The 230,686-nt window shown below is 39.9% G+C and carries 182 protein-coding genes and 2 tRNA genes (2 of these 184 only partly in view); 91 read left to right on the top strand and 93 right to left on the bottom strand.

The window, feature by feature from the left end; translation table 11 throughout:
• Together pncB and ACK2WI_RS08140 are read left to right on the top strand one after the other, a co-directional pair.
• A protein-coding gene (gene pncB / locus ACK2WI_RS08145; protein WP_093098861.1) for a nicotinate phosphoribosyltransferase crosses the window boundary here: on the top strand, positions 1–36 show its final stretch. The gene continues 1,143 nt to the left of window position 1, outside the view; only the last 36 of its 1,179 coding nucleotides appear in the window; the start codon falls outside the window, past its left edge; its stop codon occupies positions 34–36.
• Positions 29–748 carry a class I SAM-dependent methyltransferase gene (locus ACK2WI_RS08140; RefSeq protein WP_409150323.1) on the top strand — a complete coding sequence of 240 codons (720 nt, stop codon included), beginning with the start codon at positions 29–31 and terminating at the stop codon, positions 746–748. The genes pncB and ACK2WI_RS08140 overlap by 8 nt, the downstream gene beginning before the upstream one ends.
• Before the next feature lie 362 nt (positions 749–1,110).
• On the opposite strand, the gene serS is transcribed toward ACK2WI_RS08140, so the two are convergent.
• Entirely contained in the window at positions 1,111–2,382 is a 1,272-nt protein-coding gene (gene serS, locus ACK2WI_RS08135; protein ID WP_409150322.1) for a serine--tRNA ligase, read from the bottom strand.
• A 116-nt stretch (positions 2,383–2,498) separates the two neighbouring features.
• Between serS and ACK2WI_RS08130 the strand changes: the two genes are divergently transcribed.
• The gene (locus tag ACK2WI_RS08130; RefSeq protein ID WP_409150321.1) at positions 2,499–3,041 is read left to right on the top strand and encodes a hypothetical protein; all 543 of its coding nucleotides are present in this window, start codon (positions 2,499–2,501) and stop codon (positions 3,039–3,041) included.
• On the opposite strand, the gene ACK2WI_RS08125 is transcribed toward ACK2WI_RS08130, so the two are convergent.
• Positions 3,038–5,344, bottom strand: coding sequence for a BamA/TamA family outer membrane protein (locus ACK2WI_RS08125; protein ID WP_409150320.1), 2,307 nt, complete (start codon positions 5,342–5,344; stop codon positions 3,038–3,040). The genes ACK2WI_RS08130 and ACK2WI_RS08125 overlap by 4 nt on opposite strands.
• Positions 5,345–5,396: 52 nt before the next feature.
• On the opposite strand from ACK2WI_RS08125, the gene ACK2WI_RS08120 reads away from it, so the two are divergent.
• From ACK2WI_RS08120 to ACK2WI_RS08110, 3 genes are read left to right on the top strand one after another with little or no spacing between them, the layout of a single operon-like run.
• Positions 5,397–6,158 (top strand): TrmH family RNA methyltransferase, encoded by a 762-nt coding sequence (locus tag ACK2WI_RS08120; RefSeq protein WP_409150319.1) that lies wholly within the window; start codon positions 5,397–5,399, stop codon positions 6,156–6,158.
• Positions 6,151–7,344 (top strand): MFS transporter, encoded by a 1,194-nt coding sequence (locus tag ACK2WI_RS08115; RefSeq protein ID WP_093098852.1) that lies wholly within the window; start codon positions 6,151–6,153, stop codon positions 7,342–7,344. The genes ACK2WI_RS08120 and ACK2WI_RS08115 overlap by 8 nt, the downstream gene beginning before the upstream one ends.
• A gap of 7 nt (positions 7,345–7,351) precedes the next feature.
• A complete protein-coding gene (locus ACK2WI_RS08110) occupies positions 7,352–8,629 on the top strand; it encodes an AI-2E family transporter (protein WP_409150318.1) in 1,278 nt (425 codons plus the stop codon).
• A 68-nt stretch (positions 8,630–8,697) separates the two neighbouring features.
• Here the strand turns inward: ACK2WI_RS08110 and ACK2WI_RS08105 are convergent, their stop codons facing one another.
• The 3 genes from ACK2WI_RS08105 to ACK2WI_RS08095 all read right to left on the bottom strand — a co-directional run bounded on the left by ACK2WI_RS08105 (position 8,698) and on the right by ACK2WI_RS08095 (position 13,805).
• Positions 8,698–11,628, bottom strand: coding sequence for a DNA polymerase III subunit alpha (locus ACK2WI_RS08105; protein ID WP_409150317.1), 2,931 nt, complete (start codon positions 11,626–11,628; stop codon positions 8,698–8,700).
• A gap of 139 nt (positions 11,629–11,767) precedes the next feature.
• Positions 11,768–12,697 carry an endonuclease/exonuclease/phosphatase family protein gene (locus tag ACK2WI_RS08100; RefSeq protein WP_093098847.1) on the bottom strand — a complete coding sequence of 310 codons (930 nt, stop codon included), beginning with the start codon at positions 12,695–12,697 and terminating at the stop codon, positions 11,768–11,770.
• A 70-nt stretch (positions 12,698–12,767) separates the two neighbouring features.
• Positions 12,768–13,805, bottom strand: a complete 1,038-nt coding sequence (locus tag ACK2WI_RS08095) for an endonuclease/exonuclease/phosphatase family protein (protein WP_409150316.1) — start codon at positions 13,803–13,805, stop codon at positions 12,768–12,770.
• A 207-nt stretch (positions 13,806–14,012) separates the two neighbouring features.
• Here ACK2WI_RS08095 and ACK2WI_RS08090 point away from each other — a divergent pair, with 207 nt between their 5' ends.
• The 3 genes from ACK2WI_RS08090 to ACK2WI_RS08080 are packed head-to-tail and all read left to right on the top strand — an operon-like array spanning position 14,013 to position 17,396.
• On the top strand, positions 14,013–15,188 hold the full coding sequence (locus tag ACK2WI_RS08090) for a glycosyltransferase family 1 protein (protein ID WP_312698121.1): 1,176 nt from the start codon (positions 14,013–14,015) through the stop codon (positions 15,186–15,188).
• Positions 15,173–16,207, top strand: a complete 1,035-nt coding sequence (locus tag ACK2WI_RS08085) for a YbhN family protein (RefSeq protein WP_409150315.1) — start codon at positions 15,173–15,175, stop codon at positions 16,205–16,207. The genes ACK2WI_RS08090 and ACK2WI_RS08085 overlap by 16 nt, the downstream gene beginning before the upstream one ends.
• On the top strand, positions 16,188–17,396 hold the full coding sequence (locus ACK2WI_RS08080) for a glycosyltransferase family 4 protein (RefSeq protein WP_409150314.1): 1,209 nt from the start codon (positions 16,188–16,190) through the stop codon (positions 17,394–17,396). Before ACK2WI_RS08085 ends, ACK2WI_RS08080 begins: the two co-directional genes overlap by 20 nt.
• Here ACK2WI_RS08080 and dinB read toward each other — a convergent pair.
• Together dinB and ACK2WI_RS08070 are read right to left on the bottom strand one after the other, a co-directional pair.
• Positions 17,393–18,583 (bottom strand): DNA polymerase IV, encoded by a 1,191-nt coding sequence (gene dinB / locus ACK2WI_RS08075; protein ID WP_312698125.1) that lies wholly within the window; start codon positions 18,581–18,583, stop codon positions 17,393–17,395. The two genes, ACK2WI_RS08080 and dinB, sit on opposite strands and share 4 nt — an antisense overlap.
• 61 nt (positions 18,584–18,644) lie before the next feature.
• Positions 18,645–19,448, bottom strand: a complete 804-nt coding sequence (locus tag ACK2WI_RS08070) for an alpha/beta hydrolase (protein ID WP_313367097.1) — start codon at positions 19,446–19,448, stop codon at positions 18,645–18,647.
• 123 nt (positions 19,449–19,571) lie between these two features.
• Here ACK2WI_RS08070 and ACK2WI_RS08065 point away from each other — a divergent pair, with 123 nt between their 5' ends.
• Positions 19,572–22,328, top strand: coding sequence for a DNA gyrase/topoisomerase IV subunit A (locus tag ACK2WI_RS08065; RefSeq protein ID WP_409150313.1), 2,757 nt, complete (start codon positions 19,572–19,574; stop codon positions 22,326–22,328).
• Positions 22,329–22,539: 211 nt separating this feature from the next.
• Here the strand turns inward: ACK2WI_RS08065 and ACK2WI_RS08060 are convergent, their stop codons facing one another.
• The 9 genes from ACK2WI_RS08060 to ACK2WI_RS08020 form a co-directional block, all read right to left on the bottom strand.
• Positions 22,540–23,436, bottom strand: coding sequence for a fimbrillin family protein (locus ACK2WI_RS08060; protein ID WP_312698128.1), 897 nt, complete (start codon positions 23,434–23,436; stop codon positions 22,540–22,542).
• 234 nt (positions 23,437–23,670) lie between these two features.
• Entirely contained in the window at positions 23,671–24,696 is a 1,026-nt protein-coding gene (locus tag ACK2WI_RS08055; RefSeq protein ID WP_409150312.1) for a clostripain-related cysteine peptidase, read from the bottom strand.
• A gap of 142 nt (positions 24,697–24,838) precedes the next feature.
• Positions 24,839–25,882, bottom strand: coding sequence for an endonuclease/exonuclease/phosphatase family protein (locus ACK2WI_RS08050; RefSeq protein WP_409150311.1), 1,044 nt, complete (start codon positions 25,880–25,882; stop codon positions 24,839–24,841).
• Positions 25,883–25,886: 4 nt separating this feature from the next.
• Positions 25,887–27,236: a DUF5689 domain-containing protein gene (locus tag ACK2WI_RS08045; protein ID WP_409150310.1), complete on the bottom strand. Its 1,350-nt coding sequence runs from the start codon at positions 27,234–27,236 to the stop codon at positions 25,887–25,889.
• Positions 27,237–27,248: 12 nt separating this feature from the next.
• Positions 27,249–28,682 (bottom strand): hypothetical protein, encoded by a 1,434-nt coding sequence (locus tag ACK2WI_RS08040; protein ID WP_409150309.1) that lies wholly within the window; start codon positions 28,680–28,682, stop codon positions 27,249–27,251.
• 20 nt (positions 28,683–28,702) lie between these two features.
• On the bottom strand, positions 28,703–29,995 hold the full coding sequence (locus tag ACK2WI_RS08035) for a carboxypeptidase-like regulatory domain-containing protein (RefSeq protein ID WP_409150308.1): 1,293 nt from the start codon (positions 29,993–29,995) through the stop codon (positions 28,703–28,705).
• 75 nt (positions 29,996–30,070) lie between these two features.
• A complete protein-coding gene (locus ACK2WI_RS08030; protein WP_409150307.1) occupies positions 30,071–31,468 on the bottom strand; it encodes a fimbrillin family protein in 1,398 nt (465 codons plus the stop codon).
• A gap of 31 nt (positions 31,469–31,499) precedes the next feature.
• Positions 31,500–33,062, bottom strand: a complete 1,563-nt coding sequence (locus ACK2WI_RS08025) for a DNA/RNA non-specific endonuclease (protein WP_409150306.1) — start codon at positions 33,060–33,062, stop codon at positions 31,500–31,502.
• A 307-nt stretch (positions 33,063–33,369) separates the two neighbouring features.
• Complete coding sequence (locus ACK2WI_RS08020; protein ID WP_409150305.1) at positions 33,370–34,404, bottom strand: N(4)-(beta-N-acetylglucosaminyl)-L-asparaginase; 1,035 nt, start codon at positions 34,402–34,404, stop codon at positions 33,370–33,372.
• A 171-nt stretch (positions 34,405–34,575) separates the two neighbouring features.
• Between ACK2WI_RS08020 and ACK2WI_RS08015 the strand changes: the two genes are divergently transcribed.
• The 6 genes from ACK2WI_RS08015 (at position 34,576) to ACK2WI_RS07990 (ending at position 46,518) form a co-directional block, all read left to right on the top strand.
• On the top strand, positions 34,576–35,793 hold the full coding sequence (locus ACK2WI_RS08015; RefSeq protein ID WP_409150304.1) for an NlpC/P60 family protein: 1,218 nt from the start codon (positions 34,576–34,578) through the stop codon (positions 35,791–35,793).
• Positions 35,794–35,795: 2 nt separating this feature from the next.
• A complete protein-coding gene (locus ACK2WI_RS08010; protein ID WP_409150303.1) occupies positions 35,796–36,848 on the top strand; it encodes a dipeptide epimerase in 1,053 nt (350 codons plus the stop codon).
• A gap of 73 nt (positions 36,849–36,921) precedes the next feature.
• A complete protein-coding gene (locus ACK2WI_RS08005) occupies positions 36,922–40,095 on the top strand; it encodes a SusC/RagA family TonB-linked outer membrane protein (protein WP_409150302.1) in 3,174 nt (1,057 codons plus the stop codon).
• Between the two features lie 18 nt (positions 40,096–40,113).
• Positions 40,114–41,565, top strand: coding sequence for a RagB/SusD family nutrient uptake outer membrane protein (locus tag ACK2WI_RS08000; RefSeq protein WP_409150301.1), 1,452 nt, complete (start codon positions 40,114–40,116; stop codon positions 41,563–41,565).
• Positions 41,566–41,932: 367 nt separating this feature from the next.
• Positions 41,933–45,085, top strand: a complete 3,153-nt coding sequence (locus tag ACK2WI_RS07995; protein WP_409150300.1) for a SusC/RagA family TonB-linked outer membrane protein — start codon at positions 41,933–41,935, stop codon at positions 45,083–45,085.
• 11 nt (positions 45,086–45,096) lie between these two features.
• Positions 45,097–46,518, top strand: coding sequence for a SusD/RagB family nutrient-binding outer membrane lipoprotein (locus tag ACK2WI_RS07990; RefSeq protein ID WP_313367083.1), 1,422 nt, complete (start codon positions 45,097–45,099; stop codon positions 46,516–46,518).
• Between the two features lie 331 nt (positions 46,519–46,849).
• On the opposite strand, the gene ACK2WI_RS07985 is transcribed toward ACK2WI_RS07990, so the two are convergent.
• The 15 genes from ACK2WI_RS07985 to ACK2WI_RS07915 form a co-directional block, all read right to left on the bottom strand.
• Positions 46,850–48,358 carry a M14 family zinc carboxypeptidase gene (locus ACK2WI_RS07985; RefSeq protein WP_409150299.1) on the bottom strand — a complete coding sequence of 503 codons (1,509 nt, stop codon included), beginning with the start codon at positions 48,356–48,358 and terminating at the stop codon, positions 46,850–46,852.
• 1 nt (position 48,359) lies between these two features.
• Complete coding sequence (locus ACK2WI_RS07980; protein ID WP_409150298.1) at positions 48,360–49,406, bottom strand: LD-carboxypeptidase; 1,047 nt, start codon at positions 49,404–49,406, stop codon at positions 48,360–48,362.
• A gap of 3 nt (positions 49,407–49,409) precedes the next feature.
• The gene (locus tag ACK2WI_RS07975; protein WP_409150297.1) at positions 49,410–50,744 is read right to left on the bottom strand and encodes a dihydroorotase; all 1,335 of its coding nucleotides are present in this window, start codon (positions 50,742–50,744) and stop codon (positions 49,410–49,412) included.
• Between the two features lie 72 nt (positions 50,745–50,816).
• A complete protein-coding gene (locus ACK2WI_RS07970; RefSeq protein WP_409150296.1) occupies positions 50,817–51,536 on the bottom strand; it encodes an ATP-binding cassette domain-containing protein in 720 nt (239 codons plus the stop codon).
• On the bottom strand, positions 51,520–51,810 hold the full coding sequence (locus ACK2WI_RS07965; RefSeq protein WP_409150295.1) for a hypothetical protein: 291 nt from the start codon (positions 51,808–51,810) through the stop codon (positions 51,520–51,522). Before ACK2WI_RS07965 ends, ACK2WI_RS07970 begins: the two co-directional genes overlap by 17 nt.
• A gap of 388 nt (positions 51,811–52,198) precedes the next feature.
• Positions 52,199–53,968 (bottom strand): RagB/SusD family nutrient uptake outer membrane protein, encoded by a 1,770-nt coding sequence (locus tag ACK2WI_RS07960; RefSeq protein WP_409150294.1) that lies wholly within the window; start codon positions 53,966–53,968, stop codon positions 52,199–52,201.
• Between the two features lie 13 nt (positions 53,969–53,981).
• The gene (locus ACK2WI_RS07955; protein WP_175486311.1) at positions 53,982–57,233 is read right to left on the bottom strand and encodes a TonB-dependent receptor; all 3,252 of its coding nucleotides are present in this window, start codon (positions 57,231–57,233) and stop codon (positions 53,982–53,984) included.
• Between the two features lie 335 nt (positions 57,234–57,568).
• Positions 57,569–58,936, bottom strand: coding sequence for a sulfatase (locus tag ACK2WI_RS07950; RefSeq protein WP_409150293.1), 1,368 nt, complete (start codon positions 58,934–58,936; stop codon positions 57,569–57,571).
• A gap of 92 nt (positions 58,937–59,028) precedes the next feature.
• Complete coding sequence (locus ACK2WI_RS07945) at positions 59,029–59,445, bottom strand: cytochrome C (RefSeq protein WP_093098804.1); 417 nt, start codon at positions 59,443–59,445, stop codon at positions 59,029–59,031.
• Positions 59,429–59,707 carry a hypothetical protein gene (locus ACK2WI_RS07940; protein ID WP_313367075.1) on the bottom strand — a complete coding sequence of 93 codons (279 nt, stop codon included), beginning with the start codon at positions 59,705–59,707 and terminating at the stop codon, positions 59,429–59,431. The genes ACK2WI_RS07945 and ACK2WI_RS07940 overlap by 17 nt, the downstream gene beginning before the upstream one ends.
• Before the next feature lie 2 nt (positions 59,708–59,709).
• Positions 59,710–60,708: a cbb3-type cytochrome c oxidase subunit II gene (locus ACK2WI_RS07935; protein ID WP_409150292.1), complete on the bottom strand. Its 999-nt coding sequence runs from the start codon at positions 60,706–60,708 to the stop codon at positions 59,710–59,712.
• Between the two features lie 11 nt (positions 60,709–60,719).
• Positions 60,720–62,855 (bottom strand): cbb3-type cytochrome c oxidase subunit I, encoded by a 2,136-nt coding sequence (locus ACK2WI_RS07930; RefSeq protein ID WP_409150291.1) that lies wholly within the window; start codon positions 62,853–62,855, stop codon positions 60,720–60,722.
• Positions 62,856–63,157: 302 nt separating this feature from the next.
• A complete protein-coding gene (locus ACK2WI_RS07925) occupies positions 63,158–63,739 on the bottom strand; it encodes a Crp/Fnr family transcriptional regulator (RefSeq protein ID WP_409150290.1) in 582 nt (193 codons plus the stop codon).
• Entirely contained in the window at positions 63,740–64,768 is a 1,029-nt protein-coding gene (locus ACK2WI_RS07920; RefSeq protein ID WP_409150289.1) for an SDR family oxidoreductase, read from the bottom strand.
• A gap of 79 nt (positions 64,769–64,847) precedes the next feature.
• Complete coding sequence (locus tag ACK2WI_RS07915) at positions 64,848–65,174, bottom strand: VOC family protein (RefSeq protein WP_312697362.1); 327 nt, start codon at positions 65,172–65,174, stop codon at positions 64,848–64,850.
• A 412-nt stretch (positions 65,175–65,586) separates the two neighbouring features.
• Between ACK2WI_RS07915 and ACK2WI_RS07910 the strand changes: the two genes are divergently transcribed.
• The 3 genes from ACK2WI_RS07910 (at position 65,587) to ACK2WI_RS07900 (ending at position 72,898) form a co-directional block, all read left to right on the top strand.
• Positions 65,587–68,640 carry a SusC/RagA family TonB-linked outer membrane protein gene (locus ACK2WI_RS07910; RefSeq protein ID WP_409150288.1) on the top strand — a complete coding sequence of 1,018 codons (3,054 nt, stop codon included), beginning with the start codon at positions 65,587–65,589 and terminating at the stop codon, positions 68,638–68,640.
• A gap of 17 nt (positions 68,641–68,657) precedes the next feature.
• A complete protein-coding gene (locus tag ACK2WI_RS07905) occupies positions 68,658–70,280 on the top strand; it encodes a SusD/RagB family nutrient-binding outer membrane lipoprotein (RefSeq protein ID WP_409150287.1) in 1,623 nt (540 codons plus the stop codon).
• A 212-nt stretch (positions 70,281–70,492) separates the two neighbouring features.
• The gene (locus tag ACK2WI_RS07900) at positions 70,493–72,898 is read left to right on the top strand and encodes an ABC transporter permease (RefSeq protein ID WP_409150286.1); all 2,406 of its coding nucleotides are present in this window, start codon (positions 70,493–70,495) and stop codon (positions 72,896–72,898) included.
• Positions 72,899–72,945: 47 nt separating this feature from the next.
• Here ACK2WI_RS07900 and ACK2WI_RS07895 read toward each other — a convergent pair whose 3' ends face one another.
• Positions 72,946–74,229, bottom strand: a complete 1,284-nt coding sequence (locus ACK2WI_RS07895) for a Gfo/Idh/MocA family protein (RefSeq protein WP_409150285.1) — start codon at positions 74,227–74,229, stop codon at positions 72,946–72,948.
• A 169-nt stretch (positions 74,230–74,398) separates the two neighbouring features.
• Here ACK2WI_RS07895 and ACK2WI_RS07890 point away from each other — a divergent pair, with 169 nt between their 5' ends.
• Positions 74,399–75,076, top strand: coding sequence for a response regulator (locus ACK2WI_RS07890; protein ID WP_409150284.1), 678 nt, complete (start codon positions 74,399–74,401; stop codon positions 75,074–75,076).
• Here the strand turns inward: ACK2WI_RS07890 and ACK2WI_RS07885 are convergent.
• On the bottom strand, positions 75,073–76,992 hold the full coding sequence (locus ACK2WI_RS07885) for a 7TM-DISM domain-containing protein (protein WP_409150283.1): 1,920 nt from the start codon (positions 76,990–76,992) through the stop codon (positions 75,073–75,075). The two genes, ACK2WI_RS07890 and ACK2WI_RS07885, sit on opposite strands and share 4 nt — an antisense overlap.
• 195 nt (positions 76,993–77,187) lie before the next feature.
• Here ACK2WI_RS07885 and ACK2WI_RS07880 point away from each other — a divergent pair, with 195 nt between their 5' ends.
• A complete protein-coding gene (locus tag ACK2WI_RS07880; RefSeq protein WP_409150282.1) occupies positions 77,188–77,982 on the top strand; it encodes a hypothetical protein in 795 nt (264 codons plus the stop codon).
• 45 nt (positions 77,983–78,027) lie between these two features.
• On the opposite strand, the gene ACK2WI_RS07875 is transcribed toward ACK2WI_RS07880, so the two are convergent.
• Both ACK2WI_RS07875 and ACK2WI_RS07870 read right to left on the bottom strand, forming a co-directional pair.
• On the bottom strand, positions 78,028–79,143 hold the full coding sequence (locus tag ACK2WI_RS07875) for a DUF4861 family protein (protein ID WP_409150281.1): 1,116 nt from the start codon (positions 79,141–79,143) through the stop codon (positions 78,028–78,030).
• 56 nt (positions 79,144–79,199) lie between these two features.
• Positions 79,200–79,820, bottom strand: a complete 621-nt coding sequence (locus ACK2WI_RS07870) for a hypothetical protein (RefSeq protein WP_409150280.1) — start codon at positions 79,818–79,820, stop codon at positions 79,200–79,202.
• Positions 79,821–81,384: 1,564 nt separating this feature from the next.
• Here ACK2WI_RS07870 and ACK2WI_RS07865 point away from each other — a divergent pair.
• The 4 genes from ACK2WI_RS07865 to ACK2WI_RS07850 all read left to right on the top strand — a co-directional run bounded on the left by ACK2WI_RS07865 (position 81,385) and on the right by ACK2WI_RS07850 (position 88,309).
• Positions 81,385–83,067 carry a DUF262 domain-containing protein gene (locus ACK2WI_RS07865; protein ID WP_409150279.1) on the top strand — a complete coding sequence of 561 codons (1,683 nt, stop codon included), beginning with the start codon at positions 81,385–81,387 and terminating at the stop codon, positions 83,065–83,067.
• Complete coding sequence (locus ACK2WI_RS07860; RefSeq protein ID WP_409150278.1) at positions 83,057–85,339, top strand: DUF262 domain-containing protein; 2,283 nt, start codon at positions 83,057–83,059, stop codon at positions 85,337–85,339. The genes ACK2WI_RS07865 and ACK2WI_RS07860 overlap by 11 nt, the downstream gene beginning before the upstream one ends.
• A 235-nt stretch (positions 85,340–85,574) precedes the next feature.
• A complete protein-coding gene (locus tag ACK2WI_RS07855; RefSeq protein WP_409150277.1) occupies positions 85,575–87,248 on the top strand; it encodes an ATP-binding protein in 1,674 nt (557 codons plus the stop codon).
• Between the two features lie 158 nt (positions 87,249–87,406).
• A complete protein-coding gene (locus ACK2WI_RS07850; RefSeq protein WP_409150276.1) occupies positions 87,407–88,309 on the top strand; it encodes a helix-turn-helix transcriptional regulator in 903 nt (300 codons plus the stop codon).
• A gap of 270 nt (positions 88,310–88,579) precedes the next feature.
• Here ACK2WI_RS07850 and ACK2WI_RS07845 read toward each other — a convergent pair.
• The 4 genes from ACK2WI_RS07845 to ACK2WI_RS07830 form a co-directional block, all read right to left on the bottom strand.
• A tRNA-Pro gene (locus tag ACK2WI_RS07845) sits at positions 88,580–88,653 on the bottom strand.
• 142 nt (positions 88,654–88,795) lie between these two features.
• The gene (locus tag ACK2WI_RS07840) at positions 88,796–91,834 is read right to left on the bottom strand and encodes a beta-L-arabinofuranosidase domain-containing protein (RefSeq protein ID WP_409150275.1); all 3,039 of its coding nucleotides are present in this window, start codon (positions 91,832–91,834) and stop codon (positions 88,796–88,798) included.
• 210 nt (positions 91,835–92,044) lie between these two features.
• Entirely contained in the window at positions 92,045–93,529 is a 1,485-nt protein-coding gene (locus ACK2WI_RS07835) for a SusD/RagB family nutrient-binding outer membrane lipoprotein (RefSeq protein WP_236736516.1), read from the bottom strand.
• Between the two features lie 13 nt (positions 93,530–93,542).
• The gene (locus ACK2WI_RS07830; protein WP_409150274.1) at positions 93,543–96,782 is read right to left on the bottom strand and encodes a SusC/RagA family TonB-linked outer membrane protein; all 3,240 of its coding nucleotides are present in this window, start codon (positions 96,780–96,782) and stop codon (positions 93,543–93,545) included.
• A 388-nt stretch (positions 96,783–97,170) separates the two neighbouring features.
• On the opposite strand from ACK2WI_RS07830, the gene rplS reads away from it, so the two are divergent.
• Positions 97,171–97,515, top strand: coding sequence for a 50S ribosomal protein L19 (gene rplS / locus ACK2WI_RS07825; protein ID WP_093098782.1), 345 nt, complete (start codon positions 97,171–97,173; stop codon positions 97,513–97,515).
• Positions 97,516–97,591: 76 nt separating this feature from the next.
• Here the strand turns inward: rplS and ACK2WI_RS07820 are convergent, their stop codons facing one another.
• Positions 97,592–98,581, bottom strand: a complete 990-nt coding sequence (locus ACK2WI_RS07820) for a potassium channel beta subunit family protein (protein WP_409150273.1) — start codon at positions 98,579–98,581, stop codon at positions 97,592–97,594.
• Between the two features lie 240 nt (positions 98,582–98,821).
• On the opposite strand from ACK2WI_RS07820, the gene ACK2WI_RS07815 reads away from it, so the two are divergent.
• Together ACK2WI_RS07815 and yidC are read left to right on the top strand one after the other, a co-directional pair.
• Complete coding sequence (locus tag ACK2WI_RS07815) at positions 98,822–100,432, top strand: CTP synthase (protein WP_312697797.1); 1,611 nt, start codon at positions 98,822–98,824, stop codon at positions 100,430–100,432.
• Between the two features lie 38 nt (positions 100,433–100,470).
• Complete coding sequence (gene yidC / locus ACK2WI_RS07810) at positions 100,471–102,306, top strand: membrane protein insertase YidC (RefSeq protein WP_093098777.1); 1,836 nt, start codon at positions 100,471–100,473, stop codon at positions 102,304–102,306.
• 211 nt (positions 102,307–102,517) lie between these two features.
• Here the strand turns inward: yidC and ACK2WI_RS07805 are convergent, their stop codons facing one another.
• Positions 102,518–103,867: an acyl-CoA dehydrogenase family protein gene (locus tag ACK2WI_RS07805; RefSeq protein WP_093098776.1), complete on the bottom strand. Its 1,350-nt coding sequence runs from the start codon at positions 103,865–103,867 to the stop codon at positions 102,518–102,520.
• 236 nt (positions 103,868–104,103) lie between these two features.
• Between ACK2WI_RS07805 and ACK2WI_RS07800 the strand changes: the two genes are divergently transcribed.
• The 10 genes from ACK2WI_RS07800 to ACK2WI_RS07755 all read left to right on the top strand — a co-directional run bounded on the left by ACK2WI_RS07800 (position 104,104) and on the right by ACK2WI_RS07755 (position 112,978).
• A complete protein-coding gene (locus tag ACK2WI_RS07800) occupies positions 104,104–104,322 on the top strand; it encodes a hypothetical protein (protein ID WP_093098774.1) in 219 nt (72 codons plus the stop codon).
• Positions 104,323–104,619: 297 nt separating this feature from the next.
• A complete protein-coding gene (gene purB / locus ACK2WI_RS07795) occupies positions 104,620–105,969 on the top strand; it encodes an adenylosuccinate lyase (protein ID WP_409150272.1) in 1,350 nt (449 codons plus the stop codon).
• 74 nt (positions 105,970–106,043) lie between these two features.
• Entirely contained in the window at positions 106,044–106,598 is a 555-nt protein-coding gene (locus tag ACK2WI_RS07790; RefSeq protein ID WP_093098771.1) for a NifU family protein, read from the top strand.
• 490 nt (positions 106,599–107,088) lie between these two features.
• Positions 107,089–107,937, top strand: coding sequence for a transketolase (locus ACK2WI_RS07785; RefSeq protein ID WP_093098768.1), 849 nt, complete (start codon positions 107,089–107,091; stop codon positions 107,935–107,937).
• Positions 107,938–107,962: 25 nt separating this feature from the next.
• Positions 107,963–108,916, top strand: a complete 954-nt coding sequence (locus ACK2WI_RS07780) for a transketolase family protein (protein WP_093098767.1) — start codon at positions 107,963–107,965, stop codon at positions 108,914–108,916.
• 6 nt (positions 108,917–108,922) lie between these two features.
• Positions 108,923–109,468 (top strand): RNA polymerase sigma factor, encoded by a 546-nt coding sequence (locus ACK2WI_RS07775; protein ID WP_409150271.1) that lies wholly within the window; start codon positions 108,923–108,925, stop codon positions 109,466–109,468.
• Positions 109,469–109,502: 34 nt separating this feature from the next.
• Complete coding sequence (locus ACK2WI_RS07770) at positions 109,503–110,438, top strand: hypothetical protein (protein ID WP_409150270.1); 936 nt, start codon at positions 109,503–109,505, stop codon at positions 110,436–110,438.
• A complete protein-coding gene (locus ACK2WI_RS07765; RefSeq protein ID WP_236736515.1) occupies positions 110,438–110,869 on the top strand; it encodes a hypothetical protein in 432 nt (143 codons plus the stop codon). The genes ACK2WI_RS07770 and ACK2WI_RS07765 overlap by 1 nt, the downstream gene beginning before the upstream one ends.
• Before the next feature lie 121 nt (positions 110,870–110,990).
• Positions 110,991–112,178 carry an aspartate aminotransferase family protein gene (locus ACK2WI_RS07760; protein ID WP_409150269.1) on the top strand — a complete coding sequence of 396 codons (1,188 nt, stop codon included), beginning with the start codon at positions 110,991–110,993 and terminating at the stop codon, positions 112,176–112,178.
• A 44-nt stretch (positions 112,179–112,222) separates the two neighbouring features.
• A complete protein-coding gene (locus ACK2WI_RS07755; protein ID WP_409150268.1) occupies positions 112,223–112,978 on the top strand; it encodes an SGNH/GDSL hydrolase family protein in 756 nt (251 codons plus the stop codon).
• 160 nt (positions 112,979–113,138) lie between these two features.
• On the opposite strand, the gene ACK2WI_RS07750 is transcribed toward ACK2WI_RS07755, so the two are convergent.
• Positions 113,139–114,323, bottom strand: a complete 1,185-nt coding sequence (locus tag ACK2WI_RS07750) for a class I SAM-dependent rRNA methyltransferase (protein ID WP_409150267.1) — start codon at positions 114,321–114,323, stop codon at positions 113,139–113,141.
• A gap of 172 nt (positions 114,324–114,495) precedes the next feature.
• Between ACK2WI_RS07750 and ACK2WI_RS07745 the strand changes: the two genes are divergently transcribed.
• The gene (locus ACK2WI_RS07745) at positions 114,496–115,641 is read left to right on the top strand and encodes a thioredoxin-like domain-containing protein (protein ID WP_409150266.1); all 1,146 of its coding nucleotides are present in this window, start codon (positions 114,496–114,498) and stop codon (positions 115,639–115,641) included.
• A gap of 72 nt (positions 115,642–115,713) precedes the next feature.
• Here ACK2WI_RS07745 and thrC read toward each other — a convergent pair whose 3' ends face one another.
• The 3 genes from thrC to thrA are packed head-to-tail and all read right to left on the bottom strand — an operon-like array spanning position 115,714 to position 120,497.
• Positions 115,714–117,021: a threonine synthase gene (thrC, locus tag ACK2WI_RS07740; RefSeq protein ID WP_409150265.1), complete on the bottom strand. Its 1,308-nt coding sequence runs from the start codon at positions 117,019–117,021 to the stop codon at positions 115,714–115,716.
• A gap of 16 nt (positions 117,022–117,037) precedes the next feature.
• Positions 117,038–118,030, bottom strand: coding sequence for a homoserine kinase (locus ACK2WI_RS07735; RefSeq protein WP_409150264.1), 993 nt, complete (start codon positions 118,028–118,030; stop codon positions 117,038–117,040).
• Positions 118,031–118,049: 19 nt separating this feature from the next.
• A complete protein-coding gene (thrA, locus tag ACK2WI_RS07730; protein ID WP_409150263.1) occupies positions 118,050–120,497 on the bottom strand; it encodes a bifunctional aspartate kinase/homoserine dehydrogenase I in 2,448 nt (815 codons plus the stop codon).
• Positions 120,498–120,977: 480 nt separating this feature from the next.
• Between thrA and ACK2WI_RS07725 the strand changes: the two genes are divergently transcribed.
• Positions 120,978–121,553, top strand: coding sequence for a C40 family peptidase (locus ACK2WI_RS07725; RefSeq protein WP_093098752.1), 576 nt, complete (start codon positions 120,978–120,980; stop codon positions 121,551–121,553).
• Between the two features lie 103 nt (positions 121,554–121,656).
• Positions 121,657–122,172 carry a phosphoribosyltransferase family protein gene (locus ACK2WI_RS07720; protein WP_093098750.1) on the top strand — a complete coding sequence of 172 codons (516 nt, stop codon included), beginning with the start codon at positions 121,657–121,659 and terminating at the stop codon, positions 122,170–122,172.
• 44 nt (positions 122,173–122,216) lie between these two features.
• Here ACK2WI_RS07720 and ACK2WI_RS07715 read toward each other — a convergent pair whose 3' ends face one another.
• The 6 genes from ACK2WI_RS07715 to ACK2WI_RS07690 form a co-directional block, all read right to left on the bottom strand.
• Entirely contained in the window at positions 122,217–123,668 is a 1,452-nt protein-coding gene (locus ACK2WI_RS07715) for a LysM peptidoglycan-binding domain-containing protein (RefSeq protein WP_409150262.1), read from the bottom strand.
• A 150-nt stretch (positions 123,669–123,818) separates the two neighbouring features.
• Positions 123,819–124,034, bottom strand: coding sequence for a twin-arginine translocase TatA/TatE family subunit (locus ACK2WI_RS07710; RefSeq protein ID WP_093098747.1), 216 nt, complete (start codon positions 124,032–124,034; stop codon positions 123,819–123,821).
• 75 nt (positions 124,035–124,109) lie between these two features.
• Positions 124,110–125,387, bottom strand: a complete 1,278-nt coding sequence (locus ACK2WI_RS07705) for a murein hydrolase activator EnvC (RefSeq protein ID WP_093098746.1) — start codon at positions 125,385–125,387, stop codon at positions 124,110–124,112.
• Between the two features lie 109 nt (positions 125,388–125,496).
• Complete coding sequence (locus ACK2WI_RS07700) at positions 125,497–126,279, bottom strand: DUF4292 domain-containing protein (RefSeq protein ID WP_236736514.1); 783 nt, start codon at positions 126,277–126,279, stop codon at positions 125,497–125,499.
• Complete coding sequence (locus ACK2WI_RS07695) at positions 126,257–127,963, bottom strand: tetratricopeptide repeat protein (protein ID WP_312697784.1); 1,707 nt, start codon at positions 127,961–127,963, stop codon at positions 126,257–126,259. The genes ACK2WI_RS07700 and ACK2WI_RS07695 overlap by 23 nt, the downstream gene beginning before the upstream one ends.
• 724 nt (positions 127,964–128,687) lie before the next feature.
• The gene (locus ACK2WI_RS07690; protein ID WP_409150261.1) at positions 128,688–128,858 is read right to left on the bottom strand and encodes a hypothetical protein; all 171 of its coding nucleotides are present in this window, start codon (positions 128,856–128,858) and stop codon (positions 128,688–128,690) included.
• Between the two features lie 800 nt (positions 128,859–129,658).
• Between ACK2WI_RS07690 and rplM the strand changes: the two genes are divergently transcribed.
• The 11 genes from rplM (at position 129,659) to ACK2WI_RS07635 (ending at position 139,570) form a co-directional block, all read left to right on the top strand.
• The gene (gene rplM, locus ACK2WI_RS07685) at positions 129,659–130,102 is read left to right on the top strand and encodes a 50S ribosomal protein L13 (RefSeq protein WP_409150260.1); all 444 of its coding nucleotides are present in this window, start codon (positions 129,659–129,661) and stop codon (positions 130,100–130,102) included.
• A gap of 11 nt (positions 130,103–130,113) precedes the next feature.
• A complete protein-coding gene (gene rpsI / locus ACK2WI_RS07680) occupies positions 130,114–130,500 on the top strand; it encodes a 30S ribosomal protein S9 (RefSeq protein ID WP_093098740.1) in 387 nt (128 codons plus the stop codon).
• A gap of 18 nt (positions 130,501–130,518) precedes the next feature.
• Positions 130,519–131,325, top strand: a complete 807-nt coding sequence (gene rpsB, locus ACK2WI_RS07675) for a 30S ribosomal protein S2 (RefSeq protein WP_093098738.1) — start codon at positions 130,519–130,521, stop codon at positions 131,323–131,325.
• A 191-nt stretch (positions 131,326–131,516) separates the two neighbouring features.
• Positions 131,517–132,353 (top strand): translation elongation factor Ts, encoded by an 837-nt coding sequence (tsf, locus tag ACK2WI_RS07670; RefSeq protein ID WP_093098737.1) that lies wholly within the window; start codon positions 131,517–131,519, stop codon positions 132,351–132,353.
• A gap of 479 nt (positions 132,354–132,832) precedes the next feature.
• Positions 132,833–133,897, top strand: coding sequence for an AI-2E family transporter (locus tag ACK2WI_RS07665; protein WP_093098735.1), 1,065 nt, complete (start codon positions 132,833–132,835; stop codon positions 133,895–133,897).
• Positions 133,898–134,066: 169 nt separating this feature from the next.
• Positions 134,067–134,810 (top strand): SDR family NAD(P)-dependent oxidoreductase, encoded by a 744-nt coding sequence (locus tag ACK2WI_RS07660; protein WP_093098734.1) that lies wholly within the window; start codon positions 134,067–134,069, stop codon positions 134,808–134,810.
• Between the two features lie 259 nt (positions 134,811–135,069).
• Entirely contained in the window at positions 135,070–135,936 is an 867-nt protein-coding gene (locus ACK2WI_RS07655; protein ID WP_409150259.1) for a bifunctional transcriptional activator/DNA repair enzyme AdaA, read from the top strand.
• Complete coding sequence (locus tag ACK2WI_RS07650; RefSeq protein ID WP_312696373.1) at positions 135,923–136,525, top strand: alpha-ketoglutarate-dependent dioxygenase AlkB; 603 nt, start codon at positions 135,923–135,925, stop codon at positions 136,523–136,525. The genes ACK2WI_RS07655 and ACK2WI_RS07650 overlap by 14 nt, the downstream gene beginning before the upstream one ends.
• A 153-nt stretch (positions 136,526–136,678) precedes the next feature.
• Positions 136,679–138,268, top strand: coding sequence for an ABC-F family ATP-binding cassette domain-containing protein (locus ACK2WI_RS07645; protein ID WP_409150258.1), 1,590 nt, complete (start codon positions 136,679–136,681; stop codon positions 138,266–138,268).
• A gap of 16 nt (positions 138,269–138,284) precedes the next feature.
• The gene (locus tag ACK2WI_RS07640; protein ID WP_409150257.1) at positions 138,285–138,824 is read left to right on the top strand and encodes a dihydrofolate reductase family protein; all 540 of its coding nucleotides are present in this window, start codon (positions 138,285–138,287) and stop codon (positions 138,822–138,824) included.
• Positions 138,825–139,045: 221 nt separating this feature from the next.
• Positions 139,046–139,570, top strand: a complete 525-nt coding sequence (locus ACK2WI_RS07635) for a hypothetical protein (protein ID WP_093098726.1) — start codon at positions 139,046–139,048, stop codon at positions 139,568–139,570.
• A 407-nt stretch (positions 139,571–139,977) separates the two neighbouring features.
• On the opposite strand, the gene ACK2WI_RS07630 is transcribed toward ACK2WI_RS07635, so the two are convergent.
• Both ACK2WI_RS07630 and ACK2WI_RS07625 read right to left on the bottom strand, forming a co-directional pair.
• On the bottom strand, positions 139,978–141,441 hold the full coding sequence (locus ACK2WI_RS07630) for an LptF/LptG family permease (protein ID WP_312696369.1): 1,464 nt from the start codon (positions 141,439–141,441) through the stop codon (positions 139,978–139,980).
• Positions 141,442–141,650: 209 nt separating this feature from the next.
• Positions 141,651–142,028: an START-like domain-containing protein gene (locus ACK2WI_RS07625; protein ID WP_093098723.1), complete on the bottom strand. Its 378-nt coding sequence runs from the start codon at positions 142,026–142,028 to the stop codon at positions 141,651–141,653.
• A 326-nt stretch (positions 142,029–142,354) separates the two neighbouring features.
• Between ACK2WI_RS07625 and ACK2WI_RS07620 the strand changes: the two genes are divergently transcribed.
• Positions 142,355–142,428 (top strand) — tRNA-Met (locus ACK2WI_RS07620).
• A 225-nt stretch (positions 142,429–142,653) separates the two neighbouring features.
• Here the strand turns inward: ACK2WI_RS07620 and ACK2WI_RS07615 are convergent.
• From ACK2WI_RS07615 to ACK2WI_RS07600, 4 genes are all read right to left on the bottom strand, one after another.
• Entirely contained in the window at positions 142,654–144,708 is a 2,055-nt protein-coding gene (locus ACK2WI_RS07615; RefSeq protein WP_409150256.1) for a DUF262 domain-containing protein, read from the bottom strand.
• 206 nt (positions 144,709–144,914) lie between these two features.
• Positions 144,915–145,319, bottom strand: coding sequence for a hypothetical protein (locus ACK2WI_RS07610; RefSeq protein WP_409150255.1), 405 nt, complete (start codon positions 145,317–145,319; stop codon positions 144,915–144,917).
• 162 nt (positions 145,320–145,481) lie between these two features.
• A complete protein-coding gene (locus tag ACK2WI_RS07605) occupies positions 145,482–146,513 on the bottom strand; it encodes an ABC transporter substrate-binding protein (RefSeq protein ID WP_409150254.1) in 1,032 nt (343 codons plus the stop codon).
• Between the two features lie 8 nt (positions 146,514–146,521).
• Positions 146,522–148,690, bottom strand: a complete 2,169-nt coding sequence (locus tag ACK2WI_RS07600) for a TonB-dependent siderophore receptor (protein ID WP_409150253.1) — start codon at positions 148,688–148,690, stop codon at positions 146,522–146,524.
• Between the two features lie 244 nt (positions 148,691–148,934).
• Here ACK2WI_RS07600 and ACK2WI_RS07595 point away from each other — a divergent pair, with 244 nt between their 5' ends.
• Entirely contained in the window at positions 148,935–149,318 is a 384-nt protein-coding gene (locus tag ACK2WI_RS07595) for a diacylglycerol kinase (RefSeq protein ID WP_409150252.1), read from the top strand.
• A 12-nt stretch (positions 149,319–149,330) separates the two neighbouring features.
• On the opposite strand, the gene ACK2WI_RS07590 is transcribed toward ACK2WI_RS07595, so the two are convergent.
• Both ACK2WI_RS07590 and ACK2WI_RS07585 read right to left on the bottom strand, forming a co-directional pair.
• A complete protein-coding gene (locus tag ACK2WI_RS07590; protein ID WP_409150251.1) occupies positions 149,331–150,629 on the bottom strand; it encodes a serine hydrolase domain-containing protein in 1,299 nt (432 codons plus the stop codon).
• Between the two features lie 363 nt (positions 150,630–150,992).
• Positions 150,993–153,407 carry an outer membrane beta-barrel protein gene (locus ACK2WI_RS07585; protein WP_409150250.1) on the bottom strand — a complete coding sequence of 805 codons (2,415 nt, stop codon included), beginning with the start codon at positions 153,405–153,407 and terminating at the stop codon, positions 150,993–150,995.
• A 263-nt stretch (positions 153,408–153,670) separates the two neighbouring features.
• On the opposite strand from ACK2WI_RS07585, the gene ACK2WI_RS07580 reads away from it, so the two are divergent.
• The 3 genes from ACK2WI_RS07580 (at position 153,671) to ACK2WI_RS07570 (ending at position 157,517) form a co-directional block, all read left to right on the top strand.
• Positions 153,671–154,669: a helix-turn-helix transcriptional regulator gene (locus tag ACK2WI_RS07580; protein ID WP_409150249.1), complete on the top strand. Its 999-nt coding sequence runs from the start codon at positions 153,671–153,673 to the stop codon at positions 154,667–154,669.
• A gap of 98 nt (positions 154,670–154,767) precedes the next feature.
• The gene (locus ACK2WI_RS07575) at positions 154,768–155,979 is read left to right on the top strand and encodes a bifunctional 3,4-dihydroxy-2-butanone-4-phosphate synthase/GTP cyclohydrolase II (protein ID WP_093098711.1); all 1,212 of its coding nucleotides are present in this window, start codon (positions 154,768–154,770) and stop codon (positions 155,977–155,979) included.
• A gap of 104 nt (positions 155,980–156,083) precedes the next feature.
• Entirely contained in the window at positions 156,084–157,517 is a 1,434-nt protein-coding gene (locus ACK2WI_RS07570; protein WP_409150248.1) for an NAD-dependent succinate-semialdehyde dehydrogenase, read from the top strand.
• A 12-nt stretch (positions 157,518–157,529) separates the two neighbouring features.
• Here ACK2WI_RS07570 and ACK2WI_RS07565 read toward each other — a convergent pair whose 3' ends face one another.
• From ACK2WI_RS07565 to ACK2WI_RS07540, 6 genes are all read right to left on the bottom strand, one after another.
• The gene (locus tag ACK2WI_RS07565; RefSeq protein ID WP_409150247.1) at positions 157,530–158,036 is read right to left on the bottom strand and encodes a hypothetical protein; all 507 of its coding nucleotides are present in this window, start codon (positions 158,034–158,036) and stop codon (positions 157,530–157,532) included.
• A gap of 10 nt (positions 158,037–158,046) precedes the next feature.
• Entirely contained in the window at positions 158,047–158,598 is a 552-nt protein-coding gene (hemJ, locus tag ACK2WI_RS07560) for a protoporphyrinogen oxidase HemJ (RefSeq protein ID WP_409150246.1), read from the bottom strand.
• A gap of 130 nt (positions 158,599–158,728) precedes the next feature.
• Positions 158,729–159,754 (bottom strand): uroporphyrinogen decarboxylase, encoded by a 1,026-nt coding sequence (hemE, locus tag ACK2WI_RS07555; RefSeq protein ID WP_093099064.1) that lies wholly within the window; start codon positions 159,752–159,754, stop codon positions 158,729–158,731.
• 11 nt (positions 159,755–159,765) lie between these two features.
• The gene (locus ACK2WI_RS07550) at positions 159,766–160,281 is read right to left on the bottom strand and encodes a hypothetical protein (RefSeq protein ID WP_312696355.1); all 516 of its coding nucleotides are present in this window, start codon (positions 160,279–160,281) and stop codon (positions 159,766–159,768) included.
• Positions 160,282–160,289: 8 nt separating this feature from the next.
• Positions 160,290–160,997: a response regulator transcription factor gene (locus tag ACK2WI_RS07545; RefSeq protein WP_093098703.1), complete on the bottom strand. Its 708-nt coding sequence runs from the start codon at positions 160,995–160,997 to the stop codon at positions 160,290–160,292.
• Entirely contained in the window at positions 160,987–161,862 is an 876-nt protein-coding gene (locus ACK2WI_RS07540) for a sensor histidine kinase (protein WP_409150245.1), read from the bottom strand. The genes ACK2WI_RS07545 and ACK2WI_RS07540 overlap by 11 nt, the downstream gene beginning before the upstream one ends.
• A gap of 120 nt (positions 161,863–161,982) precedes the next feature.
• Here ACK2WI_RS07540 and ACK2WI_RS07535 point away from each other — a divergent pair, with 120 nt between their 5' ends.
• Positions 161,983–162,684 (top strand): YjjG family noncanonical pyrimidine nucleotidase, encoded by a 702-nt coding sequence (locus ACK2WI_RS07535; protein WP_312696353.1) that lies wholly within the window; start codon positions 161,983–161,985, stop codon positions 162,682–162,684.
• Positions 162,685–162,710: 26 nt separating this feature from the next.
• Here ACK2WI_RS07535 and ACK2WI_RS07530 read toward each other — a convergent pair whose 3' ends face one another.
• The 4 genes from ACK2WI_RS07530 to ACK2WI_RS07515 form a co-directional block, all read right to left on the bottom strand.
• Positions 162,711–163,814: an SGNH/GDSL hydrolase family protein gene (locus ACK2WI_RS07530; protein ID WP_409150244.1), complete on the bottom strand. Its 1,104-nt coding sequence runs from the start codon at positions 163,812–163,814 to the stop codon at positions 162,711–162,713.
• Entirely contained in the window at positions 163,814–164,632 is an 819-nt protein-coding gene (locus tag ACK2WI_RS07525) for a DUF1080 domain-containing protein (RefSeq protein WP_093098697.1), read from the bottom strand. The genes ACK2WI_RS07530 and ACK2WI_RS07525 overlap by 1 nt, the downstream gene beginning before the upstream one ends.
• Before the next feature lie 58 nt (positions 164,633–164,690).
• On the bottom strand, positions 164,691–167,183 hold the full coding sequence (locus ACK2WI_RS07520; RefSeq protein WP_313367222.1) for a TonB-dependent receptor domain-containing protein: 2,493 nt from the start codon (positions 167,181–167,183) through the stop codon (positions 164,691–164,693).
• Between the two features lie 87 nt (positions 167,184–167,270).
• A complete protein-coding gene (locus tag ACK2WI_RS07515) occupies positions 167,271–167,552 on the bottom strand; it encodes an ATP-dependent Clp protease adaptor ClpS (RefSeq protein WP_093098694.1) in 282 nt (93 codons plus the stop codon).
• 68 nt (positions 167,553–167,620) lie between these two features.
• Here ACK2WI_RS07515 and ACK2WI_RS07510 point away from each other — a divergent pair, with 68 nt between their 5' ends.
• The gene (locus tag ACK2WI_RS07510; RefSeq protein ID WP_409150243.1) at positions 167,621–168,670 is read left to right on the top strand and encodes a 3-oxoacyl-ACP synthase III family protein; all 1,050 of its coding nucleotides are present in this window, start codon (positions 167,621–167,623) and stop codon (positions 168,668–168,670) included.
• Between the two features lie 58 nt (positions 168,671–168,728).
• Here ACK2WI_RS07510 and ACK2WI_RS07505 read toward each other — a convergent pair whose 3' ends face one another.
• Positions 168,729–169,418 (bottom strand): sterol desaturase family protein, encoded by a 690-nt coding sequence (locus ACK2WI_RS07505; RefSeq protein ID WP_409150242.1) that lies wholly within the window; start codon positions 169,416–169,418, stop codon positions 168,729–168,731.
• A 549-nt stretch (positions 169,419–169,967) separates the two neighbouring features.
• On the opposite strand from ACK2WI_RS07505, the gene ACK2WI_RS07500 reads away from it, so the two are divergent.
• Positions 169,968–170,138, top strand: coding sequence for a hypothetical protein (locus tag ACK2WI_RS07500; RefSeq protein ID WP_409150241.1), 171 nt, complete (start codon positions 169,968–169,970; stop codon positions 170,136–170,138).
• Between the two features lie 376 nt (positions 170,139–170,514).
• Here ACK2WI_RS07500 and atpG read toward each other — a convergent pair whose 3' ends face one another.
• The 9 genes from atpG to ACK2WI_RS07455 all read right to left on the bottom strand — a co-directional run bounded on the left by atpG (position 170,515) and on the right by ACK2WI_RS07455 (position 179,329).
• Positions 170,515–171,396 (bottom strand): ATP synthase F1 subunit gamma, encoded by an 882-nt coding sequence (gene atpG / locus ACK2WI_RS07495; RefSeq protein WP_093098691.1) that lies wholly within the window; start codon positions 171,394–171,396, stop codon positions 170,515–170,517.
• 152 nt (positions 171,397–171,548) lie between these two features.
• Positions 171,549–173,123, bottom strand: coding sequence for a F0F1 ATP synthase subunit alpha (atpA, locus tag ACK2WI_RS07490; protein WP_093098690.1), 1,575 nt, complete (start codon positions 173,121–173,123; stop codon positions 171,549–171,551).
• Between the two features lie 58 nt (positions 173,124–173,181).
• Positions 173,182–173,727 carry an ATP synthase F1 subunit delta gene (gene atpH / locus ACK2WI_RS07485; RefSeq protein ID WP_093098688.1) on the bottom strand — a complete coding sequence of 182 codons (546 nt, stop codon included), beginning with the start codon at positions 173,725–173,727 and terminating at the stop codon, positions 173,182–173,184.
• A gap of 27 nt (positions 173,728–173,754) precedes the next feature.
• Positions 173,755–174,255 (bottom strand): F0F1 ATP synthase subunit B, encoded by a 501-nt coding sequence (locus tag ACK2WI_RS07480; protein WP_409150240.1) that lies wholly within the window; start codon positions 174,253–174,255, stop codon positions 173,755–173,757.
• Between the two features lie 107 nt (positions 174,256–174,362).
• Positions 174,363–174,554 (bottom strand): ATP synthase F0 subunit C, encoded by a 192-nt coding sequence (gene atpE, locus ACK2WI_RS07475; RefSeq protein ID WP_093098685.1) that lies wholly within the window; start codon positions 174,552–174,554, stop codon positions 174,363–174,365.
• A 38-nt stretch (positions 174,555–174,592) separates the two neighbouring features.
• Complete coding sequence (atpB, locus tag ACK2WI_RS07470; protein WP_093098684.1) at positions 174,593–175,678, bottom strand: F0F1 ATP synthase subunit A; 1,086 nt, start codon at positions 175,676–175,678, stop codon at positions 174,593–174,595.
• Positions 175,679–175,767: 89 nt separating this feature from the next.
• Complete coding sequence (locus ACK2WI_RS07465; RefSeq protein ID WP_409150239.1) at positions 175,768–176,172, bottom strand: hypothetical protein; 405 nt, start codon at positions 176,170–176,172, stop codon at positions 175,768–175,770.
• On the bottom strand, positions 176,165–176,392 hold the full coding sequence (locus ACK2WI_RS07460; RefSeq protein ID WP_236736511.1) for an AtpZ/AtpI family protein: 228 nt from the start codon (positions 176,390–176,392) through the stop codon (positions 176,165–176,167). The genes ACK2WI_RS07465 and ACK2WI_RS07460 overlap by 8 nt, the downstream gene beginning before the upstream one ends.
• A 732-nt stretch (positions 176,393–177,124) precedes the next feature.
• Positions 177,125–179,329, bottom strand: coding sequence for a helix-turn-helix domain-containing protein (locus ACK2WI_RS07455; protein WP_409150238.1), 2,205 nt, complete (start codon positions 179,327–179,329; stop codon positions 177,125–177,127).
• A 109-nt stretch (positions 179,330–179,438) separates the two neighbouring features.
• Between ACK2WI_RS07455 and ACK2WI_RS07450 the strand changes: the two genes are divergently transcribed.
• From ACK2WI_RS07450 to ACK2WI_RS07435, 4 genes are all read left to right on the top strand, one after another.
• Positions 179,439–179,945 (top strand): phosphoheptose isomerase, encoded by a 507-nt coding sequence (locus tag ACK2WI_RS07450; protein ID WP_093098679.1) that lies wholly within the window; start codon positions 179,439–179,441, stop codon positions 179,943–179,945.
• A gap of 559 nt (positions 179,946–180,504) precedes the next feature.
• Positions 180,505–182,400: a DNA topoisomerase IV subunit B gene (locus tag ACK2WI_RS07445; RefSeq protein WP_093098678.1), complete on the top strand. Its 1,896-nt coding sequence runs from the start codon at positions 180,505–180,507 to the stop codon at positions 182,398–182,400.
• Positions 182,401–182,453: 53 nt separating this feature from the next.
• Positions 182,454–183,296, top strand: a complete 843-nt coding sequence (purU, locus tag ACK2WI_RS07440; RefSeq protein WP_409150237.1) for a formyltetrahydrofolate deformylase — start codon at positions 182,454–182,456, stop codon at positions 183,294–183,296.
• A gap of 231 nt (positions 183,297–183,527) precedes the next feature.
• On the top strand, positions 183,528–185,309 hold the full coding sequence (locus tag ACK2WI_RS07435; RefSeq protein ID WP_409150236.1) for a hypothetical protein: 1,782 nt from the start codon (positions 183,528–183,530) through the stop codon (positions 185,307–185,309).
• 317 nt (positions 185,310–185,626) lie between these two features.
• On the opposite strand, the gene ACK2WI_RS07430 is transcribed toward ACK2WI_RS07435, so the two are convergent.
• The 4 genes from ACK2WI_RS07430 to ACK2WI_RS07415 form a co-directional block, all read right to left on the bottom strand.
• Complete coding sequence (locus ACK2WI_RS07430) at positions 185,627–185,809, bottom strand: hypothetical protein (RefSeq protein WP_409150235.1); 183 nt, start codon at positions 185,807–185,809, stop codon at positions 185,627–185,629.
• A 775-nt stretch (positions 185,810–186,584) separates the two neighbouring features.
• Entirely contained in the window at positions 186,585–187,490 is a 906-nt protein-coding gene (locus ACK2WI_RS07425) for a class I SAM-dependent methyltransferase (protein WP_312696377.1), read from the bottom strand.
• 100 nt (positions 187,491–187,590) lie between these two features.
• On the bottom strand, positions 187,591–188,355 hold the full coding sequence (locus ACK2WI_RS07420) for an ABC transporter ATP-binding protein (protein ID WP_093098672.1): 765 nt from the start codon (positions 188,353–188,355) through the stop codon (positions 187,591–187,593).
• 6 nt (positions 188,356–188,361) lie between these two features.
• Positions 188,362–189,096, bottom strand: coding sequence for an ABC transporter permease (locus ACK2WI_RS07415; RefSeq protein ID WP_093098670.1), 735 nt, complete (start codon positions 189,094–189,096; stop codon positions 188,362–188,364).
• A 210-nt stretch (positions 189,097–189,306) separates the two neighbouring features.
• On the opposite strand from ACK2WI_RS07415, the gene ACK2WI_RS07410 reads away from it, so the two are divergent.
• A complete protein-coding gene (locus tag ACK2WI_RS07410; protein WP_409150234.1) occupies positions 189,307–190,224 on the top strand; it encodes a LiaI-LiaF-like domain-containing protein in 918 nt (305 codons plus the stop codon).
• Between the two features lie 28 nt (positions 190,225–190,252).
• A complete protein-coding gene (gene ispG, locus ACK2WI_RS07405; RefSeq protein ID WP_409150233.1) occupies positions 190,253–192,253 on the top strand; it encodes a (E)-4-hydroxy-3-methylbut-2-enyl-diphosphate synthase in 2,001 nt (666 codons plus the stop codon).
• A gap of 87 nt (positions 192,254–192,340) precedes the next feature.
• Here ispG and ACK2WI_RS07400 read toward each other — a convergent pair whose 3' ends face one another.
• A complete protein-coding gene (locus tag ACK2WI_RS07400) occupies positions 192,341–193,126 on the bottom strand; it encodes an META domain-containing protein (protein WP_409150232.1) in 786 nt (261 codons plus the stop codon).
• A 337-nt stretch (positions 193,127–193,463) separates the two neighbouring features.
• On the opposite strand from ACK2WI_RS07400, the gene nuoH reads away from it, so the two are divergent.
• The 12 genes from nuoH to ACK2WI_RS07340 all read left to right on the top strand — a co-directional run bounded on the left by nuoH (position 193,464) and on the right by ACK2WI_RS07340 (position 205,915).
• Entirely contained in the window at positions 193,464–194,522 is a 1,059-nt protein-coding gene (nuoH, locus tag ACK2WI_RS07395; protein WP_373865679.1) for an NADH-quinone oxidoreductase subunit NuoH, read from the top strand.
• Entirely contained in the window at positions 194,523–195,086 is a 564-nt protein-coding gene (locus ACK2WI_RS07390) for a 4Fe-4S binding protein (protein ID WP_214649432.1), read from the top strand.
• Positions 195,086–195,628, top strand: a complete 543-nt coding sequence (locus tag ACK2WI_RS07385) for an NADH-quinone oxidoreductase subunit J (protein ID WP_312696339.1) — start codon at positions 195,086–195,088, stop codon at positions 195,626–195,628. Before ACK2WI_RS07390 ends, ACK2WI_RS07385 begins: the two co-directional genes overlap by 1 nt.
• On the top strand, positions 195,625–195,930 hold the full coding sequence (gene nuoK, locus ACK2WI_RS07380; protein WP_093098661.1) for an NADH-quinone oxidoreductase subunit NuoK: 306 nt from the start codon (positions 195,625–195,627) through the stop codon (positions 195,928–195,930). The genes ACK2WI_RS07385 and nuoK overlap by 4 nt, the downstream gene beginning before the upstream one ends.
• A complete protein-coding gene (gene nuoL / locus ACK2WI_RS07375; RefSeq protein ID WP_409150231.1) occupies positions 195,930–197,933 on the top strand; it encodes an NADH-quinone oxidoreductase subunit L in 2,004 nt (667 codons plus the stop codon). The genes nuoK and nuoL overlap by 1 nt, the downstream gene beginning before the upstream one ends.
• A 1-nt stretch (position 197,934) precedes the next feature.
• Positions 197,935–199,539: a NuoM family protein gene (locus ACK2WI_RS07370; protein ID WP_409150230.1), complete on the top strand. Its 1,605-nt coding sequence runs from the start codon at positions 197,935–197,937 to the stop codon at positions 199,537–199,539.
• Positions 199,540–199,550: 11 nt separating this feature from the next.
• Positions 199,551–201,038 (top strand): NADH-quinone oxidoreductase subunit N, encoded by a 1,488-nt coding sequence (locus ACK2WI_RS07365; RefSeq protein ID WP_409150229.1) that lies wholly within the window; start codon positions 199,551–199,553, stop codon positions 201,036–201,038.
• A 253-nt stretch (positions 201,039–201,291) separates the two neighbouring features.
• Positions 201,292–201,897, top strand: coding sequence for a DUF4254 domain-containing protein (locus ACK2WI_RS07360; protein ID WP_093098655.1), 606 nt, complete (start codon positions 201,292–201,294; stop codon positions 201,895–201,897).
• Between the two features lie 9 nt (positions 201,898–201,906).
• Entirely contained in the window at positions 201,907–202,926 is a 1,020-nt protein-coding gene (locus tag ACK2WI_RS07355) for a glycosyltransferase family 9 protein (protein ID WP_312696335.1), read from the top strand.
• Positions 202,927–202,961: 35 nt separating this feature from the next.
• On the top strand, positions 202,962–204,200 hold the full coding sequence (locus ACK2WI_RS07350; RefSeq protein ID WP_409150228.1) for a glycosyltransferase: 1,239 nt from the start codon (positions 202,962–202,964) through the stop codon (positions 204,198–204,200).
• Positions 204,201–204,285: 85 nt separating this feature from the next.
• Entirely contained in the window at positions 204,286–205,098 is an 813-nt protein-coding gene (locus tag ACK2WI_RS07345) for a glycosyltransferase family 2 protein (RefSeq protein ID WP_093098651.1), read from the top strand.
• A gap of 1 nt (position 205,099) precedes the next feature.
• A complete protein-coding gene (locus ACK2WI_RS07340) occupies positions 205,100–205,915 on the top strand; it encodes a glycosyltransferase family 2 protein (protein ID WP_409150227.1) in 816 nt (271 codons plus the stop codon).
• A gap of 62 nt (positions 205,916–205,977) precedes the next feature.
• On the opposite strand, the gene ACK2WI_RS07335 is transcribed toward ACK2WI_RS07340, so the two are convergent.
• Together ACK2WI_RS07335 and ACK2WI_RS07330 are read right to left on the bottom strand one after the other, a co-directional pair.
• A complete protein-coding gene (locus tag ACK2WI_RS07335) occupies positions 205,978–206,640 on the bottom strand; it encodes a glycosyltransferase (RefSeq protein ID WP_409150226.1) in 663 nt (220 codons plus the stop codon).
• Positions 206,641–206,655: 15 nt separating this feature from the next.
• Positions 206,656–207,852, bottom strand: coding sequence for a glycosyltransferase family 2 protein (locus ACK2WI_RS07330; RefSeq protein WP_409150225.1), 1,197 nt, complete (start codon positions 207,850–207,852; stop codon positions 206,656–206,658).
• Positions 207,853–208,019: 167 nt separating this feature from the next.
• On the opposite strand from ACK2WI_RS07330, the gene ACK2WI_RS07325 reads away from it, so the two are divergent.
• The 4 genes from ACK2WI_RS07325 to ACK2WI_RS07310 all read left to right on the top strand — a co-directional run bounded on the left by ACK2WI_RS07325 (position 208,020) and on the right by ACK2WI_RS07310 (position 212,610).
• Entirely contained in the window at positions 208,020–208,505 is a 486-nt protein-coding gene (locus ACK2WI_RS07325) for a histidine phosphatase family protein (protein ID WP_312696331.1), read from the top strand.
• A gap of 21 nt (positions 208,506–208,526) precedes the next feature.
• Entirely contained in the window at positions 208,527–210,536 is a 2,010-nt protein-coding gene (locus ACK2WI_RS07320) for a thioredoxin domain-containing protein (protein WP_409150224.1), read from the top strand.
• Positions 210,537–210,556: 20 nt separating this feature from the next.
• The gene (locus ACK2WI_RS07315; protein WP_093098642.1) at positions 210,557–211,057 is read left to right on the top strand and encodes a peptidylprolyl isomerase; all 501 of its coding nucleotides are present in this window, start codon (positions 210,557–210,559) and stop codon (positions 211,055–211,057) included.
• Between the two features lie 83 nt (positions 211,058–211,140).
• Positions 211,141–212,610, top strand: a complete 1,470-nt coding sequence (locus tag ACK2WI_RS07310; protein WP_409150223.1) for a sulfatase — start codon at positions 211,141–211,143, stop codon at positions 212,608–212,610.
• Positions 212,611–212,616: 6 nt separating this feature from the next.
• Here ACK2WI_RS07310 and mnmD read toward each other — a convergent pair whose 3' ends face one another.
• Positions 212,617–213,282, bottom strand: coding sequence for a tRNA (5-methylaminomethyl-2-thiouridine)(34)-methyltransferase MnmD (gene mnmD, locus ACK2WI_RS07305; protein WP_409150222.1), 666 nt, complete (start codon positions 213,280–213,282; stop codon positions 212,617–212,619).
• 60 nt (positions 213,283–213,342) lie between these two features.
• Between mnmD and ACK2WI_RS07300 the strand changes: the two genes are divergently transcribed.
• The 5 genes from ACK2WI_RS07300 to ACK2WI_RS07280 all read left to right on the top strand — a co-directional run bounded on the left by ACK2WI_RS07300 (position 213,343) and on the right by ACK2WI_RS07280 (position 220,276).
• On the top strand, positions 213,343–214,575 hold the full coding sequence (locus tag ACK2WI_RS07300; RefSeq protein ID WP_093098637.1) for a dicarboxylate/amino acid:cation symporter: 1,233 nt from the start codon (positions 213,343–213,345) through the stop codon (positions 214,573–214,575).
• A gap of 285 nt (positions 214,576–214,860) precedes the next feature.
• Positions 214,861–215,280 (top strand): cytochrome c maturation protein CcmE, encoded by a 420-nt coding sequence (locus tag ACK2WI_RS07295; protein ID WP_093098636.1) that lies wholly within the window; start codon positions 214,861–214,863, stop codon positions 215,278–215,280.
• Positions 215,281–215,302: 22 nt separating this feature from the next.
• The gene (locus tag ACK2WI_RS07290) at positions 215,303–217,771 is read left to right on the top strand and encodes a cytochrome c biogenesis protein CcsA (protein ID WP_313367244.1); all 2,469 of its coding nucleotides are present in this window, start codon (positions 215,303–215,305) and stop codon (positions 217,769–217,771) included.
• Positions 217,771–218,550, top strand: coding sequence for a Rossmann-like and DUF2520 domain-containing protein (locus ACK2WI_RS07285; protein WP_409150221.1), 780 nt, complete (start codon positions 217,771–217,773; stop codon positions 218,548–218,550). The genes ACK2WI_RS07290 and ACK2WI_RS07285 overlap by 1 nt, the downstream gene beginning before the upstream one ends.
• A 172-nt stretch (positions 218,551–218,722) precedes the next feature.
• A complete protein-coding gene (locus ACK2WI_RS07280) occupies positions 218,723–220,276 on the top strand; it encodes an FMN-binding glutamate synthase family protein (RefSeq protein ID WP_093098631.1) in 1,554 nt (517 codons plus the stop codon).
• A gap of 7 nt (positions 220,277–220,283) precedes the next feature.
• On the opposite strand, the gene ACK2WI_RS07275 is transcribed toward ACK2WI_RS07280, so the two are convergent.
• Positions 220,284–220,727, bottom strand: coding sequence for a MarR family winged helix-turn-helix transcriptional regulator (locus ACK2WI_RS07275; RefSeq protein ID WP_093098630.1), 444 nt, complete (start codon positions 220,725–220,727; stop codon positions 220,284–220,286).
• Positions 220,728–220,816: 89 nt separating this feature from the next.
• Here ACK2WI_RS07275 and ACK2WI_RS07270 point away from each other — a divergent pair, with 89 nt between their 5' ends.
• The gene (locus ACK2WI_RS07270) at positions 220,817–221,284 is read left to right on the top strand and encodes a hypothetical protein (RefSeq protein ID WP_409150220.1); all 468 of its coding nucleotides are present in this window, start codon (positions 220,817–220,819) and stop codon (positions 221,282–221,284) included.
• Positions 221,285–221,360: 76 nt separating this feature from the next.
• Here the strand turns inward: ACK2WI_RS07270 and ACK2WI_RS07265 are convergent, their stop codons facing one another.
• Positions 221,361–222,137: an amidohydrolase gene (locus ACK2WI_RS07265; protein ID WP_093098627.1), complete on the bottom strand. Its 777-nt coding sequence runs from the start codon at positions 222,135–222,137 to the stop codon at positions 221,361–221,363.
• 70 nt (positions 222,138–222,207) lie between these two features.
• Positions 222,208–223,185, bottom strand: coding sequence for a polyprenyl synthetase family protein (locus ACK2WI_RS07260; RefSeq protein ID WP_409150219.1), 978 nt, complete (start codon positions 223,183–223,185; stop codon positions 222,208–222,210).
• Positions 223,186–223,298: 113 nt separating this feature from the next.
• Between ACK2WI_RS07260 and ACK2WI_RS07255 the strand changes: the two genes are divergently transcribed.
• Positions 223,299–224,462 carry a glycosyltransferase family 4 protein gene (locus tag ACK2WI_RS07255; RefSeq protein WP_409150218.1) on the top strand — a complete coding sequence of 388 codons (1,164 nt, stop codon included), beginning with the start codon at positions 223,299–223,301 and terminating at the stop codon, positions 224,460–224,462.
• 18 nt (positions 224,463–224,480) lie between these two features.
• The gene (locus tag ACK2WI_RS07250) at positions 224,481–224,795 is read left to right on the top strand and encodes an iron-sulfur cluster assembly protein (protein WP_373865680.1); all 315 of its coding nucleotides are present in this window, start codon (positions 224,481–224,483) and stop codon (positions 224,793–224,795) included.
• A gap of 4 nt (positions 224,796–224,799) precedes the next feature.
• Here ACK2WI_RS07250 and uvrC read toward each other — a convergent pair whose 3' ends face one another.
• Together uvrC and ACK2WI_RS07240 are read right to left on the bottom strand one after the other, a co-directional pair.
• On the bottom strand, positions 224,800–226,602 hold the full coding sequence (gene uvrC / locus ACK2WI_RS07245; protein ID WP_409150217.1) for an excinuclease ABC subunit UvrC: 1,803 nt from the start codon (positions 226,600–226,602) through the stop codon (positions 224,800–224,802).
• Positions 226,603–226,669: 67 nt separating this feature from the next.
• Positions 226,670–228,931, bottom strand: a complete 2,262-nt coding sequence (locus ACK2WI_RS07240) for a penicillin-binding protein 1A (RefSeq protein ID WP_093098619.1) — start codon at positions 228,929–228,931, stop codon at positions 226,670–226,672.
• A 224-nt stretch (positions 228,932–229,155) separates the two neighbouring features.
• Between ACK2WI_RS07240 and ACK2WI_RS07235 the strand changes: the two genes are divergently transcribed.
• Positions 229,156–230,373 (top strand): TCR/Tet family MFS transporter, encoded by a 1,218-nt coding sequence (locus ACK2WI_RS07235; protein ID WP_093098618.1) that lies wholly within the window; start codon positions 229,156–229,158, stop codon positions 230,371–230,373.
• On the opposite strand, the gene ispF is transcribed toward ACK2WI_RS07235, so the two are convergent.
• Positions 230,367–230,686, bottom strand: partial view of a 2-C-methyl-D-erythritol 2,4-cyclodiphosphate synthase gene (gene ispF, locus ACK2WI_RS07230; protein ID WP_409150216.1) — the 3' portion only. Its footprint extends 166 nt past the window's final position; 320 of the gene's 486 nt are visible here — the last part of the coding sequence; the start codon falls outside the window, past its right edge; the stop codon is at positions 230,367–230,369. The genes ACK2WI_RS07235 and ispF overlap by 7 nt on opposite strands.

The following is a 230,686-nucleotide window of genomic DNA, read 5'->3' as shown; positions in this document are numbered from 1 at the left end:
GCGAAGCGATTCCTAAATATTTCAAACCATGAATAGAGATGTTTATGGCGAAGCCCTGTATGATTATCATGGGCTAGGGAAACTGAATGAACCTCTCCTATTGCACAGCAGCTATGGCGATGTTGAGGAAATGCCTATCGAGGTGTTTTTCAGGGAAGAGGAAGATATTCCAGAATTGGAATTCATTGCCCTATCCCTATGTGATGGCAAGGTCTTGGATGTGGGTGCTGGAGCGGGTGTGCATGCACTTTATTTGCAAGAAAAAGGATTTGAGGTCGATGCTATGGAAATATCGGCGACAGCCTGCAAAATCATGGAAAAACGTGGCGTAAAAAATGTAATCCATGCGGATTTCTTTCAGTTCGCTGAGAAAAAATATGATACTTTATTGTTCTTAATGAATGGCATAGGTATCGCCGAAACTGTAGATGGTTTCAGGAACCTCCTTAAACATTCTAAAAGCCTGCTTACAGATAAAGGTCAGCTGATCTTTGATAGTTCAGATATTTCTTACCTATACGAAGAGTATAGGATCGCCAGACCGGATCATTACTTTGGTGAAATCAACTTCCAATACGAATACAAAGGAAACCTTGGCCAACCTTTTAAATGGCTCTATATTGACCAACAAACCCTTATCAAAATCGCCCATGAAGAAAACTGGGTCGTACAGATCTTATTTGAAGATGATAATGACCAGTTTTTGGTAAGGATGGAGCCGAGAAGAGATATGAGTATTGAGATGTGAGATTTGAGATTTGAGATAGAAAGGCTCTAAGAGAGTATTGGGATATGAGTATTGAGATGTGAGATAGAAAGGCTCTAAGAGAGTATTGAGTATTGAGATTTGAGATTTGAGATAGAAAGGCACTAAGAGAGTATTGAGATATGAGTATTGAGATATGAGATAGAAAGGCTCTAAAAGAGATGTGAGTATTGAGATGTGAGATATGAGATAGAAAGGCGCTATTTTTTTGAAGAGAAATGTGAGTATTGAGATTTGAGATATACAGGTTTCAAATTTAATATCTCAAATCTCACATCTCATATCTCATATCTCAATACTGACTAAAAACAAAACATCCCCGAGAAATCGGGGATGTTTTGTTTTTAGTCAATATAGTCAAACCCTACATAAGGGACCAGAACATCTGGGATCTTGATGCCTTTTTCGGTTTGATTGTTCTCTAAGAGTGTAGCTACGATCCTAGGCAATGCTAGTGCGGAGCCGTTTAAGGTATGTGCCAGTTGGGTTTTACCATCTTCGCCTTTGAAACGTACTTTCAGGCGATTCGCTTGGTAAGTTTCAAAATTGGACACAGAAGACACCTCTAACCAACGCTCTTGCGCTGCTGAATAGGTTTCCATATCGTAGGTCATGGCAGATGTAAAGCTCATATCGCCACCACATAGGCGTAAAACACGGTATGGCAATCCTAATTTCTGCAACAAGGACTGTACATAGCTGCTCATTTCCTCCAGTGTTTCGTAAGATTTTTCTGGATTCACGATCTGAACCAATTCTACTTTATCAAATTGGTGTAATCTGTTCAATCCACGAACATGGGCACCATAGGATCCCGCTTCTCTACGGAAACATGGTGTATAGCCACAGTGTTTGATCGGGAAATCATCGCTTTTTACAATGGTATCGCGATAGATATTGGTAATTGGAACTTCTGCTGTTGGGATCAAATAAAAGTCGTCATTCGTGACATGGTACATCTGACCTTCTTTATCAGGCAATTGCCCTGTTGCATAAGCAGAATCTTCATTCACTACAATAGGAACCTGAACTTCGCGGTAGCCCATTTTTGCAGCTTCATCCAAGAAGAAGTTGATCAGTCCACGTTGTAAACGAGCTCCTTTACCTTTATACACAGGGAAACCAGCACCAGTGATCTTGGTACCTAATTCGAAATCGATGATATCGTATTTAGCCGCCAATTCCCAGTGTGGCATGGCGCCTTGAGGCAATTGGGGAACTGTTCCGTTTTCAAGAACCACTTCATTATCCTCTGGTGTTAAGCCAGCAGGAACCATCTTATATGGAAGATTGGGCAATTGGATCAACTTATCGTGCAGTTCTTTTTCGATCTTATCCAATGCTTCAGTAAGCTCTTTGATTTGCTCTTTATATGATGCAGAACGCGATTTGATTGCTTCAGCTTCCTCTTTCTTACCTTGACGCATCAAGTCTCCAATTTGCTTTGCGGACGAGTTTGCCTCCGCTGCAATAGAGTCAGAATGATTTTGGGTTTTGCGACGTTGTTCGTCTAAAGCAATGATCTGATCGACCAATTCTACTTCGTTGAAATTCTTAACTCCAAGCCTTTCAACTACATGGTCCCGATTTTCGCGGATGTAATTTAATTGCAACATATAATTATGCTTTTTATTTGTATCGGGAGCAAAGATAAGAAGACCTCCGCAATTAATAAACTTGAATTTGTAGCCTATCCATTTTTAGAATCCTTGCAATTTTGTATCATTGCATCATGAAAAACAGTTGGTTTCTTTTCTTATGCCTTGGTATCTTGTACCTTATGCCCCAAGATTTGCTGGCGCAAAACACAATTATTAAGGACTTTACGGTAAAGGAAAACCTTTCGCAGAATGGAAAATTGGCGATAATTGCCATCGATACTGCCGAAAAAACGGACAATACGATCAACGGTAATTATAATTTTACCATCAATGGTTTTTCACAGGAACTTAAATTTACGGACGGCGTCGCTGTTACAAGCAATCCTATTGAATCTTCCACATTTGTATTTTTCAAGCATAAATTTGCTGGATCTGACTTGGGTAAGCTATTCTTTTTGCGGGTAACAGATAAAGGCATTACACCTTATAAAATCAGTGGATTCCTGTTGATCATTATCCCATTGTTGATCTTATATATTGCCTATAAATTCAAGCGCTTCTTGATCACTCTTTTGATTCTTGCTGCTATTTACTTCTATCTGAACTACAGCAAAGGATTGGATGTTCGCCAATTGATCGAAAGCAGTATCATGGGATTGAAAGGTCTGCTCTAGAAAGGCATCCCTACTCCGAAATTATATTGGATAAAGCTATAACGGTCAGGCCAGTTGGTCTGATAGTAATCCTGTTTGAATTTCTTGGCATTGAAGAAGTCCTTGATCACCCATTGATCTGATCCCGAGAACTGGGGATCTTTCAGTTTAAGGCCTGCATCAAGACGGATAATAAAATAATCAAGGTCTACACGCAATCCAAAGCCTGTACCCAATGCAATTTGTGAAAGGAATTTATCACCTCGGAATTCTCCATTTGGATTGATGATATCCTCACGGATCCTCCAGACGTTTCCTGCATCCAAAAAGGTAGCTCCATTTAACTTGGCGCCAAAGAAATTGTTCAACATCCGAAAGCGGAATTCAGCATTGGACTCCAACTTTATTTCCCCCAGTTGATCTAGGTTTCTCAGGTTCACACGGAATTCTGGATTGATGGAAGAACGATTATAGCCACCGGGACCCAGCGTACGGGCCTGCCAAGCACGGATCCCATTCATACCACCTGCAAAAAAGCTCTTCTCAAAAATCATGTTCAAGGAAGAATTGTTTCCATAAGGAACCGCAACGCCTGAGTTAATCCGGAAAACAAACTGCCTGTTTCCACCCAGATGTTTATACCAACGATAGTCTATCTCACCTTTCATATATTGCAGAAACGGCACGCCGAAGATCAGTTTCTCGCCGTCTTCATTTTGCTTGAATTTCATGACATTTCCTAATAGTCCTAGCAGATTTCCACTGATATCCACTGCCCCTCTGAAATAACTGAAGTTCTCTTTTGTCGTTAATTTCGGCCCATTGTAGGTATAGGCATATTGAGCCCCTAAGCCAAAGTATTTACGGTCATTGCTTCGGACATACAGACCATAGCCTTGATCGATCAGGCTCTCTTTGAATTCATCGTTCAACTGTCCATGTCTATACTCGATAACCACTGGGGTCAAGCTGTGCATCTTATTGGTCGCCTCATACCAGATATAGTTCAGGCTATTGATCCAATATCGATTGGCATAGGTTTGATCTTGAAAGAATAATTGCAAACTTGAAGAAAAAGTTGTTCTAGGCAAACCATATCGACCCACACTACGAACCCTAAACGGGGTCAATAATCGTGGGAAAGAAAGATTTACCCCTACCTGAAAGTCATTGTTAAAGATTTTATCCGCCAAGCTTCCTGGCAACCTGGAATCAAAAAGGACCCCATACCGCATTTTGACCTCAATGGTTTCAGAACCTCCGAATACATTCCGATGTGAGAAGGTATTACCCACGTTGAAACCGCTCATCCCTGAACTGAATGTAAATTCTCCTTCTATCTGATTGCTCATGGCAGAACGCGGTACAACGGTATATTGGACATCCAATTTGTTGGAATCTTTTTGCTGGTAATTGATCTTAACCGAGCGGAAACCATTCATTTCATATAAACGGTCGTAGGCTAGCTCTTCGTTAGCACTATTGAATTTTTGTCCAGACCTGAGGAAAGCATATCTGGATAGCGGTCTTAGTTTAAAATTGCCGGTTTGATCGGTATAGAAAATCTTGGTCAGGGTATCGAATTTACCTTCAGAATTCTTTTTTAATTCCGGATCGGCAGCTTCAACTGTAAAATACACACTGTCAATATAATAAATCTTATGTTTAGTTGAATCTTCCCTGTTGGACACCTGGATCAATAAATCGGCTTGATTGTCCAAATCTATGGTGTCAATTCCAGCACGCATATACTGCCTTAAATAATCATAATAACCCGACTCTCGCATATTGGTATAGAGGCGTTCTCGTTCAAGGTATAGATCGGATGCATCATAGCGTTTTCCGGATTTTAAGGGGCTGATCGGAACGACCTTTTCCTGATAGATGGAATCTACTGCAGGGTCCTCTACCGTCCTATCGATTTCTCGGATGGTATAAGGATTTCCTAGGTTTGCATTAAAATTGATTTTGGCTTTCTTTTTATTGAATTCGATCTGGGGCTCAACCTTGGCATTAAAATAACCCTTGGTTTGAAGAAATCGTTGGATCTGGGTTGCGGAGAGTTCGACGACCGCAGAATCAAGGATCCTAGGGGCCTCCCCTACATTTTTGATGTTCTCGGTTTTATATTGTCCATCTCGGGTATTGAACATGTTATAAATGGTCAAATAGAGTGGAGAATTTGGACGAATTTCATTAGCCACGTACATTCCTGCGGGCTCTTTCAATTCAGGTGTTACCCCATTTAGATCGACATCGGTGACCAGATATTGATTGTCGTCGAGGTATTTCGCCGATCGACAGGACGCAATAATTAGCGACAAAAACGTTATACTTGCAAAAAATAATAAACTTCTTTTATTAGTCATTCATCCCATGTTGTCAAAAGCTCAAATCAGTCTAATTACTTCATTGCAGCATAAAAAATTCCGAACTCAGCATAACTTATTTGTGGTAGAGGGCATAAAATCCGTTTTGGAGTTTGCACATTCAACCTACAAGATAAGTAAAATATTTGCGACAGCAGATGCCGCTGTAAAATTGGGCAAAATACCGCAAAATATAAAACTTGAAGAGCTTACTGTAGTCGAGTTTGGGAAAATAAGTAGCTTGAAGAATCCACAAGGCGCATTGGCTTTGGTTGAAATACCGCATTTTAATCAATTAAATGTAAAGGATCTTCAGGGGAAGCATAGTTTGATTTTGGATGATGTGCAAGATCCAGGCAATTTAGGAACCATCATCCGTACTGCGGAATGGTTCGGGATTGAAAACATTATCTGCTCAATAGGCACTGTAGATGCCTATAATCCGAAGGTTGTGCAAGCCACCATGGGTTCACTTTCCCGGATTAAACTACACTATCTAGATTTGGAAGAATTCATTCAACAAAACAGCATGCCTATCTTTGGTGCTCTTCTGAAAGGAGATTCCATTTATGAAACCAATTTTGGGAAGGAAGGGTTTATAATGATGGGAAATGAGGGCAATGGAATTAGGGAAACCCTGATCCCTAAAGTTGATCAGGCGGTGACCATTCCACGGGTTGGCAAGGCGGAGTCATTGAATGTGGCAGTGGCGACGACAATATTTTGTTCAGAATTGACGCGACAAAATATGGAAAGGAAAAATGGATAATATAGAAAACGAGAATCAACCTTTATATACAATACAATTCGGACTACTCTGTTTGAGCTCGCTCCTATTCTCTTCGAGTTTTAATATGATTATTCCGGAGTTACCCAACTACCTCTCTTCCTTGGGAGGTGCAGCACACAAGGGCTTAATCATTGCTCTTTTCACACTGACGGCTGGAATTTCAAGACCCTTTAGTGGCAGATTGACTGATAAATGGGGGCGAGTACCTGTGATGGCCATAGGTTCGATCGTATGTGTCATCTGTGGTTTTTTGTACCCTATCCTGAGCAGTGTTTCTGGATTCTTCCTCCTTCGGTTAGTGCATGGTTTCTCAACAGGATTTAAACCCACAGCAACCTCTGCTTATATTGCCGATATCATTCCATCGACGCGTTGGGGTGAGGCATTGGGGATGCACGGGCTTTGTTTCAGTATTGGCGGTGCAGTTGGGCCAGCTATCGGTAGTTATATTGCGCTGAAGTATGACCTGAATACCATGTTCTATAGTTCTTCGGCATTTGCGTTCCTATCCATCATCATCGTGATGAACATGAAAGAAACGCTGAAGGAAAAGAACAGGTTCTCGCCTAAGATGCTCAAGATTTCACGTCGTGATATTATCGAGGTGCGCGTGATACCTGCCGCCATTGTTACTTTGCTCTCCTACACTGCTTATGGGGTGATATTGACCCTAATCCCCGATTGGAGTGAGCATTTGGGCATAGTAAATAAGGGTTTGTTTTTCACGGCCTATACCGTGGCCTCCATTGGGATTCGATTTATATCTGGAAAAGTGGCGGATCGGTACGGTAGGATCAGTGTGATGAAGGTGGGCTTGGTTGTCGTTGCTATATCCCTTTTGTATCTTGGTTTTGGAAATAGCATTGCACAATTGGTGATCGGCGCCTGTCTGTACGGTATAGGTACGGGGATTTTTTCGCCAGCGGTCAATGCTTGGACGATCGACCTATCTCTGCCACAATATCGTGGGAAAGCCATGGCGACCATGTATATTGCCCTTGAAGCCGGTATCGGAGGTGGCGCATTATTTGCAGGGTACATTTATCACGATGAAATACTGAGAATTCCGTATATTTTCTATGGAAATGCACTGATCATCTTACTTGCATTTTTTTATGTGATTTACTGGAATTCAAAAAACAAAAAAACTCATAACCTGTTATAGCATTCATATGGAAAATAAACAAACCAAAAGACCCTATTCCTTCGAGCTTGCATCAAGCTTAATGGCGTTGGTACTTATCATTGTCCTCATGTACTTTACCCAGGGTGTTTTGCTGCCACTCATTTTTTCAATTCTGATTTCAATTTCCCTTTATCCATTGGCAAGATTATTTGAGCGGATCCGTCTTGGAAAGGCTTTTTCAGCAATCTTAGCCGTCATTGTGGCGATAGCGATTATTTCAGGTTTATCATGGTTTATTGTCTATGAAAGTATCTTGATTGGAAAAGATGCATCAGCCATTACGGACAAGGTGATGTCTGTATTGGAAGGTGGCCAGAAGTGGTTGGAAAGTCAATTCGGCATTGAAAGGACTGAAGTGATGGAAAAATTGCGCGAACAGGGTGAAAAGGCCATGGAGAACGCTGGAGGAATGCTATCCAGTACATTCGGCTCAATTGGAAATATCCTCGCGAGTGCAATCTTGGTTCCTTTATTGAGTTTTTTCCTTTTGTATTACCGTGATTTCTTCCGTGAATTTTTCTTTAAAGCTTTTAAATCATCCCCTCAGAGTAAAGTGAATGAGGTGTTGAACAAAATATATGATGTGGTTCAGAGTTATTTGGTCGGCTTGATTACCGTGATGGGAATTGTGGCGGTACTGAATACGGTGGGGCTTATGGCGATGGGAATTGACTATGCTTGGTTTTTTGGTTCATTGGCTTCCCTGCTGATGCTGCTTCCTTATATCGGGATCGCAATTGGTTCGATTTTGCCTGCATTATTCGCCTTGGCAACGAAAGATAGTGCTCTATATGTATTGGGTGTGGTGGCATGGTTTCAAGTCGTGCAATTCCTGGAAGGGAACATCATTACACCAAATATCGTGGGATCCAAGGTGAGCATCAATCCGCTGATGGCGATCATCGGAATCCTATTGGGTGGGATGTTATTCGGACTGGCCGGTTTGATTATCGCCTTGCCTTTTATCGCGACATTGAAGGTTATTTTTGATTCAAACCCTAATATGGAAGCCTTCGGTTTCTTGATTGGGGAACCAGAGAAGCTGCATCTCAAGCGAAATTCGACGCAGGAGCTACTGATGAAATGGGGAATCGTCCGAATGCCGAAAAACAAGAAGAAGATTGAAGTTGATGTCAATGTCTCAGTAGATGGTCCTGAAGAGACACCCCATACGGAAATGACTTACAAGGAAATCAATGAATCGGAAGAACTTCCGTATGAAGACCTTCCGCAAGATGAGTTTAAGAAGAAGGACGAAGAGTAGATTTTTCGGAATTCTGAAACATAGACAAAAGACATAAGGTAAGCTTTATGTCTTTTGTTATTTTATACCTATTGCTGAATGTTGAAACCAAGCTTACGCATTGCCGAAATCTCAACACTGTACACCCCAAACTCCTCCATTACCTTGCCGTGAAGTTCATAAAAACCGCTCCCTTGGAAAGGGTACTGACGGAGTACGGGTGGGAAATGCACGGTATCCAGCCAATCTCCTTCCACATCTAGGAAGGTTCCGAAGCACATCCGCTCTTTTTTGATGGTTCGGGTTTCTTTCAAGGTCACCAATCTGCCGATGATCTTGATCTGTTGGCCAAGCAGGTCTGGCAACTGATTGACCAGGACTGATCCTTTCAGATATTCTTTATTCAAGAGTTCAAAGAAGTCACCTACGACAAAGCCCAATAGATCGAGCTCATCCCGCAGGTCATCCATCCTGTTCTTTTCAAATTCAGGCAATGAAAACTTGATTTCTTCTGTTTCGAAAAGGGTTTTGGGATCATCTTTTTCTGTCCGCTTGTTTCTGAAATTCGCTTCCCATAGCAGAGTTTTCTTATCCAATCCAGTGAACCGCAATGCCCCGATCCGGATCAAGATATTGAGTTGTTCGGGAGCAGGATGCAAGCGCTGGAGGACATCATTCAAGCTCTTGTAAGCACCATTTCGCTGCCTTTCTTCAACAATCTGATGGGCAAACTCCTGCTCAAGGCCTTGCAAATGGATAAAACCGACATAGACCTGCTGATCTGATATATTGGTAAGATGGTCGCTGTTGTTTAAGCATGGAAGCTGGATGATCCCGCCATTCCTCCGTAATTCATGGAAATAGAATTCCGTGCGATAAAAGCCTCCGAAATTATTAATGACGGCGACATAAAATTCGCATGGAAAATAAGTCTTCAGATAGAGACTTTGATAGCTTTCGACCGCAAAGGACGCAGAATGGCCCTTGGCAAAGGAATAACCGCCAAAGCTCTCCATCTGCCGCCAAACTTCTGAAGTGACCGATTCTTCATAGCCCTGCTCTCTGCAATTAGAGAAGAATTTCGCACGCATCAGCTCAAACTTATTTTCAGAGCGATATTTACCGCTCATTGCCCTTCTCAGGATATCGGCCTCTTCCAAGGATATCCCCCCGAAATGATGGGCAACCTTGATCACGTCTTCCTGATAGACCATCACGCCGAAGGTCTCTTCAAGGAGTTCCCTCATTTTAGGGTGCAGATATTCGATTTTATCGCGATCATGATAGCGCTCGATATACTGCTTCATCATCCCTGATTGAGCTACCCCAGGCCGAATGATCGAACTGGCAGCCACTAAGGTGAGGTAATCTGAACATTTCAGTTTGCCCAAAAGCTGCCGCATGGCGGGGCTTTCGATATAAAAACAACCGATGGTATCGGCCTTACGAATCATTTCTGCGAGCTTGGGGTCTTCAAAAAAGCGATCTACTTGATGGATGTCCACATGTTTGCCTCTATTTTTCTGCACCAATTCAAGGGCATCCTTGATATGACCCAGTCCGCGCTGGCTGAGGATGTCAAATTTAAAGAGCCCTATCCTATCGGCTTCGAACATATCCATATGGAGGGTCCGAAATCCCTTTGGTGGTAATTCCAATACCCCATAATCATTCAATGGTTTTTCACTGATCAATACCCCACCGGCATGTACACTGATATTACTTGGAAAATCAACCAACAGAGCTCCATATTTTTGGATCCAACGTTGGATTTTATCTTCCGCACTCCATTCTCGCTTATGCACCAATTCATCAATTTCTTCCTTAGGCAAACCAAATACCTTTCCCAATTCCCTCACGATAGCCCGGCGTTGAAAAGTATTGTACATGCCTAACAGAGAAACATTCTGGCGACCATATCGCATGAACAGGTACTCAAAGATGGCGTCGCGATCTTTCCAACTAAAGTCAATATCAAAGTCGGGCGGAGAGGTCCGATTGGGGTTCAAGAACCGTTCAAAATAGAGGTCAAGCTTGATGGGATCCACATCGGTAATGCGTAGGCAATAGGCCACGACCGAATTGGCACCACTACCCCGCCCCACATGATAGAAGCCTTGCTCATTGGCATAGCGCAACATATCCCAGACAATCAAAAAATAGGAATTGAATTCAGATTGCTTAATAATGGAAAGTTCCTTTTCCACCCGTTCCATGGCTTTTTTGTTCTTGTTCCCATAACGGATCTTGCAACCTTCAATAGCCAACTTCCTCAACAGTTCATGATCATCGTCCATGCTCGCGGTGAAGTGTTTCTTATTCTTATCGACATGGAAAGTCATTTCAATCGAACAGCTCTTGACCACTTCCATGGTCTTGCTGATAACAGAGGGAAACTTTGCATAGGCCGAGACTAAGCTCTCTTCATCCATTAAAGTCTCGTTGGGCTTGGCATAATCTTCCTTGACCAACTTAGATAACAAGGTGTTCTTAGCGATCGCCCTTAAAATGCGATGAAGATCATAATGGGTCTTATCTTGATAGGTTACAGGTTGCAGCACGACCCAACAGTCAGCTTGAAGTGCCTCTTGCCAACTCAATTTATTGAGGTCCTCTTTCCTTAACCCTATTAGTTCATTTGGCCTTAAAAGTTCAATTTCAGGATGATTCTCAAAAGTATAAATCACCCATAGGTCATCGGATTCAAAAGGTGGTTTTTTGGGGAAGTTCAACTTCCGTTGTTTGTAAAAGGAAAGAAAACTCTGGATGACGAATAAACCGGCATTGTTTTTCGCCAAAAGGATATAACACAATTCGTTTTCATTGCGAATTTCGACCCCCACAATAGGTTTGATGTTTGCTTCCTGACATTTCAATACAAAATCCCAACAATCGGCCGTACTGTTGATATTCGTCAGGGCCATTGCCTTGACTCCTAACGACTGCGCACGCTCCACCAAATCCCTCGTAGGAAAGGTTCCATAATGAAAACTAAACCAGGTCTTGCAATTCAAAAACATTTTACAAGATTAAGGTTTTTTTAAATCATTTTACTAAAAATATTAGCAATAATACAAACAAAAAAGCTGAGCTATTGTAGCTCAGCTAAATCTAATATTACTTATTATATACTCGATGGTTAATCAAACATGATGGTTATCAATCCTCCCAGGTCCAGTTGAGTTGCATGGAAACTGCTAAGTGGTCCGACAGGGCCTCTCCATCTACACTGGTAAAGTGCTGGATTTCGACCTGATAATCGATTGGTTGAAATTTCAGGTGTTCGCTATTTCTGAAAAATATCTTATCGAGACTCTCAGTATCGTTATTGAGGCTCAGCATATGCTGAGCGATAAATTTGGGGATAACTTCTGGAAAAACACCTTTGCGAAGGAATTGCACCCAACCATCAGACAGTCCTGTGGTCAATAAGAACTCATGTAAATTATCCCTCTTATAGGCATAATGGGCATTAAAATCCCCCATTACGATTAAAGGTCTACCCGAAGAATTTTCATTGATATAAGTCGCTAACTGCCGAAAGTTTTCCCTTCTGGCACGAGCCGCTCGGGCAACATCGCTTGAATTTGCATGCACATTATAGACATCTACAGTCACTTGGTTGGCAAGTTGGATCTGGGCAAAGCTAAAGCCCTTCACCGTCCAACAATCAGGACCACTGCAATGACGCCATGGAATCCTTCGGTATTCAATAATAGGATATTTTGATAGGGTATTCAATCCATCGCCAACAGGGATCTTCCCTTTGGTCTGCGTGCGATAAGGATGTAAGTTCTTGGAATAAAAAGATGTGTTATAATTAAAATCTTCTTGGACATTCACGATGTCATAAGGCTCAACTTTTTCACCGATTTCAGCAATACTGAATTTTCTAGGGAGCTTCGCCGCCGAGATACCCTGTGGTAGTCCGGCGATATTATAGGTCAGCAAGGATATCTTTCCTTGCAAAAAACGTTCTGTAGAGGATTCTTCTTGGGGAATGGCTACGGAAATCAGCTTTCCCTTTAAGCTCTTGAAAATAAATAGTAAAACTATAATTACCGCCGCTAGTATAAAAAGTATGGTCATCTATTAACTTATATGAAATAAAAGTATCTTCTTCAAATTATCTAAATGGGAACGCAACATTAAGTTTTTGTTACTCCCCTTCATGAAAACCTTCAAATTGATCAATGAACTTAGGTTTCTTATCAGAAGTCATCAATGAATCATTCAATTCCCATTCCAAGTTTAATGAGATCGCACAATGATCAGAAAGTGGCTCCCCCGCATCTGTGCTGAAAAGTTCATGTTGTACTTGGTAATTTTTTGGTTTGAAAATCAATTGTTTGCTATTGCGAAAATATATCTTGTCAATGCTCTCGCAATCGTCCGTTACGGTCAATGCATGTTGGGCGATGAAGTTTTCTTCATGGTCCGGAAGGCGACCTTGATTCCGCAGAAAAACCCAAGAATCGACCAAGTCCATCTCAGATCGGAATGCCCGCACATTGTCTTCAGCAAAAGCATAGTGTGCATTAAAATCACCCATGACCAACAAAGGCTGATCGGCAGATTTTTCCTTTATGTAGTTCGCGAGCTGCTCCAAGTTTTTCTTTCTAGCGAGAACCGCTGATCTATTATCTTGGGCTGTGGCATGGATATTATAAACATCCAGGAATACATCCTTTGCAATCTCTAAGCGGACATAGCTGAAGCCCTTGGGAGTCAAACAATCACTGCCACTGCAGTCTCGCCAGGAAATTCGTTCGGATTCTTTGATAGGATATTTGGAGAGTGTACTCAAACCATCACCAAACGGGACAGTGCCCATGCTCACGGTTCGAAATACATGAAGGTTGGAAGAATACAATTCGAAATTGTAGTTGAAATCTTCTTGGAGATTGACGATGTCAAAACGATTGATCCGTTCTCCGATCGTCCGGATACTGGCTGCCCTAGGGGTTTCCGCACTAGAAATCAATTCCGGTAGCCCAGCAATATTATAGGTCAGCAACGAGAGCTCTCCCGATGAACGATGTTCCAGTTCAGGATAGTTCAGCAGTGGCATGGCCTTGGAGCCATTGCTACGTTTGTAACTGAAAATAAAAACAAGGGAGAGAATAATCGACATCAGTACTATAAACCTGAAATGCCACGCTTTACTTTTCTGAGGATAAGGAAGGTTGATCAGCATATCTATCAATCGTAATTCCTACAGCAAAATTACCGTACACGGTTAAATCTAATCTTAAGGCAATATTAAAGGTTTGTTGATTTGATATTTAGTATTCATTAAGACTTCATCTTTTATAAACATTTCATTCACAATAGCATAATACCAAATTAGCAATAAAGAAATACAGAGGATATACTTTTACCCGATAGACAATTTGAATTCTAAATGAAGAAAGTTGCTTTTTTTTCTGAGATTCTCATAGAAGATTTTGACGGTGCCTCTAGGACCATGTTTCAAATCATTAAACGAATCGATCACACTGCTTTTTCCTACCTTTTCATATACGGAAAAGGTCCAGAAAACTTCAAGACCCATCAATCTTATCAAGTCCCAACTTTCCGCATCCCCATCAATGATGACTATTCATTGGCAGTTCCCCAATTATCAAAATGGAAGCTGGAAGAAGCCCTGGATAATTTTGCCCCGGACGTGATCCATATCGCCACCCCATCCCTATTAGGATTCTTTGCTATGAAATATGCCCGGAAAAGGAATATCCCAATCCTGAGCATCTATCACACCCATTTCATTTCTTATATCGCTTATTACCTTCGCAATCTTTCTTCGCTGATCAGACCTGCCGAATACTGGATGCGAAAGGCTATGCTTCGTTTCTATAATAGCTGTCATAAGATATATGTGCCGGCCAATAATATCATGGATGAGTTGAAAGAAATTGGGATACAATCAGATCGCTTGACATTATGGCAAAGAGGTATCGACTTGAGGTTATTTAATCCTGAGAAGGCTGATCAAGCCTATATCCGCAATATCACACAAAACGATAAGCCCAATATCCTGTTTGCAAGCCGATTGGTCTGGGAGAAAAACGTGCAGACCCTAATCGATATCTATCAACAGCTCAAGCAATCAAAATTTGAATATAACCTCATTATCGCGGGAGATGGAGCGGCAAGGGAAGAAGCAGAGATGTTGATGCCTACAGCTCATTTCTTGGGAAAATTGGACCATACCGAGCTTTCAAAGCTATACGCTTCTTCGGATGTGTTCGTATTCACCTCTACTTCTGAAACTTATGGCAACGTGGTAATAGAAGCCATGGCTTCTGGTCTTCCCTGTGTCATTGCCAACGGAGGTGGAAGTTCCAGCCTGATTGATCACGGAAGAAATGGCTATAAATGTGTGCCCAACAATGCTCTGGAATACGTGTATTTCATCCATAAAATCCTGAGTGACTCTGTGGTGAAAAATGAATTCCAACAAGCCGGATTGAATTATGTAAGAAAATTGGATTGGGGCAAGCTAGCACAAACTTATTTTGATGATATCCATGAGTTAGCTTCTGAACCTGTAAACAGTATTGCATGGGCAGGAAATTAAGGATCAGCAAAAAAAAGATCAAAATATTCCTTATCCTCATCATCCTTGGGTTTATTGCTGTATATGTCTTCAACACTGATTTCTCAGCAATAAAAAAGGAATTGGCTACAATTGGCTATAAATTCATCTATCTCCTGGGAATAACGTTCCTGGCTTATTTCTTTGGTACCTGGTCCTGGCATGTCTGCTTAGGCGATGATCGCCAGAAAATCAATCTGATGAAGATGTTTGCAGTAAGGCAGATCGGTGAAACCGTTGGACAATATAACCCAACCAGCATAGTTGGAGGAGATTTGCTGAAAGCTGAAATGCTCAAACCTTATGGCATCTCAACCGAAACAGCATTGAGCTCTGTAGCGACTTCAAGGATCACGGTTGTGCTTTCACAGATTCTCTTGTTCCTGATTGCCTGCCTTTGGCTGAGTGGAATGGAAGCCGGACAAGCTGCAATAAAGAGTATAGGTATTGCCTTTTATGTCTTTATTGCATTTCTGATCCTTTTGAACTTATTTTTTTTCTATTGGCTCATATTCAGCAGATCGACGTCAAAACCAGTGAACAGCAACACTGCCAAGGGTTTTTGGAAAAAACTCAGGTTAAAGATCGTACAATTGATATTCAATATCCGAAAATCATATCGATTTAACCCAAGGCTATTTTGGTACTCTTACCTCTTAGCCAGCATACATTGGGTTATCGGGAGTTTAGAATTCTATCTCATCCTTGTTTTTTTAGGTTTTGATGTCCAGCCCATGCATGGCCTGTTGTTGGACATGGGGGTTATTGTATTTAAGAGTGCTGGAGCATTTGTTCCCGGACAATTGGGGGTCGAGGAACTAGGAAACAAAATGATGCTGCAGATCATAGGTATCAGCACCGCTAGCATCTGGATATCAGCCTCTATCCTTCGTCGTGCAAGACAGCTCTTCTGGATAGCTGTAGGGTTTATTCTTTACCTATTTATCAAAAAGGACAGTTCACAATCTTCTACGCTGAAAAATGGAAATATTATTTGTTAGTCATAAATATCCACCCGCAACAGGCGGTATGGAAAAACAAAGCTTTGAACTGATCAACAACCTTAGCAAGCATTCCCAGGTTCAAGTCCATATGCTGGTTTATCGGAAAGGTGAAGAAAGTCTGTTGAAGTTTTTCTGGAACCTCAATAGCAATATCCTAAGAATATTGGAACTCCATCCTAATATTCAACTGATCCATTTTAATGACGGACTCATTGCCTCGCTTGCCCTCTTTCATTCTGGCTATAAGCATTTGAAAAGAGTGGTTACCCTGCATGGGTTGGATGTGGTGTTTCCAATGCGATATTTCCAAAAAAAGATCCTTCCCCGTTTCAATGAATATGACCACATCATAGCCGTTAGCTCTGCCACTGCAAAAGCTGCTATTCGGCGTGGCATTTCCGAGGATAAAATAACCGTCATCAAAAATGGTGTAGATCATGATATTGCCAAGTCCAGGCCGGTTCCGTTGGAGCAGATTAAGCATTATTATCCACAGATCGACTTCAACAAGAAATACTTGGTTACATTGGGCCGTCCTGTTAAACGAAAAGGTTTCGCCTGGCTATTAAGAGAAGTTATTCCACATATGCCATCCGATTTTCAACTGTTAATGATCGGGCCTTTTAATCAGAAAGCCAGTCTTACAGAAAAAATCCTTCGTCTGCTCCCTAAAAAAGCCTATCACTTGATTACTCTTTTTTTGGGATATCCCTCCGATGAAAGGGAGATCCGCAAGCTTCTGCAAGACCCTAACATCAATTCTCGGGTAAAACATCTCGGTAAGATTCCTTTCCAGCATCTTCAGTCGATTTTAGGGCATGCATCGGCTTTTTTGATGCCCAACATTCAGGTTTTGGGGGATATGGAAGGTTTTGGATTGGTTTGTCTAGAAGCCTCCTTAGCAGGCACATTGGTTCTTGCATCCTCTCTGGAAGGAATCACCGATGCCGTCCAGCATCAAAAAAACGGAATCCTTCTGCCTTCCAATGATTCCGATCATTGGATCGACCAATTAAATGCGGTCCTGAATTCTACTGAAGAATATCAGGTTCTGGCAAAATCTTATCAAGCCTTTAGTTTAGAAAATTACGGTTGGGAAATCATGGCCTCATCCTATCTCCATACTTTCCGAGAGTTGACCTATAAGAATTCTTCATTAAAATTGGTGCACTCCAAGGAATATTAAAAGTGGGGACTTCGGTCCTTTTTATTGATTTCTTTTAGGGATATCGCTCGTTTGATGGCCTCGTCACCATACCGCGCTCGCATCGCATCCATGGCCTGGTACAGTCTCACGGCCTCTTCGGTATCTTCAAACAGATTAATCTGTTGTGAACCCTGTACCAGATGGCTGAATCGAACTCCGATCAACCGAACCAGCATCCGACGGTCGTAGAGCTTGGCAAAAAGCTCTTTGACCTTCTTCAGCAGTACGGTATCCGAGGCGGTATAGGATATCACCATCTGCTTACTGACCGTATCAAAGTTGGCATACCGCAACTTGACCGTGACACAACCGGTCAATCGTTCCTGTTTCCGCAATTGAAAAGTCAGCCGTTCGGTCATCCGGATCAATTCACTGTTCAGGAACTGCATGTTGATGGTATCTTGCACAAAGGTTTCTTCCGTACCGATGCTCTTTTGTTCAGAATAGGGAATAATCGGTGAAGGGTCGATGCCATTGGCTTTTCGGGAAAGGTCAATACCGTTTTTCCCTAGAAGGTTATGCATCATCGGAACAGGGATCTCACTCAATATCTTGATCGTTTTCACGCCCATCTGCAGCAAGAGCATACTGGTCTTGTCCCCTATTCCGGGCATCCGCTGAATCTTTAGAGGAGCTAGGTAATCTTTCTCCAGACCATGCAGGATTTCCTTGCGGCCATCAGGTTTCGCATCATCGGTCGCCACTTTGCTGATCAGCTTATTGGAGGCTAGCGCATAACTAATTGGCAGGCCGCTCTCCTTTTGGATCTTTCCTTTCAGGTCGACCATAAACTGACTACACCCAAAAAAACGGTCAACCCCCGTCAGATCCACATAAAACTCATCCACACTCGCCTTTTCCATGACCGGAACAGTCTCCCGAACCACATCGGTCACCACCCTTGAATAATAGCTATAACTGTCCATATCCCCGCGGACCACAATAGCATGCGGACATAAACGCAAAGCCAACTTCATCGGCATCGCGCTATGCACCCCAAATTTCCGGGTCTCATAACTGCAGGCCGAAACGACCGCCCTATCGCTCATTCCTCCCACAATCAAGGGTTTACCAATGAACTTACTGTTCTTCAGACGTTCTACGCTTACAAAAAACGTATCCAAGTCCAAATGAGCCACAAACCGCTTATTATCAACCAAATTCATAGTAATTTCGAATATGAAACAATTCAAAATTACTAAAAATATTAGTAAAATAAACTTTTATTTATTTATTCAAGCGTTCGATTTCTTTCAATAAAAGAGGGAAAGCTGGATAGGCCATTCCATGATCGTATCCATCCAATTCCAACAATTTAACCTGAGGATGGCCTACGATCTTAAACATTCTGGCCAGGTAGGCATTCTCTTCATATCGACCTACCATTTCAAGCTCACGATCACCCGTAATCAGGGTAATGGGAACCTTGTTTTTTCGAACCCAATACAAGGGAGCAAACTCATCCACTACAGGCTGATTGATATTGATTCCTTTTTCGGCACGAGCCGTAAAATGGCTGATGCATTGAGCACTGAAGGGAACAACAGCAAATAGATCGTCTGCATTGATACCCTCATCAGCTAAATAGCGGGCATTCAAGGCAAGCATCAGGTTCAAATATCCTCCAGCGGAATGCCCTGAAAGAACAATCTTTTTATTACTGCCACCAAATTCAGCAATATGATCAAATGTCCAATGAACTGCTTTTGCAGCATCTTTGATAATATCTTCAACCTTGACCTTTGGTGAAAGTCGATAACCCACCCCTACTACAGCAACCCCTTTCTCTTTCAAATAAGCAGGAATTTCCTTCTTACCTTCCGTCAACCCACCACCATGAAACCATACGATGGTAGCAAAATCTTTCTTGTCCTTGGGGTAATATACATCCACTTGACAACGCTCCTTACTATAGGCATCCGAGTCAGAGGACACATAAGCAATATTCTCTTTCAGCCCATAATTTGCACTTTGGGCAAAAAGAAAATTCAAGGAGAAGCAAAAAAACATGAGGGTCAAAAATCTTTTCATCTGTTAGGGTTTTGATAGATTGTAGAATAATCCTAAAAATAAGACAAATAAAATGAATTTTGTATTTTTACGAGGTTTGCGGAAATCAATCCTGCAAACCCATCAAAATCTTACGAAAATTTCATGAGTGACGAAATCAACGATATAGAAGAGAATAACGACTCAAACCCAAATCAAGACCAACAAAGCAATACCATCCCCTTATCGGGACTATATGAAAATTGGTTTCTGGATTACGCTTCTTATGTCATATTGGACCGCGCTGTACCTCATATCAATGATGGTTTCAAGCCTGTCCAGCGTCGAATCCTCCATTCCCTAAAGGAAATGGACGATGGACGGTACAATAAAGCGGCGAATGTCATCGGTAATACCATGAAATACCACCCTCACGGTGATGCTTCCATTGGTGATGCCATGGTTCAAATAGGGCAAAAAGATCTTTTGATCGATTGCCAGGGTAACTGGGGAGATCCCATTACGGGAGACTCGGCAGCTGCCCCTCGTTATATCGAAGGTCGACTGTCCAAATTTGCCAATGAAGTGGTCTTCAACCCGGATACCACCGACTGGCAATTGAGTTATGATGGCCGGAATAAAGAACCTATCACCCTTCCTGTAAAATTCCCTTTGCTTTTGGCTCAAGGTGCCGAAGGTATTGCCGTAGGTTTGGCAACCAAGATCATGCCGCACAACTTTATTGAGCTGATCGATGGTTCCATCCAGGTATTAAAAGGCGAAAGACCCGCAATCTATCCGGACTTCCCGACTGGAGGGATGGCTGATGTAACGGGATATAACGAAGGGCAGCGTGGAGGAAAAATCCGTATCCGCGCAAAGATCGAGGAACGCGACAAAAAAACATTAGCGATAACCGAAATCCCATTCGGAACAACCACTGGCTCATTGATCGACAGTATCGTGTCGGCCAATGAAAAAGGGAAAATCAAGATCAAGAAAATTGAAGACAACACCGCAGAGTTCGTTGAAATCATCGTCCATCTTGCACCAGGGATTTCACCTGATGTCACGATAGATGCCCTCTATGCTTTCACGGGCTGTGAATCTTCCATTTCGCCAAATACCTGTGTCATCAAGAACAACAAGCCTCATTTCATGAGTGTCAATGACATCTTGATCGAAAACACCAAGCAGACCAAGAACTTATTGAAACAAGAGCTTGAGATCAGGCTGCATGAACTTCAGGAAAAGATTTTCTTTAGCTCCTTGCTGAAGATATTTATCCAAGAAGGCATGTACAAGCATGCTGACTATGAGAATGCTGGCGATTTCGATACCGTGGTAGAAGTCTTGAATCAGTTATTTGAACCATTCTTTGATCAGTTCTATCGTGCCATCACCCCAGAGGATTTCAAGAGATTGATCGACAAACCGATGAGCAGCATCACTCGCTTTGACGTCAAAAAGGCTGATGAGCAAATGAAAGCGCTTGAGGATGAAATCAAAGAGGTTAAAAAGAACTTAAGAAATCTTACGGAATACACCATTAAGTGGTTTGAATATATCCGTGGAAAATACAGTAAGGGAAGAGAAAGAAAAACTGAACTCCGTGTATTTGATAAGGTTGAAGCAACTCAAGTTGCCTTAGCCAACGCAAAACTTTATGTTAACCGCGAGGAAGGTTTTATTGGAACCAATATGCGTAAGGATGAATTGGTTTCAGACTGTTCCGACATCGATGACATCATTGTTTTCCGTGCAGATGGTAAATATTCAGTTGTCAAAGTTCAGGACAAGGTATTCGTAGGAAAAGACATCATCCATGTTGCGGTCTTCAAAAAAGGAGATGACCGGACCGTATACAATGCCATCTATAAAGATGGAGCTTCGGGAACCAGTTACATCAAACGTTTCTCCGTTACGGCAGTGACGAGGGACAAGGATTACGATATCGGCAAAGCCAGTAAAGGCACTAAAATCCTTTACTTTACAGCCAATCCAAATGGAGAGGCTGAAATCGTAAATATCCAGCTTAAGCCACATTCAAAATTGCGCAAGCTGAACTTTGATATGGATTTTGCGGAAATCGCAATCAAAGGCCGTGCTTCCCAAGGAAATATCGTCAGCAAATACCCCGTTAAAAAAGTAACCTTCAAAAGTGCTGGGGTTTCAACCCTTGCAGGGAGAAAAATCTGGTATGACGATATTTTAAAACGCTTGAATGCTGACAATCGAGGTAAGTTCTTAGGTGAATTCGATGGTGATGATAAAATCCTCATGGTGGTTAATGATGGTACTTATGAATTGACCAACTTTGACTTGAACAATCACTTCGACGAGAAGATGATCCGTTTGGAAAAATTCATCCCTGAACAAATTTATACAGCAATTCACCAAGACAGCAAATCTGGAACTTACTACGTCAAGAGATTCAACTTCGATGACAACCCAGTAGGCAAACGAGTTCGCTTCATTCCGGAGGAAAGCAAATTGCTTCTATTGACCAATAATGACAATCCAGTGGTTTCATTGGACATCTTAAAAGGTAAATCCCAGACCCATGAACATTTAGAGCAAGAATTAAATGAAATCGTGGATGTCAAAGGGATGAAAGCTCAGGGTAATAGGCTGTCTTTCCATACGGTACAAAAGATAAAACTCTTATCTGAAGAAAAGGATCTCTCGATTTCTGCAGAACCAGAGGAAAAAGAAATCATCGAAACTGCTTCTCCAATTGTGGAAGAGAAAGAGATCAAGACAGATAAACCGGTTTCGGAGCCAGAAAAGCCTAAGGAAACAAAATCTGCATCACCTGAAGACATCCCTTTTGAAATCACCAATCCAGATGATATTCAAATCGACAATAATGGACAACTAGGGTTGTTCGGCGGAAATGAACAAGAGGAAGAAGATAATTAAAATAAAAAAATGGGGACTAGATCCCCATTTTTAATTTATTAACAATTTAGTTCCTGCAACCTTGGTTTAATCAAACCTGTAACTTTCGCTTACCTAATTTCGTATCACCAAACTTGCAACAAGACAAAAAACCATTTTTTTGTTTCTATCTTGATTTTTTATCATTTACATTATCAATACTTTTCTCGTTGATCAAAGCCTAGTATCAGAATCAGTCTGCTTGAATTACATCGACCTGTCCTGAAGGTACCGCAATCCAATTTGTGATAGTCGCGTTTCCTTCTAATTTTACTGCTTTAGAACCCAATAAGGTCACTGAATAAGCATATCTTTTTCCAGATTCCAGTTTGGTATTTGCAGGTATAGTCCATGTATAATTATCATTAGCTATGGAGAAAACAATCTTCTTACCTTCATAATTTCCAGGAATCAAAATAGCTTCAACCAATTGATCCGCTTTTTGAACTGAAACTTTGGCATCTACATTTACTTCGGTACTACCTTGGTTTATTTTACCGGTTGCCAAATCCAATAATGATTTTGTAGGAATTGAAGTTAGGCCCGCCTTTAAACCAGTTAAATTTGCAATTCCCGTCCCAGCCTTAACCAAAATTTCAACTTTGGACAACATATGTGAAAACTCTAATTTCGCTGTTCCAGATTTCTTGTTTAATCCCCTAGCATTGTCTGAGTACATAACATCAATCTTTGCTTGATTCTTTTGATCAGCAACATTGATCTCCACCGAATTTTTGCTAACTGCAGCAGAAAAAGGATAATAAGCAATAAAATCAACTTGTCCTTTTGCAGGATAATTTAAAATATCATCGCCAGTTGAAGAGAAATTACCATCACCTTTTGTAGTGAATTTTTTATTGGCTCCTAGGACTTTACTCAAACCAACACCTTGTTTCATAAAAACACCAATTTCATCATTAGCATCCCAACGATTTCCAGAAGCTTTTGTAGCAAGGTCACCCATAATCCTTGAAGTAAATTCTACTCCAGAATCTTTTACACTTTTGTTTTTTTCAAAATCATCTTTTTTACAAGAAGTCATAACTGCGGTAAAAACCAGCATTGCACTTAATAATTGTTTTGTTTTCATTGAAATTTATTAATTGTATTATAGTATATCTTGGTAATGAATCTTTTTGCCTTAAGCTTACTCTGTATTATGTTTTTTAAAATATTTTATGAAACAAATTTACTTTTAAAAACTAATTATTTAATTAATAAGATATTAAGGAATTATTACAATAAAACATTCTTAATCCATAAAAAAAGGAGCCATAGTGCCCTATGAACTCCTTTAAAAAAACAATTAGTAATTATGTGATATTTATGATATCCAATGAAATAGTTTAAAATAGGATGAAGCTGAATTCCAACCTAATCTTTGGTAGTATTTACCAAATTCAGTCTCTGAATCTGAGGGAACATAACATGATAGACCAGAAAAAGAGTGAATAGGACTTCCTAAAAAGCTCGGTGTAGCCACCTTAAAAAGTACCGTTTTTTCGACTTGTCTTTTAATCAAATCTACATCCTGTTTTGGGTAATTCTTTTCACAAAAATCCAATAAGTCAAAAGCTGGAACGGAATTAGTCACCGAGACATCAAGATCCAATCTTTGCACGCGATCCCTCGATACCTCCATTTTTGTCTGTTTATGAATAATCTCACCCATTACCCTTGCCAAATCCAACATCTCCTTCATGTCGATTAAAGAATAACTTGCTGAACGCAAAAGTCCATTTTGTTTATTATAAAAATCAAAGTACACTTGAGCGGCACCCATCAGCCCTCTTTTAATATTCTTGTCGAAAAAATGTGTTAAGATCTTGTCATAAGGAAGCCCTACACTGATGACCTCCGTTGGAGAAGCCAATACATAAGGCACAATATCCTTTAATTCATATAGGACTTCAACGGAACCCATAGAGCAGGCATCAAAAACCAAATAATCTAAGTTTTTTGGGAGTGCCTTTTTCAGGTCCAATACATCCATGGTCTGACCGTCATCATCTCCAAACGATTTAACCTTTGCCTTCTTTTTACTGCCAGGATACCAATTAGTGGCATGTGACCATAGGATTGCAGCATAGTTCTTTGCTTTCCCAAGTCGCTCCATATCTTCGAAAACCATTTTCATGATTGTTGGGTCAGACGCATTATGGTCTGGATAATCTTTCAAGACATGGCTGACAATCTTTGGGGAATCATCATGGATTATTTCATAGATCTTGGGATTCTGCCCAAATACCTTCGCATAGACGAGTAACTTGCCATCAATATCAGAATAACCCGACTCCATCTGATTGATATTATCATAGGCTTCTGAAGCCAAATTATTATTTGCTGACATATAAACCATAACAGTCTTGGAGACCTCTTTATTATCAACTAAATTCGGTCTGCTACACGCATTCAGAAAATAGCTGATGATAAGAAATAAAACTATAACGAATTTGCCTTGACAATTTTTTCTAATATCTTTCATACTTGAATCAATTTAATTCCTTCAACAGATAAATCAATACCGGAAAATGGTCGGAATAACCATTCTGAAAAAGATTCCCAGAAAAAGTCCTTAAGGGATATCCCTTATACCTGCCATCTTTGGTAATTAAATAATCGGGATTATATATTTCAGATTTCCAAAACTTCAAACTGCTCCTATCATCCCCTAAAAGAGCTTCAGAAATAATTATTTGATCAAACAGGCTCCATTTTGCGAGATAGCCCAGGGAACCGATACCTTGTACATAATGCTTGTACATCGTGTTATATAAATCCCCTGTCTTCAGGTTTTCACTTCTTCTTTTTGCTCCCAGCACATCCTTGACACTGACATCTACAGGGTCATCATTAAGGTCTCCCATGATAATGATCTTCGCTTGGGGATTTTTCAGATAAATGGAATCCACTGCATTTTTGACTATACCTGCAGCATGTTCTCGAAGTTCAGAGGATTTAAAACCAAACCTTGAAGGCCAATGGTTGACAAATATATGGACCATTTCATTAGCCATCACACCCTTTACCATGAGCACATCCCGCGTCACGTAACTAGGTTTACTTGCCAATTTATAAGGCAATACTTGCGCGTCAATCAACCGAAAGAGTTTTGGATTATAGAGCATTGCAACATCTATACCCCGACGGTCAGGGGATTCGTAATGTACGATCCCATATTGGTTTCCTGCAATCTCATTTTGCATGATCAGGTCATTTAATACCCTTCTATTTTCTATCTCGGAAAGACCGATAATTGCAGGCCCCGATTTACCGTATTTCCGACCTATACTGCTCAATACAGAGGCTATTTTTTCTAGTTTCTTCCAATATTTATCGGGTGTCCAATTCATACCTCCACCTGGAGTAAATTCCTCATCTTGAATGCTGCTATCGCGTTCCGTATCAAAGAGGTTTTCAACGTTATAAAAGGCAATTGGATAAACCGAATATTGCTTTTGCTGACCAAGGCTGCAATAACAGATGGTTGTTAAAAGAAATAAAAGAAAATACTTTTTAAGAAGATTTCTCATCATAACCTTATTTCGATTTAAGTACAATGACTTCTTCTTTTCCTCCCTTTCCAGCATCTGCAGCAAGCAATTCAATATTATCTAATCTAAAGCCAATTTTATTGTTGGCAGAGCTAGAAACAAACTCGATTGTCAGGTTATTGGACTGTTGGATTTTTGGAATACTAATAGTAAACCATTTATTATTGTCACCCGCAGCATTTGAAATTGCTTTACTTGTGATCGGCATCAATCGCCCATTAATCTTGACCTGGATTTGGTTCAGATCAGCCACCGCTGAAGCATCGAATAAGTTAGCCGTCAACTGATATTTAAGGGTCACCTCTCCTTTTCCTTGGGAATTGATTCCGGAGATAACCACAGTAGCGTCCCGATTGGCTGGCAACCAAATATGGGCTCCATTTCCACCAGAGATACTTCTAATATCAGCGGTCCCAGCATCTTCCTTATATTGTACGGGTGGCTTCATGTCGAAGCCTTTAAAATCATTGATTTTCGGACGGTTCCCGGCTGTATAGATTCCTTCTCCAAATGTCTCTTTGAAAAAACTACCGACAGTAGGTTTTACTTCTTCTGGTTCAAGTCCATTAAAATGCAAAACATCCTCTTTCGTCCGGAGTACCAACTGCCAGGTCCCATTAAACCTACCTAAAATTCCAACTAGGTTCCCAGTTCCTTTGGGCAATAGATCTTGGGAAAAATTAGAATAATTGCTCGTCCGAACCACCAATACTTTCCCATTCTTGTCCCTTATTTCTTCATTACTGGTCTCATTCTTCCCTGAAAATGATTTCTTTCCTCCATTTACAAACCTGACATCATTGACCTCTACGAGCTGATGAACTAAATCATCGGTCAATTTATCCAATGTGACGAGCTTGGGTTTTACATTGGCAGGGTTGGGCCATCGATTCATCTTTACTTTTTCTTGAAAACCTTGCCATGAAATCCTATTGGCATTTGTTGTACCAAGGCCTATCTGTAATTCGCCTCCATATTTTATGATGTACAAATCCTTTAAGTTCACAAATACTTCCTGCCCCACCTGATAGGTTGCATAGACAGAATTCTGTTCTACCCCAATATTAATCCCAGCACTTCCATCTTGAACATATATTTGCTTATAGATATTTCCGGATTCATCGTTCCCTGTGACCACTCCTTTGATAATCAGTTCCTCTTCCATAAATTTTGGATCTTTTAAATCCTTAAATCGATCTTTGAGCTCCTTTATACTAATGTTCTCCAGTTTTCCTTTATAAACAGGTTCTGATAAAGGTGGTGGAGTATACTCGCGTTCGCATGCAAAGAACAGCATGCTGAAAAGGAATAAATAGATTAGCCTAATTTTTTTCATTTTATATTTTTATTAAAACCTGTAACTCGTATTGAAGAAGACATTAAAACCCTGCATATAGAAATATCGAGAACTGAATCGCTCTGGATAAACCAAGTCTAACCGGCCTTGCTCAAAACCGCCTGTCCCTATGTTCTTTTGGTTGAGCAAATTCATGATGGATAGATTGAAATTCAGCGACCGTCTTTTCTTCAGATATATCATTTTCCCTACCGAAGCATCTATGGTGAAATTACTTTGTAGTCGTTCTTGACTCGTCAATTTCCTGTACGATTCAAAATTATCTTGTTGCGGACTCACTGTAGCATATACCGATGCCATTCTTCTTAAAGCAGTTGTGGACATATAATTCCATCCGACCAGATTCCCACTCATTTCCAGAAACCAATAATCATAGAAATATCTGGCCGCAATTATTCCAGCCGCCTGTGGAGTCCCGGAAACAAATAGGTTCTTCATGTAAACCTTTTCTTCCCTGTTCAGCAAAAGCCCATTCTCGGAATTCATTGTTCCCATTGGATTATTGCTGTAGTAATATTCCGCTAAAGTTCCTATAAAGTCAAAATTCCAATTCTGATTCAGACTATAGGTAAGACTTGCCTCCACACCTCTATGCTTACGGTCAACCCCGCTCAGATTATGGAAGACAAAGGTGCGCTGGGAATCATGGTAATAATTCATCCGCTCCAGTTGATCGTAAAAATTGGTCTGGAAAAGGGAAAGTCGCCCAGATAAATGAGGCAAGGAAAAAACGTAATTGATATCGTTATGAAAGATCCTTCCACTTGACAAACCCTGTACAACCCTATCCGTCACCCTTGGCATTACAAAGGAACGATCCGGTGCCGGTGGTTCAGTGATATAGGCTGAATTTGCAGAAAGGAAGTTCCTGCCATCAAATTTATAAGTCAACCCCGCTTTCACGGTGAAATCGACAAAATCATACTTTGGTCCTTTCCCAAAAGAATGATCTGGGAATCGACCATTTCTCATATTCCCAACCCGGCGAAAGTCGGTATAGCTTATTTTTGTGCCATAATAAAGTTCTAAATTCCTTGACTGAAAACTATTGCACACCCATGCATTGACTGCCTGAATATCGATATCATAGTCATACCCGAAAATATCGCCTTCATATACCTTCCGATTTGGAAATTGTAGGTCATTCTGTTTGACATTTTCATTCCCAGGATTTTCTCGTTCTGCAAACTTATCCAAATCCAGGACGTGGTCTGCACCCAGTAAATCGTCAATGGTCTTATATTGGTAAGATCTCGTTTTTCGGGCTTCAATACCTGCAGTAAGATTGAAATTATTTTGGTAGAGCTTGTTGAAAGTCACGTTTACCGTTCCTTCTAAAAGATCAGAATGCCTTCTCTCCAAAGTATATAAGGCAGCACCATTCATCTTCCTTTTATTTTCGGTGTTCAGGTTCTGCCTGTACAATTCCTCCCAGTTCAGCTGGGTTACATTTGGATCCCTGGATTTCCAAAGTTGAGTATACTGCTGAATGGTCCTTGCATCAAGGTTTGGAGTAAATCTGGAAAAATTAGACGGCAGATACCGGTAATAATCTGGCCTTGGATCCAGGCATTATACCAGTTCAATGCAGAATTACTGTATCGGCCATAGTGTAAAATCCCGCCAGAGGTCAAACTGCTTCTTTCATCAATTTTCCAACGATGGGAAATGACCATCGTGGGATCAAAAGCATGTACCATCCTTGAATTGCGGACCTTCCCATTTTGATATCCCCAGTTTGGATTGTATAAATTATTGCCGACCAGATCATATACTTCTTGAAAAGAAGATCCCTGCTGCCCCCGGATCACCGGAGACCCAAAAGTAAGGACGGAAAGGGAATGATCTCCATCCTGCCATTGCTTTTCCATGGAAAGAGCATAGGATAGGTTTCGGTAGGAAGTCCCGGGGATAGATCCCTTGTCCGAAAAGCGTCCACCAACTGCTCCTGTAAATGCCCATCCTTTTTCATTCAAGCCAGTTGAATAACTGAACATGGACCTTGCGTAATAATTCCTATTGGTATAAGACATGGTGAGCTTACCTCCTTTTGCATAGGAGCTCGCTCGCATATTGATATTTTCAGAACCTCCAATGGTTCCGAAAGTGTATGTTCCGATTTGATTGTAGTTGACCACATCCCCATTTCGGGTCAGGTCATTTAATGCTCCGATGGAAGCATAATTAAAAACTCGGCGATATTGGTCATTTGCCAAAATACCGTTGATATAAATCTGTTCATAATTGGGATCATAACCCCTAACCCTAAATCTGTATGGGAAGAGTTTAAAGCCAACCTTATTTAAATAAAGGTCATTAGAAAGAATGACAGATGCCTGAATATCCTGTGAACTCATGTCTCCATCCGAAGATATGACATCATCATCTATTACCCCCAAAACGGTTTGTACATCAATCTGGTTCTCGGCAACTAATGCTATATCTTCCAATTTCATGGAAGTGGAATCCTTTAATTCAAAATCCATTTCATAATTTCGAAAACCTGCCGACTGGATGATTATTTTTTCAGGTCCAGCCTTCAAGTTTACAAAGACAAACTCGCCCTCCTCATTCGTGCTGCTGTTCATCTTGTTTTGTTCCAGAGTAACCGAAATCCCCAGCAAGGGAACTTTCGTTCGGCCATGAACCACTTTACCTGTAAGTTGTATACCTCCTTGACCAAATACGGTAGTACATAAGCAGGTCAACAAAAAGATAATGGAAAAAATATTTTGCATGTTCTTTAATATTCTAAAGAATCTATAGAACAAGGAAGAGGGAAATTATTTCCCCCAACCTTGTATTAATAATGATTATTTTGTTCCTACTAATTTGATGTCATCGACACGATAACCATTTTTATTATTCGCAGATTGTGCATCAAATTCAATGGTAATAGCTGCGGCTGGAATACCAGAACTTATAGTTTGAACTGAAAATTCATTTTGACCGCCTAATACGCCTTTTGGCTGTAATTCATTCCCGTTAATTCTAACTTTCAAACCCTCAACAGGTTCACCTGAACCATTTGCTGCCAATTTATAAGTCAATTTCAAATTCTTATATCCTGTTGTATTGACACCTTCGATTTTTAAACCAGTAGTTCTTTTCGCAGCAAACCAAACATGCGCATCCTGAGTACTAATTTTACGGATATCAACCCATCCCGTTGTATATAAATTTGAATACTTTACCGTTTTATTACTAAACCCAGTATATTGGTCAATTTTAATTCTATTTCCAGCACCCAGATCCCCAAAATTCTCCTCATAAATAGTCTGTTCAGTTCCAGTTGGTACTGGAGGAGTAACCGTTCCGCCATCTTTTCCAATGGTATGTGTACCACCAGTTACCGAAATCCAATCTGTAATAATGGCATTTCCAGTTACAGCAACTAAACCACCTAATTGTAGGGTAATATTGTAAGTGTATTTCTTACCAGACTCGTAGTTCAGGTTCGCTGGCAAAGTCCATTTATAGTTATCCGAACCAATACTGAACACAACTTCTTTAGCGCTATATTCTCCCGGGATCAAGATTGCTTCAACTAATTGATTTTCTTGTTGAGCAGTTACCTTAGCTTGAACATTTGCAGCTCCTGATCCATTCGCAATAGTTCCCGTAGCCAAATCCATGTTTGACAAGGTTGGAATATTGTTATAAGCTGTTTTTAGACCTGTTAAATTCGCTACTCCTTTACCAGCCTTCACAATCAATTCAACTTTTGCCAACTTATGCGCAAATTCCAAACTTGCGGTAGTTGAACCTTTGCTCAAACTCTTTGCGTTGTTTGAATACATGACATCAATCTTCGCAGGGTTACTTTGCTCTGAAATATTGAAGCCTAAAGATGTTCCTTTTAAATCTGCTGAATAAGGGTAATAAGCAATAAAGTCTACTTGACCAGCTTCAGGATAATTGATCACATTGTTTCCAGAGGCAGAAAAATTTCCGTTTCCGTTGGTACTGTACTTTTTGTTCCCAGCCAAGATATTGCTCAAGCCAGTCCCTTGCTTCATAAATACACCGATTTCGTCATTAGAATCCCAGGTGTTACCATTAGCTTTTGTCGCTTGTGTACCTAAAATCCTAGAAGTGAACTGTACCTCTGAAGGGTTGGTTTTTTCCAACTTTCTGTAGTCATCCTTTTTGCAGGAAGAGACCAGAGCGATAAATGCCAAGGCGGCACCTAATAATTGTTTTGTTTTCATTGTAATTTATTTAATTGAATTATAGTAAGTCTTATCTCCAGATCGCATCATTGATCATGTTTTTTGTTTCCTTAGGAATACCTGGGAAGAATTGATATCCAGTCTTCGTTTCCAATTCACTTACCGTCATACGGTAGCTCGAAAAATTGGCTTTCGTTGGGGTCACTTTATTCTCCATATAAAATCCGATAGTGTAATAGGCTGTACCGCGTTTTACCGCTAGGGCTTTATAGTAATATTTTGGTTTTGCAACCCTATTCCCTTGATTATCTTGCACGTAGTCAATGGACCCATTTGCGATACTCAAGCCCGCACCAGTCACTACATACATGGTATCTACTCCAGAAGCGGTAGTCCAGGACCGGATTTGATTTTCCAATTTTGCCCAAACACCTTGATTTAAGGAACTGGTCTGCGCTGTCATATTGGTATAATAAAAAGTCGTTGCGTTTTCTGCAGCATTTCTTGTCCGATCCGCACTCGGTATTTGATGCCCACGGTCTATCCCTGACACCCCAAAACCTTTCCTTAACAGGGGCTGGGTATAGTCCGGAAAATTAGGGTCAAACGCCCAACGATTGGTCCTCGATTGCCTACCTAAATAATCTTTGCTCAAAGGATAGGCGACCCAATGGGCAATTCTATTCTTCTTGTCATACAGCATGGAGTAATTTCGTTTAGATCGATCTGGAGTCATTTTAAAGTTATACTCCAGTTCAGTTGAATTGGAGATGACAGGTAACTCCATATAAGATACAGCAGGCTTGGGATCCACTATCCCCCCATCCGATAAATTAATATCGTAGGAATACCTGTTCCCTTGCTCATACTCAGTCCCTAATTTTCCGATTTCCCAAGTATAGGTCTCACCCGTATTGCTCTTGAAAACCATTCTAGATTGGCTTTCCAATTTTCCTGGAAAAACAACCCATTCAATTACCGTTTCTTCACCGGTTGATATGACCTTGCCAGAAACATCTTTAAAAGTTTTTTGGGGATTTAATTCTGCCTGACCAATTTGGAATGTGGCTGCAGTCAACAGCGGACTTAATTTGGCCGTTACAGCCTGTATTACTTTAGCTTTGACCCTTACTTGGATCTTCGACATGACCCTTTCAAATTTCAGTTGGACCGCACCCTGCTGATAACCTAAACTACTGGCACTCTTACCCAGCAAATAATCAATTTGATCCTGGTCTTCCTGATCGGATATATCCAGATCCCGATGGAAATCAAGGCTGTTTTTATAAGGATAAAATGCAACAAACCTAACCTCCTTATCCGCTGGGAAATTCATGGCATCTGCAGTTGTCTTCGGTGAAAAATTACCACTGCTGTTGGTAATAAATTGCTTATTGAACCCTTCAGACAAGACCGTATTTTGATTTAATGCATCACCATGATACATAAAAACAGAAATGGAATCATTATTATCCCATTGTGAACCAGACATACGAGTCAGTACCTGTCCAGAGATCTTACTTGAAAATAAAATGGATTTTTTTTGCTGGTCTGGAACCCAACCAAAGTCTTTACGACATGAACTAAAAAATAACAGTGTAACTGTGAAAATAAACAGTAATCTCCTAAACATTCTTAAAATATTTCTTTAATGGAAAGCAAATGTTTCCTTATATAATTAAATTGGCTAGTAAAGCAGACTTTATTAAAAGAAGTCTTTTTTATTTGCACAACAAATTTACTTTTGAATTAATATAATTTAATTAAAAAGATATTAAGAATATGTTATATATCAGGAAATGGTTTAACTCCGTGTTAAGCAAAACGATAAAAACCAAAGGCTTGCCATTTGGAATTGGCAAGCCTGATCCTGAAAGAATTAAATAAAAAAGGCAGAAACAACACCCTGTTTCTGCCTTCCTTACCCTATTGTAGGAATATTATTTCGGTTGGTAATGAAACTTACCTTTTTCGATCAAATCTTGTTGCTTATCATCACAGATAGCAAAAGTAAAGCCATCTTGTAATGCATAGGATCCATATTCACCATTTTTATTTAAGGCTAAAAAGCCTACTTGGATATCTTTAGCGATGTCCGGTTTTTTCTTTACAATCCGCATCACGGCCTCCTTACAGGCGTCCTCGGGCGAATAACCTTGGCGCATCAATTCCACGACCAAGAAACTCCCCACATTTCGGATGACTTCCTCCCCCACACCGGTCGAAGTCGCACCCCCAACTTCATTGTCAACATATAAACCTGCACCAATAATTGGGCTATCACCAACCCTACCATGCATCTTGAAGGCCATACCGCTAGTAGTGCAGGCACCAGAAAGGTTTCCATCTGCATCTAGGGCCAACATTCCTATGGTATCATGGTTGTATTTGTTTCCCGGCAATCTTTCTGTCGCAAAGGATTTGTTCTCTATATTCATGACCGGTTTATAGTTCTTTTCCTTGAGCCATTCCTTCCAGGCCTCCTCCGAACTAGGTGTCAATAAATTTTCCGCTTGGAAACCATTTTCTAACGCAAATTGTCTGGCACCATCTCCAACCAACATCACATGCGGCGTTTTTTCCATCACCAATCTCGCTACGGAAATAGGGTGAGCGATATCCTCCATTGCAGCTACCGAACCACAATTGCCCAGCTCATCCATGATACATGCATCCAAGGTAACATGTCCGTCACGGTCTGGATAACCGCCCTTGCCCACTGTTACATTCTTTAAATCGGCTTCGGGGATTTTTACGCCGGCTTCGACCGCATCTAATGCCCGACCCTTTTTCTTCAGGATCTCCCAAGCCGCTTGATTAGCAGCAACTCCAAAATCCCAGGTGGAAATAACGATTGGTTTACGAACCGATTTGGTAGCTTTTTCTGTCGCTTGACAGGAAATAGCAGAAGCTACCGTACCGATACTGGCAGCCCCAATGATACCTTGTTTTATAAATTTTCTTCTTGAATGCATAGTAATTACAATATTAGGAATACAATTTACAAAGAACAAGGATTAAACGATTGTAAATTATGCGTTATCTACAGTTAATTATTTGGAAAAAACGTAAAAATACGCTTAATTACAGTCTATTTTTCGCATATTTATGCGTTTTTACCAAGATAACAATTATTAAAGACTAGAATGATGATACGTATCACTGCGCTATTCTGCACATTTTTCTGTTTGAACACAACTTCTTACGCCCAAACAGACTCTACAATCTATAAAAAAGTTGACCAGATCGTCCAAGACGCTAAACAACAATTTGCACCTGATAAACGAACCAAAATCGTTGCCCTTACAGAGGCAAATGCCATCAATAATCAGTACGTAATTGAATCGAGTGTTGCTGAAGCCAGCAACTACATCAAGGCTCAATCAGCTAATATCCCTGCAACAATCCGAATCAATGCTCTTCCAGATTCTTCAGTAGGCAAAAAAGTACATGGAGTGGTTAATTTATCTGTGGCAAACTTCAGGACAAAACCAGGGAATGCATCGGAAATGGCGACACAAGCTATTCTTGGAACAGAAGTCGACCTCTTACAAAAAGTGAATGGCGAATATAGAGCAAGGACCCCTGAAGGATATATCTCTTATGTTCCTGCTTCATCAATTGCAGCTATGGACCAGGCTGATTTGGAAAAATGGAGAAAGCTACCGAAATTAATCTATACTGCTGAATTTGGAAAATCTCTTTCTAAAGCAGACCCCAAAAGTGTGCGGGTTTCTGATTTAGTCTATGGAAATATCCTTGGCCTTTTAGCTGAGGAAGGAAATTATTATAAAGTAACCTATCCAGACCACAGAATTGCTTTCATCCCTAAGGATGAAGCATTAACTTTTGATAAATGGCTCAACTCTAGAGAATTGACAGCCGACAATGTTATCAGCAGCGCAAAGACCATGATGGGACTGCCTTATCTATGGGGCGGAACCTCGGTAAAAGGGGTAGATTGTAGTGGTTTTACCAAAACTGCCTACTACATGAATGGTTACATCATTCCTAGAGATGCATCCCAACAGGTATTGGCGGGACAGAATATTGACATCCTCGATAAAGACGGTCATTTCGATGCTAAAAAAGCACTTAAAAACTTAAAACCGGCTGATTTATTGTTTTTTGCTTCAGGCAAAAACAGTAATCCGAATGCCCGTGTTACCCACGTTGCACTCTATATCGGAAATGGAGAATTTATCCATTCTGCCGGAACTGTACGCATCAATTCTATGTTGAAAGATGCCGCAAACTACGATGACTTCCAAACAAGGACCGTGGTAGCCGCTAAAAGATATATTGGCGTAAAAGACCAACAAGTACAAAAGATCCAAGAAAACCCTTACTATAACCAAAAATAACCATGAACAGTAACGAGTGGCAAAGCAAAAAAATGGGAAAATTCACCCTTCGTTTCAAGCCTTATACGCTAGAACTACGCCATGTATTTACCGTAGCGTCTTTTAGTCGATCGACAACTCCAGTCGTACTGACTGAACTCGAATACGATGGTGTAATAGGTTATGGCGAGGCCAGCATGCCTCCTTATCTTGGGGAATCCCAAGAGTCGGTCATGAATTTTTTGAACAAGATCGATCTTTCAAGGTTCAACTCCCCTTTCCAGACCGAAGAAATCCTACATTACATCGATCAGGTCGACACAAAGAATACGGGAGCTAAGGCTGCTGTCGATATCGCATTACACGATGTATTAGGCAAAATAATGGGCCAACCATTTTATAAAATCTGGGGATTAAACCCTGATCTTATTCCTCCAACTTCCTATACCATTGGAATTGACACGGAAGAAATGATCCGCAAAAAAGTGGCTGAGGCTCAGCAATTCAAGATTTTGAAAGTAAAACTTGGTCTTGACACCGACAAGATGATCATTGATACGATCCGTTCAGTAACGGATGTTCCCCTTTGCGCAGATGTCAATCAAGGATGGAAAAACAAAGAAGAAGCCTTGGAAATGTCCCATTGGTTAAAGGAAAGAAATGTTGTTTTTCTAGAACAACCGATGCCAAAAGAAATGATCGATGAAAATGCTTGGCTTACTGAACGCTCTCCAATCCCTACGATTGCGGATGAAGGCTGCCAGCGCCTTGCCGACGTGCCAGCTCTAAAAGATGTTTACACGGGCATCAACATCAAATTAATGAAGTGTACAGGGATGCGTGAAGCTAAGAGAATGGCCGAATTAGCCCGCTCTTTGGAGATGAAAGTTATGCTTGGTTGTATGACTGAAACCTCTTGTGCCATCACTGCAGCAGCACAATTAGCTCCCTTAGTGGATTGGGCAGATTTAGATGGAGCTCTATTGATTGGAAATGATATTTACGACGGGATGACCGTGAAGGATGGTTTATGCCACTTACCTGATCGTCCTGGAATTGGAATTTTAAAGATATAAATTGCATAAAAAACCAAAAAACACATTACCTAGAAAAAAACAGATTACCTAAGAATAACAAATTACCAAAATTATGAAACATCACTTGCTCACAACTTTGTGCGTAGTGGCTTGCACGTCTATGCAGGTCGTTAATGCGCAACAGATCGCTGTGGCTGGGAAAGTTTCTGGATCAGATGGCACTCCTCTCATAGGAGTAACTGTGTCTGTGAAGGGAACCACTATCAGTACCAGTACCAACGAGAATGGCTTGTTTTCTTTAAATGCAGATCACAATGCCACCTTGGTCGTATCTTATATTGGATACACAAGCCAAGAAATCCCGCTGAATGGCAGAAAAACCATCAACATTACCTTAAATCAGGATGACCAAGCCATTGACGAAGTCATGGTTGTCGCTTATGGTACTGCCAAGAAAAGCTCCTTTACAGGTTCAGCAGCAACTGTAAATTATGAAAAAGAGGCAAAGGACATTCCTGTAACCTCTTTTGAACAGGCATTAACTGGTCGTGTACCGGGTGTTCAAATCAACACAACTTCAGGCCAGGCTGGATCAACTTCCAGTATCCGGGTTAGGGGTATCGGTTCCATGAATGCATCCAACGAACCATTATATGTAGTGGATGGAGTACCCGTAGTTTCAGGAAATGTTGGACAGATGAGTGGCGCACTTTCTGGAAGTAGCAACAACATTATGTCGACCATTAACCCCAATGACATTGAATCCATTTCCATTTTGAAAGATGCAGCTGCATCTTCATTGTACGGTTCTCGTGCGGCAAATGGTGTGGTGATCATTACAACCAAATCAGGAAAAGCAGGGAAACCAAAAATTGATTTCCGCACATCTTATGCTGTTACACCAACTTGGGCTACTGACAACTACAAACCTGGAAACCCTCAAGAACAAATTCAATACTTCTACCAAATTTTCCACGATTACAGAACCTCTAACGGATACACCCAAGAACAAGCAAATCAATATGCCTTAAACCGTATGAATACGAGATTCGGCATCCATGGCTATGAATTCTCTAGCGAAGGAACCGGTTTGTATGATAAAATTATCATCAAGGGTAAAACCGACGGGGTAGAAAACAGAGATGGTCAATATTTTGACTGGAATGAAGCCCTTTTCCGTACAGGAAAATATCAAACCAATGACCTTGCGGTAAGCGGAGCATCGGATAAAACCAAATATTATTCATCCTTATCTTACACCACCGACAAAGGTAGAGCTTATACCAATGAGTTTGAAAGAATCGGAGGTAGATTGAACTTCTCGCAAAAACTATCCGATAAAGTTGAATTTGCTACCAATTTCAATTTGAACCATAACAACAAAGAAGGATACAATGATACGCGTAACACAGGTACCAACTACATGTACCTTGCTAACAATCTCTTGTTTCCTTTCTATTGGCCTACAGATTACAAAACGGGCAAAGAATACACAACACGCTATAATTCTTTAGGTTACAACCCATTATACTATGATAAACAATGGGAGAATACCTCAAAGACCCTACGTATTGTGGCTGCTCCCTCCTTGACCGTAAAATTCCTTCCAGAATTGACCGGTAAAACCATATTTTCCTATGACAATGCCGAGGTTAAGGATCATTTATATTATAGTCCATTGCATTACCATACAACTTATGGTGCTACAGCTAACGGGACAGTATTTGAGTACAGCACCAATTACAAGAAGTTGATTTCTTCTTCAACCTTGAATTATAACAAAACCTTTGCAACTGAACATACCTTAGATTTATTGGTAGGTTTTGAGGCTGAAAAGAATGAAACGAACTATCAATTCGCAAGTGGTTCTAATCTTCCTTCAAGTTCTCTTCATACGGTCGCTACAGCTGGTATCAAGGACGCAGATGCTTACATGTGGGGAAATAATATGATGTCGATATTCTCTAGAGCGGAGTACAATTATAAAAACACATATTTCCTTTCCGGATCTTTGAGAAGAGATGGGAACTCCAGATTAGGTCCTGATACGCGTTGGGGTAATTTCTGGTCCTTATCAGCTGCTTGGAACCTTAAAAACGAAAGCTTTATCTCAGAAATTGAGCAAATCAATCTCCTAAAGCTAAAAGCTTCATATGGAACCAACGGAACCCTTCCTACCTCGAATTTCGGTTGGAGATCCTTGGCATCTTATGGTTACAACTATATGGATCAACCCGGAGGAATCTTAACGACAATCGCAGACAAAGATTTGAAATGGGAAAAGAGTCATACCTTCAACGTAGGAGCCGAATTTGGTTTATTTAACAATAGATTATATGGTACCGTTGAATACTTCAACAGAGATTCTAAGGATTTATTGCAAGATGTGAACATCTCCTTGGTTACTGGCTTCAACTCTACCCTATTGAACGTTGGAGAGATCAACAATAAAGGTATCGAAATCTCCTTAGGTGGAGACCTAATCAAAAAAGATGATTTCCGTTGGTCAGCAAATGTCAACACTTCATTCTTAAAATCTAAAGTATCTAAACTTTATGGCGGCAAAGATATCACATGGTGGGATCCTACAGGTGGAGATGCACGAGTACAGTTTATCTACAAAGAAGGAGAAGATGTTTACTCCTATTACATGGCTGAATGGGCTGGTGTAGATGCGAGCAATGGTAAACCAATGTGGTATACTAATGATGGAACAGAAGGGGAATTCCTGCATAATGGCCGTGGTGCTACCAATAAAGTAAGTGATGCGAAACAAGTCATCGTTGGATCGCCAATCCCTAAAGCGTATGGTGGTTTCAATACCGACATTGAATACAAAGGCTTCTCACTGGGCTTAAACTTCACATATAAAATCGGCGGAAAGTTATTTGATGCAGGTTCTAGAGATGTGGCTGAAGATGGTTATTATTGGGAAAGAATTCGTTCTTATTACGCCATCCAGAATGTATGGACACCAGACAACCCGAATTCACTTTATCCTTTTGTCAGTGGAAATGACCCAGAAGATGGTATCACACGTTCAACACGTCACCTATACGATGCCTCATTCCTACGCTTGAAAAACGTGAATGTTTCTTATAGATTACCTAATACGGTAGTAAGCAAAATTGGATTTAGTAATGCTAGAATCTTCTTCAATGGTACTAATTTATTAACCGCTTCTAAATTTAAATGGGCCGACCCAGAGGTTAACCAATACGGAACAAGAGGTTGGGAAACTCCTTTTGGAAAGACCTATACCTTTGGATTAGAAGTTAGTCTATAACCTTCAATTATTATCATCATGAAAAAGAATTCATTATATATCATAGCCCTTGCAAGTTTATCATTATTTTCTTGTAAGGATTTCTTGGACGTAAAACCAACCAACTCCACCGATTCCAGCGTAACGATCCAAACCGTTGCGGATGCAAAGGTGATGATCAATGGTTTGACAAGACAAATTGTAAAATCAAGCTTATTTGGGAGAAACTTAATGCTCTATGGAGATGCAAAGGGTGGCGATTTGACCATCGTTTCGCAAGGTCGCGGATTGGATGCTTTATATGTTTTCAACCATTCCATAAATAACAATAACTATTCAGACTTCTGGGCAGATGGATACAATGCGATCATGCAAGCAAACAATATCATCAAAAGTATTGATGACCTACAAGCAGCTGGAACTGAACTGGATTTTAATAATTTTGAGGGTCAAGCTTTGACCATCCGGGCATTGTTGCACTTTGAGTTGGTCAAACTTTACGGAAAAACCTATACGCAGGACCCGAATGCACTTGGTGTGCCTATTGTTACTGAAGCCTTAAGTACTTCTGCACAACCTCTCCGTAATAAGGTTTCAGAAGTTTACGGACAGATCGTAAAGGACCTTACTGCTGCGGCAGATTTGCTTCCTAAAACGAAAGCAAACGGCTACATTAATTACTACGCCAATAGAGTGATACTTTCTAGGGTTTACATGACCATGGGTGACTTCGACAAAGCTTTGGCGGCTGCCGAAGAAGTTATTGATTCCAAAGTGTATTCTTTGTACTCGAATGCAGAGTGGGTGCCTTCCTGGGCAAATCAATTTGGTAAAGAGTCTATTTTTGAGATCACTTTAGCAAAGGACCAAGGTGATTTAGGTTCTGCTTCCTTAGGTTTCTATTATTTAAGGAACAAGGACAATAATGCCTTGGGTAACTTCACCGCCTCAGACTATTTCTTGTCACGATTAGGACAAGATGAAGAAGATGTTCGTTGGGGAATTTTCACGAAAGATGAATTAGATCGTCAGGCAGCTTGCTATAAATATGTTGGCTCAGTTGAAAAAGACGGAGATGGCAAGGATACTTATACTGCAGTCAATATTAAAGTGGCTCGTCTATCTGAAGTCTATCTGAATGCAGCAGAAGCAGCCTTGAAAAAACCATCAGCAGATAAAGCTAAAGCCGCTACTTATCTAAATGAAATTCGCAAGCGTGCTCCAGAGTTGGCTCCAGCAACTACTGCAACCGTTACTGAAGCCATGATCTTGGATGAGAAGAGCAAGGAGCTTTACGGTGAAGGTCAGCGTTATTGGGACATGATCCGCACGAATAAAACCATTACCTTTAACGATGAACATGTGGGTGTGACGATGTCACATAGAGAAAAATCCATCAACAGGACTTTCTTTAAAACCATACTACCTATCCCACAAGTAGAAATCAATGCAAACCCAGGTCTTGAAGCACAACAAAACCCAGGGTATTAAGCAACAATTTTTAAACAGAATTTGGCGGTCAGATTGACCGCCTTTTTTATTGAAAAAGTATGCGGGATCGACTCCGCACACCCAACAGACTCGAGGATAAACCAAGACCAAACCCTTTACTACCTGCTTATTCAGATGATTACAAAAAAGATGTAACCAGCGCCATCTCCAATAAAGGGATTTTTCAACAACACTTTATCTTTTTTGCCAAAATCTTCACAAAAACGCAAGGATTTTAACAAATCCCATAATATTACGCCAATACAGTAACGTTCCACCAATGAGCTATGCATTTTTTTGCAATTTTTTCATTGTTTTTAACATGAATCCGTTATATTCGTTTATCTAATAACCAATAACTCTAAAGATGAATTTACCAACTTGCTTATCAATTGCGGTTGCATCATTATGTTCCATACAGATGCTCTCCGCGCAACAATTGTCCATAGCTGGAAAGGTGACTAACGCCGAAGGTGAACCAATTGTTGGGGCTTCTATTTTTGTAAAAGGAACCCAACAAGGAACTTCCAGTAATGAAAGCGGATTGTTTACTTTGAATGCACCAAGCAGCGGGACCCTGTTGATTCGTGCTGTAGGATATGCCCCTCTTGAGGTTCCTATCAGCGGGAGAACGAACATCTCCATTCAACTTCAACACGACGACAGTGAAATCGATGAAGTTGTAGTGACAGCTTTAGGTATCCAAAGAAGTGAAAAATCGCTTGGATATGGTGCCCAAAGTGTGAACAGTGCCACTTTGAACTCCAACAAACAACCCAACTTAGTCAATGCCCTTCAAGGTAAGATTGCTGGCGCGACCATCAGCTCTACCGGTGGTGCTCCTGGTCAAGGTGCGAATATCCAAATCCGCGGTATCAACTCAATCGACCCTACTAGGGATAACCAACCGCTTTTCGTTATTGATGGTATCCTCATGGATAACTCGACTTCAACACAAGGTGGTGCAGAAGTACGCGGGATGAGTAACCGTTCTGTCGACATCAACCCTGATGATATTGAAACCATCAATATCCTTAAAGGTGGTGCGGCTACAGCACTTTATGGATTACGTGGTGCAAACGGTGTTGTCATCATCACCACAAAAAGTGGAAAAGCAGGATCCTTGAAGATTGATTATCAAGGAACAGTTGGCTTTGAAAATGTAAACAAATTCCCAAAAATGCAGGACACCTATACCCAAGGATGGAAAGGTGTTTATGATAAAGACGATTTCTGGCCTGCTTGGGGTCCTACTGTAGCTGATGCTATAAAAGTAGATCCTACGCACCCAGCAACCTTATACAAACCTTTTGAAGAAGCTTTCGAAACCGGAAACCAATTCCGTAATTCCCTAAGCTTCTCCGGTGGATCCGAAAAATTCAGTTTCTTGACCTCCGTTTCCCAATTGAAACACAATGGTGTACTTCCTGCAACTGATTTCAAAAATTACCAGGCTCGCTTGAACACCAATTTCACCCTAAGTGAAAAGTTAAAAGGCGGTTCTTCCCTTGCCGTGACCAACTCTGGTGGTTACCGTGGAAATGCCAATCGCTATGCCGAGCAGTTGATATATTGGACACCAAGATACAATGTGAGGGATTACCTTATGGATAATGGAACCATGAAATCTTATGGTGAAACCGACAACCCGATCTATGTAGCACATACAAACAGATTTAAAGATGATGTATTACGTGTAATCGGAGGTTTTGACTTAACCTATTCACCAGCGAAATGGGTAGACTTGATGTACCGCGTGGGTATCGATGCTTACAGAGATAATCGCGAAGGAACAGCAATAGGTTACCAAGGCCTAGCGGATGAGCGCTTAGTTTATGATAATGGTGTTGAAGGAGCAGATGGTCGTGGATTTTACAATGTCTACAACAATAATTTCAGGGCTTTGACCAGCACTTTCATTGCAACCTTCAAACATGATTTCAACGACGACCTGAATGCAACATTACGTGTCGGTCAGGACGTGTATGATCGATTCATCAAAAGAACAGCAACAGAAGGTGGTGATTTAACGGTTTACAACTGGTTTGACCTAGGCAATGCCAATATCATTAAAGCAGCTACCTACAATGAAAAATACAGATTGATGGGTTTCTTTGGTGAGTTGAACTTAGCTTATAAGGATTACTTATTCTTGACCTTGACGGGTAGAAATGATATCACCTCTACATTGAGCAAGAATAATCGTTCATTCTTCTACCCTTCTGCAACCTTGAGTTATGTGCTTTCAGACCAGTTCAGCATGCCTGAAGCCATTAACTTCGCTAAATTGCGTTTATCATACGCACAGATTGGTAAAGATGCAGCTCCTTACTCAACCAGTGCTGGATTTGCTCCATATACTAACTTACCAACAGGATATATCGGATTTACAAGACCTTCATTACTGGGTGATCCGCAATTGAAACCTGAATTTACCGATACTTATGAGGTGGGTATGGAGATGAAGTTCTTAAATTCTAGATTAGGGTTAGATGTTAACTTCTACAACTCGGTAAGTAAGGACCAGATTATCCAAGTACCTGTATCCTCCACAACCGGATTTGTTACTGCATCAATTAACGCAGGTAGTATCCGTAACAGAGGTTTGGAGATTACCTTGAACACAACACCAGTTAAGATAGACAACTTCTCATGGAACTCTGATATCAACTTCTCCTTCAACAGAAACAAGATCCTGTATATCCGTGAAGATTTGGACGATGAAATCGTGGTTTCCTCTGAATATGGATACTTAAACTCTACCGTTTCCATGCGTATCCGTCCAGGAGAGTCTTATGGAACACTTTACGGTAGAACATACAAACGTTACTATACTCCTGATGAAATCGCTCAAGGATTGGACAAAACACGTGAATACGATGAAAGCCGTCCTATGTTGATCGGTGCAAATGGTTTCCCAGTATTGGAATCAACTTCTGTTCCTAAGAAATTAGGCAATGTTCAACCTAGCTGGGTTGGCGGTTGGAACAATACTTTCAACTACAAGAGCCTATCCTTAAATGTATTGGTTGATGCGCGCGTTGGACAATACCGTTACAACCAATTAGGAAACTTTATGGCTGCATTCGGAGAAGCCGATTACACGGAGAACCGTAATGATTACAAAGTATTTGACGGGGTATTGGCAGACGGATCGAAGAACACCAAAGAAGTGTGGTTAGGTCAAGGAAAAGACCCTAAGAATGGTGTGGATTATGGAAATGGTTATTACAGAGATAACTTCCGTGGTAACTCACAGGCCTTTGTGGAAGACGCTTCATGGTTAAGATTACGTTCGGTATCCATTGGCTATAGCTTACCACAACAATGGTTAGAAAACAAGTTTGTTAAGAATGCTAGAGTTTCTTTGATTGGAAACAACCTTGCACTTTGGACGAAATACTCAGGTTATGACCCTGAAAACTCAACCACAGCGAGTGGATCCAATATCGAAGGTTTCGCGGGGATGACTTACCCTGCTGTGAGAAGCTTCTTATTTAGCTTAAATGTTGGCTTTTAATTCTTAAGATCATGAACAAATTCATCAAAATAGGTAAAATTTCCTTATTGGCCCTAGCACTGTTCTCCTTGAACAGTTGTAAGGACTATTTCGAATTGACCGATAACCCTAACTTGGTTCAAACTCCACCTTTGAACGCCCTATTGACTACGGCCACACATAAGGCTGCATTCAACAACTATAGGATCGCATATTTCAACAATCAGTACTCGCAATATTTTGCGAGCCCTTCTGGTGGTTCGGATACCGATACGTATCAGATCACCAATAATTCCTCTACCTGGAACAATCTTTTTTATTCTTTAGCTGACCTGTATGACTTTATGGTCAAGTCTGAAGAAGCTGGTGCTACCCACCACTTAGCCGTTGCGCAAGCCTTAACAGCTTACCAATTGGCTTTAGTTGCTGATACTTGGGGCTCTGTTCCATTCAGCAAAGCTTTTGGAAAAGAGGAAACACTGACCGTACCTTTTGACTCAGAAGAAGACTTGTATAAAGCTCAAGTGGACCTGATCAACAAGGCCCTAGAGAATTTCAAAAAAACAGATGCTACCCAAGAATTGAGTGAAAAAGATGATCTATTATGTGGCGGAGACCTTGACAAATGGATCAAACTGACCAATGGACTAAAAGCACGTGTCCTGAACAAAATCAGCAAGAAAGCGGCATATAATCCAAAACAAGTTTTGGCTGCAGCGCAGGCCTCCCTAGAATCTAATGCTGAGGATGTAGGCATGTCAACTTTTGATGGTGTAAACCCATGGGCATCGATTTCGATCAGTAACTTATTGAACAACTTGGATGGCTGGTTAGGCAGTAATTTCATTGATCAAATGAATGGAAAAACCTACGGAATTGAAGATCCAAGAATCTCCAAGATCACTGAAAAAACAGTGCATGGTGTGTATGTAGGGACAGTAAGTGGACAAGGAAACGTAGGTGCAGCGAATACCGTTCGTGATGAATGCTACATCAGCTCAAAATCACCGGTAAGCAGTGAGTCATCTCCATTGATGATCTTGACCTATGCTGAAGTAAAATTCATTGAAGCAGAAGCCGCATTTAGAGACAATAACAAACCTGTAGCATACGCTGCCTTCCTTGCCGGTGTCAAGGCCAGCATGGATAAATTAGGTGTTCCTGCAGCTGATGCAACGAAATACATCACGGCAATCTCCGTAGGCCAGGCAAACCTGACCCTATTGGATATCTTCCGCGAAAAATACATCGTAACCTACCTCAATGCCGAAGCATGGAACGATGTACGCCGCTTTGATTACAAATACAAAGACTTCAAACTTCCAATTGGTGCTGTACTAGGTGGCAAATTTATCCGCCGTGTAGCTTATCCAGCCGATGAAATCACCGAAAACGGTTCCAACGTACCAGCAGAGGTGCCATTAAGCACTGAGCTTTGGTGGGATAAACCGTAAGGGAGTATTGAGATTTGAGATTTGAGTATTGAGATATTAACTCCTTAAGGTATTGAGACATGAGATTTGAGTATTGAGATATTAACTTTACAAGGTATTGAGATTTGAGATCTGAGTATTGAGATATTAACTCCTCAAGGTATTGAGATATGAGATTTGAGTATTGAGATATTAACTCTACAAAAAAGGGGACCAAAATTGGTCCCCTTTAAAATTTATATAAAATCCATTTTCTCTATAAATGCCTTTCTATCTCAGATCTCAGATCTCATATCTCACATCTCATATCTCTAACCTTTCTATCTCAGATCTCATATCTCACATCTCATATCTATAACACCCTATTCTTCAACAGCCCCACTTCACTCAATGGTTTGGAAAGATCGATTAAGTATCCATTTAGAATGGCGTATTTCAAATTTCCGTTGGAGTCGCCGATATAGAAATTGGCGGTTCCGCCGAGGTCGATAAATGGGGTGGCCGCGAAGGCTTGGCTACCGAAAATATGGATTGGTAAATTATGCAGCATACTTGCCTGTTCAGGTTTCAAGGCAGTCACTTGGACGCCCATATAACCTTTTTTCAAAAGGTCAAACGCTATTTCCGGCGTAATGGACTCCAAGGTTGCGACAGGTTTTTCCGCAATTTTACCTTGGATAAATTTCAGCCCGATTCCATCGACTTCATCATAGCCAAAAGATTCAGGAAGGTCACCGATATCCTCAACCCTTCCACGCACGAAGAAGTCTCTACCATCGGTAGTTTCACCACGTCTGATAGCGATATCACTCTTCAATGGAATAGAATCAGACCCAAATTCCAAACCTCGGATAACGATATCATGCATATTGCTAGCATTGAATGGAATATCTTCATAACCCTTGGCATCGTAATTTTCATAGGTTCCTTGGGCTATTTCCATCAAGGCATTGAGGATAATCACGAAATTCAATTTTCGGATTTCCTGTTTCTCTGGATCACCTTTCAAGCCTCCAGATTCAATTAAAACCGTACTTGCACCCCAAGATTGGAAATTATCCCCAAAACCTCTTGGCGTATAGGTATCATCATATTTTGCAACCGCATCTGGAATATACTGCTGCAACACTTTGTTCATTCCCACGATGATTTGCATGGCCCCTTCCCTTACCTCATTGATTTCACGCTCTGTATTATAGGCTGGAGCCAATAAGGAAATGGTCACAGGATTCTTGGTACCTGGCACATTGTAATAAATATTTTGATCATGCAGGTTGAAACCATAGCGGGGCTGGATTTCCTTTGCCCTTGATTTCAGAAGTGCACCCTCAACCGTCTGGTTTGCGCGCGCATCCCTATTTAGATCTATGCTTTGGGCATTTCTCCGAAGATAGCGCTCAGCACCATCCGGGTTCAACATCGGGATAAAGTGAATATTCAATTTATCTTTCAGCAAAGTCCGGACGCTGTCAAAACCATCATCCTTTCCTTCCAAAAAGTTAAACAGGTCAAACAATGCCATGGTGGCTGTTGGTTCATCACCATGCATTTGGGACCAGAGCATTACTTTTTTATCACCATTTCCATATTCCAACTCATTGATCGAACGACCTTCAACCGACTTGCCTATTTCCGTGATCTTAAACACATTGCTCTTCTTATGCAACTGCAGAAGGGAGTCAATGTCTTTATGTTTAAATCGCCTGGAAACAAGTCCTGATTCTTTATAGGTTGAATGGATCTTATTCATTTGTGCGGTATCCAAATTGTACCCAGGAATATTTCCGTTAGAGGAACCTGAAAATGGATTGCTGCAAGTCGTTGCGGCCAATAGGCCTAAGGAAATGACAAAAAATTTCATACTATACTAACGCTTTTTCTAAAATCTCTATTGTACCCTTATTGGCGTCAATTCTAGCTTTAACACCAACCGGTAATAAGAATTGATCATTGATATGTCCAATAACCGCACCAGAGTAAGAAGGAATGTTCAGTGGTTTGATAAAATCTCTGAGGATCTGGTCCAGATTTAAGGAACCATAACCCCCTGATGGTGAACAATCGGTACACTTTCCAAACACAAAACCTTTGATTTGTGAAAGAATACCTGCATTCATCAATTGACAGAACATCCGGTCTACTTTTTCTGGGGATTCATTGATTTCTTCCAAAAACAGGATGCTATCCTTGAAATCAGGTAGAAATTCAGAGCCACAAAGACCTGAAATCAGGGTTAGATTACCGCCTAATAATTTTCCTTCTGCAACTCCAGGGTTAATGGTCGTTATCCTATCCTTGTACTGGATAATATCGTCCCCTTTCTTAACCGGGTTGCTATAGCTAACCAATTTATTCTCAATAAATTGATCTGCAAAGGTCTTAGCTACAAAATTACTCCATGTACTGGTACCCACAGGCCCATGGAAAGTTACCATGCCAATTTTAGCTTGGAAAGCCATAATCAAAGCCGTGATATCACTATAGCCTAATAAGGCCTTTGGATTCTTAGCGACCATATTATAGTCGATACGTTTCAACAAACGGGAAGCTCCTGCCCCACCACGGATACATAAGATCCCTGCCACGGACTTGTCCGCAAACATGGCATGTAAATCCTCTAATCGTTGATCATCCGTACCAGCCAAATTACCATAGCGCTCCCTGATATATTTCCCTTCCTTTACTTTGAAACCAAAATATTCCAACACTTCTTTGGTCTGTGTAATGGAATCCTCGCCAGTCACTGCACTGGCAGGCGCAATGATCCCAATGGTATCACCAGTTTTCAAAACCTTGCCTTTCAGCAAAGGTTGGATCTGATTGGCTACTGCCATTGCTTCTGATTTTCCAAATAAAGGCATAGCGGCTAAACCTATCCCCAAAGATTTAATAAATGAACGTTTATCCATTGCTTAACGATTGAAAAGTAAACGATGTCCCGAACCTACCTCTTGAATCTTACCATCGGTATATGCCAATAGTCCGGAAACAATAGTATGTTCAATAGTAGATGTAAATGTATGATTTTCAAAAGGAGACCATCCACATTTGGATAGAATATTCTCCTTTGTAACGGTATATGGTTTGTTTAAATCAACCAATACTAAATCAGCCCAAAATCCTTCGCGGATATAGCCTCGCTGTTCAATCTGGAACAATATCGCCGTGTTATGCGCAGTCTTTTGAACCAATTGTTCAAGGGTCAGCTTTCCTTCTTTTACCAGGTCAAGCAAAGCCTGTAAGGCATGCTGTACCAATGGTCCACCAGAAGGTGCCTGTAAATAAGGTTGAGATTTCTCTTCAAAAGTATGTGGCGCATGGTCTGTTGCAATAACGTCAATATGGCCATCCAATACTGCTTTAAGGATAGCATCACGATCATCAGCTGTTTTTACGGCAGGGTTCCATTTAATGAAATTCCCTTTGCTCTTATAATCGGCATCCGAAAACCATAGATGGTGGATACATGCTTCAGCTGTAATTCGTTTTTGCTCCAATGGAATATTGTTTTCAAATAATCCAGTTTCTCTAGCGGTTGAAATATGCAGGATATGAAGTCTGGTATTGTTCTTTTTTGCTAATTCCACAGCCTTGGATGAGGAAAGGTAACAAGCTTCAGCAGATCGGATCAAAGGATGCATTTCAATGCTTACGTTTTCGCCATATTGTTCCTTGAATTTCGCTAGATTAGCTTGTATGGTTGCTTCATCCTCGCAATGGGTGGCAATTAATGTAGGTGCCTGGCTGAAGATAGCCTCCAAAGCTTTTTCATTGTCCACCAACATGTTTCCCGTGGAAGAACCCATAAATACCTTAATACCACATACATCCCTAGGATTGGTTTTCAGCACCTCGTCCAAATTATCATTGGCAGCACCCATAAAGAAGGAATAATTGGCCAAGGAATTATCTTGGGCAATATCGTATTTATCTTGAAGCAACTTTTGGGTTAAGGTATTAGGAACCGTATTTGGCATTTCCATAAAGGAAGTGGTTCCCCCTGCTACTGCTGCCCTACTTTCTGTAAAGATATCCGCTTTGTGGGTCAAGCCCGGTTCACGGAAGTGGACTTGATCATCGATCAATCCCGGAAAAAGATGTAGGCCTTCTGCGTTAATGGTTTGGTCGGCGTTGGTTTCAATGGTATCGGCTATTTTTTCTATTCTGCCATTTTTTATAAAAAGATCCTGCACCTGAATGTTGCCTTCATTCACAACATGGGCATTCTTTATCAATATTGTAGACATGTAATTTATCTTTAAAGGTTATGCTAAGCAAATATACTAATTTCAAGGAGCCTATGGGAGAATAAGCGCGATTTAAAAGCTGTTTTTGCTATCAGTATCAGGGGTATTTCCATGATCAAAAGTTCCTAGCGGAACATAGAATTGCTCCAGCTCTTCCTTTCGGTTGATCTTTCGACAACCACCATTCTCCAACAACAACAATTGGGTTGCAACATCCAGCACATTCATATAATCATGGTCGGAAATCAAGAAACCTTTTACTTTTGATTTTTCAACTAATAGTGCTTGGATTTTCTCTTTCAGGATGGGTGATATCCCTGAAAAGGGTTCGTCCAGTAGCAGGAAGGTTGCTTTTTGTTCTACCAATAGCATGATTTCCAAATAGCGGAGCTCTCCTCCGGCTAAATCTGCAATCTTATTGTCCAAAATGGGTTTGATCAACTCGTCACTTTCTACAATTGCCCTACTTTCTTGATCAGAGAGCATAAACGATATGGCATTTTTCACGCGGAATGAAGTGGGCAAAAAACTGTCTTGGGGAAGGTAGCAAACTTCTCTGGTGGGGAATGCCTGGCTCACCTTTTTGCCATTCACTCTGATATAGGCATTTTGGGCCCGTAAGGATCCAAAGATAATTTTCATCAAGGTGGTCTTTCCAGTACCATTGCGTCCTAATAACCCGATGATATCACCTACTTTCAATCCAAGATATCCCCCGGTCAGTAACTGATTGTTACTGGTATAACTGAACTGCACAGAGTCTACAAACAATTCTTTATCCTTTATATCCATAGTGCACGATTAGAATAAGTAGAAATGAAATCAAAAGATTGGCAAGGAAGGTGTATATGACTAGATGCTTTCGGGAAAGTCCCAGATTGAAAAACAGGTATTTGGTATTGCCTTCAAAAAACCGAACCATTGCTGCCGAGCATAAATAACCCACCGTCATGAACACATAGGGGAAGTAGCCAAAATATTGAATGCTCATCGCAAGACTCAACACCAGGTTGATGAATAAAATTGGCTTATAGAATTGCCAGAGGTGTTTGAGTTCAATTGGCATGATTAAATCTACTAAGAAATTAACCAAGTCCAAAATAAATAATCTATAAATCAACGTCTTACTGAAAGTATTTTATGCTTAGCCTAAAAGCCATGCTGCTGAATTTATTTTTTAGCCTAATCCAAACAATACCCAAGGAGCTAAATTTAATTTTAGATGCTAGATCAAAATAGATTTATAGATCGAAAAACTGGACCTCATTCGAGGCATATTCGGGCCAACTCCCAAAAGTTCCGAACTGGATAGAATTATTCTCGAACATGCCTCGAATAATTCTCGAAGCAGGTCAAAATAAAAACCATAAAATGGGAAGGTATTTTCCGCTGAAATTTCAAGAAAAAGAAAGGGCTACCCAAATAGGCAGCCCTTTCTCCATATACTGATTTTTTTATTCCATAGTAGGATTGAATGCCCCACCCCAGTCTTTATTTTGCAGAACCTTAGGGTTTCTGTCAATAATAGATTGTTGGATTGGGAAGAAATAATAGGTATCAGGCACTTCACTTACCTTAACTCCATTTTTCGGAACTTGAAGAATGCTGTACTTGAAGTTAGCTTCCTTCAACTGATAAGTTTTAGCCAAGGCATTCGCCTGTTTGATATCCATATCGGATCCATCGGCTTCAATCGCGATGGCTTCTACACCAAACTTGGTTCCTTTATCCAATGTTTTCAATTTACGGCTTCTTCTCAGATCCCAGAAACGATGGCCTTCGAAACAAAGTTCGATGTTTCTTTCTGCCAAAATAGCTTCACGCATTTGATCGCGGTTTGTCGCTGTGATACCGTATTTTCCATCGGTTCCAGCTTCGATACCGGCACGTTTCCTCAATTGGCTCAACATATCCTGCGCTGTGCCTAAATCTCCGGTTTCATTGGCAGTTTCGGCATAGTTCAACATCACTTCTGCTAAACGCATCAATACAAAATCAACATCATATTGGGTTTCCACTTCGGTTTGTTTTAGGGATAATTTACTGTTTTTCAAGATAAAGAAGCCACTGTAACGGTCTTGGTTGGTGGAGTTGATACCTGCTGCAGGATTGATACCGAAGTTGTCAAGGGCATCAGCAATACCTAGGGAGGTATATTGACGTTTTCCAGCTTTTCCAGAAACTTCATAGATCTTTCCGTTCCAAACAATGGATTTATCAAACCTTGGGTCTCTATTCAACCAATAGGATTGCAAGAAATCATCATCCGATTTAAAGTATTTTCCGGTTGGATCTGAATAGAGCTTACCATCTTTCATAGGGAACTCCTTCACAAAATCCCAAGTAGGAACTGCCCCGGCAGGGCCACGGCTTTCTGATCCGGGACGCACACCATAATCCCATGCAGCAACCTTATTTGGATAGGTATTGATTACAGCAAATACGACCTCCGGACCTTTTTCTTGCAGTGTGATGTTTGCATAGTCAGGAGTCAGTGTATAATTGTTTTTGATCAACTGCTCATAAGCTGCTTTGTTGGCTGCATTGGCTTCTTTCCAATAAGCATTATTGTAAGGATTGGCAGGGTTAAACTGTGGAGAGGCTTTATAAAGCAATACTTTTGCTTTAAATGCCGTTGCAAAGTTACCATCTATCCTACCATAGTTTGAAGATGATTTCTCGATCGTTTGAGGAAGCAATTTTATGGCTTCATCCAAATCTTTAACTAACAGCTCGAAAGACTCTTTTGTTGAGTTTCTCGGCGTATTCAAATCATCTGTCGCTTGGTTCTGCGGCACGGTAATGTAGGGAATACCTCCATAAAGCCTAAGCATATCAAAGTACACAAAAGCCCTAAGGAAATAAGCCTCACCCAAGGTGCTGTTTTTCACCTCTTGGCTCAAGCTGGTACTTTCCTGAACCTTTTGGATTGCGGTATTGATCTTGCGGATATTGGTATAGTCCCATGTTTTGAAACCACCTGCAGTCGGCGATATGGTATTTAATTGGAAAGGAACACCTACCAATTGTTCACTATATACATCTGCACCGGCACTCCAATTACCAAAAACGGTATAAAGGTTTGCCATATATGCGTTTACTAAATTCGGGTCTTTCCACACCTTTTCTTCATCCAAGGATTGGAGATCTTCGATATCCAACACATTCTTACAGGAAGTAAAAATGGTTGATAGTCCTAGTGCTACTAATAATATTTTTTTCATGATTCAGTTCCGGTTAAAATTTAATGTCCAAGCCAAAGGTGAATGTCTTCATTAATGGGTAAGAGTCATAATTCAATTGTTCAGGATCATGAAACTCGGTCATTGGGGAGAAAACAAACAGGTTAGTACCATTGAAGAACAAATTGATACTGTTCATTTTGATTTTTTCAGTGAAGCTAGTCGGTAATTGATAAGCCACATTGAGGTCTTTCAATCTGAAGAAAGCGCCACTGCGCATCCAGAAGCTTGAAGGGTTCGTTCCTGACTCCGCCCAGTTGTAGCCGATTGGTCTAGGATATTGCGCATTCGGGTTTTCAGGCGTCCATACATCATCTGCCCAAATTGGGTAATAAGGACGGAAAGTACCACCATGTTGACGCATACCGCCACCTTCTTGGTTGGAAATCATACGGTCGTAATTGAACACCCCTTGGAACAATGCATTGATGGAAATACCTTTCCATGATCCGTTCAGGCCTAAACCATAATCCCATCTTGGAGAATTGTTGGTCGACAATAAGGTAACGTCATTTCCATCGATCTTTCCATCTGGGGTATCAGAGTAACCCTGTCCGCGGATATCTTCATAAAGGATCATCCCTAAATAAGGATCCCTCCCATAGGTTTTAAATCCTTTGGCCAGCAAATCATCCAATTCTGCCTGCGTACGCACCAATCCTAATGAATTCAATCCATAGATTACGTTGTTAGGTCTACCAATCCTTGATCTGAAATGTTCAAGTCCGCCTTCTGCATAAGCAGCTGGTTCATCAAAAACATCCCATTGATCAACGGCATAACCCAAGTTAGCAGAGATGCCATAAGCAACCTCGCCTACCCTGTCATTCCAGTTTACGGAAACCTCACCACCTTTATAACTTCTTGCGGCATAGTTTTCAGGCGCCAAGGCACGACCGTAGGTATCTGGCAACAATACGGTTCTAGGGCCCAAGATATTGGTTTCAGCACGTTTGAAGACCTCAATGGAACCATTCAGTTTATTGTTGATGAATCCATAATCCAAACCTAAGTTGTAGCTTTCTGACCTTGTCCAGGTAATGTTCGGGTTAGGGGTTGAACCGTAGGCCAAACCATTGTAGTATCGGTCACCGAAAATAAAGCCTGTGGTGGTTGCATATTTTTCAGCAAAAGAGAATGGATTGATTGCATTTCCATTTACGTCCAAGTAGTTACCCGTAGCACCATAAGCAAAACGAAGTTTCAGGTCGGAGATTTTATCCTTGATCCCAGCGAAGAATTCTTCTTCAGAAATTCTCCAAGCAGCAGAAACCGAAGGGAAGAAACCGAATCTTTTTTGTTCAGGGAACAAAGCTGCTCCATCATAACGGAAGGAGGCTTCTGCTAGGTATTTACTGCCATAAGCATAGTTGAAACGGCCAATGATGGATTGTCTAGCATCAATTCCTTCCAGACCATTGGTATATCTGAAATTACGGTCGGTAGGATAAACGTGCATTTGATCCAATGCTGTAATCGGGCTTTGCGCAGTGGAAGTGATATTGGTATATCCTTTTTCACCTTGCTCAAATACCAAGGTCGCTCCAACATCATGCTTACCAAAGGTTTGCATATAATTGATGAAGAAGTTCATTTGGTATTCCCATTTACGCTGGGTGTAATAATCCATAAATGGATTTTGCTGACTGAACGTGAAGATATTAATACGGTCTTCCGAAGGCGGAGCCGGGATAAATGGGTTACCATCAGGATCCAAAGAAGTAAAGGTATAGTTCTTTTGGAAGCTCATATAGCGCTTACGAAGGTAATCTTCTGCGATATAGCTACCTACAAATTTAGTAGATAGACCAGGGATCAATTTATCCAATTTCAGATTGAGGGAAAGGATCGGGTTGATCTGTCTAACCTTACGGTCGATATAACGATCACCGATAACCTGGTCGATTACGTTCCAAGCTTGCCAGCTACCCATGGGCGTCTGTACGGGATATTCCGTTGGTTCATTACTAGGGGTACCATCTTGGGTCAAATAGAAAGGATACATTTTTGGCCAGTTGAAGGTCACGCGATAGAAATCGGAAACATCAAAGTCATCATCGTTCGATGAGGTACTGAACGGCCAGTAGAAACGATTGGAATTCTGCTGATTAGCAGAAATATTCATATCGATACTGAAAGCATCGGTAATATTTGCGGAAACATTGGACCTTAAGTTGAATTTTTGATGGTCCACCGATTTATAGGAACCATTTTCATTTCTAAAGCTCAATAAGTTATAATAGGTAATCTTTTCACTACCTCCGGAAACGGAAATGGACTGTCTATGGCTAACTGGGTTTCTCCAGATAACATCGTTAACACTATAACTTTTGTCTTTGAAATAGGCGAATTCCTCCTCCCCATTTGGAATAGGTAAACCTTGGAATTCGGCAACCCTATTTTGATAGGTCAATTCATCCGTGGCGGTCGTTAGATCTGCCAGGGGAGTCATGGTCGGGTTACTGATGGCCACATTGCTTTGGATATTGAATTCAGGTTTTTTGACCGTTCCTTTTTTAGTGGTCACAATCACAACCCCATTACCTGCACGAGTACCATAAACCGCAGCAGCACCGGCATCCTTCAAGAAGGACATCTGGTCAACTTCATTGGCTTCCAAGGCGTCGAAAGCAGCTTTATCGCGCACAATACCATCAATAACGAACAAAGGTTCGGCGAAACTACCCCTAAACCTAATTTTGGAAGTAGCCCCTGAAAGACCTGAAGTTCCTGTTACTTTCACCCCAGGAGCACGACCTGCGATGGCATTGGAAAGGTTGGATGGTGAAACGTTTTTAAGGGCATCTCCATTGACGGTGGAGATGGCAGAAGTAATATTAGCACGTTTTTGAGTACCATATCCGACCACAACCACCTCATCAATATTAGCATTGTCAGGTGCTAGGGAAATATTGATGTTTTGGGCGTTGCTTACTGTAATCTCTTGAGTCAGATAACCGAGGTTACGGATGACGATGACGTCACCATTATTAGCAGTGATGGAAAATTCACCATTGGCATCCGTACTGGTGGCTCTTGTTGTCCCCTTGACGAGCACCGTTGCCCCAACGATTGGGTTTCCGCCATCATCCTTTACAGATCCTGAAATAGTTTGTTGCCGATTAGCAACAACGGAATGGGCAAAATCAGCTTTTTCGGCGAAGACTTCCGGTGAGCTCATCAATAAGCACATCGCAAGCAACGACAAGGACTTTGCCCCAAAAAAAACACGATTTTTTTGAGTCATTATAGTTATAATTGAGAATAAAAAGATTGCCTAAAAGGCTTTAATAAAGGTTCTGTTTGTAATAGGTGTTCGGAGTTAGGGTATCTTATTTCACGTTCATAATGTATTAGATTTTAATTAGATTTGGGGAAAAATAGGAGAATCAAACCTAAATACAAAATGATTTTTTTAGGCAACCAATTTAAATTGTAAATATATTTTTATAAGAAAAAAACGAGAAATTTAAAGTTTTAAAATTTCAAGTTAATTAAAATATAAACATTTATTAAGCTTAATAAATGTATTTCAATAAGCAATTGTAACAAGCCTTTTTAAAAAGGAGAATAGAAAGAAGGTTATTCGATTTTCCTATAAGGAGGCAATCCTTTCCACCATTGCGATAAAGCTTTGGTATATTTTATCACGAGCTGTTTTCTATCCGCCGCAAGATTGGTCCTTTCATTGGGATCGGCTTTTAGGTCATACAGTTCGGGATCACTCCCATCGCTGTTCATCATGAATTTCCAGTCTTGATCCCTGATTGCAAGAGCGGGACTACGATTGACTTTTTTAGGGAAACTAAAGGCTGTTGAGTCATTCCGGCCATATTCCCAAATGAGCGGCTTGTTTCGGGCTACTGGATTTCCAAGAAAAGCTTTGCTGAGATCCTGCCCATCGAGTCCCTTGGCATTCTTTAATGGAGCTTTTGCCAGTTTTGCTAAGCTTGGCAGGAAATCAAGCGCAGAAATAATGGTCTGTTCATCTACTTGACCAGCTTTAATCTTTGCTGGCCAGCGCATCAATAAGGGCATACGGATTCCTCCTTCATACAGGGAGAGCTTACTACCGCGTAAACCGGCAGAACGATCCTGCCTGAAATTGGGTAAGGGGCCATTATCGCTAATAAAGATGACCAGAGTGTTTTCATCTAGACCCATTTCTTTCAAGCCTTGCATCAATCTTCCGATCTCTCGGTCATATTCCTGAAGGACAAATTTAAAGCTCCTTTCCTCTTGGGGCTTCCAGTCGAATCTACCTTTTTCATCATCGCCAGCTATCCAAGGGGTATGGACATCATCTGTCCATACATTGATAAAACAGGGTTTATCTTTGTTCTTTTGCAAGAAATCAAGGGTTTTATCCACAAAGTATTTTGTGCGGTTCCATCTTTTTACGCTGTCTTGATCGGACCAAATCCAGTCAGTGGCCGTGATAGCCGGATCGGGATCAGGGCTTTCATAGGTTCCAGACCACGCATCGAAACCGTATTGGTCGAAGTTAGGCGCATTGTTTACATCCCGACCACCACCGAGGTGCCATTTGCCAAAATGAGCTGTCGCATAGCCATTAGCCTTCAGCACATCAGCCATGGTCAGCACAGAAGGATCCAGAAAATCAACCTGTTCTTTTTTCCGGTTATCTTCACGGGTATTCAGGAAAGTGGTGAAATGTAGTTTTGCGGGACGTTGGCCAGTTAGGAGCCCTGCGCGCGAGGGTGAGCAGATTGGAGAAGCACTGTAATAATTGTTGAATCGAATACCTTCCTTTCCCAATTTATCCAGATTTGGCGTTTCATATTGATGGTAATAGGAACTTAAATCACCAATACCCAGATCATCGGCCAAGATCAGGATGATATTGGGTTGCTGATGCTGTTGTGCAAAGCTAAGGTGAAAACAAAGGCACCATAAAACGAGTATGGCAGGTCTTAAAGCGTTCTTCATGGCAATTGGGTTAGTATCCAAACAATTAAGTTACCCAATTAACGACAGAAAGCTCAAAAAGTTTGAAAAAGAACGCTTAAACCTGCTAACACTCAATTAACCGAAGTCGGTAAGTATAGGTACATGAACACATAGTACATGGCCCAACCCATAAAGACAATAATGATGATCCATACCCACCAAGGAATACCTTGAGGAGTCTCACTACCATCAATCATAAAGGTTTCGGAGTTCCCTTTCCCATAGGCGTTGATCATGATAGGGACCAGGTCGTCAATTACAGCGTTTTCTTTAATTCCAGTGATTTCGATCGCCGGACCATTACGGACTTCAAAAGGGATAATCCGAACCCCTTCCTTTCCGCCAGGATCCTTGCTGACGATACGCAATTGGTGTTTTCCGTCTACTAATTTCCGTGTATCCAGTTCAAAATTCACTGGGCTATAGGTTTCAGCAATCGGAATATTTTCGTCATCGATGAAAATAAATATTTTACTTCTTTGGCTCATAATTATCAGAATTTAAAATAAACCTTTTGATATGGTCCGTTTGTTTTTCTCCCGGTTTGATGATCATCTTTAAGAACATGCCCAATGCAATCAATGAAATCAGGATGATGGCGATGACCATAATATATTCCAGGTCGCTTTTTGGCGCTGTGCCATGAACCCAGCCCCTCAAAATTTTAGGTTGGTTTCTTTCGCACACCGGGCAGGCCATCAAAAAGGAGATGCAAGTACTAAAAAGCAGTGTCAATTGAATTTTTTTCATGATTAGTTGGATTGAGTCTTTACGAAATCTACGATTTGCTTGATATCTTCAGCTTTTACTTTTTTACCATTATTACCCCAGCTGGTCCTCTCGTAATTGATGATGGCGGCTACTTCTTTTTCAGTAAAGCCGGCATTGACGCCCACTGCTGCCATCACACCATATTCAGGTCTGCTATCATAACCGTTCATAATGATATCGACATATAATTCGAGGTCATCCCCGGTTACGACGGGACTACCCTTTAAAGGAGGGAAAGCTCCAGGTAGCCCATTGCCATCAGCTTGGTGGCATGCTTGACAATGCGCTACATATAAGGCCTCGCCATCCAATTCTTCTTCAGCTGCACCTTGGCCAGCAGCGGCTTGAGCTTTCCTTTTATATAGAAATTCTGGAACATCAGCTTCCAGTTTAACTTGTTTCAATGACTGTAAATAGGCTATCAACTGCATAGCCTCTTTGCTTGCTACGACTTTTTTTCCATTACTGGGCGCAAAATCTTCTGGGATATTGACCACTACGTCTTCCTTGGCTGGTATGGATTTGTATTCAAACAAGAAAGGATAGGCCGGCATAATGGATTCCTTGACCACGATACGCGGATTGTAAAGGTGGACCAAGTTCCATTCTTTGCTGGGCTGGCGGTTACCTACATCGGTCAAGTCAGGTCCAGTTCTTTCAGTTCCCATCAAGGTTGCGGTATTTCTCCACACATCCAGTCTTTCATTATGTGCATAGTCAGCAGCTACACTAGGTCGCTGACCGAAAACCTTATCCATATCTACATTCCTGACCTGTTGTGTATGGCAAGCCACACAGCCGTTGGCAATAAAGATTGACTTACCGGCTACAGCATCCGGAGAAAGGGGTTCAGATTGAGGAAGCGGTGCATTTATCAACTGGTTGTTCAATGCTGGAAGAATGGCAACAAAGATCGTCAACACAATGAAGAAGACCGCTGCGGTAATAAATAGTTTCTTATGATCGTCGAAAAACTCCATGATCGTTTATTTTATTTTTGAACTTTAATAGTTGATTGATTTTCAAATTGGCTGGTAATTTCTTCAGCAATGTCTAATTCTTTTACATCCGCCATCATTTTGTACAAATTATAGGCGAAAATGAGGTGAGAAAGCCACATCAGGCTACCTCCGATGGCTCTCCATAACCAGTAAGGCGCCATAAAGGTCACGCCATCGATAAATGGCTTGCCGTCTAACCACATGATTCCTTTCATGGTTGAACCATACATCAACGGCACGGTATACATGAGCATGCCGATAAAGGCAAACCAGAAATGGGCTCCAATACTGATCTGAGGCGCCTCTCTTCCGGTAAATCGCGGAACGATGGTATATATGGATGCCCAAAGGAAAAAGCTGATAATGCCGTACATGGTCAAATGCGAGTGGGCAACGGTGAAGTCGGTAAAGTGCCAAATCAGGTTGGTTTCACGAAAGGCTTCAGCAGTACCTTGCATCGACCCGGTGAAGTAAAAGATGATGCCGACCAGGAAAAAAGGCAGGATATAACTATCTCCTAGCTTATACCAGGATCCTTTAAAGGTCATCAGAAAGTTGGTTGTACCTGCTATAACAGGAATTGCCATTCCAGCACTTCCGACTATGGCAACTGTCTGTAACCACCAAGGGATAGAGCTAAACACAAAGTGGTGGCTCCCGATCAGAGTATAAAATAATATCTGGGTCCAAAAAGCGAGAATGCCTAAACTATAGGAATAAATAGGCCTATTGAGTTGCTGGGGAAGGAAATAGTACACTAGACCTAGACAAAAAAGCATAAACCACATACCAACACCTTGGTGCATGTAATAGCCTTGGATGATTGTCTCTCCGAGGCCATTCTGCCAAAAAGGTAAATAGGCTGCTAGACTAATCACAATAGTAAAGATTACCGCAGCGACTATATACCAGTTTGATATATAAATTTCCCGAGTTGTTCTTTTTGCAATGGTTTTATAGTAATTGATTAGTGTCAAAACCAATGCAATTCCAAACAGCAACATAATAGGCCAGATATATTCCCTATACTCGCCTCCGCTATTGTTAATTCCTGCCATGAGGGAAATGGTTCCCACGAACACACAGACATTGATCAAAATTAGGCTGTACCAGCCCAATTTTAAGCTATAGAGTTTGGTGTTACTGACACGAGGAACCACATAATAACCCAATCCGATCATTGCCAGGGATGCCCATCCCCAGAAGACAGCATTGGTGTGGACTGGCCTTAACCTCCCGAAGCTAAGCCAGCTAAAGCTCTCCATATCCGGAGCAACAAATTTAAAACCGAGGTATTCGCCAATGGTGGTTCCAAAAACCAACCACGCTGTTGCCGATATCAAATACCAGTTGACCATTTTAGAGAGGTCTACATCGAAGTTGGTTCTATCGGTTGATCTTTTCTTTTTGGAAACGATCGGGATACCATGGTTTTCATTGATGGACAATAGCCCTTTAGGGTCCACTGCTTTTTTGGAACCGGACAGCACGTCGGGTTTCAATCTATAATCAGCGGCTTCTTGGAAGGCTAATAGTTCTTTTTCAACCTCAGCTAAAGGCCTGTTTTCCAATTCTTGGACAATTACTTTTGCTTCATCTTTTTGGGCGTTAATGTTCAATTTAGATAACCTCCGATTGATTCTGACGAACAATAAAACTAGAATGAAAATGGTCGGTATCAAGAGCAACACTAAAGTGATAATAATGCCTGCCTTAGACCAGATGGATTCACTGGTACCATCAATGGATACAGTCTGCGCTAAGGATTCCAGGGGAAACAAGGGTATTCCAAAGAGGAAAAAGGCCAGTAACCAAGATTTCAGCTCCTGCCTGCTCTTTTGTTTGATAATTCGGGCAATTTGGCTGGAGTTCATTTTCTTGAGTGAGTTTTTCCAGAGGTTCACATTCAGTTTTGATTTCTCTTTTAAAAGAAAGGTGCTGACTTGTTTAATTCGATCAATCAGCAGGAGCACCACAATGAGAATGGACAGGAAAACTAGCAGTAGAAAACCTATCCAAAACTCAATCGGACTGATCTTGGAATGGAAAAAAATGGATTGTGTGAGTAAATCTTGGACCGATTTATCGTCCGAAAGGATTAAATTAAGAGTTAAAATAGAATTCATGTTAAATTCGATATGATCTTTGAATTTAGATTTAGCCATATTTCTAAATAAAAGGAATTTGAAGAATTCGCGATTTGATGAAAAGTCTAGTTTTCAGGAAGTCGTTAAAGTATTGCATGGAATGCAACCTACCCTCGCTTGGATTTATTTGAATAATTCAATGACTTAATTGAACAAAGTTAAGACATGAATTAATAAAAGACAAATTTATCTTTTATTAATTGCAAAGAAATTTAAACCAAGTTGTTTATAAATGATTTACAAAAAAGCTGGTCCTATTTTCAGAGGGTATTTATAGGGATTTATTGGTTTGGCTGGGCAAGTTCGCGTCGAATCCTACTCAAGGATTGGGGCGTGATTTTGAGGTAGGATGCGATATATTGTTGCGGAACCTGTAAGGCAAGTTGAGGGTATCGCTTCACAAATTCAAGATACTTGGTTTTGGAATTGCCAAAATTTAAGAAGTCGTTGTCTTTAATCTTATTCAACAAAGTAGCTTCCGTAATCGTTTTAAGGAAGATAAAGAAATTCGGGATCTGTTGGCATAATCTATCCACAACTAACTTATGGATAGCATATATTTCTGTTTCGACCACAGCCTGGAAAGCTTCACTTGCGGGGATACTGGAATAGTAGCTTTCCAAGTCAACAAAGAATTGATTTTCCTTAAAGAAATACTTGGTGATTTCATTCCCATCCTGATCAGGTTTAAAGATCCTGACGATACCGGATTCAATAAAAGCGATTTCGTGAGTAATCTGCCCTATCTCTAAGAAATAATCGGATGCTGCTAACTGTTTTTGCTTGAAGTTGGAGGCAATTACCTCGATGTCCGCATCGGAGAGAATTGCCCCAAATCTCAATATGGATTTTAACCTTTGCATTTACTTTACGATTCCTAGTTTAATAACACTATTTGCACAATCTAATATAGCCTTCTCCATTGAATGTCCTTTCCAACCCAATTCCCTTTTGGCTTTGGAAGCATCGACCTTTCTCCTAAGACCCAAATCTAATAATACGGGTTTTAAGGCGGGTTCAAAAATGGACATCAATCTAGCCATAAAATTAGGGAGGTTGGCGGTACTGATTTTCCTTTCGGGGAAATGGGTTTTTAGGACTTCAGCTACCTCCTTCATCGACATATGACCTTCAGAAGCCATGTATCGATTTCCAGCTGCTTTTTCTATTTCCATCGCATCTACCAATAATTTAGCAACAGAACGCACATCCACTATTTCAAATCCTATTTTTGGCATAGCAGGCATGTTACCCGATAAGATCTTTACGATAATATTGGCGGAGGTACCAAAATCATCCTCCAATATAGGTCCTAACATAGCCCCCGGAAGAATACTGACCAATTCCATTCCCTTTCCTTCTTCTTTGATAAAATTCCATGCAGCTTTTTCAGCAATGGTCTTACTTCTCATATATGGAGCGGTTTCCCGTTTATTGCTTTCATCGGTCCAATGATCCTCTGTAAATACATTGTCCAATTCATCAATTTGTTTTCCATATACCACTGTGGAAATGGAAGAGACCAAAACCACTCTTTTTACCTGGTTTTGCTTGGCTGCTTGAAGAACACGCAATGTCCCCTCTTTTGCAGGGATGATTAATTCATTCTCATTCTTTGGTAATTCACGAGGAAAAGGTGAGGCAGTATGGATTACATAATCCTGATTTTCACAAGCTGCTACCCATGCCCTTTTATCAAGCAGGTCAGCCTGTACGAAGGATAGGTTACTTATACTTTGTGTATGGGTGGCAATTACTTTCTGAATAGCATCTGCACGCTTCATATCCCGTAAAGAACCGGTAACCTGATATCCTCTGTTGAGCAATTCAATAGCGGTATGAGAACCCAAGAACCCGGTCACCCCTGTCAACAATACTTTTGATTTGTTCATGACTTTGAAATTTGATTAATACAAAGTACCAGAACATTCAGAAGCCCTCAATTACCAATTGGTAATAAATGAAAACAGATTATATCGCTTGACCAAAGGTAATTAGGTTATTGTCAGGATCAAGTATAGCAAATTCTTTCTGGCCCCAAGGTTTTTCTGCCAAACTTCCATTAGGATGTATGGTTACACCACGGTCTACCAATTCTTGATATAATTGTTCGATATGGTTTACTCGGATATAAACCTGACCATAGTTTTCCTCAGGAATCAAGTCCAAAAAAATAAAGAAATGAAGTTCTGCCTCATCTTTTTTTAGGATCATATAGCTTTCAAAATTGGCAAATCCTATTTCTTGAAAACCTAATTGCTGAATGTAAAAATCCTTGGTTACGGTTTTTACTCTCATGGGTAATTTTGGGCAAGCAGCTGTTAACATAGTCGAATATTTTATATGGTTAAAATAAGTATAAAATTTTAGAGCTGAAAAAGTGACTTTTTTTGAACTCCTCTCTTAAAAAAGTAAATAAAGACATCCAAACATTATACCATTTTGGTTAATATTTTTACATCATTAAAAAATATTAATGTTAAAAGAATATTATTTGGTTAAATAAATTGTATTGAAAATAAATTTTTATTTAACTTCAACAATAATTACAATCAATTGATCATGAGCCCAATTACACTAACCTGTTCAACAATCAACCTATATTCATTCGTATTTAATTTTAAATGACAAAATATATTCAAAATAAGTTCTTTTTCTAAGAAATTGTATCATAGCTGTTACATTATTTACTCATTTATAAACTCACATTATGTTAAAAACACTAACTTATCTATTCCTGTGGCTTTTTGCCATACAATTAACTTATGGGCAGGAACGAACCATTAAAGGCAAAGTCGTTGACGAACAGACCAAGTCGGGTATAGTCGGTGCGACAGTCCGATTGGACGCCAGCTCTAAAGCGACCCAAACCGATGAATTAGGAGCCTTCAGCCTTGAGGTTCCATCAGGAGACGCCAACCTTACGATCAGTATCTTGGGATACAATACTGTTAGACAGGTCGTAACAGCAGCAGACAGCATTATTACCATTTCCATGACGCCACAGACCGCTAGGATTGACGATGTTGTCGTGACTGCCTTAGGTATTCAGCGAAAGTCTAAAAGCTTGACCTATTCCACCCAATCGATTAAGGGCGAAGAACTAACCAAAGTAAAGGATGTCAATCCAATGAACAACTTGACGGGTAAAATCTCGGGAATGCAGATCAATCGGAGTTCCTCGGGGATTGGCGGATCGGTTAACATTGTTCTACGTGGTTTTAAATCGAATCGTAACAATCAACCACTTTATGTGATCGATGGACTACCGATTACTAATACCTCAGGTTCGGGTTCGGAAGGTCCTTTTGGCGGTGGACCTGATCGTGGCGATATCCTGAGCACTCTGAATGCGGATGATATCTTGAGCATCAATGTCCTAAAAGGAGCCTCGGCTTCTGCCTTATATGGTAGTCAAGGAGCTAATGGCGCCATTATGATCACGACCAAGAAAGGTGCTGAAGGAGTCCTAAAAATCGATGTGTCATCGAGCATCACCGCGGACCAAGCGTTCTATCTTCCGAAGCTACAGTACCGGTATGGACAGACCGCAGAAGGATCAGAAGAGAGCTGGGGTGATAAAGGTACTTTTGACAACCCAGTAGATGGCTTTTTCAATACCGGAACTACCTTGATCAACACCGTTTCCTTGAGTGGGGGAACTGAAAAAATGCAAAACTATTTTTCTTATGGTAACACCACAAACAAAGGAATCTTACCAACCAATTCTTTCAAACAGCATTCGGCAACCTTTAGAAATTCCAGTAATTTCTTTGACAATAAACTAAGCTTTGATGGTAGCATGATGTACTCTAAACAAGACATCCAAAACCGTCCTACTTCTGGCTTATACTTTAGCCCCATATCGGGTCTTTACATGTTTCCAAGGGGTCTGGATTTTAATAAATACAAAAACAATTACCAATACCTATCTCCTTCGAGAAACCTATACTTACAAGACTGGTGGAACATCAATGCAGATGCCGGCTTGACTGGAACACACCATTCACAAAACCCATATTGGGTATTGAACCGAAATCCAACCTTCCAATTAAGGGACAATATCATAGCACAAGGACAATTGAAATACACTATCAATGATTGGCTTTCAGTAAGTGCCCGCGGAACCCTGAACAAGCGATGGGACAAATGGGAAAGGCATGTATATGCAGGTACCCAAGGAGTGTTATCTGGCGAGAAAATCGAAGGTGTTTTAGATGATAATGGACGTTTTATGAGAGATGAGACCGAAAGCACTGCTTTGTATGGAGATTTTCTTTTCATCGGTAACAAAACCTTCGCTGAGGATTGGGACTTGAACTTTACGGCAGGTACCTCCATCAATGACACCCGTTCAAAAGGTTGGAATATCGATCAATTAAAATTGGCGGTTGCCAATAAATTCTTGTTGAGCAATATCTATAGGGATGCTCCCATCAATGTGTTAAACGAGTCCATCATTAGACGCCAGTTGCAATCTGTATTTGCGTCAACCAATATAGGTTATAAAGACAAAATATTCTTAGACCTAACAGCACGTAATGTCTGGGCTTCCACCCTAGCCAATACCCCTGAAGAGAAGAACGGCTATTTCTATTGGTCAGCAGGTTTATCAGCTGTTCTTTCTGACATGCTGAAAATGCCAAGCTTTATCAGCTATAGTAAATTAAGGCTGACCATGGCGGAAGTGGGTAATGACGTTGGAATTTATAGTACAATTCCAACCAATACCTTGGCCACCGGTATTTTGAATGCGAATGTTTCTGGACCATACCAAGGATTACCATTGCGTCCTGAAATCAGCAGAAGTTATGAAGTGGGTTATGAAGGTAGATTCTGGAACGACCGCATCAACTTCGATTTAGCCCTTTACAAAACCAATACTAAAGATCAATACTTCTCTTACGAAGCGCCAGTCGGGCAAATATTCACAACGGTATTCCTAAATGCAGGTAATGTGGAGAACAAGGGTATTGAAGCAGCATTAGGGGTAGATGTGATCAAGAAGGAGAATTTTAACTGGAACACTTCCCTGAATTTCACGGCAAATCGGAACAAGATTTTGGAATTGGCGCCAAAACTAGGCGAGCGATACTCCGTTGGAGGCAACTACAACGTTCTAAGATTGAATGGCTCTTTCGGTGATTTCTGGGCAAGAACCTTCTTGCGTGATGAGAATGGAGTCATGGTGGTGGATGATGAGGGAAGGCCTCAGATCGGACCTGAAGGATATATTGGCAACAACAACCCGAAATCTATTGTGGGATGGAACAACACTATCAATTATGGCAAATTCGGATTAAGCTTTACAATCGATGCACGATTTGGGGGACAGGTTATTTCGCTTACTGATGGTTACTTGAATTCATTTGGGGTCAGCGAAGAAAGTGCTGCAGCTAGGGATGCTGGTGGCTTGGATATCCCAGCAGTAAAGAAAGATGGTACACCTTGGCAAGGAAAGATTCCTGCGCATGCTTATTATAGCGCTGTTGGAAATCGAGATGGCATCGTAGAGGGTCAGGTTTATGATGCTACCAATATCCGTATGCGTGAAATATCATTGAGTTATGGGCTACCCATCAAATGGAAGGGTGTCAAGAGCGCAACGGTTTCATTGACCGGTAGGAACTTGTTTTTCTTCCGGAATGATGCCCCATACGACCCTGAATTAAATACCACTACAGGTGTTGGAGGTCAAGGTTACGACTCTTTTGCCCTACCAACTACCCGCAGCTATGGACTAAACCTTAAAGTATCCTTTTAACAAGCAAGAAAAACGAAATGAAGACATTAAAATCATACTATAAACTAACCGGAATATTATTGAGCAGCCTTTTCTTGACGTTAAGCTGTACCAAAGATTTCAGGGAATTAAACACAAACCCAGCGGGAGTAACCGATGAGGAGGCAATGGGTGATTTTGCCTTAGTGGCATCATTTTTAGCTCAAGGCCAAAGGGCCATCCTTCCAGAAAATGTAAATGAGTACCAGGTTTCATACAATTTGGCAGGCGATTCTTACGGAGGATATTTTGCCGCGCAAGCACCCTTTGTAGGTAATGCAAACAACTTGACCTACAGCTTAGTCCCTGGATGGTATTCCTCCCTTTGGGTAGATCGCTATATCCGAGGGATGAATCCGATAGCTAGGGTGGAGCTGATGACCAGGAATGATGAAAAGTTGAGCGATATATTTGCCTTTTCAAAAATATTGAAGGTTTCTGCAATGCACCGCACGTCCGATAAATTTGGCCCCATCATCTACAGTAAATACAATGCTCCAGATGACAATGATCAAATCCAGTATGACAGCCAACAGGATGCCTATATGAACTTCTTCAAGGATTTGGACACAGCAACCACTATCCTAAAGACTTACAAAGGCAAGGAGGTGTCAGCAGCGATGAAAAAGTCTGACATGGCTTACACCGAAAACAATTACGACCGTTGGCTTCGAATTGCAAACACTTTGAGGTTGAGGCTTGCCCTTCGAATCGCATTCAAGGATGCTGCACTAGCCAAGACTGAAGGTGAAAAAGCCTTAAACCCAGAAAACGGCGGATTATTGGAAGCCACATCAGATAACTGCTTTATCAAATTAAGCACCGACCATCCCCTGAATATCCTCACAACAACATGGAGTGATACACGGATGAATGCCAGCATAGAGACATTTCTAGGCGGCTATAAAGACCCACGTCTAGCAGAGTTATTCCTACCAGCAACAGATCCTGCGGTTAGAGGCCAATTTAAAGGGATCCGTACTGGAATTGATATCGATGCAAAAAGCAGGTATGACAATTATTCGAAATTGCTTCCCCAACCTAATCGTATGCAGTTAATGGTAGCATCAGAGAGCTGGTTCTTAAAGGCTGAGGCAGCCTTGAGAGGATGGAGCAATGCTGGCGATGCAAAAACCAACTATGAGACCGGAATTGAAAGGTCTTTTGAAATGTATGGTTTAAGCGCACAAGCGGCAGCTTACAAAAACAATGCTACCAATAAACCTATGCCTTACATAGACCCAAAAGCAATCAAAGCAGGACAAAATGATATCCTGCTAGGCTCTCCATATTTGAGTACCATTACCATTGCTTGGAATGAAGGCGATAGCAGGGACAGAAAATTAGAAAGGATCATCACCCAGAAATGGATTTCAATGTTCCCTGATGGAGATGAAGCCTGGGCAGAGTATCGTCGTTCGGGATATCCTATACTTTTTCCAGTGGTGGTCAATTACAGTAACAACACGATTCCATCGGTTCCAGGAATCAGAAGGATGCCTTATCCAGAAAGGGAATACAATAGCAATAGTGCAGCAGTGAATGAAGCTGTGAAAATGCTAGGAGGACCAGATAATGGCGGAACGAGACTATGGTGGGACGTAGAAAATAAAAAATTATAGTTAAATAATTGAGTGATAATTTGATGAGCGGAGAGGATAATTCCTACTCCGCTTTTTTATTTCATTCTCGTTCATTTCCGAACAGAATATGTCCGAAAATGAACAGCACCGGCCCCAATCAAACTACAACCGATTGATATTAACCCTCTTAGCTCACTGGCAATAATATTGCTAATCGAAACAAAACATTAGCACTATTAAAAGACCTGAGCATGAAGTGGAGTTATATAAAAATTGCCTGGCGGAACATCAGTAAGAAAAAACTTCAGAACATCATCAATTTAATTGGATTGATCTGCGGTATCACCTTTGTTATGATTGTCGCTGCCTATATTTGGGATGCTAAGCAGGTTAATGCCCAGCTCAAGAATAAGGACCAGCAATATTTATTGCAGAGCAGTTATAAAAAAGAAGGGCTAGGATTAGAACTCACCACCCTAGGCGCACTACCAAAAGCTTTGGCAGAGGAATATCCGCAGCTTGTCAAAAATTATTATCGAATTGATGGATTGACTTGTATTGTTTCCAATGGCACTGACAAGTTTGAAGAAGGGGCTAGTTTAGGAGATCCGACCTTATTATCCATGTTTGGATTCGAGCTTCATGCCGGAGATGTCAACACCGCATTAAAAGATCCTTTTACACTGGTTATTACCGAAGCTGCAGCCCTAAAGTACTTCGGTCGTATTGATGCCCTAGGCGAACAGCTATCCATTAGAAATTTCAATGGAGAGAAGCATGATTTTATGGTGACCGGGATTATTAAACCCAGTTATCAAAATTCGGTCTTGGAGTTGACTCCAGCCCTGAAAAGTGACTTCTTTTTACCCATTGCTTCCGAGAAATATTTTGGTCGAGACATTGATAATTGGGAAAATCCTTATATCGCTGGATTCGTTGAATTGCAAAAAGATGTTTCTCCAGCTCAGCTTAGCCATGCCATAAAAACCCTAGTCAGCAAACATACGGACAAGGAATTTTCGGATAATTATAGCCCAGACTTAAAGCCATTGAAGACCTATTATTTGGAGAGTAACAATGGCGCCATTCAAAAAATGATTGATATCCTGCTTTATATTGCTGGATTCATCCTATTAATGGCCATTATTAATTTTATCAATTTCAATCTAGGTCAAAATATCGGTCGCTTAAAAGAAATCGGAATCAGGAAGATCATGGGTGCTCGCGCTAATCAAATAGCCAGCTTACTACTCACCGAATATGTGATTCTTCTCTGTCTGATTTTATTGATCTGTCTCCCATTATATGTCCTTGCTTTGCCGCTTTTTGAGAATATTTTCATGCGAAAGCTGCCTCAGATTACGGAATTGCCATATTACTTTTATTTAGGGATCTTCTTATTTTCTATATTGATCGGCTTATTATCCGGCTTTTATCCGGCCATCAAACTTTCAAGAAACAGCCTATTAAACTCTGTAAAGCTTCAATTTGACAAGGTAAAAAACAAACAAAACATCCGGAAAGCTTTGCTTTTCCTTCAGTTTACCACAGCAATCGTTATTCTGACCTCCAGCATTATTATTGCCAGACAAATCCAATTGTTTGTCAAAAGTGACTTGGGTTATAATAAAGATTATATCCTTACGGTACAAACAACAAGAGATTGGAGCCCGGAGGGTGTCCGCAAAACGCAAACCATCCAACAGGAATTAGAAAAACTAAATGAAATAGAAGAGATCAGTCTGTCCTATGAAACCCCTAACAATATCGTTGGGAAAGCTGAAATCGCCTTAATGGACAAGTCGGAAGAGGCAATCAATTCTCAAATGATAATATCAGATTCCAAATTTGCCGACACCTATCAGATCCCGATGATTGCAGGTCAATTTTTCACCTCCAACCTGGTTGATTCCATGGCTCCTCAGGAGGTGGTCATCAATCGGAAAGCAATGCAGGTTTTGGGGATTGAGCATGCCGATGAATTAATCGGTAGAAATTTAAGAATTAACGGTTCCCAAGATCCTGTAAAAGTCGTTGGGATCACGGAAAACTTTATCCCTAATTCAATGCACAGCCCTAATACTGCTATTATTTGGCTGAATGTTGCCCAAAATAATTATTACCGGTATTTCAATATCCGCATGAAACCGGGATCTATTTCAAATTCCATCCAAAACATAGAGAAGAAATGGCACTACCTTATGCCTGAAGCTCCCTTTGAATACCATTTTATGGAAGAGAATATCCGCAAAATGTATGAAACCGAATTGCAGCTGTACAGAGCCTCTATATCCGCGACAGTTATCACACTTATTATCGTTTGCTTAGGCATCATGGGATTGGTTTCATTATCGATTAGCGCCAGAAGTAAAGAAGTAGGGATGCGGAAAATACTAGGTGCAAAACTATCGGACTTGCTGGTCTTGTTTTCCAAAGAGTATTACCTGTTATTTATTACCTCTGTATTGACGGCTGTACCTATCAGTTTCTTTATGATGAAGAAATGGCTCACTAATTATGAATTTAGGATACAGATTTCTGCATGGAATTATTTGTTGCCTATCCTCCTCCTGTTGGGCTTATTGGCTGGCTTAATCCTCATTATCTTATACCGAAACGGAAGAGGCAATCCTATTCAAAGGTTAAAGGAAGAATAAAACATGATACAATAAAAAAGCCGGTTAATACCGGCTTTTTTAGTAGTTTATACTGTTGGCAACTGATAACCATTATGGTATTTGGCAGCCAAGTAGCCATTAGCTTCTTCATCAGTAAATTTCGCTTTGTTTTTATCCCAATAGAGCTTCTTCCCTGTTCGGTAAGCGATATTCCCCATTTGGGACAAGATGGCGATATGCGCTCCAGCCTCCACAGGTGCATGCAGGATGCTCTTATCTTTAGTGCGGATTGCGGTTACAAAGTTTTCCATGTGCTTTTCCAAGCCATTATCTTTTGACGGTTGATGCGGAACAGCTTCCATCCTACCTTTCTCCGGAATGACTTCCCATCCCCCTCTATTCACCACCAAGGTTCCATTGTTTCCAATGAAAGAAACGCCATGATCTTTTCCATAAGGACCTAAGTCGATCCCTGTGGCCTGTTCCCATTGCAGGTAAAAATCATCGAAAGCGAAAACAGTGGTTAGTGAATCTGGAGTCTCCGCTGCATCATCTGGATAGGCAAATTTACCTCCAGTCGCCATAATAGAATTAGGGTTAGACACCTTCATGCCGATCAATGCAAAGTCCAACATGTGCACTCCCCAGTCAGTCATCAAGCCACCTGCATAATCCCAGAACCATCTAAAATCAAAATGGAAGCGATTAGGATTGAAAGGTCTTTTGGTAGCTGGACCTAACCATTTATCATAGTGGACGCCAGCAGGAGCAGCCGAATCTGGCTTCACGGGGATACTCTTCATCCATCCTTGGTAAGCCCAAGCTTTTACCGATCTGATCTTTCCTAATTTACCACTGTGCACAAAGTCCATCGCATCCCTAAAATGCTGTTGACTCCGTTGCCATTGACCAACCTGCACAATCTTATTGTACTTTTTATCGGCTGCCAGCATCACCTCACATTCCTTGATCGAATTACCTAAAGGCTTTTCCACATACACATGCTTCCCAGCTTTTACCGCATCGACCATCATCATGCAATGCCAATGATCAGGCGTACCAACAATAACTGCGTCGATATTGGGATCTTTCAATAGATCTTTATATTCAATGTATTTTTTGACCTTGATGTTTTTTTGTTCCAATTCTGCCGCCCTTTTGTTCAGCACATTCTCATCCACATCACATAGCGCTGTACAGGTAACATTATTTATTTTCAATATCGCATTCAGGTTTGACCAGCCCATGCCATTTGCGCCGATCAGTCCGATATGCAAGGGAGCATCCTGATTCGCGAAAGCTTCGGTTTTAAAAAGCAAAGTCGAGGCGGCAAGCACGCCGGCACTCTTGAGAAAATCTTTTCTTTTCATTTATAGTTGATGTTTTAGGTTTTAAAATAAGGTGTATAATAATGGTGTAATTTACATTTCATTAAGATACAAAAAATCTGAAAAAATAAGCGGTTTTTAATTTCAAAGAATTGACTCCTAGTAGTTGAGGATATTTTAGTATATTGTTATAAGCAAAAAAATGTACCCTATGGAAGAAAGTACTCCTTTTAAGCCGATAAACTTACTCATCGTCGAAGACCAACAGATTATCGTAGATGGCCTGATCATGATCTTGAATGGTCATCCAAAATTTGGCGAAATCAATTCCTGCACGGACACCAACGAACTTTTAACTGCCATCCAAACATACAAGCCAGATGTGATCCTAATGGATTTCAACATGCCCAATATGGATGGTATCCAATGTATAGAAGCCGTCTTGGAGACCAATCCTGAGCAGAAGATTTTGATGTTGACTGGTTATGATGATACCGAACTCATTCGGGAGGCGTTACGAAAAGGTGCTTTAGGATACGTTTTGAAAAACATAGCCAAGGATGAATTGATCAAAGCAATTGTAGCAGTAAATGACAGGAAACGACACCTGGACCAGCAGGTACAGAACAAGGTGGTGGAAGCTTTCTTGATGAATGAAGACCATAGCAAAGTTGAACAGTCTTCGAATAAAGATGCATTCAATCTATCAAACCGAGAAATTGAAATCTTGAAACTGATCGCTGAAGGAAAACCAAGCAGCAAGATAGCCGATCAACTATTTATCAGTGCCAACACCGTAGATACGCATAGGAAAAACATCATGGCTAAATGTGGCGTCAAAAAGATCACCGAGCTTATCACCTTTGCCAACAAAAACCAGCTGCTTTAAGCCTTGAGTGGAAGGGTAATCGAAAAAAAGGAACCCGCATCCAACTTGCTATCGACTTCAAACTTCCCTCCGATCAATTGAGATCTGGTCAATATACTCTTTAGGCCCAAACCCATTGTATTCTCTGGTGCATAAACAAAACCTTTCCCATTATCTTCTAGACTGATGATCAGCTCCGATTCATTGTCGATCAATTGAATATTGATTTCGGTTGCTTGAGCGTGCTTCACCATATTATTAAGTAACTCTTGAATAATCATATAGATGTGGACTTCCATATTCGCAGAAAGGTTCTTGGAATCATATTGCTGGAAAAGATTGAACTTGATATTCGGATAACTCGATTTGATATGGTTGACCAATTCCTGGATGGCAGCTTTTAACCCCAATTTGCTAAGCGAAATAGGCATCAGGTTATGCGAGATCGTCCGGATATCGGCATTGACCCGATCCACATCCTGCATCAATTTATGGATATCTTCCGCTACTCTTGGATCATCCAATTGATCTTGCAGATGGGTCAGCTTCATGCGGATTGCCGACAATTGGACTCCAGAACTATCATGCAGTTCTTGGGCTATCCTCTTTCGCTCCTGCTCCACGGTCGCCATCAACAATTTGGTATCCTCCTCCTGCTTCTTACCCAATTCCAACAGCATGGCATTATGCTGCTCGTACATTTTTTTTAACCGCAGCATCATCAGTGTAAATACAATCAGTACTTCCCAGACCATCGACCACAGCATCAGATTCTGTACATGGATGGTCCAAAGGAAGAAGGGGACCTTAGAGATTACATCCAATTCTAGATTGAAATAATACTGGCCCAATTGCCTAATGCTGGTCGTCAAGATCGTATAGGCATGCGGAGCAAATGCAATCATAAACCAGATTGTTTCGGTCTTGTTCCTTTGCCTGGTCAATAAAATGACCAATATGTACAAAATGATTCCACAGGTAATGGAGAACATGATGGTGTTCAGCTTTTGGATCCAGGAAAATATGGTATGGGGAATCCATTGATAGAACATAGCAATAAAGGTCAACAGCAAGGAACAGAGGACAAAGATCCAAAGTATCCTATCTAATTTCTTGACAAAGCGCCTGGTAACAAAATATTCCCGAAAGAAACTGACACCAAAAATCAGGTACAGATTGGTAAAGATATAACTGGATATATTCTGAACCGAGGGATATTCTCCCCACAGGTACTTATAAGAAAGTCCTAAATCTGAATAGATATAACAGGCCCCAAAGAGGATATAAAAGAAGAAAGCCCATTGCTTTCTTTCCTTGGTCAGCACCAATGTGATTCCCAAGATAAAAAGGAAAGCGGTAGTGATAAAAAAGAAGTAAGAAATGGTGGTGGTCTCTTTAAGGTAATAGGCCTCACGCTCATGTTTATCCCAGAGCAACAAATTGAAATTGATGGCAGAATAGTCTGAATGAACCTTGACATAGTAACTGCCTATCTCCAACGGCTGCAATTCTATGGAGAAGATCAGGTTTTGATGCTTTACCGTCCGATTACTAAATGGGTAACTCGAACCTAGGATCTTAACCAAAACAAAGCGCTCCCCTATTTTTTTGTACAGGGTGAGGGAGTTAAGATTGGGATTGGTAAATTCTAGATACAGATTTCTAGCAACGGAATCCTGATTGGCAAGATTGATCCGCACCCATAGATTCCCATCTTCCTTCCCAAAATTATAGATAGGCTCCTGAAAAGCTTGAAATTGATTTTCGGCTGGTAGGCTATCCTTTGCCGACCTATCGTAATAGAAGGCAGTCGAACTGGCAATATTGAGGTGTTCTGCGGTATCTGGCAACAAGATGGTTTGCGCTTCCAATCTATTGGAAAACAAAACGAAGAGCAGACTAACTGCCATTGTCCATATCAAACCATGCAGCTTCATTATCCTAATTTACAGTTTAATCTCGTAGAAAACCTAGCTAAAGCACTATAAAATAAGGTCTTTCAGAGGAATATCACCTTTTCAGGTTAGTCAAATACACCAAAAAAGGGATTTGATCAAAATCCTCTTTTCGGATGTTTTATGCGGATAAAAATTGTCGTCACTTTGAGTTAACAAATCAGAAAGGAGAAAAATATGAAAACCTTTAAAATAAAATCGCTCTTGTTCGGCCTAGCTTTGATTGGCTTAAATTATCTTCAAAGTTCATGTAGCCGCTATTACTACCAGCCTAATGCTGTCAATGCTCCGATGATGAAAGAAAAAGGGGACCTAAAAATTGGTATTTCTGGAACCACTAGTTCCGAGGATTTAAACGGTACCAATACCAGTTCCTCCATTATCAATCTACAAACCGCCTACTCCCCTATCAAGTATTTGGGCGTGATGGTCAATTACTCCAATTACAACTATAACTTTAATGAAGAAGACCCATCCAAAGGAAATGTGGATGCGCATGCTGGGCTCTTTGAAGGTGGAGTTGGAGGTTATTATCCCATTATTGCACGTGAAAACGGATTTGGTTTGATCGCCGATACCTATGTCGGTTATGGTGGCGGTAAATTGAGTAGTGATGTGAATATGAACTTTAACAGGACCTTTATCCAACCTGGAATATCCTTAACATTCCCTTACTTCGATGTAGGTTTAGCAACAAGAATTTCAGGTATAAAATACAGTAATTTTGATGCCAATGGAATGACTCCTGAATATATCAGCGAACATAAATTGGATAATATCACAGATAAAAGGCATTATTTCTTTGAGCCCGCCTTCACCTTAAGGGCAGGATATAAATTTGTCAAGGCCGAGTTACAAGTTGTGGGCAGTACGCCAATGAGTGAGGTAGACTGGGAAAGCAAGGGCACGGTTGTTACCTTCGGAATCCACTTCTCCTTGATGGATGCGATAAAATTTGCAAAAGAAAAGTAAGGATATATAGCTAAAAGACCGGAGCAAACATTTGCTCCTGTCTTTTTATTTAAGGACCCACTTCAAGGGTTTCTTGATTTTTTCAAGCTCTTGTTCCACTGCTTTATTCCATTCTTCAGCCGAACTGACCTTTACTGCTCGGTTCCAAACAGCGCCATTGTAATACACAAAATCTTGATCGTTCATAGCTTGGCTTGATAATAAAAATTGTTCAGGCCTTTCGGAATCTATGCTGACCTTCTGCTTTGGAATAATGACCGCTATTCCGGTCTGTCCATTTTTAGCAATTTCCGGTTCCCAATAGGCCAATGTTTCATTTTTTGGTCCAATGGCCAATTTTGGTTGATCTTCTTTTCGTCTAGCCACTCCAATGGCAATAGCAGTAGAATTGGCCGTTTTATTTTGAACCTGTAAAACTATCTTATTGAAATTACTGCCTGCATCCAAGCTTATTATCTTCGTCAATTTCACTTCCTGACCATCCAACTCTTCCGGATCATACTCCAACCTGAAAGTGCTCCGTAAAGGCCCATTATCCAAAATCTGGTATTGACGATAATGTTTAGTATAATGCAAGCCATTATTGGATAGCAAAGCTACATCTCCTGCCCCGAGCGTTTGTCCAACGGTATAATAATCCATTCCTTCTCCTGTATCTTGATGATAGTTTTCAACCTTATACCATTTATTTATGATCAACTTATCAGTTCTTTTTGCCCAGTAATCCATCCCCTGACCATCATCTTTTCGACCTTCCAATGCCTTTCCATATAAGCGGAAAGCAACAACATCATTTTCCCAAGCAAAATCATCAAGGCGTTCAGGCACATAGCGTGCAAAAGTCTTTGGCTCTATCCTAGTTCTAGGTTCTTTGTCCAGTGTATATTTTATGGTAGAGCCTGCCGGTAGCTCCACTTGGATCAGTACATTCACTGGATTAGCTGTTCCCAATTTTTCTAATTGATAGGGAATATGCTGATTGTTTTCATTGCGAATACTAAAGACGGTATCGACCTTAAAATGTTCCTTGAATTTTTGAAAGGGAATGGAAAGCAATTCTTTTCTGGCATGCTGACTTGGATTTTTTACCTGAATATATTGGGCCTGGCAAAATGCCAAACAGTTGACTATGATTAGGCAGGTCAATAGGATTCTCTTCATAGCTACTAATTTCAGAAAATGTATCTATTGAAAAAAGAGATATTTTAGCCAAACCATTAACGAATCGCCTGAATGCTTTTGATATTTATGCCATTGAAGCAACCATCTTGACAATTACCTACTACATAACCCGCAATAGATATCATACCGTTATTTTTAGTTTCAAAATACACCTTTGCATTTGCACGTTTTATGATCCAGTCAGTTTCGGCTAATTTATAAATTTCATCCAGGGTCTTTATTTGTGATGCGTAATCTACCTTGGTCCCCAATTTCCCAAGATTATTTTCATCCTCAACCCACTGTAAATATTCAAGTAGTGTAATCCCATCTTTTTTTAAGGATTCCTCAAATTCTTTCCCCCTTTTCTTTAAGATCTCATCCAACTCTTTTGCAGTCCAGCCATTTGGCGGCAATTGCACAGATTCAAATTTTGTAAAATAAAATTCCCGTTTTACAACCTTTCCGGACTTGACTGTTAACTTAGTTTCCCAAGAATAACCAAAAAAGGAATTCCCCGTAACAATGTAAAAGTAGCTGTTGTTGCTGCTAGCTTTAAATTTCTGAAAAACATCATAACTTTCCTTAAATTCAGAATCGAATTTAAGATCAGACTTCTCGCAGGATAGAAATAAAAAAGGAATCAGCAAGGCAATAATAATTGATTTAATTCGCATGGCTAGAGATATTTAGATGTATAAATTTTGGTTTTATAGTATAACGAATGATGATTTGTTTTTGCCACAGGTGGTTATAAAAAACTGGAAGAGGTCGATGTAATTTTATTTCTTGATTTTTATTGAAAGAAAAGTGTATTGAATCACATGACATCGGGATGGAGGCAAATTACTGCATTTCCTTTTGACCTTATTCGAGACACATTCGGAATTTTTGCAAGCTGTATAAAGGGTTGGTTGAAGAGGCTTCGGATGGATGTCGAAAAATGATCGGATTTTGATGGGTGAAGGGTTGGAATAAAATGAGAAAATATCGGAAGGATTTTGGAGCTTTTCCCGAATATGCCTCGAATGAGTCTCGAATGAGAGTAAGGTGATTGGGTTGGTTTTTTCGGGATGAGATATTTTTTGGATAGCTAAAAAAAGATGAAGTTTTTTTCATTTTTTAAAAGGGTAAATGATTTGAATTTGAGTTCAAATATTTAGACATTTTTAAGTCTTAGATTGTTTTTAAATATAGGAAAATTAAAATCTGGCGATCTTGGAAAACAGAAAAAGCACCGAGTAAGATTGATTTATGTAAGCAATAAATTTTATTAAGATCCTGCTGATGTTTATACAGCTTCAACAATAGAAAATATTATTATATTGCTCAGGAAACATTGACGATTCTATCTATGGTAATTTCAAAAGATATTTTGCTTTCATCCTAAAACAGTATGTTATTCAGCTCGATTTAAACGTGTAAGAGTTGAATCAAACAATTTGCCACAGCTACCGAATTCAATTATTTTTCTAAAAAATTCGCATCTAATCTTAATGGAAGCCATATTTTGTCGTAGTGTGATTTTACTTTTGTTGTTAAATCAAGGGGATGCCGAAAACCTATAGAGTAGGCATAAATTATTAACTAAAATTATGGCAAATTATTATTGTGAGTATTGTGGCACTAAGGCTTCAAGTGTATCAAGTCTAACTTCAGGTTATTGTGGTAGACATCCTAACGGCGCTTCTAAGGGAAAACACAAATTATATGAGGGAAGCGAAAAATCTCAGTATGTCTGTAAATATTGTGGAACGAAAGCCTCTTCAATATCAAACCTAACCTCTGCTTATTGTGGCAGACATCCTAACGGTTCTTCTAAAGGAAAACACTCACCTGCTTTGTAAAACAATTGTTTTAGTCAAATAAACTTTGATATTGCAAAAGATTTTTGTGGGAATATTTGTCAGGACAAAAATATCCGTTTCAATAATGATGCCTTGTAAATAAAAACATTTTTTTTTACACATTTTCAATTGTTTCCTAATTGAGATTTTATGACCATCAGGATATTACCTTTAATTAGAGAATAAAGAAGATCATTTTTTGACAAGATTTGACACAAATTAGAGCCTTATTTCAAGAGCCAAGCCATTGTTAGTTCCAAAGGCTTGGCTTTTAAACTTTAGTAAAAAATACATCTATTCCATTAATTAATATAAATCAACCTTATTTAAAATAATCCCATATAAACAGCATGGGCTGAATTTCTTGAATGTGTATAGAAAAAAATGAAATAAAATGAATAACAAAATATCCATAAAAACAATCGGCGACTTGCTGAAATATAATTTCTACATTCCATCCTTTCAGCGAGGCTATCGATGGACAGGACAACAAGTAACAGATCTATTGAATGATATTAACGAATTTTCACCAAAAGAAATTGCCAATTCTGATGAAAAAACTTGGTATTGTTTACAACCAATAGTTGTAAAACAAAAAAGTGAAAATAAATGGGATGTAATTGACGGTCAACAACGATTAACCACAATATATCTAATTCTGTATTATTTGAACCAAAGTGATACTGAAAAAGGAAGTGTTAAATTATTTGAGTTGGAATATGAAACACGAGAAGGTTCAGCAAATTACCTAAGAAATGAATTGGGAAAAATAGAAATTGACGATTCAAATATTGATTATTTCCACATTTCCATTGCCTATCAAACTATTAAGAGCTGGTTCCAAGAAAAGAAAGTGGAAAAATCATTTGAGGATAATTTTAAAGATTGTACCAAAATCATATGGTTTGAAACTTCAAAAAACGAAGATTCGATAGATATTTTCACAAGAATAAACAGCGGAAAAATCCCACTTACAAATGCTGAATTGATAAAAGCTTTATTCCTAAATAGTTCAAACTTTGCAAACGCAGATACAGAAAAACTTCGATTAAAACAATTAGAAATAGCATCTGAATGGGATAGAATAGAATATTCCTTACAAGATGATTCCTTTTGGTATTTCATCAACAAAGGTGAAAACAATTTGGAAACGAGAATAGAATTTATTTTCAATTTAATGTCAAACAAACCTAGTGATGATAAATATTCAACTTTTTATTTCTTTAATAAAAAATTCAACTCTAAATCGGAAACTGAGATAAACGATAATTGGCAGGAAATAAAAATATATTTCCAAACGCTTGAAGAGTGGTTCTACGATAGAGAATTGTATCATAAAATTGGCTATCTAATTACAACTGGAACAAACATCAAAAAAATCATCAACCAGAAAAGAGAAAAGACAAAAACAGCGTTTTTGAATTGGATAAATAATGAAATACAATTCAAATATAGAAACGTGAATTTTGAGCAAATAAAATATAATGATGGATCTGTACGTGAAATTTTACTTCTGCACAATATTCAATCAATGCTCAAAAATGTAAATGAAACTAATCGATTTCCTTTTGACAAATATAAAAAAGAGTATTGGGACGTTGAACATATTCACGCCATTGCAACAGATGTGAAAGTGAATAAGGAAAACCAAGTTGATTGGTTAAAGAATAACTTCGTCTATTCAAAACCCCATCAAGATAAAGACAGAAATAATCAAATTGAACAAATTATACAATCAGGCAACAGCATTGATGAAAATGAGTTTGATAACATTATCGATTATGTTTTAGGCGAAGAAGATAACAGTTTGCAAAATCTTTGTCTATTGGACAGAGGAACAAACCGTTCTTATAAAAATGATTCGTTTAAAGAAAAGAGGAAAAAAATCATCCAAAGAGAAATTGAAGGAACTTTCATTCCAATTTGTACCAAGAATGTTTTTATGAAATATTACTCTTCCAGCGTAAAAGATATTGAAGTATGGAATGAAAATGACAAAAGATCATATTTAAAAAAAATTAAAGAAGAAATTACTGAATATTTACCATATACCGATTTAACTGAAAATGAACAATAATCCAACATCTGAAAAATTAACTTTTCTTGAGTTAATTAGTAAACATAAAATTGAAATCCCTGTTATTCAGCGAGATTATGCTCAAGGAAGAGAGGGAAAAGCAGAAATAAGGACCAATTTTTTAAAGGCTTTACTTGAGGTGGTTGATGGTAATAAATTAGAGTTGGAATTAGATTTTGTGTACGGAAGTGTTAAAAAGGATAAAGAGGATAATACAACTTTGCAACCTCTTGATGGGCAACAGCGATTAACAACTTTGTTTTTGTTGCATTGGTTCCTTATGAACAAAGAAAACAAAATAGACGATGAGTTGAAAAATTTGTTAACGAAATTCACTTACGAAACACGAGCCAGTTCACGAGAATTTTGCAACGATTTAATCAATAAGGGAATTGATCATAACAATTTATTAGAAACAGATTATTATGATAAAGGAAAAACAAAACCGAAAAATAATGAGTTGTCCAAGACAATCATTGATAGTCCTTGGTTTTTCCTTTCTTGGAAAAGAGACCCGACAATAAAATCAATGCTTACTATGTTAGATGCATTCCAGCAAACGTTTCAAGGTGAAACGGATGGATGGAACAAACTCAACAACATTACTTTTCACTACATAGAATTACAAAACTTTGGTCTTTCAGACGATTTGTATATCAAAATGAACGCAAGAGGTAAACCTCTAACTAATTTTGAAAACTTCAAAGCAAAGTTTGAACAATACATCGAACCTAATTGGGAAAATAACGTTGAACCAACAGAGAAATTTTCACATCAAATAGATACACTTTGGGCCGATTTATTTTGGGAAAATAAAGAAAAAGCAGAAATAATTATTGACGAACAAATTCTTAATTTTTTCAGAACAATAGCCGTACTTAATTACACCCTGAAAACATCAAACAGAGATGAAATTTTTGAGAATAATATTAAGGTTTTAAGAAGTCTTGACGAAAATGGTCGTCTTATTGATTTGCCGATTTCATTCAATCATTATTTGGTGTTAGACAGTTTTGACGAGGGATATTTTAAAACTTTGAAAGGTGCTTTAAATAAATTGGCTAAAAAAAATGGATTGAAGACATTTATTTCAGAGGTCCCTTTTATAAATATTGAAGAAATATTTATTCGTACAATAAAAAATGAGCTATCAATGCCTGATTTGGTTATTGCTTTTGCCTATTATCAATATTTGGCATTAGAAGAAACCATTGAAATAGAAAAATTAAATAGTTGGTTGCGTATTGTTCGAAACCTAGTGGAAGGTAGCAGATCCTATTTATTCAATAATGCTAATGAATTTGCAAATGCACTACACTCTATAAACGAATTGCTGCAACATAGAAATTCGATCGAAAATTATTTTGCAGAAACACAAATCAATTCCCTTTCGGGTTTCATAAGGGAGCAAGTTGCAGAAGAAAAACTAAAAGCACAGTTGATTACAAAAAACGATGATTGGAAAAACACAATAATTGGTATAGAAAATCACCAATATTTCAATGGTCAAATTGGTTTTATATTACATTGGAGCCAAATAAATAACGAACCTAACTTGATTAGATTTAGGGAATATTCCGAAAAATCAAAAGCAATATTTGGTTCTAAAGGTTTAAACAGTTTTGACAATTTTATTTTTGAAAGAGCTTTATTAGCCACAGGAGATTATTTATTAAGAAAGAGAAAAAATTACAGCTTTTTAATCGACCATGACCGTGATATTAGTTGGAAGAGGCTTCTTAGGGATGATAATGAAAAACGGGATTTTTTAAAGCAACTCGTTGATAAAGTATCTGTATTAAATTTAAATCACGACTTACAAAATATTGTTGATGAATTTTCTGATAAAAAAGATTGGAGATATTATTTCATAAAACAAGGTGAAATGATTTCTGCTTGTGGGAAGCAAAAACTAATAAGACGGGATAATGAATATGATATTCTTCTATTAGGGTCTACAGCAACAAGTGGTTACCATAATGAATATTATTCTTATTCTCTATTTATTGAATTAAAAACTAAGGACAGTTTAACTGATATTTCATATTACCCACAACGATCAGTGAATGATAAGAAGTATCTAATTTTTAAAAACAGGCAAATTGCATTTGATTTTAGCTCCCAAAAGTTCGCTTGGACAAAAGATCACGATTGGAATAACAAACAAGAATTTGAAAATAGAGATACTGTCATTAATTATATAACAGAGCAAAAAAATCAAGAAATAATCATAGAAGAAACTTTTATTGATGATTTGAATCCTATCCAATAAGATATGTTAATTCGTTAAGATGGGTATTATTGGAGGTAATTTAGGGATAAATGATTAGGTAATTATTGAGTAGTAAATGATTACCGAGTGACCCATTTTCATTTAATGTTCAAAACCGTATTGATAAAGGAAGTATTTTATCACTATTCAATAAAATCAAATAACTTATACTGGGATTAACCCACGACACATATTGTCTTACTCTCGAGATATCTTTGTCAAAAAAGATAGATTTATGGAAAGTATTACAAAGAAACAAATTCTGGAAAGTATCGGGAAAGTGTACGAACAATCTAAAGATTGCAAGCTCGAAAATTCATTTTTTGACAGTATCAAATCTGAACTTCATACACTTTCCCAATATTTCAAAACAACTGATACTCAAACTCTTTTTATCGCAATGGTTTTCGCTCTAAATTACAGGGGCGACACTGTAGATTTGAATGATTTAATAGATTATTTTGATTGTAACCCAATGAAAATCCTTGAATATAGCGATGATTTCGAGTTTCTACATAAAGTTGGGATTTTTGACAAAAGGAAATCAAAACACCGTGTAAAATTGGCAGGAGCTAATGATCAATTTACAATAGATGAAAAAATCACAGAAGCTATTTTACAGAATAAACCATTGCCTAAAATTGTTGACAAGGAATTAAATGGGATAATAGATTTGTTAGAAAAGTTATACAAATTGGGTGACCAACGTGACAAGGAGAAAATTTCAACTATTGAACTGTTTAATGAAGTTGATAAATTGATTGATGGAAACAACCATTTCCCATTAATTGCGAAAGTTAAGCAATTTAATTTCAGTACTGAGAATGCTTATTTGTTTTTATATCTAGTGTGGAAAACAATAATAGGTAACCAAGCCACTGAAATTGGAAGAGCTTTAGAGGGCATTTATGATAGTACTGTAGAGAAAGTTAATGAGACACAAGCCCTATTGTCAGGAAATCATATTCTTATTAAGAATAATTTTGTTGAAATTATTGAAGCTCAATTTTTCAATGATACAGAATTAAAATTAACGGATTATTCTCTTCAACTTTTAACTGATTGTGATATTAAACTTTTTCTAAACAAAAAGAAAAAGGAAAACATCATTTTTCCCGCAGAAATTGGTTATCGGGAATTGGTATTTGACAAGGATGAGATGAATCAATTAGATATTCTTCAAAATTTGCTCCAAGAAGAAAAATTCCATGAAACGCAGGAAAGGTTAAAAAATAAAGGATTACCGAAAGGAATTGCCGTTTTGTTACACGGTGAACCTGGAACAGGAAAAACCGAAATTGTAAAACAACTGGCAAAAGCAACCGACAGAGAAATAATGAAAGTAGAGATCAGCCAGTCAAAATCTATGTGGTTTGGAGAAAGTGAAAAAATCATTAAACGCATTTTTACAGACTACAATGCCTATGCAAAAGAATGTAAACTAACCCCTATTTTATTATTTAACGAAGCTGATGCCATTATTTCTAAAAGAAAAGAAAACAGTAACTCCAATGTGGCTCAAACAGAAAATTCTATTCAAAATATTATCCTTGAGGAGATGGAAAACTTTGAAGGTATATTAATGGCAACTACCAATTTAGCTGATAATTTGGACGCTGCTTTTGAACGAAGATTTTTATTCAAAGTACATTTCAACAAACCCACAAAAAAGGTTAGAGCTAAAATATGGAAATCAAAATTACCACATTTTGATAATCAGAGTTGTCAAATACTTGCAGAAAAATTTGACTTTTCAGGTGGGCAGATAGACAATATCATCCGCAAAAGTGAAATACAGGAAATCGTTCGCGGTACTGTAACAAACTTTGAACAAATACAATCATTTTGTAATGAGGAATGTATCACCACAAAAACACCTAAAGTTGGATTTGTTTACGCGCAAGATTAATATTAAATGTCAATACATTTTATTGCAACAGATACTCCGGCGAATTTCAATTAATTACACCATACTGTAAGGTTTCACGAAATTGTCACAACCTTCCGATTAGGAAGAACAAAACACAAAAACGTTCAGTATATTAACGCATCAATTTATCCTAAGTTATGTCAAAAAGAGAATCAATAGCAAGGTATAATCTCATTATTAAAAAGTTAAGAAAGCGACCTTCAACATTTGCTGAAATTGAAGAATATCTTGCTTTGGAATCGGAAATTCAAGCGTATAATTTTAATGTTTCAAAACGTACCTTTCAACGTGATAGAGACGATATTCGGTCATTGTATAATATCAATATTATGTTTGATTTTACTAAAAAAGTCTATTACATAGATTTCGACGAACAACCTGAAGCAAATGAAAGGATCCTAGAAGCTTTTGACACCTTTAACGCATTGAATTTGACCGATAGATTATCTAAACACATACATTTTGAGAAGCGAAAACCGCAAGGCACAGAACATCTATATGGAGTACTTCATGCTATTAAAAATCAATTTCTAATAAAATTTGTGTATCAAAAATATTGGGAGGATGTTTTATCTGAGCGTCTTGTAGAACCTTATGCTTTGAAAGAATTCAAAAACAGATGGTATGTTTTGTCAAAAGATTTAGGAGACAACAAAATTAAGAGCTTTTCTCTTGACCGCATTAATGGCTTGGAAATTTCAAGAAAGAAATTTCAGTTCCCAAAGGATTTTGATGTAAATGAACATTATAAATATTGTTTTGGAATTATTAGTCCGAATGATCTTAAACCTGAAAGTGTAATCCTTTCTTTCAATGTGTTCCAAGGGAAATATATCAAATCACTACCATTACACGATTCTCAAGAAATTTTGATTGATAATGATGTTGAATTAAGAATACAGCTCAAACTATTTATTACTCACGATTTCTTCATGGAACTTTTATCCTATGGGGAAAATCTGAAAGTTATAGAACCACAAAGTTTGATTCATGCTTTAAAAGCAACTGTTAAAAAGATTCAAAGGATTTATGAGATCTAACAATCAATCAACGGTTCGAATCTGCCACACCCGGACACAAAAAAAGCCCGACCTAAGTCGAGCGTAAATCTTATTCTCTTCCTTTTGTAGTACTTAAGAAAGGCTCTAAATACTAAATACTTTATACTAAATACTACGCACCGGTGGCAGGATTGCTTCAGCCCCACAAGCCCCAAACTCTAACCCTGAAGCTCCTTCGGATCGAACCACGGTTCGAATCTGCCACACCCGAACACAAAAAAAGCTCGACCTAAGTCGAGCTTTTTTGTGTCGGGGTGGCAGGATTCGAACCTACGACCTCCACATCCCAAATGTGGCGCGATACCGGGCTACGCTACACCCCGAAAAGGTATCACCTTTGATTTTGTGTGGCACAAATATAAGGGGATATTTTTTAAATCCAATACCTTAAATAAATTTTCTATGTAACCCACTGACTATTTGATGGATATTTTTAAAATCCATCGTAAAAAGCTGCTAAAAAGGCTATTTTAAGGTCACATCCAAGTACACCGAATGACGTCCATAAGTATCATAGAAAGGTTTATAAACCACTCCATCGATCTTGAACTCCAATGCCTCTGGATTGCCACTGATGGATTTCCCTAAATCTTTTGCATCCAAAGTAACCTTTCTCCACTCTTTTTGAGGCTCAGTTTCTTGTGCGGCCAATAAAATCGGTCCGTAGAATAAACTTGCAATATTGGGTTGGTCCATTACTGGATTTAAATGAAAGTCAAATGGCATGGTCAATTCAATAGTATCTCCATTTTTCCAATCTCTCTCAATGGCTAAATAGCTTCCTGGTTTAGCATCAACTTTTTGATCCTTGCCATTTATTTTCACAAAGAATCCTTTTTTTGCCCAGCTTGGCACACGTACATTCACAGCAAATTTTCCATTGCCCTTGATGTCCAAACGGGTACTATTCTGTTTTGGATAGCTGGTAGTCTGTGTTACTGTAATGCCTTTCTCCTTCCAATCCAGTGTAGATGGAATAAACAGGTTCACATAAAGTGCATTATTGTCTTTACTCTTAAAATAGATAGTGTTCTGCAATTTTGTACTGCTTTCGATTGCGGTACCATTACAACAGGTAAATCCTTTCATATCAGGGTTTCCAAATTGCTTATTTGCACCCGGCCTTAATGAAACGTGATAGGTATTCGCTGGACTATTCTCTGCCACTGAAGCAAGGATATGGTTGTAAAGTCCTCTTTCGTAATAATCCATCAATTCAGCACGTTGATCGAAGCGGAACAAGTCACTCGTCAATTTCAGCATGTTGTAAGTCGCACAGGTTTCATTCTGTCCACCAGCTGAAAAACCATTTTCATATAAGGTAGCTGGTTGGCTGATGAAACATTCCGCATTCGCTGGATTACGTGCTCCTGCTACCCCACCAATGCTATACATATAGTCGTTGACTGCCTTGTACCAAAAGTTATCCGCAATCTTGAAATAATTAGGATCATTGGAAGCTTTGTACATTTCGATGCTCCCAACAATCTGCGGTATATGCTGGTTGGCATGCAAGCCACGGAAGGTATCAACATTTTTTGCAAGACCGTGAGTGTGTTCTGGGTCGCCGTAGAACATTTTGATATTATCAAACAATTGAGCGGTAGTAAGGAAATGTGGATTCTTAGTGATCTCATATAACCTCGCCATGGATTCATTCATCCCTCCAAACTCACCTGCGATATAGGTATTCCACATTTTGATCAGGTTATCTTTCGGGATTTTATTCAATCGCTGATAAACCCACTCTCCCATTCCTTCGGCTACCTCTAATGCTTTTTTGTTACCAGAAACCTGGTAGATATCAATAAGTCCTGCCAATATCTTATGCAGCGTATAATATGGAGCCCAAACTTGGGTAACCTTCGTACCATAGGTAGCTCCATTTTCAAGCATGATAAATTGGTCTGGCGGATAGGCACTGATAAAGCCTTCGCCCCAATTCCAATAATCCGTACGGATTCCAGCTTCGGTCAGGTCAGAATCAAAAGCGGATTTGCCTGGACCAACGGGAATAGCAGTGGGATCTAACACATGTTCGCCTCCATTTTCTTTTGCCTTTCCAGATAATTGCGCCAGATCATACAGGGTATTGACCATGTAATCCATCTTCTGGGCAAAGTTGTCTTGGAGCGCCTTATCATAAGCTGTACTTGCATAGGCTTGTGCAATAGCTGTAAGATAATGCCCTGTGGCATGTCCGCGGAGTTTGGTATCCTGACTGTCCCACACCCCTAATGGAATGGCTCCAACAGGCTGTTTCTGACCAAAGGCATGGCGGAACATATACAAGAAAGAATTGGGATCCGTCTTGGCCAAAGTATTAACGAACTTATCGCGGTTTTCAATAAACTTAGTTTCTTCATTATTGCTATCCGAATTCAAGGAAACTTGGCTCAGCTCAAAAGGCAATAATTTTTCAGTTGGGGCTCTGGTATTCGCAAAACCTTTCACGGTCACATAAGCTTTTGGTTTCAGATCAGTGCCAGGAATGCGTCCAGTTACCACATATTCTCCTGCCTTCAGGACCGCATCATTATCGATGTCCGCAGGCCACAGGACGCGAACTTTAGGTCCTTTCATGCCTTCTTTATAATCACCATCCACATAGGAAGGCAATCGAGGAAGATCACCCAAGGCGGTTTCCACTTTGACATCCGAGACCTTAAGTAAATATTGATTGTACAACTGCGCCTTTGTCAATTCATAGGTTGGCAGGTCATCCTCAGCCTTACCCATCGTCTTCTTGTCCTGACGAACGGCATTCTGACCATTAAAATAAATTCCAGAAACTTGTTTTTTGGTCAATGCAACTCTATAGATGCGGAAATCATGGACTAAAGCATTTAAGGTAGGACCCTCAGCCGACAAGGATTTTCCGATATTGAACTTCCCAGAGCTATCAAACAGCTTGGCAATCTCTTGCGGAATTTTATTGCCTTCAGCAACTTGTTTTCCATCCACATAAGTAACAATGTTTTTCGAAAACACATCGACTACAATAGCAACATGAAGCCATTTATTCAATGCAGGCACCGGAGCGATGGCCCCTGCTTTAGTTTCTCCTTGATCTGTAATCAAAGCCTGAAAGCCTTTTTGGGCAGAAGTACCAAAAGGCGCAGCAAAGAAATGTTGGTTTTTATCCTTTCCAAAGTCAAAGATATATTGTCCAGTGCCATCAGATTTCAAGGAAAGCCAAACCGAAATACTTAAAGACTCCAAGCCGTTTAAGGTACCGGAAGGCAAGGTCAGATAATCATCCTTTGCCCCAGAAAGCGAAAGCACATTACCAAACTTTTCATCTTTAATGAATTTGGGCTGGTTGTTTTTGGAATTGGCATGCAAGCCATTCCTTGACCAATCCTTGAGATTGCCATCAAACACATATCGCGCGATCATGCCCGTTTCACCAATTCCATCCAATATCTGATCTCCTGACTCTTGAGCAACCAACAGGTTTACTCCACCAATCCAAATGATCAACAATCCAAATATCTTTGCCATGCTATTTGTAAGACCCATAAAAATTCTTGAATACTTAAATAAATAATGTTTTTCCTAATCTAGATTTCTCAGATTATAAAGTTGGAAAAAAACTTCCTACATCTTCAATCCCTTTTTAGCCATTATTTGCAGGATTTTAACTTCAGTAAAAAAACAAAAGAGCCATCGGTTGATGGCTCTTTCTAGGTTTAGGTTTTAGTTTAACAATAATTAAAATTTTCCAGTTCTTTTATCCCACCACATCTGTTCACCCCAAACAAAATCTTTCAGTTTTTCTGCTTCTTTATTTACATTGACAGCATTATACAGGTATTCATTGTTTGGATATGGTAATCGGAATGGCTGATCGTTATGCGCATTGCCATAAATAGAGTTCAGTGAAGGGTAATTGGTAGATGGAATTCCGGTACGACGGTACAGGGTCCATGCTTCGAAATTATTCTTGAACAAGGCCACCCACATATCCCAATAGATACGTTCTTTCGTATTGTTCCATTTTCCTTTGCCAGCCAAATATTTCACGATATCAGCTTCCGCAATCTGGTTGTCTTCCATAGAAATCCTGACTGCTTTTTCATAAGCCTGTTGAGCGGTCATTTTCACATTGTAACCAAGCATCGCCGCTTCAGCTAGGATATAAAAAGTCTCAGAAGATTTATAGAATGGCGTAAATCCTACAGGATCATTCATGTATTTATCACCAATGAATGAAATGGAAGTTAAGGGAGTAGGTCCGCTTTTTGCTCCATTTTGAAAGCCACGGTAAACTCCATCGGAAGTTTTGTTGGCTACTTTGGCAATCCTTGGATCTTCAGTTTCCAATAAATGATCGATAAAAATATCAGCCATCCCAAAATTGTCTATACGCTTGCCTACGATACCGTTGTTATACCAAGGTTCGTAATATGGAGCTGCTCCAGGATATTTCAGGTAACAGTTCTCGGCATTGGTTTCCAAAACTGGGTATTTGGTTGAATTGCCTGCAATCTCCTCAATGGTCGATTTGGCTAAAGCTGGAGCTACCCCAGAAATACGCATGGCAAGGCGAAGGCGAAGGGAATTACAGAACTTCTGCCATTTTTCCATATCGCCCTTGTAGATAAAATCGCCGGCACCCAGCTCATCTGTCCCTAATCCTGCCGCCATTTCATCAGCAATGGTTTTTAAGTCTTGCAAAATCTTAGGATAAATATCTTCTTGCTTATCATAAGCTGCCTTTAGGATATTGCCCTTATCTTCCGCTCCTTTCAAGGCCTCTGAATAGGGGACATTGCGCCATCCATCGGTCAAATAGGACCACATATAATTTTGCCAAATACGGGACACAAAACGGATGTTTTTATAACCATCCGGACTTGCATCGGTTAATTTCATCAGTTCCTGCAACTGCGTGTTGTTATAGTAACATGCAGCCCATCTATTACCGAAGGTATTATTCGTAGGGACCAATCCTCCCATATAGTCCATGTACTGGATCTTCACAATATAGCCTGCAAACGTTCCGTAGCCATCCACATCACCCCCAAACGATTCACCGGTATTGCGCAAAACATTGGCTAAGATATTGGTTGGCGGCACCTCGGTCAGCGCATCAGGATCAGTGTTGACTTCTTCAAAAGATTTGGTACAACTTGATGTTGCCAGCCCTATCATCAAAAAGCAAGCAACCGTATATCTATTAAATTTAATTCTCATGATTTCTGTTTTCTTAAAATGTAACCCCCAACTTAAGACCGATACTACGTGAAGAAGGCACTGAAGCTTGCTCAAAACCTACCCCACGGCTATCACTCGATACACCTCCTGTTTCAGGATCTATCCGCATTGTATTGGATTTATGTGTCCAAAGCAGCGCTAGATTGGATCCGATCAAAGACAGATTTACTCGTTTGATACCACGCATGTTCTGTAGGTATCTAGAAGGAACATTGTAGGATAGATATGCTTCCCTTAGTTTCAGGAATGAACCATCAAAAACATAGGTCTGAGCAATACCACCGCTTTCAAACCATGTTTGCGCATCAGTTTCGATTGTATTTTCAACCCAGTTTCCGTTTGCATCCTGCATTACGAATTTCTCATCGGTCATCACATCTCTACCTGCCACGATAGCCTTTTCACGAATTCCGTTCTCAGCAGTGATGGCTGCTACCCCCGCTGTATAGGAGTGGCTCATGGTTTGTGACCAGATATCCCCACCAACGCGTAAGTCAAACATAAAGCCCATGGAGAAGTCCTTGTACCTGAAATCATTTCGCCAACTGGCTAAAAACTTAGGAGTAGTATTTCCAATGATCTGGGCATTCTTATTGACTACCAAACCTCGGTTATTAACTTTGATCGCTCCTTTCATCGGTCCGTCTTCAACACGGTCGTATCCGCCACCAATCAACGAGCCCCAACGTTCACCTTTGCGGGCAACATTGGCAATACCCCAAGTCCATCCAATCTGATAAACATTTAAGTCCAGCTCTGGATAGAGTTCGATAACCTTACTGTTATCTTTGGCATAATTGATATAGGTCGTCCAATTAAAGCCTTCTTCTTTTCTAATCACATCCCCTCTTAATTGCACCTCAACACCTTTATTCTCAATCTCTCCAGCGTTTAGCAGCATGGAACTAAATCCAACAACATTGGAAGTCGTTACTGCCAAGATCTGATCTTTGGTTGATTTATAGTAGTATACTACATCGGCATGGATTCTATCATCCAAGAAACCGATTTCGGTACCAATCTCCCAGGTCCTAATTTGCTCTGGTCTCAGGTTCGCATTCGGGAATACCATCGAGCGGAACATTTGTGCTACTCCTCCAAATGCATTGTTCTGTGGATAGTAATATGCTCTATTCTGGTATGCTGTCGTACCCGCACCAATCTCTGCCCAACCACCTCGGATCTTCCAAAAGTTCAATACACTATTTCTCAGACTCGGGAAACTACTCGTAGGCAACCAGCTCATACTGATAGATGGATAAAAGAAATCATCCTTGATCGTCGAACTCCAATCATTTCTGGCCGTCAAGTCCATATAGATCTGGTCCTTCCAGCCTAGATTTGCAGTCGCAAAAACAGAATTCGAACGGACATGGCTATGGTCCATTGTGGTAACCGCATCACCAACCCTATTTGCAATGGTATATACTCCCAGAACCGTCAAAGCATCCGCTCCCATTACATTGGTTTCCCACATCAGGTTCCTGTAATTCGCTCCAGCAGACGCCAAAACGTTGAAATCACCGAATTGCTTGTTGAAGGTTGCAATGAAATCGAGGTTTAATTCTGTATTGTCTGTCTTGCGGTCACGGAATCCACCATAAGGAAAGGCACTGTTGTAATAATTCTTTTCAAAGGCCTTTAAATTGTAATAATCCAAACCGGCACGTCCTTCGAATTTCAAGAATTCAAAAGGTTGGTAATACAAGGAACTCTTTCCGAAAAAACGATCCCTTTTATAGGAATTCGTATTCTCATAGATATTGAAATAAGGGTTCACATGGTAATTGGTATTCCAGTTGTAATAGGTATAGTTTCCTTGTTCATCTCTTTGGTCCCAATTATCTTTTAGGCTTTGCATATTGATTTGCCTACCCGACCATATAAAACCGTTCATTGGGTTGTTACCATCATAACCTTGGTTAAGGATGTTATCACTCTCTGTACGGGTGTAATTGGTGCTGACATCAAAGGAAACTTTTTCTGAGATGTTAGTATTGTTGTTCAGCTGTAAACTATATCTTTTTTGGTCCGTATTCGGAACTGTACCATTTTGATCCCTAAATGACAAGGAAGCACGGGTGCTTGATTTATCGCTTTGGGCCAAAATAGAAAGGTTATGATTCATCGAGAATCCAGGCTGGAAGAAGTCACGGATATTATCTTTTTGGGAAACCCACGGTGTAGGAGTCCGAACCCCATTATTCACCGGACTATCAAATTGCGGCAAATTCAGGCCAACATCTAAACGTGGTCCCCATGACTCATCGAATCCATCCCAAACACCTGTTTGCCCTGTTCCATCCACATAGGCGAAACCTTTAGTTTGCGCATAATCTTGATAAGAGATTTTGCCATTCGATGCTTGAAAGTCATTATAGTGTTTTTCATCACCATTATAACCTTGACCATATAGGTTTTGGACCTTAGGCAAGTAGGCAGCTTGATCGACAGAGAAGTTACCATCATAGGATAACTGTATGCCCTTGTCACCTCGTTTACCCGATTTGGTGGTAATTAAGATTACACCATTACCAGCACGCATACCATATAAAGCAGCTGAACCACCTTTTAGGACGGTGATGGTTTCGATATCTTCAGGATTGATATCATTGATCCCTGATCCATAATCGACACCAGAATAGGTATTGTCGCCCGAACGCTGGGTATCGTTGGAAATAGGTACTCCATCCACCACGATCAAAGGTTGCTGATCAGCCTTTACAGAAGAGTTACCCCTTAAACTAATCCGGGATGATGCACCTACCGTACCGCCAAATTGATTGACCTGAACACCTGCTACCTTTCCAGATAGCGCACTGGTCACATTCAGCTGGCCAGCTTGGGTCAACTCTTTCGCCCCGACTTCCTGCACCGTAAAAGGCAAGGATTTCTTTTCCCTAGAAATACCTAATGCAGTGACCACGACTTCATCAAGTCCTTCTGTACTGGGGTCCAGAATGATTTCAAGAGTGGTCTGATTTGATAAGTTGATAACTTTTCTGCTGTACCCCAAAGCCGAGACATTCAACTGTCCAGCTTGATCATAAGAGAGGGTAAATTCACCATTGGCACCAGTTTGAGTCGCAGTACCATTTTTCAATGTTAATGTAACTCCTGAAATTGGTGCTCCGCTTTCGTCGACAACTCGGCCTTTAAGTTGCGTTTGGGCAAACAAAACGGTCGAGAAGAATAGACTAGCTGCCAAAGAGGTAATAAGTCTTTTGTTCATCTAGTTAGTGTGTTTATTGGTTATTCAATTTCTGACTAGCTAATTTCCAAAGATTTAGGACAGGATAGTGACCGTATAATACCCTATTCTAACCATATTTTAACCTTAACATTTATAAATTAACCTTTCGATAAATATTAGCGCAATCAAGAAAAACACCCTTAACAAGCTCATTTATTGAACTTTATTCAGGACAAAAAATAATAATTGAAAAAACAGGAGGATATTCAGGAATAAATATGGAATTGGTTTAGAATTTTTTTACTTTTGCAGGCATTCTACGAAATGTAGAATATTTTTAAAAAAGAATTTTCAAATATCAAAATAAAGCTGTAATATTGCATTCCGATTTTTACAGGTTAAATATCGTTATTAATTACTCAGAATCATGGATTTAGTAAAATTTGTAGAAGAACAAGCGGTAGTAAAAAATGAAAATCCCGCTTTCAAAGCCGGAGATACCATCAGCGTTCATTATAAAATTCGCGAAGGAAATAAAGAGCGTGTACAGGTGTACCAAGGTGTGGTAATTCAATTAAACAGCGAAGGAGCTAATGCTACTTTTACCGTTCGTAAAATCTCTAACGGTATTGGTGTAGAGCGTATTTTCCCTGTAAACTCTCCTAACATTGAGAAAATAGAAGTTAACAGCATTGGTAAAGTACGTCGCGCTAAATTATTTTATTTACGTGGTCTTACCGGAAAAGCTGCTCGTATCAAATCAAAAAGATAATCGAGAGACTTTAAAAATTATATTTAAGGGCTTCGCATTTGCAAAGCCCTTATTTATTTGCCCTTTACCCAAGCAATTAATTCTGAATTACCTCAGGCTTGGTTCCCATAATCTCATCTATCTTTTCTTTCACCTCTGTCGTAATCAAGGGAAGGACATCCAACGCTTTCAGGTTTTCAGTCAACTGACTTTCTTTGGTCGCTCCCAAGATTGCCGTTGTTACATTCGGGTTACTGATACACCAAGCGATGCACAAAGTTGGCAGTGAAACTCCAAGCTCATTGGCGAAATCTCCTAGCGCTTTTACCCTATTTAACTTTTCATTCACTACGGCCTTATCCCGCAGCCATTCATACCCTTCCAGAGACATTCTAGAACCTTCAGGGATCCCATCATTATACTTTCCAGTCAGAAGACCAGAAGCTAATGGGCTCCAAATGGTCGTGCCCATGCCTACATTCCTAAAGATCGGCGCATAATCCACCTCAATCTTTCTTCTATTGAACAGATTATATTCAGGCTGCTCAACGGATGGCCCCTCTAATCCTAATTCCTTAGCAATCATGTGTGCCTCCATGATCTCAGCTGCTGACCACTCTGATGTACCCCAATAAAAAACTTTGCCTTGTTGGATCAGGGTATTCATCGTTCTCACGACCTCTTCTATGGGTACATTTTGATCAGGGCGATGACAATAATAAAGATCGAGGTATTCTACCTGCATCCTTTCCAAAGCTTCATGGCAGGCTTCCATCAAATGCTTCCTGCTCAATCCATGTTGATTAGGTTTTTTGTCCACTCCTTTCCAGCCAAAGTAGGCCTTACTCGACAGTACATAAGATGACCTATCCCAGTTCAGCTTTTTCAACACCCTGCCCATCATTTCTTCAGAAAGACCAGCAGAGTACACCTCAGCATTATCAAAGAAGTTTACACCAGCCTCGTAAGCCTGCGCCATAAGGCGCTCATTGGTGTTATCATCAGTTTGTCTGGCAAAAGTAACCCACGATCCAAATGACAGTGCACTCAGCTGAAGGCCACTCTTTCCCATTCTTCTGTATTCCATATTATTTGATTTTTATCCTAAAGTTAGCAGAATTCAATTTCCCCAAGCATCTGTGGAAAGTAAAAAAACGAGCAAATAGTGTCCCAACTGATTGACTTTCGTTTCGTTAACCTCACAATTGGTCTCGAACGATTTTTTTTAGACCTTATTTAATAAAATTTCGTACCTTTGTATCCCGTACATAGAGCAGATGAACGATGCTTTTTATCTAGGCATCTAAGTTAGAAATCCATTATTGTTATGACTAAATATATCTTTGTTACGGGCGGCGTAACTTCGTCGTTAGGGAAAGGAATTATTGCAGCTTCCCTTGCCAAGCTTCTCCAAGCACGTGGTTTAAAAGTAACCATCCAGAAATTTGACCCGTACATCAATATTGATCCAGGAACATTGAACCCTTATGAACATGGCGAATGTTATGTTACAGAGGACGGTGCTGAGACGGACCTTGACTTAGGTCACTACGAACGATTCTTGAATGTTCCTACCTCCCAAGCAAACAACGTTACAACAGGCCGTATCTACAGCCATGTGATCGAACAAGAACGCGCTGGTGCCTACCTTGGCAAAACCGTTCAGGTCGTTCCGCACATCACAGACGAGATCAAACGCCGTATGTTGCTATTGGGCCAGTCTGGAGAATATGATATCGTCATCACTGAATTAGGTGGTACTGTTGGTGATATCGAATCCCTACCTTTTATTGAAGCAGTACGTCAATTACGTTGGGAGTTGGGCAATAACGACTCTTTGGTAATTCACTTGACATTGGTCCCTTACCTAGCAGCAGCTGGTGAACTTAAAACCAAACCTACGCAACACTCCGTTAAAACATTATTGGAATATGGTGTTCAACCCGACATCTTGGTATGTAGAACCGAGCACAAACTGAACAATGATATCCGTAAAAAGTTAGCCTTGTTCTGCAATGTAAACATCAATGCCGTAGTGGAATCTATCGATGCCCCTACGATCTATGATGTGCCATTGAATATGTTGAAAGAGCAATTAGACAAAACTGTCTTGGCTAAATTGAAACTTTCTACCAAGAATGAACCAGATCTAGAAAACTGGAAATCCTTCTTAGGCAGATTGAAAAATCCTACAGACGAAGTCAATATCGGCCTAGTAGGTAAATATGTAGAGCTTCCAGATGCCTACAAATCTATCGCTGAAGCATTTATTCATGCAGGTGCTACCAATGAGACCCGCGTGAAAGTAAAATATATCGCCGCTGAAAGTGTTAACCAAGAAAACGTCGGAGAAAAACTGAAAGGTATGGACGGCGTATTGGTTGCTCCTGGATTCGGAGAACGTGGACTAGATGGTAAATTAGAAACCATCCGTTACGTTCGTGAAAACAAAATCCCTTTCTTTGGAATCTGTTTAGGCATGCAGTGTTCAGTTATTGAGTTCGGAAGAAATGTATTGGGCCTTAAAGGTGCAAACAGCTTCGAAATGGACGAAAACACTCCACATCCTGTCATCAACTTGATGGAAGAGCAAAAGAACATCAAAAATATGGGTGGAACCATGCGTTTGGGTGCTTATGACTGTGAGATCAAAAAAGGAACCAAGGCATACGGCGTTTATGGCAAGTCGAAAATTACAGAAAGACACCGCCATCGTTACGAATTTAACAATGCGTATCTAAAAGATTACGAAAAGGCCGGAATGATCGCTTCAGGTATCAATCCAAGCACTGGCTTAGTGGAAATCGTGGAACTGAAAGACCATCCTTTCTTTGTTGCTGGACAATTTCATCCAGAATTAAAGTCAACAGTGGTAAATCCTCACCCACTTTTTGTTAGCTTTGTAGCCGCTGCATTAACGCATAAAAAATCAAAGTAGAGTTTAGACCTCTATATATTAATAGTAATTATTAAACAATGGATAGAAATAACATTCTAGGTTTCATCTTCATCTTTGCCATCCTGGCTGGATCCTTCTACTTCCTGAAGCCATCCGATGCCGAGATCAAAAAAGAACAACAACATCAAGATTCAATCAAAAGAGCAAAAGAAGGACTAGCTCCAATCAGCGATTCCTTAAAAGCTGCTACCACTACCACCCCTGCCGTTCCAGATTCTGTGCTGTTGAGCCAACCTTTTGGCTCTGCTTCCGTAGGATCGGAGCAAATCGTTACTTTGGAAAACGAACTCCTAAAAGTAAACGTGAGCAACAAAGGTGGTCGCGTAAAATCAGTTGAACTTAAAGGTGAGACTAATTTCGACGGATCTAAACTTATCTTATTCGAAGGCGATGAGAATCGTTTTGGCCTTGAATTCAATATCCCAGGAAAGGCTGTAAAAACAAATGACTTATTCTTCCAAGCTCAAGGAGCTAGCTTCTCTGTAGCTGGACAGGACGCTAAGTCATTGACCATGCGTCTTTCTTACGCTGCAGACAAATACATCGATTACATATATACCTTAAAAGGCAATGATTACAACGTACAGTTTGATATCAAAACCGTTGGAATCGGCAGCTTAGTTGATGTAAGCTCAAATAAAATGCTATTGAACTGGGAAACCACTTTGATGCAAAAAGAGCGTAATGTAAAGTCTGAACGTGAAAAGTCAGGTATCTTCTATAAAGAAGTAGATGGCTCTGTAGACCACCTATCAGAAACCAGTGACGATGAAGAAAAACTAGAAAAGAAAGTTTCATGGATTGCTTTCAAACAGCACTTCTTCTCGAGCATCTTGACTAGCAAAGAAGGTTTCGTGAATGCAGACCTTAAGTCTACCTTAATCACACAAGATAGCGTGGTTAAGCATTACCGTGCTTCAACTGAATTAGCATTAAACAAACAAAACGAAAGCCTACATGGCTTCAGCTTCTTCTTCGGTCCTAACAAATACAAAACGTTAAAGGCTGAAGGTAATGGTTTTGATAAGATCATTAACATGGGCTGGGGACCAATGGGCTGGATCAATAAATTCATCACGGTTCCTATCTTCGATTTCTTAGATGGATTCAATATGAACTATGGTATCGTGATCTTGATCCTTACCTTATTCTTAAAACTTCTGATGTTCCCATTAACTTACAAATCTTACCAATCAATGGGTAAAATGCGTGTGTTAAAACCTCAGTTGGATGAGATCAAAGCTAAGGTTGGTGATGACAACCCAATGTTGTTGCAACAAGAACAAATGAAGCTTTATAAGCAAGCCGGTGTAAACCCTCTAGGTGGATGTCTTCCTTTATTGCTTCAGATGCCTTTCACATTAGCCTTCTTCTTCTTCTTCCCGAACTTGTTCGAATTACGTGGAGAAAGCTTCCTATGGATTAAAGATCTATCAACATACGATGCACCGATCACATTTGCACCTCTTCCTTTATTAGGTGTAGACCACATCTCGTTCATGTGTATCTTGATGACCTTGACCACCTTGTTGACCACTTGGTACAACAACTCCACTTCAGGAGCTGTAAACAACCAAATGAAATACATCGGTTACATCATGCCATTGGTATTCTTCTTTGTATTGAATAGCTTCCCAGCAGGTCTGAACTACTACTACTTCTTATCAGCAGTCCTTACCTTCTTAACCCAAGTGATCATCCGTCAATTCGTAAACGACGATAAGATCCTTGCAGGTATCGAAGCCAACAAAAAGAAACCAGCATCCGAAAAGAAACAATCCTCCTTCCAAAAGAAAATGGAAGAAATGATGAGAGCACAACAAGCCGCTCAACAGAATAAGGATAAAAAATAAAAACAAAGATCCCCGGTTTTAATAACCGGGGATCTTTGTTTTTATTAGTATTCAGATTTGAGTATTGAGATATGAGATATTAACCTTTCTATCTCAAATCTCACATCTCATATCATTAGTATTGAGATATGAGTATTGAGATATGAGATATTAACCTTTTCTATCTCATATCTCAAATCTCAAATCTCAAATCTCATATCTCACATCCCCCTTACACAAAAGCACTAAATCCTGTGATACTTCTTCCGACGATTAAGGAATTGATCTCTTTGGTTCCTTCGTAGGAGTAGATCGCTTCGGCGTCGGCAAGGAAGCGAGCTACGTTGTATTCCAATAGGATTCCGTTGCCGCCCATGACTTCACGGGCTTTGGATACGATATCGCGCATCCGAAGGGTACAGAATACCTTGGCAAGGGAGGCATGTTCGTCTTTAAGTTTTTCATCATCCTGCAATTCGGATAGACGGAATACCAGGGTCTGCATCGCGGTCAGATTGGACAGCATTTCGACCAGGTGGTTTTGGATCAATTGGAAGGATGCAATAGGCTTACCGAATTGTTCTCGTTTGATGGTATAATCCAAGGCATTCTCATAGGCACCACGAGCACATCCAACAGCCATCCAAGCCACTCCGGCCCTGGTCATCTGTAACACCTTGGCCGTATCCTTAAAGGAATTGGCATTAGGCATACGATCTGATTCAGGAACCACACAGTCCGTTAATGTAATCAGACCGTTCTGAACGATACGCAATGCCATCTTATCTTTGATTTTCTCGACCGAGAAGCCTGGATTCTCCTTGCGGACAATAAATCCCTTCACCTGTTGGTCATCCAGATCCCTAGCCCAAATAATGGTAATATCTGAGAAGGTCGAGTTACCGATCCATTTCTTTTGTCCGTTCAAAATCCAATTGTCACCATCCCGTTTACAGGTTGTTGTCAATCCACCGGCTGTTGCAGAACCCACCAAAGGCTCTGTCAATCCGAATGCACCGATCTTATTCAACTGCTGCATGGCAGGCAGCCATTCATTTTTCTGTTCATCCGATCCGCACATATAGATCGAACCCATTGCCAATCCACTCTGAACACCCAGAAAAGTTGCGATGGATGGATCGACACGGCCAAATTCAGCGGCAATAATGCCATCCATTAAGGAAGTACCGCCCGCACAGCCATAGCCATCATATACATAACCACAGACATTGAGCTCCCTTAACTTGGGAATGATCTCAAAAGGAAATTCATCGTGCAGCCAATATTTATTGACGATGGGTTGAATTTCAGTTTCCAAGAACGTCCTGACTTTCATCTGCAAGGCCCTATCTTCTTCGGAAAGTTTTGCAGATATATCGTAAAAATCAGCATTAATTGGGGGCGGATCTTTTTTCTTTTTACTTCCAGTCAACATTTTCATGGCCATTTTGAGCTGATTTTCGTCCATTTTGGAAACTGCACCCAAAACTTCGGCCAAATCCACCTTCTTCGATATCTTCTCCAATTGCTCCAAATCCACTGATTTCATGAGCTTTAGGATGTTCTGTAGTCTTTCTAGCATAGTATTCTTTTAAAAATTTAACAGAAATATAACAATTTTTGTTTTTTCTTGTTGCAAATCAACAAAACAGTAGTATATTTGCGCTGCCTTAAGGAAAATATTTAAAATCAAACGACTGAAAATCAAAAGGTTCAATAAAAATTTTAAAAAATTATCTTTTCTTGGGTTACCTTTTTAGGTATTGGGTATTAAGAATTAAATAAACAAATTTGTTTCAACTAAATAGAAAATTAAAAATGAAAAATTTATTCAAATTCGGATTCTTAGGTTTAGCATTAACTATCGCTGTTGCTTCTTGTAACAACGCTGAAACTAAAACTGAAGCTACTGCTGACTCTTTGTCAAACGTTGTAGATTCAACTACTGAAAACGTAGCTGACTCTTTAGAAAATGTTGCTGATTCAGTTCGTGCAACTGGTGATTCTATCGCTGATTCTTTGAAAAACGTTCAATAATCCGAACAGATTTTAAAAATACATCAAGAGCTCGTTTAAGAAACGAGCTTTTGTTGTTTATGGAAGGGAGATATGAGTATTGAGATTTGAGTATTGAGATATTAACCTCCACCTCTTCAACTGTCTTAAATCTTAAATCTCACATCCATCCCCAATAACCTACAACCCCACTGTCTCCCATACCAAATCCCAAATTTGACATCCCCCCCAATAAGCTAACAGGCTCACTGTCTCCCATCTCATATCTCAAATCTCACATCTATTTCTTATTTTTGCATCCGTACTAAAGAAAATAAAATGACTTTATCCCCATTGACTGCAATCACACCCATTGATGGCAGATATTACAATACCAGCAAAGATCTATCGAATTACTTCTCAGAGTTCGCATTAATAAAATACCGTGTCTTAGTTGAAGTAGAATACTTTATCGCGCTTAGCGAGTCGGGTATTCCGCAATTGAGCCATTTTGATGGTAGCTTAAATGATAAGTTACGTGATATCTACAAAAACTTCAGTCTGGAAGATGCACAATGGATTAAGGATACAGAAAAGGTGACCAACCACGATGTGAAAGCCGTGGAGTACTTCTTGAAAAATGAATTTGAAAAACTGGGTCTGCATGACTCCCTTGAATTCATCCACTTTGGCTTGACATCGCAGGACATCAATAATACTGCAATCCCTCATTCTTGGAAGGATGCCTTGAAAGAGGTTTACCATCCTGCCATCAATGAATTACTGGAGGAATTGAAAAAACTGAGTGCAGAATGGGAAAATGTTTCCATGTTGGCCCGTACCCATGGCCAGCCGGCCTCTCCTACCCGTTTAGGAAAAGAAATCAAAGTATTTGTAGAACGTATCGAAAAACAGTTGAACCTGTTGAAACAAGTTCCTTTCTCGGCCAAATTCGGTGGCGCTACTGGTAACTTCAACGCTCACCATGTAGCTTACCCAAACAATGATTGGGTTGCCTTTGGAAACAAATTCGTTAACGAAACATTAGGCCTTGACCGATCACAAACGACTACCCAAATTGAACATTACGATAACTTCGCTGCCAGCTGCGACGGCTTAAAGCGTATCAATAATATCATAATCGACCTTTGTCGTGATGTATGGACCTACATCTCCATGGATTACTTCAAACAAAAGATCACTGCAGGGCAGATTGGTTCATCTGCCATGCCTCACAAAGTTAATCCGATCGATTTTGAAAATGCAGAAGGAAACTTAGGTTTAGCGAATGCCGTATTGGAACATTTAGCAGCCAAACTTCCGATCTCCAGATTACAGAGAGATCTGACCGACTCGACCGTCCTTAGAAACATCGGCGTTCCATTCTCTTACACCTTGATCGCGATCAAATCTACTTTGAGAGGATTGAGAAAATTGATCTTGAACGAAACTGCCTTTCAAGCAGACCTTGAAAACAACTGGGCGGTGGTAGCAGAGGCGATCCAAACTATTTTGAGACGCGAAGGATATCCAAAACCTTATGAGGCATTGAAAGACCTGACTCGTACCAATACTCACGTAACCAAAGACACGATTGCGGCATTTGTCGACCAATTGAATGTTACAGAAGAAGTTAAAGAAGAAATCAAAGCGATCTCTCCAAGCAACTATACCGGCGTAAAGCTGTAAGCTTTTACGAAGTAATGACGCTTAGCAATAGGTATTAACAGTATATTTGTGTTTTTATTTTACTATTAGAATTCATGGCAACGATTAACGTATATACAGAAAGCACCCCCAATCCAGCAACAATGAAGTTCTTGGTCAATAAATTATTGATCAACGGAAGCTTGGATTATCCAGATAGAGAGAAGGCGCAGGAATCTGCTTTTGCAAAGGAACTATTCAAGTTCAACTTTGTGAACGGCGTTTTCTTTGCCAGCAATTTCGTTACCATTACCAAAACTGAAGATGCAGAATGGGATGATATCGAAGCCTTATTGAAAGAATTCGTTAAGGGAGCAGTAGAATCTGAATTGGCAGTGAAACCTGTTGAACATTCCGAAGACGTTGTTTTTGAAGGAAATGACGTGGAAATAAAAATCCAACAGGTATTGCATGACTATGTTCGCCCAGCGGTAGAACAAGACGGTGGTGCAATCGCTTACAAGTCTTTTGACAATGGAACGGTTACCGTTGAATTACGCGGATCTTGTTCGGGTTGTCCTTCTTCAACCATTACCTTAAAGGCCGGAATCGAAGGTTTATTGAAGCGTATGGTCCCTGAAGTGGAAGAAGTTGTTGCAAATGCAATGTAACATAGAACAAAAAGTATTTAGTAGTTAGTATTTAGACCTTCTGTGAAGAGATATGGATTTTAAGTATTAATAAACTAAATCAGAAAATATAAGGAAGAGTCGCCCAAAATGGCGACTCTTTTTTTGTGCTTTTGGGGTCCAAAATCGATCAAAAATAGGCGAGGTCATTCGGGAATGCATTTGGTCTTGTTCGAGGCATATTCGGAAATTTCAAAACATGGCTCGAACAAGGTCAAAAGGAGCTCGGGATGAACTTGCCCATGCCCTTCGGAATTTAAAGCTTTAGTAGAGTTAAACAATTCCAAAATTTTTGTATATTCAGAGCAGGTCAATTGACCACCTAGACTTATAATTTTTGGATAAATGTGAATTGTGGACAAAATTCCTTTGGAACCGTTGGTTACGGTCTAAATAATTCAGCTTTTTCAAGGGCACTCCATTAAAAATCACTAACTTTATCGGCAAAATAATCGAAACTTTATACTTTAAAATGAGTGCAGATATAAACAAATTAGAACAGATCGCTTCGCAAGTAAGAAGAGACATTGTTCGTATGGTGCATGCATGCCAATCAGGACACCCAGGGGGATCATTGGGTTGTACTGACTATTTTGTGGCCTTGTACTTTCACGCGATGAAACATGACCCATCTTTCAACATGGATGGCATTGGTGAAGATATTTTCTTCTTGTCTAACGGTCACATCTCTCCGGTTTTCTACAGTACCTTAGCTAGAGCTGGTTATTTTCCAGTGAGCGAATTAGCTACCTTCAGAAAAATCAACTCTCGTCTTCAAGGACACCCAACTACGCATGAGCACCTGCCAGGAATCCGTATTGCTTCTGGTTCTTTGGGCCAAGGGCTTTCCGTATCGATCGGTGCAGCACAAGCTAAAAAGTTGAACAAAGACAACAGTTTAGTTTATGTTTTGATGGGTGACGGTGAATTGCAAGAAGGTCAGGTTTGGGAAGCTGCTATGTATGCGCCTCACAATAAAGTAGACAATTTGATCGCTGCAGTGGATTACAACCGCGCGCAGATCGATGGTTCAACTGATGATGTATTGTCATTAGGAAACCTTCGCGCTAAATGGGAAGCTTTTGGATGGGACGTATTGGAAGTGGATAAAGGGAATGACATGGCATCTGTAATTGCTGGATTGGACGAGGCGAAATCTCGTACTGGAAAAGGCAAACCGGTGATCATCTTATTGCACACTGAAATGGGTTCAGGTGTGGATTTCATGATGGGATCGCACAAATGGCATGGTGTTGCTCCTAACGATGAGCAATTAGAATCTGCTTTAAACCAAATCCCTAGAACCGTAGGCGATTATTAATCACTGTTTAGACGATAGTTTTGTAATGAAAAAATATACATACACAGAATCAAAAGATACACGTTCAGGTTTCGGAGCTGGTTTATTGGAAGCTGGCCAGAAAAACGAAAACGTAGTAGCCTTATGTGCTGACTTGATCGGTTCATTGAAAATGAACGACTTTATAAAAGCTTATCCAGAGCGTTTCTTCCAAATCGGTATTGCGGAAGCTAACATGATGGGTATCGCTGCTGGTCTTACCATCGGTGGTAAGATTCCTTTCACTGGTACTTTTGCCAACTTCTCTACTGGCCGTGTTTATGACCAGATCCGTCAATCTATTGCTTATTCTGGCAAGAACGTTAAGATCTGTGCTTCACACGCTGGTTTGACACTTGGTGAAGATGGTGCTACCCACCAGATTTTAGAAGATATCGGTCTGATGAAAATGTTACCTGGAATGACAGTGATCAATCCATGTGACTTCAACCAAACAAAAGCGGCTACTATTGCGTTAGTAGACCATGAAGGTCCTGTTTACCTTCGTTTCGGACGCCCTGTAGTTCCTAACTTCACGCCTGCAGACCAAAAATTTGAGATCGGTAAAGCGGTGATGTTGAACGAAGGTACAGATGTAACGATCGTAGCAACAGGTCACTTGGTATGGGAAGCGATCCAAGCGGGTGAAGAGTTGGAGAAATTAGGCATCAATGCTGAAATCATCAATATCCACACCATTAAACCATTGGATGAGGAAGCGATCCTAAAATCAGTGACCAAAACTGGATGCGTGGTTACGGCTGAAGAGCATAACCGTCTTGGTGGTCTTGGCGACAGCGTGGCGCAATTATTGGCACAGAAATTACCGACTCCACAAGAGTATGTTGCCGTAAACGATAGCTTCGGCGAATCGGGAACGCCAGCACAGTTGATGGAAAAATACGGTTTGAATGCTGCAAATATTGTGAATGCAGTTCGTAAAGTAATTACAAGAAAATAACAATCTATGGAAGATTCCCTGATAATAGCAAAGTTTGCGGATGAAAAAACTCGTGAAGAGGCATTCCGCTTGTTGCTTAAAAAATATCAGCAAAAGATTTATTGGCATGTCAGACGGATGGTCATTGACCATGATGATGCCGATGATGTTGTACAAGATATCTTTATCAAAGTATGGCGCAATCTTGAGAAATTCAGGGAAGATTCGCAATTGTATACTTGGTTATACCGCATTGCTACCAATGAGTGTATCACCTTCTTGAACAAGAAAAAGCAAAAGCAGAGTGTTTCATTGGATGATGAATGCTCTGCTTATCTTTCCGATTCCTTGGCAGATGGTGCCTACTTCAACGGCGACAAAGCACAAATGAAATTACAGCAAGCTCTTTTGACCTTGCCGGACAAACAAAGATTGGTCTTTAACATGAAGTATTTCGAGGACATGAAGTACGAAGAAATATCCGATGTGTTAGGAACCAGTGTCGGAGCCTTAAAAGCTTCATACCACTTAGCAGTAAAAAAAATAGAGAACTTTTTTGCCTCAAACGATTAAACCTTTTGCCGCAAAAACCATCTATTATGGTACTATGAAAGAAAATAACACATATTACGAAAATTTAGGAGGCAACCAACTACCTAACTCGTTGCGTGTCAACCCTTTCATTGTACCTGAAAATTACTTTGAAAAGCTAACCGAAAGAAGTCTGTTCTTCGCTAAACTTGATCAAATTTCAGACACAGGAAAAGCAGGATTGAGCACCCCAAATGGATTCTTTGAACAACAAGAGTCCCAACTGTTAGGTCAAATCAAGATCGACCAGTATAGAGCTGCTGAAAGCTTCAGTGTACCTGAGCAGTATTTTGATCAATTGAGTGAGCAGATCCTTGGCCAAGTCCACATAGACGGGCATAAAAAGGTGGAAGAAACAGAAGTTCCTGCCGGTTACTTTGATAACTTGACTGCTCGTATTCTAAACAGAATTGAAGAAGAAGAGTTAACGCTAGAGATAGCAGAACCTGGATTTACAGTTCCAGAAGGTTATTTTGAAGAAGCTGACGATCAGATCATGGCTTCCATCTATACCGAAGAACTGAAATCAAAAGTTCAGGCAGATGGGTTTGAAGTACCTGCGGGTTATTTCGATCAGATGTCTACCGCTATCCTTGACAAAGTTCAGGACAAGAAGGTAATTACCTTGCCTTCACGTAATGAGTCTGAAACTTCAGTTTCTGGGAAGAAAGGAAAAGTCTATGCTTGGTTGACCACAGCCGCTGCTGCCTGTGTTGCTGCAGTGATCGCTGTATCTGTTTACAACGCAGAATACAACCAACCAATGCCAACGGAAAAGGTGTCGTTGAATGAAATTCCAGAAGATGAAATTATCAACTACCTATCCAGTTACAGTGATGCTTCGGACATAGAGTACTATGCAGAGTACATCTATCAGCCAGAGGAAGCACTAAACGTGGGGGAAGGAATCGATAAGGAAGTTTTAGAAGATTACTTAAATTATAATTTATAATGATTCGTTTAAAACATATTATTTCAACGCTTTGTTTGATTTGGATAGCTTGTTTTGTTGCGAATGGACAGTCACGCCAGGAACGATTTGATGCAATTGAAAAGCAGAAGGCGGCTTATATTACCAAACAACTGAGATTAACTCCAACGGAAGCACAGCAATTCTTTCCACTGTACAATCAGTACTCGAAAGAAATCAGAGGTGTCAAGTCCAAGAAATCGCAAGGCCACAACAACAGTGGCAACCGCGGTAACTCCTTCAGACCCGGCAATGATGTAATAGAATATGATGCCCAAGAAGTTGATATCAAGAAAAGATACCGGACCAAGTTTGCGGATGTCCTGGGGCAATCCCGAGCATCGCAATTCTTTGCCGTAGAACAGGAATTTATAGAATTGCTGTACAAAGAACTCAACAGCAGAAGACATTAATATAAAGAAGCGCTAGCGCTTCTTTTTTTATGCCTTATTTTATAATATGCCTGTAAATTCATGGGCCGTCCTGCCCTAAAGGTTCATGAAAGTTTCTGTTTATGCCTATCTTTGCCACATCATGATAAGTAATAGAGAACTCTTCTTAAAAAACACTGCCCAAACCTCAGATTCACCAAGATTATTAGAAATCGACCGTGCTGAAGGTATTTACCTATATGGGCCAAACGGAGAGAAATATATGGATCTGGTCTCTGGTTTCAATGTGAGCAACATTGGCCATAGACATCCCCAAGTTTTAAAAGCCATTCAGGAACAGCTGGACCGCTTTATGCACGTGACGGTTTATGGCGAGTTTGTCCAATCCCCGCAGGTGCTGTTAGCTACGGAACTATTAGAAGTCCTTCCGGATTCATTCCAATCGGTATACTTTACCAATTCGGGAGCAGAGGCTGTAGAAGGTTCCATGAAAGTCGCTAAGAAATTTACGGGACGCAGGGAGATCATTGCTGCCAAACAGGCCTACCATGGTAGTACGCAGGGTGCATTGAGCCTGATCGGCAATGATGAATATCGTGTGGCCTATGCCCCACTCCTTCCTGAAATATCCTTTATCGAATACAATAGCCTTCCTGACCTGGACAAGATCAGCGACAAGACCGCAGCGGTCATCGTAGAAGCCATTCAAGGTGAGGCGGGCGTTCGTGTCCCTAGCAAGGAATATATGCAAGCCCTGCGTCAGAAATGCACCGATACGGGCGCGCTCTTGATCTTTGATGAAATTCAGACGGGTTTCGGAAGGACCGGGAAATTATTTGCTTTCGAACATTTTGGGATCGTTCCGGATATCCTGATGCTGGCCAAGGGTATTGGTGGCGGGATGCCATTGGGTGCTTTCGTAGCTCCTAAAAAAATGATGGACGTAATAAAAGCGAACCCTATGCTGGGCCATATTACCACTTTCGGTGGACATCCGGTGAGCTGTGTGGCAGCTAGGGCTTCCCTGAAGGTGATACAAGACGAAAAACTGATAGAAGATGTGGACCGCAAAGCCAAGCTTTTTAGGTCGGAACTCCAAATGCCACAGATCAGGGAAATCCGTGGTCTCGGGCTGATGATGTGCCTACAATTGGACAATTTTGACCAGGTGTACCAGGTCAGCAACTACTGTGCTTCTAAAGGACTCATCATTGATTGGTATCTGCATTGTGAAACAGCCTTGCGCATAGCTCCTCCATTGACGATCAGTGAGGATGAAATCATCCATTCCTGTAAAATAATTAGGGAAGGGATTGAAAAATTCTGTTAGAATAACTAAATTGCTGTTACACTATCAACCTATTTAAACATAAAATGGATAACAGAAGAGACTTTTTAAAGAAAAGCTTGTTGACACTGGGAGCAGCCGGCTTAGGAACATCATTCGCTAATGCCATAGATTTTTCTACTGGCGCTAAAGCTAAACTGAGCATCAACCAAGGTGATGTCATCTTGTTCCAAGGGGACTCGATTACGGATGCAGGCAGAAATAAAGAAAACCTAAACCCTAACGATGGCAATGCTTTTGGAAACGGCTACGCTTTTATGGCAGCAAGTACCCTTCTAAATAAATATGCGGACAAGGATATCAAGGTCTATAACCGTGGGATCAGTGGAAACCGCGTTCCTGATCTGATCAATCGCTGGCAAAAGGATGCTTTGGATCTAAAACCGAATATCCTGAGCATTATGATCGGTGTCAATGACTTCTGGAGAACGATGGATAGTGGTGCAAAAAACTCTCCTGAGCAATATAAAGCACAGTATAAGGAGTTGCTGGACAAAACCAAGGCAGCCCTGCCTGATGTAAAATTGATTATTATAGAACCCTTCGGAGTCAAGAACGTAAAACATGTTACGGATGCTTGGTTCCCTGAGTTCCCAAAATACTTGAATGCAGCCAAGGAAATAGCCCAAGAATACGGCGCTATCTTTTTGCCTTACCAAAGCATCTTTGATCAAGGCTTGAAAAGAAACAGCAATGGCGGCTACTGGACCACCGACGGTGTCCACACCACCATGGCCGGAGCCAACTTGATGGCAGAAGCCTGGCTTAAGTTGATAAAATAAAAAAAACCTCGCCTCAGATAAACTGAGGCGAGGTTTTTTTTTATTAGATATGAGTATTGAGATTGGAGTATTGAGATATTAAACTAGATAGCCTTTCTATCTCATTTCTCATTTCTCATATCTCATATCTCATATCTCATATCTCAAATCTCCTGTCTCCCTAAAGCACCCTAACCAACAAGCCTTTCAAATACTCACTTTCAGGGAAGGAAGCACGAACGGGATGGTCTTCGGGTTGGCAATATTGATAGATGAATTGAATTTCTTTACCGGCGTCTAGAGCGGCCCAGGCGATGACTTGTTTGAAGGTGTCGATATCCATGGCTCCGGAACAGGAGAAGGTAGCCAGCAGGCCTCCACTGTTTAAGAGCATCAGTCCACGACGGTTAAGGTCCTTGTATGCTCGAGAGGCTTTTTCTAAAGCAGACCTGGTAGGGGCATATTTAGGTGGATCTAAAACGATGACATCAAACTTCTCTCCTTGCTCGCCCAATTCGCGCAGGTATTTGTTTACATCAGACTGAACGGCGGTATGCTTGCTGCTGTCGAATCCATTGAGCCTGATGTTGTTCTTTAAGGTTTCGATTGCCAATCCCGAGCTATCTACGGAGGTAATGGATTTTGCTCCTTCGCGGAAGGCATTCAAGGTGAAACCACCGGAGTAACTAAAGCAATCCAGTACCGTTTTGTCCTTTGCATATCGTGCTGTAATTGCTCGATTCTCACGCTGATCGCAATAGAAACCCGACTTCTGCCCTTCTACGATATTGACTTGATAGTGGATACCGTTTTCAATGACGTCAACAAATTCAGGAGGTACAGCGCCGTAGAGGATCCCATTGGTATCTGGGAGTCCTTCATATTCCCTAGATTTCAGGTCACTGCGTTCATAGATTCCTTTGGGTTGCAACAATTGGACTAATTGGTCAACTATAATATCTTTTACCTTTTCAATTCCCGTGGAATGAACCTGAACGGAAATAAAGTCGGCATATTTATCGGCAATCAATCCTGGTAGGAAGTCGGCTTCCGCAAAGATCAATCGAACGGTATTGTTGGTGTCATGCAGTAAGCTCAAGCGGTTATTGACCGACTTGCTTACCCTATTGCGCCACCATTGCTCATTGATCTCCTGACTAGGATCCCATTCTAATAAACGGACCGCAACCCTAGAATTGCCGTTATAAATACCGTAAGCAATAAATTCATCTTCTATGTTGTAGACAGAAACGATATCTCCATTTTGTGGTTTGCCCAGGGCAGCTGAGATTGCTCCGGAAAAGACCCATGGATGTAATTGCCAAGCGGCTTTATCCTTTCCTTTGTTCAGGATTATTTTATTCATGAATGCAAAAATAAATAGAATTGAAAGAAATTAATTCATCATGGACTAAAAAACTTTGAATAACAGCCCCCTTTTCTTGATTTTTATCCTTTTCTTTTCTTACCGTTGGAACCTTTATTCTCTTTCAACATTTATTTTCATTATATTCATAATAACCACTAATAAACCACTTATGAGATTTCTTAGCACTATCTTCCTATTTGTATCCATTTTCTTTCAATCTTTATCCGCTCAAGAGATAACCATCAAAGGAAGCATCAGCAACCTTGGCGACAGCATAAAGTATATCCACCTTTCTAGTTTTAATGGTTTTCAAGTCCATAAATTGGATAACAATACCTTTGAATTTAAGATCCCTGGAGAATTGCCTCAGGATAAAGTAAACCATGTTTTCATCGTATTGAGTAAAAATGAATATAGGGATTCAGATAGTTTGGTAGCTGAACTAAACGAAAGAAAAGAATTGCATATGGGCAAAGACCCCATCCGGTTTATAGTAGATGCTGAGAACATGAAACTTGAGGTCGATGCTAAAGAGAAAATCGCTTCCGTGGAAGGAAGTACCCTGAATAAGCAAAATTTGGAATTAAATGCTGCGAAAACACAAACGATGAAAAGTTGGCAGGAAGGTAACTTATCTTACGACGATATGGTTGAGCAGACCTTTTCGGAGTCATTAAAAGTCCTTCAGAACTACCCGAATTCATTACTTACTATGGAGTTCCTGAACAATACTTATAAAGATCCATTTATGGAAACTGCGCTAAAAAATCTAAACCCTCAAAATATTTATGCTGCTCAAACCTTGATTGCAAAAATTAAAGAACAAAATCTTCCTAAAGAAAAGGTAGATGAATTATTAGACAACTATAAAAAATTATATAAAAGCACTGAGGAGTTAGCCGAAATCCCCTTCCCCGCAATAAAGCTGACCAGCCTAAAGGATGATACCCTCAACATCAAAGATCTATATAATCAAGCTGACTATATTGTCATGGATATTTGGGCGACATGGTGCGTGCCTTGCCTTCAGCAGCATCCGGAATATGAAAGAATTGCAGGAATAAGCAAAAAGAACGTCAAATTTATTGGCCTTTCTATTGATGAAAAGCAAACAAATTGGAAAAATCACTTAAATGAACATCCAAAGAAGTATGAAAATTATTGGTTAGAGAAAGCAGAAGTTAAAGAGCTTCATGATTCTTTGGGTATCCATAGTTATCCAACTTATCTGATCATCAACACGAAAACCGGGAACCTGGTGCAGATAAAATTTCCTATTGAGAGGATGGAAGAGTTTCTGGCAGCATTAGAATAAAATGCACAGTAAATAACAAAAAGGATCAATACGATATTACTCGGATTGATCCTTTTTGTATTATAGAAGATGTTAATTGTTCTCTATCAAATAAGCTTTGAAGGCGTCGTAATCTACTTTCAGCTCTTCAGCTAACTTTGGTTTGCCTTGGAGCTTTTCCGCTCCTGCTGGCAGTTTAACTTCTTTATAAACATCTTCCGAAATAGCTTCTGGGAACTTACATGGATGTGCCGTGGATAGGAACACCGAAGCATATTCGCCAGGATGATCCTTTCGGTAAGCCTTGGAGGCTAAATAAGCGATCGCTGTATGCGGACAGGCCACATATTTGAACTGCTCATACAGCTCATCCATACCCTTTTTAGTTTCTTCATCATTGTAGGTGTATGAACTAATCATTCCCTGCAGTTCCGAAAGATTATTATGGAATAAGTCTTGGATACGGACCCAGTTACTTGGGTTTCCGACATCCATCGCATTCGCAAGTGTCTGTACAGAAGCTTTAGGCTCATACTGACCTGATTTCAAGAAACGTGGCACGGTATCATTGACATTCGTACCTGCCACGAAATGAGAAACCGGTAATCCCATCTTATAAGCCAATAAGCCTGCACCAATATTACCAAAGTTACCACTTGGAACTGTGAACACAACCTCTTGCATACCCTGAGCCTTCAATTGAGCATAGGCCCAGAAATAATAAAAGGTCTGCGGGATCAATCTGGCAATATTGATAGAATTCGCGGAAGTAAGCCTTAGTTTTTGGTTCAGCTCTGGATCATTGAAAGCCTGCTTAACTAAAGCTTGGCAATCATCAAAAGTACCTTCCACTTCCAATGCCCTAATGTTTTGTCCATTGGTCGTTAATTGTTCTTCCTGCACTTTGGAAACCTTTCCTTTTGGGTATAGGATAGTGACCCTTGTGCCTTCAACAGCCAGGAATCCTAAGGCAACGGCACCTCCGGTATCACCTGAGGTAGCAACCAGGACGTCCAGTAACTGCTCTCCTTGTTTCGAGAAATAACCCATTACACGGCTCATAAATCGAGCACCAAAGTCCTTAAAGGCATAGGATGGACCATGGAAAAGCTCCAATACAGCAGTATCGGGGCTTAAGAACCTTACTGGTGCATCAAAGTTGATGGCGTCATTGATGATAGCCTTCAAGTCTTTCTCCGGGATATCATTCCCTATAATGGCATTAGCAATCTGAAAAGCAATCTCCTGAAAGGAATATTGCTGTATATTTTTTATGAAATAAGGATCCAGGCTGGGGATGTTCTCAGGCATATAGAGTCCCTTATCTTGAGGTAAAGAATTAAATACTGCCTCTTGGAAGGAAACGCGTAGATCTTTATTGTTTGTGCTATAAAATTGCATGGTTTTAAGTTTAGGTTTAAGAAAGAATTTTGGGTCCTTCAGCATTGACTGCAGAAACAAACTGCAAGCTTTCGATACCATTGGCGGTCAAATGTTCCTGAATACGGTCCACAGCCACTTGAGCGGCTTCAGCTCCCTTGCTGATGGCAACCACAGAAGGCCCTGATCCTGAAATACCAAAGCTAAGCACGCCAGCTTCCATCGCTATGCGCTTCATTTCATAGAATTCAGGGATCAGGATAGCCCTAGTAGGCTCTATCAATACATCGTGCATGCTTCTACCGATCAATTCGTAATCGCTACGGTATAAGCCCGCAACTAAGCCAGCTATATTTCCCCATTGATTAACGGCATCTTTCAAGGATACCTTTTCCTTGATCAATTGCCTAGCGTCCCTAGTTGGCACATCCACCTGCGGAAACACAATACCAGCAACCAAATCTTCCGGAACCGGCAGATTAATGATATCCAAAGGTTCATAACCCCTGATCAATGTAATACCACCCATCAACGCTGGAGCAACATTATCGGCATGTCCATGGCCACAAGCCAATCGTTCGCCTTCTACGCAGAAAGGCATCAGCTCATTCTTGGTTAAAGGATTACCCAATAAAGCATTTATGGCAAACAAACCCGCCACCGTACTCGCCGAACTAGAGCCCAATCCGCTACCAATGGGCATGTGCTTGATCAGGTCGATTTCAATACCAATCTCTTCTTCAAGCCCTAAATGGCTCAATAACATCTTGACACAGGCACTCACAGTATTCTTATCCGGGTCTAATGGCAAACGGCCATCATCCCCTTGGATAGAACGAATCCGTACTCCGGACTCTTCCACCCTTTGCATATAAACTTCGTCTCCAGGTTTATCTACTGCAAAACCCAATATATCAAAGCCACAGATCATATTTGCTACCGTAGCCGGAGCAAATACGCGTACTTCTTTTAACCATTTGTCTGGATTCAATGTATTTTCCTTTTTTACTAATTGTTCAGGATTTGACATGATTTCTATTTTTTATGAATTAAGCGCCGACGTTGACTAAATCTGCGAACACACCTCCTGCAGTAACTTCTGCACCTGCACCTGGACCTTTCACGACCAATGGCCTTTCCTTATATCTTTCAGTCGTAAATGAAATGATATTATCACTACCAGAAAGCGCATAGAATGGATGATTCTCATCGACCATTTGCAAACTGATGGCTACTTTACCATTTTCTAAGGTACCGATATAGCGGATAACCTTGCCTTGTTTTTCAGCTTCCTCTTTCAAATTATTGAAGTATTCATCAGCCTTTAACAACTCTGCGTAGAACTCATCCACGGAATCTGCTTTCAAGCAGCTTTCCGGAAGTATATTACCCAATTGTACATCAGAGGACTCAATCGGATATCCAGCATCTCTTCCTAATATCAGCATCTTACGCATAAAATCAATACCGCCTAGATCATCACGTGGATCGGGTTCTGTAAAGCCTAGCTCCTGTGCTTTCTTTACTACATCGTAGAAAGAAGCATCTCCTCTGAAATTATTGAAGATATAGGAAATAGTACCGGATAGGATAGCTTCTATTTTCAACAAGCGGTCGCCGCTCATCATTAGGTCCTTCAGAACCCTCACGATTGGCAAACCAGCGCCTACATTGGTTTCATAGAAGAAATCTACCCCATGCTTTCTAGCGGTCTCATGTAATAGTTTATATTGTGCATAATCGCCTGAGTTTGCAATCTTGTTACAAGTTACAATCGAGATATTCGACTTAAAAATGCTTTCATAATAGGTCGAAGGCAATTTGCTTGCTGTATTATCGATAAATACACAGTTTGGCAGGTTCATCTCTTGCATCTTAGCTATGAACGTAGCTAGATCAGCAACCTCTCCATTCGCATCCATTTCTTCCTTCCAATTCCCTAGATCCACTCCATCAGCATTGAAATACATCCTTCTGGAGTTAGAGATACCCACAACCTTGACTTCAATATCATTTTGTTCTACCAAAAAGGCATGTTGTTTATGTAATTGGCTGAACAAAGTAGAACCAATATTACCAGTACCGATATTGAATACGTGAAGAGTTTTCTTTAATTCAGCAAAGAACGCATCATGTACAGCATTGAGTGCCTTAGAAAGATCTTCCTTATTGATGATAACGGAGATATTGAACTCTGATGATCCTTGAGCTATTGCACGTACATTGATACCGTTACGGCCAAGCGCATGGAATAACTTACCAGACATGCCAGGCGTACGTTTCATGTTCTCCCCTACGATAGCCAGGATCGATAGATCGCTCTCTACCACTGGCAGGGATAATTTATTAGCCAAGAGCTCCAGTTCAAACTCGTTCTGGATAAGCTCAACGGCTTTTTGCGAATCACTTGGATTAACAGCAAAAGTGATACTATGTTCAGAAGAAGATTGGGTAATCAAGATGACGTTGATCTGCTCTCTAGCTAATAGGGTGAATAGGCGTCCACTGAAGCCAGACTTCCCAACCATACCACTACCTGTCAAGTTGATAACTGAAACATCAGAAATCGAGGATATCCCCTTTATAGGAAAACCAGACTTTCCGGTTTCGAACTGAATAACCGTTCCAGGAAATTTAGGCTGAAACGTATTGCGGATTACAATCGGGATCTTCTTCATAAAAGCCGGAACCATCGTCGGAGGATAGATAACCTTTGCTCCGAAATAAGAAAGCTCCATAGCTTCAGTATAGGAAAGTACAGGCAGAGAAAAAGCCTTCTTAACGATTCTAGGATCAGCAGTCAACATACCGTTCACATCGGTCCATATTTCAATGGCAGTTGCATTCAGTACCGAACCGAATATGGCAGCGGTATAATCCGAACCACCACGACCTAAAGTTGTGATCCTGCCTTTGTCATTAGAACCGATGAATCCAGTTACAAATAGGAGTTTATCGGCGTGAGTTTGAGAAAGAGCTTGGATTAATTGTGCGGTAAGGGGTTCGTTCAGGTGGGCATTACCAAAATTGGAGTCTGTTTTAATGTAGTGAGAAGCATTGATGTACTCTGCTTCGGGAACCTCTTGCTCCATGATCTTGGCGACCAAATAATTGCTGCAACGTTCGCCATAAGAGATGATCAGGTCCTTACTCTGATTACTCAGTTCCTTTAGTGCGGTTACCCCTTGCAACAGATCTTCCAATTCATTGACCAAGAGCTTTAATCTGGTTAACACCGGATTTTGGAACTTCACAGCGATCAATTTCTTGACCACCTCAAAGTGTTTTTCCTCCAAGAGTTTCAGATCTTCGGCAAAAGGTTTGCCTTCAGCTGCATCTTCAGCCATTTTTGTCAACAGGTTGGTGATTCCTGACATCGCTGACAATACGACCAATGGCTTCTCTCCAGCTTCGTAAGATTCTTTTACGATTGCTAATACTGCTTTGATACTTTCTACGGAACCTACGGATGTCCCGCCAAATTTTAGGATTTTCATGCTTTCTTGCTCTGTTTATTTACTGTTTGTTTTTTCGTCATAAAAAAAGCCCTCCTCAAAAGAGGAAGGCTTCTAATATCTGTACTAATTACTATACAATAGAATCACTTCCTCCTGGTATTGCCCCCGATGGTAATGATAATTGTAATAATAATAGATGCGTTTAACATTAATTTTGCTTTTGAATGCCCAAATATATTATTAAATTTTATATAACAATGTAGTTTTATTAAAAAAATTTAAAAAAATTGTAAAAAGTAGCCTTATATCAAAATAAGCCATTATTTAGATGTAACTCGACAATTAAAAGGTTGAACAGATAAAAAATACAAATGTTAAAAGTGTTAAAACTTTGTTAAATTTCTTTAAGAATGTTTTGAATTCTATACAGTATGTATTAGATTTGCTTCAGCTCGTTTGAAAAATTACAAAAAAATGAAGGTTTTCAGGGAGCTTATGGTTGTATAAATTAGCGATTTAATGAAAACAAAGAAACTAGTGGCAGTGATGCTATTCATAGGCTTATGTCTATTCTCGCAGGCTCAAACCAGCCAAAAATCCTCAGACCCTGATAACCTAGCAAAAGAATACTTCTCTCAAATCATGGGCGTTGCATCAAACGCTACTACGAACACAAAACTTTATCAATTTGTTTACGAATGGTTAGGAACTCCTTATCGCCTTGGTGGTGATTCTAAAAGAGGGATCGATTGTTCTAAATTCTCATTGGCGGTTTACGAAAATGTGTTCAACACAACGATCGGTTATAACAGCCGCAATCAATACTCCAACGTAACTCCTATTCGCAAGAATGATTTGCAAGCAGGAGACTTAGTGTTCTTTAAGATTAGAAGCAGAAGCATTACTCACGTAGGTGTATATTTAGGAGACGACAAATTTGCGCATGCATCATCAAGCAAAGGTGTCATGGTAAGTAACCTAAATGAAGCATACTGGAAAAGATATTATTACAACGGCGGCCGTCCTAAATTGGAAGATGGTGAGCGAATCATGACTGCCGATGCTAATCCAAATCAAAAAAGCAATCTTCACTAGATCAAACTAGAATTATAAAATATTAAAATAAAGTCCGAAAGTCATGCTTTCGGACTTTATTTTTTAAATTTTTGCTAAATTTACCCTTATCAAAAAAGCAACAATGTCATCTAAGAAAACACTTATCCTAAATAAAGAGCAGATCCACCAAAAGTCTAAACGTATTGCTTATCAAATCGTAGAAGATAACTTTGATGAGTCTACAATTGTACTTGTTGGTCTTGCTGACCGCGGTTATGTATTTGCTGAGCGCTTACAGAAGATATTAATGGAAATAGCACCTGATAAGACCTTTGAATTGATCAAGGTTACGGTGCAGAAAACCAAGCGTAATTTGGAGGCCACAACTGATGTACCGGTTGAAACAGCAAAGGATAAGGTAATCATCTTGATAGACGATGTTTTAAACAGCGGTAGGACGCTAGCTTATGGTTTGGGCGTGTTCCTTAATGTTCCCTTGAAACGCATGCGTACAGCCGTCCTAATCGACCGCAGCCACCATCAGTTCCCGGTGTTCAGTGATTACTATGGATTAAAGCTTTCAACCATCCTTAAAGAACATGTTGAGGTGGTCTTGGAAGAATTCGATAAAAAAGAAGATGCGGCCTATTTATCATAGCCGCATCTTTTCTTTTAAATTCTATTTGTTTAGGTAATCCCTCTTTAACTCTTACCCTTATAAATCTTCAGTTTCTGACCAATGCGAAGGTTTGACCCACGCAGGTTATTATCTGATTTTATCTTATTGACCGTTGCTCCACGGTGCTTACCAGCGATCTCCGACAAGGTATCCCCTTTGCGCACCACATAGGTTACATAGGTAGGATTACTTTTCACTGTAGCCTTTGCACGGGTTGCAGCCACTACATTCTTGGTCAATTCCTCATCTATTGCTCTAGATACCACCAAAGACTTGCCGGTAATTGAACTCCTTGAGGTTAGATTGTTCCAAGCCATTAGGTTTTGGACACTCACCCCATATTTTCTAGAGATCGTCTGCAGGGTCTCCCCTTTGGCTACCTCATGGTTTTTATCCTCTTTAACATCCACAGCGGCGATGGCTTTTTGAATAGCCTCATCCTGTGGATTATGCAGAGCAGCATAAATCAGGGAATCACTCATAGCCTCGTTCACCGGAATCACCAATCGCCTTTGCTTCTCAGGGCTGGCAATCACCACCTCACGCTTATAGCCGGGGTTCAATTGTTTCAGCAATTCAGGAGAACAGGTCAAGGCCGAAGCAAGTTGCTTCATATTAACCGATTTATCCAGCATCAACACCCTATGATCTGTTTGCAGGTCATTCACTTCCGTATTCAAGCCATAAAGCTCAGCATGGTTCAAAACATAGGTCATCGCAATAAACTTAGGAATATAGTTTTGTGTCTCTTTAGGAAGGAAAGGAGACAATTCCCAGTAGTTCGGGCTATTCAATCCAGAACGGATAATTGCACGACGTACACAGCCCCTACCACAATTGTATGAAGCCAGAGCCAACAACCAATCATTGAACTCATCATAAGCCTCCTTTAAATAACTAGATACCGCATAGGTTGTCGAATAAACATCCTTACGCTCATCAAAGTTAGAATCCATGGTCAGGTTATAAACCTTTGCCGTACCATAGATAAACTGCCATGGCCCTACAGCTCCAGAAGTTGAAACGGTATGTGGATTAAGGGAGGATTCGATGACCGACAGATACTTGACCTCATCAGGCACGCCTTGTTCGGCAAAGATCTGGTCATAGATCGGGAAATAATACTCGCTCAAGCCAAGCAGCTTTTCCATGTAAGGCTTATAGTTCCTGGAAATATATTTATCCAAGTAAGCCTTCACGCGGGCATTGTATTCTAAGGGAACAGTTTTCTGTATCCTTTGGATACGTTGGGCAATATTGACGTCCTCCTCACTGAAGACAACGCCGCCACCTGCCAATTGCTTGACAGAATCCAACATCAGGAAAGTCTTTTCCTTATCTTTCTCTAATTGGTCAATAATATTGGCCTGAAAGGTGTCCCCAAAGAAGCTGGGGTCCGCCTGCTGTTCCTGTGCGTATCCAAACTTCAGGACACACAAGCCTATTGTAACTAGGAAACTAATTTTTTTGTTCATAAGTAATCGCTACTGTAAAAACTATCTGTGTTAGTTCTTCGCTTATCGTTGGCAAATTGTGCCAATTCTTTTGGTTAGCTATAAAAAAAAAGTTTCACCAGACACATTACATATCTAGTGAAACTCTATAAAATCTTTTAATGAATATAATTAACCTTGTTTGTTAACTGTATCATTATTAGCTGTTGTATTTGTGTTGCCTTCAGCATTTGGATCATCTTTTTGGCCTTCTTTGAATTCTTTCACGCCACGTCCTAACCCACGCATCAATTCAGGAATTTTCTTTCCCCCAAATAACAATAACGCCAATACCACGATAATGATAATCTCATTGGTACCGATAAATAATAATCCTGATGTATACATATTCTACTAATTTACTGATTCTTTTCTTTTAGTGTATCTAACAAATATATAGATAAATAATTTAAAACCCTGTAACTATCTTGCTATCCATATTGATGGATTCATCGAAGTTGTACCGCGATAAACACTCAAGTCAATGTAGGAATATCCCACCTCTGGATCCGAGTCTGCAGCACCGATTACGGTACCTGTCGAGATCTTCTGTCCCTTGCTTACGTTCACCGATTTCAGGTTAGAATAAGCTGTCAGATATTCACCATGTTGAACCACGACCGCATAAGATCCGATATTGATAACCTGCAATACAGTACCCTCAAATACGGTTTTTACAGGTGCCCCATCCGATGTACGGATACGGATGTAATCATAGAAGTCACGTACTCCACGTTCCACCGTCACACTACCGTAATTACGCACGATATTACCCTGTCCAACCGGCCAAGGTAGACGTCCTCTGTTGGATGAGAAACCAGCCGACAACTTGGTTGCTTCCGGCGAGTTGTTCAGCACGGCAGAACCAGTTTTCTTTTCAATTTTTTTCTCCGCTTCTGTAACAGTGGTACCCGTTTTCTTAGCTTCAGCTTCCGCCAATCTTCTTCTGCGTTCTTCCTCTGCTCTACGAGCTGCTTCCACCTCACGGGCAATGGCAGTTTTGATCGCTGCATCCAAACGCTTCTTCTCTTGCTGTTTCTTGGTCAATTGACCACGGAAGGTACGTTCCTCACGAGCCAATTGGTTCAGCTCTTGCGAGTGGGCTGCCTTATCCTTGGCAATGGTATTGCGCTCCGCTTCCTGTTCTTTCAACAGGGACTGTTGCGTCTTTTTATCTCTTTCCAACTGAGCGATCTTCAGCTCAATCTGTTTCTTGGTTCCTTCGATCTCGGCTACTTTTACCTTTCTGGCATCCGTAAATTGCTGAAGATATTTCACCCTTTTAAAGGCTTGGTTAAAGTCCTTTGAGGCGAAAATAAACATCATCTTATTGTAGGAGTTCTTGTTCCTGAATGCAAAGAGGATCATTTTTTCATAATCCTGTCTCATTTTTTCCAACTCCCCTTTAAGCTTGTCTACGATGGCATTATTCGAAGAGATGTTTTTGTTGATGATGCGCAACTCCGAGTTGATTGTACTGATTTTGTTCTCCCTTAAGTCCAACTGCTTACTCAGTGCAGAAACTTCCTTTTGGGAAAGTATCTTCTCTTGGGTCTTTGCACTTAATATTTTTTGGAGCTCAGCAATTTCTCTATCTATTCTTTCTCTTTGTTTCTTTAACTCCAAACTACTTTGTCCATAGCTCAAGCCAACAAATAGCAATAAGGAAAATATACTGAGTACAATCTTTTTAAAATCCATGAAATGTTAAATTCTTTCGTCTCTATTTTACAGAACTTCCAAAAATAAGGATATAGTTAATACGAAAATAATAAAAACACAATTTCTTTACATTCAATCGCCCTAGCAATTAATTGATTGCCCTATATCGGGACGGAATACTGAAATTCAGTTCCACGCCTTTATTGAATTCCGACTTGTTGTAAAGCATGTCTGAGGACACTTTCGCACCACTACCTTCAATGTTTAACGTGAATCTTTGTGGAAAATTATGTCCGTCGATCACTGCAAATTCACTGTATTGGGCTTCCAGTTTATTGGATTTGCCCAACTCCATCAGGTTGAACAGCGTTGGTCGGTTGCTCTTGTTCACGCCATAATGAAAAGTTAAACCATCTTTAACCCCAATAACCTGCACATCTTCTTCACTGGTTGCAATCTGCAATTGATCGGTACGCAACATCTCTGTGGATATATTACCAACCAAGATATCTTGTAACATCCTAAAGGAAATACCTGGATTGGTATACCTATATATATAGGAAAAAGGTTTAGCGATATATTCGCTCTGCAATCTATTGATGATCTTCACACTGTCTGGAGTAATCAATACCCGGGCAGCTTCAATCCCCAACAAAGCAGTAACGGAAATCCAAATGGCTTTATCCCTTTCCATACGCACATTCAAGGTCACATTTTGGGTCTCTTCACCAAACTGCACCCTCGCCTTTGCCCTTCCCGAAAAGGTTATAAAGTTCAAATTGTTCAATTCATAGGTACTCAAAAGGTCCTTACCCTTTGCTGTAGTCCCTGCATTGTCTTTCTTAACGGTTGCCTTTTTACTGGCACAAGCTGATGCAAGCATCAATACCGCCAAGACCAAACTGATTTTACTCAATATATTTCTTCTCACTGATTTTCTGTTTTAGCTTTTCCTTATCCAAGGCACTTCCCTCCGAAAAGGTCATCGCCTTCTCCCATTGTTTCAATGCTTCCTTAGTCTTTCCTAATTTGATCAGGATATCTCCATAATGATCAAACAATACGCCTGAAGGCTCTGAATTTTTGATGGCTTTCTCAATCCAGACCAAGGCCTCTTGATATTTCCCTTGTTGGAACAGTACCCAAGCATAAGTATCTTGGAAAGTTCCAGAATTGGGCTCCATCTCGTTCGCCTTCTTGGCATATTCGGCAGCTTTTTCCAAATCTTTCTTTTGTAGCGAAAGGTAATAGGCCGCATTGTTCATCACCGTGACATTATTGCTATCCAATTTGATGGCCTCATCGTATGCCACTTCAGATGCCGATTCCATTTTGATTTCATGGTATAGATCACCCAGTCCACCGTAAATCATGGATTTCACAAAGTCATTTTCATTGCCACTCTGATCCAGCGCACGCTCCAAGAACAACCTGGCATTGTTGGTATCCTTTTTCATCATATAGGCAACCCCAACAAAATAAGTGATAATCACATTCCCAGGATTATGGCTCAATGCCTCTTTTCCATCTACAATCGCTTCATCCAATTTATTCTGCGCCAATTCCACATTGATCAGCTTCCGCCAAGCATCCACATGCTGCGGGTTCATGCTTACCGTTGTCAGGTACAAAGATTTTGCCTGGTCAAGGTCGCCCCGCATCCAAAGGATATCTCCCTTAAACATATGGCTATCTGGCATCCTAGGGTGCTTTAACACCAACGTGTTCGCCAAGTCCTGCAATTGATCCTTCGTAAAATCCTTATTGTTGTTCACCAAATTCATCATGACTCGATGCTTGTCAATAAAGGTGACCGCATCAGACTGGAATGCTTTCTTGATATTCTCAAAAGCTTGGGAACCTTTTTTCATCGCCATATTGGCGTCTGCCATATCCAAGTATAGCAGATCATCTTTGGTAGTGGACAACCCCTCTTCCAAAACGTTCAAGGCATCCTTCGGTTTTTTCTCGTCCATCAAGATGTAGCTCAGGCTGCTGTACACCTGGCGAATTGGCGACTTTTTCTTTCTCCATTGCTGAAGAACCTCATTCGCCTCTCTTGGGCGGTCCATATCCATCAGGATTTCAGCCTTCAGGACATCGAGCGTATCCGTTTCACCAAACTTGGCCTTTGTTTCCTCATATGTCTTCAATGCATCTTCCGATTTTTTACCGGCATGCTGCATCATGATCTTTTCGCGATATACTTGGGGATTGTTGGGCTGCTTCTTGATGAACTCATCCAATAACTCAACCGCAGAGGCAAAGTCACCTTTGCTCTTGTACAGTTCCAAAAGATGGTTGTTATAGAGAATGTTCTCAGGGGAAATCTTCACGGCCTCCTCAGCAGCAGGCAAGGCGACATCAAAGTTTCTAGCTTGAGCATATAACAAGGATTTGGCATAGTAGACCTCTGCCCCATTCGGGTATTTTTCCAAGGTCTCCTCAATACTTTGCAAGGCATTTGCTAAATCACCGCTTTTCAGCTTGGACTCAATTGATGCCAATTGCTCCTTATAACCCTTATCATCCTTCAATTCTTGCGCAAACAACACTTGTCCCGCCATCAACATTATTCCCAGAACCAGGGGCTTGCACCATTGTAATCTTCTCATCTAAATCTCTTTAATTATTCACCTTTTATCTTGCTTAGCGCACAGTCTAAGGCAATTCAAGGTAATAAATTAATTTTAAAGAGTACAAAAATGCAGAAAAGTTTAAATGAATATCTTTAAGAAATGTTAAATCACGATAAAATCACCCTTCATAATGTTTAATCAAGCGTAATATTTCTGTGATAAGCTTATAATGCCAAAAGTCCAATTCATAAATAATTTGAAGGTAGAATTATACTAGGCAACCCCTTAGTTTGTTTGAATCCTTTATGTCCACAGATTGAAATCAACGGGTCTTTCATTATTGGATATTTGTAAGTTATTTCCCTCCCATTTTACCCAATGAAAATCTGCTTTAACTATGCGACCAAAACAGGGGTTTTATTCGAGGCATATTCGAGAATCATTCGGGAATGCTTCGGGAAGTTATCAAGGATATGGTTGTGCATTTTGCAAAAATTCCGAATGAGTCTCGAATAAGGTTAAAATCAGCATTGCAAAGCCTGCAATAACTAAATTCAAGCTGGCATCCAATATTAGCCAAAGTGCATTTGAATATCAAAGGATTTTCTATGTTACTTTTGAAGCCCAAAAGTAACCAAACCGACGAAGGAGCTCAGGGACACCAATCCTAATGTTACTTTTGGAGCTCAAAAGTAACCAAACCGACGAAGGAGCTCACGGATACCAAAAAACAACTCGAATCCGTAACGCTTCGGCCCATTTAAGGATTATCGATCTCATTGTTACTTTTGGAGCCCAAAAGTAACCAAAAGGCTTCGGCCCATTTAAGGTGGCTTTTCGCACAATCATCCGCACATGGATAGAATGCCTTGTTGTCGGGAATATCTTTCAAAAGACCATCCCTTTTGATGGGATGATCTTTTGAAAGCATTCCAAGGCCAATCCCATCGCACAGGTCATCGGCATTCTCTCCATCTCTCCGCCACTGGAAATGAGCCGGAGGCTAAAGGACTTCCTCCGGAAGGATGGTGTTTGCAGAAAACCCCCAGCGGGGGTGAAATCTTTGTAGAAAAATGTACCGTTTACCGGATAACCCCTGGAAGGGGTGAAATATTTTTCAATAAATCTACCCTAGGAAAGGAAATAAATTCTTCGCTGTGCTCTCGATGACAACAATGCCATAAAAATAAAAAAATAGATTCTTCGCTGTGCTCTGAAACCCTCTCAGTAATATCCAATTCTGAACGATTAGTGAAGAATCTGTACGATTCTCCACCTCATGAGCTTGTCATTCTCAATCGAAGATTGAGGACCTGTTCGCCATTCCAATCTTGGTCTGTATGGTTCCGAGACACTTCGTTCCTCAGTGTGACACCGGAAAAGAAGGGCATTTTTAGCGATGTACTCCCCTAGAAGGGCTGAATTATTTTAGATGAATCTGTACGTTAATGCCCCATAACCTGCTGTCATCCTACACCTTCGGTGTAAGACCTGTTCGCCATTCCAATCATGATTTGTATTGTTCCGAGACACTTCGTTCCTCAGTGTGACACCGGAAAAGAAAGGTTTGGCCCGACTTTTCTGCCATGAGGCTAAGGCCATGAAAAACAGCCGTAAACAAAAAAATAAAATTGGCTTTGAGAATTAAATTAAATTATTGTACCTTTGCAGACCTTATTGTAGTGATTACAGAAGGATTTAAAACATTATTAATTAATTAAATAAAAGCAAGTGAATACGTTAAGTTACAAAACTGTCTCTGCTAACAAGAACACCGTTAACAAAGAGTGGATCGTTGTTGACGCTGAAGGCGAGATTTTGGGGCGCTTGGCAAGCGAGATTGCGAAAGTGATCCGTGGAAAGCACAAGCCTTCATTCACCCCACACGTAGACTGTGGAGATAACGTGATTGTTATCAATGCAGACAAAGTTAGATTGACTGGAAACAAATTGGGCGACAAAGTATATGTTCGCTACACAGGCTACCCAGGTGGTCAGCGTTTCGTTTCTCCAAAAGAGTTAATGGCAAAGCACCCAGAGCGCATCATGGAGAAAGCTGTTCGCGGGATGTTGCCTAAGAACCGTTTAGGACGTCAGTTATTTAAGAACCTATATGTTTATGCTGGAACAGAGCACAAGCATGAGGCTCAGAATCCAAAACCAGTTAAATTTTAAGGAGAACGATTATGTCAACAACTAACACTTCAGGAAGAAGAAAAACTGCTGTTGCCCGCATCTACTTAACAGCTGGCAATGGAAACATTACCGTAAACGGTAAAGATTACAAGGAATATTTTCCTACATTACCTTTGCAATACATCGTTACTCAATCCTTATTGGTAGCTGACTCTCTTGCAAATTTTGACATCAATGTTAACGTTCAAGGTGGTGGGGTAAAAGGCCAAGCAGAAGCAGTTCGCTTAGCGATTGCAAAAGCTTTGGTAGAGCTTAACCCAGAAGTAAAACCTGCTTTACGTGCTAAAGGTTTGATGACGCGTGATGACCGTATGGTTGAGCGTAAAAAACCAGGACGTCGTAAGGCTCGTAGAAGATTCCAATTCAGTAAACGTTAATATAAGGAGGATCAAAAAATGGCAAGAACAACATATCAAGAATTATTGGATGCAGGTGTTCACTTTGGTCACCTTACTCGTAAGTGGGATCCGAAAATGGCTAAGTACATTTTCATGGAACGCAATGGTATCCACATCATCGACTTGAACAAGACTCTTACAAAATTAGAAGAGGCAGCATCAGCGATCAAACAGATCGTAAAATCAGGTCGTAAAGTTTTATTCGTAGCTACAAAGAAACAAGCGAAAGAAATCGTGGCAGAACAAGCGAAAGCAGTAAACATGCCTTTCGTGACAGAACGTTGGTTAGGTGGTATGCTTACTAACTTTGCAACTGTTCGTAAATCAATCAAGAAAATGTCAAACATCGATAAAATGCAAAAAGATGGCACTTACGATGTATTGTCTAAAAAAGAAAAATTGATGATCCAACGTGAGCGCATCAAGTTAGAGAACCTTTTAGGAGGTATCGCAGACTTGAACCGTTTACCTGCTGCATTATTCATTATCGACGTTAAGAAAGAGCATATTGCGGTTGCAGAAGCGATGAAATTAAACATCCCTACTTTTGCAATGGTTGATACAAACTCTGACCCTACAAACATCGACTTCCCTATTCCAGCGAACGATGACGCGACTAAATCAATCAGCTTAATTGCAAGCGTAATTGGTAAAGCTATCATCGAAGGATTGGAAGAGCGCAAGCGCGATAAAGAAGAGGACGCGGAAAAAGAAGCTGCTGCTGCTAAAGCTGCAGTGGACAATGGTGAAGCTACTGAAGCGACTCCAGGAAAACGCACTCGTAAAGCGAAAGACGTAGAATAATCTTATTCTATAATATAAGCCGGATAGACAAGTGTTGGTTTCTGGAAGATCTGCTTCCTTTTACCGCCCCTGTCTTTCCGGTTTTTTTGCTGAAAGGCAAAAACCTATTGAACATTAAAAGTTAACATTCTGTTGATTTTAATTCAAGGAATGCTTAACACATCAATTGTAATTTTAACAAAAAATATACTATGTCAGTACAAATTTCTGCATCAGATGTAAACAAATTGCGTCAACAAACTGGCGCTGGTATGATGGACTGTAAAAAAGCATTAGTGGAAGCTAATGGTGATTTCGAAGCTGCTGTTGACTACCTACGTAAAAAAGGTGCTAAAGTTGCTGCTAGCCGTCAAGACCGCGACTCAAACGAAGGAGTAATTATTGCTAAAGCTGCGGCTGATGGCAAATCAGGTATCGTAGTTGAAGTAAACTGTGAGACTGACTTCGTAGCGAAGAACGCTGATTTCGTTGCATTTGCTGAATCAGTAGCTGACGCTGCGTTAGCGAACAGCCCTGCTACTCTAGAAGACCTAAAAGCATTGGAAATCGGTGGTACTAAAATCGCTGACTTATTGATCGAACAAACTGGTAAGATCGGTGAGAAAATCGACGTTTCTAAATTCGAAACCGTTGCTGCTGATAAAGTTGTTGCTTATATCCACGGTAACTACCGTCTAGGTGTATTGGTAGGCCTTTCTGCTGATGCTGCTGGTGTTGAAGAAGCTGGTAAAGACGTTGCTATGCAAATCGCTGCAATGAACCCAGTGGCTATCGATAAAGATGGCGTGGACACAAAAACTATCGAACGCGAACTTGAAATCGCTAAAGAACAAATCCGTGCTGAAGGTAAACCGGAAGAAATGGTAGAAAAAATCGCTCAAGGTAAATTGAACAAATTCTACAAAGAAAACACTTTATTGAACCAAGAGTTCGTTAAAGATTCTTCTAAATCTATCGCTCAGTTCTTGGATTCAGTTGCTAAAGGATTGACTGTTACTGCTTTCAAACGTGTACAATTAGGCGCGTAAGCATTATAAAACAAGAAAAGCCCATCCCCTAAAAGGATGGGCTTTTCTTGTTTTATAGATTTGAGATGTGAGATATGAGTATTGAGATATAACCTTTCTAGCATATTTTATTAAAAATAGATTTGAGATTTGAGATATGAGTATTGAGATAGTGAACTTCCAAAATAGATTTGAGATGTGAGATATGAGTATTGAGATAGTAACCTTTCTAGCACATTTTATTAAAAATAGATTTGAGATGTGGGATATGAGTATGGGGATAGTAAACTTTATATAAGCTTTTTTGAAAGATTTGATTTTAATTTTTCTCCAATCTGCAAACCACATCAACCAAATTACAGTTTAGTAGATTATAGATATGAGGAAAGGAAATGAAGTCAGTGATGCTTGGTAATGTTTTAGCGTTATGCTATCTCCTATCCCAAATCTCACATCTCATATCCCATAATTCGCATCTATTCCTTAAATTGCTACTGAATATGAGAACGAAGCAGATTAACAACAATTCCATCAACCAGATCATGTTGATTATCATCATTATCCTGGTATGTATCCTAATTTTCAAGAACCTATACTATTATTTGCCGGGCTTCTTAGGAGCGATTACTTTATATGTGCTGTTCAGAAACAGCTATTTTAAGCTGACGGAAAGGAGAAAATGGAACAAGATCCTGACCAGTCTCCTGTTTATTCTCATATCGATAGTCTTTATTGTATTGCCGATCTGGGCCCTGGTGGATTATTTGGTCCCACAGATTACCAGTTTCCTGAACAATACGGATAAGATCGTCTCTCAATTTAATCTCTTGAAGGAATATATGGCAGACAAGCCCTTCCTGAAGGATATAGATATGTCTGATGAGGCCTTGCTCAATATGTTGCAACGGTTTACCAAATATGTACCCAGCATCTTGAATTCAGTGGCGGAGGTCATGATCAATATTATAGTGGCCTTGTTTGTGCTCTATTTTATGTTGGTCTATGGTAGACAAATGGAAAGCTATATTTCCAGTGGCGTGCCTTTCTCGCCAAAAAGCAAACTTGAATTATGGAAAGAATTTGACTCCATGGTTCGTTCCAATGCCATCGGTATTCCAATTTTAGGATTTTTCCAAGGTTTGGTGGCTATGCTAGGCTATTGGATCTTCGGAGTGGATAACTTTATCCTGATGGGTATGCTGACCGGTATTGCTTCCATTGTCCCGGTATTGGGAACCATGACGATCTATGTACCATTAGGAATCATTACCCTAGCTGGCGGTGAAACCGCCAATGGTATCGGTATTCTCCTATATGGCTTCCTGTTGATCGGAAGTATCGATAATATCTTGCGTTTTACCATCCTTAAGACCTTAGGGAATGTCCCTCCCCTGATCACTGTATTTGGGGTGTTATTGGGATTGAAATTGTTTGGTATGTTGGGATTGATCTTCGGACCATTGATCCTTTCTTCTGTGGGAGTATTGATCAAGGTTTACTCCAACGAATATGGCAAAGGAGATTCCATTATCTTGAGTACAGACAGTCCCGAAAAAACCGAATAAAAGAAATACTATTCATATCAGGTAAGGCTTGAGTTTATGATTATCAAAAGATTGTAAGCTTTGACTTGCACTTTCCTATTAAAGTCATAATCAGCTTTTTGGATGACAAAAGTCACATAACTGCACTTGTTTTCTTTGTATCTTATTATCAAAATAATAAGCGAACAATATGAAACAACTAAATGACAAAGTGGCTATTGTAACCGGAGGTGTTTCCGGCATTGGGAAGGCGATCGTTGAACTTTTTGTAAAGGAAGGTGCTAAAGTTGTTATAGCGGATCTGAACGAAAAGTTAGGTGAAGAATTGATCAATAACCTTGGCGAAGGGAATGTCATCTTTATTAAAGCAGATGCCTCTTCCGCAGAGGACAATAAAAAGATTGTGGAGGCTGCCATTGAGAATTTCGGTGCCCTACATATTGCAGTAAACAATGCGGGTATTGGTGGAGAGTCCAACGCTGTTGCTGACCTATCCATCGAAGGTTGGAAGAAGGTCATCGATATCAATCTCAATGGGGTATTTTATGGCATGCACTATCAGATCCCAGAGATTGAGAAGGTAGGCGGTAGCATTATCAATATGGCATCCATCCTTGGAGCAGTTGGTTTTGCAAAATCTTCGGCATACGTTGCAGCCAAACATGGTGTAGTGGGATTGACCCAAGCGGCAGGTTGGGAATATGCGACCAAAGGAGTTCGCATCAATGCCATTGGTCCTGGATTTATTGCCACCCCATTAGTGGAGGCTAACCTGGACGCAGATTCCTTGAAATATCTAGAAACACAGCATGCTTTCCAACGCTTGGGTAAGCCGGAAGAAGTAGCCGAGTTGGCTTTATGGCTGGCTTCGGATAAAGCTTCGTTTGTGACGGCATCCTATTATCCAGTGGATGGCGGTTATTTAGCGAAATAAAAAAAACGAAAGGCAATTGAAAAAATTGCCTTTCGTTTTTTTATGGAATTGAGGAATGTAGAAAGCGGGCGAATTCAATTCACCCCTACGAAAATTGGATACCTTTCTGGCAGAATAATGGTCTTGGTCCATCCTCCCCATCCCTGTTGGGTGAGCGGAGTCGAACCCGAATCCTGGTTCAAGCCAATATTATTCTAGGTTCTTTGTAAATTAGCAAGATTCGGATTTTTATTATTCCGATTAGTGTGCAAATTTGAATATGGAAAAGTCGCAACAAGAGTTAAACTATGATCGTATTGCCAAGGCGATACTGTTTATCCAGGATCACTTTCAGGAGAAACCTAGCCTGGAAGAGATAGCGGAGCATGTTCATTTAAGCCCTTTTCATTTTCAGCGTTTATTTTCGGATTGGGTCGGGACCAGCCCGAAGAAATTCCTTCAGTATACACAGGTCAATTATGCCAAGAAATTGCTGAAGGAGGAAAAACGGACCCTATTTGACACCCATATCTTGACCGGTGTTGGCAGTACCAGCAGATTGCACGATATGTTTGTCCAAATCGAAGGGATGACACCAGCGGAATTTAAACAAGGTGCTGAGGGACTATCCATCGCCTATAGTTTTCAGGACAGTCCTTTTGGAAAATGCTTGATTGCCTCTACGGAGAAAGGGATCTGTTACCTGGCTTTCGTCGATGATGATGCCGCAGGGTTGGCTGAGTTAGAACACTCCTTTGAGAAGGCAGTATTTATCGCCGAGGAGAAAGCCATCCATCGGGAAGCCTTATCGATCTTCAACCTGGAAGATTCTTCCTTAAAACGCATTAAACTGCATCTAAAAGGAACGGCATTCCAGCTGAAGGTATGGCAGGCCTTGCTATCCATTCCAATGGGGGAATTGAACTCTTATAAGGAAATCGCAGAAAAGGTAGGTAATCCTAGTGCGTCGAGGGCAGTCGGAACGGCAATCGGGAGCAATCCAATCGCCTATTTGATTCCTTGCCACCGCGTTATACAGACTTCGGGGCACACTGGAGGATATCGATGGAACCCTTTGCGCAAAACACTGATGTTGGGATGGGAATTTGCTAAGACTGATAAAGAAAATCACAATGAAGCTATTTAATACTGCTGATCCTAGTAAAAATCTATTGCCTTATGATGGATGCGTCAACTATTACGGCATAGTCTGTGATTCCGAAAAAGGTTATTTTGAAAAGTTAATGCATGGCATTGAATGGAAAAATGATCAGGCAGTCATCTTCGGGAGGCATATCGAAACCAAGCGAAAAGTAGCTTGGTATGGTGATAAAAGATTTGAATATAGCTATTCCAATATCCTGAAAATTGCACAACCCTGGACAGAGGTATTGCTTGAACTAAAGGAAATCGTGGAAAGAGAATCCGGAGAGACTTTCAATTCCTGCTTGCTCAATCTTTACCATGATGGTTCCGAAGGAATGGCATGGCATAGTGATGGGGAAAAGGACCTGAAAAAACATGGAGCAATCGCCTCCCTTACCTTTGGTGCAGAGCGCAAGTTTTCATTCAAACATAAAAACTCCAAGGAGAAGATTGATATTTTCTTGGAAGATGGCAGCTTGCTGATCATGAAAGATCAAACCCAGGACCATTGGTTACATAGGCTCCCTCCCACTAAAACCATACATGGGGCACGGATAAACCTAACTTTTAGAACAATAGAAAATGCATAAGGCAATAGAAATCATGCATTAAAAATAAAAATTCTATATTTGCAGAACTATTAATCAAAACAGGATATATGTAATACCCAATTTCTTTCCGAAAACAGTTAACAAAGCATTTGAATGCTTTTCGATGGTTTTATCTCTTAAGCGAAAGGAATTATGGTTATTATACAGAACGCAACATATATCCACCCCAATAAAGATATTTTATTTCAAGGCCTTAACCTCGTCGTCAATAAGCAAGAAAAAATTGCTTTGATCGGCAATAACGGTGTAGGCAAATCCACTTTACTCAAAGCCATAGCTTCGGAGGTCAAGCTGCATGCTGGTTCGATTGATTGTGCAAGTACCCCTTACTACATTCCACAATTATTGGACAAGTACAATGCTATGAGCATTGCGCAGGTATTGGCAATTGAGGATAAATTAAAAGCTTTTCATGCTATACTCGAGGGACAGATGGACGAGCAGCTCCTCGACATCCTCAATGATGATTGGACTATTGAGGACAGGGTTCAGCAGGCCCTAAACCGATGGAACCTAATAGGATTAAAATTAGATCAGCCTTTATCGACATTAAGTGGTGGACAGAAGACCAAGGTTTTCTTGGCGGGCATCGACATCCATGATCCGGAACTGATCTTGATGGATGAACCCAGCAACCATCTTGATCTGGAATCCAGGGAACTGCTTTATCAATTTATAGAAAATTGCAACAAAACACTATTGCTGGTAAGCCATGATCGAGCACTTCTAAGGCTAATCCCAGAAATGGCAGAGATGAGCAAAAATGGCATCTCAAAATATGGCGGGAATTACGAGTTTTTTGCTGAGCAGAAGGAAATTGCCCTGAACGCCTTGGATCATGATGTAAAATCCAAGGAAAAGGAGTTACGCAAAGCCAAAGACAGAGAACGTGAAGCCCTAGAAAGGCAGAACAAGCTCAATGCCCGTGGGAAGAAAAAGCAGGAAAAAGCCGGTATCCCAAAGATCTTAATGGGTGCCTTGAAAAATAAGGCCGAGGGTAGTAGCGCCAAACTAAAGGGTGTACATCAGGAAAAGATCACAGGTATCCAACAAAACCTGAGAGATCTCAGATCGAATTTACCGGAAATCGACCAAATGAAATTCGGATTCGAGGAATCTGGTCTTCCAGTTGGGAAAATTCTGCTGGAGTTAGAAAAAGTCAACCTTCAAATCAATGGGAACGACCTTTGGAAACAGAACTTGGATTTCCAGCTAAAATATGGAGATAGGATCGCGATCAAAGGCAATAACGGGTCTGGAAAGACCAGTTTAATCAAGCTAATGATTGGCGAAATAGCTCCGAGTGAAGGCAAGATTAAAAAAGCAGACTTTAATTATGTTTATGTCGACCAGGATTATTCTATGGTCAGCTCTTCAAAATCAGTCTATGAGATGGCACAGTCCTTTAACCAATCTGGTTTATTGGAGCATGAGGTTAAGATTCGTTTGAACAGATTTTTATTTTCCAAAGAAAGTTGGGACAAAAGTTGTCTGGTACTGAGTGGTGGCGAGCGCATGCGACTTTTATTGTGTTGTTTAAACATTAGTAGCAAATCGCCTGATATCATCATATTGGATGAACCTACAAACAATATCGATATTCAAAATATTGAAATACTTACCACAGCCATACAATCCTACCAAGGGACCTTGATTGTAGTATCCCATGATCAATACTTTTTGGAGGATATAGGGATCAAAGAGAACATCATTCTACACTAAAAGAAGAAAGGAAAACATGAAAAAAATCATTTATTACGTAGCCTCCTCCATAGATGGGTTTATCTCCGGAGAGCAGGATGATGTGAGTGGATTTACCTATGAAGGTGAAACCATAAAGCAATATATAGAAGATCTAAAGGTATTCAATCACGTATTGATGGGGAGAAAGACCTATGAATTTGGCTATCAATTCGGTGTGAAACCAGGTGATCCCTCTCCTACTTATGCCCACATGACGCAATACATACTTTCCAATAACTTGACATTTGAAAATAAACATGAACAGGTAAAGGTTGTCCCTTTGGAGATTGAACGAATCCAACAACTAAAGGAAAAAGCAGATACTGATATCTATTTATGCGGAGGTGGTCAATTAGCAGGTTGGTTGTTAAACAACAATTTATTGGATGAGGTAAAAATCAAGCTCAATCCGGTTATCATTGGTTCTGGCACAAAACTTTTTGAAGGAGTCAAAAAGAACTATGCATTAACACTTATAACAGATAAAAATTATGTTGATGGGATGAAAATCGTGCATTATGCTATTCAGTACTGAGCTTGTTAAATTTAATTTCAAAAAAATTTTATTACTTAAAAGAAAATATACATTTTTGTAATGGGCATGTTTGAATTATTATAAAAATGAATAATCATAATTAACCAAACAAAAATTTATACATAAGTGTTTGATTGTAAAACACTTTAGCTTAAATTTGAAGTAATCAAATATTAATTAACCAGCTTACCAGTATCAGTAACCAAATTTGGGATCATATCATGAAAGGAAGATTGCTACTCTTTTTAATTTTTACCATCCTTATAGGATGTAAAGAGGAAGATATGTCTCCTATCGAAGGTGAATTTGACAAGTCACTCTTGGAAAAATACATCTGGAAAAATGATATCCTGATTGATGAGGTTTTCACAGACAACAGCAGTCCAGAACATTATAACCGTGTAACAACCCTAAGCTTTACAGCAACCCAATATACCCATACGGTTCAGGATTCAGTGAACAATAGCTTTGTGTTGAAAGGGAATAAGGATCAGGTAAAGACCGCCGATAGGATTTCGGAATATTGGGGTGATTATTCTTTTAATGGACAAGATTCGACCTTGGTTTTTTCATATCGGGTGAACGAAAAGCTGTTCAACAGGTTAAATCTTTCTAGCGATTCAATGATTATTTATAATACCTATAAGATCATCAACCTATCGGAGGATGAATTGACCTTGAAATTGACAAATGATTCGGTGCTGCATGGTTATAATCCAGTCATGACTTTTAAACCGATTAAATAATCGGAGATATTAAATACAAGAAGGAGCTAGTGAAAATTCATTAGCTCTTTCTTTTTTGTACCAGGATGTTCGGGATGGGAGGATAGGCCAAGATCATGGAAAGAACCAGGATTCAATGATTGGAGGATGGACCAAGATCAATTTACCACCAGAAAGGTATCCAATTTTCGTAGGGGCGAATTGAATTCGCCCGCAACATACATTTGAACCAGGATGTTCGGGATGGGAGGATCGACCAAGATCATGGGAAGAACCAGGATGTTCGGGATGAGAGGATAGGCCAAGATTATTATTTGCTTGAAAGGTATCCAATTCTGTATGGTCGTATCGAATTCGCCCGCTTAGAAATAAAAAGAAAAAGGAGTTGTCTGGGTAGACAACTCCTTCTGATTTACTCGTAATTATTATTAAGAAGTAGTACTTTTTGTTTCTTTCTTTTTCTGGACAAAACCGACGATCTTATTCCAGATGGCTTGTGCCTTCATCTTATATTGATCTGCATCAAATAAGGCAGAATCTGAGGTTGATTTATAAGTCAGGAAGATGGCTAGTGGTGTCAGGACGATAATGGCCATCCACATGCCCCACATTGGGGTCAGACTAGCATCCTTCGCTGCTTTCTCGGCTAAGGTCGCAATAACATGGTAGATTAGGAAAAATATAATCGCCATAACCACCGGAAGACCTAAACCACCTTTTCGGATAATCGCCCCCAAAGGTGCCCCTATTCCAAAAAGTAAGAGACAGGATACCGCTAGGGTAAACTTCCTGTGCCATTCGATGTCATATCGAACATCCTTTTCGGCATACGGAGTGAATTCCGCATCCCTATTGACCGCCATGTCCTTTATTTGCCTTGCTTGGCTCAAGCCATTGTTAATGGCCATTCGCAATTGTCCATTTTTATCCAGATCAGGCAAGGAAACCTTGGCTTTCGTTCTGCCGGGACTGTTCTCCCTGAAGTATGGGGAATAATAATTGACATATCGCTTTGCTTCGGCCGCATTGACCAGTTCTAAGCTATCGATATAAACTCTATTGGAATCGGAATATAATCGCAGTTGCTTTAGATTCAACATCTGATGATGGGATTTGAATAGGTCTTGGTCAGTCCTATTCATCTGAAAACTACCCATATCAAACTTGGTTGTCGTCTCTTTGAACCTGAATCGTGTAAATTGTTGTCTTGGATCGTAACGTTTCGCGTTTTCTACACGCGCATCCTCATATCGTACACCGTCCTTTAATTCAAGGACCATGTAGTTATTGTCGGCTGAATTTTGGATAAAGCCTTCCTTAGCAAATGTAACATTGCTAGCTGTCCCTCCAGATGGATGTTCATAGATCATTAGATCCTTCAATGTTGTTCCATCTTCACTTTTTCCTTTTGCGCGGATACTATAGCCTGGAATGGTATTATTAAATACGCCAGGTTTGATAAAGAAATCCGCTTTTTTCTTACGGACATCATATAACAGGGAACCCATTTTTAAGTTGACCACCGGAAGGATATAATCCGAGAAGAAAAAGGATCCGGCACTAAATAGACCGACCACGATAAACAAAGGGGTCATGGCCTTACGTAGCGAAACACCGGCAGCCTTGATGGCCACGAGTTCATAACTTTCTCCCAAGTTACCAAAGGTCATGATGGACGAAAGGAGCATGGACAGAGGAAGCGCCATGGAAAGCTGTACGGCACATTGATAAGCTAAAAGCTCTAAAATCACATACCATTGAAAACCCTTTCCGATAAGGTCATCGATGTACTTGAACAAAAACAGCATCAACAGTACAAACATGACAATAAAGAAAGTCACCAAAAAGGGCTTAATAAATGCTTGTAATATGAGTAAGTTTACTTTTTTCATGTAATATCAATAGGACCATTCGACAAAATCCCTTCGGAAAGAGATGGTCTTGCTGCAAAGATACACTTTTTGTGAACGGAAAAATGTTAGAAAAAAGTTAATGTGGTCGTAAAACAATCCAGCTTTCTCGATTTCTGATGGCTGAAGAAAGATGGATATAAAGAGGCCTCCAAAAAATATTTAGAGGCCTGCATTACTATAAGTATTTTTTATGCTCCGATAACCCTTTGCAGGTAACCGATGGAGTTGTTCCAAATCAATTTTCTATCGTCCAAATTGTCTTCTTTCACATAATCTGTAACACTCAATGCTACGTCATTGGTCAATTCATCTTGGATGATTTCGATTTCGAAGAAATAGGGTTCATCATCCAACCATTTGAATTTAACGCTTTTGTTTTCTTTAGTTGCGATCAACTTCGCGCGGTGGGATTCATTATCCCAAATAAATTCATAGATACCATCGTGATAATTCACATCATCTGCAAACCATTGAGCAAGCTCATTTGGCTCCTGAAGGTAAGGAAAGAGGATTCTAGGTGAAGAATTTAATACATATTCTAAGTTTAATTTAATCTTTTCTGCCATTTGATATGTATAAGTAGATCTTAATATTTTTGTTAGTACATAATGAGCATGGATTACATGCTACTTTTTGTAAGTATAATGAATAAATCCGTTATTCAAAAAAAACTACAAAAATCTTTTATTCACAAAAACAGCATTATTAACAGTACAGAATTGCGTTAGATGGGGATGGTCTCTTAAATTTCGCTAAATTTCTCTTGAGGCTATCCTTTTGAATATAAATTGATTGTAAGAATTCTGCTGAAAACCGAGGATTTGAAGTCTAAAATTGTATAAAATTTTCTTTGAAAATTATTCCTTATTGCTATCTTTGCATACCGAAAAACGGCGGGGTAGCTCAGATGGTTAGAGCGCAGGATTCATAACCCTGAGGTCGGCAGTTCGATCCTGCTCCCCGCTACTGGAAAAAAAGCTCGACTTACGTCGAGCTTTTTTAGTATTTAGTAGAAAGTATTTAGTATTTAGACCTAGGGTGGAAATGGAACTTTGCGATATCTGCATCAGATTCAAAAACTTACCATAAGACCTTCTTTGAAAATTTATATTATTTATTATCAATGCATTAGCAAATTAACTTTCATTCAACATTCTAATAATGTTAATCTTCTTAATTTTTTGCTAAATTTTAATTCAATAATATACTGTCTCTATTTGAGGAAAATGTTTTTAGGATATCGTTTCCACGAAGAACCCTTAAACCATCTAAATTTCCTATATCTGAATATTTATTAAAATCAGACTCATCTATTATTGTATATTTTGTAATTTGCTTTTTTAACCAAGGGTCAGTAATTTCAATAAGCCTCTTCTTTCCTTTTGAAATATTTTCATCCTTAGGCAATATACATAGGTTGAATAAATTATGTTGAATTACTTCATTGTTTTCAATTTTTGACGCTTTAAACAATGATTGCGGGATGATATGATCAACTTCCAATGTAAAATTACTATCCGGTGCTTGAAGTTCTTTCATAGCATAATAATGATAAAGAATAGGCTCTAGCATACTTTTAGAAACACTTTCTCCAAGAATATTATTTTGTTCGATTATTTCAGTAATTAAAGATTTCCATTTATTGGATTCTATAGATTTTAGTAAAACACCATTCATGTCAAAATTTAAAATATTTCTTGCAATTATTCCATCACTTGATCCTCTCCATTGCCTTGTAACATATTCATAAATGAGATTATCTAATAAGATAAAAGCATTTTTTTGAACTTGCTTAGCATTTTCATTTGCAATTGGCTTTCCCTTTCTAATCCAATCAAAATACATTAAAACAGTAAAGTTTAATGCAATTGCATCGCTAAGATTATTCATAATCGAAAATCTATATGAATTCAAAAATCGAAAATATGGAGACGCAAAGATTACTTTATGAACACTGTTAATATCATTAATCAATTCTTCATATTGAATTTCCCAATTAAAATTCAAATTATTACCCAATAAATCTATATTCTCCTTCTTGACACCCTTTTCGATTATTCCGGATAACAATTTGAATCCAACAGTGAGTTTTTTTTCGAAATCTGATTTATTCTCATAGAAACTTTTAAAGAAAAGTCGTGAATTGTCTAGACGGTCTAAAATTGTAGCAGCTAAATCCCATTTAACGACACCTTCATTTTTCACGCCGATTGTCTCATACAGCTTATTTGTCTCTCTTTTTTGTTTTTCAGTAGGTGATTTTATTAATTTATTCCAACTCGGTTTTGCCGACAATATTTCAACAGCTGTTAAAGTTGTTCCTTTAGAGTTAATAATATTAAATATTTTTTGAGAATCAGTAGATTTCAAATCTTTAACTTCAATCAATCCAATTTTCGAGTTAGTGTAAAGAGTTACTATTTTATCTAATATATCTATTCTTTCAAAAATGCTATCCCAAGTCCTTTTTATTGTTGTCCTCAATTTATCAGCCTGCTCTGGTATAACTTGCAATCTATAGAAAACAAATTTCTCAAAGCTTAGTTGATCTGAGTTCAATAAATTTTCATCATTACAAAAGTTTTTGTATTCTTTAATAAAAGACTTTACCTTTCGAGAATTCAGTTTTTTACTTCCACTTTCAGAATCATAATATGGTAAATTAACTGTGTATGCTGAAAAATCAAAAGGTCTTGTAAAACCGTTTGATGTACTTGTTTTATTATGTGTTAACTTTATTATATGTAGTAATAGATTCAAACCAGACAAACTTTTGTCATAGTAACCATCAGGAGAAGCTTCACTATGATAATCCTCAATATTATCAGTAGAATCTTCAAAAAGTGATAGTTTATTCTCTAATTCCGGATAATCCTCAGCAATATTTTCTTCTTCTTCTAAATATTCTGCTATTTTATTCCAAAATTTCTCTTCTAATTCATTCAATTGATCGGAATTAGAAAATCCAATATATCTTTTGGCCCAATCATATACATTTTCTGGATCATTATAAAATTGAGTTAATGCATTACGCCTTTGTCTTCCATCAAGAAGCCATCTTGTGGTTGTAGTATCCGATTTTTCAACATTTAATATTGTTACACCAACAGGATATTCTTTAAAAATACTAATACATAGTTCAAAATTTTTCTTACTGTCCCATGTTTGCTTTCTTTGAAATCTTGGAAGTTTAATATTTACATCCTCTACAAAAGTTTTTAGGGTTTCTGGTCTAATTTCGTACATTAATTCAACTTTTTTTAGATTTTACATAATTGAAAAAACAAAGATAATTGTCATCTTTAGGCGTTAATATATGCCAAACCAAGATATAAATAAATTGTTTACTTACACAATCTATTTATTTCATAGTTTGCTCCATTTAAATTATACCTTTGCTTTTATCTTTCTTTTCAAAAAATGCCTCTTATCTTTTGACAATTTATATTATCTTAATCTTTCTGTTCCTTTTCCAATTCTTTGATTTTTCTTTTCACCTCTTTTCTGAATTGGATACTTTGTTGAAAGTGTTTCTTCCTCAAGAATTCCAATAAGTATACGGTCAAAGCTCCTCCAAAAATCGCAATCCCTATTTCGGATAGGACATCCAGAATAATTCTATCGACAAATTCACCAAAGGCATCATCATCAAAGAAATAGCGCAGGAGCCTAACGCCGATGGTTAAGCCTAGGCCTAAAACAAAGAAATACTTCAAGAATTTGGCTTGGAAAATGGATTGATTGACCATGGAGTCCAGTTCTGTCGGATTCTTTTGATAATATGCAACGATTTCATCGGTAATGATGGGTTTTTCATTCCTGAGTGCAGATTCAAGGATTTTATCTTCTATATTCATCTTATCAACAATCTTTATGATGATAAAGGATTTAAGGTTTAAAATGTTTGATATTAATGTGGTAAAGAAAAGCATGGATAATAGAAAAGCTCGACTTTCATCGAGCTTTTCCTATATGTAGAATATAGGCCGCAATGGGTCTATATGTAATTTTTCTACACATTATAGCAGTTCGACTAACCGATCTGCCTTTTCATTTCCATATAGTCTTTGCAATACTTCCGAGATTCTTTGGCTGGTTTGAGCACTATCGCCTTGGTATGCCCATTCATTTATCAATGTCGATGTACATAGCGCTTTAAGGGTGTGCGGGTTGTAAAAGAACATCGGCTCCAGGTTAAAGATCTGCTTGTTTTGTATTGCGGGGATTCCTGCAAACTCTTTTCGGTCATAGAAAAGGTTTGGACTATCATTCCACATTACAATCATATCGGGGTTCCATTCTATGAGGGTTTCAGGATTAATGGTTGGAAAGCCGACCTCGTAAGGGCAAACATTTTCAACCCCTGCCATGGTCAAGCACGAGTGCATCATCCCATTAATTCCGGTTGTAGAAAAGATCCTTCCGTGTGCTCCAGTAAAATATACCCGCCTCTTTTTATCTAAACCTGCCACTTCTCCCTGCATCCGCTTCACTTCTGATTTTGTATAGGAAACAATTTCTTTGGCCCTATCCTCCTTGCCTGTGAGAAAGCCAATATCTTCAACGGTCTTGTAGACCTCATCTTCAGAAATGGCATTCAAGGCATATACTTGTACACCTGCGTTACGAAGGGTTTCGATCAAATCTTTTTGTGTTGAGGCCGCTATAACCAAATCGGGTGATAGTTCGATAATGTTCTCGATATTCCCCTGATTATTCAAACCGGGGGCAGGGATTTTTCTTTCGGCAATCTCCGTACTCATTTTAGAATAATAAGGATATAGTTCTTGGCTCATGTATACATCATTGAATATGCCGACCAAGCTTTTTTCAGCACCCAAAACAAACAAAGCATCCAATCCCGGTTCATCCAAACAAACAATCCGCTTTACAGGCTTATCAAGATTGATTTTGGCTCCTAGGGCATCTACGACCATGATGGCTGATTTACCTTCTTCTTTTGTCTTGTCTTGTGAAGAATTACAAGATACCATCAGGAATACTAGCATGATTCCCAGTAGGATTGTTATGATGTTAATGGAATTTTTCATGTTGTTGATTATAAGTTAGCACGTAGGGAAAGTCTTGCATGGATTGGAGCCATCTGAACCCAATAGTACATATCATTTGCACCATTTCTCCATGCTGTTGAATACATTTTCCTGTTCAATACATTATTTACGATAAGGTTTATTTTATATTTTTCATTATTCCATCCTGCCCCAACATCTAATCGAAAATTATCTTCAAGAGGTTGCGAAGTGGCATTTGGAAACCTTTCTGTCCTTCCCATCAAGAGCTGATAGCCAGCGGACAAAGAAAAGCCACTTAGTTTTTGAATGGGCAGATAATAATTCAGCCAAGTATTCTGGATATGTTTTACCAAATTGGGGGTTGCCCTTCCAATAAGTTCTGGATTATATTCATCTTCGGTGATTTCTGAATCCGTATAGGCATAGTTGACGATGGCATTCAAGCCTTTGGCGAGTTGACCTTTCATATCAAATTCAAATCCTCTGGATTGGCTAACCCCGGTCTGATAGATCAAGTTGGAGGTAGGATCAACAGAAACCAGCCGATTACGTTCGATATGATATATTGCCAAGGTTGTATTCCATCTTCCTTCAGCCCAATCGCGTTTGAAACCTAGTTCATAATTGATTCCTCGAATGGGTTTCAAGGCATTTCCTTCTACTGAAATACCCGATTGCGGCAAGTAAGTGCGATCATGCAAAAAGTACAGGGAAGCATCTTTCGACAGGGAATAATTAACACCAAGTCTTGGCGTCAAAACCAGGTCGTCGGTTTCGGTTTTTGCTCCGTAGTCGGTAGAGTTTCCATTCGAGGCCGTCAACCGCAAGCCAAGTGTAATCCTTAATCTATCATTCAACATGCTCAGTTCGTCCATGGCATAAACTGATGCATAGAATAGTCTTCTTTCTACGATATTTCCTTCAGAATAGAAATCATTTTCAGAGGCAAAGTCACCCCCAATGCCATTATTCATGATGGTGGTTGAATAGACCGGATTGGAAATGGAAAGAGGATAAACTGCGGTGGCAGTCCCCCAAGTATCCCGACTGTTGGATGATTTATTATTGATATCGACTCCTGTAATGAAATTATGTTTTAGTCTACCAGTATTGAAATTGCCATTCAGATAAAACTGGGTAGAAAAGACATTGTATTTATTGGAATCATAGACTAAATTTCGGTCTAGGATATCTGGGTTTTGCTTATTGGCACCATTTACCCAAAAAATGGACCCATCATATCCCATTGTGATATAACTGGCTTTGGCGGTAAACTCCCAATTATTCTTAAAACTGTTTTGGTAGGTCAAGAACATATTATGGTCATTGCCTGAAAAAGGACGGACGCTTGGATCTGTAATGGTAAAATCATTGGGCAGTGTACCATATCCATAAGGCGACATTTGGGCTTCGCTCAACAATAGGTAATTTAGTTGTTGGTAAATATATTCTGCCGTAATTGAAGACCTCTCATTCATCTGGTATTTTAAGGATGGAGCAAAAAGAATTCTGTTGTTTCGATCATGTTCCATAAAACCATTGGCTTTCATTCCCATTAAGTTCAGTCGATATTGAAGTTTTTCTGCTCCTCCAAACTTTCCATCTAGGTCTACCGCTGCCCTCAATTGATTAAAACTACCCATTAATACGTCGATGCTCCGGCGGGTTTCACCTGTTGGCTTTTTGGTGACCACATTATAGGACCCTGCTGGATCGCTCATGGCATGCATAAAGCCTGCTGGACCTTTCAGAAATTCTACCCGATCAATTATCGCAACATCATCCCCAATTGGACCTTTTCCTAAGGGTCTCAAATCCACGCCATTTCTTTGCGCTGAAATATAGCCAGCTCTTGAATAAATATCAGGTGAAATACCATTATGCAGTTCTTCACGCATTGTTCCACTAACGTTTCTCGTCAAGCTTTCATTCAAGTTGGTTACGGCTTGGTCACGGAAAATCTCGCCATCAAGGATTTGAATATTTTGGGAGGTATTCAACAGGGAAGTGCGAAGCCTCAATCCTTCAGACATCTCTTTGATATTATATCGCTTGTAATACTTTGATGTGACTTCTACCTCTTCCACTTGATAGACTTTTAATGTATCGGCTGTTAATTGGTCCTTATTCTGCGCCTTCAAGATTATAGGCAGCATAAAACACATTCCTAAAAAGAGTTTTTTGTTAGTTAGCATAGAGCATGAGTTTGTTTATTTTCTCATTGTCAAAGGAAATAAAATGCTATTAAAGGGGTATAAGTGCGATATTAGAATGAAATTAGAATTCAGTTTTGATCGTTTTTTAATTGAAATCTTATTTTTTCATGACAAAAGAATTTATTCTTTAATAATCTCATTAATTGTCCCTACCTTATTTCTAATACACAGGATTTGATACCTTTGAAAAAATTCGGTCCGCAATTATTTACAACAAAAAGAAATGTCCAAAGAAAAAGAACCTTTCAGCCTGAAAAAAAGAATCAAGAGTTTTGAATATTCCATTGCTGGATTAGTTCATCTTTTGAAGCTTGAACATAATGCTAGGATTCATGTGATTGCGGCAATCTTGGTTGTGATTGTTGGATGGCTGCTTGAAATCAGTAGTATGGAATGGGTTGCCATAGTGATTTGTATAGGCTTTGTTTTAGTGACAGAAACCTTGAATACTTCGATAGAAAATATCTGTGACCATTTGACCACAGATATTCATCCTCATATTAAAATCATCAAAGACTTAGCGTCTGGCGCTGTATTAATTAGTGCCATTACAGCTGTTGTCGTTGCATTGATTATTTTTTTACCGAAAGTCCTCAGTTTGATTTAAGGACCATCTTTTTTATTTCTTGTTCAACAAATAGTTGGCTACTGCATCATAAGCAGGCAATGAATATGGGTCATTGGCGGTATTGCTCGCTATTGGATGGGAAGCTAATCTCACCAAGACCATTTCAGCAGTTGGGTCAATGTAGATTGTTTGCCCATGCACTCCCCTTGCACAGAAAGCTCCATTCTTATTATTGGATATCCACCACATATTGCGGTAACTCCAGTTCTTTAGATTGGTATAACCAGCTTTAGCGAAATCAGATTTTTTACCTCCTTTACGGATATCGTCAATAACTTCCTTTTTCAAGACCTGTTTTCCATTGAATTGACCATTGTTTCGGATCATCTCACCAAACATGGCTAAATCCCTAAGGTTAGCATTAAAGCCTCCACCTGCAAATGCGATTCCAGACCGATCGATTTGATAATACCCATCGTGATGAGCTCCAATTGGTTTCCAGATCTTTTCTGAGAGCAATTCAGGAATACTTTTCCCAGTGGCTCGACTAATGATCCAGCCCATAGCATCGGTATTAATGGTTTTATAACCAAAAGCCTCGCCATGTTTTCCGGCTTTCTTCACGGTCTCCAAAAACTCATAATAATTGGTAGGTCCTTTATAATCTTTAGGGACTGGAACTGGATTTCCTGCTGCTGAAAACACCCAAATATCTGCATTGGGATCAGCATAATCCTCCGAATAATCTAAAGAGGTAGTCATATCTAAAACCTGCCTGACCGTTGCATCTCCAAAAGCAGAGTTCTTTAATTCTGGAACATAATCTTGGACTAATTTATTCTCATCGAGTATACCCTCAGCAACCAAACTAGCTCCCAAGGTTCCGGTAAATGTTTTGCTTACGGACATGACCGCATGCTTACCTTCTTGGTCCAGCTCCGCAAAATACTTTTCATAAACGATTTTCCCTTTATGCAATACGATAATGCCATCTGCATAATTTTTCGACAATGACTCCTCAAAGGTAACTGGAGATTTTTCTCCAAGGGGTACAAAGGTAACTTTGTCCAACTCCGCATCGACGTCACTTTCAAAGTCATAGCGGTCATTTTGGGTGGCCTGAACCACTTTGGTTGGCATAAATTCACGCATGTGGCAAACACTGTAGCGTAAGCCCGGGAATTGGAAAAAACTGCCATCAAATAGCGATAAGGTGCTGTCTTTCGCAGGAGGGAATCCTTTCATCCATCCCATCAGTTTTGGATCAGATTGTTCTGCTGTTAAATGGTTTTGTGCGCTCAAGGTAGTACAGATTGATAAGTTGACTAAACAGATTAATAGTTTTTTCATAGCAATTCAAAGGTAGTCTATCTAAATTAATAGCTGAAGGCAAAAAATTGTTTGGAATGAATCAATAGTACGCGATGGGATATCGAATCTCGTCAACTACTTGTTAATATAGTGTAGATATTTGTTAATTAAGGCAAAGTTCTTTAAGGCTAATTATATTATTTTCGATTATTCAGAAACATGTAAGAATTTGTAAAAAGATTTGATATGTGGGGAATAATTAACCTAAACCTATTTTAAAGGATTAATACATTTCCTCACATTTAATTAAATCATTGCTATTAAAGAGTTAGTTAGTCAATATAGTTTTTAATTTGGTTTAAATCCACCTTGGGGAAGGTGGATTTTTCATATTAATGGGTTTTAGTTCCCTCCTCTTACGCGGTTCTGTTCTTCATTGTCTTTTTTCTTTTGCCTTCCATTGAGTTCCTTTCCTAGTTTTATGGTTGCTGAAAAGATGAAAGTCCTACTGTCAAGATTAAAGTTCTGGTTCATCCTTACTCCACCAGCGTATGATTCAGTTTGATAAGTCATCGATTTAAAAATATCATTGACTGCTAATTTTAGGCTGACCTTGTCTTTCCAAACGTTTTTCATCAGTCCAGCCGATACAAAACCAAAGCCTTTTTGGCGCAAAACGCCATCTGTCTGTGGAGAATTGTATTGACCGTTTATTTCAAATGACCATTTCTTTGGGAGTTTGAAGATATTATTGGGTTGAATAGCATATGACCATTCCCTATTATCGATGGATTCATTGTTGAACTTACCAAAATAATGGTTTTCAAAAATGTTAGCATTGTTGATACTGGTCCAAAAGTTTATTGGAGAATAGGAATGGTTGATATTGACCCCTTTGTTCCTAAATCCCTCAATGTTCGCAATCGTTCGAATAGTGACATTTTGGGCAGGAAGTTGGGTCAATACACTCGTCATCACATCCTTTACATCGGTGTAATAGAAGGATGCATGGAGATTCTTTCCAAAACTGTAATTCAATTCAAAAGCATTGGCCAACTCAGGTTGCAACAAGGGATTTCCTTCGTAAAAGACAAATGCATCAATGTAATATCGAAAAGGATTCAGGTCTTCATAATCTGGCCTATTGACTCTTTTACTGTAGGAAAACTGAACACTATGTTTTTCACCAATTTTTCTGGTGATTGAAGTACTTGGAAACCAATTGGTATATTTTCTTTCATTTTGGAGATTACTGGTCAATTGATTACCTAAGGAATAGGTGTTTTCAACCCTTATCCCAGCAGTAAAATTCCAGTTATTCGACTCTAAATGGTAGTTAACATAGCCCGCATGAATGTTCTCGTTGTAAAGGAAATGATTGCTGGTACTTCCATCATTAACCCAATTCCCTACTTTTAGAGTATCATTGATTGCATTATTATCAGCGTTCATAAAGCTGCTTTTCCATCCCAGCTCTAACCTCTGATGGCTATTGATATGCTGCAAATAATCCAGCTTGCCGACATAAAGTTGAGTAATGGATGGAGTTTGGTTTTTTCTCTTCGAAAGAAAAGCAGGCCTATGGTTGGTCTTCTGGAAATCCGAAATCAGTTGCTGATCGGCTTTATAATGTGCATGTAGGTATTCAAAATCGGCTGATAACAAATTGTCGTTAGAACCTATTTTCTGCTGCAAATTGGCCATCAGGGTATGGGTGTTCCATTTGCTGATATTACTGTTATTGGTTAGTGAGTTGGAAATGAGTTCTTCATTACTGAACAGGATATTATTATAGCCTTCATTAAAGTTCTTATAAGTACCGAAGCTTCCAGTCCAACCGATACCCAAGCTTAGCTTTTCATTGGCCTGAAAATCAACACCTGCTTTTGCGTTATTGGTCTGTAGAGGTTCATTGGTATGGGAATATTGAATTGACTCCCTGGCTAAGGATTCTGATGGGTTCCTTTCAAAGAAACGATTCAATGTTCGAAACTCCTCTTCGCCTCGAAACCCTTTGTCAAATCCTAAGATAAAATTCCAATTGTCCTTTTGGCTGTTCAGGTTGAAACCAGCCCCATACCTTTCTTTCCTTCCTGCGCCTCCGTAGCTATTTACGGAAAGATTGAAACCAGCCTTTTTATCATTCTTCATGACAATGTTGATCATGCCTCCCATTCCTTGAGCGTCGTATTTAGCCGAAGGATTCGTAATTAGCTCTACACTTTTTATGGATGATGAGGAGGTACCTTTAAGCAAGGTAGCAAGGTCTCTAGGCGAAAGGTAGGATAATTTACCATTAATCATGACCGCAACATCAGTCTTGCCTCGCATACTGATATTGCCATCATCATCTACCTTGACTGCTGGAGCTCGTTGGAGGATCTCTAAAGCAGTCATACCGTCAGCGAGGATGCTGTTTTCAATGTTGATGACCATGCGGTCCGAGAGTCTTTCAATTAACTTTCTTTCACCCTTGATTTCAATCTCTTCTAGGGATTGAGCAGAAGGAAGCAAGGTAATATTTCCCAAATTCATCTGCATTGAGGCCACGGGAATATCTTTTCTAATAAAATTTGAATAGCCTAAATAGGAAATTATTAAATCATAATTACCGTAAGGTAGGTCGAACGAAAAAGAGCCATTTTTATCAGTTGAAATAGATTTTTGGGTTTGATTAGAAATTGATTTGATCGATACGGTAACTTGACTAAGGGGGGCATTATTTTCATCATGCACCCGACCATTTACAATGGATTGGGCATGGAGAGTGACGGAAAACAACAACAGGAGTGTGCATAGTTTGATTTGTAATAACATAATAAAAAATTAATATTCATTGTATTTCTGTTGTTTTCATAGATAGAATGTTTAATTACGGGTAATTATCTTCATCTAATCTCTCCTTTCAAGCCAGTCTGGAACCAACCAACTGATAAGGAATTCGTGTATAAAACACGAGGAAGGCAGACAGCACCCCAATACTGCCCAGGAATCTATTTAGAATAATTATAAATAATGCTGCAAAAGTATTACTTTTGATTACCTTTTGATAACATCTAAGGGATATTCAATAACAAATAATGGATAAATTGCAGTCAGTAACATTAATGGAATTCTATGGTAAAGAGCATTTGAAGGAACTTTTCTCAAGTTTTGAAAAATTCCAAACAGCCAATGGTTTTTCATCCAAGGAAATATCCAATGAATATGTTGAAGGGAAATTATTAAAGTACCATGATGACTCAATCTCCATCAGCTACCAGGACTGGGAACTATTGAAGCCCTTTAAATTAAAGGTCAATCATAGTTCACATATGATCAAAGTGCAGTTCGAAATTGAAGGTAACTCTCACTTTGAAAGCCGAGATAATCACTGCATTATCATCCCCGGCAATCATTACCAATTCATCAATATCCCCAACGCTGATGGCCATATCATTTACAACAGTTCCCGAAAAGTTTTGGACATCTATGTGGAACAGGATTTCCTATTTCAGTTATTAGGAACCCAAGGCTATTCGGATCAGCAACTAAAAGCCCATTTCCTATTAAAAAACTATACGTTCTGCAGAAAGGCAACCCTGATCACAGCACAGCAACAACAGTTGATCCAAGAACTCCTCAGCCATCAATACCAGTCAGATTTCGCAAAACAATTCATTCGAATCAAAGCAATGGAGCTAATGATTACGGTATTTGCAGGGGCAAGTAACCAGATCAATCCAGTAAAATGGAACCAATCTGATATTGACAACATGACATCAATAAAGGATTTCCTTGACCAAAATTATCATCAGGATCTCCATATCAAAAGTTTATCTAGGCAATTCGGAATTAATGAGTTTAAACTTAAAAACGGCTTCAAAGACCTATTCGGCGACACAATCTTCGGGTACATCCGTAGACGGAGAATGAAAAAAGCCCAAGAACTTTTGAGGAACCCTGAATTGGAAATCAAGGAGATAGCCTATTTAATAGGCTTTAAATATGCCCATCATTTCTCTAAGGTATACTTTGAGCATTTTCAGATTAAGCCTAGCGAATTCCGAAACAAGCACACGAATTCCTCGGTAGGTTAGATTCAATTGAGGTTACTTTCCCAATAGCGTTTTTTATGACAACATACTTATAAAATAATGGCTAAATACCCCTACCTTTGCAGTAATATTTAAAACAAATGAAAATTCAATTAAATACGATTGAAGAAGCAATCGAAGACATTAAAGCTGGAAAGGTTATCATTGTTGTAGACGATGAAGACCGTGAGAATGAAGGAGACTTTGTAACCGCAGCTAGAAATGCCACTCCTGAGGTCATTAACTTTATGGCTACTCATGGTCGAGGATTGGTATGTGCTCCATTGACCGAAGAACGTTGTAAGGAATTAAACTTAGGTTTAATGGTCAACAACAATACAGCAGTTTATGAAACGAACTTTACTGTATCTGTAGACCTTCAAGGTTATGGCTGTACCACCGGTATTTCAGCCTCCGATCGTTCAAAAACAATCAAAGCCTTAATTGACCCCAATATCAAACCAGAAGAACTAGGTCGTCCTGGTCACATCTTCCCATTGATCGCCAAAGATGGTGGTGTATTGCGTAGAACTGGCCATACCGAGGCTTCTGTCGATTTAGCGCGTCTTGCTGGTTTTGAACCTGCTGGTGTTTTAGTCGAAATCCTTAAAGATGATGGTGAAATGGCTCGTCTTCCTGATCTAATCAAGGTAGCAGAGAAGTTTGACCTTAAGATTATCTCTATTGAAGATTTGATTGAATATCGCTTAAAGCATGACACCCTAATCCAAGAGGAAGTAAGTGTTGAAATGCCTACGGAATGGGGTGATTTCAAAATGAAAGCATTTACCCAAAAGAATACTGGCGAACAACATTTAGCACTTTATAAAGGCGAATGGAAAGAAGATGAACCCATCCTAGTACGTGTGCACAGCTCATGTGTGACAGGTGATATCTTCGGTTCTTGCCGTTGCGACTGTGGACCACAACTTCACAAAGCCATGGAAATGATCCAGAAAGAAGGAAAAGGTATTGTCGTTTATATGAACCAAGAAGGTAGAGGAATCGGCCTTGTCAATAAATTACATGCTTATAAACTACAGGAAACTGGTATTGATACAGTAGATGCAAACCTTGAACTAGGCTTCAAACCTGATTTACGTGATTACGGAGTGGGTGCTCAGATCTTGAGACATATGGGTGTTACTAAAATGCGCCTAATGTCCAATAATCCCACTAAACGTGCTGGGTTGATCGGTTATGGTCTTGAAGTGGTAGATAATGTGCCAATCGAAATCATCCCCAACAAATACAACGAAGAATATTTGAAAACTAAAAGAGACAAAATGGGTCACACCCTAAGTAATCTTTAAAATATAATAATGGAGGCCTAAAAACCTCCATTTTGTTTTATCCAAGGTCTTGCCCTTGGAGAGAAACATTTCCCATCCCCATTTGTTCGAATAAAAAATTGACTATGAAGAATTCCCTATTAATAGAAAAAGCATATTTGAATGGATCTTTTATCAGTTCCAAAGAAACATTTGATGTCATTAATCCCTCCACTTTAAAGCCTGTTGGTTCTTTGCCGAATCTGACCGTTAAAGACTGTCAGAAATTCATTGACACAGCCTACAAAGCTTGGGATTCTTGGAAGAATACGCCAGTTGGCGAAAGGTCTAAAATCTTAAGGAACTTATATAACCTGATCAATGAACACAAGGAGGAACTTGCAGAGATCATGACTTTAGAAAGCGGCAAACCCATTAAAGAATCGCTTACAGAGGTAGATTATGCCAATTCCTTTATCGATTGGTTTGCTGAAGAAGGAAAACGAGCTTATGGCGAAACCATTCCATCTTTAGCTGGCAATGCCAGGATGCAAACCATCAAACAGGGAGTAGGAGTTGTTGCAGCCATTACCCCTTGGAATTTCCCATTGGCGATGATCACCCGCAAAGTTGGTCCCGCATTGGCAGCTGGCTGTACAGTGGTATTGAAACCCGCTTCCCAAACACCTTTCTCGGCGATTGCATTGGCAAAACTAGCAGATGAAGCTGGAGTACCTAAAGGCGTATTGAATGTCATTACCTCCAAAGACAGCAAAGGAATAGGAAAAGAACTGGCAACAAACGACAAAATTAGAAAGATTTCCTTCACTGGTTCCACTTCCGTTGGTCGCACCCTGATGGAACAAGCCGCTTCAACCATCAAAAGAATCTCCTTGGAACTAGGTGGCAATGCTCCATTCCTAGTGTTCAACAATGCCGATATCGACAAAGCTGTTGAAGGTGCGGTAGCAGGTAAATTCAGGAATACAGGACAAACCTGTGTCTCGATCAACAGATTCTATGTGCAGGAAGGAGTATATGAAGAATTCACCGAAAAACTAACGCAAGCTGTAAAAGCCTTACAAGTCGGCGATGGATTAAAGAAAACATCACAGGTTGGACCATTGATCAACGAAGAAGGACTTAAGAAGGTAGAAGAACATGTGCAGGACGCCATTGATAAAGGAGCAAAAGTAGAAACTGGAGGCAAAGCCATGAAAGGCTTGTTCTATGAACCAACGGTACTTTCCAATATGCCAGCACACAGTGTCATAGCAACAGAAGAAACCTTCGGTCCTATATGTGCCTTATTTAAATTCAAAACAGAGGATGAAGCTATCAAATTAGCAAACGATACTCCTTTTGGATTAGCATCCTATTTCTTTAGCCAAGATGTACATCAATGTTTCCGTGTGTCTGAGCAGCTAGAAGCAGGAATGGTCGGTGTCAATACAGGATTGATTTCGAATGCCTCAGCACCTTTTGGAGGTGTTAAGCAATCTGGATTAGGTCGAGAAGGTTCAAAATATGGACTCGATGAATACATCGAAGTAAAATATATCTGTTTTGGAGGCAATTAACCTCCAAAACATCTACCAAATATGATATCTCAAGCCCAACATCACATAGTTGGGTTCCGTAACTTCATCTTTAAATTGATATTTCACTTTATATCCCGTATAAAGCGATAAAGCCACTGAAGGGAAATAATAACTGATTCCCACTTGGCCATTGGCTTTCGTAAGGTTTTCTTTTCTAGGCATAGGCTCATCACCTTCAGCACCTACAGCATTCTCATAGGTGAAAAACTCTTGTCCCAACCCGGCACCTAAAAAGATGTTGAAATTAGACTTTTCCTTATTAAAAATGCTAACTACATAGTCCGCACCTACCGCCAATAAATCTCCCCTACCATGAATCTGAGCTTGAACAGCAGAACGGTTGGTGAAATCGTACTTACCTTGTACACCGAAACTGGCGTCATAGGCCGCATCATCCAATTTCAAGTCACTATAGATCCCAAAGGCCCAATCATGCTCTTGGGCATGCAAGGCAATAGGAAAAACAAACGCGCAAAAAATCCAAAGTAATCTCTTCATAGCATAAATATTAGTCAACTTGTTCCCCTTTACTCTTTCGGTATTTCTTATAAAGTTTAACAAGTATCATCAGTAAAATCCCTAAACCAAAAATCCCTAATACCCCAAACACCCATCCAATGGAAGATTTAAGGATAACCAGGAACACTATGGCAAACAATATGATCGTAGAAACCTCATTCCACATCCGCAGTTGCGTGGAAGTCCAATTCGATTGTTCATCCCTTAACTTAAACATGATCTTTTGGGAAATAAAATGATAGACGATCAAAGCCGTAACAAAGCCCAACTTCACCTGCATCCATCCTGTAGACAACAGCGCTGGATTGATATAGAGCATGACCAAGGCTGAAATAACAACGATATACATCGAAGGAGTAGTAATCACCCACCACAGCCTATTTTCCATAATGATGAATTGCTTATGCAAAACCTGATATTCTACATCAGATTTCTGCTTGGCTTCCGTATGATAGACAAACAACCTGGGCATATAAAAAAGCCCAGCCATCCAACAGATAACAAAAATAATATGGATTGCCTTCGCGTATAGATAGACCATAATTTGTATTAATCCTCAAAAATATAAATTAAATCAGCAAATATTGACATGATAGGGTAATGAATTAAGAGCTAAAACGAAAGGAGCTGCCACATCGTGACAGCTCCCCATATCTTAATTTGATAAATTCTTAGTATCTGAATTCCTTAATGGTTTCCACAGCGTATTTCACGTTGTCAAAAGGAATATCAGGCATGATACCATGGCCAAGGTTAAAGATAAAGCCATTCTCTCCGCGCATACGCTCGAATAGATCTAAGATCTTCTTCTTGATTACAGGTTTATCCGCATAAAGCACGAATGGATCCAAGTTACCTTGAACTGCCATATTGCTTGGCAATGATTTTTTGATGTTCAATAGATCAGCATTCCAATCCACAGATACGACATCCGGTTGTGCTTCTGCCATGATTGGAGCAAATACAGAACTTCCCTTACAGAAAGAAATAACAGGAACGTCTTTTCTGTTCAACTTAGAAATAATGTATTTGTTGTATTTATGCGAAAACTCTTGGTAATCGTTCCATGATAATGCCAATGCCCAACTATCGAATAACTGCAAAGCATTCACCCCTGCTTCTATCTGCATATTCATGTAATTGATGGTTACATCAGCAATCTTTTGCAAAATAGAATGAGCCAACTCAGGTTGATTGTTCAACAATGTTTTGGTCAATTTGAAATCTTTGGAAGAACCACCTTCTACCAAATAGCTCAAAATCGTAAATGGAGCCCCCGCAAAACCGATCAATGGAACTTTCCCATCCAAACGGCCTTGAATTACTTTGATGGCATCCCCTACATACTGTAGCTTATCCAAACAATCTACCGATAGATTTTCGGCATCTTGCACTGTCCTAATCGGATTGGAGAACCTCGGACCCACACCTTGTTCAAAGGATAGGTCTCCGCCCATTGCCTCGGCCGTAACCAAGATATCCGAAAATAAAATAGCTGCATCAACACCTAATAGGTCTATTGGCAGCATGGTAACATCTGCGGCAATCTCAGGGGTTTTGCACATTTCCAAGAAAGAATACTTGTTCTTGATTTCCCAATATTCTTTCATAAACCTTCCTGCTTGACGCATCATCCATACTGGAGGTCGTTCCGTAGGCTGCGACAAGGCAGCGCGAATCAATAGATCGTTTTTCAAATTTTTGTCCACTACTTATTCTTATTTACTTCGTTTTGTATTTTCTCAATAATTGACTGTTGTCTGGCCGTCAGCCTCAATTTACTCGCCACATCTAGGTAGGCTTGCACTCTTTCATAATCATGCTTCCTCAAATTGATGTTCGCTAAATTGATCAAGACCATCCCCTTTTCGTTATCCTTACGCCAAGGCAATCGGGAAGCTAATTGAAAATGATATTCCGCCTCCTCAATGTTATCCTCTTTCAAGGCAATATTGCCCATCATAAACTCATAGAAGTTTCTTCTCCCTTTTCTAAGTTTATCTGGGTTCTTGATCTCAGCCAGCAATCTTTTTGTTTTCTCGTAATCCTGTTTATGGAAAGCTTGAGTCGCCAAATAAACGGTACCCTCTTTCAGATAGCTCCATACCAAGTAGGTGATCCCTCCAAAGATATAAACCGCTATATTATAATGCTTAGCATAAATGGCATACAATAGAAAAGCAATCGCAATTGCGATTACTATTTTTCGAGCTTGATTAGTCATCTATTCGTTTAGTTCGAGTTGTCTGTAAATTTATAACCAACTCCACGGATGGAATGGAAATAAATCGGATGCTTTTGATCAGGTTCAAAATACTTCCTAAAGGTCAAGATAAAATTATCGATCGTACGGGTAGATGGATATACATCATAATTCCAAACGGTCTCCAGGATTTGCTCACGAGAAACAGCCTCATTTCTACGCTCAATCAATAATTTAAGCAACATGGTCTCTTTCTTCGTCAAAGAAGTAATGCTACCATCTGCGTGATGCAGTTCAAAGGAGTTAAAATAGATCGTCTTATCACCAATCGTGTATGAATTCAACTCTTTTAAATCATCTCCTTTCATACCACGGCGGATCAAGTTGCTCACACGTAAAATCAGCTCTTCCAAATTGAATGGCTTCACCAAATAATCGTCTGCTCCTTTTTTTAGACCTGTGATACGATCTTCTGAACTGTTTTTGGCGGTCAAGAACATAATTGGAACTTCAGAATTCTGAAGCCTAATGGTTTCTGCCACCTGGAAGCCATCGATTTCAGGGATCATCACATCAAGGATAATCAGGTTAAATCGTTCTTCCTTAAATATTTTTAATGCTTTTTTTCCATCTGTAGCCGTAGTCACACGGTAGCCTTCAAGTTCTAGATTCAACTTGATCGCTTCCAACAGATGTTCTTCATCTTCAACTAATAGTATACGTTGTTTAGTTTGCATAATTTTCAAAAATTACTTCAAAGATACTTCCAGTAGGAGTATTATCCTTTACCCTAATGGTTGCATTGTGTTTTTGTAATACTGTCTTAACAATATATAACCCTAAACCAGTGCCTTTGGTTTTTCGGGTCGCTTCACTACCTACTCTATAAAACTTATTAAATATAAGTTTTTTTTCATCATCAGGTATTCCTTCACCATGATCTGTTACCGAAAATAACAGGTTGTTGCCCTGTTTCTTCAACTTTACATAAACAGTGGCACATGGAGGTGAGTATTTCACGGCGTTCTCAATCAAGTTGGTGATCACATTACTGATCGCAAACTTGTCCGCCTTCAATTCAATATCGGTATCCAAATCAGGTTTAATGACTTGGGATTTACAGGCATTCTTTTGCAGTCGATCAACGATCTGCTCTACCAATTCGGTGACATTGAAAGCCTCTTTCGGCAACTGATAGGCCCGATTCTCTAATTTAGTGGTCAACAAAATATTTTCAACCAAATCATCCAAGCGTTCGATATCCTTCAGGGAATTCCCTAAAAAGACCTTTTGCTGCTCACGATCCAGGTCGCGCTTCAAAATCGTTTGGATATACAGTTTGACAGATGCTAAGGGAGATTTAAGTTCATGCGTAATGGCCAGTAGGAAATTCTGCTGCTGCTGACTGATCTCATGCTCTCTTTTCACATGTCCCTTGAGCTTCAGAGCCCCCCAAATAAAAATGAGCAAGAATATCAGACCTTCTCCTATGATCATCCCCTTGCGGTCGGGTTCAAATTTAACTAAGATAAATCCCCACCAGAATAATTGGGTAATCGCATAAAAGACAAGAAAATAAAATAGAAATAAAGCTTTTCTCATACTTGACGTTTCCTGCGCAAATGTACTCAAATACGGCTTCATTAGGAAGCAAGCAAGACTTTATGACAGTAAACTTAGATTCCTGGTTGATTCAGCGAGCGATTGCCCTTATATTTGCACATGTTCAACGATAAAAAACACTTATTTTTCGATTTAGATCATACCATTTGGGATTTCGACAGAAATGCCGAAGAAACCTTGCATGAGCTTTATTTCAGATATTCCTTCAATGATATCTTCAATAATCCGACCTCAGAAAGCTTTATCGCCACTTATACGGAAAACAATCATCGTCTGTGGAACCTGTACCATCATGGAAAAATTGACAAACCTACCTTGAGAAAACTCAGGTTTGCCGATACATTCACCCAATTAGGTGTCAATCCGGAATTGTTCCCCTTAGCCTTTGAAGAAGAATACCTTGAAATCTGTCCTACTAAAACCAACCTTTTCCCTAATGCCCACGAGACCTTAGGATACTTAAAGGACAGATATACCTTGCACTTAATCTCTAACGGCTTCAAAGAAGCTTGTGAGAAAAAATTGCAGCATAGCAATCTAGCCCCCTACTTTGAGACCATAGTTATTTCAGAGATCATCGGCATCAACAAACCCGATATCCGCATCTTTGAACATGCATTAAATAATGGTGGAGCAAATAAGACCGAAGCGGTCATGATTGGTGACAATTTAGATGCAGACGTACGTGGAGCGCAGAATGCCGGCCTAGAAGCCATTTTCTTCAATCCTCTGGAGGTAGAGAAACCTGAGGATGTGAATCACATGATAAAAGATTTGAAAGAATTACAACAGCTATTTTAATCCTAATAGCTGTTGTAAACCAATATTCACTTCAAGATTCTCTTCAACAATTTGGTATAGGCATCTGCTATTTTTTCCATTCCAAAATCATTCGGATGGGCATAGTCAACCGTTGAATTCCTGTCCAATTCGATTTCCTTTTCAGACAACCAATACAGGTTTTTATCCCCTTTCCCTTGCAGCGCTTTCACTGCCTTTTCAGCAACTCTGGAACGGCTCTCGTAATCCGCATTAGTTTTCAGGTTATAGACCCCAGGAACCTCACTAGAACTATGAGCAGCAATAACGATTGCTGTTTTCGGATGCAACTCCCTGATCGTCTTTACCGCATTCTGGATTAATCCAGTCAATTTCGCTGCTCCATCTTCTCCAGATACTGAAAGATTGGGAATACAATCCAATATAAAAACAGCAGCATCTTCCTGCTTGATCAGGTCTAAAATAGGCTGTTCCAATCTTCCATTGCCACTGAAGGCCAAATTAATAACCTCATGGTCAAAGTTCCTACCCATCCAATTCGTCCAACCCAATCCCGGTCTTGATGCACAAGCTCCTTGTGCAATAGAGGTACCATATATCACAATTGGCTTACTCTCCCTATGCAGAAAGCTCAAATCCCCTGTTGTACCTATCTCCATCCATTTCACGGCATTATAGAGTGGCAGGTACAATCTATAGGTATTCTCAGGGCGAACTCCAAAATCTTCAAATTTATAGCTTATGGTATCTTTAAAGCTATATTTTCCATGGATCCAATTCCAGTCCTTTTCATTGTTTGCCTTGGTATAGAGATCCAAACCGCTTACCCCAGTTGTAGGCATATGCGGCATATTCAAACCTCCTGTCACTTGATATCTCACAGTAAATGATGGAGCTGAAGTCTGGAACTCCACATACACACCAGCTGCATCTTGTCCCAAATTCCAGACTGGTTCCCGAACCTCATCTTTTAGGCCCAATGGCAATCGAGCATATCCATCGCTGGCGTCAATTGCCTTTACTCTACCTTCCAGGGCACTCTCCTTCAGCACATCATGCCATTTCATCTCCTGGGCTGATGCTAGGACTGCCAGCATACAAAAAAGAGAGCTCAAAAAGCTCTCTTTCCAATGTCTTATCGATTTAAACATTATAATTCTTTAACAGTGATATTTCTCAACCATACATCGTCACCGTGATCTTGGAATCCAATCACACCTGATTTCGATTTTCCGCCAACATTATTCAATAACTCAAATGCCAAAGGCCATTTTTCCTTACTGAATTTACTAGCTTCTAACAATTGAGTCCATTCAGGAGTCCACAATTCATATTCCACAACTTTCTCGTCGTTCTGGTAATGAGTTACTTTTCCTTTGCTTACCACGATCTTAGCTCTGTTCCACTCTCCTGCAGGAAATGCATTCTGAGGTTTTGCTGGGATCATATCATACAATGAAGATGATTTACGGTTGCCATCAACACCTTGTTTCGCATCAGGGTGGTTTTCATTATCCAATAATTGGAATTCTGGACTTGAAATATAGATTGGCTGTCCTTTGATCTCTTTTGCCAAGAAGAAGGTTCCAGAGTTTCCTCCTTTTGAAATCTTCCATTCAAATTCAAGTTCAAAGTTTTTGAAATCATGAGCGAAGATCAAATCGCCACCTTCAGGGTTCTGAACACCGGCAGGTGCTTTTGAAAACTTCAACGTTCCATTATCAATGCCCCATTTACTAGGCACATGGTCCTTGCCGTAGCCTCTCCATCCATTCAATGATGTTCCATCAAATAAAACGTATGCTCCAGCGGAGTTCTTTTTAAAATCTTTAAGGGATACTTTAGGCAGATCAAGTACTTCATAGGCAGGAACATCTGCTCCTTTTGGCGTGGTAGCGTTCTTAGTTGCACATGAGGCAACTGTCAATCCGATTGCGCCTACTAATACATACATAAAGTTTCTTTTCATAGTGTAAAGTTGATTAAGTAAAAATCTAATTTAATTATTCTTATCGTAATATCAAGTATTAAAATTGTTGACCGCCCATATCATCCATGTCCGGACCTTGTTGCTCACGATCTTTTCTTCCAAAATTTTGGAGACCGAAACGATAGGTGAATGATAGGGTAATCATCCTTTTCATCCAACGATGCGAAAACTGCATTTCACGGTTTGGCAGGTAATTGTGCATTTGGAATTTACGCGTGTTGAAGGCATCTCTTACGTTCAACATCAAACTGCCCTTATTCTTCAACACCTCCTTTTTCAAGGCCACATCCACACCTTTCATCGGCTCCATCTCTCCCTGCATAGTCTTCATTCCACTTCTATAATCACCACGGACCTGCGCAGAAAAAGTAGGCGTAATCTTGAAGTTCGTCGTCAGGTTTCCGTTCCAGTTAAAGGACTCTCTTCCTTCTAGTCCCAAACCTGCTTTCGGATGGAAAGTTATCTGTGAAAGGTTCGCATTGGCTGTAACATCCCACCACTTGGTTAAATTTACTTTGGAAATCAACTCAAAGCCCATCGCATCCAGATCAGAAGCATTTTCCCATTTCATATAGGTCACATTCGTTCTATCCCCTACAATATCAGCAATCAAGCTTTCATCATAGATAACAGGCTGGGTTTGGTCATTTACTCGACGATAAAACACGGAGGAAATAAAATTCCATTTCTCATAAAACTTGGAAAAGCTCAATTCAGTGGAATGGATATCCTCTGGCAACAAATTCGGATTACCTTGACGGTAGTTCTGAACATCTGAAACATCGATAAACGGGTTCACCTGCCAACCTCTTGGACGCTGAACACGACGAGAATAGCTTAACTGCACCTTGTCCCCTTGTCCTTTACCTACGGCATAGCTCAAGAATACACTCGGGTATAAACGGAAATAATCCAATTTACCTTGATCTTTCTTAATGACACTTGGATTGTCTAGATCATGCGAATAGATATTGGTATTCAGGTTCGCTTGCTCCGCTCTTAATCCTACTTGTGCACCAAACTTCTCTGTGATCTGTTTTTGGTAATTCGCATAAAGGGCATGCACGGTGCTCGCCATGTCAAAATCGTTCGTAATTCTATAATCCGGAATAAACTGCTGGGTCACTGAATCCAGTTCCTCTGAATATTGGCTCTCATCAGAATACCTTAAGATACTGCGATATCCAGCTTCAAATTTATGGTTCTCACCTAATGGCAATACATAATCCAATTGCATATTCCAGTTCTTACCCGATTCTGAAGTGTTATTCACGCGTTTAAGGTCTGCATTTCCATTGGCAAAAGTTTGATGGAAATCATTGACCCCATCTTCCGTGTCATAGCCAAAGGAGACATTTGCCGTCAATTCCTCCCCCTCACGCTTCAAAGTACGTTTGAAATCAACTTGGGCATCAATTCCCAAATCATCTTCATTCTGCAAGGAATTACGGAAACTGGTCGTTCCTAGACCAGGAACATTCCAATAATTATAATTGATATCGTTCCCGCGTTCATTATCCCGTAAGCTCAAGTTTGTGGTCAAACTCAAGGTGGTCTTATCGTTCATATAATAATCCGTACCGAATCGGATCGTATGGTTATATCCTAATCGATTGCTTTCCTCGATACTTTGGGTCCTAGGACTTTCGTTAGTAATTCCGCCATTGACATAATCGATATTATCAGAAAAACCGCTACCTAAGTTATTACGGCGGCTGAAATTATAATTTCCAAAATAATTCACTTTGCCATCCCTATAATTCAGGGTCACCCCGGCATTTGCGTTCTCATAGGAACCACCTGAGGCCGTAACTGATCCATTCAGACCCAAACGGGCATTTTTCTTTAAGATAATATTGATGATACCTGATTGTCCTTCCGCATCATACTTCGCTGAAGGATTCGTGATGATTTCCACCTTGGCAATTGCATCTGCTGGCAAGGATTGTAAGAAAGCATTGATGTCCGATCCTGCCATAGCCGACTCCTTTCCATCAACCAAAAAGCGTACACTACTCGATCCACGCAAACTGATGCTACCATCAGACTCTACTTGCAAGGTTGGCACATTACCCAAGAGGTCCTGTGCTGATCCGCCCACGCTGACCATACTTTGGGAAACATCGAACACCTTTTTGTCAATGCCGATCTGAAGGTCAGGAACTCTACCTTGAACAACTACTTCAGAGATCTTTTCCCCTTCTTCAGCTAAGACAATTGAACCTAAGTCAATATCCTTTCCTGCCGTAACAACAAAATTATTACGGGTATAGGTAGAAAAACCAATATAGGTCACTTGTAGGTTATAGGTTCCAGGATCTACATCTGGGATAGAAAAAGAACCATTGGAGCCAGTTTGTTGTCCACGGATATAGGCATTATTCACGTTCGACAGCAAGCTTACACTGGCACCGATCGCCGGTCTGACACTATCTTGTTCTAAAATCCGACCTTTTATATCGACTTTCTGGGCAAATAAAATAATAGGAAATAATAAAAATAAACTGCTTAGGCATCTTTTCAATAGCATTTTGGATCTTTCTTAGTGTTTTCAGCTACAAAGTTGCGCATTAATTAAGAAAGTTAAATGCTCGTAACTGTATTATTACGAGGCTATTTATTCCACGGAAACAGTTAATCCCTCGGTTTTCAAGATCTTTCGGTAGACCTCAACTTCCGTATAGGTCCCTTCCAAGATTGTACATTTCCCCTTAGTATGTACGGTCCAGGCTATACGTGAAGCTTCAGCTTCGGAATATTGGAGGTAATGCATGAGGCAATGAATGACATGGTCAAAAGTATTGAAATCATCGTTCCACAAAATCAACTTGTTGGAATCTTTGGTAACTGCAAGGATTTCTTCAAGGGTAAAAGTTTCTTGTTCAACTTCAGTGCTCATACAGCAAAAATAGCTTATTTTTCAAATAAATCAGTATTTTAGCTGAATTGTTTATTAAAGTTAGACCTATGTTTCAATCAAAAATAGCCGGTTTGGGATACTATGTCCCAAAGAATGTATATACCAATAATGACCTGACTCGTTTTATGGAAACGAGTGATGAATGGATCCAAGAACGTACCGGAATTAAAGAACGCCGATTCGCCGATAGGGTTGGTGAAACAACAACCAGCATGGCTGTAGAAGCTTCTAAAATAGCCATTGAAAGAGCCAATACAACGGCAGAAGAAATCGATTTTGTTATTTTCGCAACCCTTTCCCCTGATTACTATTTTCCGGGCTGTGGCGTACTGTTACAGCGTGAAATGGGCATGAAGGAAGTTGGTGCTCTGGATGTAAGAAACCAATGTTCTGGATTTATCTACGCCTTGTCAATTGCCGATCAATTCATCAAAACGGGAATGTACAAGAACATCTTAGTGGTAGGATCTGAAAAACACTCCTTTGCTTTGGACTTTTCTACCCGTGGGCGCGCAGTTTCAGTAATCTTCGGAGATGGTGCTGGTGCTATCGTGTTGCAGCCAACCAAGGAGGAAGGTAAGGGTATTTTAAGTACTCACCTGCATTCCGATGGTGCCGAGGCTGAAAAACTGGCGATGTACTTCCCAGGCGCTTCTGCAGGTTATTATTTAGGTGAACAGATGCCTCAATGGCCTGATGTTGAATTAGGCGGTATGCTGATGACCAAAGAGATGCTGGAAGATGGTTCGGCATTCCCTTATATGGATGGGCAAGCCGTATTCAAAAAGGCAGTTGTAAAATTCCCTGAAGTTATTGGGGAAGCATTAGCAAAAAACAACCTTAAAACAACGGATATCGATATGTTGATTCCCCACCAGGCAAACCTTCGTATTTCCCAGTTCGTCCAAAAGACCTTGGGATTGTCTGATGATCAGGTATTCAATAACATCCAGAAATATGGCAATACCACAGCCGCTTCTGTACCTATCGCACTTTGCGAGGCTTGGGAAGAAGGAAAGATAAAAGATGGGGATTTAGTATGTCTAGCAGCCTTCGGAGCTGGGTTCACTTGGGGATCCGCTTTGATCCGCTGGTAATACAGAATTACCCAAAATAAGAAGGGGTTCAGATAATCTGAACCCCTTCTTTGTATATTTAATTTAATTGTTGTTCTTGGACTTCCTTAAGTTCATTTCCTTTTTTCTTTTCAGATTGGCCAGCTTTCTTTTTGCTGAATCCCGAACCAAAGATCACATCCCAAATCGCTGAGCTCACCCCAAAACCTTTCTCAGGCTCTGAATAGTGGTGCAACATATGGTGATCCTTAATTCGCTTAAACAAACCAGACTTAAAGTTGGCATGATGCATTGCATAATGGCATTCATCATAGATTAGGTATCCCAATAAGAATCCGGAGAAGAATGCAGCTAAGGTATAAGGCGAAAAGAAAAAGCTAAAGATAAAATAGATGATCGCCGCCATTGGAATACTTGCCGACAAAGGCATTACCAAACGCAAGCGATCCTTCGGAAAATCATGGTGTACCCCATGGAAAATAAAGTGAACCCTTTTGCCAAATTTTGAACTCGGCTCATAATGGAAAACCCACCTATGCAAGACATATTCCGCCAATGTCCAAAAAAGCAACCCGAAGATATAATACATTACAACAGTCCCAATCGATAATCCCCCCGGTACCAATGCTCTCCAAATAAAAAAGATCTTAACAGGAATCCAAAATATTAAAGGAACAGAATAATGCACCTTGGTCAAAGATTCAAGAAAATCATTCTTGAACATTCTCGAAGACTCTGTCGAATTGGATACGTATAATTTCTTTGCCATAACCTAAATAATTTCATTCACACTCCAGGTTAAATATCTTAACCTCCCAAAGCGTTCTATTCAATAAAAAACCCTGCACAAATTTATAAAATTGCCTATCAGAGCAAATAGAAAACTAATATTTTGACAAAATTACGATAATAGTCAGAAATACAGAAGTCAAATCGGTAATATTAAGGTAATGTTGTCATAATATTAATCAACCTTCTGTTAATCATAGAACAGTACAGGATTAGAATGGTTTGTTGGAGGTGAGATATGAGATGTGAGATGTGAGATATGAGAGGGTTTTGAAACAGGATGTGGCTCGACTCCGCTCGCCAAACGAGGATTCGAGGATAGACCAAGATCTAGGCATGAACCAGGATTAATGGGATTCGAGGAGGTACCAAGATAAAATGCTTATTGAAAAACACACCCCCCTAGAAGGGTTCGAAAAATTAACAAACATTTATCCTTCCGAAGGAAGTCCTTTAGCCTCCGGCTCATTTCCAGTGGCGGAAAAATGGATAGAATGCCGATGCCCTGTGCGATGGGATTGGCCTTGGAATGCTTTCAATAAACCATCCCATTAAAAGGGATGATCTATTGAAAGATATTCCCGACAACAAGGCATTCTATCCATGTGTGGTAGCCCGTGCGAAAAGCCACCTTAAATGGGCCGAAGCCTTTTGGTTACTTTTGGGCTCCAAAAGTAACGAAGAGATCGATAATCCTTAAATAGGCCGAACCCTTTACGGATTCGAGTTGTTTTGGGTATCCATGAGTTCCTTCATAGGTTTGGTTAATTTTCCTAGATATAGTAAAAGAAAAAAGCTAAGAATGGTATTGGCGAACAGGTCCTTTACCTTCGGTAAAGAATGACACGCATTAATAGAAGAGAACCGAACAGATTCTTCACTAACCGTTCAGAATCAGAAATGAGCTAAAGAGGGCTCCAAAAGAAACGAAGAATCTAAATTTTGTTTTTTCCCTTAACTTAATCACATCACCAAGCGTGGATTAAAATATATTTCAAATAATCCAACCATAGCCAATAAAAAAGCCGTTATCTCACGATAACGGCTTTCCTTATACAAATTAATATTTTTATCTATTAGCCATTTGAAAGGGCTGCAGCACCAGAAACGATCTCTGTCAATTCTGTTGTAATTGCTGCTTGACGCGCTTGGTTGTACGACAATTTCAATTGGCGTAACAAATCACCAGCGTTTTCGGTTGCTTTATCCATCGCAGTCATACGGGCACCATGCTCAGAAGCATGTGAGTCCAATACGGCTTTGTATAACTGAATCTTGATTGCTTTAGGAATCAGTTCTTCAATGATTTTCTCTTTTGAAGGCTCGATGATATAATCCAATTCTGCAACATTGTCATCTTCTTTATTCTCAGGCAAAAGAGGTAAAATCTGCTCTGATGTTAAGATTTGAACGGCTGCATTACGGAATTGGTTATATACCACCTCAACGCGGTCGATGTTTCCTTCTTTAAACTGATCCATTACGTATTCCGTAATTTTCGAAACGTTCTCGAAATCCAAATTGTTGAACAATTCGTTGTTATTACCGATTACTTTGAAATCACGTTTGCTGAAGAAATCCTGACCTCTTTTTCCGATTGCGATAATACTTACATCTCCTCTTGCGAATTGATCTGCATATTTCGTTGCAATCAAATTATTGGCAGTTTTAATGGCATTAGCATTGAAAGCTCCCGCTAAACCTCTGTTTGAGGTCACCACGATGATCAATACCTTCGTCGGGATACGATCTTGCGTGAATGGCGAATTATTACCTTCTACGGAGGCTGAAACCTGAGCCAAGATCTCTCTCAATTTCGTCGCATAAGGACGCAATTGGATAATAGCATTGGTTGCACGCTTCAACTTCGCTGCAGACACCATTTTCATCGCTTTGGTAATCTGTTGCGTAGAGGTAACGGAGGTAATACGATTTCTAACTTCTTTTAAGTTTGCCATAAGTCAAATTTAGATGTGAGATGTGAGATATGAGTATTTAGCTATTAACCTCTATACTTTTCTCAAACCCTTCTGATTTGAGATCTGAGATTTGAAATACAAAAAGAACCTTTCTGCTTTCTCAAATCTCATATCTCCAATCTCAGATCCTTTTAATATTTCGAAGCTAATTCCTTAGCTACTTTTTCTAATACATCAGTTAATTCATCAGAGAACTTACCAGCTTTAAGTGCTGACAATACTTCTGGATGACGTTGCTCTAGTTGTGTCAAGTATTCTTCTTCGAATTCTCTCACTTTGTTTACAGGAACATTACGTAATAAACCTTTTGTACCTGCGTAAATAATAGCAACTTGTTTCTCAACTGAAACTGGTGAATATTGACCTTGTTTCAAGATTTCCACGTTACGGATACCTTTGTCCAATACCGCTTTAGTAGCTGCATCTAAGTCAGAACCGAATTTCGCGAAAGCTTCCAATTCACGGTACTGTGCTTGGTCTAATTTCAAGGTACCAGCAACTTTCTTCATTGATTTGATCTGCGCATTACCACCTACACGTGATACCGAGATACCTACGTTGATCGCTGGACGGATACCTGCGTTGAACAAGTTCGATTCCAAGAAGATCTGACCATCTGTGATGGAAATTACGTTGGTAGGGATATATGCAGATACGTCACCCGCTTGAGTTTCAATGATCGGAAGTGCTGTTAATGAACCACCACCTTTAACTTTGTCTTTCAAGGACTCAGGAAGGTCGTTCATGTTACGAGCGATCTCATCTGAACTATTGATTTTCGCAGCACGCTCTAATAAACGAGAGTGAAGGTAGAATACGTCTCCTGGGTACGCTTCACGGCCTGGAGGACGTTTCAATAATAAAGACACCTCACGGTAAGCAACCGCTTGTTTTGACAAGTCATCATAAACGATCAATGCCGGACGACCTGTATCACGGAAGTACTCACCGATCGCAGCACCCGCCATTGGCGCGTAGAACTGCATTGGAGCAGGATCCGCAGCTGATGCAGATACAATCACGGTATAAGGCATTGCACCTTTTTCCTCTAAAGTACGAACGATGTTCGCAACTGTAGAGTTCTTTTGACCTACCGCTACATATATACAGAATACTGGTTGACCAGCTTCGTAAAATTCTTTTTGATTCAAAATGGTGTCGATACAAACAGCAGTCTTACCTGTTTGACGGTCACCAATTACAAGCTCACGTTGTCCACGTCCGATTGGAATCATGGCATCGATCGCTTTAAGACCAGTCTGCAATGGTTCAGTTACTGGCTGACGGTAGATAACTCCAGGAGCTTTACGCTCGATTGGCATTTCGAAAGTCTCTCCAGTAATTGGGCCTTTACCATCGATAGGCTGACCTAATGTATTTACCACACGGCCTAACATACCTTCACCTACTTTAATAGATGCGATACGGTTAGTACGTTTGATAGTATCACCTTCTTTAATTTCATCCGATGGACCTAAAAGTACAACACCTACGTTGTCTTCTTCTAAGTTCATCACAATACCTTGTAGTCCATTCGCAAACTCAACCAACTCTCCTGATTGAACTTTTGTTAAGCCGTAAATACGCGCAATACCGTCACCTACTTGCAATACGGTACCCACTTCTTCTAAATCGGCTGCTGACTTAAAGCCTGACAATTGCTCTCTTAGAATTGCCGAAACTTCATCTGGTCTTACCTCTATCATTGTTGTAATTCGTATAAGGGGTTTTTGATTCTATTATATCTTGTTCTCAAACGAAGGATTAAACTCCCTGGTTTTCGAAATGTCTCTCTAATTTATTTAGCTTGCCTTGAATACTCGCATCAATCTGCTTGTCTCCAACCTTAACCACAAAGCCACCAATCAATGATTTGTCTACTTTGTTAGCCAAGATAACCTGCGCATTGATCTGAGCGGCAATCTGCTCTTTCAATGCTTGAAGGTTGGCCTCCGATAATGGACTTGCCGAAACAACTTCCGCATGTACAATACCTTTAACCTCGTTGTATTCACGAACAAACTCCAAGGCTGTCGCATAAACTAATTCTGCACGGCCTTTTCTTACCATGATATTGAAAAACTCCAATATCTCCGGTCTGATTTTACCTTGAAATAAAGCCTTCAAGATCGCCAGTTTCTTGTCCGTCTTAATGATCGGATTATTTAAAACTGCTTGCAATTCAGTGTTGGATTTGATTATGGCAATAACTCCTTCGATATCTGCCTTAACCGCATCCAGACTCTCTTGCTCTAGCGACAAGTCGATTAAGGACTTGGCGTATCTTGAAGCTACTTTGAAAACTGACATACGTTAATTTTTAAATTCGTTAACCAATTAGTTTAATTTAACATCTTTCATCAAGTCAGCTACTAAAGCTTCTTGCTTTCCTTGGTCCTCGAATTCTTTCGTTAATACTTTGCGGGCAATCTCTAAAGATAAGGTAGAAACTTGGTTCTTAACCTCAGCTAAAGATTTTAATTTTTGGTCTTCAATCTCACGTTTTGCTTGTTCGATCAATTTACCACCTTCCACTTGAGCTACTTCTTTTGCTTCTGCAACGATCTTATCTTTCAATACTTTTGCTTCTTTCAAGATAACATCACGCTCTTCACGAGCCTGTTTTAACAAATTCTCGTTCTCATTGGTCAAACGTGCCATTTCCAATTTTGCTTTCTCTGCAGAAGCTAAAGCATCAGTAATGCCTTTTTCGCGTTCCTCTAAAGCATTTACAATCGGTTTCCAAGCAAATTTCCCTAACAAAAAGATGACGATCAAAAGAATGATCAATTGCCAGAAAAATAACCCGAATGAAAAATCATGAATTAAAGCGTCCATTTATTTACGTTATTATATTTTTGAATTTAAATTTTTTGTCTTTTGATAAACACAACTTGCAACCAACCGTTGCAAGATGTGTTCATTGTTTTTTTAATAAGCTTAGCTTATTTACCTAATAGAAGAGCACCGAATGCTAAACCTTCCAATAAGGCACCGATGATGATCATCGCTGTTTGGATTTTAGATGCTGCTTCTGGTTGACGAGCGATAGCTTCCATTGCTGAACCACCGATTTTACCTAAACCTAAACCAGCTCCGATAACGATCAAACCTGCTCCTACTAAATTTGGAATCATAACAATTTTATATTTAAAAATTTAACAAAAAATTCGAATTAATGATGCGAATGCTCTTCAACCGCCATACCGATAAACAGGGATGACAACATGGTAAAGATAAACGCTTGTAAGAATGCTACCAATAATTCCAAGAAGAATAATAACAACGTTAGAAGTAAAGATACACTCACTGAACCTACTACAGTCAACTGATGTTGCAACAAATAAACAACAGCAATCAGACCCATCACAACGGTGTGACCAGCAGTAATGTTTGCAAACAAACGAACCATCAAGGAGAAAGGCTTAGTAAACATACCTAAAACTTCGATCGGCGCTAGAACAAACTTGAATGGAACCGGTACGCCTGGCATCCAGAAAATATGTTTCCAGTAATCTTTGTTTGCTTTGAAATTTGTAATGAAAAATGTAAACAAGGCTAAACACAATGTAACAGAGATATTTCCCGTTACGTTCACCCCTAGTGGAGTCAATCCCAATAAGTTCAATAAAAAGATCAAGAAGAATACCGACAATAAATAAGGCATGAATTCTTTGTAACGATGTCCAATGTTTGGAACCGCCATCTCATCTCTCACGTAAAGAACCAATGGCTCTAATGCACGTCCAATACCTTTAGGAACAGCGTTAGGACCGTTTTTATATGTTTTAGCTAAACTTGTAAATCCAATGAACAACAACAAAGCTGCTAATAGCAATCCTACCACATTCTTGGTGATCGAGAAATCCCAAGGTTTTGCATTGGTTGGATGATGTTTGTCATCGTAAGTAATCGTACCTGCAGCATCGGTCTTGTAGATTTTGCTATGGTACAATTTGTAATATTGTCCGTCTTTTTCAACCACTTTTTCTCCATGCTCAAACTCGCCAGCTGAAAACACTTTCAAACCACCATCAATCAAAATAACCGGTAAAGGGAAGCCATAACTCTTTCCTGTTTTCGAATCAGTAAAGAAATTGAAATAGTAATCATCCTTTAAGTGGTGTTGAATATGAGCGTTAATTTCCTCAGAACTAGAAGTTTCACCATGTGCATGCCCTTCTTCAGCAACTGAGCGGAATGGATTAACAGTAAACAAAATTACTGCAAATAATAAAAGTACTTTCTTAAGACTCACCATTTTAAAATAATGTTGAATTATGACAAATTTTGCGCAAAATTACAATTTTATTTGGCATAAATTCAGAATTGTTTAAACTTTTTATAAAATTAGTTTTTACTGACCGTTTCTTGTTGATTTACAATATAATAGGCAGCAAAGGCATCATACAGCAAATAAACAAAAAACACGACTAGAAAATTCAACTCAATAAAATCATTCTCCAGCAAATTTATACCCTCATGAATGAACACATAACTGCCCACAGCCTTCAAGGTCATTCCCACCAAAAACGCAAAGCCGACCTGCACCGGCATCGTATAGTCGATGACCAATAAAATAAGGACCATGACAATGGAAGCAATTGCTCCAAAAACATACATCCCCTCTAAACTATAACCCGATCCTATCCACCAATGGTCCTGATGGTTCATCTTCAAAACGGCGTAATGTATGCCAAAACATACACCCGTGACGCCAAGCAGAACTAATAATAAGAGCAGGTATCTATTCATTTCTATTGATATAATTTACTTGTTTAATAAACTGATATAAGGACAGTCCGACGCCAAACATCGTCAATCCTTTCATCCACCATTCCCCCTCTACCGCATATTTTTCATCTAGCCAAGTTCCTAACCAGTAGAACACATAAATGGTCACCCCCATTTGAAAGGGCATGGAGGTAAATACCAACCATTTGTTGACCTTCTTATTTGACTTGCTATCTTTCAAACTATAGTAGATGTGTTAGCTAACAAAGATAATTAAATCTCATTAGGCTAAACCTTTTGTGTCGATTTTTTGTAAAAAAGCTGCTATTTGACTTAAAAATGATCAATTAATGGACATTTCAGGTTATTTGTGGGGTGGTTGCCAAGGATGTCATGGCTCGACTCCGCTCGCCAACCAGGGATGGGAGGATGGACCAAGATTATGATCATATACCGCTGGAAAGTCCCCGATACTGTAGGGGCGTATCGAATACGCCCGCCCCATACAAACCTAAATTATTATCATCTTCTGATTAAAGAAACTCCTAGATTTTCAAATTCTCATCCGTACAATTTTAGAATCCAAACCCACAGCGTGGGTGAAATATTTGTAGAATTTGGATGTTTGAAAAGGCGAACCCACAGGGTGGGTGAAATATTTTTCAATAATTCCTCTTTATGGGTTAAAAACAATAAAACAAACAAAATAGATTCTTCGCTCCGCTCTGAATCACTCCCAAACGCATTCAAATTCTGAACGATCAGTGAAGAATCTGTATGGAATGATAAAATAGGTACTGTCATCCTTAACCTTCGGTTAAGGACCTGTACGACAGTGCAAAAAATGATTTTTTTGCTGTTGGATGTTTGCATTTTTCCGAGATTCTTCCTTCGTCAGAATGACACAAAAAACCTAGTTATCGGTAATAAAAAATTGGTCGATATTCAGATAAATTATAGGCGGAATTTCCCCTTACTTTCCAGCTACTTCCAAATATTTCTGGGCAATCTTGATCTGTGGGTAATCTACTTTCATGTCCATCAAGGTTCTCAGTTCGGTAGCTGATGCATCTGGATGTGCTTTGATGACCTTGACAATGTTTTGCAGCTCCGCATCTGGAATCAAATCTGAAGCTTCGATATCGGAACCTATAAAATTAATCAGATGACCATAGATTGTCCCTACTACCATATCGCGTTTCGTTGCAATCTCTTCAATATCCATCCCATCCATAAACATATCCAATGAAATCTGCTTGGTATCCTTCTCTTTCTCCTCTACTTCCTTTTCCAGGTTTTCTTTTGGCTTATTCCACTGCAATAGTTCTTCCGTCAGTTCATCTGAAGACTTATTCAAGGCTTCAGCGATGGTCAGGCTATGCTTGAGTTGTTCATGCTTTCTTTTGAAATCCAGCAAGATACTTTTCAAGGTAGCCACATATTTCTTGGTCCTTTTCTTCACAACCCAGGCCTCAATATGTTTTTCCATGGGTATCAAGCATTCTTTTTCAAATGTTGGAATAAACCAACTTACAGCAGCTTTTGAACGTTCGCAGATCTTTTCATAATCGATATCCACCTGCCCCAGCATTTTATACAATTGGGTGATAAACTTATTCGCAACAATTTCTTGCGCCTTTAACTTACCCAACATATCTTTCAAGAAAGCAACTGCTTCATCCTTACCTTCAATTTTCTTTCCTTCTTGTTCCACGATCAGAGATTCCAGCTCTTCACACATCTGGTTCCAACGGAAACTCTGCAACAAGATCTGACCTAGGTAGCGCTTCTGTGCTTCCTGCAGGATCGGGTCTAAATCGGTAATGGCTTCCATTTGCTTCATAAAGCTCACTACCTGAAAATCCGTACGGATGGCATAGGATGGAACCCTAGACCGCAGCACCAATCCTTCTAATCCTGTCAACCTACTTAAGGCTACATAGACCTGCCCTGCTGCAAAGGATGTCCCGGCATCAATGATCGCCTTTTCAAAGGTCAAACCCTGGCTCTTATGGATGGTAATTGCCCAAGCCAATCGCAATGGAAATTGGGAGAATGTACCCAATACCTCCTCTTCGATCTTATCATCTCCTTTATTATAGGAATAGCGGATATTTTCCCAAGTCTCTCGCTTCACTTCCACATCCTCTTCCCCATTCGGGAAAGAAACGATGATCTTATGCTTTTCAACTTGTATATCTTTGACCGTTCCAATCTTACCGTTGAAATAACGGCGCTCATCGCCGACATCATTCTTGATAAACATCACCTGGGCTCCCACTCTAAGGCTCAAGGTCTCCTCTGCTGGAAATAATCCGTTCTGGAATTCATCCTTGATAATAGACTTGATCTGATGCAGCTTGGTCTCCAAACTTTCCAGTTTTTCTTGGTTGATCTGGTCTGCAAGTCTGTTGTGTGAGGTCAAAGTAATATATTGCTCGCCTTCAGGGGCAATAAAATCCGGCTTGTAATGGGTATTCAATTCATCGAGATCTGAATTAGTAGTCTCATTATTCCTGATCTTATTCAGGATATTGATAAAAGCACTATCCTGCTGCCTATAGATCTTTTGGAGCTCAATCAGAACAGGCGGCTGTTGTTTGAAAACTTTGGCATCAAAGAAGAAGACACTCGAATAATAATCCCTTAACACCTGCCATTCGCGATCTTGCACAACCGGAGGCAACTGGTACAGGTCACCGATAAACAGGACCTGAACGCCCCCAAAAGGACGCATATCTCGACGAACACTCTTTAAGATGACATCAATGGCATCCAAAGTATCCGCGCGCACCATGGAAACTTCATCAATTACCAACAATTCCAACTCCTGCAGGATGGCCCTACGGTTCTTGGTCAGTTTAATCGTACTGAACAACCTATGCTTATTATAGATAAACTGGTCTGATTCTCCCCATTGCAGAGGGTAATCCTCAATAAACACACCGAATGGCAGCCAAAAAAGGGCATGCAGGGTTGTTCCACCAGCATTCATCGCGGCCACACCAGTTGGTGCAGTGATCGCCATTTTCTTGTAGCTATTTTCCCGAATAAACTTCAAAAAAGTGGTCTTTCCAGTTCCCGCCTTACCCGTCAGGAAGATAGGTTGCTGAGTCTGGTTGACGAACGCGACGGCCTTGGCAAAAATATCATTTTGTGTATCGAATGCTTGTGACATGAGGATTTTTCTTATTTTGCAAATATAAGGTAAATCAATCGATAGACTGATTTATGCCTTGTATTAATACAAAAGTTATATTATCTTCACATAAGTAAACATCGTAACCATGACATATATAGATAAAAGCGAATTATTTCAAGAGATTTCAACTAAATTGACCAATAAGGGATTCAAGATTGAAAGTGAAGATCAGAATAGACCTTGGGGTGGATTTTTTGTGATCAACGAAGATCAGGCACAAGAATTTGCCGACGCTTATTTCGAAGGCCTTAACGTTCAGGACCTGAAGATATCTGGCAAATTAAGTCCTAAAGTTTTGATTGTAGGCCCTAACAAACGTCTATCATGGCAATATCATCACCGTAGAGCTGAAATTTGGCGTGTAATCCGTGGAGAAGTTGGTGTCGTAACCAGCCCTACTGATGAAGAACATGAGTTAAAAATCTTAAAAGAAGGCGATTCAATCCGCCTATCACAAGGTGAAAGACACCGCTTAGTAGGATTAGGATCTTATGGAGTCGTTGCAGAAATCTGGCAACATACCGACTCTGCTAATCCGTCGGACGAAGAAGATATCGTAAGAGTGCAAGATGATTTCGGAAGAGGAGTCTAAAGAAATCATTGACCATAAAAAAAGGGAGATTTGTATAAAATCTCCCTTTTCTTTTGAAAATAACCTGCTGGATAAATAGCTGACCTCCTCTACCACATCACTCCCCTTTTGACCTTATTCGAGAATCATTCGGAATTTTCGCAAAATCTGTCGAATGTTCTCCAACTCCGACCCGAAGCAATCTCGAATATGCCTCGAATGAAACCCCGGTTATTCCGATATCATTTCCAAGCTGAAGCAATCTGAAATCGACAACAAAATAAAACAATTTAGAAAAGACAAAAAGTCGAAAGGGGCATTTATCTAGCTACAATAAACTACAAGCCAGGGCTTTAAAGGGTTATTTTTCACGTGAAATAATAATTTTTACCCTAGTAGATGTGGAAAACTCACTTTAGTTTTCACAGTTAAATTCCATTTCAGTCCTATCAATTGACAAGAATATTGCACGTTTTATGATGTGCAATTCTATTGCTGAATTAAATGTGCAAAAGTGTTGTGCAAAAGTCGATTAACTTTTTTATATTTTTGCGATGGTTCAAGCATATCGAAAAACATTATGAGTACATATAACGAAGATAGCATACGGTCCCTAGATTGGAAGGAGCATATCCGACTAAGACCGGGGATGTATATTGGTAAGTTGGGAGATGGATCGGCCTATGATGATGGTATCTATGTGCTATTGAAGGAGGTAGTGGACAACTCGATTGACGAGTTTGTGATGGGAGCCGGAAAGATCATCGATATCACCGTGAATGAGAACAGGGTTACGGTACGTGACTATGGTCGGGGTATTCCTATTGGCTCGGTCGTAGACGTTGTTTCTAAGATCAATACCGGTGGTAAGTACGATAGTAAAGCCTTCCAAAAATCAGTAGGTCTGAACGGTGTGGGTACCAAAGCAGTCAACGCTTTGTCCAATCAGTTTTCAGTACAATCATATAGACAGAACGTAACGCGTATTGCCCAATTCAGCAAAGGTGAATTGGTCTCTGACGAACAAAAAGATACTACTCAGCGCAATGGCACATCCGTGACCTTCTATCCGGACGATAGCATTTTCCGTAACTATAAATATAGGTTAGAATTTGTGGAGAACATGATCTGGAATTATGTTTTCTTAAATTCTGGACTGACCATTAATTTTAATGGGCAACGCTTTATCTCCGAAAATGGTCTAAAGGACTTATTGGAGCGCAACGTAGATACCGAAGGCATGCGCTATCCGATCATTCACCTTAAGGGAGATGATATTGAAATCGCCATGACCCACGGTCAGCAATATGGTGAAGAATATTATTCCTTTGTCAACGGACAGCATACCACGCAAGGTGGTACGCATCAGGCGGCCTATCGTGAAGCGGTCGTGAAGACGATCCGTGAATTTTATAAAAAGGAATTCGATGCTTCTGATGTTCGTGCTTCCATCATTGGCGCCATTGCCATCAAGGTGCAAGAACCTGTATTCGAATCGCAGACCAAAACCAAACTGGGTTCCCAAAGCGTTGGTCCGGATGGTCCAACCGTGCGTACCTTCATCAATGACTTTGTGAAGAAAGCATTGGATGATTATTTGCATAAGAATCCAGCAACAGCTGATGCCCTGCAAAAGCGTATCATGCAATCGGAACGCGAGCGTAAGGACATTGCCGGAATCAAGAAACTGGCAAATGAGCGTGCGAAAAAGGCTTCCTTGCACAATAGAAAATTAAGGGATTGTAAGGTACATTTCAGCGATAAGCATGAGCGTAACCTTGAAACCACCTTATTTATAACAGAGGGTGATTCTGCATCTGGATCGATTACCAAATCCAGGGATGTATATACTCAAGCGGTATTCAGTCTTAAAGGTAAGCCATTGAACTCTTATGGCCTAACCAAGAAGATCGTCTATGAAAATGAGGAATTCAATTTATTGCAGCATGCCTTAAATATTGAGGATGGCATCGAAGGCCTTCGCTATAACAATATCGTGATCGCGACGGATGCCGATGTCGACGGTATGCACATCCGACTTCTACTGATGACCTTCTTCCTGCAGTTTTTCCCTGAATTGGTGAAAGCAGGGCATGTTTCCATCCTACAAACCCCATTATTTAGGGTCCGTAATAAAAAGGAAACGATTTACTGCTATTCCGACGAAGAGCGTGTGAATGCCATCAAAAAACTAGGTGCAAAACCTGAGATTACACGATTCAAGGGTTTGGGAGAGATCTCACCTTCGGAATTTGGCATGTTCATCGGTGAAAATATCCGTTTAGAGCCTGTAATCTTGTCAAAGGACAATAAGCTTCCACAATTGCTGGAATATTATATGGGTAAAAATACCCCGGACCGCCAAGTCCATATCGTCAACAACTTACGCGTTGAGTTGGATACCGAGGACGACCTGGTGACCACCAAAGATGGCGTTGAAGAGGCTGCAATAGAGTCTATTCAGGAAGCCGTTTAATAAAATATTTATGGGGAGAGGTCAAACTTCTCCCCTTTTTCAACCTAACCAACATGAATACGCAAACCTTAATTCTCATCCAATGTACGGATGCAGTTGGCCTTGTCGCCATTATATCCAATGTTTTGGCCGAACAGGAGCTCAACATCGTAAGTATGCGCGAATTTGTCGATGAAGCCAATAAGAAATTCTTTGTTCGGGTAGTATGTGCTGGCGAAATATATCACAAGGAGGTCCTACAGCAGGCTTTTACAGATAGATTACCTTCCAACAGTCAGGTGATGATCAATCCTGACCAAAGAAAGCGTTTGGTCGTCCTAGTGACCAAGGAACATCATTGTTTGGCAGATATCTTGGTCCGCAATTATTTCGGCACTTTCCAAGCTGAAGTCCTTGCCGTGGTCGGTAATTACGATAATTTACAGGAATTTACGGAAAAGTTCAACCTTCCATTCCATTATATCAGCCATGAAAACAAGAGCAAGGAACAGTTTGAAGAGGAATTAGCGGAGGTCGTTTCGAGCTACCATGCCGATTATATCGTCCTAGCAAAATTTATGCGTATCCTCTCACCTACTTTTGTCTCCAAGTTTAAAGGTAAACTCATCAATATCCACCATTCCTTCTTGCCGGCCTTTATCGGAGCCAATCCCTATAAGCAGGCACATGATCGCGGCGTGAAGATTATCGGCGCAACAGCCCACTTCGTAACCGACGACCTCGACGAAGGACCAATTATCGTCCAAAACACCAAATCCGTCGACCACAGCTACGACGTCAGCGGTATGCGCACCGCAGGAACCGAAATCGAAAAAGCCGTCCTGAGCCGCGCCATCCAGCTCCTCTCCGAAGACCGCGTAATGCTACACGGGAATAGGACGATTGTTTTTAAATAAGATTTGAGATATGAGATGGGAGATATGAGACCTTTCCATTGTCCAGCCAATTTTGGATATAAAATTGTAAATCAACTTCTGTTTTTCAATTAATTTGACAATTTTCTATCTCATATCACAAATCTCACTTCTCATATCTATTCAAAGTGACCAACATCACATTTTCCTTTTATCACCTGTTACTTTTTGTATGGGGATTGTTTTGTTATTTGCGGACAGTAAAAGATATACATGACGCATTCATTTCATATTCCTGTTTTAGGCCTTGCATTTTCGATTGATACGCCGATTAAAGTTGCTCAATTTGGTATTTCTTCGGTTATTTCAATCGTGGATGACGAGTTGATTGAGCGTATGCGTGAGTATTATTCGAAGAAGTATGAACTTGCTTTTGAAGCGATTAGCAAGAAACACGCTGATTACCGTGCCACGCGGATCTGTAAATACCTGGACTTGGTTCAGGATTTAGTTTCTGAACAGGTTGAACGGTTGAAACGAGTGGATTGGAAGGAAGATAAAGAGGCACAGCGTTATTTTGAATTGCTTCCGGAGTCACATCCAAGCAAGGAAAACTATGCCCGCTGGAAATCATTGAAGCATGGCTATGAAAAGCATTTGGTTGCGAATGATATCCGTGAGGCCATGGTTGCGGGAGAAATCGACGTGAACATCATGTCGAAAGTGGACAAGATCAATAGAGATGCTGATGGCAATGAATTGCCAGAGGTATTTTCGGATGCATCAGCGGCGGTACGAGGTTTTGCGATGAGTAAATTGCAGTCCTCCTTGGTCCTGTCTGCGGGGATGAATCCAAGATTATATGCGTACCTATCAGAGCTGGGTACCTTCTTTCCAGATGCCGATGGAAATTTCAAGAAGAAGATCACTCTGAAGGTGTCGGACTATAGGTCGGCACTTATCCAAGCCAAGTATTTGGCAAAAAGAGGTATTTGGATTTCCGAATACCGGATTGAATCGGGCTTAAACTGTGGCGGTCATGCGTTTGCCACCGACGGATTTCTTTTAGGCCCGATTCTCGAAGAATTTAAGAACAATAAGGAAGCCCTGATAGCGGATATATTCCCGCTATATCAGCAAGCCCTTCAAGATTTAGGTCTAAATAGTGAAAACGCTCCTGCAATCAAGTTTTCCGTACAAGGAGGTGTGGGAACTTCGCAGGAGCATTCTTTCTTATTGGATTATTATAATATGGATGCCGTAGGTTGGGGATCGCCCTTCCTCTTGGTTCCAGAAGCGACGACCGTTGATGAGGAAACCCTGAATAATTTAGCGAGGGCTACGGCTGATGATTTCTATATCTCCCAAGCGTCGCCTTTAGGCGTTCCCTTCAACAATTTCAGGAAGAGCACTGCAGAACTGAGCCGACTGAAAAGGATTGAGCAAGGCAAACCTGGTTTCCCTTGCACCAAGAAATACTTGGTTTCAGATACGAGCAATTCTACAGAGCCTGTATGCACTGCCTCCAGGGTCTATCAATTGAACAAGATCAATGAGTTAAAGCAACAGGAACTCGATGAAGCCAGTTATCAATTGGCTTACAATAAGATTGTTGAAAAACAATGTCTCTGTGAAGGCCTGGCAGCTCCAGCATATTTGAAATATGGAATCCTCAAACCTCGGGAGAGAGATGCTGTTGCCATCTGCCCAGGACCGAATACGGCATATTTCAATAAAGTATATAGCTTAAAGGAAATGGTTGACCATATCTACGGTAGAATCAATGTCCTAAATGATGTGAACAGGCCATCGTTCTTTATCAATGAATTGGATTTATATGTTAAACACTTGGCAGGCTATATCAACGAAAACCTGTCCAACTTGGATGTGAAGAAGCAAAAGTACATCCAGAAATTCCACACTCAACTCTTGGATGGTATCAGCTATTACCGTTCCCTTCAATCGAAAGTAAATTCAGCTTTTGGAGAATCCAAAACTGCCTTTTACGAACAATTGAATAGACTTGAGTCCCAACTTAGCCCCTTAAATGTGTAATAATAAGAAACCTACCTATGAAAAACGAAAGAGGTTGCCGATCATGGCAACCTCTTTTTTTTTGGTTTGAACCAGGATTTGGCTCGACTCCGCTCGCCAAACGAGGATGGGAGGATGAGCCAAGATTTGGGTAGAACCAGGATTCTAGGGATGGGAGGATGGATCAAGATCCATATTTCGTCTGAACGATATCAAGGTTGGTAGTCGTATTGAATTCGCCTGTTAACTATGCGCTATCAATATTACTCATAGTTCGTTAGCTCTGTATCGTTCAATATCATTCAGCTAAAATAATTCTGCCTCTATAGGCAATGCCATCAAGTTAAGAAAAAACAAAATTTAGATTCTTCGTTACTTTTGAAGCCCAAAAGTAACCAAAAGGCTTCGGCCCATTTAAGGTGGCTTTTCGCACAATCATCCGCACATGGATAGAATGCCTTGTTGTCGGGAATATCTTTCAATAGATCATCCCTTTTGATGGGATGATCTTCTGAAAGCATTCCAAGGCCAATCCCATCGCGCAAGTCAACGGCATTCTATCCATTTTTCCGCCACTGGAAATGAGCCGGGGGCTAAAGCGCTTCCTTCGGAAGGATGGTTGTTTGCCTGGATAGGCAACCCCCAGCGGGGGTGGAATATTTGTAGAAAAATTGGATTGTTTAACGGAGAACCCCTAGCGGGGGTGAAATATTTTTCTGAAAACCCCAAATGAATTCATTTTCAATTCTGAAAGATTAGTGAAGAATCTGTAGGGTTCTCCTCCTTACGGCTTAGTTCATCTTCAATCAAAGATTGAAGAACTGTTCGTCAATTCAATAAAACAGTTGTTGAGTTTGAAGGTTCGCATTTCTCCGAGATGCTTCGAATGAACCTCAGTACAAAAAAACTTTAACTTAATGACATTGCCCAATAGTGCAGGTATTCGTAAAGAAATATTCTTTTCCATTTTTACCTTTAACTCAGGGAAGGAATTCTTTTCCTTTTTCAGGAAGATTTAGTGGTAAATATTTCACCCCTGCTAGGGGTTTGATTTGTGGAAAGTTATAATTACGAGAATTAGAAAACGGAGGGATTTCTCTTATCAGATAGTATTATTAAATGTTTGTATGGGGCGGGCGTATGCGATACGCCCTTCGAATTTTGTGTATATAATGTTGAATGTAATACCAATAATAATCCTGTGCCGGGTCTCGACGGATATCGAGCGAAGCCGAGATGCCGCTCCATTGGAATAATGATCTTACTCCATCTTGGTTCAGAGGCAATGTCTTATGTCTACTTCGCTATTTTCCGAAACTTCCCAAAAACACCTAAAGGCAATTTTGGTCCTGCGGTTGCTTGTAGATACAGCTCTCCAATCTCTAGGTTTTCAACTTTCGGGAAGGAGGTTTTGATCAGGTTTTCGACAATAACAGAAGAAAAACCTAGGGAATAGGTATTGAGGATCAGGAAGTGCTCTTTAGGATCCAATAGTTGAACGACATCGCGCATCATTTCCATGATATGGTCTTCCAATTTCCATTTTTCACCTTTAGGGCCATGTCCATAGGCTGGTGGATCAAGGATAATTCCATTATAGGTGTTTCCGCGTTTCAATTCGCGTTTCACGAATTTCAAAGCGTCTTCAACAACCCAACGGATATCGCTGATCCCAGAAAGTTCTTGATTTTCGTTGGCCCAGGTCACCACTTGCTTAATGGAATCCACGTGAGTGGTATCCGCACCGGCGGCCTTAGCGATTAAAGATGCTCCACCCGTATAGGCGAATAAGTTCAATACTTTGGGTTTCGGTGTCTTAAAGGATTTTACAGAATCGGAGATGTAATCCCAATTCACTGCTTGTTCAGGGAATATCCCGACATGCTTAAATGAGGTAAGACCAAGCCTGAACTTGATGGCTACATCTTCATTTTTATATTGTATATGCCAACGGTCTGGAGTTTTCGGGTTCTTTTTCATCCAATCCCCAGAGGTTGCCGAACGGCCTTTGAATTTGATATGATAACGTTTATTCCATTCTGCATCGCCCAAAGCTTTAGGCCATACTGCCTGCGGTTCAGGACGAATGAGGATCAGTTCGCCAAAACGTTCAAGTTTTTCAAAATCACCACAGTCGATCAGTTCATAATCTTTCCAGTGTTGCGGCGTAAGGAGTTGAATTTGGGTATCGTTGTTCAAGATGCAATATTTAAAGGACCATAAAAGCCTTTCATAAAACCTGACGTTAGCATTGTTTTATGAAGGTTTTTTCTGCAAAGATAGAAAAATCGAAGGAAAAGAATTACTGTTCCTTTTTCAAAGTATTCCGAGCGGCTTTCATCAGAGGGCTGGCGAACACAAAATCATTCAATTCCTTGTTATCAGATTTCAACATATCCTGGTTGGAGCCCTCCCAATATTTCTTCCCTTTATAGAGGAATAGGATGTAATCTCCAATCCCCATTACCGAGTTCATATCATGGGTTACCACCACGGTAGTACATTGATATTCCTCGGTGAGGTCTTGCACCAGTTCATCGATCAGGATGGAGGTAGCAGGGTCAAGTCCTGAGTTGGGTTCATCACAGAAAAGGTATTTAGGATTCATGCTGATGGCACGGGCAATCCCGACCCTTTTCTTCATACCGCCGGATAATTCCGAAGGAAAGAGGTTATTCTTACCTGCAAGGTTTACACGTTCTAGGCAGGAGTTTGCCTTGTCAATCTTTTCAGATTTGCTCATTTCGGTAAACATATCCAGGGTGAATACAATATTCTGTTCCACGGTCATGGAATCGAATAAGGCAGAATTCTGAAAAAGCATTCCGATTTCCTTACGGATAGGCACTTTCTCTTCGAAATCCATTTTAGTGAATTCCTGTTTGTCAAAAAACACTTTCCCTTGGTTAGGTTGGTGCAAGCCGACAATACATTTCAGTAAGGTACTTTTTCCTGATCCGGAGCCACCGATAATCTGGCTTACCTTGCCAGGTTCAAAGATGGCATCGATACCATCCAGTACCACATTATCGCCAAAAGACTTATGAATATTTGTTATTTCAATCATAGGGAATTACAACATTAATGCAGTGATCAAATAGTCACATGCCAAGATGGAAATACATCCAATCACTACGGCCCTTGTTCCAGCCTGTCCAACTTCCAAAGCGCCACCACGCACATAAAAACCTTTATAGGCAGGTACCGAGGTAATGATAAAACCAAATACCGTTGCCTTTACCATGGCGACCACCATCGTAAATCCATTGAAGCCACCGCGGATACCTTCGATATAATCATCGGGCGTAACAGCACCAGAAAGGGCGCCACCCAAAAGACCACCGACCAAGGCACAGGAAATCGCGATGATAACCAAAGCTGGCACCATGATCAAACCGGCAATAATCTTAGGAAGAATCAGGTAACCTGCGGCATTGATTCCCATGATTTCAAGGGCATCAATCTGCTCGGTCACGCGCATAGAACCAATTTGAGAAGAGATGGAGGAGCCTACTTTTCCCATCAATACCAGGGCAGAGATGGTAGGTCCGAGTTCCAGGATATTGGAGTCACGGTTAATCTGTCCAATTACCGAGGTTGGAATCAGGTCTGAAACCAACTGGAAGGCAATCTGCATCGTCATTACCGCACCAATAAAGGTAGAAATGATCACAATTAAGCCCAACGACCCCACTCCTATCTCTGTCATTTCATGGAAGATCTCCTTTAGGTAAATCTTCATTTTCTCAGGTTTTCGGAAAACCTTCTTCAGTAACAAGAGATATTCACCAAAATAATAAAATATCATACGTTGGTTTTATTATATATTTTGTTTTAAATCACTAATTCTAACGAATCCTCAGCAAAAATGTTTTGGATAAGTTCAAGATACAAATTCTCGCTGAATCTTTTCACCGACAAAACTAATTGATTTACCGAAAAAATGAAGCGTCAAGCCTATTTTCCATTATTAAATTTGTAATATCGTAGTAGTTTTGGTCAACAAAGCTAAGAAACAATGAACAATAAAATTGCAACAGGTATATGGTTGGTATTCGCAGGATTAGTATTCTTGCTACACAACTTGAAAGTAATAGACTTTAATTTCTTCTCCATAATCAGTTTATGGCCATTGATCCTGGTGTCTATCGGTATCAGTTTGCTATTGCAGGGAAGGACTTATGGTAAATATATCGTTATCGGTTCCAACATCCTTTTATGTGGCTTTATTTTCTTCAAAGGCGTAACCAGTAAGGAAAGCATGTATGAACATATCGGCAATATTGATGTTTCCACCGGCGATGATGTAAAAGGACCTTTTACACAGGTTGTCTCCCATCCCATCGGCTCAGAAACTGAATCCGCTAAACTAACGATCAACGGTGGTGCAGCCAAGTATAATTTTGCACCGGGAACAGACTCAAGTTTAGTCCTTAGTGCGAAGACTGCACAACCAACTGCCTCATTGAACTTGCAGACCAAGGGCGATAGGGAGGTGAAAATGGAATTGACCAGCAAAATGAAGAACAACAAGTACAACAATAGCTTGATTGAGGTTGGTCTCAGCAATAAGCCTGTATGGGACTTGGAATTCAATGTGGGTGCAGCTGCAATCACTGGCGATTTCAAACAAATGAAGATCAGCAAATTGGAGGTAAATTCGGGAGCGAGTTCACTGAACCTATATTTACCAAAACCGATAAATGGGACTTGTGATATTGAGGTTAACACAGCTGCTTCCAAAGTAATCTTGTATTTACCAAAAGGCGCTGCTTGTCAAGTCGAGACGGACGCATTGTTCTCCAACAACAAGTATGAAGATGTGGATGTGGTTTTGGATGATGTTCGCAAGAGCAAAAACTATGACCAAGAATCCAACAAGTACGACATCAAGATAGCCGGTGCTGCAAATTCATTATCTATCTTACGCTATTAAACTCGAAATTAGCTAACTTTGCATTGATATGGAAAGTAAGCCTTTGACAACGCTAGCCGGCGGTTATTGCAACAGCAAAACAGCCTATTCAAGATTCTATACCCGAGAGGTACAGATTGGCGATATCCCAATGGGGGGCAATAACCCGATTCGGATCCAAAGTATGACTACGGTCGATACCATGGACACGATGGGTTCAGTAGAACAGACCATTAAGATGGTAGATGCGGGTTGTGAGTATGTTCGTATCACGGCGCCAAGTATCAAAGAGGCAGAAAACCTAGCCAACATCAAGAAGGAATTGCGTGCAAGGGGGTATACCGTTCCATTGGTAGCTGATATCCACTTTACCCCCAATGCTGCCGAAGTAGCGGCAAGGATTGTTGAGAAAGTAAGGGTAAACCCCGGTAATTACGCTGATAAAAAGAAGTTTGACCAGATCGATTATACCGATGCTGCTTATCAAGCAGAATTGGACCGCATCCATAAAAAATTCTCGCCTTTAGTAAAGATCTGTAAGGAATATGGCACTGCTATGCGTATTGGTACCAACCATGGTTCACTTTCTGACCGTATCATGAGCCGTTATGGCGATACGCCGGAAGGAATGGTGGAATCAGCATTGGAGTTCATCCGAATCTGTGAAGATCTGAACTACTATAACCTTTGCGTTTCGATGAAATCTTCCAATCCCATGGTAATGGTTCAGGCCTACCGTTTATTGGTTGAAAAGATGGTAGCCGAAAACATGAACTATCCATTGCACTTGGGTGTGACTGAAGCTGGAGATGGTGAAGATGGGCGGATCAAATCGGCGGTTGGGATCGGGACTTTATTGGAGGATGGATTAGGAGATACCGTTCGCGTTTCGTTGACTGAAGAACCTGAAAAGGAAGCTCCAGTAGCTATCGCTTTAGTAAATAGATACAGCAAACGTGTTCATGATCTTGCTGAAACTCAGGAACGAGAAATCATTCAAATTGCCCCTGATCAAGAAACTAAGCCTTATACTTCTCAAGAAATCAATGCATTTATTGGAGGCTCATTGGTTCCTAGGATTATCGTCGATCTTTCTAGCAAGAACCTTAAAGATCCATTTATCCTATCTGATGTAGGCTACAAGTATGATGCTTTGTTGGATAAATACCACATGGGGGATCAGTCGGTCGATTTTGTATATTTTGGAGATGCCCTGCCTTCCTTTACCATGCCAGGAAATCTAAAGCAATTGTACAATTACAGAACTTGGAAGGAGCTCAAGAATAAAACGAATATTCATCCTATATATACTTTAGAGGAATTCAATAAAGCGGAATTGAAAGATCCTGCCATGAATTTAATCTATGTGAGCAATGATCTATTGGAAACGGAGGAATTTGCCAATCTTCAGATGGACAAGACGACCGTTTTTATATTAGAAACAGATCATTTACATGGTATGGCTGATCAAAGGCAGTTTTTTGCGAACCTGCAGGAAATTGGAATAGATTGCCCGGTCATTATCAAAAGAAGCTATGCAGCCTCTGAATTTTCAGGTCCAATCGGAGACATCATGAATCCGGAAGAGCCTATCTCTAAAATTCAGCTGTATGCAGCTACAGATTTTGGAGCATTACTGATCGATGGACTAGGTTCTGGGATTTGGCTAGACTCTGAAGCTACGGCAACAGACAAAATCGCGTCGATTTCCTTCGGCATCCTTCAGGCTACCCGTTCAAGGATTTCTAAAACAGAATACATCTCCTGCCCTAGTTGTGGTAGAACCTTATTTGACTTGCAGGAAACTACCCAAATGATCAGAAGCAGAACAAATCATTTGAAAGGTTTGAAAATTGGTATCATGGGCTGTATAGTCAATGGTCCAGGAGAAATGGCGGATGCTGATTACGGTTATGTTGGAGCAGGTCCAGATAAGATTACTCTTTATCGCGGTAAAGAAGTAGTGAAACGTAATGTATCATCTGCAAAGGCCTTGGATGAATTGATAGACATTATCAAATCAGATGGTCTTTGGGTAGAAGAAGGATAAATTAGAACAGTAAAGAAATATTAAGAAATATAAAAGGGAGATGTTTTCAATAAACATCTCCCTTTTTATCTAGATAATTGAATGATCTTATTTGATTTTCTTGAATCTCATAGTTGCAATATCACCAACAATTAAAGTGAGTTGGTCACCATTGACACTTTGAACATTTACCTTTTCCATAGATTGAATGAACAGCGGTTCACCTTCACCTGGACATGCCATTCTAGTGGTCGCCATCGGACCAAACTTAATGTTCTTTCCATTGATTGTTACAGAACTGTTGAATGTGTTACATCCAGCATTACCAGACACCTTATTTGAAGAAGAATCAAAAACAAGGGTTGGTTTTTTATCAGGATATAGTTCATTGAATGGTTTTGAAGAATTAGCGATATAGTCCAATTCCCAAGTACCTACCAAGCTGTTTTCTGCATTAACCTTGGCAAATTTTGCCAATGGCATCCTGCGGCCAACATTTAGAGATAAGATGCCATCAGCTAAAGTATAGTTATTAGTTGTTTTGAATACTTCCGACAACAATTTATCAGTTTCCATATCCTCACATGCCATCATGGTTGAAATTCCAGGTTTGAAAGATATCCTGTTGGTTCCAGCGAATACATATTCACCAGACATGGTATTACAGCCACCAGAAGCAGAATAACGGGATTCATCACTCATAAAAACTAAAAACGGCTCTTTGCCATTTAATTTTTCCGGCACTTCTTTACCATTTAATTCAATCAAACGCCATTTGTTGCCAGTGATTTCAGCAAAGTCTGGAGATTGGTTTTCAGTTGTTTTCTTAGCGCCAGCGCAACTTGAAAATAAAATTGTTACTACTGCTAACACACTAAAAATTGATTTTTTCATAGATATCATTGTTTAAACTCTAATATAAATACGTAAAATTTGTCAAAAGGTTTAAAATATTTTTTAAAATTCCCTGTTTTCCATATCATATTTTGTTTTTTGGCCTATTTATAAAATGGATATTTTACGGAAGCAGATTTAATACCACAACAAATTTCAAAAGCATAAGGCAAATACCATGCAAGATTTTTAATATTGTCAAAACTTTAAAAAATAGCTCACAAAATAAGGCAAATCGCTGTTCTAAATGATATTAGTTATGGCTTATTTGCTCCTATTTCCTTATGTTTGTAGCTAATTAAGAATTAATCTAAAAAGAAGATTGGACAGCTTAATCTTGAATATCCTAACACCTGTTGCAATATTTTTGTTTATTGCTTTATTTACGCTTTTTGCAGTTTATGCGGAGCGTAAGATTGCAGGATTTGTTCAGGATCGATTAGGTCCGATGGAAACGGGTAAGTTTGGTTTATTGCAGACCATTGCAGATATATTAAAATTACTTCAAAAGGAATTTATCTCTCCAAGTGCCTCTGACAAGATTTTATTCGCTGTAGCACCGATCATTATTTTCGTAGCTGTTTTCATTGGATATAGTGTTGTTCCTTGGGGGCCTGACCTATTACCATCCAATACCCATACAGGATTATTCTTTATTATGGCTGTCGTGTCCATTGATGCCATTGGCATTTTGATGGCTGGTTGGGGATCTAATAATAAATACTCTTTATTAGGTTCAATCCGAGCCATTGCGCAGATGATTTCCTATGAATTACCGGTAGGTCTTTCCTTAATCTCTGCGGTGATGATCACACAGACCTTAAATTTAAATGAAATCGCACTAAATCAAGGAGTTTGGGCAAATCAAGACCTTTATTTTCTTGGATTTTGGAAGGTGAATGATATTGGCGGAATCTTGTCCTGGAATATTTTCCAGGCACCGCATCTGCTTGTCAGTTATGCTATATTTTTTATTGCATCGTTGGCAGAGTGTAACCGAGCGCCATTTGATATTCCAGAAGCGGAGAGTGAGCTGATTGGAGGCTTCCATACCGAATACGGTGGGATTAGGTTTGCTTTTTTATTCTTGGCAGAATATGCGATGATGTTCTTGGTAGCCATGTTAGGTGTGGTGATATTCTTAGGCGGATGGAATACTATCCTACCAAATATCGGCGCAGCCAGATTGGCGGATTGGACGACAGGCCCAATTTGGGGTGTGTTTTGGACTTTGTTCAAGTCATTATTTATTGTCGCTGTCCAGATTTGGATTCGTTGGACATTACCACGATTCCGTGCGGATCAGCTGATGACCTTATGTTGGAAAATCCTTATTCCCCTTGCCTTTGTGTGCATGGCCATTTCAGGGCTTTGGAGAATATTAATCATGCTATAATTGATCTTAAAAACGACCATACAAGGATTGGCAACAGCCATAAAAGGACTTACCCTAACGGTGAGACACCTTTTCAGTGCCCGAAAATCCCGTCGTTCCCTAGATATCAAGCAAGACAATTACTTTGAGGAGCAATCTGGTGTAACAACGGTACAATATCCGAAGGTAAAAATGCCTATCCCTGAGGTCGCTAGATATCAGTTGGACGTAGTCATTGATGATTGTATCGTCTGTGACCTCTGTGCAAAAGCATGTCCAGTCGATTGTATTACCATCGAAGCCATAAAATCGCCGGAGGCCATTGGAAAAACTTCTGATGGTTCAGTGAAGAGACTTTATGCAGCTGAGTTTGATATAGACATGGCAAAATGCATGTACTGTGGTCTGTGTACAGTTGTCTGTCCGACAGAATGTATTACCATGACGGATAATTACGATCGAGTAACGACCAATCTTGCGGATTTGACTTATTCCTTTGCGGATATGACAGATGAAGAAATCAAGAAACGTAAAGAGGAATGGACCAAGTTTCAAGCTGAGAAGGAGGCAGCAAAGAATAAATAATGGAATTAGCCATATTTTATGCTTTTGCCGCATTAACCCTAGGTTCAGCCTTATTAGTAGTCAGTTTAAAGAATACGGCAAGAGCCTTATTCCTGTTCTTCGTCGTCTTATTTGGAATGGCTGGCTTATTTATCTTTGCTTTGGCTGATTTTGTAGCCATTACCCAAATCATGGTCTATGTAGGAGGCGTACTGATCCTGATGATCTTTGCCTTTATGCTTTCCAATAAGGAGCTGCTTGCTGATCTACAGAATACATCCAGTAAATTCCTTTCTCTTCCAAACTGGCAAACATTGTTGTTGAGCCTTGGATTTCTTGCTGTCATGATCTATGGGATCTTGGAATGGCAAGATAATACCCCGAAATGGATAACTGAAAATATAAGAAGTGGAAATGTAATTAAATCCACTGATAATAACATCAATCAATTGGGCCTTAAATTTATGACCCAATATCTTTTGCCTTTTGAGGTCATTTCAATTTTCCTATTGGCAGCCTTGATCGGTGCTGCGCATCTTTCCAGAAAGGAGGATCCGAAATGATTACCCTAACCCATTTTTTGGTTGTTTCGGCTTGCCTTTTCTGTATTGGACTTTATGCGATTGTTGCCAAGCGAAATGCAATCATGATCTTGGTTGGCATTGAGTTTATCATCAATGCTGCAATCTTAAATCTTGTGGCATTTGGCCGATATGATAAAATAAACTATGCTGGACAGGTCTTTGCGCTATTTGCTATTGTACTGGCAGCAGCAGCAGTGGCTGTTGGGTTAGCCATTATCCTAAACCTGTATAGGAATTATAAGAGTATTAATCCAGATAACACAACCGACTTAAGAGACTGATGGGCGATTTACTGAACATATCACCTGTCTTAGGAAGCATACTGGTTGTACTGCTCCCCTTTGTTTCTTTCTTGATCCAAGCAATTCTTGGGAAAAGGGACCAATCGGGCAATATCGCCTTGATCGCCATTATCTTAAGCACTCTTCTAAGTTTGCTGTTCGTGTTTTCAGAAGTATGGAAAAGCGATCCTATTGTATCGAATTACGCTTGGTTTACCATTGGTCAAAACACCTTCAATATTGGGGTATTATTAAATAACCTCACGGTTTTGATGCAGTTGATCGTTTGTGTGATTGCATTACCTGTCCATATCTATTCCAGAGCTTATATGAAAGGCGATCCAGGGATCCATCGATATTGGATGTACCTGAGTCTATTCTGCTTTGCGATGTTAGGCCTGAGCATATCCAACAACCTATTTATGATGTACATCTTTTGGGAATTAGTTGGGTTTGCGTCCTATCTATTGATTGGTTTTTGGTTTACCAAAGAATCTGCAGTCCAAGCCAATAAAAAAGCATTTATCATCAACAGAATTGGGGATTTGGGCTTTTTATTGGGAATAGCATCAGTCTACAGCATTTATGGGAGCTTGAACTTGGTAGAGCTTTTTGGAAAAGAAGGGCTCTTCTATGATACGGCACAAGCATCAACGGGCTGGATGACCTTTACGGGAATCTGTTTCTTTGTTGGCGCAATGGCTAAATCAGCACAATTCCCATTGCATGTGTGGTTGCCTGATGCGATGGAAGGACCTACAGCTGTATCATCGCTGATCCATGCGGCTACTATGGTGGCTGCTGGGGTATTCTTGATCTGTACGGTATTTCCATTATTCAATGAAACGGCTTTATTGTTTATCGCGATCATAGGTTCGATTACCGCATTTATTGCGGCCTTCTTTGCCCTTGGGCAGCGCGATATCAAAAGGATATTGGCATTCTCCACGATTTCTCAATTGGGTTTTATGGTGGTGGCGGTAGGAGTTGGCGCATGGGATGCAGCCATGTTCCATTTAGCGACACATGCCTTCTTCAAATGTCTACTTTTCTTGGCCGCAGGAGCTGTCATCCATGAAATGGCGCACTTAAAAGAAAAGAACAATTTAGATATAGATCCTCAGGACATCAATAATATGGGCGGACTAAGGAAATGGATGCCTAAAACATTTATCCTGATGAGCATAGCCTCATTGGCATTGGCTGGCTTTCCATTGACTTCGGGTTTCCTATCTAAGGATGCCATCCTGATCTCTGCCTATGAATGGGCGATACATCATGGCTCCTTCTATTTATTGATACCGATAAGCTTGACCTTAGTCAGTATCTTGACTGCTTTTTATATCGGTAGATTGATCTTCAAAGTATTCTTTGGTGAATTTAAGATTAAACTTGAACATATCCATATCCATGAAGCCAGTAGTAGCATGCTTGGACCTATGATCTTTTTGGGGATCTGTTCGTTGTTTTTGGTTTTCTCTTGGAATCCATTGGCTTACCACCACTCCTTTATCTTAGGAGGAATTAATGTAAAATATCCTTACGCTGAAATACATTCCTTACACCTCATCTTACCTGTTGTGTTGACCCTTGGATCTGCGATCGCTTGGGCAATAGGTTGGAATTGGTATGTAAAGAACAAATATCCATTGCAAGCTGGCAATCCTTGGATTGCACTATCCTTGAACCAAGGCTATCTGAATGATCTTTACCAAAAGCTTTTTGTGGATAGTACCTTGCGTTTGAGCAATGGCTTGTATTGGTTTGACAAGTATATTGTGGATGGTTTGGTCAATGGCCTTGCCATTATCACTAGAGGCTTGGCAAATTTCAGTGCTTGGGTAGACAAGAACCTGGTCGATGGGCTGGTGAATAGCATTGGGGGAACGACCTACTATATGGGCCATCTACTGAGATGGGTGCAAAACGGAAGGCTTCAAAACTACTTGGGTTTTGCCTTTACGGTATTATTAATGGGAATAATTTATTTGATACTAAAATAAGATGGGTGCATTATCCTTACTTATATTTCTGCCGATGATCGCTGTTGTAGGCATCCTGTTGCTTCCGAATCGGATGGGACAGAGCTACAAATATCTATCACTGATTGTTACTTTGATCCAATTTGGATTGGCAGGTTACTTATATGCAAACTTTCAAGGCAGCGCAGGGGCTTTCAATGATGTTGCCTCCTATCAGTATGTGGAGCAGCTTCCGTGGATCAGGCTGGACCTAGGTTCCATAGGAAAATTGGAGATCGACTATTTTCTAGGAGTAGATGGCTTCTCCTTACCCTTATTGCTTTTAAGTGCCTTTGTCATGTTGATGGCCGTGGGTGCTTCTTGGAACATGGAAAAGAGTAAAAAGGGCTATTTTGCTTTGTTAATGCTCTTGAATACCGCCGTTATGGGGATATTCTGTGCATTGGATTTCTTCCTATTCTATGTCTTTTATGAGGTGATGCTACTTCCTTTATACTTTTTAATCGGTATTTGGGGTGGAGCACGAAGAGAATATGCAGCGATTAAATTCTTTATTTACACCTTATTTGGGTCAGTATTTATGTTGTTGGTGATTGTTGGACTGTATTTTTCAGTTCTAAATCCAAATACGGGAGCACATACCTTCAATATGCTGTATATGATGAATCCGGAGAATTATATACCGGGCTCATTCTTTGATTTCTTAGGAAATGCCAATGAAATTTTAGGGATTCCAGCAAGAATGATTGGTTTTATTGTCCTTTTCATTGCATTTGCGATCAAGATTCCAATTGTCCCATTACATACCTGGTTGCCTGATGCACACGTAGAGGCTCCTACCCCAGTTTCCATTATTCTTGCAGGTATCTTATTAAAGATTGGTGGTTATGGCGTTATCCGTATCTGTATGGGAATCTTCCCGGATGCGATGGCGGATGCCAATTGGTGGTTAGGTTTGATTGGCGTGGTTTCCATTATTTATGGTGCATTGAATGCTTTGGCACAAACAGACCTAAAGCGAATGATCGCGTATTCTTCGGTTTCCCACATGGGATTTGTCCTGCTGGGCATTTCATCATTAACGGCGGAAGGGGTTTCTGGAGCCATGTTCCAAATGTTGAGCCATGGATTCTTATCAGCAGCCTTGTTCTTCTTGGTCGGTGTTTTATACGACCGAGTTCACGATCGATATATTTATAATTTTAGAGGTTTGGCAGGCATCATGCCTAAATATACGGCTTATGTTGCCATAGCTTTCTTTGCCTCATTAGGTCTTCCAGGGTTTTCGGCTTTTATAGGAGAAGCTTTCGTGATCATCGGAACATTCAATGCAGAAAGTATGCATACCGGCATCCCCCGTTGGATGGCGATATTTGGTTCTTTAGGTATCCTGATGAGTGCAGTTTATTTTTTATGGACTTTACAACGGATGTTCTTCGGACAGACCCGTTTGAAAGGCGGTGAAGAATGGGCAGCGGAATTGACAGATCTAAACAGCAGGGAGCAGATCATTCTTTTCCCAACCTTGGTCTTGGCTTTAATCCTAGGGGTCATGCCTTCTTTGGTGTTTGGTGTATTGAACAACTCCGTATTAAGTTTATTGGATTTGGTAACAGCTTATTTGTAGGGTTAAGATAGATGAACGAGTTCGCATTGCAGGTTTCAGACCATATAGATCAGATTATTCGATCGATACCTTTGTTCAAAGTTGAACTGAGCATGTCTATTGGATTTCTGCTCAGTATAGCCTGTACCTTAGTATTTGATAAATACTGGAAACATTCTTCTTTTTTTATCAGCATCCTGACCATCATTTCATCTTTTGCCATTTTATTGACCCAATATGATTATGCAAATTTTGGGTTCTATGGAATGTTGACCCTCGATAAGACCTCTTTTTACGCCAGGGCATTTATTGCTTTGGGCTTATTGGTGTCGGCTATTTTCCTACAGCAACATTTTGCGCAAAAAGAATTCAAGAAGAGAAAAGGTGATATCTATAGCATCCTATTAGCTGCAGGAATAGGCATGAACCTTTTTTCCATGACGACCCATTGGTTGATGGCTTTTATAGCTATAGAGATGGTTTCCATCAGTTCTTATATCATGGTGGGCTATTTCTCGGAGAACAAAAAACAATCTGAAGCTGCGATGAAATATGCCTTATTTGGATCGGCATGTTCGGCAGTGATGTTATATGGGCTTTCCTTGATCTATGGCTTTACCGGAGATCTGAACTTTGCAAGTCCTAGACACCTCCAAGGTCTGATTGCTGCACCAGAGGTGATGAGTAGCATTGCCATCCTTTTTGTCTTTACAGGAATTGGTTTCAAATTGAGTTTTGTTCCTTTCCATTTATGGGCACCAGATGTTTATGAAGGGGCTCCTACTCCAGTGACGGCATTTTTGTCAACTGTACCTAAGATCGCCGCCATTATCTTGATGAGCAGATTGTCCGCGGCTTGGATCAGCACGCCTTTCTATTTTAGCGAACTGACCTTTATGTTTGTGTCCATTGTGGCAATCGTCACGATGCTCTTTGGTAACTTGATTGCCCTAAGGCAGACCGATATGAAACGATTGATGGCTTATTCCTCCATCGGACATACCGGTTTTCTTTTGATGGCCATCATAGGTTATACAAATGGTCAACAGGATATCCTTTTCTTTTATATTTTCATTTATGTCCTGATGAATTTGGCGAGTTTTGCCTTTATCGATGTCTTGGAACAGAAACTGGGCAGCACCAACCTACAGGCTTATATTGGACAAGGGAAGAAATTACCTTTAATCTTTACCTGCTTTTCAATTGTAGGTATCTCCTTGATCGGAATTCCCCCTACTGCTGGCTTCGTCGGAAAACTATTGGTCTTTACCAGTATTTTTGAAATTTACCAATCCGGAGGAGACTTGATCTTCCTTTGGCTTTTGATTATCGGCGCCCTGACTTCCGTAATCTCCCTGTTTTATTACTTTAAAATCCCTCTGTATTCCTTCCTAAAAACCAACAAAGAGGAAGAAATCACGCCAATTGACAACAAAATCAGCGTAATGCTGGTCATCGGGGTTGTATTGACTATCCTAGTAGTGGTATTTGGGCTGTTCCCGGGGGTAATTTTAAAATAGTATTTAGTATAAAGTATTTAGTATTTAGACCCTAAATGGTCTTGAAATGCTAAATTCATTTTTCAAAAAGGGAATTTCCCTTCCTATTACATTAGCTTTTCGGCCCAAATAACAGATAATTGATGATAGTTTATTAAATGGACGTAATCCGGCTCCCTAAGTCTAAATACTAAATACTAAATACTAAACACTACTATGGACGTTTTGAGGGGTCTATGTACTAACTACTAAATACTAAATACTATATTTGTACATGATATCTTCAGCAGCAAACAAAATTTTTCAGAAGGTAATTGAAGATTACCATGTTTATGATAAGATTGATCAGCCGATCGAGAATCCTTATGGTCGTGAGACTTTAGAGCATTTATTGTATTTGAAATGCTGGATTGATACGGCGCAATGGCATATGGAGGATGTGATCCGGAATCCGAATATTGATCCTAGAGAAGGCCTTTATTGGAAAAGAAGGATTGACAGACAGAATCAGGAACGTACTGATACCGTTGAATTTATCGATAGTTATTATCTTCAGAAGTTTGCGGATGTGGTGGCATTAGCTGATGCAAAGGTCAATTCAGAAAGTCCGGCATGGGCGATTGATCGACTGTCCATCTTAGCGTTGAAGATCTACCATATGGAACAAGAAACCAAACGTACGGATGTTTCTAAAGCTCATCAAGATGCTTGTCAGCTTAAGTTGGATGTACTGTTGGAACAACGTAAGGATCTTTCTCAAAGTATCGATGAGTTGCTTGCAGACATTGAGGCTGGCAAAAAATACATGAAAGTGTACAAACAAATGAAAATGTACAATGACCCGAATTTAAACCCTGTTCTTTACGGGGCCCAAAAATAATTTCTTGCGATGAAGCGAATCTTGGTCACTAGATTTTCAGCAATGGGTGATGTAGCCATGGTTGCTTCCGTTTTAAGGGAATTCCAAGCACAGCATACGGACACTGAAATCATCATGGTTTCACGTCCGTTTTTTTCTGCTTTTTTTGATGGGATACCGAGGTTAATCTTTCATCCCATTGATCCAAAAGGAAAGCATAAAGGCATACCTGGTTTGTTGAAGCTATTCAATGAGCTGAAAAAGTACAAGGCAAAGCAGGTTGCGGATTTACATAACAACATCAGGTCCCGATTTTTGGACATCCTTTTTAAGACTTCGGGATATCAAGTTCAAATCCTAGATAAAGGTAGGTCAGAAAAAAAAGCCCTTACCAGAAGCAAGGACAAGGTTTTTAAGCCTTTGAAATTGACTACGGAACGCTATGCTGATGTTTTGAGGAAATTGGGCCATAGCCTCCAATTGAGTCATCAGCTGGAGAAGCAACATCGACTTATTCCTCAAGGGATGATGCCGATCCTAGCTTCTAACGCAAAAAAAGTGGGGATCTCTGCATTTGCCCAACATCCCTATAAAGTTCTTTCGGTAGAGAAGATGACGGAGGTAATTCATTCTTTATCGGATTTAGGGGTCCAGGTGCTGCTATTTGGTGGTGGGGCAAGTGATAAAGCGATTACAGAGAAATGGGAGAAGCAATTCCCAAATGTGTTTTCTGTGGTAGGGAAATATAATTTAACCCAGGAATTGGATATTATTGCCCATCTGGACCTGATGATCAGCATGGACAGTTCGGGCATGCACATGGCTTCCTTGATGGGTATTCCATGTGTATCGGTTTGGGGCGCCACCCATCCTTATGCGGGATTTTTGGGCTATGGTCAGTCGATGGATGATTGTGTACAGGTTGAACATCCCAATAGGCCGAATTCTGTTTATGGCAATAAATCATGCCTTTGCGATGGCGTAGAGGCCATTGATTTAGTAAGTAGCGAAATGGTTGTTGAAAGGGTGAAGGGAAAAATAAAGGAATAGTAGCAAATAAGGTTAAGTAATACGTTTAACATAATATGGAAAAAATCTGTTTTTTAGTTTGTCAATACGGAAAAGAGGTAAACGGTGGGGCTGAATATCATTGCAAGATGCTGGCTGAGCGACTAGTAAATGATTATGAGGTGGATGTTTTGACAAGCAAAACAATTAATTACAATACTTTTGAGCCATATTATAAGGATAATCGAGAAAACCTTAATGGTGTGAATGTATTGAGGTTTGACTGTAAGCTATTTAATGCCGAGGAGCATAATATTTGGCGCAAGAAAACCAAATTTTCAAGAAAGGTAAGGAGGAATTTATTTCGCTTGGGTCTTTTAGAATCAGTTGCTAATATTAAACCGGTATGGAATTTAGGGATTGAAAATGAAGAAAGTCTACTCAAAAGCCATGGATTCTATTCAAAAGATCTCTTAGATTATTTAGAGGGACACAAAGAAGAATATAAGGCAATAATTTTGTTCTCTTATGTTTATCCGCATACAGTTTTTGGAGCTAGGATTGCCCCAGAAAAAACATTGTTGATTCCAACGGTCCACAATGAGGGGGATGTATTCCGATCAGTTCACACCCATGTATTTACGAGTGTAAAGCATATTGGATTCAATACGGAGGAGGAGCACCAGTTAAGCCTTAAGATATTTGGAAACAAAATGTCTGAAAACAGTATTCTAGCAGTTGGTGTTGAGACTGATTTTGAAAATGAGGTTCAATTAGCGGAATTAAAAGAAAAGTTCAATCTTCCTGAGCGATATATCCATTATTTTGGACGAGTTTGCGGATCTAAAATGGATAAATTGATTCCTTGGTTTGTTTCTTACAAAGAGAAACATCCCTCAGATCTAAAGCTAGTTTTAACGGGAAGGTTGTTTCAAGAGAAAATCGAACATCCGGACATCATTTATACGGGATTTGTGACAGATGAAGAGAAAGTATCATTGATTAAAAATGCGACTCTAATTGTTAATCCTTCAAGGAATGAAAGTTTATCCTTACTTCTACTGGAGGCAATGGATCTCGGTAAGACCGTCCTGGTAAATAGTAAATCCGATGTATTACTTGGCCATTCCATAAAGAGCGAAGGAGCAACGGAAGCATATATGAGTGAGAAAGATTTTCATCAGAAAATACATAAATATATTTCAGATCCAACACTTATAGAATTGAACAAGGCCAGAGCAAAGGAATATGTTCAAAGAAATTATTCTTGGCCGTTGATCATGGGAAGGTTAAAGAAATTGATTGAAGCCATGTAAATCTTATAGCTAGATAGAAATCAAAATATATTTTAACAATTAGACAAGAATATATATAATTGAAATATTATTTGCTAAAGAATTTATGAAGATAAAGGACTGTTCGCTTATTGTTGCTACCTATAATTGGCCAGGGGCACTGAATCTATGCTTAAAAAGTATCCTAGAGCAGAGCATCCTTCCAAAGGAAGTAATTATTGCTGACGATGGTTCTACGAATGAAACAAAAGAATTAATTGAATCCATTCGAAGCAGCTTTCCTATTCCCATTAAACATTTATGGCAAGAGGATCAGGGTTTTAGAAAATCGATGATCCTAAATCAATGCTTTTCGGTCGCAGCATATGAATATCTCATTCAAATCGATGGCGATGTTTTTCTGCATAAAGATTTTATTCGAGATCACTTAAAAGCTGCTCGTCCTAATTATCTATTACAAGGTAGTCGTGTGATGTTGAGTGATGAATATTCCAAGAAGTTAATCGAAGAAAACAATGTTCATCCCAAATTACTCGGTGGAGGAAATAAAAGGATAGAAAATGGCATTAGATTCCCTCTTTTGTCAAATTTCCTTTTGAACAGATATAAAAATTCTTTTCCTGTTTATTATGCTAGAGGTGCCAACATGTCTTTTTGGCGAAAGGATATCTTTGCTGTTAATGGTTATAATGAGGCTTATGAAGGTTGGGGTCATGAGGATAGTGATTTAACTTTACGGATGATGAATAATGGGGTAAAAAAATCAGTCATTAAATTTGCTGCAATTGTGTACCACCTTTATCATCCAGAGAAAAAAAACAACAATCAAGAAGCGCGAAATAAGGAAATCATGGAACAGACTCAAAAAGATAATATCACTTGGGTTGATAGTGGAATAGACAAATATTTAAACAATTAGAATGAGTGATTTATCGCAAAGACCGAATACAGTTGCCATAATGGTTTCTACATATAATTGGCCAGAAGCGCTGGTAAGATGTGTGCAAACCATATTAGCCCAAGATAGATTGCCCGATGAAATTTTAATTGCAGATGACGGTTCTGGAGAAGCTACAAAACAGGCCGTAGAAAGATTAAAGTCCATTTCTAAAGTTCCCATTCATCATATCTGGCATCCGGACGAAGGGTTTCGTTTAAGCGTGATCAGAAATAAAGCGATTGAAGCCGCACAATCTGAATATATAATTCAAATAGATGGTGACATTTTATTGGATCCTCATTTTATTTCAGACCATCTATCCTTAATTGAAGCGAATGCATTTCTATGTGGAAGTAGAGTTTGGGTAGACCAAGAACAAAGCAAGGAATTGTTGGAACAAAAAGGAACCATAAAAGTTGATAGGAGTAAATTCCCGTTATCTTTTATTCTGAATAGCATGCGATCTGGTTTTCTTTCCAGGTTTTTGGCTGATAGATATAAAAAAAATCAACCTAAGATTTTAAGGGGTTGCAATATGTCTTTTTGGAAAAGAGACCTAATTCAGGTTAATGGATATAATGAAAGCATACAAGGATGGGGATCAGAAGATTCTGAGATGGCTTTTAGGTTGATGAATAGTGGAATTAAGAAGAGATTTTTAAAATTTGCTGCCGTTGCATATCATCTCTATCACAAGGAAAACAATAAAGATAATCTTGCAAAAAATGACCTCATATTAGAGGAAACCATAAATCAGAAGAAAACATGGACTGATTTCGGAATCGTGAAGTCCTAAGATAAGCAAACAAAAAGCCACTTGAAATAAATCAAGTGGCTTTTTTGGTATAAAGATTTTAATTAAAAGTGATTATCGTAAAATTCGTTCTGCAATTCTTGTTTCTTTATTTCTTTTTGATGGATAATTGCAAATTCATAACCATTACCTTTTAATCGTCCCATTTTTTTATAACCGGTCAAAACCTCATGAACTTTATTGCGCCAATTAATTGGATAATCGGTTTTGAGCTTTATTATCCTAGCCTGCCAGTCTGGGTAGTTAATATATCCATCTTCATTTAATTTCCAGTTCCATTTTTTGAGATGCTCCTCTGTAATTCCTTCCACAGTGTTGATCCTTGGAACATTGAAGCAATCATATTTAGACTTCAACTCCAGATAACCTGGCAACTTCGCAATAAGCGAATCAGGCAACATTTCATCGGCATCTATCTGAAATAGATATTCGCAGGAAGCCAAGGAAATTAATTGATTTTTAAAGTTTGAGAAATCAGAATTGAGCTTTGCTTCTTTAACAATGATATGTTGGGAGTAATCATTTAATACTTCAGTTACCTTAGGATTTGGAATTGTAACATCCTGAAGGACTACTATCTCATCTTTGGGCCTGATCTTGGAAATTAAATGTGACAATAGTTTTTTTAATTCTTTATGTTCATTGCATACGGTAATAGCATAAGTAATGGAAGGACGCTTATTGAAAACATAAGTTAAAACACTCATTCTGTAAAGATATATTTAGTAATTAATGGCAATTGCCGAAAACTTATCTTCAAAAGAACGAAATTTATTTATCTTACCGGCAATATTACCTATACTAATTTTTCTATAATCTTTAAACAATCGTTTTAAAGGATTTCCATTCTTGACTTGATTTTTGGAAATAATATCAGAAAGCCTTTGTATTTGCTTAAAATCATCTTCTTTCATTTTTTCTTGATCCAAGTAAATCACTACATCATGGTAAGCCATTTGATTTATTGAAAAAACCCTATTCCTAAGATTAATTTTAGTGGTTTTTTGGTATTTAGAAATATAATCTTCAACGGAGGAATCGATGTATATTTTATGGACAAATGGTTCAATTTTAAAAACACCATCTGTTGTTGCATTTTCCACGACCGCCACTACATCATAGGCCTTCCTAAACTTAGCAAAAGGATGAAATCGCCATTTCCTATAAAAGTTGTTTATTGCCAGTTGATCAATTTTTTTGCTTTCTTCTTTGTATTCCTGAGAAAATCTGGAGGTCTTACTCACAAAATGATACGCAATGGCACCTGGGACTTGAATTAAATTTGCATCTTGAATAGAAAATCTCATTATTAGATCTAAATCCTCACAGAACATCGGGCTGAAGGTTTCATCTAAGCCGCCCATTTCCATTAACCAAGATCGTTCTACACAAAGGAAGAAGGAATGATCTTCTGTAACAAATGGTTTTTTTGCGCTTATTTTTTGATTTCTAACATATTCAGAAAATTCCTCTCGCTTAAAATTTTCAAGATTATCACCAAAGTCCATCACAGTTTTCCAATCAAAAGAATCATCGGTGAATATTGGAGGTTCTACTAGGGAATAAAAGGTAACCGATCCGGGTTCCCAAGCTTCTACTAAAGCTTCTATAAAGCCCTCTCCAAGGATCATGTCATTATGAACATAAGTCACCAGCTTGGAGCTAGCGAGTTCGACTCCTTTATTATAAGTTTCGGATAGTGATTTGGATACATTTTCATAATGAAATTTCACATGAGGGTCATTTAATCCTTCTAGCCATTCATGGGTTCCATCTGTACTTCCATAGCTCACCATCACAATTTCTACTGCAGGATATTGTTCTCGAATTGCTTTATAAAAAGCTTGGGTATAGGCTAAATTATTTCTTAAACCAACTATTAAAGAGCAATCAGAAAGGCTAGGTATATCGTTTTTCATAGTGTCTTTTCTTTGAACTTCTTTAAAATATTAACGAAAGTCATTACAAGAATGTTACACTTAGGGATAAATTAGTGGTTAAAGGGATGATACATTCCTTAACAATTTCAGAACGATTTATTAATTAATATTTCTTTATCTTGGAGTTTTAACTAGGTATTCAGAACATGAAAACATTATATCTTATCAGGCACGCCAAAGCTGAAGAACATTCTTTTTCAAAAGATGATTTTTATAGAGACCTACAGAAAAAGGGCAGAGAAAGAGCGGAAAGGATTGCTCAGAAATTAAAGGAATCACTGAAAATTGATGAAAAGACGCTCGTGACTTCCTCATCGGCTAACCGCGCCATCCAAACAGCAGAATTATTTTGTGAAGTGCTAGGCTATCCTAAAGAATCCATCCATCAGACTAGGGATATTTATGAAGCACATTTTATGGATATCTTAAAAGTCATCAATACTGTTCCTGATGAGTATGATACGCTATTAATATTCGGACATAATCCTGGGCTTTCTAATCTGACGAACTATTTGAGCCATTCAGAGATTGAACTGGCGACCTCGAATGTATCAATTTTACAACTTGAAGGCGATCTAACCTTTGAAATGCTTGGAGGAGGTACTGCCAACCTAATAGGATTATTAAAATAATAGTTTTTACCTTCGTATGTTATGGCAAACAAACTACAAGGTGAAAGTTCCCCGTATTTAAAACAACATGAGCACAATCCAGTTCATTGGTTTCCATGGGGTGAAGAAGCATTAAATAAGGCGAAAGAAGAGAATAAGCTAATCATAGTAAGTATTGGCTATTCTGCTTGCCACTGGTGTCACGTGATGGAACGTGAGAGCTTTGAAAATGAGGCTGTCGCGCAAACCATGAATAAGTTTTTTGTTTGCATTAAAGTGGACCGTGAAGAGCGTCCTGACATTGATCAGATCTATATGATAGCTGTTCAATTGATGACAAACTCAGGTGGTTGGCCATTGAATTGCATCTGCCTGCCAGATGGAAGGCCAATCTATGGCGGCACTTATTTTAAGCCAAATGATTGGCAACAGATTCTGTTACAAATTGCCCAAATGTGGGAAGAAAAACCGGAGGTTGCCATTGATTATGCAGAACGGCTTACCCAAGGCATTATACAAGCAGAAAAACTTCCTATCCAAACTATTCCTGAGCAATATTCTTTAAATGATATCCTTCAAGTGGTTGATCCATGGAAGGAGCAATTTGATGGTAAAAATGGAGGTTATACACGAGCTCCGAAATTTCCACTTCCAAATAACTGGATCTTTTTCTTGCGTTATGGGTATCTCAACCATGATCAGGCGGTTGTAGACCATGTCCATTTCACCTTGGAGAAAATGGCGAATGGCGGCATTTATGATCAGATTGGAGGCGGATTTGCCCGGTATTCTGTCGATGGTAAATGGCATGTCCCCCATTTTGAAAAAATGCTCTACGATAATGGGCAATTATTGAGTCTTTATAGTGAGGCTTATCAAAATAGACCCCATATTTTATATAAAAACATCGTTGAAGAAACCATTGCTTGGGCTGAACGAGAAATGTTGGACGCCAATGGTGGATTCTATTCTGCTTTGGATGCCGATTCTGAAGGCGTGGAAGGTAAATTCTATACTTTTGACTATGGAGAGTTCGATGTATTAGGTGATGATGCAGAACTTGCTAGGAACTATTTCAACATCAAAAAGAGTGGAAATTGGACCGAAGAACAAATCAATATCCCCTTTGTTAATCCAGAAGACCATGAGCTAGTCAATGAGGCAGGATATAGCGAGGAGGAATGGCAAGAACATTTGAAAGAAATAAAAGCAAAACTCCTAGAATATAGAAGCAAAAGAGTTAGACCGGGTTTAGACCACAAGCAATTGACAACTTGGAATGCCTTATTCATGAAGGGATTGGTTGATGCCTACAGAACCTTTGGCAATGCCCCTTTCTTGGATTTAGCGGAAGGTATTGCAAACTTTATTGAGGAGCATTGTTGCCAAAATGGCAGACTTCTACATCAACCGTCAGACCACAATAGAACTATTTTAGGATTTCTTGATGATTATGCTTTTACCATTGAATCCTATATCGCTTTGTATGAAGCAACCTTTGAAGAAAAATGGCTTGAGAAAGCAAAATCCTACCTAGAAATAGCAATATCCCAGTTTTTTGACGATCAAGAGGCTATCTTTTATTACAGTAGCTCGGATGCGGAGGTTTTGATTGCTAGAAAAAGTGAGATTATGGACAATGTAATTCCGGCATCCTCATCCACAATAGTGCGTTCTTTGTTTAAACTCGGCGTATTATTTGATAATAGTAGGTACACGGAAATTGCAGATCGAGTTTTTGCTAATGTTTTTCCACATATAAAATCTTATGGTTCGGCCTATTCAAATTGGGCAATCCAACTTTTAGAACTTCATTTTGGAGTTTGGGAAATTGCAATCACAGGAGATGAAGGACAGGCTTGGCGTAAGGAATTAGATCAATACTATGTCCCCAACAAAATCACATTAGGGGGAACAAAAAGCAGTCTTCCTTTGTTAGAGCATAAAAACACAGTGGATGCCAGAGCATACCTTTGTCAGAAGAAAACCTGCAGCCTTCCACAAACGTCAATTGAGAATATTATAGAATTAATAAATAATAAACAGGGATAGATTCCCACAATCTAATCAGAATGGCAGTAGAAAACAACAATGTAGTAACATTGAATTACGTTCTTCACACAATTGAAGATAACGGTGAAAAAACATTTGTAGAGCAAACAACGACTGAGAATCCTTTAACATTTTTATATGGTGTAGGCATGATGCTTCCAAAATTCGAAGAAAACATCGCTGGTTTAGGTGCTGGTGACAAAAAATCTTTCGAGTTAGAGGCAGTTGATGCTTATGGCGAACGCGATGATCGTGCTATTGCACAATTACCTGCTGATATGTTCAAAGAAACTGGACTTCCTCCAGTTGGTGAAGTTCTTCCTTTACAAGACAACCAAGGAAACCAATTCCGTGCGGTTGTTGTAGAAGTAACTCCAGAAGCAGTTGTTGCTGACTTGAACCACCCAATGGCTGGAAAAAAATTAAACTTCGATATCGAAATCTTAGATACTCGTGAGGCTACTCCTGAAGAATTATCTCATGGACATGCTCACGGTGCTGATGGTAACGAAGGACACTAAGAAAATTTAACACGAAAAAAGGTCGCTGGGATTTATCTCAGCGACCTTTTTTTTGCTTATATTAGTTAAAAGACCTAACCCCTATGATCTATCGAATTCCATTACTGCTTTTATTGAGTATCCTCTTTAATACTGCCTTTGCACAGAAGAATCTGAACAAACCCAATATTATCCTCGTCTTTATGGATGACCTTGGTTATGGTGATCTTGGAGTTACTGGAGCTTTAGGCTATCACACACCTGTATTGGATAGAATGGCAAACAATGGGATCCGTTTCACCAACTTCCTTGTTCCTCAGGCAGTATGTTCAGCATCCAGGTCAGCCCTATTGACAGGGAATTATCCCAATAGGATGGGAATCAGCGGTGCATTTATGCCCTCTGCTGGAGTAGGATTAAATCCTGATGAGATCACAATGGCAGAAATGCTGAAGAGCAAAGGATATAGTACTCAAATCATCGGCAAATGGCACCTTGGAAGCGAACTTGAATTTCTTCCTACAAAACAAGGCTTTGATAGCTATTACGGAATCCCCTACTCCAACGATATGTGGCCAGTAGGATTCGATGGCAAACCAGCCAAACCAGACAGTTATGTTGCAAAATACCCTGTGTTGCCTTTATTGGAGGTAAAAGCCGGGCAGAATCTCCCAGATACGGTAATGAAAATAAACAACTTGGAAGATCAAGCAGTATTAACAGAAAACTATACCGAAAAGGCTGTTGATTTCATCAATGCCAACAAGAACAAACCATTCTTTTTGTATTTGGCTCATAGCATGACCCATGTGCCTATCGCGGCTTCAAAGAAATTCCGTGGGACTTCGGAGCAAGGTTTATTCGGCGATGTCATGCACGAGATCGATGATTCCATGGGGCAGATCCTTCATGCCTTGAAATCGAATGGATTGAGCGATAATACCATCGTCATTTTCACAAGTGATAATGGGCCATGGCTTAACTTTGGGAACCATAATGGATCTTCAGGTGGCTTTAGAGAAGGCAAAGGTGCTAGTTGGGAGGGCGGACAGCGTGTGCCTTGCATTATCTATTGGCCAGATAAGATCAAAGAAGGCCGAATCAACAATAACCTGACCAGCAGCATGGATATTTTTGCTACTGTGGCAGAATTAATTGACTATAAGGATAATCCTAATCAAATTGATGGCATTAGCTTTTTATCCCAGATTAAGGATCCTAAATCAGCAACTTCAAGAAAGTCCATGTACTATTATTACAACCAAAATGACCTAGAGGCTGTGCGTTTTGAGAACTGGAAACTGGTTTTACCACACAAATCCAGGTCTTATGAGGGAATCCTTCCTGGAAATGATGGCTTTGGGGGAAACTACAAAGAGCATGAAGTAAAAACCATGGAACTCTACGACCTCCGTCGCGATCCTGGAGAAAGATACAATGTCATCGAACAGAATCCTGAAGTATTGGAAAAACTGCTTGAAATTGCCGACGAAGCTCGCAGGGACTTAGGAGATAATCTCACTAAGTCAGAAGGACAGAACCGTAGGCCTTTAGGCAGGATCAATAAAAATTAAGAAATACTATAGCTTGGTTGCTCTCAACATTTCACGTTTTCCGGGAGCACCCGGCGCTTTTTCAATGCTAAAGCCTAGAGCTTTCATAGCGCGTTTTAAATTCCCAGTAATTGCATAAGTCACAAAAACTCCATCCGATTTAAGGAACTGGCATACATGAGCTAAAGTCTCTGGAGTCCACATTTCTGGCTGGTGAATCTCCGCAAAGGCATCAAAATAGATAACATCAAAAAGTTCATCACTTTGGAAGTCCATCACTTTCTGATGAGCAACTTCGAACTTTATTGACTCCAAAAGATTGAATTTTGAATCGATGGCTTTTGGATATTTTTCAATAAAACTTTCCCAAACAAGGTCCGAAACATACTGTCCATATTCAGATTGCTGAATCAATTCTTGGCTCAAAGGGAAGGCCTCAATCCCTACATAATTAAGGGAAATCTGATGCTCTTGGCAATAATCTGCGGTCATCAAGAAATTCAAACCGGTGCCGAAACCAATCTCCAAAACAGATGCAGAATTACTCGCCTCCTTCTCCAACCAATACCGTAATCCAGTATTCAAAAAGACATGCACACTTTCTTGATGAGCACCATGTTTAGAATGGTAATGCTCTCCTACCTCTTCATGGTACAAAGTTTTTGACCCATCTGCTGTTTTAACGAATTCCATTATATATTTTTGGCAAATCTAAAATAAAAACAACTATTTTAGCTTGAGCAAATTACTTAAATGAAAGAAATCCTAAAAAATTACGGAAGTATCATATTACTTCTAATAGGTATTACTATTGGTAGTCTAATCGGAATATTCTTCCCTCAGGCAGTTGATATCCTAAAACCTGTAGGTGATATTTTCTTAAACTTACTCTTCGTTTCCGTCATTCCCCTTCTATTTTTCGCCATATCATCCTCCATTGCTAATATCGAGGACAGTAACAAACTTGGCAAAACCATTGGGGTGATGACCGCTGTGTTTATCGGAACGATCATCATCGCTGCCATAGCGACCATTGCAGGCCTTTGGGCATTCCCTGTCACTGCCATTTCAGATGGCTCGGCAGTCAACGAAGCCCTTTCCACCAATGCAGATGAAACTTGGGGAGACCGGATAGTCCGCTTTTTAAGTGTTGATGAGTTTGCCAACTTACTTTCCAGAAAGAATATCCTAGCCTTTGTCATCTTTGCCCTATTGGTTGGAACTGCCACCCGCAAATCTGGCGAAATGGGAAAACAATTCACAGCCTTCCTAAATGCCGGAAACAAGGTCATGGAAAACCTTTTGATCTTGGTGATGAAAGCGGGACCTGTTGGTTTAGGAGCTTATTTCGCCTATCAGGTTAAAACCTTAGGCCCTGAACTTTTTGGTTTCTATGCTAAGCCATTAGGATTCTATTATGGCTTTGGTGTCGTGTTTTTCATTGTATTTTTTAGCCTTTACGCATTTATTGCCAAAGGCTCCTCAGGGGTAAAATCATATTGGAAACACAATATTTCACCTTCATTGACCGCGATTAGTACCTGTAGCAGCTTGGCAACCTTGCCAGCTAACCTAATAGCATCCAACAGAATCGGAATTCCCAAAGAAATATCAAGTATCGTGGTTCCACTAGGGAATACCCTATACAAAAACGGATCAGCCATTTCCTCCATCCTCAAGATCTATGTAGCATTTTCCATCTTAGGTTGGAATTTCTTCGAACCTACTACCCTGATCACTGCCGTAGGCATCACCGTCTTAGTTTCTATGGTAGCAGGAGGGATTCCTAACGGTGGCTTTATCGGCGAAATGCTGATGATCTCCATCTACGGAATACCAAATGAAGCTGTACCATCTATTTTGATTATCGGAGCTTTGGTAGACCCCTTAGCCACCGTACTGAATGCAACTGGTGATACGGTCGCGGCCATGTTAGTGACCAGATTCTCAGGAGAAAAATTTAATCCGGAACAGGCTGAAGCTTAATAAATAAGAGTATTTAGGAAATAAGAAAGCTCATTCAAATACAATATTTTGACTGAGCTTTCTTATTTGAATCACTTTTATTACAAAAGCCTGAAAATGTATTTTCCTGAAAATCGTGAACAAATCACTTTTAATACACTCTTAACTTATTAATACAAAACATTTTACAAATATTAAACCTATTTAAATAGAACCATTCTAAATAACTCAATTTCATTGCTAAATTCATTCCTTGCACTACTATTTCGTAATTTTGCATTTGGTTAATATTATATTCATATAGAGATGAAGAAAAGTTCGATCATTTTAATTGTAATTATAGCGATAGCTATTGCGATGATACTTGTGATCTATACCGATTCTAGTACATATTCAACATTTACTGAGGCGAGGGAAAAGAAGACAGAGATCTATGTAGTAGGTGTCTTGAATAAACAAAAAGATCTGCATTATGATCCTGTGAAGGATGCAAATCATTTCTCTTTTTACATGTTTGACAATGACAGTACAGAGTGTCAAGTAGTATTCAATGGTTCTAAACCTCAGGATATCGAGCGTTCTGAACAAATTGTTTTGACCGGTAAAATGGAAGGTAATGTTTTCCATGCCAGCAAGATTTTGATGAAATGTCCTTCGAAATATAATCAGGATCAAATGGAGGTGATAGAAACATCATCTACCCCGACAACAGCATCAGTCAATTAACAATTCAATACCTCAATATTCTATGGACGTAAATTACGTTGGAGAAAATCTACTTCCAGGTCAAATTGGACAGTTTTTCGTGGTCCTTTCTTTTGGAGCAGCATTATTATCCTTCATTTCCTATTTCTTTGCAACCAAATACCCTGAAGAAAAATCTTGGAAACAATTAGGGCGTATTGGCTTTTGGCTAAATGCCGTGTCAATCGTTGTAATTGGTGCCACCCTATTTTATATCATCTACAACCACCTTTTCGTATATCACTATGCCTACGCGCATTCGTCGATGACCCTGCCTACCCATTATATCATTTCATCATTCTGGGAAGGACAAGAAGGAAGCTTCTGGCTATGGATGTTCTGGCAGGTGGTCATGGGATCTATCCTTGTTTTCAAAGCGAAAAGCTGGGAAAGCCCAGTGATGACCTTTGTCATGCTATGTCAACTTTTCTTGGCTTCCATGCTATTAGGCGTTGAGGTCTTTGGTTCCCGTATTGGTAGTTCACCATTTATCTTGCTTAGAGATGCCATGAACTGGCCAATCTTAAAAGATCCGAATTACCTGAGCATGATCAAGGATGGTAGAGGCTTAAATCCATTATTACAGAACTACTGGATGGTTATCCACCCTCCTACACTATTCTTAGGCTTTGCATCCATGATCGTTCCGTTTGCTTACGCTGCAGCTGGACTTTGGCAAAAACGCTATAAAGAATGGATCAATCCAGGATTACCTTGGGCATTATTCGCTGTAATGATCCTTGGAGCAGGTATTATCATGGGTTCTTTCTGGGCGTATGAAGCCCTGAACTTTGGTGGCTTCTGGGCATGGGACCCTGTAGAAAACGTATCGATCATTCCTTGGTTGACTTTGATTGCTGCCGTTCACGTTATGGTCGCTTACAAAAACACGGGACATGCTTACTTCACTGCTGTATTCTTGGCGATGATCAGCTTCGTCCTAGTTATTTATGCTTCATACCTAACCCGAAGTGGTATCTTAGGTGAAACCTCTGTACACTCCTTCACCAGTTTAGGGATGTCCGGACAGCTTATCATCTTCAACGTTATTTTCTTGATCATTATGGTCGTGCTGTTGGTTGCTAGAAGGAAAGAAATGCCTAGCACCAAGAAAGAAGAAGAAATATATTCACGCGAATTCTGGTTATTCATTGGCGCATTGGTACTAACCGTAGCATGTGTTCAGATGATTGCTACAACATCCATTCCGGTGTTCAATGCCTTGTTTGGAACCAAGGTTGCCCCTCCGGTAGATCCAATTCCTCACTACAACAAATGGCAAGGCGCATTTGCGGTTGTTGTCATGCTTTTGACTGCATTTACGCAATTCTTAAAATATAAACGTACAGATAGCAAGAAATTTTGGGCAGCTACATTAGCTTCTTTTATCTTCGCATTGATCATTTCAGCAGCTATCGTTTACTTCACCAATATTTACACCAACATTATGTTCATCCTGATCACCTTTACTTCGGTGTTCGCAATCTTGGTGAACTTAAGGGTATTGGGTGATTCATTCAAAGGTAAATGGCGCCTGGCTGGATCTGCTGTATCCCATATTGGTTTCGGTCTCCTATTGATCGGCGCATTGATCGCTGCGGCAACCAATGAAGTTGTTTCAGTAAACAGCAGTAACTACATCGCCGTAGCCGGATTTGACCAAGTTGAAAAACCAGGTGACAACCTATTCCTAACAGAAGGTGAACCTGTGGATATGGGAAAATACAAGATCACTTACATTGGTGACTCTGTCGCCAAACCGAACGTCTTTTACAAAATCAAATACGATGAAATTGACGAAGAATCCGGTAACATCAAAAACTCCTTTGTCTTAAAACCTTTTGCACAAAACAACCCGCAAATGGGTGGATTGATCGGTACGCCAGGAACAAAACATTTCCTGACCCATGATATCTACACTGTTATTACCGCTGCAGCTTCTGATTCGCAGAAACCTGCTGAGCAAGATGCTCAAGAAGGAAATGCCGGTTTTGAAGACTATGAAGAGCCTGCAACCTATGAGGTCAATGTGGGTGATACCTTACGCTATAGAAATGGTTTCTATGTAATCCAAGGCATCAACAAAGATGCTAAATTGGAAAACATGCCTAAGGCAGACGATGATATCCTTGTCGGATTAAAAATCAAAGTCGTTGCTTCAGATGGCAAGGAATTCCCTGTAGAACCCATCTTTTTGATCAAAGGTGGCAATACCTTCGACTTCTATAAAGATGTCCCTGAACAAGGTCTAAGATTCAGATTCACGAAGATTATGCCGGAGAAGAATAAATTGGAATTAATGGCTTACCAAAAACCTCTTCCTGAAAAGAAATGGGTGGTATTCAAAGCTATCAAATTCCCTTATATCAACTTCTTCTGGTGTGGTACCATCGTGATGACCATTGGTTTCGGAATGGCGATCTATCGTCGCGTAAAAGACAATAAAATTAAAGAAGCTAAACAAGCAGCATAATGAATATCGTCCTCATCGGCAGTGGAAATATTGCTACCCACCTTGGGAAAGCATTCACTGATGCAGGACATCGTGTTGCTCAAGTATACAGTAGAACATTAGCCAATGCCAGTGCATTGGCTAATGTTTTATCCGCTCAAGCGATAGACAACCTCTCCCAACTGGACCCAAACGCCGATCTATATTTATTAGCGGTTTCCGATTCTGCGATCACTGAACTCGTACAAGCACTTCCTAATGACCTAGTAGGCATCGTGGCACATTGCTCAGGAGCCACTGATCTTGCAGTCCTTAATCCGTTCAAAAACCATGGGGTTATTTACCCAGTCCAAAGTTTTTCCAAGCAGAAAGCCTTAGACCTTAGCCATACACCATTTGGAATTGAAGCCAACAACGAAGGTTCAGTCCAAGTCCTTACCCAATTGGCCGCTCAGATATCAGATCATATTTTCAACTGCAATACCCAACAGCGATTGGCATTACATGTTTCTGCGGTTTTTGCAAATAACTTTAGCAACGCACTTTTCCAACTTTCCTTCGACCTATTAAAAGAGAACAATCTACCCTTTGATCTCATCCGTCCGATCATACAAGCAACGGCAGAAAAAGTGCAAAATCACGAACCTAAGCAGGTTCAGACAGGACCCGCAGCAAGAAATGACAAAACAACTATGTTGACGCATTTCAACTTTCTTAGTCCCCATCCTGATTGGCAACTTATTTACCAAAAAATATCGGACCTTATTGTTAAAACAAGAGAGAATAATTCAGAAAATTAACAATTCAATAAATCTTTAAACTTCTTACTAATTTTTTCATAATACCCTCTGAACTTGCTAATTTTGCATGCAAATAACCGGTTATAGGGTTCTCGTTCCGTTTATGGCACATTTATGGCGGAACCTAGACTGTGGTAATAAATTATAATAAGTTTAGCATAATAATTTCATCATGCAGGTAAGAAAACTCATCCTAGGGATCATTATTTTAGTAAACCTAATAATTATCTCTTTTGGTGTCATCTTTACTCCAAAATGGTTTTGGTTATTACTGATTCCATTCCCGCTCTTAGTCATTGCATTGTATCACAGTTTCCAAACGAAACATGCGATCCTAAGAAACTATCCCGTTGTTGGATACTTCCGTTACTTCTTGGAATCTATCCGTCCAGAATTAAGACAATACTTCTGGGAGTCTGATACCGATGGTAGACCCTTCAACAGACGTCAACGTTCCATCGTTTATCAACGTGCGAAAAACCAACGCGAAACCGTGGCTTTCGGTATGCAAAGCGATCCGCAGGCAGTAGGTAACGAATGGGCAGCGCACAGTATCTTCCCTGTTCATATCGAAGATCACAACCTACGTACAACCGTAGGAAACGCAGCGTGTAAACAACCTTACAGCTTAAGTGTATTCAATATCTCAGCAATGAGTTACGGTGCATTGAGCCGTACGGCGATCACCGCTTTAAATAAAGGTGCAGCATTGCAAAATTTTGCCCACAATACCGGTGAAGGTGGTATTTCCCAATACCATATCAATGGTGGCGACTTGATTTGGCAAGTAGGTACTGGTTATTTCGGCTGTAGGGACGAGAATGGTTATTTTGAACCAAACCTTTTCCGTGAAAAATCTACACGCCCTTATGTGAAAATGATCGAATTGAAACTTTCACAAGGTGCTAAGCCTGGTCATGGAGGTATCCTTCCTGCCGCTAAGAACACCCCAGAAGTTGCTGCAATCCGTCACGTAGTTCCAGGTACAGATGTTATGTCTCCTCCAGCACACAGTTCATTTAAAACTCCTGTTGAGATGATGAACTTTATCCAAAAGCTTCGTGAGCTTTCCGATTACAAGCCTGTTGGTTTCAAACTTTGTATCGGTGATAAACAAGAATTCATTGAAATCTGCCAAGCGATGCAGGAAACCCAGATCATGCCTGACTTCATCTCTATCGATGGTTCAGAAGGCGGTACAGGTGCTGCTCCTTTGGAATTCACCGACAACTTGGGTATGCCGCTATACGATGCTTTGGCATTCGTAACAACGACCTTAATCAACTTCGGCTTGAAGAAACATATCAAGATCATCGTTTCAAGTAGAATCGTTACAGGATTTGATATCTTAAAAGTGATTGCATTAGGTGCAGATGCTTGTTATAGCGCACGTGGAATGATGTTCGCATTAGGATGTATCCAAGCCTTAAAATGTAACGAAGACGTATGTCCAGTTGGTGTTGCAACGCAACAGCCACACCTATACAAAGGATTGGATGTAGAAGATAAATACGTGCGTGTTGCACAATTCCACCGTAACACTTTACGTGCTACCGTAGAAATCATGGAAGCCTGTGGTTTCAATAGCCTCGACGAGGTCAATGCTGACAAATTCTTCCGTAAGGTTGATAGCCAGAACACCCTAAGCTTCCAAGATATATACTTTAAAAATACCGGTAAATTGGTGAACAACCGTAGCGATTTCGCTCCGGAAGTATTTGACTAAGCCAGTTTTACTTCAAGTTATTAAAAACTATCTCTAAGAGTTGTTGGGCTTGTTGCATAGAATTTCTATCAACGCCTGCCATAGCCTCAGAGATAGTTTTTTCTGCTTGTTGCATACACTTATCTTTGATTTTGTGGCCTTGCGCCGTTAGATAAATCTGGTTCGCTCGCTTATCCCCAGAACTGCTCACTCGGACCAATAGCTTCTGTTTTTCTAGGTTTGAAATTAATCGCGATACACTCGGCTTGTCGCGAAAAGTCAGCTTGGCAATCTCTTGTTGGCTCAATCCTTCTGATTCCCATAGGAAATAAAGAACGCTCCATTGCTCTGCTGTAATATGAAGTCCACTATCCTTAAAGTTCCGTTGCAATCGTCTCCCAATTGCTGTAGAAACTCTCCCCGTTAAGAATGAATAGAATTCATTGGCATAATAAGTCTCATTTGTCATCATGTCAGGTTAATTTGGTAATAAAGTTGTTGATGCAATTAAATGATTAATTGCTATAAATGCAAATTATTTATCTATGTTAAATAATTTCAATGAAAAATTTAGCTATTTTTATAGATATGGATAATCCTATTTTAATCATTCTTATCGTTATCGGCAGTGTAATCTACAAGATTTACCAAGGCTACCAAGAAGAGCAAGAAAAAGCTAAAAAAAGATTGGAGCAGCTTAAAAAGAAGCTTCCAAACCAAAATCCATTTCAAAAAACTAATCCAGACCCAGCCCCACAACAGCCCACTAAACCAGCTCCAAAACCGGTGGTGTTTAATAAACCCGCACCGCCTGAAACTTACAGCGACATCCCTACTTATGATGAAGTGGAAATCCTAAGGCAAAGAAAGATAGAACAGAAAAGATTGGCTGCTGAAAAAAGACTCAAAGAAGAGAAATTGAAATCTGAACGAAAACCAATGGAAGTAGAAGATTTAGATCCTCAACACTTTAACTTACGTCAAGCCATCATCCAACAAGCAGTCTTAGAAAGACCCTATAAGGATTGATCACTCCCTCTTGATTCCCTAGAATCAGAAATAATTTGTTTTCAAAATGGCCTAATTCTTATAGGTTCTAATCGAACTACAAGAATTTAAATTGGTCTTGGTCTTTCAGGAAAGGAAATTGTTCTCTGCTTTCCTCCAAATCTTTAGGGTTCAGGGTAAAGGTATACAGGTCTTCATCTTCTGGTTTATAGTAAACTACATCCCCATTTGGCGATATACACATCGACCCACCTGAATAATATACTTCTTTCCCGTCATGTCCTACTCGGTTCACACCGATTACAAAAGCTTGATTTTCAATAGCACGTGCAGGAATCAATGCCCTCCAATGCGACGAACGCTTGTCTGGCCAACTTGAGGTGTAGACTATCAGGTCATAGACCCCATTCTGATTCCTCGACCAAGTCGGGAACCTCAGGTCATAACAGATCATCGGACAGATCTTCCAACCTTTCAACTGGAAAATAATTCGCGATTGCCCCGCAGTGAAGACTTTATCCTCCCCTGCCATTGAAAATAGATGCCTTTTATCATAATGTACAAAGCTGCCATCAGGAGACATCCACACAAATCGATTGTAATATTTACTGTCTTCCTCAATGATTAAAGATCCAGCAACTACACATTCAAATTTCTTCGCCGTCTCGTACAACCAATGCATGGTTTTTCCATTCATGGTCTCTGCACATTTCTCCACATTTGTGGTAAAGCCGGTATTGAACATCTCTGGCAAAATAATCAAATCCGTTTTCTCACGCAATGAAGATAACCTCAAACCTAAATTTTGAAGGTTCTTATCGACATTCTCCCAAAAAAGGTATGCTTGAAATATGGTGATTTTTAGTGGCTCCATTAATGTCCTTAGCTCTATAGATTCTTTAACTGTTTTTACCAAATTATAAAAATCTTGGCAATTTTCATAATTAGCGTGTACGGTGCATTAAAGTATCGGCAAGATTCTTCAATTCCACCTTCTGCGATTCAGGAACGGCAATTTCTTCCAATTTATTGTAAGCCAGTTCCATAAACCGCAACTTAATTTCTTCCGCATGTCGATCGACATTAAATTGCGCATATAGATTTTTCATACGGCTGACTTTCTCTGTATCTTTTATATCCTGCGAATTGATCAATTCTTCAAACTCCACCTTGGCAGAGGAATCAATCAAATGCTCGGTTTTAATGCGTAAATAGGTCTTTTTATTGCATAAAATATCTCCACCCACCTGTTTACCAAAGGTCTTTGGATCGCCATACACATCAAGATAATCATCTTGAAGCTGAAAGGCTATCCCTAAGTTAACCCCAAAATCATAGATCAATTGTTGCTGTTGCTCATCGGCATGGGCCAATATTGCACCCATCTGCAGGGCTCCACCCAATAGAACAGAGGTTTTCAAACGGATCATATTCAAGTAATCATCCTCAGCAACATCGGCCATCTTCTCGAAATCCATATCCAATTGCTGCCCTTCACATACCTCCAAGGCAATCTTACTGAATACTTGCAATAAACTTGCAATCCGGTCCGACGGACTTTTCCCCAATTCTTGGTAGGCTTTTACCAACAAGGCATCTCCCGATAGGATGGCTACATTATCGTTCCATTTCTGGTGAACTGTCGCCTTGCCCCTTCTCAATGGCGCCCTATCCATAATATCATCATGGATCAAGGAGAAATTATGGAAATACTCAATGGCAATACTGGCAGGGAGAACCTCCTCCAAATTATCCTTGCCAAACAACTTAGCTCCCATCAGGACCAACATCGGCCTGATGCGTTTACCAGCCAAAGAAAGGATATAAGCTATTGGATCATATAAGTCGGCAGGTTGTTTTGGAAACTCAGCATTTTGAATATATCCAGCAATCAACTTACCATAGGGATGCTGTTCGAACATAATCTTGTAAAATTAGCACGAAGATAACAATTTGAGATGGAATAGCTGAAGCCTAAGGATTTGATTTTAGCCTTTTAACATGTAAATTGCAGGGAATTATTAGAGATCTACTTATGCGCATACTCATCATACACAATCAATACCAACATATAGGGGGCGAAGATTTTGTTATGGGTCAAGAAATGGAAGCTTTGCGCAAAAACCATGAAGTAGATCTGTATACGGTTCGGAATGTCAAAGGACTAAAAGGATACCTACAATACCTTCTCTATCCTATCAATTGGCCAGAGGTAAAAAAAATCAAGGAACGGATCCATGCCTTCAAACCTGATCTTATCCATATCCACAATATGCACTATGCTTTAGGTCCATTGTTTATCCTTCACATCAAAAAAATGAAGATTCCAATGGTCATGACCTTGCATAATTTCAGGTTGATCTGCCCCTCTGCAACTTTATTTTACGATGGAAACATCTACTTAAATTCCATCAATGAAGATTTCCCTTGGGATGCTATAAAGAAGAAAGTATTAGAAAACTCCTTCATCAAAACTTTTTGGACAGCTTTTACTTATTGGATCCACAGAAAAAGAGGAACTTTCAAGGCCATTGATCGATACATTGTCCTATCCGAATTTTCCAAATCCATATTCGCAAAATCTAAGTTCAATGTTCCTATGGATAGATTCTCCGTCAAGCCAAACTTTGTGAAGGTAGAAGAAGTAAGCAAAGTGTATCCCTCTGATTATTTTGTCTATGTAGGTCGCTTATCCGAAGAGAAAGGCATTATACCTTTACTTCACGCATGGAAAGCAACCAACCACAAGATAAAAATCTACGGAACTGGACCTCTGCAAAAGGAAGTGGAATTGATTTGTAGCCATAGTCCAAACATGCAATATATGGGCTTTCAGGACAAACAGACCCTGAGCAATCAAATTGCATCCGCCTCAGCTGTCATCGTTCCATCGGTTTGCTATGAATCCATGCCTTTGGCAGTCTTAGAAGCTTATGCGCTCGGTACTCCAGTCATTGCCAGTAGTATTGGCATATTAAATGAAATGGTTGTACCTTTGTATACAGGGTTACTATTTGACCCACATAACCATATCAATATGGTTCAAACCTTGGCAGAATGGAGTTCACTTCCCAAAGAGAAGATCCTGGAAATCAAAGAAAACTGCCGTAAAGAATATTTAGATAAATACAGCCAACCCATAGTAATGGAAGAACTTGAAAGGATCTATACGGAGGTACTGGCTGATTCAAAAAATTAAGACATGAATATAATCATTATGGATAGGTTGGGCCTTGCTCCGCAAATTCAAGAAGCCCTCGCTACAATTTACGACCCCGAACTAAAACCCGCTAACATATTGGATCTTGGATTGATCTATGAAATCATTACCAAAGAAAATAAAAAAGCGAAAATCGTCATGACATTGACGGCACCTGCATGCCCAGTCGCTGGACAGATCATGGATGAAGTCCAAGAAAAAGTTGCCGCAATTGAAGGTATCGAAGAAGCAGTCGTAGAACTTACTTTCGATCCACCTTGGACCAAAGACATGATGTCGGAAGAAGCTAAATTGGAATTAGGATTTATGTAAAAATCTAACTTTTTTCAGCAAAATACGTCTTAAGTGCTTGCATCTGTTTTAGATTAAGCACTTTTTTTAATTCTTCATCATTGGCTTCTCGCACTTTCTTAACCGATTTAAAAGTCTTCAACAACTTCTCAACCGTAACTTTCCCAATTCCCGGAATATTATCCAATTCTGAAACAAATGTTTTGCGGCTTCGCTGGTTCCTATGGAAGGTAATTCCAAATCGATGGGCCTCATCTCGCAGATGTTGGATGATCTTAAGGGTCTCCGATTTTTTATCTAAGTATAATGGGTACTGGTCTCCTGGATAATAGAGCTCTTCCAACCTTTTTGCAATCCCAATGACAGTCACCTGCTTCTCTATCCCCAACAGCTTCAAACTCTTTAGCGCAGCCCCTAATTGCCCTTTACCACCATCGATGATGATCAACTGAGGCAATGTCTGGTCTTCATCCAAAAGTCTTCTGTAGCGCCTAAAAACGGCTTCCTCCATGGTCGCAAAATCATTTGGCCCTTCAACTGTTTTCACATTGAAATGCCTATAATCCTTTTTTGAAGGTTTCGCATCCTTAAAGACTACAATAGCAGACACGGGATAGTTCCCTTGTATATTCGAGTTATCAAAACATTCGATATGTTGTGGCAACTGAGGCAAACGTAGATCTTTTTGCATTTGTTTCAAGATCCGGTCCGTCTTCACCTCTGGATTCAATTTTTCATATTGCAAAAGCCGCTCCTTCTTAAAGTAAGCCACATTCTTTTGCGATAGCTCCAGCAACTTCTTCTTATCTCCTAGTTTAGGAACATGAAACTTGATATCTTCATTACCCTCAATATCCAGTTCAAAAGGAACAATGATCTCCCGGGAATGGCTCCTGAATCGGGATCTTAACTGTGGAATGGCTATGGCCAATAATTCTTCATTGGTTTCATCCAATCGTTTCTTCAATTCCACTGTCTGCGTCTGGATTACCACTCCGTTCACCACCTTCAAGAAATTCACAAAGGCATAGTTATCCTCCGAAGCAATACTGAATACGTCAACATTCGTAATCGAAGAACTAACCACAGTGGACTTACTTTGATAATTGGAAAGCTTATCCAATTTGATCTTCAGTTTATGCGCCGCCTCAAAATCCATTTGTTGAACGGCCTCATTCATCTGCTCTTTGATCCGATTGGTTACCACAGCGATTTTCCCATTCAATATATCTTTGATATCAGAAAGATTCTCGTCGTAGCTTGCTTCAGATTGATACCCCTCACATGGACCTAAGCAATTGCCTAACTGATATTCCAAACAGACCTTAAACTTGCCTTTTGAAATATTTTCTTGGGTCAGGCTCAGATTACAGGTACGCAGTGGGAATAACTCACGGATCATATCCAAGATGATATGCATCATCCCAACAGAGGCATAGGGTCCAAAATATTTAGATCCATCTTTGATGTACTTCCTCGTCCAGAATATTCTCGGGAATGGTTCATTTTTGATCACGATCCACGGGTATGTTTTGTCATCCTTAAGCATGACATTATACCGAGGCTGATGCTTTTTAATCAGGTTATTTTCCAATAACCAAGCATCAATTTCGGTGTCAACAATGGTAAATGCAATCCTTCTGATCTTGCGGACCAGTACACGGGTCTTGCTGTTCAGCTGGTTTTCATTGACAAAATAAGACCCGACCCTATTCCGTAGGTTCTTTGCCTTTCCCACATAGATCAGCGTATCATCCTTGTCAAAATATTGGTAAACCCCAGGTTTATGGGGAATCTTGGTCAATTCTTTCTTATAGTCAAATTCCATCGTAGCAAAAAAAACAGACCTTTATTTCTGAAGAATAAAGGTCTGGTCTAATTTATTAAAGAAACGGTTAAAATCCTAACCTATCGTCTTCCATTATTTGTGAATCGCTCTTCGAAGGATCATTTCCATAGAATTGCGAGAAGTTTGAACAGTTCATCTCGAACCTGGTGATCCCATTTGGAGGCTGCGGGAAATCTTCTTGCGAATAATTCAGGTCTTTATCCTTATACACCTTGTTCATATACAGCCCAAACACCGGCATCGCCGCAGCGGCACCCTGTCCATATTGCATACTACTGAAACTGATTCCACGATCTTCCGCTCCGGTCCAGACTCCTGTAACCAGCTCTGGAGTAATACCGATAAACCAAGCATCAGAGTTATCGTTTGTTGTACCTGTTTTACCACCGATTGGGTTTTTCAATCCTCCAAAGTTAGGGTCCCATCTCAAACGAGAACCTGTACCACCGTCCACAACACCTTTCAACATATCCACCATGGCATAAGCTGTCTCACTGTTCAAGGCTTTCAATACTTTAGGAGCCTTTTCATAGATTGGCGAACCATTCTTATCTTCAATTCTCAAGATCATCGTTGGTTCCACCCATGTCCCTTGGTTAACAAAAGCAGAATATGCTCCAACCATATCAAACAAAGAGGCATCATAAGATCCTAATGCAATGGATAAGTTACTCGGAATATTCGAATTTACACCCATACGCTTAGTCAGATCCGCCACATTGGCTGCTCCAACTTCACTGATCAAATAGGCAGATGCAAAGTTCTGAGAATATTTTATGGCATTTTTCAAAGTAATAGGATCACCTCCTTGGGTAGTTCCCCTTGGCGTCCAATCACCATAAGTACGCATATGGTTCGGAACTGAAACACATGGTCCATAACCATTATCAATAGCATAGGCATATACAAATGGTTTCGCCGTCGAACCCACCTGACGTGTACCTAATTTAACCTGATCATATTTGAAATGTTCAAAATCAACCCCACCTACCCATGCACGAATATAACCTGTTTGAGGTTCCATCGATACCATGGCATTACGCAAGAACAACTTGGTATATTTGATTGAGTCCATCGGAGACATTACCGTATCAACGGCACCCTTCCAAGTGAACAGGTTCATAGGAACTTTCTTCTCAAAATCTTTCTTGATCTGATCTTCTGATAATCCTTCTGCTTTCAAGACTCTGTAACGGTCTGAACGTTTCATACCCGTTACCAATAGATTAGCATTCTTACCAGTAAAGGCATTTCTTCTTCTCCATTGCTTGTCAAATTCATTCTGCAAACGACGCATCCACTCTTTTTGAGCTTCTTCGGCATATTGCTGCATCTTATAGTTGATCGGCGTATAGATCTTCAATCCATCACGGTCTAGGTCATATGGAGTTCCATCAGGTTTGGTAATTGCCAAACGTTGGAATTCTTTCTTGATTTCTTCTTTTAATACCGCACGGAAATAAGGTGCCAATCCTTCACCATAATTCGAAATAGTCAATTTCAAGCCCAAAGGTTGTGCTTTATATTTATCAAATTCCTCGTTGGTGATAAAATTCTGGTCCCGCATGTTCTGAAGGACTAAATTTCTTCTGGCAATAGCTCTTTCTGGGTAACGGACTGGTGAATAATAACCAGGTCCCTTTAACATCCCTACCAATAACGCAGACTGATCGGGTGTTAATTTTTCTGGGGTGGAATTAAAGAATGTTCTTGCCGCTGATTTAATACCAAAGGTATTGTACGCACCGAAATCTACGGTATTGAAATACATCATGACAATTTCTTCCTTGGTATAATTACGCTCCAAACGAACGGATGTAATCCATTCTTGGAATTTCTGCATAATACGTTTCAAGGAATTCTTTTCCCTCTTTTCAGCGAAAAGATTTAGGGCCAACTGCTGCGTAATGGTACTACCACCTTGTTTGTTTCCAGCCAAGGTCAATAATACGGTCGACATGGTACGTGAATAGTCAATCCCAGAGTGTTCATAAAAACGCTTGTCTTCTGTGGAGATCAAGGCATGAACCAATGATGGAGCCAACTCGGTATATTTTACGTTGGAACGGTTATGGACAAAATAGGTCCCTAAGACCCTATTGTCATCGGTCAAAATTTCTGAAGCTAAATTACTTTTTGGATTTTCTAGATCCTTGAAGGTAGGCAACTTACCAAAAATACCAATTCTAACACTCAGGAGGAATAAACATGCAAAAGCTACCAAACCCAACAATACCTTCCAAAAGACCCCCGTATATCGCTTTACATCCTCTTCTGTAAGTTTACTACTTTTTGATTCTCTCTTCATTTGATAATTTAATGAAACAACGAACTTATCCTTACTACTTTAAGTCCATTTCCCTATAAACAGTAAGTGTGCCAAATCTCATTTGGCAACAACAAAAATACCATATTTTTCCCGATGTAAATAAAACTTAACTCTTATAGTTCTAAAAAATGTGGCTTAAGCGTCAAAATTCTTTATTTAATCCATTTTATGGGCAGAAAAAAAACAGTATATTGGAATAGCTTATGCCGAAAATAAAATCTCAAGCCGGGTTACTTTTTATATTTATAACTGTTGTTTTAGACTCCATCGGTTTAGGTATTATCATTCCTGTAATGCCCGCCCTGATCAAGGAATTGATCCACGGCGACCTTAGCCAAGCTTCCTCTTATGGGGGTTGGTTGACCTTCTGCTACGCTTTTACCCAGTTCTTTTTCGCTGCCATTCTTGGTAATTTAAGCGACCACTATGGCCGAAGACCTGTACTGCTCTGTTCCTTATTCGGATTTACCATTAATTACCTCCTGATAGGCTTTGCCCCTTCTATTTTTTGGCTCTTTGTCGGCAGGTTGGTCGCAGGGATTACGGGTGCAAGCCATACAGTAGCCGCAGCCTATATTGCCGATGTCTCTACCAAAGAAAACAAAGCTCAAAACTTCGGCTTGCTCGGTGCTGCATTTGGCCTTGGCTTTATCATCGGACCAGTCATCGGCGGTATCCTAGGCCATTACGGACCTCGATACCCTTTCTTTGCTGCTGCCGGTCTTACTTTTCTCAATTTCCTTTACGGATATTTTGTGGTTCCTGAATCCTTACCAAAAGAACACCGTAGGAATTTCAGATGGATCAATGCAAATCCGGTTGGAAGCTTTAGGCATATCAAGAAGTACCCTGTGATCATGCCTTTGGTCATCTGTATTTTCTTGATCAATATTGCAGCACATGCGGTGCAAAGTACCTGGTCTTACTTTACCATGGAAAAGTTCCAATGGAACGAAAGGATGGTGGGCTACTCCCTCGGAATCATTGGTGTGCTTCTCACCATAGTACAGGCTGGACTGATCCGGGTCATTATCCCTAAGATCGGCATTCCGAAGAGTATTATTTTTGGACTATTGCTAAATTGTATAGCCTTGCTAGGTTTTGGATTTGCTGGTGGCACCTTAGCCCTTTTTATTTCCAGTATTTTTTACGTATTCGCCGGAATCGCAGGACCAGCCATGCAGAGTTCGATCTCCAACCATACCCCAGCCAACGAACAAGGGCAGATACAAGGCGGTTTGGCCAGTATTATCAGTCTAACGGCCATTATCGGACCTTTACTCATGACATCCCTGTTCTCTTATTTCACGAAAAAAAATGGCCCGATATACCTACCGAGCGCACCTTTTTATCTTGGAAGTCTTTTAGCTTTGACAGCAGCAATTATTGCCATCAATTACTTTAGACGATTTAATCAATAATTTGTTTTCTCCAACAAACAAACCGCATAGGCAACCACCCCTTCTTCTCTACCGATAAAACCCATCTGTTCATTTGTCGTCGCTTTAATGGAAACATCCTCAACAGAAATTCCGGCAGCCTCCGCAATATTCGCTTTCATTTGTGGAATATAAGGTTTGATCTTTGGCGCCTCCAAACATAGCATCCCATCAATATTGCCCAACTCAAATCCCTTATCCTTAATCAACTTGATGCAATATCTCAACAGGTCCAAGCTATTGGCCCCTTTCCAGCGATCATCTGTATTGGGAAAATGATATCCGATATCTTCCA

Source organism: Sphingobacterium sp. BS-2 (genome assembly GCF_046161205.1).
Lineage (GTDB): Bacteria > Bacteroidota > Bacteroidia > Sphingobacteriales > Sphingobacteriaceae > Sphingobacterium > Sphingobacterium mizutaii.
This window is presented reverse-complemented; position numbering and strand designations above follow the sequence as displayed.

Coding starts and splice junctions, on each gene's coding strand:
- ACK2WI_RS08140 (WP_409150323.1), top strand. CDS start 29: ATGAATAGAGATGTTTATGGCGAAGCCCTGTATGATTATCATGGGCTA.
- serS (WP_409150322.1), bottom strand. CDS start 2,382: ATGTTGCAATTAAATTACATCCGCGAAAATCGGGACCATGTAGTTGAA.
- ACK2WI_RS08130 (WP_409150321.1), top strand. CDS start 2,499: ATGAAAAACAGTTGGTTTCTTTTCTTATGCCTTGGTATCTTGTACCTT.
- ACK2WI_RS08120 (WP_409150319.1), top strand. CDS start 5,397: ATGTTGTCAAAAGCTCAAATCAGTCTAATTACTTCATTGCAGCATAAA.
- ACK2WI_RS08115 (WP_093098852.1), top strand. CDS start 6,151: ATGGATAATATAGAAAACGAGAATCAACCTTTATATACAATACAATTC.
- ACK2WI_RS08110 (WP_409150318.1), top strand. CDS start 7,352: ATGGAAAATAAACAAACCAAAAGACCCTATTCCTTCGAGCTTGCATCA.
- ACK2WI_RS08105 (WP_409150317.1), bottom strand. CDS start 11,628: ATGTTTTTGAATTGCAAGACCTGGTTTAGTTTTCATTATGGAACCTTT.
- ACK2WI_RS08100 (WP_093098847.1), bottom strand. CDS start 12,697: ATGACCATACTTTTTATACTAGCGGCGGTAATTATAGTTTTACTATTT.
- ACK2WI_RS08095 (WP_409150316.1), bottom strand. CDS start 13,805: ATGCTGATCAACCTTCCTTATCCTCAGAAAAGTAAAGCGTGGCATTTC.
- ACK2WI_RS08090 (WP_312698121.1), top strand. CDS start 14,013: ATGAAGAAAGTTGCTTTTTTTTCTGAGATTCTCATAGAAGATTTTGAC.
- ACK2WI_RS08085 (WP_409150315.1), top strand. CDS start 15,173: ATGGGCAGGAAATTAAGGATCAGCAAAAAAAAGATCAAAATATTCCTT.
- ACK2WI_RS08080 (WP_409150314.1), top strand. CDS start 16,188: ATGGAAATATTATTTGTTAGTCATAAATATCCACCCGCAACAGGCGGT.
- dinB (WP_312698125.1), bottom strand. CDS start 18,583: ATGAATTTGGTTGATAATAAGCGGTTTGTGGCTCATTTGGACTTGGAT.
- ACK2WI_RS08070 (WP_313367097.1), bottom strand. CDS start 19,448: ATGAAAAGATTTTTGACCCTCATGTTTTTTTGCTTCTCCTTGAATTTT.
- ACK2WI_RS08065 (WP_409150313.1), top strand. CDS start 19,572: ATGAGTGACGAAATCAACGATATAGAAGAGAATAACGACTCAAACCCA.
- ACK2WI_RS08060 (WP_312698128.1), bottom strand. CDS start 23,436: ATGAAAACAAAACAATTATTAAGTGCAATGCTGGTTTTTACCGCAGTT.
- ACK2WI_RS08055 (WP_409150312.1), bottom strand. CDS start 24,696: ATGTCAGCAAATAATAATTTGGCTTCAGAAGCCTATGATAATATCAAT.
- ACK2WI_RS08050 (WP_409150311.1), bottom strand. CDS start 25,882: ATGATGAGAAATCTTCTTAAAAAGTATTTTCTTTTATTTCTTTTAACA.
- ACK2WI_RS08045 (WP_409150310.1), bottom strand. CDS start 27,236: ATGAAAAAAATTAGGCTAATCTATTTATTCCTTTTCAGCATGCTGTTC.
- ACK2WI_RS08035 (WP_409150308.1), bottom strand. CDS start 29,995: ATGCAAAATATTTTTTCCATTATCTTTTTGTTGACCTGCTTATGTACT.
- ACK2WI_RS08030 (WP_409150307.1), bottom strand. CDS start 31,468: ATGAAAACAAAACAATTATTAGGTGCCGCCTTGGCATTTATCGCTCTG.
- ACK2WI_RS08025 (WP_409150306.1), bottom strand. CDS start 33,062: ATGTTTAGGAGATTACTGTTTATTTTCACAGTTACACTGTTATTTTTT.
- ACK2WI_RS08020 (WP_409150305.1), bottom strand. CDS start 34,404: ATGCATTCAAGAAGAAAATTTATAAAACAAGGTATCATTGGGGCTGCC.
- ACK2WI_RS08015 (WP_409150304.1), top strand. CDS start 34,576: ATGATGATACGTATCACTGCGCTATTCTGCACATTTTTCTGTTTGAAC.
- ACK2WI_RS08010 (WP_409150303.1), top strand. CDS start 35,796: ATGAACAGTAACGAGTGGCAAAGCAAAAAAATGGGAAAATTCACCCTT.
- ACK2WI_RS08005 (WP_409150302.1), top strand. CDS start 36,922: ATGAAACATCACTTGCTCACAACTTTGTGCGTAGTGGCTTGCACGTCT.
- ACK2WI_RS08000 (WP_409150301.1), top strand. CDS start 40,114: ATGAAAAAGAATTCATTATATATCATAGCCCTTGCAAGTTTATCATTA.
- ACK2WI_RS07995 (WP_409150300.1), top strand. CDS start 41,933: ATGAATTTACCAACTTGCTTATCAATTGCGGTTGCATCATTATGTTCC.
- ACK2WI_RS07990 (WP_313367083.1), top strand. CDS start 45,097: ATGAACAAATTCATCAAAATAGGTAAAATTTCCTTATTGGCCCTAGCA.
- ACK2WI_RS07985 (WP_409150299.1), bottom strand. CDS start 48,358: ATGAAATTTTTTGTCATTTCCTTAGGCCTATTGGCCGCAACGACTTGC.
- ACK2WI_RS07980 (WP_409150298.1), bottom strand. CDS start 49,406: ATGGATAAACGTTCATTTATTAAATCTTTGGGGATAGGTTTAGCCGCT.
- ACK2WI_RS07975 (WP_409150297.1), bottom strand. CDS start 50,744: ATGTCTACAATATTGATAAAGAATGCCCATGTTGTGAATGAAGGCAAC.
- ACK2WI_RS07970 (WP_409150296.1), bottom strand. CDS start 51,536: ATGGATATAAAGGATAAAGAATTGTTTGTAGACTCTGTGCAGTTCAGT.
- ACK2WI_RS07965 (WP_409150295.1), bottom strand. CDS start 51,810: ATGCCAATTGAACTCAAACACCTCTGGCAATTCTATAAGCCAATTTTA.
- ACK2WI_RS07960 (WP_409150294.1), bottom strand. CDS start 53,968: ATGAAAAAAATATTATTAGTAGCACTAGGACTATCAACCATTTTTACT.
- ACK2WI_RS07955 (WP_175486311.1), bottom strand. CDS start 57,233: ATGACTCAAAAAAATCGTGTTTTTTTTGGGGCAAAGTCCTTGTCGTTG.
- ACK2WI_RS07950 (WP_409150293.1), bottom strand. CDS start 58,936: ATGAAGAACGCTTTAAGACCTGCCATACTCGTTTTATGGTGCCTTTGT.
- ACK2WI_RS07945 (WP_093098804.1), bottom strand. CDS start 59,445: ATGAGCCAAAGAAGTAAAATATTTATTTTCATCGATGACGAAAATATT.
- ACK2WI_RS07940 (WP_313367075.1), bottom strand. CDS start 59,707: ATGAAAAAAATTCAATTGACACTGCTTTTTAGTACTTGCATCTCCTTT.
- ACK2WI_RS07935 (WP_409150292.1), bottom strand. CDS start 60,708: ATGGAGTTTTTCGACGATCATAAGAAACTATTTATTACCGCAGCGGTC.
- ACK2WI_RS07930 (WP_409150291.1), bottom strand. CDS start 62,855: ATGAATTCTATTTTAACTCTTAATTTAATCCTTTCGGACGATAAATCG.
- ACK2WI_RS07925 (WP_409150290.1), bottom strand. CDS start 63,739: ATGCAAAGGTTAAAATCCATATTGAGATTTGGGGCAATTCTCTCCGAT.
- ACK2WI_RS07920 (WP_409150289.1), bottom strand. CDS start 64,768: ATGAACAAATCAAAAGTATTGTTGACAGGGGTGACCGGGTTCTTGGGT.
- ACK2WI_RS07915 (WP_312697362.1), bottom strand. CDS start 65,174: ATGAGAGTAAAAACCGTAACCAAGGATTTTTACATTCAGCAATTAGGT.
- ACK2WI_RS07910 (WP_409150288.1), top strand. CDS start 65,587: ATGTTAAAAACACTAACTTATCTATTCCTGTGGCTTTTTGCCATACAA.
- ACK2WI_RS07905 (WP_409150287.1), top strand. CDS start 68,658: ATGAAGACATTAAAATCATACTATAAACTAACCGGAATATTATTGAGC.
- ACK2WI_RS07900 (WP_409150286.1), top strand. CDS start 70,493: ATGAAGTGGAGTTATATAAAAATTGCCTGGCGGAACATCAGTAAGAAA.
- ACK2WI_RS07895 (WP_409150285.1), bottom strand. CDS start 74,229: ATGAAAAGAAAAGATTTTCTCAAGAGTGCCGGCGTGCTTGCCGCCTCG.
- ACK2WI_RS07890 (WP_409150284.1), top strand. CDS start 74,399: ATGGAAGAAAGTACTCCTTTTAAGCCGATAAACTTACTCATCGTCGAA.
- ACK2WI_RS07885 (WP_409150283.1), bottom strand. CDS start 76,992: ATGAAGCTGCATGGTTTGATATGGACAATGGCAGTTAGTCTGCTCTTC.
- ACK2WI_RS07880 (WP_409150282.1), top strand. CDS start 77,188: ATGAAAACCTTTAAAATAAAATCGCTCTTGTTCGGCCTAGCTTTGATT.
- ACK2WI_RS07875 (WP_409150281.1), bottom strand. CDS start 79,143: ATGAAGAGAATCCTATTGACCTGCCTAATCATAGTCAACTGTTTGGCA.
- ACK2WI_RS07870 (WP_409150280.1), bottom strand. CDS start 79,820: ATGCGAATTAAATCAATTATTATTGCCTTGCTGATTCCTTTTTTATTT.
- ACK2WI_RS07865 (WP_409150279.1), top strand. CDS start 81,385: ATGAATAACAAAATATCCATAAAAACAATCGGCGACTTGCTGAAATAT.
- ACK2WI_RS07860 (WP_409150278.1), top strand. CDS start 83,057: ATGAACAATAATCCAACATCTGAAAAATTAACTTTTCTTGAGTTAATT.
- ACK2WI_RS07855 (WP_409150277.1), top strand. CDS start 85,575: ATGGAAAGTATTACAAAGAAACAAATTCTGGAAAGTATCGGGAAAGTG.
- ACK2WI_RS07850 (WP_409150276.1), top strand. CDS start 87,407: ATGTCAAAAAGAGAATCAATAGCAAGGTATAATCTCATTATTAAAAAG.
- ACK2WI_RS07840 (WP_409150275.1), bottom strand. CDS start 91,834: ATGGCAAAGATATTTGGATTGTTGATCATTTGGATTGGTGGAGTAAAC.
- ACK2WI_RS07835 (WP_236736516.1), bottom strand. CDS start 93,529: ATGAGAATTAAATTTAATAGATATACGGTTGCTTGCTTTTTGATGATA.
- ACK2WI_RS07830 (WP_409150274.1), bottom strand. CDS start 96,782: ATGAACAAAAGACTTATTACCTCTTTGGCAGCTAGTCTATTCTTCTCG.
- rplS (WP_093098782.1), top strand. CDS start 97,171: ATGGATTTAGTAAAATTTGTAGAAGAACAAGCGGTAGTAAAAAATGAA.
- ACK2WI_RS07820 (WP_409150273.1), bottom strand. CDS start 98,581: ATGGAATACAGAAGAATGGGAAAGAGTGGCCTTCAGCTGAGTGCACTG.
- ACK2WI_RS07815 (WP_312697797.1), top strand. CDS start 98,822: ATGACTAAATATATCTTTGTTACGGGCGGCGTAACTTCGTCGTTAGGG.
- yidC (WP_093098777.1), top strand. CDS start 100,471: ATGGATAGAAATAACATTCTAGGTTTCATCTTCATCTTTGCCATCCTG.
- ACK2WI_RS07805 (WP_093098776.1), bottom strand. CDS start 103,867: ATGCTAGAAAGACTACAGAACATCCTAAAGCTCATGAAATCAGTGGAT.
- ACK2WI_RS07800 (WP_093098774.1), top strand. CDS start 104,104: ATGAAAAATTTATTCAAATTCGGATTCTTAGGTTTAGCATTAACTATC.
- purB (WP_409150272.1), top strand. CDS start 104,620: ATGACTTTATCCCCATTGACTGCAATCACACCCATTGATGGCAGATAT.
- ACK2WI_RS07790 (WP_093098771.1), top strand. CDS start 106,044: ATGGCAACGATTAACGTATATACAGAAAGCACCCCCAATCCAGCAACA.
- ACK2WI_RS07785 (WP_093098768.1), top strand. CDS start 107,089: ATGAGTGCAGATATAAACAAATTAGAACAGATCGCTTCGCAAGTAAGA.
- ACK2WI_RS07780 (WP_093098767.1), top strand. CDS start 107,963: ATGAAAAAATATACATACACAGAATCAAAAGATACACGTTCAGGTTTC.
- ACK2WI_RS07775 (WP_409150271.1), top strand. CDS start 108,923: ATGGAAGATTCCCTGATAATAGCAAAGTTTGCGGATGAAAAAACTCGT.
- ACK2WI_RS07770 (WP_409150270.1), top strand. CDS start 109,503: ATGAAAGAAAATAACACATATTACGAAAATTTAGGAGGCAACCAACTA.
- ACK2WI_RS07765 (WP_236736515.1), top strand. CDS start 110,438: ATGATTCGTTTAAAACATATTATTTCAACGCTTTGTTTGATTTGGATA.
- ACK2WI_RS07760 (WP_409150269.1), top strand. CDS start 110,991: ATGATAAGTAATAGAGAACTCTTCTTAAAAAACACTGCCCAAACCTCA.
- ACK2WI_RS07755 (WP_409150268.1), top strand. CDS start 112,223: ATGGATAACAGAAGAGACTTTTTAAAGAAAAGCTTGTTGACACTGGGA.
- ACK2WI_RS07750 (WP_409150267.1), bottom strand. CDS start 114,323: ATGAATAAAATAATCCTGAACAAAGGAAAGGATAAAGCCGCTTGGCAA.
- ACK2WI_RS07745 (WP_409150266.1), top strand. CDS start 114,496: ATGAGATTTCTTAGCACTATCTTCCTATTTGTATCCATTTTCTTTCAA.
- thrC (WP_409150265.1), bottom strand. CDS start 117,021: ATGCAATTTTATAGCACAAACAATAAAGATCTACGCGTTTCCTTCCAA.
- ACK2WI_RS07735 (WP_409150264.1), bottom strand. CDS start 118,030: ATGTCAAATCCTGAACAATTAGTAAAAAAGGAAAATACATTGAATCCA.
- thrA (WP_409150263.1), bottom strand. CDS start 120,497: ATGAAAATCCTAAAATTTGGCGGGACATCCGTAGGTTCCGTAGAAAGT.
- ACK2WI_RS07725 (WP_093098752.1), top strand. CDS start 120,978: ATGAAAACAAAGAAACTAGTGGCAGTGATGCTATTCATAGGCTTATGT.
- ACK2WI_RS07720 (WP_093098750.1), top strand. CDS start 121,657: ATGTCATCTAAGAAAACACTTATCCTAAATAAAGAGCAGATCCACCAA.
- ACK2WI_RS07715 (WP_409150262.1), bottom strand. CDS start 123,668: ATGAACAAAAAAATTAGTTTCCTAGTTACAATAGGCTTGTGTGTCCTG.
- ACK2WI_RS07710 (WP_093098747.1), bottom strand. CDS start 124,034: ATGTATACATCAGGATTATTATTTATCGGTACCAATGAGATTATCATT.
- ACK2WI_RS07705 (WP_093098746.1), bottom strand. CDS start 125,387: ATGGATTTTAAAAAGATTGTACTCAGTATATTTTCCTTATTGCTATTT.
- ACK2WI_RS07695 (WP_312697784.1), bottom strand. CDS start 127,963: ATGAGAAGATTACAATGGTGCAAGCCCCTGGTTCTGGGAATAATGTTG.
- ACK2WI_RS07690 (WP_409150261.1), bottom strand. CDS start 128,858: ATGCTTTCAAAAGATCATCCCATCAAAAGGGATGGTCTTTTGAAAGAT.
- rpsI (WP_093098740.1), top strand. CDS start 130,114: ATGTCAACAACTAACACTTCAGGAAGAAGAAAAACTGCTGTTGCCCGC.
- rpsB (WP_093098738.1), top strand. CDS start 130,519: ATGGCAAGAACAACATATCAAGAATTATTGGATGCAGGTGTTCACTTT.
- tsf (WP_093098737.1), top strand. CDS start 131,517: ATGTCAGTACAAATTTCTGCATCAGATGTAAACAAATTGCGTCAACAA.
- ACK2WI_RS07665 (WP_093098735.1), top strand. CDS start 132,833: ATGAGAACGAAGCAGATTAACAACAATTCCATCAACCAGATCATGTTG.
- ACK2WI_RS07660 (WP_093098734.1), top strand. CDS start 134,067: ATGAAACAACTAAATGACAAAGTGGCTATTGTAACCGGAGGTGTTTCC.
- ACK2WI_RS07655 (WP_409150259.1), top strand. CDS start 135,070: ATGGAAAAGTCGCAACAAGAGTTAAACTATGATCGTATTGCCAAGGCG.
- ACK2WI_RS07650 (WP_312696373.1), top strand. CDS start 135,923: ATGAAGCTATTTAATACTGCTGATCCTAGTAAAAATCTATTGCCTTAT.
- ACK2WI_RS07645 (WP_409150258.1), top strand. CDS start 136,679: ATGGTTATTATACAGAACGCAACATATATCCACCCCAATAAAGATATT.
- ACK2WI_RS07640 (WP_409150257.1), top strand. CDS start 138,285: ATGAAAAAAATCATTTATTACGTAGCCTCCTCCATAGATGGGTTTATC.
- ACK2WI_RS07635 (WP_093098726.1), top strand. CDS start 139,046: ATGAAAGGAAGATTGCTACTCTTTTTAATTTTTACCATCCTTATAGGA.
- ACK2WI_RS07630 (WP_312696369.1), bottom strand. CDS start 141,441: ATGAAAAAAGTAAACTTACTCATATTACAAGCATTTATTAAGCCCTTT.
- ACK2WI_RS07625 (WP_093098723.1), bottom strand. CDS start 142,028: ATGGCAGAAAAGATTAAATTAAACTTAGAATATGTATTAAATTCTTCA.
- ACK2WI_RS07615 (WP_409150256.1), bottom strand. CDS start 144,708: ATGTACGAAATTAGACCAGAAACCCTAAAAACTTTTGTAGAGGATGTA.
- ACK2WI_RS07610 (WP_409150255.1), bottom strand. CDS start 145,319: ATGAATATAGAAGATAAAATCCTTGAATCTGCACTCAGGAATGAAAAA.
- ACK2WI_RS07605 (WP_409150254.1), bottom strand. CDS start 146,513: ATGAAAAATTCCATTAACATCATAACAATCCTACTGGGAATCATGCTA.
- ACK2WI_RS07600 (WP_409150253.1), bottom strand. CDS start 148,690: ATGCTAACTAACAAAAAACTCTTTTTAGGAATGTGTTTTATGCTGCCT.
- ACK2WI_RS07595 (WP_409150252.1), top strand. CDS start 148,935: ATGTCCAAAGAAAAAGAACCTTTCAGCCTGAAAAAAAGAATCAAGAGT.
- ACK2WI_RS07590 (WP_409150251.1), bottom strand. CDS start 150,629: ATGAAAAAACTATTAATCTGTTTAGTCAACTTATCAATCTGTACTACC.
- ACK2WI_RS07585 (WP_409150250.1), bottom strand. CDS start 153,407: ATGTTATTACAAATCAAACTATGCACACTCCTGTTGTTGTTTTCCGTC.
- ACK2WI_RS07580 (WP_409150249.1), top strand. CDS start 153,671: ATGGATAAATTGCAGTCAGTAACATTAATGGAATTCTATGGTAAAGAG.
- ACK2WI_RS07575 (WP_093098711.1), top strand. CDS start 154,768: ATGAAAATTCAATTAAATACGATTGAAGAAGCAATCGAAGACATTAAA.
- ACK2WI_RS07570 (WP_409150248.1), top strand. CDS start 156,084: ATGAAGAATTCCCTATTAATAGAAAAAGCATATTTGAATGGATCTTTT.
- ACK2WI_RS07565 (WP_409150247.1), bottom strand. CDS start 158,036: ATGAAGAGATTACTTTGGATTTTTTGCGCGTTTGTTTTTCCTATTGCC.
- hemJ (WP_409150246.1), bottom strand. CDS start 158,598: ATGGTCTATCTATACGCGAAGGCAATCCATATTATTTTTGTTATCTGT.
- ACK2WI_RS07550 (WP_312696355.1), bottom strand. CDS start 160,281: ATGACTAATCAAGCTCGAAAAATAGTAATCGCAATTGCGATTGCTTTT.
- ACK2WI_RS07545 (WP_093098703.1), bottom strand. CDS start 160,997: ATGCAAACTAAACAACGTATACTATTAGTTGAAGATGAAGAACATCTG.
- ACK2WI_RS07540 (WP_409150245.1), bottom strand. CDS start 161,862: ATGAGAAAAGCTTTATTTCTATTTTATTTTCTTGTCTTTTATGCGATT.
- ACK2WI_RS07535 (WP_312696353.1), top strand. CDS start 161,983: ATGTTCAACGATAAAAAACACTTATTTTTCGATTTAGATCATACCATT.
- ACK2WI_RS07530 (WP_409150244.1), bottom strand. CDS start 163,814: ATGTTTAAATCGATAAGACATTGGAAAGAGAGCTTTTTGAGCTCTCTT.
- ACK2WI_RS07525 (WP_093098697.1), bottom strand. CDS start 164,632: ATGAAAAGAAACTTTATGTATGTATTAGTAGGCGCAATCGGATTGACA.
- ACK2WI_RS07520 (WP_313367222.1), bottom strand. CDS start 167,183: ATGCTATTGAAAAGATGCCTAAGCAGTTTATTTTTATTATTTCCTATT.
- ACK2WI_RS07515 (WP_093098694.1), bottom strand. CDS start 167,552: ATGAGCACTGAAGTTGAACAAGAAACTTTTACCCTTGAAGAAATCCTT.
- ACK2WI_RS07510 (WP_409150243.1), top strand. CDS start 167,621: ATGTTTCAATCAAAAATAGCCGGTTTGGGATACTATGTCCCAAAGAAT.
- ACK2WI_RS07505 (WP_409150242.1), bottom strand. CDS start 169,418: ATGGCAAAGAAATTATACGTATCCAATTCGACAGAGTCTTCGAGAATG.
- ACK2WI_RS07500 (WP_409150241.1), top strand. CDS start 169,968: ATGCTTTCAATAAACCATCCCATTAAAAGGGATGATCTATTGAAAGAT.
- atpG (WP_093098691.1), bottom strand. CDS start 171,396: ATGGCAAACTTAAAAGAAGTTAGAAATCGTATTACCTCCGTTACCTCT.
- atpA (WP_093098690.1), bottom strand. CDS start 173,123: ATGATAGAGGTAAGACCAGATGAAGTTTCGGCAATTCTAAGAGAGCAA.
- atpH (WP_093098688.1), bottom strand. CDS start 173,727: ATGTCAGTTTTCAAAGTAGCTTCAAGATACGCCAAGTCCTTAATCGAC.
- ACK2WI_RS07480 (WP_409150240.1), bottom strand. CDS start 174,255: ATGGACGCTTTAATTCATGATTTTTCATTCGGGTTATTTTTCTGGCAA.
- atpE (WP_093098685.1), bottom strand. CDS start 174,554: ATGATTCCAAATTTAGTAGGAGCAGGTTTGATCGTTATCGGAGCTGGT.
- atpB (WP_093098684.1), bottom strand. CDS start 175,678: ATGGTGAGTCTTAAGAAAGTACTTTTATTATTTGCAGTAATTTTGTTT.
- ACK2WI_RS07465 (WP_409150239.1), bottom strand. CDS start 176,172: ATGAATAGATACCTGCTCTTATTATTAGTTCTGCTTGGCGTCACGGGT.
- ACK2WI_RS07455 (WP_409150238.1), bottom strand. CDS start 179,329: ATGTCACAAGCATTCGATACACAAAATGATATTTTTGCCAAGGCCGTC.
- ACK2WI_RS07450 (WP_093098679.1), top strand. CDS start 179,439: ATGACATATATAGATAAAAGCGAATTATTTCAAGAGATTTCAACTAAA.
- ACK2WI_RS07445 (WP_093098678.1), top strand. CDS start 180,505: ATGAGTACATATAACGAAGATAGCATACGGTCCCTAGATTGGAAGGAG.
- purU (WP_409150237.1), top strand. CDS start 182,454: ATGAATACGCAAACCTTAATTCTCATCCAATGTACGGATGCAGTTGGC.
- ACK2WI_RS07435 (WP_409150236.1), top strand. CDS start 183,528: ATGACGCATTCATTTCATATTCCTGTTTTAGGCCTTGCATTTTCGATT.
- ACK2WI_RS07430 (WP_409150235.1), bottom strand. CDS start 185,809: ATGCTTTCAGAAGATCATCCCATCAAAAGGGATGATCTATTGAAAGAT.
- ACK2WI_RS07420 (WP_093098672.1), bottom strand. CDS start 188,355: ATGATTGAAATAACAAATATTCATAAGTCTTTTGGCGATAATGTGGTA.
- ACK2WI_RS07415 (WP_093098670.1), bottom strand. CDS start 189,096: ATGATATTTTATTATTTTGGTGAATATCTCTTGTTACTGAAGAAGGTT.
- ACK2WI_RS07410 (WP_409150234.1), top strand. CDS start 189,307: ATGAACAATAAAATTGCAACAGGTATATGGTTGGTATTCGCAGGATTA.
- ispG (WP_409150233.1), top strand. CDS start 190,253: ATGGAAAGTAAGCCTTTGACAACGCTAGCCGGCGGTTATTGCAACAGC.
- ACK2WI_RS07400 (WP_409150232.1), bottom strand. CDS start 193,126: ATGAAAAAATCAATTTTTAGTGTGTTAGCAGTAGTAACAATTTTATTT.
- ACK2WI_RS07385 (WP_312696339.1), top strand. CDS start 195,086: ATGGAATTAGCCATATTTTATGCTTTTGCCGCATTAACCCTAGGTTCA.
- nuoK (WP_093098661.1), top strand. CDS start 195,625: ATGATTACCCTAACCCATTTTTTGGTTGTTTCGGCTTGCCTTTTCTGT.
- nuoL (WP_409150231.1), top strand. CDS start 195,930: ATGGGCGATTTACTGAACATATCACCTGTCTTAGGAAGCATACTGGTT.
- ACK2WI_RS07370 (WP_409150230.1), top strand. CDS start 197,935: ATGGGTGCATTATCCTTACTTATATTTCTGCCGATGATCGCTGTTGTA.
- ACK2WI_RS07365 (WP_409150229.1), top strand. CDS start 199,551: ATGAACGAGTTCGCATTGCAGGTTTCAGACCATATAGATCAGATTATT.
- ACK2WI_RS07360 (WP_093098655.1), top strand. CDS start 201,292: ATGATATCTTCAGCAGCAAACAAAATTTTTCAGAAGGTAATTGAAGAT.
- ACK2WI_RS07355 (WP_312696335.1), top strand. CDS start 201,907: ATGAAGCGAATCTTGGTCACTAGATTTTCAGCAATGGGTGATGTAGCC.
- ACK2WI_RS07350 (WP_409150228.1), top strand. CDS start 202,962: ATGGAAAAAATCTGTTTTTTAGTTTGTCAATACGGAAAAGAGGTAAAC.
- ACK2WI_RS07345 (WP_093098651.1), top strand. CDS start 204,286: ATGAAGATAAAGGACTGTTCGCTTATTGTTGCTACCTATAATTGGCCA.
- ACK2WI_RS07340 (WP_409150227.1), top strand. CDS start 205,100: ATGAGTGATTTATCGCAAAGACCGAATACAGTTGCCATAATGGTTTCT.
- ACK2WI_RS07335 (WP_409150226.1), bottom strand. CDS start 206,640: ATGAGTGTTTTAACTTATGTTTTCAATAAGCGTCCTTCCATTACTTAT.
- ACK2WI_RS07330 (WP_409150225.1), bottom strand. CDS start 207,852: ATGAAAAACGATATACCTAGCCTTTCTGATTGCTCTTTAATAGTTGGT.
- ACK2WI_RS07325 (WP_312696331.1), top strand. CDS start 208,020: ATGAAAACATTATATCTTATCAGGCACGCCAAAGCTGAAGAACATTCT.
- ACK2WI_RS07320 (WP_409150224.1), top strand. CDS start 208,527: ATGGCAAACAAACTACAAGGTGAAAGTTCCCCGTATTTAAAACAACAT.
- ACK2WI_RS07315 (WP_093098642.1), top strand. CDS start 210,557: ATGGCAGTAGAAAACAACAATGTAGTAACATTGAATTACGTTCTTCAC.
- ACK2WI_RS07310 (WP_409150223.1), top strand. CDS start 211,141: ATGATCTATCGAATTCCATTACTGCTTTTATTGAGTATCCTCTTTAAT.
- mnmD (WP_409150222.1), bottom strand. CDS start 213,282: ATGGAATTCGTTAAAACAGCAGATGGGTCAAAAACTTTGTACCATGAA.
- ACK2WI_RS07300 (WP_093098637.1), top strand. CDS start 213,343: ATGAAAGAAATCCTAAAAAATTACGGAAGTATCATATTACTTCTAATA.
- ACK2WI_RS07295 (WP_093098636.1), top strand. CDS start 214,861: ATGAAGAAAAGTTCGATCATTTTAATTGTAATTATAGCGATAGCTATT.
- ACK2WI_RS07290 (WP_313367244.1), top strand. CDS start 215,303: ATGGACGTAAATTACGTTGGAGAAAATCTACTTCCAGGTCAAATTGGA.
- ACK2WI_RS07285 (WP_409150221.1), top strand. CDS start 217,771: ATGAATATCGTCCTCATCGGCAGTGGAAATATTGCTACCCACCTTGGG.
- ACK2WI_RS07280 (WP_093098631.1), top strand. CDS start 218,723: ATGCAGGTAAGAAAACTCATCCTAGGGATCATTATTTTAGTAAACCTA.
- ACK2WI_RS07275 (WP_093098630.1), bottom strand. CDS start 220,727: ATGATGACAAATGAGACTTATTATGCCAATGAATTCTATTCATTCTTA.
- ACK2WI_RS07270 (WP_409150220.1), top strand. CDS start 220,817: ATGAAAAATTTAGCTATTTTTATAGATATGGATAATCCTATTTTAATC.
- ACK2WI_RS07265 (WP_093098627.1), bottom strand. CDS start 222,137: ATGGAGCCACTAAAAATCACCATATTTCAAGCATACCTTTTTTGGGAG.
- ACK2WI_RS07260 (WP_409150219.1), bottom strand. CDS start 223,185: ATGTTCGAACAGCATCCCTATGGTAAGTTGATTGCTGGATATATTCAA.
- ACK2WI_RS07255 (WP_409150218.1), top strand. CDS start 223,299: ATGCGCATACTCATCATACACAATCAATACCAACATATAGGGGGCGAA.
- ACK2WI_RS07250 (WP_373865680.1), top strand. CDS start 224,481: ATGGATAGGTTGGGCCTTGCTCCGCAAATTCAAGAAGCCCTCGCTACA.
- uvrC (WP_409150217.1), bottom strand. CDS start 226,602: ATGGAATTTGACTATAAGAAAGAATTGACCAAGATTCCCCATAAACCT.
- ACK2WI_RS07240 (WP_093098619.1), bottom strand. CDS start 228,931: ATGAAGAGAGAATCAAAAAGTAGTAAACTTACAGAAGAGGATGTAAAG.
- ACK2WI_RS07235 (WP_093098618.1), top strand. CDS start 229,156: ATGCCGAAAATAAAATCTCAAGCCGGGTTACTTTTTATATTTATAACT.